Origin of the sequence: Synechococcus sp. BL107 (assembly GCF_000153805.1) — a bacterium.
Lineage (GTDB): Bacteria > Cyanobacteriota > Cyanobacteriia > PCC-6307 > Cyanobiaceae > Parasynechococcus.
This window is the reverse complement of record NZ_DS022298.1, coordinates 291,855-520,244: the sequence shown is the minus strand read 5'-3', so window position 1 is coordinate 520,244 and position 228,390 is coordinate 291,855. Positions and strand designations below refer to the sequence as shown.

The following is a 228,390-nucleotide window of genomic DNA, read 5'->3' as shown; positions in this document are numbered from 1 at the left end:
CGAGCTGGTGATAGTCGACACCAGCACAATCAGCTGCCGCTTGGATCAGCGGAAAAATCAGATCTGTTTCGTAGTTGTTAGGAACCTTCTGGAGAATCTGAGCCATCCGCTCAAGACCCAGACCCGTGTCGATGTTCCGGTTCGCCAATGGCGTGAGACTCCCCTCAGCATCACGGTTGTATTGCATGAACACCAAGTTGTAAAACTCGATGAAGCGGTCATCGTCTTCGAGGTCGATGCCCTCATCACCCAGTTCAGGCTTGAAGTCGTAGTAGATCTCCGAACAGGGTCCACAGGGACCTGTCGGACCAGACGCCCAAAAGTTATCGGCTTCATCCATGCGGATGATCCGCTTGGGGTTCACCCCCACCACATCTCGCCAAATCTGTTCCGCCTCGTCGTCTTCACGAAAGACACTCACCACCAGATGCTTGGGATCAATGCCAAACACCTCCGTACTCAGTTGCCATGCCCACTCAATCGCCTGTTGCTTGAAATAATCCCCGAAGGAAAAATTGCCGAGCATTTCAAAAAACGTGTGATGCCGCGCCGTACGACCCACGTTCTCAATGTCGTTGGTGCGAATGCACTTTTGACTACTGGTGGCCCGCGGAGCTGGCCGCTGCTGCTGACCAAGGAACACCGGCTTAAACGGCAACATCCCAGCAATGGTGAGCAGCACTGTTGGATCCTCTGGAATCAACGAGGCACTTGCCATCACCTTGTGACCCCGTTCCTGGTAGAAGCACAGGAACGCCGCACGGATCTCAGCGCCAGTACGGGGCAGAGATGCTGCAGAAGACGACGAAGCGGCGGCAGCCATGGAAGGGAAGGAGGATCCTGCCGTCATGATCGCCCCTAACCCGCCAGCAGCGGTGCCAGCCCCACCGAACGACGATCACCCGTCCCGCAATCGACTGCGGCTCCAGTCGATTGGCTGGGCCTTGCTGGCTGGCATCAGTGCTGGTGCGATTGGCCTGGGATGGGGCCTCGACGCAGGGATTCGCTCCGGTGGATGCGGACTGTTTTACGGATTATTGGCCTTTCATTTGCACCGTGCCGACCCGGACGACCAGCACTTACAGGCCGGGCTCGTGGGGGCAATCTGTGGCGTTCGAAGCCTTGGAATGCCCTTACCCCTTGACAACTGGCACTCCGATGGCTTGGCATTGGTGATATTGGAGTTTCTTCAAGCCTGGCTGCCGTTGATCGGCAGTGCTCTCTTACTCCATAGCACCCTCCGCTTCCTGCCCGCGTCGCGGCCATGAGCCTGCTGCACGCCACCTGGCTTCCCGCCATTCGTACTTCCAGCAGTTCCGGACAACCGGCACTGCTCGTTTGGGCTGACACCTGGCGTGTCGCCTCACCGGAGGGACCTGGACTCACACCCGCTCTGCATCCCTTCACCCTTGGCTCGAACGATCTCAAGGCTTGGTTGACCGAACGGGACCTGATGCCTGGGGGCAGCATCGATGCCACCGCCTGCCTCACCCTCCCAAGCCGCACCGTCAAACCCCGCAAAAGTCGAACCCAATCGAGCGAACCAGATCCGGAGGGGCCAGCCTGGACCGGGTTGCCAATGCAAGCGGGAGAACCCATTCCAAAACAAATGGAATGGTGGCCATGGCAAGTGCAAGGCCTGGCGGTCGAGCCATCGGCCGCCACGGAATGGCTGGCCCGTTTACCCCTATCGGGCCGACATCCAGACCTTGGGGATGAACTGCGCTGGTGGAGTCACCTCCAACGTTGGTCCCTCAGCTTGGTGGCCCGTGGTCGCTGGATTCCCCAAATGGAATTAAGCAAAGGCGAGGGGTACCCCCACCGAGCGCGCTGGGTTCCCCTGCTGAACCGTGAGGAGGATCGACGCCGGCTCGAAGACCTCGCCGCGACGCTGCCCCTCGTAGCGACCTGTGCCCTCCCTTGGCGTGAGCCACTCGGACGCCGCAGCAACCGCACCACCAGGCTTCGACCGGAAGCGATGCGAGCCGCCAATCCGGTCGCCTGCTGTCGCCCACGAAGCGGTCGCCTCAGGGTGGCCACCTTGCTTGAAGACTTGGTGGATGCGGAGCTGCGCAAGGGATTTGAACCAAGCACGGAAGGCCTCGACCCCTTACTCACCTTGTGGCAAGAGGCCCTGGCCTCAGAAACCGGTGTTGTGGAGGTGGGCAACGAAGACGCAGAACGCCTCACCGCGGCAAGCCTGCACTGGCGCGAGGGAATTGCCGGAGGCTTCGCGGCCGCCCGCACCTGCCTCGAACTCAACACCCCAAACGAAGGCGAAGAACTCTGGGACCTGAAGTTTGGATTGCAAGCGGAGGCCGATCCCAGCCTCAAGCTGCCGGCCGCCGCGGCCTGGGCCTCAGGAGCGGAAACCCTTCAACTGGGGGAAATCCAAGTTGACCAGGCGGGGGAAGTGCTGCTGGAGGGTCTTGGCCGAGCCCTCACGGTGTTCCCTCCGATCGAACGCGGACTGGAAAGCGCAACACCGGAAACGATGCAGCTCACTCCAGCGGAGGCATTTGTGTTGGTGCGAACAGCAACGCACCAGCTCCGCAATGCCGGCATCGGCGTCGAACTGCCCCCCAGTCTTTCAGGGGGCCTCGCCAGCCGGCTTGGCTTAGCGATTAAAGCGGATCTACCGGATCGATCCAGCGGCTTCACCCTCGGCGAATCTCTTGACTGGAGCTGGGATCTCATGATCGGCGGCGTCACACTCACCCTCCGAGAGCTCGAACGTCTCAGCGGTAAGCGAAGTCCGCTGGTACGCCACAAGGGCGCCTGGATCGAACTACGGCCCAACGATCTCCGCAACGCCGAACGCTTTTGTGGAGCCAATCCAGAACTGAGCCTCGACGACGCACTACGGCTCACGGCCACAGAAGGGGAGCTCATGATGCGCCTGCCGGTGCATCGCTTTGATGCAGGGCCTCGTCTTCAGGGAGTTCTCGAGCAATACCACCAGCAAAAAGCCCCCGATCCCCTGCCAGCTCCAGAGGGATTTTCCGGACAACTCCGTCCCTATCAAGAACGTGGCTTGGGCTGGCTGGCCTTCCTGCATCGCTTCGATCAGGGCGCCTGCCTGGCGGACGACATGGGCTTGGGCAAGACCATCCAGTTATTGGCGTTCCTGCAGCACCTCAAAGCGGAAAACGAACTCAAACGCCCGGTGCTGTTGGTGGCCCCAACCTCGGTGCTCACGAATTGGCGACGGGAAGCGGAAGCCTTCACCCCTGAGCTGTCGGTGAGAGAGCACTACGGGCCACGCCGGCCTTCCACGCCGGCCGCCTTGAAAAAAGAGCTCAAAGGTGTGGATCTGGTGCTCACCAGTTACGGACTGATGCAACGCGACAGTGAGCTGCTGGACAACCTCGACTGGCAAGGGGTTGTGATCGATGAAGCTCAGGCGATCAAGAACCCTGGGGCAAAGCAAAGCCAAGCGGCCCGAGACCTAGCGCGAGCCGGGAAGAGCAGCAGGTTCCGCATTGCACTCACGGGCACACCGGTGGAAAACCGCGTCAGCGAGCTGTGGGCGCTGATGGATTTCCTCAACCCCAAAGTGTTGGGTGAGGAAGACTTTTTTCGTCAGCGCTACCGCATGCCAATTGAGCGCTACGGCGATATGTCGTCGTTACGCGATCTCAAAGCACGGGTTGGTCCCTTCATCCTGCGCCGCCTCAAAACCGACAAGTCGATCATTTCCGACCTGCCTGAAAAGGTGGAGCTCAGCGAATGGGTGGGGCTCAGCAAAGAACAGAAATCGCTGTACAACAAAACCGTTGAAGACACCCTCGATGCCATTGCCACCGCACCTCGAGGGCAACGCCATGGCCAGGTGCTGGCGCTCTTGACCCGTTTAAAACAGATTTGCAATCACCCGGCCTTAGCCCAACGCGAAGGTGCCGTTGACGCCGAATTCCTTAGCCGGTCCGCCAAGCTCATGCGGCTGGAAGAAATCCTTGAAGAGGTGATTGAAGCCGGCGATCGCGCTTTGCTGTTCACCCAGTTCGCCGAATGGGGACACCTCTTGCAGGCCTGGATGCAACAACGCTGGAAGTCTGAGGTTCCCTTTCTGCACGGCGGAACCCGCAAAAGTGATCGGCAAGCGATGGTGGATCGATTCCAAGAGGACCCCCGGGGACCTCAACTCTTCCTTCTCTCCCTCAAGGCCGGTGGTGTTGGCCTAAACCTCACCCGGGCCAGCCACGTGTTCCACGTTGGATCGCTGGTGGAATCCAGCGGTGGAAAACCAAGCCACCGACCGGGCCTATCGAATTGGTCAAACCAACCGGGTGATGGTGCACAAATTCGTCACCCGTGGCTCGGTGGAAGAAAAAATCGACCAAATGATTCGTGAAAAAGCTCGCATGGCTGAAGACGTGATCGGCTCCGGTGAAGACTGGCTCGGGAGCCTTGGCGGCGATCAGCTGCGCAATCTTGTTGCCCTCGAGGACACCTAACCATGAACACAAACAGCAACCACAACAACACCGGCATCACCGCCATTGGCGATGACGGCTTAGGGCAACAGCCTTGGTGGGTTGAGCAATGGATGGAGCTGATCAACGGCTACCGATTCAAGAAACGCCTCGAACGCGCCTGGGGCTATGCCCGCGAGGGCAACGTCACCTCCATTCGCTTCGAGGGACGCCGGGTGCATGCGCGGGTGCAGGGCACCGATGAAGAGCCCTACAAAGTGAAACTTTGGCTCGATGTTCTCAATGATGAGGACTGGGGCTATGTGCTCGAGGCACTCACCCAAAAAGCACGCTGGTCCGCTCAACTGTTGGCTGGGATCATGCCGTCCGACATCGAACGGGCCTTCGCTGCCAGTGGCAAACGCCTGTTTCCGTTCAAACTTCAAGAGGTGCGCAGCGAGTGCAGCTGCCCAGACAAGGCCAACCCCTGCAAGCACATCAGTGCGGTGTACTTCCTGATGGGGGATCGCTTCAGCGAGGACCCCTTCGTGCTGTTCCAGCTCCGAGGACGCAATCGCTCAAAGCTGCTGGAAGACTTAGCCGAAAAACGACGTAAAGCGCTGGCGGCCATGGTGAAAACCAACGCCATCGGCAAGCAAAAGGCCGCCTCCATTTCAAAGAAGGCTCCTGAGGAAACCACGGCCACCCCCGCCCATCCCGCCGTGCTTGATCCGGCCCTTTGGTGGCATTACAACCGCAGCCTCGACGGCGATCTGGTTGTGGTGACGGCGGCACTCGAAGGTGACACGGGCCTCGATGCCGCCGGTGAATTGCCCCTCGCCGAAGACCCGCGATTTCCAGAGGCCCGCAACACATTCCTCGGCAACCTCAAAGCCCACGGCCAAGCCAGTGCCCAACGGGCGATGCTTCAAGCCATGGCAGCAGGCAGCTGAATTAAGCGTTCCTGCACACCAGCCATGCAATCAGAGCCCCCCTGGTTATGTACGAACCAACAGGCCCTGGTGGCACAGCTGCTGCAGTCCCACCAACGGGCCTTCCAAACGCCACTGATTGCTTCGCCTCGACGGCAACCATCCCTGCGCCTGAGCTGTCAGGAACTATTCGCCTGCGGGTTCCCTGTGCTGGCCCATGACGGCAGCCCAGAACCGAAGCTCACCTATGCCAATGCCGCTGCTCTAGTCCTATGGGATGCCCCATGGGCTGAGCTGGTGGGACTGCCATCACGCCTCACCGCTCCAACCGCCGAACAAGCCGAACGCTCCCTTGCCCTCAGCAAAGCCAAATGCGAAGACGCCATCAAGGGCTATAGCGGAATCCGCATCAGCCGCAAAGGGAGACGATTCATGATTCAAAACGCCCGAATCTGGACCCTTTGGGATCAACACCAACACGCCTGTGGTCAAGCCGCAAGCTTCAGCAATTGGTGGTGGATTTGAAGCCGTTCGGTTTCAACGACACCTGAGGAGTAGCAACCGAACCAAGTCGTATAGACCGAATCAAATCAGACGGTTCTTACGCTCCTCGTTCTCATCAAGACCACGCAGATTGCTGTGGCGGGCAAACAACCAAGTCCGCAGATGTTCAACTCTTCGGACCAAAAATCATGATCACTCTTCGTCAATCACCCTTCGAACTGTTCGAGCGACTGGAGCAACAAGTGGCCACCGCGGAGCGCGTGCCCCACGCCGAAATCCTGGAAGCCGAATCCACTTACACCGTACGCCTGGAACTACCTGGCGTGGACCACGACTCGATCGACATCAAGGCCACAGACCGCAACCTTGTGATTACTGCCGAACGCCCTTCTACCCCTGACGCCGACAGCCTTTCCCCAGTGCTCAGCGAATTCCGCACTGGCACTTGGAGCCGGAGCTTCCGCTTCCCCCATAGCCTCAACAGAGAGCAGCTGAAGGCCAGCTATCGCGACGGCATCCTGGAGATCACCGCTGGAAAAGCGGTCGAACACACCAGCGTGTCGGTGCAGATTGAAAAGTGATTTTCAAGGATCAATTCATGAAGATCAAGGGATAACTTTCACGCCCTAAGACGATTCCATCTTCACCACAGGAAACGCACCAAAACGAACGGATCCCACCCCCGCTTCCACGGGGGTTTTTGATTGGATCCATATCTGAATCGATCACTCATTAAGCACCAACCCCGAAAAAGGCATTAGCAATAAACAGCAAGCTGAAGACAAGAAAGAACAGCAAGCCAAACCAACACAATCCACGCATCACCGGTCCATAACGATGCTCAACCGGAACGAGACTGCTGTTGATCGTGTCCATCGCCATCCAGGCGAACAGAGGAGCGGACAGAAAACTGCCGGTCATCGCGCCAAAGACGAAGTCCTTCACACCAATACCGCCGCTTTTTGCCACCACCAAGGCCACAACGGCAACCAGCAGGTGAATGACCACCCACAACTGAAAACGACGACGCTGGGGACCCGGAGCCGCATCACCGCTGTCTTGACCACTCAAGAGGCCCTGAATCGCTCCGATGCTGCGGGGGTAGGCGTCGAGGCAGGTAATCGTTGTGCTGAACATCGCCGAGAACGCAGCTGGAATGATCACCCAAGCCGCCCAACCACCCATGGCTGCGGTGTAGAGCTTGATCAACTTCTGGGCAAAAGACACACCGCTGCCGGCGAGCATTCCATCGCCGGTGCCATACATCGTGTAGGCACCCAGCGTGATGAAAAACAAGGCCGTCACCACCGTGACGCCATAGCCCAGGTTGAAGTCGAATTCCGCTTCCGCAGGGCTGGCGGTGTGCTCGGTATCGCGCGCACGGGAAAACATCCACAACGATGGCCACACACACATCTCCACCGGTCCTGGCATCCAACCCATCAAGGGGATCAGAAACGCCAAATTCGCCAGGGTCCACGGGCTGGGATCTGTTGCGACCCAACTCGAAGCCACGTCACCAACAGGCCCACGAATCAGCAACGACAGGGCCGCCACGCCTGTGAGCAGCGTGAGCAAGGCCACTAACAGCTTGGACAAACGATCCAAAGCTTTGTAGTGGCCCAACAACAAAATCAGTCCACTCACCACCAGCACCCCAATGGAAAGGCCATAGGGATCCCACCCCGTTAAACCGGGCACATTGGTGAGCAACAGCCCAGCTACGAAGCTCACGGCCGCGATCGTGGCCGTGCCGGTGACCAAACTCACCAGGAGATATAGCGGGAGATAGGCCTTATTACGCCGCTGGAATCCCTCCAACAAGGAGAGTCCTGTCGCAGCTGTAAACCGCGTCCCCACTCGCAAGAACGGGTATTTGATCAAATTGATCAGCAGAATCAGCAGCACCAGCGCAAAGCCAAACCGCGCTCCTGCTGTGGTGGACGACATGAGGTGGGGTCCACCAATACAGGCACCGGCCAGCAAAATTCCTGGACCAATGCTCTGACGCAGCGTCGACGACGCCATAAAGAACAAGCGATTTCTGCCATCTTCTGCGTCATCGGAGCCAACAGCCTTCTTAGAGTTGAAATCCGTCACGGTCGGTTTCATGGTTGTTGCCCCTACCGCACAGCGCTTGAGCCTTCAGTGCGAAGCGATTGCCGCAGATACAACCACGATTCGATCCCTCGACTGGGAACGCAGCCGTTTTGATATCGAGTTCGGCTTACGCAACGGCACCACTTACAACTCCTTTCTGGTTCGTGGTGAGCGCACGGCTCTGATCGATAGCAGCCACGCCAAATTCAGGGACAGCTGGATTCCGCTGCTGAAGGATCAAATCGATCCCTCTGCAATCGATGTGCTGATCGTGAGCCATACCGAGCCGGATCATTCCGGCCTCATTGGTGACCTCATCGACCTCAATCCTGAGATTGAAATTGTTGGATCGAAAGTAGCGATCCAATTTCTGCAAGACCAAGTGCACCGTCCGTTCCGATCCAGAGCGGTGAAGAGCGGTGAAGAGCTGGACTTGGGCACCAATCCAGACAGCGGTGTTCAACACCGCTTTGAATTCCTCAGTGCCCCAAACCTGCACTGGCCAGACACGATTTTTTCCTTCGATCACGGCACGGGAACGCTTTACACCTGTGATGCCTTCGGACTTCATTACTGCTCTGAAGAACTGTTCGACAGTGATCCCGGCGCGATCGCTCCAGACTTTCGCTTCTATTACGACTGCTTAATGGGGCCCAACGCTCGCAGCGTTTTGCAGGCGTTGAAACGCATGGACTCCCTGCCGGAGATCAACACGGTTGCTGTTGGCCATGGCCCTCTGTTGCGCCATCACCTCAGCCAATGGCTCAACGATTACCGCGAGTGGAGTGGTCAGCGCAGCAAGGGTGAAAGCTATGCCGCGGTTTGTTACCTCAGCCAGTACGGCTTCTCTGATCGAATTAGCCAGGCCATTGCCCATGGCATTGGCAAAGCCGACGCTCAAGTGCAGCTCGTGGATCTACGCGCCACCGATCCACAGGAACTCACGGCTTTAGTGGGTGAGGCCAAGGCCGTGGTGGTGCCGACATGGCCTGAAGAACCGGATGCTGATGTGCAAGCCGCGATTGGCACGCTTCTTGCCGCGTTACACCCCAAACAACTCGTTGGCGTTTACGACGCCTTCGGCGGCAATGACGAACCGATCGACGCCGTTGCAGACCAACTCCGCAGCCAAGGTCAAAAACAAGCCTTTGCCCCACTGCGTATCCGTCAACTACCGCAAGGCAGCGACTACCAGCGCTGCGAAGAATCAGGAACCGACCTCGGCCAGCTGCTCACCAAGGAGAAAACCATTGCAGCGATGAAAAGCCTGGATGGCGATCTCGATAAGGCCCTGGGCCGGGTGAGTGGTGGCCTTTATGTGGTGACCGCGAGCCAGGGATCCGGCGAGTCTCAGCGACGCAGCGCCATGGTGGCCAGCTGGGTGAGTCAGGCCAGCTTCAGCCCTCCCGGACTCACCGTCGCCGTCGCCAAAGACCGAGCGATTGAAGCCCTCATGCAAGTAGGAGACCGCTTCGTTCTCAACGTCTTGCGCGATGACAACCATCAACCGCTGCTCCGTCATTTCCTGAAGCGGTTCCCCCCCGGCGCCGATCGGTTTGCAGGCGTCGCGGTGTTGGATGACGTCGCCGATGGAGGCCCGGTGCTGAGCGATGCCCTGGCTTTCTTGGGCTGCCGCGTTGAACAACGCATGGAAGGTCCTGACCACTGGATTATTTACGCCGTCGTGGAACAGGGAAATGTGGCCGATGCCGACGGGAGTACCGCTGTTCATCACCGCAAAGTGGGCAATCACTACTGACACTTGCCCGATTAACGCAGCGCTGAAATCAAATGATTTGGAGCCTTAAAAGCACCATGTCAAAACCTGTTCCAACAACTCGACCAGCGATCAGAGCCATCAGCATCGCTGGTCATGACGGTTGTACCGCAGGTATTCCCAGCCTTCATGCCACCTAGATTTGAGACCGATCAAGGAAGCGCGTGGTGAGCACTGCTGGAGGGCGTCGCACAATCCAATTACCCATCGACACTGGCGTGCTCTGTTTCAGAGGGCTGAGCCCTGAGCGCCATCGCTTCGAACTGGAGTACGCCTTAGAGCGCGGCAGTACCGCCAACAGCGTGCTGTTCGAAGCCGGAGATGGATCCGCTGCAGTGCTCGTCCATCCGCCAGGGGCGGCCTACAGCTCCGTGTTCTTGCCGCAGCTCAACACCCTGCTGGGCGACGTAGAACAACCACTTCTCGTGGTGGTGGGCCACGTGAACCCGAACCGGATTGCTCTGCTGCGCAGCCTGGCTGAGGTTTACCCCAAGCTCGAGCTGATTGCCTCGAATCCAGGCGCCAAGTTGCTGGAAGAGCTCTGGAGCCAACGCAAACCCGCAGCTCCCGGCGAAGAATCCGAACAACCGCCACTGCCCCCGCTGCCGCCACTGCGGGTGATTCGCCAAGAGCAGAGTCTGGCTCTCGCCCACGAGCGCACCCTGCTGCTGCTTCCGGCTCCAACGCCCCGCTGGCCCGGCGGTCTGCTGGCCTTCGAGGACACTCTCGGCCTTTTGATGAGCGGGAAATTTTTCGGCGCCCACCTGTGTACAGACACCTGGGCCGAAGCGAACCGCAGCAGCACGGAAGAGGAGCGACGTCACTTCTATGACTGCTTGATGGCTCCGATGGCGCGCCAAGTCGACGGAGTCGTGGAACGCCTCGAGGAGCTAGACATCCGCACCTTGGTTCCTGGTCACGGGCCTGCGATTGAAGCGAGCTGGCGCAGCTTGTTAAACGATTACCGCCGTTGGGGAGAAGGGCAAAACAAGGCCAGCCTCAACGTGGCCCTGCTATTCGCCAGCGCCTATGGCAACACGGCAGCAATCGCGGATGCCCTGGCCCAAGGCGTGAACCGCACCGGTATTCGTGTGAACAGCCTCAATTGTGAGTTCACCCCTGCTGATGAACTGGTGAACACCATCAAAGAAGCCGATGCGATTTTGATCGGCTCACCCACGCTCGGAGGGCACGCACCAACTCCCATCGTGTCGGCACTTGGAACACTTTTGGCAGAAGGAGACCGCAACAAACCTGTTGGGGTGTTTGGCAGCTATGGCTGGAGTGGAGAGGCGGTCGACCTACTGGAAACCAAGCTCCGCGATGGCGGCTTCAGTTTTGGGTTCGATCCGATTCGGGTGAAATTCAGCCCCGACACCGCGAAAGTGAAGGAACTGGAAGAAACCGGAACACGGTTTGGACGCCAACTCCTTAACGCTCAGAAACGTGCTCAACGCCGCAGTGCGGGTGGGCTCAGCGAAAGCCGAAGCGATCCAGCCGTTCTGGCCCTCGGACGGGTGTTGGGGTCGTTATGCGTGTTGACCACCCAAAAAGGTGATCTCAGCGGTGCCATGGTGGCCAGCTGGGTCAGCCAGGCCAGCTTCACACCACCTGGAATCACCGTGGCCGTGTCCAAAGATCGAGCTGTCGAAGCTCTGCTGCACAAAGGCGACTGTTTCGCCCTCAATGTTTTGGCAGAAGGACGGGAGACCGGTCCCATGAAGCAATTTCTCCAACCGTTTGAACCGGGGGCGAATCGCTTCGCGGGCCTCGAACTCGAAACCAGCCCAGGCGAGCAACCGCTGCTGCCGGAGGCCTTGGCGTGGCTGGAAGGCAGCGTGAAACAACGCATGGAATGTGGCGACCATTGGCTGATTTACGCCGAGGTGAACCATGGGGGCCTATTTGATGCTCAAGGCCAAACAGCAGTCCACCATCGGCGCAGCGGAGCCAACTACTAAACCCAAGGCGAACTCATAACGAGTATGAGTTGCTATAGAGTCATTTGATACGTCGTACTGCAATGGATCTTTCAAAGCCGGGCACTCAAGCCAACCTCGAAGCTGCTTTCGGAGGAGAAAGCATGGCGAATCGCAAATACCTCTTCTTTGCTGATGTCGCCAAACAATTAGGCCATAACGAGCTCGCGAAACTCTTCCGCGAAACGGCCGCGCAAGAAACAGAGCATGCGTTCGCCCATTTCCGTTTACTTCACCCAGATCTGGTAATCGGTGATGCCGCCAAGCTCAACGACGAACAGAAGAACGCCATCCTCAAGCAGTGCCTCGACCTGGCGATAGAAGGCGAGACCTATGAGTACACGACCATGTACCCAGAGTTCGCTGCCCAAGCTCGCGCTGATCGCGATCAAGGGGCCGAGGCGGAGTTCCAAGGACAAGTGGACGAATCCAAGGACCACGCAGGAACCTTCCACACGGCGGCTAAAAACTTTGGACTGCTCTCCCCCATCGAGCAGCACCATGCGGAACGCTATGGCGTGGCCTTAAAGGCTTTAGAGGGAGGAGGGAAGGCTGGTGAAGCCGATGAGCCTGTCTCCGGCCTGTGGATCTGCAAGGTGTGCTCGATGATTTATGACCCCAAAGATGGTGATCCCGACTCCGGAATTGAGCCCGGCACCCCCTTCGAAGCAATTCCAGATGATTGGTGCTGCACGATCTGCGGGGCGCGCAAAGCCAGCTTCGTGCCCTATCGGGAAGCGGAATTGAAGACGGCCTGACGCTTGGCTCGGGGGTGCCACCACTCGATCGGCCTCACAGCTGCGGAGGCCATGGCCCTACGGCCCTACCCCAAAATGTGACGGGCAAACTTCTACGTCGATCGTCGAGATTCTCGTCATGAACTCAGACACACCGCTCGATGTATTGGTGATCACGGCCAGCAATGGTGAAAACCTCAAGTTGGCCGAACGCTTTCAAGCCAGCGCCCGCAGCCTCGGCCAACGGGCAGAACTGCTGGATCTCACAACGCTCGATCTTCCCCTGTTCACGCCAAGAGCCCAAGCAGCCCACGGGATACCAACAGCCCTTGCCCCTCTCCAGGAGTTACTGGCCACAACACCTCGCTGGGTGATGTGCGCTCCGGAATACAACGGGTCAATCCCCCCCTGCCTCAGCAACGCCATTGCCTGGCTTTCGGTTCAAGGCGATGACTTCCGGGGCCTCTTCAATGGCCGCCCCATTGCCATTGCGACCCATTCCGGAGGGGGGGGCATGGAAGCATTGATCTCGATGCGGATCCAACTCGCCCATCTCGGCGCAGAGGTGGTGGGCCGGCAATTGCTGAGCAATTACGCCAAACCCGCCAACGACGACAGCATTGACGACCTCCTCCAACGCCTGTTGCAACAACGGCCATTGAAGCTCTGAGACTGATCAGGCATCAAGGATGCCAGGACTGGAGCTAATGGGTTGACCTAAAGCGCTACCTATGGTGTCTGCCCAATGAGCAACCACAAAACGTATCCGGCAATACATCAATCTTCCTGCCACTAAGTACCACAAAAAACAAGTGCGAACGCAGTCCAAGCCTCGGCTTTGTCAACAGATGACAACCCAAACTGTTCAATCCTAAAAAAAATCAGCGGTTGACTGGCACGCCACATGTTGTGTCCTGAAATGGATTCACCTCAATCAATTGACTCCCGGAGCGATGGGATTTTTGCTTGGTCAGGAGGTCATCGTCCGCTACCGCGGATTCCTTCTACTGGAACAAACCAACAAAGGATGGCTGGTGCGTCCCGAACGCAGCCCAATGCGATTGCTGCCCTTTCGGACACCATCCTGTTCCTTAGCGGATGTGAAAGCTCTACTCGACTGGAGGCTGTCGAAAGACAGCACCGAGATCAACGCCGCTTGAATTCAAGCGGCGGCTGGTGGTGGCGTTGGATTTCCGATCGGTTGCAGAGGTATCACCAGGGTTGCCCAGTGATCAGGCCGCTCAGGGCGAGTTCGGCGAGCCTCCCTCACTCCGAATGGCACTCGAACAACGTTCGTGCCTTCGATGGAAAGCGTATGGCCACGGTTGAAGGCTGATTCCAAGCCTTCTGGCAGTTGTGGAAGGCTTGGACCTTGCAAGGTTCCAAGACCCAAATTGGTGGTGTTGTCCCGATCCATGGTGTCCCCCGACAGACGAATCAGTTGCCGCATAGTGTGACTTCAGCCGCCAGAGCGGTTGGTGAAATCCAACTAATTAATTCGCTTTTCAGTGAAAATTTACTTCCTGTAGAGACAAAGCGCCAGTCCAAGACGACGAATTAGGCCGCAATCGCAACGGCTTCCACCGACGGACAGGTACAGACCAAATTTCTGTCGCCATAGGCGTTATCAATCCGAGCCACGGCTGGCCACACCTTGTTTTGGGTTTGATCGGGCAAGGGGAATGCAGCCTGCTGGCGGCTGTAGGGACGATCCCAAACCTCGGACATCACCGCAGCCATGGTGTGGGGAGCCCGCTTCAGAGGGTTGTTCAAGGCATCCATTGCCCCCGTCTCAATCGCTCGAACCTCTTCACGGATGGCGATTAAGGCATCGGCGAACCGATCCAATTCCGACAAGCTTTCGCTTTCCGTGGGCTCCACCATCACGGTGCCTGCCACCGGCCAACTCACGGTTGGGGCATGGAAGCCGTAGTCCATCAATCGCTTGGCGATGTCATCGACATCGATGCCGGCATCTCGCTTCAGTGGTCGCAAATCAAGGATGCATTCATGGGCAACACGGCCCGTGACACCACGGAACAACACTGGGAAGTGGTCATCGAGACGGTGGGCCAAATAGTTGGCAGACAACAACGCCACAGCACTGGCCTGACGGAGTGCATCCGCCCCCATCATCCTTAAATACATCCAACTGATCGGGAGGATGCTGGCACTCCCCAAAGCTGCTGCAGAAACGGGCCCGATGGCCGACGCCTTTTGATCTTCAAAGGGATGCCCTGGCAGGAAGGGAGCCAGATGAGCCGCCACACCGATCGGGCCTACCCCTGGACCGCCACCACCGTGGGGGATGCAGAACGTTTTGTGCAGATTCAAATGGCAAACATCGGCACCGAAAGCTCCGGGTCGAGAGAGACCCACCTGCGCATTGAGATTGGCGCCATCGAGGTACACCTGACCGCCGTGGCGATGAACCACCTCACAGATATGGCGAATCCCGGTTTCAAACACCCCATGGGTTGAGGGGTACGTCACCATCAAGGCCGCAAGACGATCGGCGTACTCCGTTGCCCGCGCCGCAAGGTCGTCTTGATCGATATTGCCTTCCGCATCGCAAGCCACGGCCACCACTTTGAGGCCTGCCATCACAGCGCTGGCGGGATTGGTGCCATGGGCACTGGTGGGAATCAGACAAATATCTCGGTGGTCATCCCCGCGGGAGCGGTGCCAGGCACGGATCACCAGCAAACCGGCGTATTCACCCTGAGAGCCAGCATTGGGCTGCAATGAAACAGCAGCGAAACCGGTGAGAGCCGCCAGCCAACGCTCTAAATCGTCGGCGAGATGGCGATAGCCCAACGCCTGATCCAAAGGGGCAAACGGATGCAAACGGGCAAACTCCGGCCAGCTCACCGGCAGAAGTTCTGCAGCTGCATTCAGCTTCATCGTGCAGCTCCCCAGCGGGATCATTCCATGCACTAGCGACAGGTCACGACTCACCAAGCGCTGGATATAACGCATGAGCTCCGTTTCGCTGCGGTAGCGATGGAATGCCGGCTGCGTCAGCCAAGGCCGGATCCGCGAGGGGAGTGATGGCAACGCAAGTTCTGCATCGGTGTCGACTGCGGAGGCAGGCGCCGTGGGCAGGGGCTTGCCGACCGCCTTCGCGACTGCTTCAAGGAGCTTCGCCACCTCCTTCTGATCACTGAATTCATCGAAGCTGACGCCGAATCCGGTGGCTTGGGATGCCGGCACGCCGTCAGGGAGAGCCCTCAGATTGAATCCCGCCTCGGCCGCCGCGGCGTGCACAGCCGGCGCAACGGTGGAGGTGACGGTGACAGTGTCGAAACGGTCGGCCTGCTCCACCGCGAGATCCAGCGTGCGAAGGCCTGCTTCGAACTGCAAACGGAGGCCAACAAGCCGCTCGGCGATGGCTCGAAGACCATCGGGGCCATGGTGCACCGCATAAAACGAAGCGATCACCGCCAGCAACACTTGCGCCGTACAGATGTTGCTCGTGGCCTTGTCCCGACGGATGTGCTGCTCACGGGTCTGCAACGCCAAGCGCAAAGCAGGATTGCCCTCGGCATCCTTCGACTCACCCACAAGCCGACCAGGGATTTGGCGTTTGTAGGCCTCCCGCGTCGCAAAAAATGCTGCGTGAGGGCCGCCGAATCCCATCGGCACACCAAAACGTTGGGCACTGCCCACTGCGATGTCAGCACCAAAATCTGCAACGGGCGCGAACAAGGTCTGCGCCAATGGATCAATCGCCACCGTCACCAGAGCACCGCTCTCATGGGCACGTTCGATCAACGTGGTGGGGTCCCAGAGCAGACCATCCGCGCCGGGGAGTTGCAACAGCACCCCAAACACACGCGCATCAAAAGCCATCTGCTCGGGATCAACCCGCTCAAGCTCAATTCCCAATGGCTCCGCCCTGGTTTGCAGCACAGCCCAGGTCTGTGGGAGCACATGGCAATCGACGAGGAAACGATTCGCTTCGGGACGTCGACACACACCAAAGCTCAAGCCCATGGCTTCTGCCGCGGCCGTGGCTTCATCCAGCAGGGAGGCATTCGCGATCGGAAGCCCAGTGAGCTCACTGATCAACGTTTGAAAATTCAGCAACGCCTCAAGCCGCCCTTGGGCAATCTCAGCTTGATAAGGGGTGTAAGCGGTGTACCAAGCAGGGTTCTCAAACACGTGGCGTTGAATCAACGCCGGCGTTGCTGTGCCGTGATATCCGAGACCAATCAGCGATCGTCGAACAACATTCTCCGCAGCGATCGTGCCGAGATCTGCCAGCGCCTCCGCTTCGCCACAACCGGTCGGAAGCACGTCCCGAGGCGGGACGGCATCAAGGATGTCGGCGGGGACAACATCCTGAATGAATGCATCCATGTGCTGGTACCCCAGCGTTTGCAACATCTGCTCCTGCTCAGCGTTGCTTGGGCCCAGATGCCGCTGCAGAAAAGGGGAAGTCACGGTCTGCAGCGGGGGAAGGCGGTGATCTTAAAGAAGGGTGACCGCCTCCCGTCATCAGCCGGCGTTCACCTTCGCGGAATAGGTAGCTGAATCAAGCAAAGTCTCGAGTTGCGCTGGATCACTTGGACGTACCACCAGAAGCCATCCCGCTCCATGGGGATCGTTCTGGAGTTCTTCAGGGCTCGCCAGCACCGCTTCATTGCGCTCGACCACTTCCCCTGCAATGGGGGCGTACATATCTTCGACAGCTTTCACAGATTCCACAGAACCAAAGCTGGTGCCCTTATCAAGGCTGGCACCCACATCGGGGAGGTCGACAAAAACAATGTCACCGAGCTGATCAACAGCAAAAGCACTGATGCCAACGCGAATGAGCTCACCATCGAGATGGGCGTATTCGTGGCTGTCGGCAAAGCGGTAGGCGGCGGGAAACTCGAACGCCATCAGACAGGTGGAGGTGAATTAGATGATCTCAGTTTGAGGGAGATTGATCAGTCCCGCCGCATCGAGTGCGGTGAGGGCTTCCGCCAAGGCCAGCTGGATGTGAGCGCGATGGGTACCGCCTTGAACAAACAGATTGAAGGGCTCTCGCAGAGGAGCATCGGCGGAAAATTCGCTCGTTGATCCGTCGATAAACGTGCCACCGGCCATCACTAAATCACTGGCATAGCCAGGCATTGCAGCCGGCACTGGATCCAGATAAGCCCCCACCGGTGAACAGGCTTGAAACGCACGACAGACCGTTTTCAAGGCCTCCGGACTGCCAAGACAAACCGCCTGGATCAAGTCGCTTCGCACAGCGCCTGGCCTCGGTTGAACGGCAAAACCAAGCCGCTCAAATACACCAGCCACGAGATCCGCACCAATCAAAGCCTCAGCCACCATTTGTGGGGCCAAAAACAATCCCTGCAACACGAGGCGCTGCAGATCAAATCCCGTGCCACCTTCTCGACCAATGCCAGGGGCCGTTAATCGGCAACACGCCTGATTGACAAGGTCTGCCCGGCCGGCGACGTAGCCACCAGTTGGAGCGATGGTGCCGCCAAGGTTCTTAATCAACGAACCCGCCACCAAATCGGCTCCCACCTCCGGCGGCTCGCAGTCCTGCACCAATTCTCCATAGCAATTGTCGACAAAACAAATGCAATCGGGCTGTCGCGCATGAATGAGCGCGCAGAGCTCACCGATTTCCTCCACCGACAACGACGGGCGCCAGCTGTAGCCACAACTGCGTTGAATCAAGACCACGCGCTGAGACACTGCCAGCGCCTGATCCAGCCCCACCCGATCCACAACCCCCTCCGGCGTTAAGGGCACTTCGTCGTATTCGATCCCAAAGTCAGCCAACGACCCCTGACCCGTTCCCCTCAAACCGATGACTTCCTCAAGAGTGTCGTAGGGACGACCTGTGATTGAAAGCAAACGATCGCCAGGCCGCAGCACGCCAAACAACGCTGCCGTGATCGCATGGGTGCCACTGACGAACTGCATCCGCACCGCTGCCGCCTCCGCCCCTAAGACCCTGGCAAACACACGATCCACCAGATCCCGGCCCTGATCTCCATGGCCGTAGCCAGTAAGAGACGCAAAGTGCTGCGTCCCCAACCGCTCCTCAGCGAACGCAGCCAAAACACGCTTCAAGCGTTGTTCCACAGCAGATGTTCGCTGTGCAGCTTGAGGCACCTGCTGCTGGACCACAGACTCGATCAGGTTCCTTGCAATCGCGCTGGGCACCAGGTCCTCCCTATGTAGAGCCGTTCCCTGACTCCATGCTGCGCTCTCGCCTTAACGATGCTGATCCGCTGTAAGGCGAGAACTCCTTTAGATTTCTGTTATCAACGGCACCATCCGCTCCCTGGTTTTCCTTTTTGAGCGGCACTGTCGATCCCAGGAGATTCCGATTGGTTTCCTCGCAAACAGCTGATAGCCGCGAGCTTCGCGTTAGGGCTGCTGTAACGGGCCCCCGCGGGCCGTTACCTGCCCGTCAAAGGCGTCTAAAAACAGGAACCACCGGCTTCATGCTGGTGAATCACATCCTGGCGACCGTGGCCTTGCTCCCTCAGTTTTGGAGCTGGCAGGCGATTGTTGCCTTCGGTGTTCTGTACTGGATGACCGTTTTAGGCGTCACCCTCGGTCTGCACCGTTTAGTGGCGCACCGCAGCCTTGTGGTTCCCGTTTGGTTGGAACGCGTTCTGGTGATTATGGGCACGCTTGCCTGCCAGAGCGGACCGATCGAATGGGTTGGGCTTCACCGCCATCACCATCGCTTTTCCGATCAACCTTCCGATCACCACGATGCAGGACGGGGTTTGTGGTGGAGCCATAGCGAATGGATGCTCCATGAGATCCCCGCTCTGAAAGAGCTGGATCGATATGCGGGAGATCTTCAATGTGATCCGTTTTATCGCTGGCTCGACCGCTGGTTCCTACTGCTGCAAATCCCCCTGGGCTTGGGATTGTATTGGTATGGCGAAGCTGCACAAGTGCATGGCGGCGGGTTGGGCCTCGTTCTTTGGGCCATCCCCCTACGACTCGTGGTCGTTTATCACGTCACGTGGCTTGTGAACTCGGCGACCCACGCCTTTGGCTACCGCAACTTTGATTCTCCAGACCTCTCAAGGAATTGCTGGTGGGTAGCCGTCCTCTCCTTTGGAGAAGGTTGGCACAACAATCACCATGCGCACCCTGCAAGTGCGCGCCATGGCTTGCGCTGGTTTGAATTCGACATCACCTGGCAACACGTTCGCCTCTTAAAACGGTTTGGCCTCGCGAGACGGGTCCGTGAAGCCACGTACAACCCTTAAAAGGTCGAATCGTTCCAATTTTTACCCTGGTGGATGAGACATCCTCCAGGGCTTTTTATTGCTTGCTTACCACCCCCAGGATCATGTCGATCCGTGAGAAGCAAGGGGCACGCCTTAATAATCAGCGTTGCCCTGTCGTGATGGGCTGCTGTGCCAAGAGCAATCCCTATGAGGGAAAGCTGATCGGTTATAAACAATTAAAAGTGAACGAACAAAGTGATATCTGACGTGAACCGAGCGCCATCTCCACCGAGCCGGCCGGTCATGTCTCATAAGGCCTTAAACCGTGCTGAGTTGCTCCACGTCCGTCGCAAAGGGGGGCGATCCGCAGCTCCCTCCCAAAGCCCACGCCGGGGAACCATCGTGTTCATGGTGGTTTTGCATGTGTCAGCGATCGTGGCTCTGCTGCCGCGTTTCTGGAGCTGGCAAGCCGTTCTCACCCTCGGCATTTTGTACTGGGCGACAGCCTGTCTCGGAGTCACGATCGGCTACCACCGACTGCTGTCTCACCGGTCGTTTCGCGTTCCTAAATGGTTGGAACGATTTTTCGCCACCTGCGGTGCCTTGAGCTGCCAGCAAGGACCGATCACCTGGGCCGGTCTGCATCGCCACCACCACAAGTTTTCCGATACGGATGCGGATCACCACAACAGCCATCGAGGCTTCTGGTGGAGCCATATGGGCTGGATGTTTGAAACGATTCCTGCCATGCAGGCGATCCCGCGCCTCAGTGGCGACCTCAGTAGCGATCCGTATTACCGCTGGCTCAACCGCAATTTCCTCTATCTGCAATTTCCTCTGGCGTTTCTGCTGTTTGTGATCGGCTCCATCACCGGCGCTGGAGGGTGGGCCTTGGTGCTTTGGGGCATCCCCTTAAGGCTTGTGCTCGTCTATCACGTGACCTGGCTTGTGAACTCAGCAACCCACTGCTGGGGAACCATCGCCTACGACAGCGGCGATGCCTCCCGCAATAACAAATGGGTGGCGGCCCTCACCTTTGGCGAGGGTTGGCATAACAACCATCACGCCTTCCCCCACTCCGCATGCCACGGACTCCAGAAAGGACAAATCGACCTCACCTGGGAACATATTCGCTTGATGCGAGCCCTCGGGCTGGCGAAAAACATCCGCCTACCCATCAAACCTGCATAACCAGAGGTAGAGATTGTGCGCAGCTAAAATCACATCATCTGGTAAAAAATTTATACCTATAAATTAATAAATAGACCATTCAACCAGGCAATAAGAGAACCTTTTGTATTCGGTGATCAACCACTGATCTATTGAACTAGATCGAGAATCGTCTGCTTTTTGTTGAGGAGATCCCAAAGCCCAAGCTCTCGATCCATCAATGGAACAGCTGAGGTCGTAATATTCCGGATCGCCCCGTAGTCGTTGTCGGTCGCAGTCCCATGCCCAAACGCGTACAAGTCGTTCTGAACGAGGACATCCTCAGCCTCGGCAAGGACGGAGATCTCGTGGACGTAGCCCCTGGCTATGCAAGGAATTTCCTGCTGCCCTTCGGCAAAGCTGTGCCCGTCACCCCTGCGGTGATGAAGCAGGTGGAGCACCGCCGTGCCAAGGAAGTTGAGCGTCAAGCAGCCCTAAAGCAAGAAGCTCTGAACTTCAAGACAGCTCTCGATACCATCGGCCGCTTCACCGTGAAGAAGCAGGTTGGCGAAGACAACGTGCTGTTCGGCACCGTGACCAACGGCGACGTTGCTGAGGTGATCGAAGAGTCGACCAAGAAGGAGATCGATCGCCGCGACATCCTGGTGCCTGAAATCCACCGCACCGGCAAGTACACCGTCACGGTGAAGCTTCACAGCGAAGTGTCTGCCGAAATCAACCTCGAAGTGGTGAGCTACTGATTTGCAGCGAATCGGCGCGGTTCGGCCAGAGTGGAATCACTCTTAGCTGCACCTTGCCGCCATGGTGAGCGCCCCCCAGCCAGACAACGACGAATCGCCCAAAGGGGGACGCTCGGGTTACGGACGAGAACGTCGGAATCAAGAGCCGAGTTTTGAAGGCCTTCCAGACTCGGTTCCACCCCAAAACATTGAGGCCGAGGAAGCGGTACTGGGTGGGATCTTGCTCGACCCAGACGCCATTGGTCGGGTTGCCGACATCCTGCAGCCCGAGGCGTTTTATCTCAACGCCCATCGGGAGATGTTCCGTACGGCTTTGATGCTGCATGGCCAGGGCAAACCCACCGACCTCACCTCGATGACCGCCTGGCTCGCGGACACGGGATCGCTTGAAAAGGTTGGCGGCAACGGACGACTGATTGAACTGGTGGAGCGGGTGAGCTCCACAGCCTCGATCGAACAGGTGGCCCGATTGGTGATGGACAAGTTCCTGCGCCGCCAGTTGATCCGTTCTGGCAATGAAGTGATCAAGCTGGGCTTCGATCAAAGCCTGCCGATGGAGCAGGTGCTCGATCAGGCCGAACAAACGATTTTTGCGATCAGCCAGGAAAAGCCCTCCAAAGGGCTCACCCCCACCGCCGAAATCCTTACCCAAACTTTCGAAGAAATCGAAAGCCGCTCGCTGGGCACCTCGGTGGCGGGCATCCCGGTGAACTTCTACGACCTGGATGCGATGACCCAGGGCCTGCAGCGCAGCGACCTGATCATCGTGGCAGGCAGGCCGGCGATGGGTAAAACCTCAATCGTGCTGAACCTGGCCAAAAACGTGGCCCAGCTGCACGATCTTCCCGTTTGCGTGTTCAGCTTGGAGATGAGCAAAGAGCAGCTCACCTACAGATTGCTCTCGATGGAAGTGGGCATCGAAGCCGGGCGGCTGCGTACTGGTCGATTGCAACAGGAGGAGTGGCCGCTTCTCGGCCAAGGCATCAACACCCTCGGCCAACTGCCGATCTACATCGACGACAAACCCAACTCCGGCGTGCTGGAGATGCGTTCGCTCTGCCGTCGGTTGATGGCCGAACAGGGCAAAGAGCTGGGGCTGGTGGTGATCGATTACTTGCAGCTGATGGAGGGATCCAGCCCCGACAACCGGGTGCAGGAAATCTCACGGATTACGCGAGCTCTAAAAGGAATGGCCCGTGAGTTGAATGTGCCGGTGATTGCGCTCTCCCAGCTCAGCCGTGGCGTTGAATCACGCACCAACAAACGGCCGATGCTGAGCGACCTGCGGGAATCGGGATCGATTGAGCAAGACGCCGACCTGGTGTTGATGATCTACCGCGACGAGTACTACAACCCAGAAACCCAGGATCGCGGCATCACCGAAGTGATCCTCACCAAACACCGCAACGGCCCCGTCGGCACAGTGAAACTACTGTTCGAGCCCCAGTTCACCCGCTTCCGAAATCTGGCGGCATGAATGGGGGCCAAGGCGTCATCCATGGCCACTTTGAAGAGATTGATTAACCGACACCAATCCTTAGGGGCCAAGTGAAGGTCCTCGACGGCAGATTCAAATGCTGCGCCGATCTGCAGGAGTTCTTTCAGCCCATCTCCCCAGACCTAAGCGCCCTTCAATTAACAACGGGCTCATTGGAAGGTCGGCTGCAAATCTTCAACCTAGGTTCGTTTCGTCTCACCTTGCTTGAGACCAACCAAACACTGTTTCTAAGTGGCACGAGGCGACCCCAGCCATGCACCATTGCAATTCCCCTAAAAGACCCGCAAGCTGCTGACCCCATACGCGCCCAGGGGATCGACATGCCATGGCCTGGACTAATGGGATACAACCATCAATTGCATGATTTTGATCTACGACTGGCAGCGAACACCCCATTGGCTTCAGTGATTATTTCAAAGGAGCACTTACATGAGCGTCATCAACAACGCAAAGCTGGAGACCTCCCTCTGGAGCGCTGGGAACACAGCAATCAACTGGAACTCTGCGAACCGATTCGTACACAACTACGCACACAACTGAACGACTTAATTGACAACCAAACTGATGCACATATCACCAAAGCAACCAATCAACTCATCGACAGTCTTTTTCAGGCATTTCAAAACCCAATTGCACGCACGTTGCCGAAGGCCAAGCGGCAAACACGCCATGCCGCAGCCATCGAACTACTGCACTGGTGCTCGAACAATCCATCCAAAAATCTCACCATCACAGAGCTCAGCGAGGTGCTCTATCAATCCCGAACCTCCCTGTTCAACGGATGCCAGGATCATTTCAGGCGGACTCCAACAGAACTGCAACGGAGCATTCGACTTGATCTCGTACGCCAGCTTTTACTGAATCCAAAGCGAAGCGATGCTTTGGGGTTGAAGGGCGTCGGGGCAATCGCGGCCCATATGGGCTTTGCCAGCCGCAGTCATTTCGCCCGCCACTATAAAAAGCAATACAACGAGCTCCCACAACAGACTTTGATCCGAGGCAGCGCAGCTGATAAAGAGACATGCTCAAACAAGTCTAAATAGAAGTCTTACTAATTAAGAACTTAATTTCTATATTTGATGAGAAACAATTATTTAGGGAAACGCACTTGCCACTGAGTACGAATCGTCCAATCACCAAGTAAATCCTCTCCAGCAAAGGAAGGCTTGATAGCGTTGTAGTACGCCTCGACTGAAACCTGCATCGGCTGATCTGCCAAACGGAAGGCATATCCAAACCCGCCTCCCACAGGTACTGTCCAACCATCACCATCAGGGTGAGTCCAATCTGCCGAGATTATCGGCGAAGAGGTGAAATACCAGTTTTTGTGAAACTGATAGCGAATGAGCGGCTGAGCAATCAGCCGGTTCACATCAGCCCGTTCAAGATCTCCTGCAACAGACCAGATGTTTCGCACACGAGCACCAATCATCCATGGACCACTGTGGTGGAAGCCAAAAAGTGCAGGACCAAGCGATAACTTGCCGGTATCAGTAGGGCCATCTCCCACAGGAATCACCATGGAAGGCCCCAATCCAAACGTCCAATCCGAGCCAAGATTGGGAACAAAGAATGCCGTGGGACTGATATCAGATAAGCCTGTGTCGTTGCGCTGATCCCAGCCCGCCACAAATGGTGCACCCAATGGGGTAACACCAAAATCAGGCCGTGCTGAAGGGGTGGACGTAAACCGAAAAATCGTCCGTGTCAAAACGGTCCACTCATTGTTCAACCGAAACGGAAAAACCGGCTGAAGCTTAAAGACCTGAAGTGAACGGTTTGGCTTAGCCTCAGGATCAATGGAACTCGGGGCCCATTGAGTGTTGGGCACAACATTGAATTCGAGTGACACCCTGTTGGCCGATGTAATCGGATTCGGGTGTGCTTGTGCAGATTCCTGCGCAGATTCAAGAATAAGAATCCATAAAAAACATAAAAGAAGATACTTCAGATATTGCGACATTTTCCACCGATCTAAAATATAAAAATAAGACATGCCGCTAATTAAGAGCAAAGAAAAAGCAATGGTGCTGAGTAGAAATCATACAGGAAAGATAGATAACAAGAATTTGAGATCCTAATAACTACTCTGCAAGAGCAAGGACACGGCCTAAAAAGTTTGCTGAGAGTAACGCCTATTTGACAATGTCTGACGAGGCATTTCCAGAAACTCGTTCTTGTAGTAGCGGGCAAAATGGGAACGGCCTATAAAACCGAAATACGAAGCAATATCAGACACACCAGAAATATTATTCTCTATGCAAAATTCAGCATCCATCAATGCATGTCGAACTTGATGTAGCCGAACACGCCTCACAACTTGGAGGGGAGACATTTTGAATTTTTCCTTGCAACCATTAAACAAAGATGTGCGAGACTGATGCAATATGGAACATAGATCTTGAATTTCAAAAGGCTTTGTCGGCGATGAATTCGTCAAAGCCAAAACCTGCAAGGCAGCCTCGTGACGCTCGCGCCTAGCAAGAGCTACACCTACTTTTCGATCATCATGACTAACAAAGCACTCTATCAGGGTTGATAAAACCTCTTGCTCAATCAGCTTCGGAGTCAGAGCAAGGGAGGGCAGATTTTGCCATAGTTCGTTCAAATACAGAGCAAAATGAGAAGACACGAAGGTATTAGACAAAATATTAAAATTGCTCAATACATCTTTGACGTCAAAGAAATAGCCAAACTCCGTCAATTTTTCAGCAAAAAAACTCTCTGGAACGATAACATTGCAAAACCGACATCCGGCACTTAACTGTAGGTCGAGATCTTTAAGATGTTCATTAAACCCAAAAATTGCAGGCCTCGTAATAGAGACTCCCTGCGCAACAAGGCTGTCTCGCGTGGGATTATCTGATAAATTAATCGAAAAGTGATATTTTCCAGGCTTCCGTTCAGCACAAAAAGATACTGGTTTATTCAAGTCAATAAGCACTAGAGCAATATTAACTAGGGGAAGAATCTGCACCACACCATTAAGCCCTCCTCTCTCCAAAGGCAGAACTGACGCGCCAATAAGCTGCCTGTTGAGTATTGATTCCATATCAACCGTGCTTTTTATTTCAAATCGCAGGGGTGACTTTATCAATGATTAGAGTTTTTTCCAACATAACAGCTAGACAAGAAAGAAATAGGAGATAATGAGCCCATTTGTTCACGATATTGATAACCACCCAGCGAACAAAGCCCTTACAGAATCGACACCAGGAAAGAGTCATTTCCGAGGGTCTAACTAGCCATAACTGGACAGAAAGCGTAGCGATTGATACTGAATCTAGAAGGATTAGTTATCAGACAAAAGAATAGACTTCACTTGAATGAGCAATGCTGCAAGATCTTCGTCAGACAAAAGCCCCTCTTCGTGCAAGAGTTGTGCTAATTCAATCTTTTTGGAGACAATGGAAATTGCATACGCTTGATCACAGTTTCGCGAATTTTTAGTGCCGAGAGGAATCGTTAAAACCGCCCCGATAGCGTATCCATTACCGTTTCCAGAATATCCACTTAATAACTTATTTTTCTCAATCTCATCTTCGCGAGCAGACCCACCACTAAACAAATTTATGGTGGTGGGTGTACCATCCTGACTCACGCAACGAGTTCCGTCTGGCAAATCAACCTCAAATCGAGGACCAATCGGTTGCTGAAAGGACAACCCCGTTAGATCACTTAAAGGAAGATTATCTAACGGAGAAATTGTGTCTTGCGCTTTTGCAGAATACGTTGATAACAGGACCGCGTTAACACAGTTAATTGCGAAGAAGAGGAGCTTGAAACTTGTTCTTTTGGACTTTCCATAATGCAAATCCATAATGGGCCAGGATTTAGAGTGGATGTTGAAATACTTAAAAGAACACGTTTCGCCTTACTGTCGCGCAAAAAGAGTTTTTTCGGACTAACACGAACATCGTTAATTTTTTCACCAGGAATATTATCTTTTGTATTGTAAAAAGCCTCAACAAAATACTGGCCAGGTTTGGAATCAACCAGAAAAGCCTGAGTACGGACAACAACGCGTGAGCCAAGTCCAGGTGAAATCACCTTATTGTTTGGATTGAGACCTAATGCGGCTGCAAGGAGAAAGGAGGTAAACATTGAATAGGAAAATTGATGGTTTACGAAGATATTAGGGGTCACCACGGATCCCCCCACAACAGAACAAATAGAAAAAATGAGTGTTTGACAAGCGAATCAATAGGTGGGGATGTGTCATCACTACGGCTCCAAACAGGTGAGTACAACCTGAAATCGATACTCATCATTAGGAAACGAATTACTTAAATTGGCGCTAACGGTTAATTTGATGCCATAAGGCAGGCCAGATGAGTAGTCATGGCTTCTGAAGTTAGACGGTTGCAAAATTGTAGATATTGGAGAATTTGAATATGAGCTCGATGTTTTATTCTTCATAATGCGATTTGTATTATCTGAACGGATCCAAATACCGCGAAAACCGATGCCACTTGGAGCAAGAAGCGTATTCAAAGTAACATTCACACGAGGCACCTGATTAGAAGAAATCAGTAATGATTCACTAGTGCCTGCCATGATTCCAGTACTCCCGTTACGCGTATAATCCATCGAAACAAGATCACTACCTCCCGAAAAGGAACAGGTGAAAGGTACCGTGGCGTTGAACGTCGTTGTATCTTGAATCCCTGCTTGTGCAAAGGTAGGGACATAAAATTGGATAGTAAGCCCTAAACTTAGAAAAACACTTAGTGAATAGGAGTTGGCCCCCAAGCGTATCGTGTTAAAAATATTAAACATCTAGACAGGTCAATACGGCCTGAAATTGAAGGTCGCCACCGCTATAAGCATTTTCAACGAAAGCCCTGAGTTGATAAGTAAGGGTCTTGGGAGTTTGAGTTAGGAGAGTCGTATACGAATCTGAATGACTATTACCGCTTTTGGGATTTAAATAACTAAAGCCATCAATCTTCCCAAATAACTGAAAAGTAGCTGCAGTTGGACCAGAAATCTGAGTTAGCACCAAATGTAAGCGAGCAGATCCATTCCCAGAGAGCTGCAGAGGAGTTGAAAATCCTTCTAAAAGTGCAAGAGATCCGTAGTTTGTATATGAGGTTTCAACAACTTGATCACCATTATCAATAGTGCATATAAATGGGACTGTTCCTGAAAATCCGGTAGTTGTTTCCAAGCCCCCATGGCAGGCCAATGGTTGCAGCATCAGCATTAAAAAGCTTAGTACGCTACATGAAGATCGAGAAGAAGCGATAAATGATTTAAAGGAACAAACTGGCATCAAAACAAAACTTAGACAAAAGACTGCGTAACCCTTAATAAATTGGACGACTCGTCCGTGAGCTAAAAAGAAACTGAAGCCTTTGAGACCAAAGGCTTCAGAGCAATTGCAATATTTTGACTAAATTAGCAAATACATTGAAGAATCACGAAGTCTTAGACAAATCAAGAACTTAGCGTCGTTAAAACAACGGTGTACTCATAAGCACCAACCGTGCTTGCTCCTGTAGATGTGAGCTCGATCGTGACATTTTGTGTTACTCCAGCATTGTTGCCCAAATCCACCTGCGACGAAGCACCTTCGCCACTGGTAGCAAGCACGGAGCTCCCCTTCTTCAGTTTGGCTGTATTCGTTGTTGCTTTTGGATTGGATCCCTTAGGAGTAACTGCACCAAGAGTAACTTTAGTTGCAAAATTACAATTAATGCCAATATTGGCCGTTGTACCGGTAAACGTTCCGCTGTCTGCGGCCGAATAAGACATTGCAATCGATTGAGTGGCCCCTGAGGCATAGGTGCACGTTCCAGGAACAGTTCCAGTAAATGTTGTTGTATCCGTAATGGCCGCAAGCGCAGCCCCTGGCATTAATCCGAGTCCAATCGCTTGTACAGCGACCAAAGAAAGACGTTTGAAGTTCATAAGAAAAATTCAATCCCTTTTATTCTGACTTCCTGAAAAGCGCATTAGAGCGATCTGAGAGCTAATTGAGTGCAATCAAGAGCCTGTGGGATCAAGTGGCTAAACAAACAGGAGCTCAATAAGGATGATTGCAGCGCAACCCAGTGAACAAATGGGCTCAGTTAACATATGAGACTACGAGAGTGAACAAATGGGCTCACCAAAGCTCATCCAATCTCATCCGATCCTGGCGACCAAATCCCCGAGCGAGTCACGCCATCTGCCGGGCAAGGCCATCAGGCGAGAAAAGCTTGCACGAATAGCCACGAGCCAACTCTTTGTTGTTCTCCTTGGAATGGGTTTCAGCGCAAGCCCAGCAATAGCCGCAACAAAAAAAGTGTCGATTCTATTTCTTGGACGGGTACCAGCTTTATGCATGAATCAACGCAACAAAAACCAAACCTTCGGACATCAAAAAAATGGTGAAGGTCTTCCTTGGGAGGCAAGTTTCTCTCGCAACCACAAAACAGCAACTTGTCTTATTTACTGATCGCTGCAGTACTGACACTGTTTAAGTAAAAACAAACTGACCAATCTGAATTCAAGATCAATGAACGGTTGAGGGCTCAGCAGAAACCGTATCGATTGCTTCGCGAGGTAACGCACCTTGTCACTCCAGCAGAAGGAGACAGAAGAGATGGCGACTCAACCGGACTCGAACGGCTGACCCAGAACATACGGATAATGAACCTATGAGCTTTACCGCCGCCCCCACTGAATCATTCGACGTGATCGTCGTTGGCGGTGGCCATGCTGGATGTGAAGCGGCCATCACCACGGCACGCCTTGGCTTGAACACTGCTTTGTTCAGCCTCAATCTCGATCGCATCGCCTGGCAGCCCTGCAACCCTGCCGTCGGTGGACCCGCCAAAAGCCAGCTCGTCCATGAAGTGGATGCCCTTGGAGGCGTGATCGGCCGCCTCGCCGATGCCACCGCGATTCAAAAACGCACCCTTAATGCCAGCCGCGGCCCCGCCGTCTGGGCCCTACGCGCACAAACCGATAAGCGGTTGTACTCCCGCCAGATGCTGCAACTTCTGCAGCACACGCCCAACCTGGCGCTCCGTGAAGCGATGGTGACCGGCCTGGAGGTGGGAGGAGAAGGAGAGGAACAACGGATCCAGGGCGTTCGGACTTACTTCGGCAGTGTGTATGCGGCCCAAGCCGTTGTGCTCACCGCCGGCACCTTTCTCGGGGGCCGCATCTGGGTGGGGCATCAATCCATGGCCGCAGGCCGTGCCGGGGAACAAGCAGCGGAAGGCCTCACCGAAACCCTGCAAAGCCTCGGCCTCCACACCGATCGCCTCAAAACCGGCACCCCTGCCCGAGTGGACCGGCGCAGCATTGCCCTGGATCAGTTGGAGGAGCAGCCCAGCGATGCCGCCGACCGCTTCTTCTCCTTTGATCCAGCCGCTTGGGTGAGCGGTGAACAGATGAGTTGCCACATCACCAGAACAACGGCAGAAACCCACCAGCTGATCCGCGACAACCTGCACCTCACCGCCATCTATGGAGGCGTGATCGATAGCAAAGGGCCCCGATACTGCCCCTCGATCGAAGACAAAATCGTCCGCTTCGCAGACAAGGAGAGTCATCAGATCTTCCTTGAACCAGAGGGGCGCGACACGCCAGAGATCTATGTGCAGGGCTTCTCCACCGGCCTACCGGAGCCGATCCAACTGCAACTGCTCCGCAGCCTGCCGGGTCTCGAACAAGCGGTGATGCTGCGACCGGCCTATTCCGTGGATTACGACTACTTACCCGCCACCCAACTCAAACCATCCCTCGAAACCAAGCGGGTGAGAGGGCTCTTCAGCGCCGGCCAGCTCAATGGCACCACCGGGTACGAAGAAGCCGCAGCCCAGGGCCTGGTGGCAGGGCTCAACGCCGCCCGCTTGATCGGTGAGCAAGACCCCGTCCACTTCCCCCGAGAGGGCAGCTACATCGGCACGATGATCGACGATCTAGTGAGCCAAGACCTGCGCGAGCCGTACCGCGTGCTCACCAGCCGAAGTGAATACCGTTTGATTTTGCGGGGCGACAACGCTGACAGGCGTCTCACGCCCCTGGGCCGCGAACTCGGCCTGATCGACGACCGCCGCTGGCAGCTTTTCGAAGACAAGCTCCAGGCGATGGAGGGCGAAAAGCAACGGCTGGAAACTGTGCGCCTCAAGGTGAGTGATCCAGTGGCCCCGGCGGTAGAGCAAGAAACAGGCGCAGCGATCAAAGGCTCGATCACCCTGGCCGACCTGCTCCGCCGCCCAGCGATGCATGCCGCCGATCTTGTGCGCCATGGCCTCGCTGATGGTGCACTCCCCCTTCCCGTGCGAGAGGGAGCCGAGATCGACATCAAATACAGCGGCTATCTCCAGCGGCAGCAACAGCAAATCGACCAGGTGAAGCGCCAAAGCCAACGCAAACTTCCAAGCGATTTGAACTACGCCAGCATTGGAACCCTTTCCAATGAGGCCCGCGAAAAGCTCAGCGCTATTCAGCCCACCACCCTCGGCCAGGCCAATCGCATTCCGGGTGTCAGCCAAGCCGACATCACCGCCCTGTTGATGTGGCTCGAACTTCAAAAGCGCCAGCCCCTCGCCCCTACCACCCAAGCTCGATAGCTTTGGGGTCCTCAAGGCTCTGCTTTGGTCGCTCGCCATCCCACATCTCACGCCTATTGGACACTGCGTGCGGAGCAGGTGATGGATCGCGTCTTCGACAACGGATCAAAGTCGACGCGCCAAAGCTCAGCCAACAACCGCCACCTCGTGCCCGTTGAGGTGGCCGTCCACGAACCCATCCAGCCTTCAATAGCTCAAGTGGCACCTCAAGCTGCACCGCAGGTGGCAGCGCAAAGCTCTGGATGGCAAACACCCCTCCTAACTGGCATGGCAGTGGCTGGATTGCTGAGCAGCGGTTGGCTGCTCTTTGATCTACAACGCTCCGCTCGCACACTCGAGCGAGAACGCAACGTGGCACTGATCGAACGGCTGCGCGCCACCGAAAAAGCCATTCCTCCAACCGCTGAGCCAGCGACAGTCGATCGCCTCGAGCCGCTCACCCTGCCGATCCAATCGCTGCCGATGCCACCCATTGGCCTCGCACCCTCTGAGAGCACACCGATCTCGCCTCTCCCCGTGCTCACCGGCGTGATGCAAAGCCCGGGTGGGCGCAGTTCCGCCATCTTCCAAATCAACAATGCATCGGTTTCGGCCGAAATTGGCGAGAGCGTGGGAAGCAGTGGCTGGACGCTGGCATCCGTCGGAGCGTCGAGCGCCGTAATTCGCAACAACGGGCAAGAGCGCACGCTTTCGGTGGGAGGCGTGTTCTGAACACACCATCCCAATTGCTTGCATCACCTCGTCACCTTTGGCAAGCACCCGCAGCCACCGTTCTGGCTGGAGATGGACCACGACAGCTGCCTGGCCCATGGCGGCTGATGCTGCTGGGGGATGGCAGCCCAACACGCCATCTCCGCTTGCTCACCGGTGAACCCGTCGCCATCGACCTGATCGCGATGGAAGCCGAACAAGGGGACCATCCCGGCGCTCCTGCAGAAGTGCAGGAATTGCAAGCGCCTCTCCTACGCCGCCAGGTTTGGCTCACCTGCGGCGGGACACCGCTGGCTTGGGCTGAAAGTTGGTGGAATCAAACTGAAGCGGAACTGCACCTCCAAGACCGCAATCAGCCAATCTGGAAAAGCCTCACCCAGGGACGATCCGAACTCTTTCGTGAGGTCGATGGCCTTGCCCTCGTTGAAGCGGATTGGCTGGAAGAAACCTTTGGCTATCGCGGACCCTTTTGGAGTCGCCACTACCGCTTTTTTCGAAGTGGAACAGCGCTCACGGTGATCCGAGAAGTGTTTAGTCCGCAGCTTGAAACATGGCTTGGCTCCACCCTGCGCCAAGAACTTCAAAGGAGTTCATGAACAAATCTCCCGTTATGTAGGGATTTGTTTTTCACAACTTGCCGCTCTAGAGGTGATGAACACCATTGGCACAGTTTGTTTCACCGTGCCATGGGGAACAGCACAACTTGGATCAGCCTCAACGACCTGGGTCGTTTTTATGGGATCTCCACCATTCATTGCGGAAAAATCCTGAATCAACAGGGCTGGCGTGATCGCCGCGGCCAGCCCACCGCCGAGGCCTTCAAGGCTCAAGCCGCCAGACACATCGGACCCCATGGCCAAACGCAAAGCGTTGTTTGGAACCAAGAACTTTGCCGAGGTTTATTGGAAACCAAGGGGCATCAGCCCGTGAGCCTCAGTCGTCAGATTGATCAATGGAGTCAATTGCTGGAAGCCATGCAATCGGGCTCCCCTTCCATTACTTCCACGGCAGATCAAATGGCTGAAGAGATGCCAAACGAGCTGGTCGACGCCGTAAATCAACAACTCGCGGAACGGGGGTGCTCCTTTCGAGTCCACCCCCACCCCCCATCAGGCGAGACGAAGGGCCTCGGCCTGTTGTGCTGATTTTTTGATGAGGTCCCGCAATTTGTCCTCATCGACATGGCTGAGGCTGGTCTTGACCAGGCGGGCATGGGGAGCATGACTGCGCAAACTTTCCACCACGCGGTCAGGGGTTCCCTCCCGCACAAGTAGGGCCAGAGCAGCACTTCCCTTCGGCAAGGTTTCACCCAGTTCCTTGAGGAACTGATCATTAATACCGATATCGCTCAGGGCCCCTGATGCCGCTCCGGCACCAGCCCCCACCGCCAAGCCCACTAGGGGGTTGAGGAACAACAAACCGATCAACATCCCCCAAAAACTCCCGCTCGCCGCCCCTGCTGCTGCAAGGTTGATCGCTTGTTTCAAATGAACATGGCCATCCTCACCATGTTCCAGAACACAGGCGTCTTCAAGCGCGATCAAGTGCTGCTGCTGGATCGTGACTAATTCACGACGAACCTGTTCGGCTTCCTCCACTTTTGGGAAACCGATCACAATCAAATCGCTCATCAAGGCTCGTTGAACTGCCTCAAGCTTGGCGACACCAACGGACGATGTCAGGCTCTGCGACGACTCGACCGAGGCAAACCCCGCCGGGCTGAAGGTGTCTGATCTTGCGGCTCCCCTTGTGGAGAGGAGCGCTGAACTGGATCCCGCTGCCAGCGCTGAACCTGAAACAGTTCGTCCTCTGGCCAATCCTCAGACGCTGAAGACTCTGCGACCAAAGGGGCTGCTGTTGGGGGTGGCTGGGACGCTGCAGCCGGCATCGAGCGTTGACGCGACCGACGCGACCGACGCGAAATGGCCTGCAACGGTTTTTTCCGACTGGCCATGGGCTCAGCGCTCTCCTGCCATGGCTCCCTCCAATCGTCGTCCTCTTCCAACAACCACTCCACCTTGTCGCCGACCCAACGCCCAACGGAATCGAGGTCGAGGCCGGGACGACGATGTCCAGGGCGTCGACCGGCCACTCCATCAACAAGCTGACGACCGGTTTCAAGCCACTGATCCAAACGACGATCGCGAGGATCTCGAGACCGCTCCAGACGTTCGTAACGCTCCTCCATTCATCGAGATTAACGACGCCTGCGGCGCAGCCAATGCTCCCGGCGGAGTCCGATCAGCGCAATTGCAAAGCCACTGCACTCAAGAGTGAGCCAAAAAACGTCCATTCAGCCCCTTCACTCCACAGGCTCATAGTGCAACAAACAACTGGGATGCCAACGCCCCCCGTGATGCTGATTGCAACATGATCGGCAAGCCGCATGACGAATACGGCGGCGGCAAGGGGTCCGTCGCTTGCAGCTGGGACAAACCGCCATCCACCGCGGCGGCCGGACCGGGATTGGATAGTTGTGACGCACGCTCACCTGAAAGCGGCTCTGCGCAGCATTGATGGCGGCCATCTGAGCCCGAAACAAGGGGCCATGGCTTTCCCGACGCTGCTGCACCAAATCAACCCAGGCGTGAATCATTTCGTGGCACAAGGTGCTTTCCGTGGCCTCCTGTGGCAACGGTTCCAGGACGGGCCGCGATAAAACAATTTCGCTTCCGCGCCCGTCTCCAACCCCCGGTCCCCGCCGGTAGTAGCCAGCGGTGCGGCTCATGCGGCCATCACTCCAACGCACCGCCGTCAGAGGCTGTCCAGCACGAACAAGAACACCCGAAAAGTGCTCTCGGTTCAACCGATGAAACAGGGGCAGCAAGGGCTGCAATGGCACGGGGGAGATCCGAAGTCGCGCCATCCTGCCGCGGTCAGTCAGACTGCGCCGTGCTTTGAAGGGTGGTCATGGAACTGGGTCTGGTACGCGACATTGGCATCAAGGCCTTACTAGCCGGAGGCGGATCCCTCCTGCTCTTCTGGATTTACACCGCGGTCAAGCTCGTCCTTAGCGCCCGTGGAATCAATCCACTGATCAAGCAGTTCTTCACGCAGGTGGCTGCCGGTCGCATCGATGCGGCCTATCTGCTTACCACCAAGGCCTACCGCCAGCACGTATCGCGCCAGCAATTCATCCGCTTCCTCGCGGATCTGAAACTGAACAAATTCAGAAACCTCAAATCAGGGCGTCCACGCATCCAAGAAGGCGATGTGATCCTCACGGTGAAACTCAAGGCGGAAACCGGCAACGACGAAATGCCGCTCGACTTCACTTTCACCAAGGTGGATGACAACTGGCGCATCGCCCGCATTAACCGGGTCAATGCCTGATCAGAGCGAACGGGCTTCGGAACTGCGCAACCTGCTCAACACGGCAGCCCATGCGTATTACGTGCTTGATACGCCAACCATGGAAGACGCGGTCTATGACCGCCTGTATAGAGAGCTGCTGGAGCTTGAACAAACCACTCCAAGCCTAAAAACCGCCGACAGCCCCACCCAGAGGGTGGGGGGCGCTCCCGCCGAGGGCTTCACGAACGTTGAGCACCGCATCGGATTGCTCAGTTTGGACAATGCGTTCGATCGCGACGATCTCAACGCTTGGAATGAGCGGCTCCTCCGCGCGATCGATCGCCCCCTCGGCAGTCCACTGGAATTGGTGAGCGAACTGAAGATCGATGGCAATGCGCTTGCCCTCAGTTACCGCAACGGGGTTCTTGAACGGGCAGCCACACGGGGAGACGGCCAACGCGGCGAAGAGATCACCGCCAACGTGCGCACCATCAGCGCCATTCCCCTCCGCCTGCAACTCGACAATCCACCGGAGTGGGTGGAGATTCGCGGTGAAGCCTTCATTCCAGACAACACCTTCGCCGAAATCAATGCGGAACGGGAATCGCGCGGTGAAGCTCTATTTGCCAACCCCCGCAACGCCTGTGCCGGGACGCTGCGTCAACTCGATCCCAAGGTTGTGGCAGCGCGACGCTTGGATTTTTTCGCTTACACACTGCACTTACCAGCCCAAGCGCAACCATCCAGCCAATGGGATGCTCTGGCATGGCTTGAAAACGCGGGATTTCGCGTGAATCCCAACCGATCCCTTTGTGCGGATCTTGCGGAGATCAACCGATTTTCCGACCACTGGGAACAGGGGCGCCATGACCTTCCCTATGCCACCGATGGCGTGGTGGTGAAGCTCAACAGTTTGGTGCTCCAAGACGAAGCTGGCTTCACCCAAAAATCACCACGCTGGGCGATCGCCCTGAAATTTCCAGCGGAAGAAGCGCCAAGTCGTCTGCTTCGAGTTGTGGTGCAAGTCGGCCGCACGGGCGTGATCACCCCCGTCGCGGAATTCGAACCCGTCGCTTTGGCTGGCACCAGCGTGAGCCGCGCCACCCTCCACAACGCCGATCGGATCGCTGAACTGGATCTACATCTGGGCGACACCATCGTGGTGCGCAAAGCCGGTGAAATTATTCCCGAAGTGGTGCGGGTGCTGCCTGAACTCCGACCCAGCAGTGCCACCCCGGTGCAGCTGCCGGAACACTGCCCCGAATGTGGATCAAACCTGGTGCGGGAAGGCGATGAAGCCGCCACCCGATGTGTGAACAGCAGCTGTCCGGCAATCCTGCGGGGCGGTCTACGGCACTGGGTGAGCAAGGGCGCCCTGGATGTGGACGGCCTCGGCAGCAAGTTGATCGAGCAGCTCGTTGACCAAGGCTTGGTGAGCTCAATTGCAGATCTGTATCGGCTTGATGCAGCACTCCTGAGCAGCCTCGATCGCATGGGCGAACGCAGCGCCAACAACTTGATTGAAGCCCTGACGCTGTCCCGACAACGGTCCTGGGCCCGACAGCTTTACGGCTTAGGCATCCATCACATCGGCGAGGTGAGTGCAAAAGCGATCACCGCAGAATTTCCGGATGCCAACAGCCTGATGGAGGCCGCTTGCACCACCCCCGACAGCATCACCGCGATCTATGGAATCGGAACGGAACTGGCTCAAAGCTTGCAGCAATGGTTTTCCAACCCAGCAAACCAACAATTGCTCAACGATCTCCGCAGCCAAGGATTTCGCTTCGCGGTGGATGAAAACGACCATGGACATGTCGGCGTTGCAGCGTCCGACCAACACCTCACGGGCCTCACCTTTGTTCTCACGGGCACCTTGTCAACCCTCTCCCGTTCGGAGGCCAAGGAGCGCATTGAGGCGAGCGGAGGAAAAGTCACGGGCTCCGTCAGTAAAAACACCGACTACCTCGTGGCCGGCGAAGAGGCTGGGAGCAAACTCACCAAAGCAACAACACTCGGGATCACAATCCTGGACGAGGCTGCACTACACGATCTCCTAAAAAAATCACAAGCAAAATAAATGGCTTTCGCCGACTTACTCCAGCGCATCTTTAACGACTTGTCTGCCGAATGGCAGATCAATCTGAATACAAAAGTCGACCGCAAAGAGCTCTATCAAGCGCGAATTGCCTCATCAAAGCCATCACTGGGGTTTTTCGTTTTACTGATTACCTCAGCCGTGATTGCCACGCTCGGGCTGATCTCAAATAGCGCAGCTGTTGTGATCGGAGCGATGATCGTTGCTCCGCTCATGGATCCAATACTGAGCCTTGCCTTTGGGCTAAGCATCAACGATCAGAAATTGGTCAAACGGTCCGCCATCACTGTGGTAATTGGTGTCGGAGTTGTTGTGATCACAGCCTGGATCTTGGCTGCCCTGATCGGGCCCGCTGAAGTCAATCGGGAAATAACAAGTCGGATAGCGCCCAACTTGATCGACTTAGGAATTGCCGCAGCAGCTGCTGTGGCAGGTTCATTCACGATTACCCGCGACCGCTTATCCAATTCAATCGCTGGTGTAGCCATTGCGGTGGCTCTCGTACCACCGCTCTGCGTTAGCGGGATCGGTCTCAGTCTTGGGCCTGAGATGGTGGCTGTTTTTGGCCGCGGAACGATATCAGGCTTGACCAATCAAATCTCGGAAGGCTCTTTCCTGCTGTTTCTCGCCAACCTGATCGGGATCACGTTGGCCAGCTTGGTGGTGTTCATGGTGCAGGGCTATGGATCCATTTTCAAGGCATGGCGCAATCTCTTGATTTGGCTTGGACTACTCGGAATCCTCTGTATCCCACTGTCGTCAGCTCTGCATGATTTCAGCGTACGCCAACAAATCAACGCTGAATTTTCTCAGTTCAAGGCCGGACAAATCAATCAGCTAAATGTGCTAAATAAAAGCCCTTATCTACTGCAACGGATTAAACTTTTATACAGCAACGTGAGCGTTATTGATAACGAAGCAACTATCGATATCGTTCTAAATGTACCCGAAAAACTATCTAAACAGCTCGACCTCAATCAGATCCAAAAAAATATTACAGATCGCTGTAAAATGGAATATGGCATCGAAGAAGTCAACATCAATATCAGCATCATTCCAACCCAAATCTTCCAGTACATCGAAAGCTCATCATCGTCATGACCAAATCACCTCTTGAACGCTGGATTAAAACCGATTGTGGCCGGGCCAAATATGCCGATCTCTCGACCCGTCGTGGGCTGGCAGCCAAGCTCCGCTTGGGTTGGTTTGTCTTGATCGCATCACTGCGGGATTGGTCCCTCCCCAATCCTGATGCTCCCCCAACTCCCAAGGATTAGAGGCCTCCTTCTTGGTCGGCCAAGGCCTTTCGGGCTGCGCGGCCCGCAAGCCAGACCACTGCGAGCGTGGCGAGCACCCCAACAATCCTTAAAACCCAGGCTCCTGGAGATGTTTCTCCGGCCAGCACCTCCCCAAAGCGAGCCGCGTCGCCCGCCAAAGTGCCAAGAGCGCAAAACAGCACGGTGCCCGGCAGGATCGCAACCAATCCGATGGTGTAGTCCCGCAAACTCACATCACTGAGGCCGTAGGCCAAGTTCAGCAATGAGAAGGGAAACGCCGGCGACAACCGCGTCAGCATCACCAATTTGAGCCCCTCGCGACTCACCCCTTTTTCAATCGCCTGAAGCTTGGGAAAGCGCTCCAGACGAGCACTCGTCCAATCCCGTAACCAATGGCGCCCGATGAGGAAGGCAGCTTCGGCCCCCAAGCAGGCACCTATAAACACAATCAAGCTCCCCCACCAAGTGCCATAGAGCACCCCCGCAAGCATTGAGGCCCAAATCCCGGGGAGAAGCAGCGTGACCCAAAGGGCATACACCGGAATAAACACCACCGCTCCCAAGGGAGAGCGCAGAAACGGCAAAACAAGATCCAGCCAATGGGACCAATCAGGCATCTCAACTCGAGGCAGAGGTGTAGTGACGCAAAGCAAACAACCAGAACGTCCGCGCCGAAACGAAGAAGCCCCCAGCGAGAGCCAAACCCAACAACAGCATCGGTGCTGCAACCCGACCCAGCAATAGCTCCGCCGGAACCGTGGTGAGAAAGGCCACTGGCAGCACAAACGTGAACAGCAACCGCAGCGTGGCTGGATAGGCACTGAGTGGATAGCGCCCCGCAGCCAACACAGCCCGAAGCACCTCGGTGGCATTCCAGGTTTTGACAAACCAAATGCTGGTGGCGGCAATCAGGAACCACATGGAATACAAGATCACGCCTCCGGCCAACACCATCACCAATACGGTCAGCAGTGCAGGCAGACTGAGCACAACCCCTGCCTGCAGGCTGCCCCAGATCAAGAGCGCCACCCCAAGACCGATCTCCGGGAGCCCCGCCGGAGAAATCGTGCGCATCGACAGCCAGAACTGGCTGTCGATCGGCTTGAGCAGCACAAAATCCAAGGTGCCCTCGCGCACATGGGTGACGATCGCACCGAGGTTTGGACGCAGCCAGGTGGTGGCCATGCCATCGAACACGGTGTAGAGCCCCTGCACCATCAGGGCCTGGGCCCAGCTCCAGCCCCCCAGGGTCTGATCAGGGCCATAGAACAACGAGAGCAAAAACAGACTGCCGCTGAGACTCATGGCCACCGCCAGCAGCTCAATCAGCACATTGGCTTGATACTCCAGCTGCACCGCGACGGCCGTGCCCCAGAAACGCCGCAGCGTGAGCCAGTACCGCCGCATCAGGCCCCCATGGCGCTGTAACGGCGCACGCCAGCCCGCCAGAGCAGTAACACCAGCGGCAACAACAGGGCGATCCAAACCAGCTGCGCCCCGAAGCCGGCCATCAGGTCCACCGGCTGTCCGGCCAGCACCCGAGCCGGAAAGTCGATCAGATAAGGGAAGGGCGTCCACTGGGCAAAGGCCCGCACCTCCGGCGGGAACGCCGACAGGGGTGCGAGCAAACCGGAGAGGAAGACAAAAGGAATGAACTGAAGCCGCTCCAGGGCGCTGGCCTTTTCACTCCAAAAGCAAAGGGCCGCAATCAAGCTCTGAAACAGGAAGGCAATGGCAAAGGCCATCCAAGTGGCCAACCAGGCCAGTAAGAACGCTCCCAGTGAAGGGATCCAGAACGCCTGGGGCTGCACCGCAAAGAACACCGCAACGATCAGGCCGGCGAAGGGCAGGCGCGTGAGCTGCTCACCGAGATGGGCCGCCACATAACGCCAGAGCGGATGCAAAGGCTGCAGCAAATAGGGCGACAGTCGGCCGAGAAGAGCGTCCTCCTCGAAGGCATAGACCACCCACACCACCGTGAACTGGCGCACCAGAAAGGCGCTGAGGAAGTAACGATCCAGGGCCACACCATCGAGCCCCAAGCCAGTGCGGGCCTCACTGCCACTCCAGACGCTGAGCATGATGAACGGCAGCACACCAGAGAGCGCCCAAAGGGCGATCTCGGCGCGGTACTCGAGCATGTGGGCGTACTGGGACCCCAGCAGCACCCGGATGATCCGCCGGTTCAACCCAAAGATCCGCATCAGACGCGCCCCTGACGGAACAGGTTGCCGATCAAGGCATCAATCGGCGGGTCGTTGACCTCAAGATCAATGACAGGAAAGCGATCCAGGAGGGCGGCAACGACACCGGTGAGCTGATCCCGGGGAACCCGCAGATGAACCGATGATCCCTGCAAACTCTCCAAACGCCCTAAACCAACCAAGGCATCTGCTGTTACGGGGTGCTCCAGTTCAAACCGCACCTCCCGTTCCGGAGCCAGGGCAAGGGTGAGCTGATCCAAAGGGCCATCGTGAAACAAGGAGCCTTGGTGAATCAGCAACACCCTGGGGCATAGGGCCGTGATATCAGCCATGTAGTGGCTTGTGAGCAATACCGTTGCACCAGTGCGGCGGTTGTAATCCGCCAGGAACTGCCGCACCCGCGCCTGGGCATTCACATCCAGCCCCAGAGTGGGCTCGTCGAGAAACAACACCTCGGGCTCATGCAGCAAGGCCGCCAGTAGTTCGGCCTTCATGCGTTGGCCCAAGGAGAGCTTGCGCACCGGCCGGGTGAGCTCCTCTCCGAGCTCGAGCAAATCGGCCAATGCACTGATCCGCCGCTGAGCGAGCTGATCACTGATTCCATAGACCGCCGCATTCACCCTCAGAGAATCCATCGGCGGTAGATCCCAGAGCAGCTGCTGCTTTTGCCCCATCACCAGGGTGATCCGACGCAGGAACTCCGACTGGCGTCGCTGCGGGCAGTACCCCGCCACCTGCACATCACCTGAGCTGGGGTGGATCAAGCCGCAAAGCATCTTCAAAGTGGTGGTTTTGCCGGCGCCATTGGCCCCGAGAAAGCCCACCATCTCGCCGGGCTCAATCGAAAACGACACGTCTTGCACCGCCACCACATCGCGGGTGCGACGCCGGACAAAATGGCGCAGCGTGCCGGCCAAACCGGGCTGCTTCTCGGCAACCCGATAGGTCTTGCTCAGCCCCTCAACATGAATCATCGAATCAGCTGAGGTCAGCCAGGCGCTTGCGCGCCAGATCCGCCTGCGCCTGTTTCTCGGCCAAGTTGGCCTGACATTCCGCCACCACCTCCGGCGGCGCCTTGTCGGCGAAGTTGGGATTCCCCAGCCTGCCTGCGAGGCCCTTGATCTCCTTCTCCGCCTTGGCGATGTCTTTCTCCAGACGGCCTTTAAGCGCATCGAGATCGACCAGGCCTTCGATCGGCAGCAACACCTGCAATTCACCGCTCACCCCCGCCAGGGCTTTGGCCACCGGAGCTGCATCGGCTTCCGCCGGCGCCATCACTGCCACCGACTCGGCCCGGGTCAGCGCCGTGATGTCGGCCATGCCCTGAGTGAGCACAGCCGCCAGCTCGCCGCGGCCGGTAACAAAACGCACCGGCACCGATTGGGAGGGCTTGAGGCCAGCCACGGCGCGTAGGTTGCGCACCACACGAATGGCACCGATCAGCTCGGCGAAGGAGGCTTCCAACGCGTCATCCAGAGCACTCTCATCCAGTACCGGCCAAGGTTGCAGGGCAAGGAAGGTCGTCTCCGGCTCGCCTGTGACGCTGTGCCAGAGCTCCTCAGTGAGGTGGGGCATCAGCGGATGCAGCATCAGGTGCATCTGGCTGATCACCTTGGCCAACACCTGCTTGGCCACCCGTTGATCAGCGAGGGCCGCCGCCGAGGGATTCTCGCCGGGGTTGAGCCGGCGCTTGCTCAGCTCCAGATACCAGTCACAGACGTCGTTCCAGGCGAACTCATACAGGCCCTTGGCCGCTTCACCTAGGCCGTAATTGCTGTAGCGATCAGCGGTTTCCCGGTTCACCCGGGCCAAACGCGACAAAATCCAGCGATCCGCCAGCTGCAGGGCAGCGGAGTCGGGTTCGCCCAGCTGGGCCGGGGTTTCGCCACCCAGGTTCATCAGGGCGAAGCGGGTGGCATTCCACAACTTATTGGCGAAGTTGCGGGAAGCCTCCACCGTGGCGGAGGTGTCCTTCTTGCGGTCGTAATCGAGGCGGATGTCCTGACCCGCACCCGCCACTTCGCGCACCAGGGCGAAGCGCAGGGCATCGGTGCCGTAACGCTCAATCAGCAAAAGCGGATCAATGCCATTACCGGCGCTCTTGCTCATCTTGCGGTTCTGTTCATCCCGCACCAGGCCATGGATGTAGACATCCTGGAAGGGCATTTCACCGGTGAAAGCGCCGGCCATCATCGTCATCCGGGCCACCCAGAAAAAGATGATGTCGAAGCCCGTCACCAGGGTGCTGGTGGGGTACCAACGGTTCAAATCAGGGGCATCGGCATCTGGCCAACCCAGGGTTGAAAACGGCCACAGCCCGCTGGAGAACCAGGTGTCGAGCACGTCTTCGTCCTGCTCGATCTGCGCAGCCGCCCCGTACTCCGCCTTGGCCTTCTCCAGGGCTTCGGCTTCGTCCCGAGCCACAACATACGGCGTGGTGTCGGTGTACTTTCCGTCGGTTTCACTGATCACAAACCAGGCCGGAATGCGGTGGCCCCACCAGAGTTGGCGGCTAATGCACCAGTCGCGGATATCGGTGAGCCAGTCGCGATACACCTTCTCCCAGCGGTCTGGCAGGAAGCGCGGATCCTGCTGGGCGAGCGCCTCCCGACAACGGGCAGCCAAAGGCTCCGTTTTCACAAACCACTGGGTGGAGAGCAACGGCTCCACCGGCACCTTGCCGCGCTCCGAATGGGGAACACTGTGGCGGTACTCCTCCACCTTCACCAACAATCCTTCCGCTTCAAGAGCTGCGACAACAGCCTTCCGCGCTTCAAAACGATCTAAACCCTCAAATCGACCGGCAGCGGCATTCATCGTGCCGTTCTTCCGCATCACGGTGATCTGCGGAAGATCATTCCGCTGGCCGATTGCGAAGTCATTGGGGTCGTGGGCCGGCGTCACCTTGACGCAGCCCGTCCCAAAGTCCTTTTCAACATGGTCGTCAGCGACGATCGGAATCTGGCGACCGACAAACGGAAGATCCAGGGTTTGTCCCACCAGGTGGGAATAACGCTCGTCGGTGGGATTCACGGCCACCGCCGTGTCACCCAGCATCGTTTCGGGGCGCGTGGTGGCCACTTCTAAAAAGCCATCCCCATTGCTGAGCGGATAGCGGAAATGCCAAAGATGGCCATCCACCTCTTTCATCTCCACTTCCAGATCACTCACCGCCGAGCCGGACGCCGGGCACCAATTCACGAGGTATTCACCCCTGTAGATCAGGCCCTGCTCGTGCAGCCGCACAAAAGCTTCCTTCACTGCCTCACTCAAGCCCTCATCCAGGGTGAAGCGCTGACGCTTCCAGTCGACGGAATAGCCCAGCCGACGTAATTGGCCAACGATGCGGCCGCCACTCTCTGCTTTCCACTGCCAAGCCCGTTCAAGAAAAGCCTCACGACCCAAGTCGTGGCGTGTCTTTCCTTCCTCTTTGAGTTGCTTCTCGAGGATGCTCTGAACCGCAATCGAAGCGTGGTCTGTACCCGGGAGGCACAAAACGTTTTTGCCAGCTAACCGCTGATAGCGGACGATCGTGTCGATCAAGGCCGTATTAAAGGCATGGCCCATATGAAGGCTGCCGGTGACATTCGGGGGAGGTATCACCACCGCAAATGGTTCACCCTCCGCAGCTGGGTCCGGATGGAATGCTCCCTGTTCCTCCCAGGCCTGCTGCCAGCGAGCCTCAGTACCCACCGGGTCATACGTCTTGGCCAGTTCGGGCACGGAAGCAATGCATTGCTTTGTCCATGCTCGCAAAGCCCTGTTCGCCCCAGCCCACGCACCTAACATCAGCCCAAGGCATAAAGGAAATGCGACCGATCCGGATTCGACATCTGGCCTTGGGCATCTCGTTGGCAGCGCTGACATCCGGCTGCAGCAGTTGGCGTCCACCGGTCGTGATCAAGGTGGTGCGCACGATCAACAACGCAGAGACGGTGTCGAGCAAGGACTACGAACGCCTGCGGGAGATCACGGAAGATGCAATTGATCACATCAAGAGCGTTGACCCATCGATCCGCCCTCAGCTGACCCTCTCATCCCAGAGAAATTTCGTGGACGAGATTGAGGATCAGACGCGCAGTGGCTTTGGCCCAGATCTCCTGATCACGGATAGCGACACAGCCCTAGAGCTGTACCAGCGCAAGTTGGTGGATCCAATTGAACTTGACCCTGAAGATCGCGCTGATACGCCGAGCTATCTGTTTGACCTGGTCACAAGTCAAGACGGCCAACTTGTGGGCCGTCCAGTGAACCAGTTCGTGCAGCTCGCCTGCTTTAACAAGGAGCGCTTGCCCTCCCCTCCCCAAACGCTGGAGGAAATGGAAAAGGACAGCGAAGACAATAATTTCGGTATGGCACTGCAACTGAAGGATCTGTTCTGGAGCGCCGAATCCTTCGACGCCGGGGAAGCCATGGAAGCCGCTCTCTCGAAGCTCCCTCCAGATCGCAAACGACAAGCCAACGTGACCAGTTGGCTGCGCTGGCTCGAAAACGCGAGCTATCAACAAAACATCCGATTCTTGAACGATCAACGCAGCCTCCGCGAAGCTTTCGTAAGCGGTGAACTGGATTGGATCACCTGCTGGAGCAGCAGCCTGCGGGAATTGCGCAATCAGATGCAGGGCAAGTTAGCTCTTGCTCCCCTCCCGAAAGGCCCGTCGACTCGCCTCCAAGCGACTACCAAACTGCAGGTGTGGTCTCTTGGACGCAATTCCAGCCCGACACAACGGGAGAAGGCTCTGGTAATGATCGATTTCATCAGCAAACCCTGGGCCCAAAAAACCTATGCCCTGGCCGGGCGTAATTCTTTGCCCGTCAACCGCAAAGCCGCCAAGATCGTGGCAGCGAAAATTCCTGGTGGAACGGAAGCCTTAGTGATGTATGCACAGCAATCACTGAAGGAGAATGCCGCCAAAGGGCAATCCAAAGCCCGAGTCTTCCGAGATCCTGAGCGTTATCAAGCCATATCGGAGGCTCTGCTGGACACCATTTACGACGTCAGTTCTCCAGAGGAGTCGAGTCAACAAATTCTCAAAAGCTTGCGAGAGAGCGATTCGTGATCACTGAAATCACCTCTGAAGCCACCACCTGGCTCGGCTATTTGCAACGCGGTTCCGTGCTCCTCCAGGTAGGTCTATTCGTCGCGGCCATCAGCAGCGAATCCCGGGTCAAGCGCAAACTCAACAGCCGTTTAATTGCAAGCCTCACCCCTCTAGTCGTGCCAGGACTTTTGTTCCTTAGTGCGACTGGATTAACACTTTGCGGCGTAACAGCGGGCTATCTGCAGTATCTAGCGCTGATCTGGCTGATTTGGCGCTGCGTGGAGCCCACCAAACAACTGATTCTCAGCCGCTTCCCCAAAGTTCCAGTCGAAGAAATCGATAAATCATTCTTCCGGCCGATCCTTCTGGTGTTATCGATTCTCACCTTTTTCCAGATGCTGGGAAGCCGTGAACCGCTCTCGCTGATTTCCATCGGCGATGTCTTCGGAGTCACCCTCACCATCGGCAAATTGTTCACGGCATTGGTGATTGTCTATCTCGTGATCACCATGGCCAGTCGCCCTGCCGCATTCGCAGCGTGGCTCGGTGGTGGCTTTTTTGGAATCAAACCCCAAGGTCGTCAAGCATTGGAGGTGATTCTTCGTTACTCGGTGATCGGCATCGGGGTAATGGGTGTGGCGTACTACATCGGGATCAATGGCACCGCTCTTGTCGCCGTTGCCGGTGGCCTTTCCGTGGGTATCGGCTTCGGAATCAAAGAGATCATTTCCAACTTCATTAGCAGCATCTGGCTGCTGTTCGAAGGGTCTGTGCGCCCCGGCGAGATCCTGATGATCAATGGTGACCCGTGCACTGTCCGGAAACTGGGCTTACGCGCCACCCAACTGCGCCGCGGCCGTGATGGCGCAGAACTGCTGATTCCGAATCAAAACTTTTTCACCCAGGAAGCTGAGTCGTATACAGCAGGAGAAACGTCCCGCCGTGATGTGGTGGCAGTGGGAGCCGCCTATCACCACGAACCCAAACAGGTGATTGCCATTTTGGAAGAGGTTGCCCGTCAGCACAACAAGGTTCTGCAATACCCACCACCAGCAGCCTTCACTGTTGATTTCGCTGATTCTTCGATCAACTACAAACTGCTGTTTTGGGTGCGAAATCCCTTAGAAGCGTTTGGGGTTGGGAGCGATCTGCGCCAAGCCATCTGGAACGCCTTTGACGAAAATGGCATCGGCATTCCCTTCCCACAGCGGCAGGTGTATCCGATGGAATGGCCTCCGTCGAAAGAACAATCTCTTCGCCTTGGAGATGCAAGCCATCAACTGCAAAGCGAAACTGAAGAAACGGATTAAATCAATCCAACAAACAAAGTTATTTGCAAGTAATCACTGCATCAGCAAACAAATAGATAAATGTATTGCGGTCTTAGAACTATCAATCCGAGCATCGATAGAGCATCGAAAACGTTCGAGAATTAAAGCTTTCTAAGGCGAAGACGGATCAATTTCTGCACCTTCCGCTAACCGGCTGATATAACTCTGCCGTGCCCCCGCATTGATCCAACCAGTCGCAATTGTTTTACTGAAAGTTTGATTAATCCGTCCACGATGAATGTGAGATGGACCTGCCGGAAAAATCACTAACTTGCCTCGTTCGGCTGATTCGTGATGCTTCTGCCAATGGAATTCCGTGCCCGCTTCCTCGACTGAGTTGCAATACAAAATCCAAGCCAACACGCGATGGACAGGCTCAGTGGCCTCATCGCTAATCGTCCAATCGCAATGCCACCGCTTAAACCCCTCCCCAGGGGCATAGCGCTGCAAATTGAAGATCGGCATCACAAACAACTCTTGCTCCGGACAAACGGAACGGAAGAGAGGCCGTTCTTGGAGGTAGCGATCTAACCCCGCAGCGACCCCACGCAGAATCACCTCGGACAAGGCAAAAGCATCGAGATCGCTGCGATCAATCGCCACCAAACTGATGTCCGTCGACACTTTGTCTGGTTCCTCGCCACCCCCAGAGCCAAAGGCCACTCCAGGCCGTTGCAGATCCGTACGACGATCGAAAAACGCCATCACACCATCTGCCACCGCTTCAAAGCCAGAGTTTTGATAACGAGCAATGAGGTTCATGACTAAGAGGGTTCAGAGCGTTTCCATGGGATCGCAACCACTCCATCAAGAACTTGCCAGCGACTGCGATCGGCAGTGACCAACTCCAACAGATCAATCCGCTCCAGGGCACGGGTGAGACGGTCGGGGGCCAGAACCGAGGGATCCTGAGGTGCCTGGGACAGCACCAACACCTGAGCATCAGCTGGATCTGCCAGAACATGAAGCTCCAGATCGGCTAACTCGCGTTCAAAAAATGAACGGCGTAGACGCGTGGTGATCCGTTCACCCAGCGACTGAGCGAAGTGCTCAAAATTCCCTTTGTCGCTGGAGAGCCCGCAATTCAAGGCCAGCCAAATCATTAATTTGGCCCAGCTGTCCACGGTCCATAGCGGTTGGAAGCTGAGACGGTGCTGACGAATCAGTTCGACCAGTGCGAAATCGACAAGGGTTCCTTGCAGCTGATCAGAATCCGGAAGGCTCATACCGAACATCTGCTGGGGACATCTTCCCCCTCGAAGGTCAAACTGGGTGTGCGAACGATTGGCTCAGACCATGGCCCTGGACCTCAACGATCCCGAACTCGAGTTCTCGGATCTGGTGTACGCCTACCAGAGTTGGGTGATGGCCGTCATCAATGACGAAAAGCTCGAGGGTGAAGACAAGCTGCTCACCGACGACATCACGGAGGATGCGCTCAATTCCATGCGCTTCTTACCCGGCGAAGTCACCAGTGCGATCGAAACATCTCTCGCGCGCGTCTACGACGTTGATCCCGATGAGCTAGCCGAACTGCTCTTCCCGGAAGACTGACCACCTATGGGATGGACGGTTGACGACATTCCCTCCCAGGAGGGCCGCATTGCCGTAGTGACCGGAGCCAACATCGGCCTCGGCCTTGAAACCACCCGCGCCCTTGCCGCAAAAGGTGCGACGGTTGTCATGGCTTGTCGAAGCAGAAGCCGAGGGGAAGCGGCCCGTCGTCAATTGCTTGACGAAGGCCTGACTGGCCTCGATCTGTTGGAGATCGATCTCGCTGACCTTCGCTCCATTGAGCGGGCCATTGCCGTTCTCAGTGATCAATACGGCCATCTGGATCTGCTGCTCAACAACGCCGGCGTGATGGCACCACCACGCCAATTAAGTCCCCAAGGCCATGAGCTGCAATTTGCCGTCAACCATTTGGGCCATATGGCTCTAACGCAGGGCTTATTGCCACTGATGGCATCTCAAACAGACCCACGGGTCGTGACCGTGACCTCCGGCGCCCAATACTTCGGGACCATCCGCTGGGACGACTTGAGCTGGGCCCAGGGCTACGACCGCTACGGCGCCTATGGCCAAAGCAAGTTGGCCAACGTGATGTTTGCTCTTGAGCTGCACAACCGTCTTCAAAGCGAGAACAGCTCGGTGAAATCCCTCGCGGCGCACCCCGGTATTGCACGCACCAATCTGCAACCAGCAGCCCTCGCCAGTGGTGGCAACCGTTGGGAAGCACTGGCCTACCAGTTGATGGATCCGCTCTTCCAAAGTGCCGGCATGGGGGCGTTACCTCAACTCCATGCCGCCACAGCTGCGAGCGCACAAAGCGGTGAGCATTACGGGCCCTCCCAACTTGGCGGCCTACGCGGTTCACCGGGTCAATGCCGGATCGCACCAACAGCCTTGGATCCAAGCAAGCGACAAAGATTATGGGCGCTGAGCGAGCAGCTCATCCATGCCTGATTCCATTGACAACCGGCAACGACTCGCGCCCTTTGCGATCGGATGGCCTAATCGGTCGGTCGACCCCCACGTGATCGGCTTTTGCCAAACCATCGTCGTCGGAATCGGTGGATCAGCGCGATGATTCTGACCTGGCACTTATTGGCGCCGAACCGCCTCCCGTTGGTTGGTAGCCGCGTAACTCCATGACTGCTCCCTCCCTTTCCCCCAATGCACGTCAGCTAGTACTTCTACAGGCGCTGCAGGCGAGCCACGACGAAATGAGTGGCCAACAGCTTCACCGAAGCTTGACCGAAGACCACACCATGGGGCTGGCAACGGTGTATCGCAATCTCCGCCAATTGCATCAACGGGGTTTGGTGCGCTGCCGACACCTACCCAACGGTGAAGCCCTCTATGCCCCAGTCGAACGGGACCGGCACCATCTCACCTGCGTTGATTGCGGCGTCACCAAAACGCTGGATCACTGCCCAATCCACGACATCGAAGTGCCCAAAGACAGCCGAGGAGACTTCGATCTTCTGTTTCACACGCTTGAATTCTTTGGACTCTGTAGCGCTTGCCGCACCCGGCAGCATTCCTCGCAATGACCCTGGCTACGACCTATTTCGGCGCAAACGGCTGGCTCCTGGAATTCGATGATCTTCGGGTGCTTGTGGATCCATGGCTACAAGGAAGCCTCAGTTTCCCCCCAGGCGGTTGGATGCTGAAAGGTGAACTACCTGAGCAACGGCCAGCCCCCGACCATCTCGACCTCCTGCTCCTCACCCAAGGGCTCGCCGATCACGCCCATCCCGAAAGCCTGGATCTCTTGCCGCGCACCCTGCCGGTGATTGGATCGGTCGCAGCAACGCAAGTGGTGAAAAAGATGGGCTTTGAGTCGGTGCAAGCCCTGAAACCTGGTGAATGCACAACGCACAAGGGGCTATCGGTTCGCGCGACCTCTGGCGCTCCAGTGCCAACGGTGGAAAACGGATATCTGCTCGAGCATGCATCGGGAAGCCTCTACCTGGAACCCCACGGCTTTTTGGATCCCGCTTTACCTCCCCAACCGCTCGATGCCGTGATCACACCCATGGTGGATTTGGGACTACCAGCTCTTGGCGCCTTCGTGAAAGGGTGCAGTGTGGTGCCACAACTCGTGGAGCGCTTCCAGCCTTCCACCGTGCTGGCGAGCACGTCTGGCGGAGACGTGCGCTTCAGCGGTGCCCTCACTGGACTTCTGCAAATGCAAGGGTCGGTCGCCGGTACCGGAGCAACGCTGCCAGACAGCAGCCAATGGATCGATCCAACGCCAGGAGAGCGGCTTGTGCTTAAGGGCTAACGATCACGAGAGCGAGAATCACGAGAAATTGGTTTACAATTCGTTACAACAGCCCGATTACCGATGAAGCCAAGTCAAGCCAGCGATACGTGGTTCCAAAGCGCTGCAGCCCGCGACATCCACATGGAGCAACTCAAGCGAGTTGAACTCTTCAATGGAAGGGCTGCGATGCTTGGAATCGTGATCGGCATCGTGACCGAAGGGCTCACTGGTGCTGGAATTGCCCACCAAATTGGTCTCGGAGCGTTGGTTGATGGCTACGCCGCATGCCGCACTCAATATTTGCCGTTCTGCTTCTGAAGAAGCCATGCCTCTTCATGGTCGCTGAATGTTGATCGAGAGGCTTGAGCAAATCGCTGCTGTCGTTGTCACTGCCGGCCTAGTTGCCGGCAATTTTTTTCTGTTTACCCCATGGAGAAGTGGCCATGACCCACGGAAACGGCATGGTCAACCCCAGACATCCCAGCCAAGTTCGTCGTCAGGAACAAAGACACTTGCTCCGCCTGTGAGCAAACGCCCATAGCTGTGTGACTTGTCCCCATAAAGGGGTGTCCCATCATTGAAAGTCCGAGGACATTGATTGCGAGCAGGGGGATGTCGCCTGCATGTATTTCCACTCATGAAACTCGACTTAGCTCACGCACACCCCATGGGCAGCCTCATTCTTGAGGGGCATCACCAGCCCTTTCATGCCCTTGCCTGTGCTCTAAAGCCTTCCGCCATCAAGATCCAGAAAAAAAGTCTGCGTTAGTTAGCGACTCACTCAACGCATGGGGCCAAGGTGTGAACACCTCGGCAGCATCCATGGCCCCATGACAAAACCCAACGATGAGCGAATCACGCAAGCCTTCAATCGGGTGCTGGAAACCGTCGTCGGCCAACACCATGCTGCTGCCACCACAACGCTGCAGGACGATCCCAATCGCCGCCTGAGTCGCTGTATAGAACGGGTGCAAGCGGAAGCCTCAGAAGGTGCATCCCTTGTGGCGGAATGCGCTCCCCACGGTCGGGCCATGCTCACCCAAGCGCAGCACAAGCTCGCGACCCTGGAAGCTCTGCAAGTGCTGGCAGAAGCTGCCAAATCTGCGAACGCTTAGAGGCTGAAAAGGGGAAGGCCGCCCCTCCCGGATGGAAGAGACGGCCTATCTCGCTCGTTTGTTCATGTCGCTACCCACTGTTCAGTGAAGCTGGTTCCGTGAAGCGTTAATGGCTTAATCGAACAACAGTGAACTGAAAGAAAGTGAACTGAAAGAAGAAGAGCGAAGCGACTGGCTTGGTGGCAAACCCTGGGGCCATTGCGACCAGGTGTGAAACCTCTTTTCCTGCTGGGGCACCTCAACGATGCAGAGGAAAGTCGACTGGGTTGACGCTCAGCGTTGTCGCGCCAGACGGACGGCTCACGGATGGGTTGAAAGTTGGAGCAGGGGCCAGAAAAGTCAGCGTGCTTCTAGCGCTTGCTCAGGTGGAGTTTCGGCCGTCATGGGCACCTCCGATTTCGATGCCCATACTTTTGCCCAGCACAGCTCGTTTGCCATCGGTGTTAAGGCGCATTGCCCTCTCAAGCAAAACCTCCGACAGTGGAAACGGCGTGCTTAGCAACCGCAATACAGGCCAAACGACCACTGCCTTGAAACTTCCACAGCCCCTAATCGGCTGCAGATCGACCTCTTGAAATGGGCGATACTGGGATCGAACCAGTGACAATCTCCTTGTAAGGGAGGTGCTCTACCGCTGAGCTAATCGCCCGTCATTTCATTCTGCCTGAAAGCTGTCCGCTGTGACCAGCTGAGGCGCCACCAACCCCGACCCATCAACCTTGGCCCAAGGCCGCGAACACGACCGCGCCACTGCACTCGTCAGCCTGCCCGTCGGGCTAGGCACCGCTCTCCTATTGAACTGGCCTTGCGGACTGATCGCTGCTGCTGCCTTCAGCTTCGGTGGGCTGTGGCTGTCCCCCGATCTCGATACCCGTTGTCGCGCCCTCCAACGTTGGGGACCCTTGCAATTCATCTGGTGGCCCTATCGCCGCCTCATCCCGCATCGATCCCTGCTCTCCCACGGACCACTGATTGGCACAAGCCTGCGGCTGATGCTGTTGTTCCTCTGGGCCAGTGTGCTGTGCGGAGTGATGCCCCAGATCACGATCGATCAGTTGTGGCGAGCCCTCCACCTTTGGCGCACGGCCAACCCGGATCAAGTGATCGCTTTAGCCGTCGGACTGGAAGGAAGCGTTTGGCTGCATCTCATCCAAGACGGGGATCCACTCCCCACCGAATGGCATGCCATTCAAAGGTTCAGAAGACGATTCAGGAGAGGGCGATGAGAAGGTGAGCCTGGTTCTGAAGCTCGACCATGCCTCCCTCCAGCACCAAAGCCATACAAGACCTGATTGACGTGGTTTCACGCCTGCGCGACCCCGATGGGGGATGCCCTTGGGACCTTGAACAAACCCATGCGTCGTTGGTGCCCTACGTCCTAGAGGAGGCCCACGAAGTTGCCGATGCGATTCGCCATGGCGACGACGCCCACCTCAAAGAAGAACTGGGAGACCTTTTACTGCAGGTGGTGCTCCATGCCCAAATCGCTCAGGAGAACAACCGCTTCGCTCTAAGCGACGTGGCGGAAGGCATCAGCGAGAAATTGATCCGTCGCCATCCGCATGTGTTTAGCGATGCGGTCGCCAGCGATAGCGCCGCTGTGAAAGAAACCTGGGAGGCGATCAAAGCCACCGAACGTGGAGAACAGCCACCATCAGCGAGTCCCCTCAGCGATGCACTGGCCGCCAAAGTACGGGGCATGCCTGCCCTTGCTGGAGCGATGACTATCTCGAAAAAGGCGGCGAAAGCTGGCTTCGAGTGGGACGACATGGCTGGAGTGTGGGCCAAGGTGCATGAGGAACTCGATGAACTCAAAGAAGCCGTGATCAGCGGCAACCCATCCCATGCCCAAGAGGAGCTGGGTGATTTGCTCTTCACCTTGGTGAACGTGGCCCGTTGGTGTGGGATCGCGCCAGAAGAAGGCCTTGCCGGCACCAACCGACGCTTCCTCGATCGTTTTTCACGGGTCGAAGCAGCCCTGCACGGCAATCTGCAAGGGCAGAGCATCGATGAACTCGAAGCGCTCTGGCAACAAGCCAAGGCCGACATCCGCGCAGAACAAGCCTGATCCCAATCCATCAATCATCGATCGATGGTCTGTTCCGGCGTTGCCGTTTGATATCGCCACGCTGTTTTTTGCTTTCAAGCCTCCGCTTCACAGCCCCCCGGCCAGGCCGGGTGGCCTTTCGTGCGGGTGGCGGGGGCTTGATCCCTTCTCGAATCAAATCTCCCAAGCGCTTCAGTGCAATCTGACGATTTTGATATTGAGAACGCTCGTCGGAAACACACACGCGCAAACAACCATCCATGAGCCTCGAGCCATAGAGCTCTAATAAGCGTTGGCGACGAAAAGGCCCTAAACATTCTGATTGCTCAAGATTCCAAGAGAGAACGACGGCAGTTTCAACTTTGTTGACATTTTGCCCTCCGGCACCAGAGGAGCGAGAAAACTTCCAAGACAACTCAGAGCTTGGGATTGTCAGCCTCAAATTAATAACTAAATCTTGATCAAATGCCATTCGAAGCAATCTTTAACGTGACGAAAAGCCAGACCTAATCCTCCCTTGAGGAGTGTGCTTCTGCCGCTGCTTGTTTTGCCCTGCGCTCAGCTAATTGTTGACGACGCATCTGACTTTCATAGTTTGAATTACTCGTGAACGAGTAAAACAAAACAACAAAAACAGCGGCAACTCCCAGCCCTAACGCAACGAGATAAACAGGAGGAACTAAATCAAGCATTGACGATGCTGCTGGCAAAGGCGAATTCAACGTCTTTAGCGTTGTTTTCGAGCGTGTCGCAGAAAAATCTGGATGATTTATACCGACTTGAAACGGGCTCCGGAGTTGCCCTCTTCCACAGCAACTCCATTCCCGTTGCTAGTCAAGCACTAGATCTGGTCATCGTCAACTTGTTGCACACCATCTGTAGCGCCTTGCCCCCAACCCCTGGCATCCCAAGCTGAAGGGACACAGCACAGCACGGCATGAGTGGCTGGATTGATGAACACCATCGGGGCGTCCGCTACGGCCTCATAGGCGAGGTGCTGGTGGAGGAAACCAGCCCTTTTCAGCGGATCACTGTGATCCGAAGCGAGCGCTACGGACGTGGGCTCTTGCTCGACGGCTGCTGGATGACAGCGGAACGACAAGAAAGGCACTATCACGAATCCTTGGTTCATCCCGCCCTCTGTGGAGCCGCCAGCGTGGCGCGCGTGCTCGTCATTGGCGGCGGTGACGGGGGGACCGCCCGTGAATGCCTCCGCCATCAAGGAGTCGAACACCTCGACCTCGTGGAAATCGATGGCCGCGTTGTGGACTTAAGCCGCGAGCACCTCCCCGGTATCGGTGGCTCCGCCTGGACCGATCCGCGTCTCCAACTCACGGTGGGGGATGGAATCGCTTGGGCCGCCGCCGCGGCCGACAACAGCTACGACGTGGTGCTTGTGGACGGATCGGACCCGGCAGGCCCAGCGGAGGGATTATTCAATCGATCATTTTTTGAACACTGTCGCCGCATCCTCCGCCCTGGCGGGATTTTCGCGACACAAAGTGAATCTCCGGAAGCCTTTCAAGAGGTGCACCTCGCCATGGTGAAGCTCTTAAGAGAGGTGTTCGACCACGCCGATCCCCTTTACGGATGGGTACCGATGTACCCAAGCGGCTGGTGGAGCTGGACCTTCGCGGCCATGGACCAACCTCGCTACCTCCAAACCAACACGAACCGAGCCGCTGCAATTGCCGATGGTTGCCACGTCTGGAGTCCGCGTTGGCAACGGGGAGGCTTTGAGGCCATCCCAGCCTTCATCGCCCGGGAGCTGAGCTGATGACCAACCTGTTTGACAGCACTTTGTTGGACACCGATTTATTTGACACCGATGGGGCGATCTATATGGGATCGCAACGGACTCCCGAGCACTGCGATGTCGGGCTGTTCGGCGTGCCCTACGACGGCACCACATCGTTCCGACCGGGCACCCGGTTTGGACCGGCCGCGATTCGGGACGTGAGCAGTGGACTTGAGACCTACTGCCCGCAATTAGATCGGGATCTCGAGGATCTCTCCTTCATCGATCTCGGGGCCGTCGAGATCCCCTTCGGCGCCCCTGAACCCGTCATCGCCAAGGTGCAACAAGCCACCCAAGCGGTTCTGGAGCTCGGCCTTAAGCCATTGATGCTCGGCGGGGAACACTCCATCAGCTCTGGAGCCGTAGCTGCCGTAGCGCGGCAGCATCCTGATCTGGTTCTCGTGCAACTGGATGCCCACGCTGATCTGCGCCATGAGTGGCTAGGTAGCCATCACAGCCACGCCTGTGCCATGCGCCGCTGCCTCGAGATCCTGCCTAGCGGCGACCTCTTCCAACTCGCCATCCGCAGTGGAACGAAAGCGGAATTCCAAGAACTCCACAACAGTGGCCGCCTGATGCCAACAGTGGATGCTTTGCGCGAAGGCCTTGCCCCCCTCAAGGGCCGCCCGATCTACGTCACCGTTGATCTGGACTGGTTTGATCCTGCCGTTTTACCGGGTACAGGCACCCCAGAACCGGGAGGATTTTTTTGGCCTGATTTCGCCAACCTCGTCACCCTGCTTCAAGAGCATCGGCTGGTGGGCGCAGATGTTGTTGAACTCGCACCACAACTCGACAGCAGCGGTGTGAGTGCTGTTCTCGCCGCCAAAGTGACGCGGAGTTTGCTGCTGCTCCTCGGCAGTGGCTCAGCCAAAGGCGGCAGCTAGGCCAAGGCGCGATCCAGCTCCAGCTGGCACTCCACATCGTCCGACTGCAACGCTTGCAAACGGGGCAGCCGTGGAGCCCGCGCCGTCCAGTGATGACAAACCACAAGATCGGCGACTTCTGCATTCACCTCCAATTGCCGCAACCGGCACCACCCACCTGCTGCAACTGCTGAACAGTGCTGGCAAGAACGGCAGCAAAGCCTGTTGGCCAAAAAAAGGGTGATTGAGAGAGTTTTAAGGCTAAGGACGGTCCCAGAAATGGACCATGAACTACAGGAGATCTCCGGTTTCGCATCAACTAGCTGAAGCACTCCATAAGATTGCGCCTCGCCACCCCCTCGGCTAAAGCCATGCTGCGTACGCCTCTCTATGAGCTCTGCCGCGCTGGAGGTGGCCGAATGGTGCCCTTCGCTGGCTGGGAAATGCCGGTGCAATTCAGTGGTCTGATTCAGGAACACAAAGCCGTACGCAACAGCGTTGGAATGTTCGACATCTCCCACATGGGAGTGCTGCGGCTGGAGGGAACCAACCCCAAAGACACCTTGCAACAACTGGTGCCCAGCGACCTACATCGGATCGGACCGGGCGAAGCCTGTTACACCGTTTTGCTCAACGACCAAGGCGGCATCCGGGACGACTTGATCATTTATGACCTTGGCGCCATCGACGAAGAACGCGGTGCCCTAGTGCTGGTGATTAATGCTGCCTGCGCAGACAGCGACACCGCCTGGATTCGTGAACGCATGGAACCGGCGGGTCTCACCGTGACCGACATCAAAGACAACGGAGTTTTACTGGCGCTGCAAGGCCCCCAAGCCATTCCCCTGCTTGAAGAACTCAGTGGAGACGACCTCAGCGGCTTACCCCGCTTTGGCCACCGAGACCTCCACCTTCAAGGCCTAAGCCATTCCGTCTTCACCGCCCGCACGGGCTACACGGGCGAAGATGGCGCTGAGCTGCTGCTCACGGCAGAAGACGGTCAACGGCTCTGGAGCCAACTCCTCGAGAAAGGCGTCGCTCCCTGTGGTCTTGGCGCCCGTGACACCCTGCGTCTCGAGGCCGCGATGCACCTCTATGGGCAAGACATGAACGCCGACACCACCCCCTTTGAAGCGGGCTTGGGCTGGCTCGTGCATCTGGAAATGCCGGCCGACTTCATTGGGCGTCAAGCACTCGAAAAAGCTGCAGAAGCAGGGCCAAACAAACGGCTTGTTGGTCTGAAATTGGAGGGACGCGCCATCGCTCGTCACGACTACCCAGTGCTCCACAAGGGTGAACCCGTGGGCGTGGTGACGAGCGGGACCTGGTCTCCCACGCTGGAGGAGCCCATCGCCTTGGCTTCCATCCCAACCGCCTTGGCAAAACTGGGGACCAACTTGAGCGTCGAGATCCGGGGCAAAGCCCAACCCGCCACCGTTGTCCGGCGTCCCTTCTACAAACGCCCATAACCAGAACCGGGGCTATGGGAAACTCGCTTCTCATTAGCTGAGACATTCCATGCGCAGCAACGGTTGCGGCGACCTGCGCAAAGACAGCATTGATGCGGTTGTTCAGCTTTGCGGCTGGGTGGATCGCCGCCGGGATCACGGTGGTGTGATTTTTATCGACCTGCGAGACCGCAGCGGCACTGTTCAAATCACCGTTGATCCGGATCTGGGTGCCGAAGCCTTCGCCGTAGCTGAGCACCTGCGCAGCGAAACCGTGCTGCAGGTGCATGGAAAGGTACGCGCCCGACCCGCTGAGTCGCTCAACGACAAACTCGCCACCGGGGCCGTGGAGGTACTGGCCAGCGAAATTGTTGTGCTCAACAAGGTGACCGGGAATTTGCCCTTCCCCGTGTCGGTCCACGACGAAGAAAACACTCGGGAAGAACTCCGCCTCCGTCATCGCTATCTCGATCTGCGCCGCAAGCGCATGAACGACAACCTGCGACTACGGGCCCGCACCATTCAGGTCGCCCGGCGCTTTCTTGAAGACGAGGGCTTCATCGAAGTGGAAACACCGGTGCTGACCCGCTCCACCCCTGAAGGTGCCCGCGACTATGTGCTCCCGAGCCGCGTCTGTGGCGGCGATTGGTTTGCCTTACCCCAATCGCCTCAACTGTTTAAACAGCTTCTGATGGTGGGGGGCATTGAGCGCTACTACCAAGTTGCTCGCTGCTTCCGGGATGAAGACCTGCGCGCCGATCGCCAGCCGGAATTCACCCAGCTGGATATCGAAATGAGCTTCATGGGTGAGGAACAAATTCTCCAACTCAATGAGGATCTGATCTGTGCGATCTGGAAGTCGGTGAAAGGGATCGAACTTCCCCGTCCCTTCCCACGCATGACCTGGCACGACGCCATGGAGCGGTATGGAACCGACCGACCGGATACGCGCTACGGCATGGAGTTGGTGACGGTGTCCGACATCGTCCAGGACATGGGCTTCAAAGTCTTCAGTGGAGCCGTGAAATCCGGCGGGGCGGTGAAAGTCATCGCCGTGCCGGGGGGTAACGATGCCCTGTCGAACGTCCGGATCAAGCCTGGTGGAGATGTCTTCAGCGAAGCGCAAGCTGCTGGAGCGGGGGGCTTGGCCTTCATTCGCGTCCGCGACGGCGGCGAAATCGACACGATTGGAGCCATCAAGGACAACCTGTCTGACGAGCAGAAAGCCGAATTGTTGGAGCGAACCGGTGCAACGCCAGGCACCCTGTTGCTGTTTGGAGCTGGCGAAACCGCCATCGTCAACAAGGCTCTCGACCGCGTGCGGCAGTACCTGGCGAAGGAACTCAAGCTGGTTCAACCCGATCGGCAAAACGATGCATGGAACTTCCTCTGGGTTGTGGACTTTCCAATGTTCGAGTTCAACGGCGATGAAGACCGATATGAAGCCCTACACCACCCGTTCTGTGCCCCAAACACCGACGACCTGGGCAGTGATCCCGCGCAATGGGCAACCACCCTGCCGAGCGCGAGAGCACAGGCCTACGACCTTGTCTTGAACGGTCTTGAGCTCGGTGGCGGCTCCCTTCGCATCCACGACTCCGCCCTGCAACGCCAAGTGCTGCAAACCGTGGGTCTCCCCCTTGAAGAAGCTCAAGAGCAATTTGGTTTCTTGATCAATGCCCTCGATATGGGCGCTCCTCCCCATGGCGGGCTTGCCTTTGGCATCGACCGAATGGTGATGCTCCTAGCGGGTGAAGAATCGATCCGCGACACCATTGCATTTCCGAAAACCCAGCAAGCCCGCTGCCTGATGACCGACGCACCCAGCAGCGTTGCCGAAAAACAGCTGCAGGAGCTGCATGTATCGAGCACCTGGGTGGATCCGACCGACGATGAGGACTGATCACAAGGCGTGATGAAATCCCGAAGGGAATCAGCACATTTGCCCACCAACCGGCACAACGAGGAACCCTGAAGGAACAACGTTCGCCTTCAGCCTTTGCCGCGCTTGCCCCGAAGAACTGGGGAGACCCGTAGTCGCCGCTCCAGCGGGACGACGGATCTGTTGCGGCTGTACCTGCAAGACATTGGCCGCGTTGACCTGCTCACAAGCGAGGAAGAAGTCACGCTGGCTCGTCTCGTGCAACGCCGCGAAACGCTTTTAAAGCAGCAGCGCGAGCTATCGGATACCAATCCCGCCATTGGTGAGCTGCACCGCTTAGAGGAGCTCCAACGCCGCGAAGCTAATCACCACAGCCATTGGCCCACGAAACAAGAGTGGGCCCGTGCCGCTGGTTTATCACTGCAGGAGCTGCAATCTCGAATCGATGCGGGCTATGTGGCTTGGGCTGAGCAAGCTGCGATCGAGGCCAAAGAACTCAAGCTGAGCCTGCGCAACGGACGCCGGGCGAAGGACCACATGATCCAGGCCAACCTCAGGCTTGTGGTGGCTGTGGCCAAGAAATACCAACAGCGGGGGATGGAAATCCTTGACCTGGTTCAAGAAGGAACCCTTGGCCTCGAGCGCGCTGTCGAAAAATTCGATCCCACCCGAGGCTTTCGATTCAGCACCTACGCCTACTGGTGGATCCGCCAAGGCATGACTCGGGCGATTGCCACCCAGAGCCGCACCATTCGGCTCCCTGTGCATGTCACTGAAAAGCTCAACCGGATCAAACGGGTTCAGCAGGAGATCGCAAGCAATGAGGGACGCATCGCCTCGATTGCCGATTTGGCCCGCGAACTGGGCATCAGTGAAGACACGGTGCGACAAACCCTTGAGCGCGTTCCCCGCTCGGTGTCACTGGATAGCCGCGTTGGCAAAGATCAAGACACCCAGCTCGGGGACCTAATCGAAGACGGCAAGGCCACGCCTGAAGAAACCTTGACCCACGACGAACTCCATAACGACCTTGAAGGTCTTCTTGATGAACTCACCACCCGTGAGGCTGCTGTGCTTCGACGACGATTCGGCCTTGAGGACGACACGCCACAAACACTCGCGCAGATCGGTGAAGAACTAAAGCTGTCGCGGGAACGGGTGCGTCAGATCGAAACCCGTGCCTTACTCAAGCTGCGCCAACCGCAAAAACGCAGCAAAATTCGGGACTACATCCAAGGCTTGGATTCCTAAAAACGTCTCCATTGCGATGGTGCAGTTGTCCAACGCCAAGTAATTTGAAAAATCGCCCGTTAGGTCATGGCCAAGTTCGTCTTCATCACCGGTGGTGTCGTTTCAAGCATCGGCAAGGGGATTGTGGCCGCCAGCCTCGGCCGACTGCTGAAGTCGCGTGGCTACAACGTCTCGATCCTGAAGTTGGACCCATACCTGAACGTGGATCCAGGAACGATGAGCCCCTTTCAGCATGGAGAGGTGTTTGTCACCGAGGACGGCGCCGAAACAGACCTTGACCTGGGTCACTACGAACGCTTTACCGACACCGCCATGTCGCGGCTCAACAGCGTGACCACCGGTTCGATCTACCAATCGGTGATCAACAAAGAGCGGCGTGGTGCCTACAACGGCGGCACCGTACAGGTGATCCCTCACATCACCGGAGAAATCCGCGAAAGGATTCATCGCGTAGCCGCGAATAGCGGCGCCGATGTGGTGATCACAGAAATTGGCGGCACCGTTGGCGACATTGAGTCGTTGCCCTTCCTCGAGGCCATCCGTGAGTTCCGAGGCGATGTTGGCCGCCAAGACCTGGCCTACATCCACGTGACCCTCCTGCCATTTATCGGCACCTCAGGAGAGCTCAAAACAAAGCCCACTCAGCATTCCGTGAAGGAGTTGCGTTCGATCGGCATCCAACCCGACGTGCTGGTATGCCGCAGTGACCGGGAGATCAATGAAGATCTCAAACGCAAAATTGGCGGCTTCTGCGGCGTGCCAAACCGGGCCGTGATTCCCTCCCTTGATGCAGACACCATCTACGCAGTGCCCCTCACCCTCGAGGAAGGGGGTTTATGCCGCGAAGTCCTGGATGTTCTTCAGCTGACGGATCATGAGAGCGATATGACGGCTTGGTCGCAGTTGGTGCACAACCTGCGCAATCCCGGTCCATCCGTCAAAGTCGCACTCGTCGGCAAGTACGTCCAACTCAACGACGCCTATCTCTCAGTCGTCGAAGCGCTGCGCCACGCCTGCATTGCCCAAGACGCCTCGCTCGATCTTCATTGGGTGTGTGCAGAACAGATCGAAACCGACGGTGCCGACGCCCTCCTGCGAGGCATGGATGCGGTGGTGGTGCCGGGGGGCTTTGGCAACCGGGGTGTAGACGGGAAAATTGCAGCGATCCGCTGGGCTCGCGAACAGCGTGTGCCCTTCCTTGGCCTCTGCCTCGGGATGCAAACGGCCGTGATCGAATGGGCCCGCAATCAAGCTGGGCTTCCCGAAGCCACCAGTGAAGAGCTCGACCCCAGCACCCCACACCCGGTGATTCATCTTCTGCCGGAGCAGCAGGACGTCGTCGACCTCGGCGGCACCATGCGACTCGGGGTTTACCCCTGTCGGATTGCTCCCGACACCCTGGCGGAGCGGCTCTATGGCGAACAGGTGGTGTATGAGCGCCACCGCCATCGTTTCGAGTTCAACAACGCTTACCGCAACCTTTTCTTGGAAGCGGGCTACGTGGTGAGTGGAACCTCCCCGGATGGTCGGCTTGTGGAATTAATTGAACTCAAGGGTCATCCCTTCTTCACCGCCTGCCAATACCACCCGGAATTTTTGTCACGGCCTGGTCGCCCCCACCCCCTGTTCCGGGGCCTGATCGAAGCCGCCCAACAACGCTTACCCGATTCACCCGCCCAGGCGATCCGTAACCAAGGAGAAGTCACCACTCCATGAGTGATGCAAGGTCCATCCCCGTGGTGGAAACCTTCCATTCCCTTCAGGGAGAAGGCCATCACTGCGGCCGTAGTGCCTTTTTCATTCGCTTGGCTGGTTGCAATGTGGGCTGTGCTTGGTGCGACACCAAGCATTCCTGGCCGATGGCCAGCCATGCCAAACAAGATGTCGACGGTCTCGCCAGACAAGCAAGACAAGCCAAAGACGCCGGCGCAGCCTTTGTGGTGATCACCGGGGGCGAGCCCCTTCATCACAATCTTCAACCGTTAACGGATGCCCTGGATCGCATCTGTGGGTTGCCAATCCATCTCGAAACCAGTGGTGTGGACCAGCTCAGCGGACGCTTCGATTGGGTCACCCTGTCGCCAAAGCGACATCGCCCGCCGCAACAGGCGTTGCTATCACGCTGCGATGAATTGAAAGTTGTGGTTCTGGACACCGACGATGTGAGCTTTGCCCACGCCATGGCCAACGACACATCCACAGCCACCCACCTGCTTGTGCAGCCGGTTTGGGACAGCGAAACGGCCCAAGACCTAGCGATTCACCACGTTCAACAACATCCCCGCTGGCGCCTGAGCCTTCAAAGCCACAAGTTTCTCCAAATCCGCTGAACCAGCTCTATTACGTTCATCGCACAAGACCTTCGCCTTTGCTTGAACCATGAAGTCTGTGGCGGTTCTCGGTACTGGGCTCCTCGGGGAGGCCATCGCCCAACGATGTTTAAGCCAGGGCTCAACCGTGCACGCTTGGAATAGAACCAAGGAACGAATCGAACCACTACTCGCGCTGGGGGCCACAGAAATCGGAGATCTCTCCGAGGTTTCCAACACATGCGAAACGATCATCACGGTGTTGCGAGACGGTGCAGTGACCGCAAAGGTTGTGGCTGGGCTTGGGCCACTGCACCACACCACCGTGATCCCCATGGGAACGATGGGTGTGAGCGAAAGCAAAGCCCTCGCAACACAAGTTCTGCGACAAAACGGTTCTTATCTCGAAGCACCAGTGCTCGGCAGCAAGCCCCAGGCACTGAGCGGATCCCTCCTGGTGATGGCGGGCGGAGATGCCGACGTCTTTGAGCAGCAGCTCGACCTGTTGAAGCATCTCAGCCAACAACCCAAGCTGGTGGGCCCCGTGGGGAGCGGTGCTGCCACCAAAATCGCCTTGAACCAATTGATCGCAAGCCTCACCCACAGCTTTTCGTTGTCACTCCGTCTGATTCAGCACGCAGGTGTGCCGGTCGAGACGTTCATGGAGATCCTGCGGCCCTCAGCCCTGTACGCACCCACATTCGACAAAAAGCTCGAACGCATGCTGGGAGGTCACTACGACGATCCCAACTTCAGCACTGCATTGCTCCGCAAAGATCTCGAATTATTCCTGCAGGAAACCAGCGAAGCAGGCGTGCAAGACCTTGGCCTGAAAGGACTGGCGGAACTCCTGCACAAAGCCAACGGGACACCACTCGATCACCAGGACTACTGCGCCCTGCATGAGCTGACGCAAGCCACGACATAAGCCAAACCATCGCCGAGAACAAACAACAACGCTCCACGAAGTTTTTTAATGAGGGCATGGCCCAACGCACCGCAATTGCCTTGCTTTCCGGCGGACTGGATTCCGCCACAGCTGCCGCGCTAGCTCAGGAGAGCGGTGATCGTGTCATCGGACTGTCCTTCGATTACGGACAACGTCATCGGCGTGAACTCAAAGCTGCCGCCAAAGTGGCCGCCCATCTCAACTTGGCCGAACATCATCAAGTGGATGTGAATCTCGGAGCGTGGGGAGGCTCCGCCCTCACAGATCCAAACCAAACCGTTCCCACCAGTGGAGTGGAAGAGGGTGTCATCCCCGTGACCTACGTCCCTGGACGCAACACGGTCTTCATTGCGATCGGGCTCAGCCTTGCCGAAGCACGAGGGGCAGAACGGTTGGTGCTTGGCGTGAATGCCGTTGACTACTCCGGCTATCCCGACTGCCGTCCTGATTACCTCGACGCTTTTCAAAGCTTGGCCAGCCTGTCCAGCAAAGCTGGACGGGAAGGGCATGGACCTCAACTCTGGGCTCCACTGGTGGAGTGGAGCAAAACCAAAATCGTGGACGAAGCACTCCGCCTGGGGGTCCCCATCAATGAAACGTGGAGTTGCTACAGCGGCGGCAACCGTCCCTGCGGCGTCTGCGACAGCTGCCGCATTCGGGATTCAGCCCTTCGCGAGGCCGGCCGACCAGACCTATGCAGCAACGCCCAGGGATGAATAGGTTGCACCGCCAAAAGATTCCCTGGCGCGCACCCGTGATGGTGGCCACGCAACTGGCGGCCCTCTACGGGGAAGAAGGCCTGATCTGGCTGGATGGAGACGGCAGTGCCCTGGGCCGTTGGGTCACCCTTGGAGTGACTCCGGTGGAAACCGTTTGCTGCCGAGGACGTCCGGGAGAGCCAGGGGCAAGCAATCCATTCGAAGCGCTACGACACCTCGAGGATGGTCACTGGACCGGATGGCTCAGCTATGAAGCTGCCGCCTGGTCAGAACCCGGCAATGTCTGGTGTGCCGATGCCATGCCAAGCCTTTGGATTGCAAGGCATGACCCAATTCTTCGTTTCGATCTCCAAAACCAGCACCTCTGGATCGAAGGAACCAACCCCAGCACCATGACGGCCTTGCTGGATTCACTTGCCACAGCGCCCACCACGATCAATCCAACTGCACCTCCCATTGCCCTTGATGCTTGGACACATCACACCGATCGCAGCGATTTTGCCAATGGCGTTCGGCGGATTCGCGATCTGATCGCCGCGGGTGATCTCTTCCAAGCCAATCTCACCGCCTGCTGCAGCACGAGCTGGCCATCCAACACCAGTGCATTGGAGCTGTTTCACCGGATTCGAGAACGCTGCCCAGCGCCGTTCGCTGGCCTGGTGATCACCGAAAACCATGACGCATTGCTCTCCTCATCTCCAGAACGATTTGTCTCCGTGGATTGCTCAGGCCGTGTCCAAACCCGTCCGATCAAAGGCACCCGACCCCGGCACAGCGATCCCGAGCGTGATGCCGATCTGGCCGCTGAATTGATCTGCAGCGACAAAGATCGAGCCGAGAACGTGATGGTTGTCGACCTGCTTCGTAATGACCTGGGCCGCGTCTGCACGCCCGGCTCCATCCAGGTACCTCAACTCGTGGGATTGGAGAGCTACGCCTCCGTTCATCACCTCACCTCTGTCGTGGAGGGGCAGCTACGGGATGAACTGAATTGGGTTGATCTCCTGGAAGCGAGCTGGCCAGGTGGGTCGATCAGTGGAGCACCAAAACTGCGGGCCTGCCAGCGCTTGCAGGAACTGGAGCCCACGAGCCGCGGCCCGTACTGCGGGTCGTTGATTCATATCGATTGGGATGGCCGCTTCGACAGCAACATCCTGATTCGATCCCTCATCCGATCAGGCCACACCCTGAGAGCCCATGCTGGCTGCGGGATCGTTGCCGACTCAGATCCAGAAGGCGAAGCTGACGAACTGAATTGGAAGTTGCAACCTCTGCTGGAGGCTCTGGCATGCCAGTGACGATTGCTTGGATCGACGGACGTTGGGGGGACCCCGACGACCTGCAACTTCCGCTGAGTGATCGAGGCCTGCAACTCGCGGATGGCCTCTTCGAAACCATCTTGGTTCTAAATGGAACAGCGCAATTGCTACCTGAACATCTTGCGCGATGGATTGCGAGCGCTGAGCTACTGGGAATGGACCCACCGCCATTCCAACAGGATCTCAGCGGCCTGATCGATGAAGCGATTGTGAAAAGCGAACTGCATCAGGCCAGTGGAGCCCTGCGGTTGAACTGGAGCCGCGGCTCCGGGCAGGGGCGAGGCATTGGCATAGCCAACCTCAACCACCATCGTTTTTGGCTCACCCTCACCCCTTGCAGCATGCATTTTCTACCCATCCGAACGATCACAAGTCGGCTCGAACGTCGCAATCGCGACAGCATGAGTAGTCGATGCAAAACCTTCGCCTACACCGCTGCGATCCAAGCTCGCCGCGAAGCCGAACGCGCTGGAGCCGATGACGCCCTGCTGCACAACACCCAAGGCGAACTGTGTTGTGGAACCGTCGCCAACTTGTTGGTGCACCGCGAGGGGAGATGGATCACTCCTCCTTTGAGCAGCGGCTGCCTTCCTGGGGTAATGCGAGCCCGCGCCCTCAGCCTTGGCATCGCGATGGAAGCCGATGTGGGGGGGACTCTGCAAAGCAGTGATCAGGGCCTTCTGATCAACAGCCTCAGCTGCAGGCCAATCAAAACCCACGACAACCAATCCCTCACAGCACCGAGTTCAGCTCAAGGGCTCTGGCAGCTTTTGTTGGACAAGGGTGGCAGCAACCGCTGAACCGCCTCAGCCCAGCCCGCGCCATGGGCTGCTCCTGCCAACTGAAAGCGACCGCTGGTTAAACCTGGCAAGAGCAGGGGATGGGGCCCTTCAACACCAGGAACCACCACCGCCAAATCTGCGGCCTCAAGCAAGGGAAGGTCATTCGGGGAATCGCCTAGGGCCAAAACCGCCACATCAGGTTGGTTCAAGTGCTGCTTCAACACGTGCAAGGCGTTCCCTTTACTAATCCCTGGCCCCAACAAATGCCCCATGCGGTTGCCCTGCACCACCGTGAGACCCCGTTGTTCCACTAACGCCTCCAGCCGCAGGCGCACGTCAGCGGAGGGAGGCACAAAAGGCACGCTGCAACATCGCCGCTGCGCCTGACGGAGGACATCTCCCTGAAGCCCGAGCAGCCGTTCACCCTCGGCATCGGTGAGCTCGTCGAGGGCCCGCAACGGCTCTCCTAACTCCAATTCCAAGGCAGAAAGCTGAGGCTTGAGCTCCGCCCAGCCAGGACCAAGGGGTAACCCCCAAGGCTGACCAGTTGACGACTCGCCATGGATCGCACCACCGTTCTCGACGATGAATGGGTCATGAAGATCCAGCTGCTCTCGAAATCGAATCACCTCCTCAGCCGTTTTGCTGGTGCAGGGGATCACAGGTATACCTGCCGCTTGCAAACGCCGTATGGCTGGTTCCGCAGGGGACCAGTCGTAGTGATGGTCCATCAGGGTGCCATCTAAATCAGTCACCACCCACCAGTGTGGGGTCGCGATTGTATTGGTCATCGCGTCACCAACCAGTGCACGGCATAGGGTTCGATGGAGGGTTGCTCTTGAGCCGTAAACGACTGCCGACTCAGGCAATCCACAAAACCACCATCGGACTCGGCACGCAGCTGAGCCAACGACAACGTCAACCGATTCGAGGTGATGTTATGCACGGCGTAGAGAGGGATGTCGCCATCTCTTGAACGCTTCAAGATCACGAGGTCGGATCGGTCTGAACTGAGCACCGTCATCGTCGCATCGGGGTGAAGTGCCGGTTGCGACGAACGAACCTCCAGGGCATGACGTAAGGCAGCCAACACATTGGTGGCATCCGCATCAGGATCCTGAAGACGACGCTCCAACGCTTCCAATCTGAACTGAGGACGGTTGAGATCTCTCCGATGACCGGTACGCCGGAACCGTGCCAAATCATTGGGGGTGGCCAAAAGAGCAGGGAGATAAAACGCTGGGATCCCCGGCAAAACCATCACCAAGAGTTGGGTCAGCAAAAATCGAGAACGCTGATGATGGCCAGGATCGATCCCACCATCGGCCATGGCACTCCACCAACTGATATTGATTTCATAAGGAACCTCCTCACCATTGCTAAGACGTCGATGGCTGATCAAACCGCCTCGACGCTCGCAACCCATTAGGAGCTGAAGGACACGTTGATCAGCCATCAGCCCCTCAAGTGACCGTAAGCCGACGCCGTCATGACAAGCGGTGAAATTCAACAGTCCGGTCTGGTTCGGCAATTGGGGCCAACGGGTTAACCAAGCATTGAGCAGATCAGCTCGGCCACTCATTGCTGCCTCCAACAACAGCGGCGGAAGAGGAAAGTTGTAAGCCAAATGCGCCTCTTGGCCATTGCGCAAATAGGAGAGATTTTCCTGTTCAGGAACGTTGGTTTCTGTAACCACAACCCCATCAGGACTATGGCGATCCAGCAGGTAACGCAACACCTGCACAAGACGATGAGCCTGCGGCAAATGGATGCAGCTTGTGTTGGGCTCCTTCCAAACAAAACCCACAGCATCGAGTCGAATCCAACGCACCCCGTGGCTCAGCAATCGATTCAACAACTCGATGAAACCGAGGAGAACTTGAGGGTGGTGCCAATCCAAATCCACCTGATCAGGACCAAACGTGGTCCAAACCTGACGGCGCCCATTGGGACCACTGAGCTGTGTAAATAAGGCGGAACTACGCGGACGAACCACATCGTGCCAGCAAGGATCTGGACTCGCTTCCAGCACACACGATTCGCCAGGCTGCTCGTTTCGGAGGAACTGCTGCACCCAGGGATGAGAAGCAGAAACATGATTAAGAACAAGATCAGCCATCAAGCGACGTCCCTCAGCCAAGGCACTGAGATCCGACCAGTCTCCGTACTCTTGCTGAATCGTCTGATAACTCGAGACAGCAAAACCGCCATCACTCGTTGACTTTAGAAATGGCAAAACATGAATCACCCGAGCAAATGGCTCCAAGTGGCGATTCACCAAACCACGAAGACTTTGCAGTCCAAAAGTTGCATCATCCGCAACAGTATTCGCGTAGGTAATCAACACAGCATCATCCCTTCTCCATCGGGACGACCCGATTGGAACGTCATGATCCTCTGACGATTGGCTCAGAATCTGCAGCAATTGCGACGACAACTTCTCGAGATCACCTGGAGAATCACCTCGGTAGAGATCACTGAGAAGAGTCCGCAGCGTTTCATCGCTTGAGGGCTGCATCACTTCTCTCCTGAACACCGTTCAGGTATGGGACAGGTCTCCTGCCTCTGTTGTCGCATTGAACACCACATGGATTTTCAACAGGGATTGATCAGCACAGTTCATGACTACAGCCTTGGCAATCACAACGCCATCGCCTTCAACCAAGAACTAGGCCAACGACCAACAACTCTGTTGATCCCATGCCTCATGGAGGAATTCAGCAGGCCCGCGCTTGCCCTCATCCGCGACACTCTCGCTCCCCTCAATGGCTTGAGTTCCCTTGTTGTCGCACTCGCTGCTGAGAACGCAGAAGACGTTGCGGCAGCTGAAGCCTTTTTTGCTGGGATGCCCTTTCCTGTGCATGTGCACTGGACCAATGGCCCAGCAGTCCGAGAGCTGCTCGAGTCGGTCGGAAATCTCGATCTAGATGTAACAGGCCCACCAGGAAAAGGCTGGGCTGTTTGGCAGGGCCTTGGGGTGGCCTGCCAAGACGCAGAAGTGGTGGGACTCTTTGATGCAGACATTCGCACCTTTGGCTCGGCGTACCCAGAGCGGATGCTTCGGCCACTTCTCGACCGATCCCATGGCATCGCATACGTCAAAGCGTTTTACAGCCGGCTATCCCTAGAAACCCAAGCGTTGCAGGGACGAGCGACGCGGCTCTTTGTGGGCCCACTCCTCGCCAGCCTTGAGCAAGTCTTCGGACCACTGCCCTATCTGCGCTATCTCCAATCCTTTCGCTATCCACTCGCAGGTGAGTTTGCATTCACCAGTGACCTAGCAATGAATCTGCGCATTCCATCCGATTGGGGCCTGGAGGTTGGATTGTTATCCGAGGTCTATCGGCATGTCGCTTCCAGTCGCATCACCCAAGTCGACCTGGGATTGTTCGACCACAAGCACAAGGGATTGGGCAACCAACCATCAGAGGGTCTGCAGAGAATGGCAGGAGAGATTTTCGGCACCGTTCTGAGGGGACTCATGGAGCATGAAGGCTGTGTGATGTCGATGGATCAACTACCCACCCTGGAAGTGCTGTACCGCAGAGTTGGCGAAGACCGCGTGCGTCAGTTTGGTCTGGACTCCGCCATGAACCGATTGCCCTACGACAGGCACCAAGAAGAGCTCACTGTTCAAAGCTTTTCTGGCTTGCTGAGACCTGGACTGGCGAAGCTCATGGAATCTCCCATCGCCCATCAACTACCGAGCTGGTCACGACTGAAAAGCTGCAATTCAGCTCTTCAAGGAGACTTAGCCGAAGCAGGACGCGCCGATCGCCGGCGATCCTTCACCACAACACTGGCCAAACCTCCACGCAAACCCAATTGGAATTCAAATATTCATTCGACAGAGATCGCAGCATGAGTTTGACCCAGCAAGCATTTCACTGATCAGTTTTTATCAATTATTTCTATCGACAGGTTAAATTTTTACTTTAATTTTGCCAATCAATAACTAACTAAATACGCTGGAATGTTCGAAACTTCGAAAATCTTGAAACCATTCGCAAGAGAAAGCTAAAAGCTTTTTCAATAAACAGAAGCATCAAGTCGTCGCTAAAGATTCTCAAAGAGTATGAATTGATACCAAAATCAAGCCTAAGAGCGGGCTCATCTAAACAAAATCTAAATCCAAGCTTTTTTGTGATCAATCGAACACTTACTTTGTTCTCTAAAGCCCATATTGGCTGTCCTCTTGTGAAGACGTCATGGTTGAGTGCGTTTATCAGAACGACACCAGTCGCATGTTGATCCTTAAATGCATTGGCAGCGAACAGTTTTACCTCGAGAAGGTCATCATGCCCAGCGAGATCTTTTTGTTTAACGCACCCAAGGAAGCTCGCCTAGAAATTTGGCGCATGTCAATCTCCGGGCAAATGCTGCACATTCGTGCAGACGTCAGTGACTACAAACTATCTCTTCGTGGATCAAACGCTGAGGAATTGATCCACAACCGACTGACTGAGATCGCTAGTTGATCCACTCGCAACAATCCCGCCCCGCTGCATCGCGTAATACCGGTCTGCTTGACGAACGAAATGAAGATGTTGCTCGACAAGCAGCACACCAATTCCCTTCTCAGAAATAATCCGCCGGACAGCCAATTCAATATCTTGAACAATATTGGGTTGAATCCCTTCTGTTGGTTCATCCAAAAGTAACAACTGCGGCTGGCCCAGTAATGCTCTTGCAATCGCTAACTGCTGCTGTTGTCCACCGCTGAGATCTCCCCCTTTGCGCGGCAAGAAATCTGAAAGAACAGGAAAGAGCTCATACACAAAAGGATCAATCCTGCGGTGACGTGCCAAACCACCCGGCAAGGCTTCCATCCCCAGCATCAAGTTTTCCTCAACGGTAAGTTGCGGAATAATTTCGCGACCCTGCGGGACATAACCAATGCCAGCTCGAGCCCGCCGATGGGGAGGCTGACGTTCCAATCCCTCCCCATTCAGCACCAACTCACCGCCCCGTGGCTTGAGCAATCCGATCACGGTTTTCAACAACGTGGTCTTGCCCACACCATTGCGACCGATCAGACAAACCATCTCACCTTTTTTCACGTTGAGATCAACATCCCGAAGAATGTGACTTTCGCCGTAGTACGTGTTGAGTCCGCGAATCTCAAGAAGCATCGTCATTTGCTGTCGTCCTCTGTTGTGCCGAGATACACCTCAATCACCCTTGGATCCACCTGAACTTGATCCATGGTTCCCTCACAAAGAACATGGCCTTGGTGCAAGACCGTGACAGGACTATCGAGACGACGGATGAACTCCATATCGTGCTCAATCACCAAAACGGTGTGATCACCTGCCAATGATTTGAGGAGATCAGCTGTGAGATCAGTCTCTTCATCAGTGAGACCAGCCACAGGTTCATCAACCAAGAGCAAGTCGGGATCTTGTCCCACAAGCATGGCAATTTCCAACCACTGCTTTTGGCCATGGGATAAGGCCCCAGCAAGCCAGTCGGCCCGCTTCTGCAAATTGACGATGCTCATTAGATGTTGAACACGGTCGCGCTGATCGCTCCGAAGGCCACCAAACAAAAGGGTCCAGGGTTGTTTCGGACGACTCACAGCCAGCGCCAGATTTTCTCTCACCGTGAGCTGTTCGAACACCCGTGGACTCTGAAACTTGCGTCCGATCCCAAGGCGAGCAATGCGGTGCTCCGGACGCCCCATTAACGAACGCCCCTTGAACAACACATCACCATCGCTGGGGGCAACTTTTCCAGTGATCACATCCAAGAACGTGGTTTTTCCCGCGCCGTTGGGGCCTATCACCGCCCTGAGTTCGCCAGGCTGAAGACTGAGATTGAGATCGCGCAACGCGAGAAAACCATCAAAGCTGACGGTGATTCCACGGAGTTCAAGTAGTCCTGAGGTCATGGCTGAATCTCCTCTTGTCCATCGAGTTCAAGACGGGGATAGGTGCCACTGCGACGGGACACACCCAAGCGGTTCAGCAAGTTACGGGGGCCATCCCCTTGGACCCAACCGATCACACCTTCCGGTAAAGCTGTCACCACAAGAATGAACAATCCCCCCTGAATAAACAGCCAGCTCTGGGGCATGGCTTCGCTAACCAAACTCTTGGCGTAGTTGATCGCCACAGCCCCGAGGATCGCTCCCACGAGGGTGCCGCGGCCACCAACAGCCACCCAAATCACCATCTCAATCGAGAAGGGCACCGTCATGTATTGGGGGGAAACGATTCCAGACTGAACGGTGTAGAGCGCTCCGCCAATACCAGCTAAACCTCCAGCGATGGCGAACACAATCGTCTTGAACAACGTCGGGTTGTACCCCGCAAAGCGCAGCCGAGGTTCATCGTCTCGAATCGCAATAAGTACATCACCGAAGCGACCACGCACCACCCAACGCACCGACAACCAGGCCAGGATCACCATCACAGCCGTAACCCAAAAGAAGCCGCGCTGCATCTCCGCCGAACCAACCATCTGACCAAACAACTCAGTCACATCTGTCTTAAGACCGTTGGTGCCATTGATCAATTTCTGCTGACCATTGAAGAAATTGAAAAACACCAACAACGCTGCCTGGGTGAGAATCGAGAAATAGACCCCCTTAATGCGATTTCGAAAGACAAGGTTGCCAAGAACGGCTGCCAAAACAGCCGGAACCAACCAAATAGCGACCAAGGTGAACCATGGAGAATGAAACGGCTGCCAAAACGCCGGCAAACGATCCACGCCATAAAGACCGAAAAACTCAGGTATTGCATTCGGCAAATCCCCAGAACTATTCAGCTGTAAATACATCGCCGCGGCATATCCACCGAGCGCGAAGAAAATGCCTTGGCCAAGACTGAGTAGCCCCGTAAAACCCCAAATCAAATCGATGCCAAGGGCAACGATCGCCAACGCGAGGAAACGGCCCAGCAAGTTGAGTCGAAAGACCGGCAACACCGAAGGAGCTGCAACGATTGCCGCAATGATCAACACCCAAAGAATGACCAGAGGCCAGCGGCGTTGTTGAAAGGCTTGAAACATTGTTTTAGGCCTCCACCATGCGTCCCTTCTGCGGGAAAAGACCCGCTGGACGGAACTGCAAGAACACCACAATCAAGGCGAACACCAACACCTGAGCCATGCTGGTTGTGGCAAAAAAGTTGACCGCCCCAGCGAGAGGAGCCGGCATCTCTGGCCAGATCGTGAGCAATCGTCCAGCTCCAATGAGATCCGTTAATAAGCCAATCGCGAATGACGCCAGAACGGTGCCCAGCAGATTTCCGACACCACCGAGCACAACAACCATGAAGCACCCAACGATGTAAGACCCACCGACGTTGGGACCTACAGACCCCAAAAGAGACACCGCCACGCCAGCCACACCAGCCAAACCAGAACCAATACCGAAGGTGAGCACATCAACGGTTTCTGTAGGAATGCCGAGGCAATCACTCATCGAACGGTTTTGGGTGACCGCACGAATGCGCATTCCCCAGACGCTTCGATTGAGGAACCAGGTGACGCCAAGAACCGCAACGATCGTCATCACGATGATCACAAGCCGGGGAACCGGAAATGTGATATCCATCCACTCAATGCCACCCCGCATCCACTTCGGTGCAGTGACGTCGACGTTGCGCGACGTGGCCCGTGCAATGCGGCTGATCTGCGATGCAAGCCCCCCGGCCAGCAGTACACCTCCGAAAGCCGACACCGCCCAAGTCATGGCGCGGTTGATTCGTGCTCGAGTCCCTTCAAAAAGACGACTCGGCAAGACCAATGGCAAACCAAATCCGAGCACCAACGCCAAAATCATCCCGGCTGCATGCGCAAGCGGAACACTGCGCACAAACTGCTGCAAAATCAAACTGACACCCCAAGTAGCTAACAACGTCTCCAACGGACTTCCGTAAAGACGTCGAATCACTGTGCGTTCTAAGAGGATGCCAACAACTCCACTGACGACAAACGCCAACGGAATTGCCACTAATACATAGAGGCTATAAATCGGCTGAAAAGCGGGAAGCTTAAACACCATTTGCACCACATAAGTGGTGTAAGCACCGAGCATAATTAACTCGCCATGGGCAAGATTAATCACACCCATCAAACCAAAAACGATGGCCAATCCAAGAGCAGCCATCATCAGCACTGAGCCGATGGCGACACCATTAAAAAGGCTTTCTAGCAGCAGTTGCACGAGCTGAATTCAAAGACAAAAAAGACAAGAAGGGAGGAGTCCGTTACCGAACTCCTCCCTTGAATTACAAGAAAATCAAAATGTCTGAGATTCAGACATCAGAGCTTGTACTTGCCACCTTTATTCGCATCAGTCCAATCACAAGCGAAGCCTTTGGAATCGGGGTGAATTTGATTCCAAGCCTGCGGTGCGATCGGGCCATCGGTCGATTCGAGAATGTCGAATTGACCATCAGCGGTGATTTGGCCGATACGGACGGTTTGTGACAAGTGATGGTTAGGCATCACTTCCACAGGGCCCTGAGGTGCATCAAAGGTGATGCCCACGAGAGCTTCACGAACTTTGTTGTCGTCGAAGGAGTTGGCCTTCTCGACAGCTGCTTTCCACAGGTAAACCATGTTGTAAGCAGACTCCTGGGGGTCTGCGACCTGACGGTCAGCGCCGTACTTCGCCTTGAAGTCTGCAGCAAACTTCTTAGAAGCAGGCGTATCGATCGACATCATGTAGTTCCAAGCGCCGTAATGGCCTTCAAGGAACTCAGCTCCAATCGTGCTGATTTCTTCTTCAGCGATGGAGTAATTCATCACGTAATAGCCATTGGCTGGTGTGATGCCGGCATCCTGAATCTGCTTGAAGAAAGCAACGTTTTGGTCGCCATTCAGGGTGTTGATGATCACGCCACCATCAGGAAGAGCCTTCTTGATTTTGGCGATGATTGGAGCAACTTCTGTGTTGCCGAGGGGCAGGTAGTCCTCACCAACAACGGTGCCGCCAAGTTGAGCAACTTGGGATTTGGTGATCGTGTTGGACGTACGTGGGAACACATAGTCGGAACCAACCAGGAAGAAGGGCTTGCCAGCGGCAGGCGACTTCTCATACATGAATTTGGTTGCCGGCTCCGACTGCTGGTTCGGAGTTGCACCCGTATAGAAGATGTTGTTGGAACACTCTTGAGCCTCGTACTGAATCGGGTAGTAGAGGAAAGCGTCCTTCGACTCATAAACCGGAAGCATTGCCTTCCGGCTAGCTGAGGTCCAACCACCGAAAACAACAGGAACTGAATCCTGGTCGATCAGCTTCTTGGATTTTTCAGCGAAGGTGGGCCAATCGGAGGCACCGTCTTCGACGATGTATTCAATTTTGTATTTTTTGCCATCGACTTCAACACCGCCTGCGGCATTGATTTCGTCGATTGCCATTTTTTCCGTATCCACCAAGGTGGACTCGGAAATCGCCATGGTTCCGGTCAACGAATGCAGGATGCCGACGGTGACGGTGTCGTCGTACTCAACATTCGACGCTGTCTTGTCGTCACCACCGCAGGCAGTTACGGCCAGACCCAGCGACGCAGCGGCCATGCCGGCGAAAAGACGCTTAGAGAGAGAATTGCTCATTCAGTCCAAAACACGGAAAACTCGCCTGTTGGCGATCGAAGGAAGGTACGGATCAACAGCATCCTTCTTTCGTATCAAAACGAACTAAACGAGTGGGTCACTCAAAAAACATCAGGCATTTGGTAGCTGTTGCAACACAAAGGCCACCACTTCTTCCAAACCAACACCATTTTTGAGGTTGGTGAAACACCAAGGGCGATCACCTCGCATGCGCTGGGTGTCGTGTTCCATCACCGATAAATCAGCTCCCACCAAAGGGGCTAAATCAATTTTGTTAATCACCAAGAGATCCGATCGCGTGATCCCAGGCCCTCCCTTTCGAGGAATCTTGTCCCCAGCCGCAACATCAATCACATAAATACAAAGGTCAACTAATTCGGGGCTAAAACTGGCCGCAAGGTTGTCTCCTCCGCTTTCGACGAGAACCAAATCAAGGCCTGGAAACTGTGCCTCCAAATCACCAACCGCTGCCCGATTGATCGAACAATCTTCTCGGATCGCAGTGTGAGGACACCCACCCGTTTCAACGCCGCGAATCCGTTCTGGCGGCAGCACCCCAGCCCTCGTTAAGAACTGGGCATCTTCTTGGGTGTAGATGTCATTGGTCACAACAGCCAACTCCAGACGTTCGCAAAGCTCACGACAGAGGGCCTCCACCAAAGCCGTTTTGCCGGAACCCACCGGTCCGGCAACCCCCAAACGCAACTTGCTCGCCATCAGCTTCGAAACAGACGCGAATACAGCTCAGCATGAGCCAGCTGGGTGAGCGAAGCCCCAACCCCAGCGCTCCACATCTGCCGAGGATCCATATCTCGCAATTGCAAAGCCTGCTCCTGAATCAACGGTAGGAGTCGCTGTTGCAACACCTGGGCTCGGGTTGGACCCAATGGCACCAGTCGCACTGCAGCACTGAGCTGATTGGCAACCCAGCCGTAGAGATACCCCTCAAGCATGTCGAGCACTGGAATCTTCATCGCCGAAGCCGCCCAAGCCCAGGCCGCTGGCCAGCTCAAGCGCACCGGCTCCGGCAAAGGATGGCCTAGGTCGTCCAGCAATTGCACCAGCGACTGGCCCATTTGACGCTGTTGAGCCCGCAGCTCTGATGCCTCCCGAGTGGCCAGGAGCCAACCATCCAAATCTTGGACTCCATGACGCCCCTGAACATCACCTCGGTGCACCCAAAGCTCAAGCTGCTGGCGGAGCTTGGGTAGAGCCGCCACTTCGAGGCGAAGAGCACCGCGGATGAGCTCCGCCGTCAACCAATCCTGCACGGCCTGTTCATCGTTCAAGCCATTGGTTTGGACGAGAACCTCTAACCCTTCGGAATAACTAAAAGCACCAACTGGCAGTGCTGGACTGACCAATTGCAACAGCGCCAGAGACGTCATGGCGAAGAATGGCGATGGGAGTGGCCGGCATACGCGCCACCCTCGGGAAGGAAAGGTCGACGGCACTGAGTCACCACCAAACCACGTCCCTTCAACATCGACGCCAAAACCGAATCATCCAAGAGCAGCAGCTCCTGGTCGTGAAGCTCCAATGCCACATGACGATTACCAAGGTGATAGGCCGCCGCAAGCAAGTCCAAAGATGTGGGCGCTTTTACTTGGAGCAAATCTTCTAGAGCAGCCACGACTTCAACCCGCACCGATACCTCAGCATCTGAGAGCTGATCCCCAGGCTCGAGGGGGCCATGCCGTGGCAGTTGCAGCAACACCTCACGCCCACACGCCGTAGAGCGGCGACCACGCAGCACCGTCCTCTCTTCAGCTGTCAGAGGCAGGAACCAATCCACCTGCTTGCCATCGTCTTGCTGCCGATCGACAACTGGCAAACGCTGGTTCAGCACGGTTATCGCATCGCTCACCGAAGCACCCCAAGCTCAAACCACCCTGCCGAAGAGCCTTCACTCAATTTGGTATGAATGGCTACAAAGTGGTGAGCAAGCTGCGTCGAGCGTAGGGAGATGCAGCGACTCAACCCCTGGCACGGCACCTGCCGGTTGCAGTTCAGCGCCGACGCCGACACCACCCATCATCAAGGGGGGTGCACCGCACCCTTCAAGTTGATGCGTGCCGAACGCGGCAACGATGGCCGCTGTGAACTCCCTCTTCTCCACAGCGCCGGTGGGCTCGTAGGTGGAGATCAATTAAGTGTCGACCTCGAACTGGGAGACAAAAGCCGAGCCCTCATCACCAGCGTTGCCGCTCAAAAGGTGTACGGCTCCATTGGACGAAGTCGCCTGCATCCAAAGGGAACCTGGGCCAACCAATCGGTGAGCTGCCGGCTGGGCTCCAACAGCGATCTGGAATGGCTCCCCCAAGAGCTTGTGGTGTACGCCGATGCACTGGTGGAACAAAGCCTCGACGTGCAATTAGCCGACGATGCGTCATTTCTGAGTGCTGAAATCGTGCGACTAGGTCGCACCGCTGCTGGGGAAGACCTCGGACAAGGTTGTTGGCGTTCAGCCGTGAGCCTGCGTCGAATTGGTGAGAACGGGACACGCTGGGAGCAGGTGGATCGCTTGGAACTCAGCGGCGATGCACTGCATCACCGCCATGGATTGAATGGGGATGCGGTATTTGGAACCTTGATTTGGGCAGCTCCCGCTCCTCTTACCAATCCAACGCTCAATTCCTTGCTCGCTAACGCCCGGGACGACCGCGGCGGATTGGAAGGGCAGATGCAATGCAGCGGATTAGAGCAGGGATTGATTGCCCGTTATGTCGGCCCATCGAGCCGAGATGCCCGCTTCTGGTTCAGCCGAATCTGGGCCCGCACAAGGGCGCACCGTCAGCTCACTGAGCCCCGTATTCCCCGGGTATGGCCCCTACAGGAACAGCCCTTACGACAACAAGTGTTCATAGAGAACATTGCGTCGTCGAATGCGGCGACACACTGAAACTGACCGCCGTCCCCCATGCATCTCAGTCCCCAGGAAAAAGACAAACTCCTCATCGTGACCGCCGCATTACTGGCGGAACGGCGACTCAACCGTGGGGTCAAGCTGAACCACCCCGAAGCGATGGCGTGGCTCAGTTTTCTCGTCCTCGAGGGCGCTCGGGATGGACAAACCGTCGCTGAACTCATGCAGGCAGGAACCACATGGCTTCGCCGAGATCAAGTGATGGAAGGTGTGCCGGAATTAGTCGAGGAGGTTCAGATCGAGGCGGTTTTTCCTGACGGCACCAAGCTCGTCACCCTTCACGACCCAATCCGCTGAGATTTCACCATGGCCCCCCTTATTCCTGGCGAACTTATTTCGGAACCTGGCGAACTTGAACTCAACGCTGGCCGGCCCGTCACCACCATCAGCGTGGCCAACGGTGGCGACCGCCCCGTTCAGGTGGGTTCACACTTTCACTTCGCTGAAGCGAATGCCGCCCTGCAATTCGATCGCGATGCAGCCCGCGGACAACGGCTCGACATCCCAGCCGGTACCGCAATCCGCTTTGAGCCCGGCGACCATCGCGATGTGAACCTCATTCCCTTGGCTGGTCACCGCAGGGTGATCGGCTTCAACGGCCGCATTAACGGTCCTATCGACGCCTGATTTATGCCCTACCGCATCTCCCGCCAGGCTTACGCCGAAACCTACGGACCCACCACCGGTGACCGCATCCGCCTGGCCGACACCGAGTTAATTCTCGAAGTCGAAAAGGATTACACCGTTTACGGCGATGAAGTGAAATTCGGCGGCGGCAAAGTGATCCGCGATGGCATGGGCCAAGCCCAAACTCCACGCTCTGAAGGTGCCGTCGACACCGTCATCACCAACGCTTTAATCCTGGATTGGTGGGGCATCGTCAAAGCCGATGTGGGCCTGAGGGACGGCCGCATCGTTGCCATTGGAAAAGCCGGCAACCCCGACACCCAAGAGGGGGTGACGATCGTCGTGGGACCAGGAACGGAGGCCATTGCTGGGGAAGGACAGATCCTCACGGCGGGTGGCATCGACAGCCACATCCATTTCATCTGCCCACAGCAGATCGAAACAGCCTTAGCGAGTGGGGTCACAACAATGCTCGGCGGTGGCACCGGGCCAGCCACCGGAACCAACGCCACCACCTGTACCCCAGGGGCATTCCACATCGGCCGCATGCTTCAAGCCGCTGAAGGTTTGCCGGTGAATCTGGGTTTCTTCGGCAAGGGCAATGCCAGCACCCCCGAGGCCCTAGAAGAGCAAGTAAGAGCTGGGGCTTGCGGCCTCAAACTCCACGAAGACTGGGGAACAACACCCGCCGCCATTGACGCTTGTTTGTCGGTGGCGGATCAAATGGATGTGCAGGTCTGCATCCATACCGACACCCTGAATGAAGCGGGGTTTGTCGAAGACACCATCGCCGCGATCAAGGGGCGCACCATCCACACGTTCCATACCGAGGGTGCGGGCGGGGGCCACGCTCCAGACATCATCAAAATCTGCGGCGAGGCCAACGTGCTGCCCAGCAGCACCAACCCCACACGTCCGTACACCCGCAACACGCTCGAAGAGCACCTCGACATGTTGATGGTGTGCCATCACCTCGATCCGAAAATCCCGGAAGACGTGGCCTTCGCGGAATCAAGAATTCGCCGCGAAACGATCGCCGCTGAAGACATCCTTCACGACCTGGGCGCCTTTTCGATCATCGCCAGCGACTCCCAAGCGATGGGTCGTGTCGGCGAGGTGATCACACGCACCTTTCAAACCGCGCACAAGATGAAAGTGCAGCGTGGAGCATTACCGGAAGACTCCAGCCGCAACGACAACCACCGGATCAAGCGCTACATCGCCAAGGTGACGATCAACCCGGCTCTAGCCCACGGCATCAGTCGCGAAGTGGGATCAATCGAAACCGGCAAGCTTGCCGACCTCGTGTTGTGGAAGCCTGGATTCTTTGGCATCCGACCCGAACTCGTGATTAAAGGGGGTTCGATTGTCTGGGCTCAGATGGGAGATGCGAATGCATCGATCCCCACACCAGGCCCGGTGCACGGCCGCCCAATGTTCGGAGCCTTCGGCAAATCCTTGGCGCCCAGCTGCCTCACTTTTTTAAGTGCAGCGGCCATGGATGCCGACATCCCAAAACATCTCGGCCTCGAACGCACATGTCGTGCGGTGAGCGACACCCGCAGCGTGGGGAAAAGTGCACTCAAACTGAATTCCGCACTACCCAACGTGAGCGTTGATCCGCAAACCTATGAAGTGTTCGCGGATGGTGAACTGCTCACCTGTGAACCCGCTGAGGTACTGCCACTTGCGCAGCGTTATCTGCTGCTTTGATCACAAAACTGCTGGTGCTCCAGCACATCGACCGCGAAGGTCCAGATCTTATTGGCGCTCTGGCCCAACAACGAGGGTTCGAACTCCAAACCATCCGTTTGGACCAAGGCGAACCCCTGCCTGATCCCAGCCAATGCCACAACACCATCGCTCTTGTGCTCGGCGGACCGATGGGGGTAAACGATCGACAGTCTCCAGGGATGGATTGGCTGCAGCGGGAGCTGGACTGGGTAACGATCTGGCATCAACACCACAAACCAATTTTGGGGATCTGTCTTGGTGCTCAGCTGCTAGCGCTTGCTGCGGGTGGATCCGTCACACCACTGCGGTTGGGCGAGCCGCCAACTCCATCCAAAGAAGTGGGCTTCGCCGCGGTGACCTGGTGCGTTCATCCTGCCAACGAACCCTGGCTCAAGGGTTGTAGCAACAGCAATATCGCCTTGCATTGGCACGGTGATCGCATTCATTTACCTGCCATAGCCACATTGCTGGGATCGAGTGTGGCTTGTGCAGAGCAGGTTTTTCGTATCGGGCAACATGCCCTCGGTCTGCAATGTCACTGGGAAGTGCAGAAGGGGAATTTGGAACGCTGGATCCAGGAGGATCATGAATTTGTTGTCGATGCCTTGGGAGAGCACGGGCCGAACCATCTCCGTCACGAGGTCGACCGTCTTGGAGACACCGTTGAACAATTCGGCCAACGATTCCTTTCCAATGCCTTAGATCAGCTCTCCATAGCTGTGCCAACAATCAAGCAACAAGTCGATTAAGCATGGGGAGTTCAGCCATTTCATCGAGCCATTATTGAATCCAAAGGACCTGACTGCGCTCGTAAATCTCGGTGAGTTCTTGAACAGCATCATCGCGAAAATCAATCGCGACCAAAGAACTTCATCCAAAACGACATCAGAGAGTTTTCAGCAATACTGCCCTAGGCAAAAAATGCTTTTCGTCACTGGTCTACTCATCATCCTTGATCAATCAGGGGTATAAACAGAGACTAAAAAACCCACCACTCGAGCCGGTTGATGACCTGATCGAGCGATCAGTAACAAACAACACTTAGCTCAGCAGACACACAGTTCTTTGATGTATTGATCGATTGTTGAGCCAATGTTCAATGAGTATCGGCCAACCCTGGGTTACGACGAATATTTTTGTCGGAAACAATCTGCCCCCAGAGCAGACTTGGAACCACTACTTTCTTCGCTTGGTCAGATTGGGCTCACGGAACTCAATCGGAATCATGTCTCTGCCGGAAACCTCTTGCGACGGCTCGGGGCCACATTCCGGCTGAATGGAACTGGATTACATGGTGGGGAAAGGATCCTGCCCTTCGACCCCCTACCAAGGCTCATTCACCTCAACGACTGGGCCAAGCTCGAACGTGGTCTCGTCCAGCGATTAGAAGCCATCGATCGGTTTTTAGCCGACGTATATGGACCACAGAAAATCCTGAAGGATCGTGTCATTCCGCGTGAAGACGTGGAAAGTTCTCAGGGCTGGAGACCCCAGATGCAAGACATCCAGCTGCCGTTGAATCGCTGGTGCCATATCTCAGGACTGGATCTAATCCGCGACGAAGAAGGCACATGGCGGGTGCTGGAAGACAACCTGCGCTGTCCATCTGGTGTGGCCTATTTCCTCGAAAACCGACGGGTGATGAAGCGGTTGTTTCCCAGCCTGTTTGCTGGTCGAACCGTGCAACCCATCGACGACTATCCCTCCAGGTTGTTGCAGACACTGCAGGACTTAGCTCCCTGGACAGACACACCACGCGTTGTGCTGCTCACACCTGGAGTGTTCAACAGTGCTTACTTCGAACACAGCTACCTCGCCCAACAGATGGGCATAGCCCTAGTGGAAGGGCGTGACCTGATCTGCGAAGACGGCCGCATTTGGGTGCGCAGCACCACTGGACGCGAACCGGTGGACGTGATCTACAGAAGAATCGATGACGATTTCCTTGATCCAAAGGTCTTCCGCCGTGATTCTGCTCTTGGCGTGCCGGGCCTTATGGATGTTTTACAAAACGGCCGCATTGCCATCGCCAATGCTCCAGGAACCGGGGTCGCCGACGACAAATTGATCTACGCCTATGTACCCAAAATGATCCGTTATTACCTCAATGAAGAACCAATCATCGATAACGTCACAACCTATCTCTGCTCCCGCCCAGATGATCGCCAGTACGTTTTAGAAAACCTCGAAAAGCTTGTGGTGAAGTCTGTAGCCGAAGCAGGAGGTTATGGAATGTTGATAGGACCACAATCAAGCCGAAGTGAAATTTCAGAATTCGACTCAAAAATTAGATCAAATCCTCGAAATTACATTGCACAACCCACACTTCAACTCTCAACTGTTCCCTCACTTAGCAATGGGGAGCTATTTCCATGTCATGTGGATTTAAGGCCTTATGTTTTACGCGGAGCATCGAATTGGGTCAGTCCCGGTGGACTCACTCGCGTCGCCTTGAAACGTGGCTCCCTTGTCGTGAACTCATCGCAAGGTGGTGGTTGCAAGGACACATGGGTTGTCGGTGACAGCCAGTTTCTTGGTGATGGCCAGGTTGCAACAACGAGTCAGGAGGTGATCTCGTGCTGAGCCGGGTTGCCGACTCCCTCTACTGGATTAATCGATATGTGGAACGCGCAGAGAACATTTCTCGTTTTCTAGAAGTCAGTGAAGCTATGGCTTTGGATTGTCCACCTGGCAGCGCCGAACCGTGGCTTCCACTGATTGATGCCAGTGGAGACAGGCAGAGCTTCGATCAGGGCTATCCGCTGCGATCTCCGCGAGATGTCGTGGGATTTTTGCTGCTTGATCGCGACAATCCCAACAGCATCCTCAGCTGCATTGCCACTGCCAGGGAAAATGCACGCCAAATCCGCGATGTTATTACCACAGAAATGTGGGAGCAATTGAACGACCTCTACTGGAATGTTCAAGATGGAGAAGCCATCTGGCAGGAACCAGATCAAGAACAACTCCGCAGCATCCGAAGAGGTTGCCAACTGTTTTATGGCATTACGGATGTCACCCTGAGCCGCGATCAAGCCTGGCTCTTCAGTCAACTAGGCCGTTGGATTGAACGCGCCGACAAAACATCCAGAATCCTTGATGTGAAGTATTTTCTTCTTCTGCCAACCCCAAAAGAAATTGGCGGTGTTCTTGATGAACTTCAGTGGATATCTCTACTTCGTACAGCTGGGGCCTACCAGATGTACCGGCAAAGTGTTCAACAGGCGATCACTCCATCCTCTGTGGCCAGGTTCCTTTTACTGGATCCAATTTTTCCAAGGTCAGTGCGCTTCTGTTTGCAACAAATCAACGACACATTGCAGCTCATCCAACGACAGCCACAACTGGGCCCTCCTGATGATCTCGAATGCCTGCGGGGGCAATTGCTCGCCAAGTGGAGCTATGTGCGGATTGACGCCCTGATTGAACGGGGGCTGCACGAAGCCATTGACGAGTTACAGGGGGATCTCAATCAACTCCATCAACTCATTCACGCTCGATATTTCGTCACCACCGACCTTGGCTCCATTCCCACTGATCCCTCATGCGCGCTGAGCTAACCCACTGCATCACTTACAACTACGACGCTCCGGTCAGCTTGAGCGAGCACAGACTCTGCATGCGACCTCGGGGTCATGGTCATCAGCGCCTGCTGGATTACCAACTCAACATTTCGCCCAAGCCCTGCCACAGCCATGAACTCGTGGCAGCCAGTGGCGATGCCATTCAACGCGTGCGCTTTCTGAACACCACCGACGAACTCCGCTTTGAAGCTTGCAGTCGCGTTGAAACCACAACTGCAGCGCCCTTACTGAATTGTCTAGGTGGTCGCGAACCACTGCTCCCCTACCCACGGGGTCGTCTAAATCCAGATCTTCAAGGTGCACTGGAGGGCTGGCTGCCAAATGGGCAACACGATCCCTCAGCTGTTGCTTTGGCTCAAGACGCCTTGATGGGCACCAACCAACAAGCACTGTCGTTTCTCCAGCAGCTCATCGAGATGATCCAAGACAGGGTCAAATACACCCAACGTCATCAAGGTGCCGCCTGGCCGGCGGGACGAACACTGCGGGAGCGGGTTGGTTCCTGCCGCGACCTCGCCATGTTGATGGTCGAATGCTGCAGAAGCATTGGGCTACCGGCACGATTTGTAAGCGGGTATCACCTAGCGAATCCAGCACCCGAGTCGTACGACCTACATGCCTGGGCAGAGATTTATTTACCAGGTGCCGGATGGCGTGGATTTGATCCGAGCGCCGGAGGAGAAACAACCGATCGCTACATCGTGCTGGCAAGCTCCTCAAGTCCAGACCTCACGGCAGCGATTACTGGCAACTTCAGCGGACTGGCATCAACGCAAAGCCAACTGAGTTGGACGATCCAAGCCACCGTTGACGACAAAACCAATCAACCTGAGAAAAAAACGACCCTGATTCAAGCAGCTTGAAGAAGGGGCTCAACACCATGCAGCACAGGTCGGCTAGCACCCAGGGACGTCGCAAATTTCAAAGCAGGGATGCGACCACTGTTGTAAACACGGAATTCACGGGTCAACGATGCTCCCTGGTCACGAACCGCTTGATTCAGCACAACTGATCCATCCAAATCAGAGATGGATCGATGAAACGTTCCAGGAGGGATACGGAGGATGTCGCCTCCAGCCGCTAAACGAACAATATGAAAAGGCTGATCCCAAGAAAGATTAACGAGATAAAACGTACGCCCTCCACTTGCAGCGAGGAGATTATCTTCCTGGTGGGGATGTAAATAAAATTGCCAGTCTCCTGTTTTCAGATCATTTGGAGGACTAATGGCAGGCCCACTATGAATAACAAGATCACGGGCATTTGACGACCCTATCGTGACATCAAAAAACCGCACTGCAGGCGTATCCCTAAATCGTTCGTACGAAATCAACTCAAACATGTAGCAATGGGAATTCCCAATTTATTTCCCACTACTTTGACCGAGTCAATAAAGTTTTTTAGTGCCAACAGCCACGCTTTAAGCAATACGCTCCAATCCATTCCAAACCCAAGAACAACATTCACGACCTAATCACCAGCCCTTTTGAGAAGGGTCGTCAGCTAAGAATCCAGCGAAAACTGCAAATCATGAACGAGAAAGCAACCTAGTTTCATAAGAAATCCTAAAGATGTATCAGTCTGAACTCCATTGCTATTTGTTGTTAGGGAAAATTTTGCTGTAGCAACAGCTACACAACGTTCACTTTGCTGATACGCAAAGCGCATCACACCTCAGGCCATGGAACGGGGACCTGGGAGCTTGCTTGAACAATCACCATGACTTCCCTTCTGTACAGAGGCCATCAGTATCAACAGCCTCACGTCACTGAACAGCCCACAAGCGTTCAGCTCACCTATCGACGTCACATCTACAAGACGCGCCAACAGGCAGCAAAAACTGAGCAGTCGGTTGTACTGACTTACCGCGGCCTGCAGTACGTGCGCTGCAGCTGAGCATCACCCTTCTGCCTGCCAAGGTTCTTGTGAACCTGAGCAGGCAGAAGCGACTCCCTAGCAAGCGCTCAGAGATGGGCAAACTCACATCCTCCACGTACTTACAGGAGTGATCCCGAGTTTTTTCCGAAGTTTCTGAACAACTGGTCGCCATCAGAGCCATGGTGCAAGGGTTAGGTCCCGCCATGTTCACAATCGAGAGAAAATCAGGCACTCACTGGCAGCCTGAAATCCAACGCAAAACGGAATTTAAAGCTTTCGTGGATGCCCGGACGAAATGCATGGCCACCGGCCAGACCTACCGCGTGGTGAATCGAGACCAAGGTGTTGAGTGTGTGATCACTCTTGATGACTGCAGAAAGCACTTTCACGCTCTTTAGGACAACCACAAGAAAGGCTCTAAGAACTAGAAACGATTTCATAAATATCCAATAAACGGCACCAGATAGCCCTATCCCCCCAGATAAGCCATCTCGGCATGGGGTTTTTCTTGACCACTCCGCAGACTCCGCTCTTCACTAAAGCGATCAGAGCGGCGCGTCCATAAACCAGCCAGGCAATCACGGAGCTGAAGCTCTGGTTCGCTAGCTCTTAAATAAGGCCGAAGATCTACGCCCTGCGATGCAAATAAACAAGTAAATACTTGACCATCTGCAGTAACCCTTATCCGATTGCAATCTCCACAAAACGGCGCGCTAATTGAACTAATCACACCGATATGGCCAGCACCATCGCGATACCGCCACCGCGATGTCGTGGAGTTTGATGAACGGCCAACCGGGTCTAGAGGCCAGTGCGATGACACGCACTGCACCATCTCCACAGCAGGCATCACCTGAGCAAGCGACCAACCGTTACGGCTTCCCACATCCATGTATTCGATCAGACGCAACTCCAACCCGCGATCACGGGCCAGCCGGGCCAACGGAATCAACTGATCATCATTCCGGCCTTTCTGAATCACCGTATTGAGCTTCAAAGCACCGTGAGACGAATGGAAGCCAGCCGATCGAGCCGCCTCTAGACCCAACAACACCTGATCCAACAAGGATTGACCAGCTGGAGCCCCACCTTGCAAACCAGCCATGCGAGCAACACTGGCTCCATCGGCACCATCCAGGCTGATCGTTATACGGTCCAAACCAGCACGCTTGAGCCGCAAAGCTCGCTCAGGCGAAAGCAGAACACCATTCGTCGTCAGAGCTAATTCCTTCAAGCCAGCAGGTCGATCAAAAGCAATCGCCGCCAACAATGGCTCAAGGCGATCACTGAGCAATGGCTCTCCGCCGGTCAGCCTGACGGTATGAACTCCCAAGGAACAAGCAACACGAATTAAACGCAACTGGTCCTGCAAATCCAGCATTCCCTCTGGATCACGAGAATCAGGGCAGCAATAGGGGCACGCCAAATTGCAGCGGGCCGTCAGCGACAAACGCATCACACCCAGTGGCCTTCCATACCAATCAACATTCGATGTCGTATCAGTCATTCCGACAACGCCAACAGATCCTTCGGCTGATTGGCATTCAGCAAACAACCTGAAGGCAGCACCACTGACTCATAGGGCACCCGGTCCAACCAGTCCAACCAGCGATAACAACCACTAGAAAGCTGCTCTGACAAAGATGTTCGGAAGGGAGATCCCGAAGGAATGATGGCCAAAAGCGGCTGAAGGCGCTCACCGTCATGGGCCACAGCCACCTTGTTGGGGTGCCGTCGCCAAGCGTCAATCAATTGTTGAAAGACGACGGTCGTGAGCCGAGGCATATCCACGGGAAGCACAAGCCAAGCACCATCTGATCCGGATGACAAAACAAAGTTGAGAGCCTGCAATGGTCCATTCCAGGGAGGTGGCTCCAACACAAATTTCAGATCAGATTGATGCGCCAAGACATCCGCGTGAACCTGATGGCGGCTGACCACAACAACCGGCAGACCCAATGGCATCAACTGATCAATCATTGCCGTGAGCCAAACACCACCCTTCTGATGCGGCAGCAATGCTTTGTCCCGCCCCATCCGACGGCTCTCACCACCACTCAGAAGGCAAACACGAAGCGACTTAACCAAACAATTCATCCTTCTAAAACAAATCTCCGACCAAGACAGCACCCAAGAGTGTCGCAACAACTACTAAATCAAAGCTAAGCAGGATAACTGATCAATCTCATCAGAAAAATAGATGTAATGCAAGATACAAAAATGAAATTTTAAGTAGCCATTCAAACCAAAAATGTCATCCATAATTGGTTAACTAGATCCATAAGCGGATGTTTTTTAGACCGTTTCGTCACCCTCGGGCACCTTTTTTCTGAAGCCCGTGGCATAACACCACTCAAGCAATGCTTCGCGACCTTTGGTCGTTCCAGGGAAGGTATCGAACCCTCCACCTCACCTGGTTCGCCTTTTTCCTGACCTTCGTGGTCTGGTTCAACCTGGCCCCTCTTGCTACCACCGTTAAAGCGGATCTCGGACTCACGCTGGGTCAGATCCGCACCGTGGCTATTTGCAACGTGGCCCTCACCATCCCGGCTCGCGTGCTCATCGGCATGCTGCTCGATAAATACGGGCCTCGGCTCACCTACTCAGGGATCCTGGTCTTTTCAGCCATCCCCTGCCTGCTGTTTGCGTCGGCACAGGATTTCAACCAATTGGTGGTGGCTCGTCTGCTGCTCTCCATCGTTGGCGCCGGCTTCGTGATCGGAATCCGCATGGTGGCTGAATGGTTCCCACCCAAAGAGATCGGCTTAGCCGAGGGCATCTACGGCGGCTGGGGCAACTTTGGCTCCGCCTTTTCCGCTCTCACCATGGTGGCCCTCGCCGGCTTCCTGTCGTTCTCCGGTGGATTTGAACTACCAACTGGTGCGGTTTTGAACTGGCGTGGAGCCATTGCCATCACCGGCATCATTTCTGCCGCGTACGGCATTTTCTACTTCTTCAACGTCACCGATACACCTCCGGGCAAGACCTACCAACGCCCTTCGAGAACCGCAGGTTTAGAAGTCACCTCGATGCGTGATTTCTGGGGATTGCTGGGAATGAATGTTCCCTTCGCAGCCATTCTTTGCGTGCTCTGCTGGCGCCTGCAAAAAGTTGGATTCCTGAATGCGGGCACTTACCCACTGGCCATTGGCGCCGTGGCTGTTTGGTTTGCTTTCCAAACCTGGGGAATTATTCGAACCAATCGAGAACTGATTCTTGGCACCAAGGTTTATCCCAAAGAAGACCGTTATGAATTCCGCCAAGTTGCCATTTTGGAGCTCACGTACATCGTGAACTTCGGCTCCGAGCTGGCGGTGGTGTCCATGCTGCCGACCTTCTTTGAAACGACATTCGATCTGCCGAAAGCCACAGCAGGCATCCTGGCGTCTTGCTTCGCCTTCGTGAACCTGGTCGCCCGTCCTGCTGGAGGCCTGATCTCCGACAAAGTTGGTAGCCGGAAAAACACGATGGGCTTCCTCACCGCTGGATTGGGAGTCGGCTACTTGGTGATGAGCATGATCAAACCCGGTACCTTCACCGGCACCACTGGAATCGTCATAGCCGTGGCGATCACCATGCTCGCGTCCTTCTTCGTGCAGTCCGGCGAGGGGGCAACATTTGCTCTGGTCCCCCTTGTCAAACGTCGCATCACCGGACAGGTGGCCGGACTCGTCGGTGCCTACGGCAACGTTGGTGCCGTGACTTACCTCACGATTTTCAGCCTTCTGCCGATGTGGATGGGCGGTGGCGGAGAACCAACTCCCGAGGTGATCGCTGCTTCCAACAGCGCCTTCTTCCAGATCCTGGGTGTAGCTGGTCTGATCGTCGCCTTCTTCTGCTTCTTCTTCCTCAAGGAACCCAAAGGTTCCTTCGATGAGTTGCATGAAGGCGAAGTGGCCTAATCAGTTCCATTCCGCAGTGCTCTGACAGTGCAGCTGTACCCGGGGCCTCGACCCCGGGTTTTTGTTCTTCTTCTATTTGTATGACCCAAAGCCCCCGCAGCGTGCGCAGCCAATGCCCCTACTGCGGAGTGGGCTGCGGCCTGGAACTCTTGCCCCCTGCTGAGAAAGGTCGAGCCGTTCGTCGGGATGCGGAAGGCAACCCAATGTGGACAGCCCGTGGCGACCGGCAACATCCTTCAAGCCTCGGTCAGGTGTGCATCAAAGGTGCCACCGTCGGCGAGACCCTCGCCAGTGGTCGGCTCCGCCAACCACTATTTCGCAGCAGTTTCAATGACAATTTTGAAGCCATTAGTTGGGATGACGCTCTTGAGCGAATCACCAAGCAAATGGCCTGCAGTTTGGAGCGTCGAGGCAACGCTAATAGCATTGCGATGTATGGCTCTGGTCAGTTCCACACAGAGGACTACTACGTCGCCCAAAAGCTGATGAAGGGTGCCCTTGGCACCAACAACTTTGATGCCAACTCAAGGCTGTGCATGAGTTCAGCCGTGGCTGGATACACCCGAAGCCTCGGATCTGACGGCCCGCCCTGCTGCTACGACGACCTCGATCACTGCAGCGTGGCATTCCTGATTGGCACCAACACGGCCGAATGCCATCCCGTGTTGTTCCAGCGTCTACTCAAACGAAAAAAACGCAATCCCGGAAGCGTCACGATCGTCGTCGTCGATCCCCGCCGAACCGATACCGCTAAAGCAGCAGACATCCACCTACCAATTGCACCAGGAAGTGACCTTGCCTTGCTTCACGGCATCGCTCACCTGGTTCTTCGAGAAAACGGCCAAGACCCAGCATTCATTGATGACCACACCGAAAACTACGAAGCCTTTTTCGACGTCGTAGCCCGCTGGACACCAAGGCGCGTAGCCCGCTTCTGCAACCTCCCCGAAAAGCGATTACGGGAAGTGGCGCAATTATTCCACCGCCGTGAAAACGTCCTCAGCCTTTGGTCGATGGGGGTGAACCAGCGGCAAGAAGGCACCGCTGTGGTGTGCGGCCTGATCAACCTGCATTTACTCACCGGACAAATCGGCAAAGAGGGAGCTGGCCCCTTCTCTTTGACGGGGCAACCCAACGCCATGGGCGGCCGTGAAGCAGGTGGTCTATCCCACCTACTTCCGGGTTATCGGTTGGTCGCTAACGATCAACATCGGCAGGACGTTGAGCAAGCTTGGAAGTTTCCAGCCGGCAGCATCGCAGCCACACCCGGTCTTGCCGCTTGGCAACAGATCGAAGCGATGGAGAGGGGCGAGATCGACCTCTGGTGGGTGGCCGCAACCAATCCCCTCGTCAGCATGCCTGATCTGGACAGGGTGAAAGCTGCCATGAGCAAGTGTCCTTTGGTCGTGGTGAGTGAGGCCTACGCCGATTCCGAAACCTCCCATTACGCCCACTTACTCCTACCTGCCGCCCAATGGAGTGAGAAGGAAGGAGCCATGACGAACTCGGAGCGCAGAGTCACCTATTGCCCCGCTTACCGCCGCCGATTTGGCGAAAGCCGCCCGGACTGGGAAGTGTTTGCAGAGGTGGGACAACGACTCGGCTTCGAGAAGCAGTTCCGCTTCAACTCAGCCGCTGACGTCTATGCCGAATTTGCTGAGCTCACCCGAGGCCGACTCTGCGATATGTCTGGCCTCAGCCATGCCTTACTTGCAGAGGAGGGGCCTCAACAATGGCCATGTCCAAGCGAAAGCACCACCCCCCACGAATCCAAACGGCTCTACACCGACCATCGGTTTGCAACGCCATCCGGGCGCGCACGCTTCTCGATCGACCAACCGCTGGGCCTCGCTGAACCCCCATGCGACACCTATCCACTCGTGCTGACGGTGGGGCGCTACCTCGGGCAATGGCACACGATGACCCGCACTGGAAAAGTGGAGCGTCTGCGAAGCATGCATCCCGAACCCCTTCTAGAGATTCACCCCGGCGATGCCCAAGAACTCAACGTTGTAAACGGTGAATTGGCAGCGATCAGCTCTCGCCGTGGACACATCACCGCAACAGTGAAGGTGACCGACAAGATCCGACGCGGCTCCGTGTTCTTGCCGATGCACTGGGGCTTTACCCAAGAGAGCGCCTGCGAAGCCAACACATTGATGCACGATCAAGCCTGTCCTATTTCAAAGCAGCCCGAGCTGAAAGCCTGTGCTGTGATCGTGGCGGCGGCGGTGTCGGTGGTGAAGCCCATCGAACAAGAGAAGGGGCGGCTGGAAGCACTGCGCCGTCTGCTCACCCCAACACTTCGCTGAAGGCTGCCGCCAGGTTGTGATGGTCATGCCCAGGGCGGACCAACTTACAAAGACAAAATCGATCCAACTCAGACAAGTTCGCCCACTGCGCTGCAGTCAACCGCACCCCGCGCGCTGTCGCAGCATCAGCCACCTCAACCGGCATGGCATGAACTTGCTGCCATGGCGTATCCACGGCTGGAGCAAGATCCTTCGCCATGCCATCAGCCATCGATCGAGTCAGAGAGCGCAACGTCTCCCGACACTGTTCAAGGGCATCTGGAGCATCCGACCAATCCACCAATTCTTGGCGCTGGGTCTGCGACAGCTCCAACCAATGACTCAACTTCAGCTTCAGCCCCATTAAGTCCAATTTGCGCCGAACACAAAGTGGAATACAACGCCAAGTTCCCACAAAATCCCGCTCGAAAGCGAAGCAGTGATTGGCAGAGATAAGCGAACGTTTCATCACACCAGCATCAGCCATTAAGCGATTAATTTCACCAATGGTGTGCATGGTGACAACAGCTTTGGCTTGCATCAGCGATGTTCACCTTGTTACATAAATTGCATTGTGCGTCTCGCGATTTGTTTAGGAATGTTCCTCGGCATGTCCCACGGCTGGGTCATGGCAGAAACACGCTCAACTCAATATTCGAACGAGTGGAATATTTTAAAAACCGTTAATTCTGATACCAGTTTTTTCCCAAACCGTAGCCATTCATACCCTTCATTCGCATACTGAAGCTCTGACAACAGAGTTCAGGCGTGACAAGCAGCATCTCTTCCTCCAGCCGCAGTGCGGTCTCCATCGCAGCTGGATTCCTTGGGGCCTTCATCGTCGGCTCCCTGGCTGTGCAACTTGTGCACACCCAATCTCGCCAACTAAACAATGGCCAAGCTGATGTTGACCCTGTGATTGCCAGCCCCGCAACGCTTTGGGCCGCATTGGGCGAACGCGATACCGTCGTTGCACCCAGCGTCGCTGGAACCAACGTTGTGGCATCTCCGGCCCCTGCCATCAATATCGAACCTGTCGTGGGCTCCGAAGCAACGCTTTGGTCCACCCTTGGCGAACGCTAAATAACTTTAAAAACAGACTGGATTGAATAGTCTGTTGGCATGCGCTTGCATCGCCGAAAACTGCTCGAAACCTCTGCAGGTTTAGCCATCACAGCCTTCATCGGCGGGCAATCTGCGGCGGCTTCAACCGAGGGATCCTGCCAACCGAGAGATCCCTTAAAGAATTTGATGGAGGGCAACCACCGCTTCTCGAATGCTTGGCAAGAGGCAGGTCGCAACCCCTCCACCAATCTCGGAAGCGAACTCCAAAACAACCGCTGCTTCAACGCTCCACAAACGCTGATCAACGAGCAACATCCCTGGGCCACCCTGCTCACTTGTGCGGACTCACGCGTTTCTCCAAGCTGGATCTTCGACACCACACCTGGAGAACTTTTTGTAATTCGAAGCGCAGGCAACACTGCTTTTGATGCCGCAATCGCTTCGATCGAATACAGCGTGAGCATTCTGCAAACACCCCTGGTGATGGTGATGGGCCACAGCGGATGTGGCGCCATATCAACGGCCATGGGAAATAGTGCGTTAACTCCCTCTTTGGAGCGGCTGATCACCCCAATCCGCTCTCAAATCGCAGATAGCCCTGACCTGACAGCAGCCGTGCGCAGCAATGCGCTGGGAACAGCCACAACCTTGAGAGACAACAGCCCTTTGCTTCGTGAAGCGGAAGCCAAAGGCAGCTTGAAGCTGGTCGTGAGCTACTTCGATCTCCAAACAGGTGCCGTGACCTTGATCTAATGCAAAGCGACCGCAATCTGAGCCACCTCAACAGCAAAGGCGACGTGCACATGGTGGATGTTGGAGATCGACCCTCCAGCTATCGGGAAGCACATGCCCAAGGCAGCATCCAGATGGATCGGGAAACCTTGGACTTAATTCTGCGCGGAGAAACGCCAAAAGGTGATGTATTGGCTGTGGCTCGAATTGCAGCAATCCAAGCCGCCAAACGCACCTGGGAGCTGATTCCCTTGTGCCATCCGATTTCCTTGAGCGGAATGGACGTCGACATCCAACCCGACGAACACCTACCTGGACTAAGGCTGAATTGCCGATGTCGGACCACTGGGCCGACCGGCGTAGAAATGGAAGCCATGGTTGCGGTGTCCGTCGGACTACTCACCCTCTACGACATGCTTAAAGCGATCGATCCAGCCATGACGATTGGTTCGATTCAACTCATCCACAAGTCAGGGGGGCGCAACGGTGTCTGGAAGCGCTGAGCCCTACGGCATCGAGGGGCTGCCTCTCTTGGAGGCCCGAAATAAAATCCTCGCAGCCCTAAAGCCAACCCAAAAAACTGAAGCCGTTGCACTGAACCAAGCCTTGGGTCGCATCAACGCCGAACCTGTTGTTGCACCGGAGGCCATACCTGGATTCAGAGCATCAGTGATGGATGGCTACGCACTTGGACAGCAGACACAACCGCAACAAGGTGACCAATGGACGCTTCAAGGGCGATCCGCGCCAGGTGCTCCCTTCCAAGGGTCTTTAAACCCAGGAGAAGCGATCCGAATTCTCACAGGAGCCCCCTTACCTCCTGGAGCGGGATGGGTGCTGCCGCAAGAACTTGTGTGCACCCAAGACACGGAACTCAGCCTCGAAGGCAAAGCATCCGATAACCCTTGGATCCGCGCAGCCGATGAGGAGTGCAAAGCCGAAGATTGCCTTTTGGATCCAGGGCAACGCCTTACCCCAGCACTCCTCGGGCGTCTAGCCAGCTGCGGCATTGCCCAACTCTTGGTTTATCAACAACCCCGGATCGGCCTGATCATTAGTGGCGACGAACTAGTGCCAGCTGGAACTACAAGACCACCAGGCACCATTTGGGAAAGCAATGGAACACTGCTCATCGCACTGATCCAAACCCTTGGCCAAAAAGTGGATCACCATTACGTTGTCGCTGATGAACCGCAAACACTCCGCCAAACGCTGCAGGATTTAAGCAAGCAATGCGATGTCGTCGTCAGCACAGGTGGCGTCTCAGCAGGAGACAGCGACTGGATTCGACCGCTGGTGGCTGAACTTGGTGCCGTCGAATTCTGGAAGCTCTTCTTGAAGCCAGGTCGTCCCTTCGCTTTCGGCACCCTCGGGGACGGCGTCCCGTTCTTCGGCCTCCCAGGAAATCCAGTCGCCGCAGCCGTTACCGCCTTGCAACTGCTCTGGCCCGCACTGCAAGCCATCGAAGGCCAAACCACACCCGAACTTTTCCCACGCGTACGCGTCGAACTCACGGATCAGCTCCTACGTCGCCCCGGACGTCCCGAGTTGGCACGGGCTCGGTTAGACGTCGGCCCTTCAGGACAGTTGCTGGCACGCCTGAATGGATCACAAGCCTCCTCACGAATCGGATCCCTCGAAGGAGCGGATCTACTCCTCGAACTCCCAGCTGATGCAGACGACCTCAAAGCAGGGGACGAGCTGTGGGCTCAATTGATCCGACGAACCGTGTTCTGAAGTCTTCAATGACCTAAATCCTGTTGCAACACCTAGCGTCTCTGGCAACAACGGTGCAGGCATGAATCTCACCATCGTCGGTTGCGGCTTTGTCGGTCTCGCCTTGGCGCATCAACTTCAAGGGGAGCGATCACATCTCACTCTCACTCTCACTCTCACCACAACCCGAGAGGAGCGATTCGCTGAATTAGAGCCCCTTGCCGATCACGTGAGGATCTGCGATGCCAGCGATGCCATCTCCCTCAAGCAAGCCTTATGCGATGCAGAAGTCGCGTTGTTTTGCCTTGGACCTAAGGGCGATCGTCAAGTGGATGAAGATGGCTACCGAAACACCTTTATCGACAGCTTCCACTGCTTAACAAGCTTGCTTCCGCAACTCCCACAACTACGTCACATCATCTACACGAGTAGCTGTTCGGTCTACGGCGATGCACAAGGAGAGTGGGTTAGTGAATCAACCCCCACCAATCCCAGCAATGGTCATGGCGCTGTCTTGGTGGACAGTGAGGCTCTCCTGCAAACGATCGATCAACCAACGCGTCGAGTCTGCATTCTTCGCCTTGGCGCTCTCCATGGACCAGGCCGTGAATTCAAAGACCGCTTTCAAAACCTCGCCGGTCAGACACGACCTGGACGTGGGCAACAATTCACCAATTGGGTTCACGTTGATGACGTAGCAGGTGCCATTAAGGCTGCAATGACGGAAAAATGGAGTGGTGTCATCAATATCGTCAACGATCAACCGATCCGCATCGCGGAACTAATCGACAGAACCCTCTCAAGCGAAGGACTCGAGCCGATTCGATGGGTTGATGATCCCAAAACCGCAAGCAGTGGTCGTCGCGTTCGAAATACTCGTCTTCACGCCCTGGGCTACGTCCTAAAGCATCCAAAAGCGACGTTTTAAAGCGGCGTATTCCCGCTCAGCCAAGTGCCCTGGTCTGAAAACCACTCCCTCTTCCAAAAGGGTGCCTGATGCTTCAACGCTTCTAAAAGGTCACTACAACAACGCTGAGCGCAGCCACGGCGGTCTGCCTCAACGGCCACCAAAACAATGAGCTCACCGGGGAGCAACGTTCCAACGCGATGGAGAACCAACGCGCGCGTCGCTCCGTGGTGCTGCAGCTGTTCTCGGGCCAACTGCAAAAGCTGACGCTCACAAAAACCGGGGTAATGCTGCAACTCCAACGCCTGTAGAGGCTCACCATCAAGCGTCTGCGGACGCACGCGCCCAAGAAAAACTGCACTTGCAGCCGCAGCTCCAGCCCAACACTCCAACGCCTCAAAAGCGGAAAAGGGATCAGGCCGAATTTGCACCCGAATGGAATCGTCCTGTCCGATTTCAACCACCGGTAAAGGGGGGAAGAAAGGCCAATTCGTCACCAGCTCGCAGCGGCTGATCGGATCGAACCAACTCCTGGTTAACAGCCACACAGACAGACTCCAGAGGACCGAGCTCCAACTGATCCCACACCTGGGCTGCTGTGAGTCCCGCTTCTGAGACCGGGATGCTTCGCTCCTCCCAGCCAGCACGATCTCGCAATGACGCGAACAACAGCACCCGAAGCACAGAGGCCAAAACCGACTGATGCGGTTCTAGCGTCCAGATCACTTGCTGCCAGCGCGTGAGTTTGGCCATCGCACTTTTAACCATCTCCGATAGCAGAACCCTCGCGGATGATCCCAGTGGCGATCGGCTCCAACAACAGTTGGAATCGGCGGATCATCTCCTCACCGAACGCCGTCTCTGTCCGGATGACCGCTACATCATCCGAGCTGAACTGAGCCGTTGGATCGCAGACCCCGGCGTGGATGTTGTGATCACCTGTGGCGGTACAGGCCTGACGGGACGTGACGGAACTCCCGAAGCCATTACCCCCCTTTTAGACAAGACCATCGATGGATTCGGGGAGCTCTTCCGCGTGTTGTCGTTCGAGACGATTGGCACCAGCACTTTGCAAAGCCGATGTCTTGCTGGTGTTGCCAATGGCACCTTTGTCTTCGTGCTTCCAGGCTCCCTTGATGCCGTCGAAACCGCCTGGACAAAACTGATTCGCTCTCAGCTCGATGAGACCACAAGGCCTTGCAACCTGGCCCAACTTCGATCTCGCCTGCGGGAATCCGCCACAAAGCGCGTCAAAAAGGAATCGGCATCGTGACCGCAGCAGGCTTGGGTCTGCAAGCTTCAACCTGCTGATCGATCACGTCTCCCACCACCACAATCGAAGGAGACTTGAACTTCTGCTCTCGCGTCGCAACAGCCACCTCCGACAACGCAGCCTTAAGACAGCGTTGGCCTTCCACCGTGCCTTGCTGAATCACAGCAACAGGAGTGTTATCCGCAAGACCACCAGCGATTAACTCCTCTGCAATTTTGGGCAAATTGTGAAGCCCCATGTAAATCACAAGTCCATCACTGGCCTTGGCCAAAGCACGCCAATCAACAGATGGCCTGCGTTTATCAATTTCCTCGTGGCCGGTGACAAACGTCACCGACGACCCTGATCTGCGATGGGTGACAGGAATTCCGGCGTAGGCAGGGGCCGCGATCCCGGCTGTAACTCCGGGAACAACTTCCACAGGAATATTGCGCGCCGCCAAATATGCAGCCTCCTCACCGCCACGGCCAAACAGAAACGGGTCACCACCCTTCAAACGCACAACGCATTCGTGTCGTTTCGCCATGTCCACAAGCACTGCATTGGTGCTGGGCTGAGGCACGGAGTGGTGTCCGCGTCGCTTTCCAACGAATTGGCGTTCGCAATGCTGAGGAACGAGATCGAGCACTTCCTTCGGCACAAGGGAGTCGTAAACCAAGGCATCACATCGCGTCAGCAAGCGATGGGCCTTCAGCGTGAGCAGTTCTGGATCACCAGGGCCAGCACCCACCAAATACACAGTTCCTGGGTTGGAGTCAGTCACGGCAAGCATGCGAGCAAATCGAGAAGGCCCTCACGAATCGAGGGGTGTTCCAGCAGTGGTGGTGGAGCATCGACTTGACGCAACGACTCCGTCATTCGATTGGGGGCAAGCGCGAGAGGAATTGGTCGAGCATCAGCGTGCTGAGTCTGATGCTCAGGCCAGCAATCGAACGAAACCAACGGAAGGTTCAAGGAGACCGACAACATCGCTAAAAAACGATCGGCAACCCCTTCACGCAGGGGATGGTGCACCAACACAGAACCTGGCTCACGCTGACGCTGAATAGAAGACGCCACCAGGCCCCACCAAAGAGGCCACGCACCAAGAAAGGGCAGCATCGTGACCCTCGCTCCGTCGATGCGCAAGCGCTGACGAATCGCCGGCACATCAGTTCGCGCATGGGCCCCAGGCCAAAGAAGCAACGGGAGTAAAAGAAGTGGACGATCGGGGACGCATGGGCACTCCTCCGCCGTGAGTGCTTGCAATTGAACTGGTGCTGAACGCTTGCCCTGCAAGTCGTCGACAAAAGACGACAAACATGCCGGCACCACTCCACCCGAGCGACCGTGCACAACCATGCGAAGCGCAAACTGCTGCGACGCAGAAGAACGATTCCGTAACAACGGCCACGGATCAACTACCAGGTCCCCTGGTGTCATCACCCTGGTATCTCCGCTGTCGAATCCATGACGCGCCGTCGCTACACCGATCGTGCTCCATTGACGAGCCGGTCGTATCGGAACCATTCCGATAGGGAGTTCGTCCAACAAAGGCGCTACCCCTCCGACGAGCCTCGAGTTCCCAGCGAGCTGGATCGAGACATCGCGGCCATGAAACGTGTCTGGCAGATGGTCCGAGCCGGAGCGATTCGGATGGTTGGCGAAATAGGACGCCAATACTGAGTAACGGCAAACTGCCTTTTACGCCTCCGCGACAACACCAAGATGTAGCCAAAGTAACCAAAATCAAGCCAGATCAAGCAAGACGAAGTGGATTTCCAAACGGTCTAATTCGCTACCGACCAAAAGGGCATTGACGAGGTTAATGGTATCGAGTCAGCACATAAGACCTCAACGATGGACTGCTAACCAAATACACAAGCAACTCACCAAGTACCTCTAAATCGAGCAATTACTCCCTCTGATTGGCCGACACCATGACAGCAAGTTCCCCAACCAAGCCTTATCTAGAGGGCAAGAAGCTCAACAAAATTGAGCAAAATAAAGCCAATAAAGATGGTCTACTCGTTGGCAGCGAAATTGATCAATTCGCTGAGCTGGGCTGGGAACAAGTTGATGAAACAGATTTACAACTCCGTCTGAAGTGGTATGGGATGTTCTGGCGCCCCAAAACACCGGGCAAGTTTATGCTTCGCCTTAGAGTTCCCAACGGTGTTTTGTCAGCTCAGCAGCTCAGAGTTATTGCATCAATTGTTGAGCGTTACGGAGAAAATGGAAGCTGCGATATCACGACTCGTCAAAATCTTCAACTTCGTGGCGTTCTCCTCGGAGATTTTCCTGAAATCCTAAAACGTTTAAAAGAAGCAGGATTGAGTTCAATTCAGTCTGGCTTCGATAACCCTCGCAATGTGACTGGCAATCCTCTGGCAGGAATCGATCCCGAAGAAATTATCGACACACGACCATACACAACCGAGCTTCAGAACTTCCTCACGAATAATTGTGAGGGAAATCCCGAATTTTCCAACCTTCCACGCAAATGGAACACCGCCGTTGCCGGATCAAAAGATAATTTTTTACTTCATAACGACATTATTTTCCATCCCGTAGAGCACAACGGTGTGATGGGATTTGGGGTTTGGATAGCTGGGATTCTTTCCTCACAGCTCAATGCTTATGCACTACCTCTGAATGCTTGGGTAACGCCCGATCAGATCTGTGACATGACTGCAACGGTCGTCAAAATCTGGCGTGACAACGGCGAGCGTGACAAACGGCCCAAAGGACGCTTCCGTCTGTATCTCGATGAAGTGGGACTCGATGCCTTCAGGGCAATGGTGGAAGAACGCTTCGGCCCCCTCACCCCGGATCCCGGTTCTGTCTTTAATGCAGAGCCCCGTTCTCATTATGGGATCCACCCTCAAAAACAAGAAGGTCTTTCCTTTGCAGGCTTGCACGTTCCAGTAGGGCGTTTAACAGCTCAAGATCTTCATGATTTATCCACAGCTAGCCTTCAATATGGCAGCGGAGAAATACGACTCACAGAAGACCAAAATGTCATTCTCGTTGGCATTTCAGAGAACACAGTCGGCGCACTGAAAGCAGATCCTTTACTACAACGTTTTCCTTTAGAGCCTGGCACCATTGCAGCAGGAACAGTGTCTTGCACAGGCAGCACCTACTGCAGCTTTGCACTCACCAATACCAAAGATCAAGCTCTCAAAGCAGCCCATGAACTGGATGCTGAACTGAACCTTCCCGACGAGCTGAAAATTCATTGGACAGGCTGCCCCAATACTTGCGGCCAGGCTTACATGGGCGCGATCGGACTCACTGGCACCAAAGCGAAAAATAGCGATGGTGTGATGGGTGAGGGCTACACCATCACCATCGGCGGTTCACAAGGAGCCAATCCAACTCTTGGTGAGCTACATCAAAAATCTGTACCAGCTGAACAGATTAAATCGGTATTGAAAGACGTCCTCATCGAACAGTTCGGCGCCACAGAAAAACTTAAACACTGAGTCCCAACTCTTAAGGCAATGATCGTGGCGCTTTTTTATGAAGCCACGGCTCTGTACAAGAACTCGTCATTCTTCCGCCCCTTACACCGTCACAATGGCTTCCCAAAACGATCTCTTCTCTCGTTTCGTCAACTGGCTGAGCTCCAGCGGAGCAGACAAGACCGCTGTATCTCGTGATGGCGGCAACTCAGATCTTTTTTCACGCTTTATGAACCGCATCAGCGGTTAATCAACCCGACCTTCCTCATTTGATTTCACCACGACTCTGATGGATTACGTCCTTCCGAATGAACTTGTCGACGGCATGATTACTGCCGGCGGCAAAAAGGCAACAGTCAGCATTAAAACTTGCTGATTCGTGGCTTTTACTCCGGCGCCATTCTTGGATTGGCTGTGATTCTTGCGCTCACAGTTGGAATCCTGACAAAATTACCCTTTGTTGGCTCCTTACTCTTCCCCTTCGGTTTCGCCAGCATCGTGCTCTTTGGCATGGAACTCGTCACCGGAAACTTTGCTCTACTTCCCATGGCAACTTGGGCGGGCAAGAGCACCTGGGGAGCCACTTTCCGCAACTGGACTTGGGTGTGGATTGGTAATTTCATTGGTACCGCAGTTGTTGCGCTGATCATGGCCGTCAGCCTGACCAGCGGAACAATGGATGCTTCTGCCGACAACATTGGGCCACCAATATGGGACCTAGTTGCTCAAAAAATCGTTGCTCTCAATCAAATCAACGTTGAGAAAAAGTACGAAGCACTGGGCAGCATGGGCTTCTTCCTCGCTTTCCTTCGTGGCGTTGTTGCGAACTGGTTGGTGTGTCTTGGCGTCACCATGGCTTTGGTCAGCAAAAGCGTTCCAGGCAAGCTTCTCGCCTGTTGGCTACCGATCACTGCATTCCAAACAATGGGCATGGAGCACATCGTGGTAAATCAGTTCTTACATACGGCTGGTCCAATACTTGGATCTGGAGTTCCTTTTACAAAAGTAATATTTTGGAACTTCCTGCCTGTCACTCTCGGCAATATCATCGGAGGAATGGTGTTTATTGGCATGCTCTTCTACAGCACCCATCGCACCACCATGGAGAACGTGCTCCCCACCGAGCACGATGACAAACTGGAACGTGAATTGGCAGCCGAGCTTGGTGCCCGCTAACAAACCATGCATAGTGACGAGTCCGTTCTTTGGGAGCGGCTCGCGCAATCAAGACAGGCTCCTTTAGAGCCTTCCTGGCTGGGGGAGAACTACTCCCCCAGCCTTTCTATTGATCTGCGTCGAGCGATCTGCGAAAAACTAGGAATGCTCGCTGAACGAGGCTGGCCAATCATCCAGTTTCTATTGCAAGAGCATGGCTTAGAGCCAGATTTAGTCATGGCTGCTGGTCTCAGCCACCAACCTGAATCTCGCGATTGGCTAGTTCAACAACTCCATAGCGGTGAGCAGCACGATGACAATCTTCAGCTAACCCTTGTACAAGCACTGTCGTGCTGGGGTGCCGATGTTCCACAGCACATCGTGATGGACTGCCTCAAGCATCCAGCACAACAACAACGGCTAGCAGGACTGCAATTGCTAGTTTTTCGTGCCTACACCTTGAACGATCAGAACCTTCTCAACCTCTGCGAACCAGCCCTTCAAGACTTTCGCGATGCCGTAGTGGTTGCTGCGATTCGTTTACTTCAACGGCGCGATGGTGCTGCGATTTCTGAACGATTATCTGAGTTATCAGAAACTGGTTCTGACTCCATTTCCGATGCTGCAATACGTGCTCTGGGCTGCATTGGAACATCAACCAGTCAACGTTGCTTGCTTGAAATAAGCCAATCGCTGACTAATGAAAAACGTCGAAAAATGGCCAGCCAACAGCTCGCTCAACAATTCCGAAACTAAGCAAAAAAAGCCTGGCAAATACCAGGCTCTGGGAAATATTTTTGATAGCTATTAACCTAGACAGCTCACCACTTTTTGTAGGGAAGAAATTTTCCACACATCGTAATTTTTACACGGTCACCTTTTGAATCTTCCACTTTATCAACATCAAGCGTAAAGTCGATTGCACTCATAATGCCATCACCAAAATGCTCTTGAATTACATCTTTAAGGGGCATTCCATAAACTTGCATGATCTCATAAAAGCGATAAATCAAGGGATCAGTTGGGATAACGGGATCCAAGCTGCCCTTCACTGGAAACTCCTGCAACGCTGCCGTTGTAGCGGAATCAAGAGACAATAAACCAGCTAACTTCTCCGCTTCTTCCTTCGATGCTGTGGCCTGGCCATAAAACAAAGAAGCAATCCAAACTTCATCCAGCCCCATCGCAGACTCAAGGTCAGCAAAACTGAGACCCTTGGCTTTTTTGGCCACCATCAATGATTCAGTTACGGAAACAGTCATGGAAAATACAAAAGGAAATCAAACTGCTTTAAAAATTGCATTCCTCTCAAGGAACGTCCGAGCAGTGAAGTAACTGTTGCGTCCTTTGGAGTGAAGATATGCAGCCTCCGCTACAAAAACAGAGATGCTTTTTGCAGCTTTAATCACAACATGGGCACACCGTTCTAATGGAAAATATAGATATCGATTGAAAACAGAACATGAGCCAACTACTACGGTCGCTTTCTTCCTTACTGGGCAGCCAGCAAACCAACAATGCAACGTTGACGAGCTTGGTTCTCGAACGTCTTTATTACGCAGACGGGCGTCACCATCCAGAGCACCCCAAGCATGGAAGCTTCCAAGGACTGTCAACTGTTACCTAAGTCCGACCTAAATTTGTAACAACGGCAACACCCAGGCAGGTCATCGCTGCAGAACACTTTGTTGACCTGGAGATCAAGCCTTTGACTGACGCCAAAGCCTCCGGCAAAGAGCGGTTCAAGAGTCACCTCCGCAAAGTTGGCAGCGGAGAACACACCAGCAAAGGACTCAGTCGAGAAGAAGCGGCAGAAGCTCTCGATCTCATGCTTCAGCAGGAAGCAACCCCGGCTCAAATCGGCGCTTTTCTGATTGCCCATCGCATCCGTCGTCCGGAGCCGCAGGAGCTCACGGGGATGCTCGACACGTACCGACGCCTTGGTCCGAAACTCCACTCCAAAACCGGCAGCATTGCACCGGTGTGCTTCTGCATGCCCTTCGACGGACGCAAGCGCACGGCACCGATCTATCCCCTCACCGCTCTTGTCCTGTTAGCAAGCAGCCAACCGGTGGTTCTGCAAGGAGGGGATCGAATGCCTGTCAAATATGGCGTGACCGCCATCGATCTCTTCCGAGAGTTAGGTGTTGAGCTCAGTGGACTCTCTCTCTCCGCCGTGCAGGCGGGTCTGGACAGCAACGGCTTCGCGTTGGTGCATCAACCCGATCACTTCGCCATCGCCGAAAGCTTGATTAGTTACCGCGAGGAATTGGGTAAACGCCCCCCCGTCGCCAGCCTTGAACTGCTCTGGACCCCCCATCAGGGTGAACACCTCTTGATCAGCGGCTTCGTCCACCCTCCAACCGAAAGTCGGGCATGGGAAGCACTCCGCCTTGCCGAAGAAGCCAAGGTGGTGACCGTGAAAGGTTTGGAAGGCGGAACCGACCTGCCCATCGGGCGCGCCTGCATCACCGCACGAATCGATCACGGCCAGCAACAACGTCTGATTCTTCACCCGCGAGACCACGGCTGCCATGAAGCAGATCCTGAATGGACCAATCCCGCAACCTGGGCGCAACAGGCCCTTGCAGCACTCAACAACGGCGGGCCTCTACTGAACGCCTTGCGCTGGAATGCTGGTGTCTATCTTTGGTTCGCTGGCCAAAGCGCAAGCCTCGAGGCTGGTCTTGAACGTGCGCAAGAGATGCTCCAAAACGGCTCAGCTCTCACGGCCTTGCATCAACTTCAGGCGTGGAGCAAATCCTTGACCATGCGATAGCGCTCGAATTCCACACCGCCAATCGCAATGGTTTCTGGTGCAACCAATCGCCAGCCGAAATGTTCAAGCAAAGGACGGCTGAACTGACTCGCCTCGGTCGTGAGCTGATTCAAACCACAGCTCATGGCGTCTAGCTCAATCTGGACCAGGAGCTGCGAGGCATGGCCTTGGCGTGCTGCTGATCCTCGGCAGTACAAAAGCGCCAACCGGGTTGCGGGATAACGGATCGCAAAAGCAGCACCCGCACCACTGATCCAACCCGATCCCTCCTGAAAGGTGCGATCAAGCACTCCCGGCAACCAGGCCAAAGCCGACCAGGCCTGAACCTGCTGCTGCGAATAAAGCATCCCAGCCTGCGATTCGATCGCATCGGCATAGATGTCGCGCAAGAGAGATTGGTCGTTGGGTGTGATCCGGCGCAGGGCCATGGACACGGCCTGTGGGAATGTGAGTCTCCTCCGGCCACCGGTCGATTTGCAGCGTCCCCGCATACCAACACTGCTGAGCGCATTTTTAACGCTGCTCAACGATCGACTAAGCGAAAGCATCGTCTTTCCCCTGCTGCCCTTCCTGTTGGCACAGTTCGCGCCGAATGGACGAACGCTCGGGCTCTTAGCCGGTAGCTATGCGTTGTCTCAATTCCTGGTCACTCCACTCATCGGAGCCCTTAGCGACCGCTATGGGCGAAGGCCCGTAATCGCCATTTGCGTAGCGGGATCTGTAGTTGGACTGGGTCTGTTTGCAATCACCCTCAGCGTGCCTTGGCCAGAAGCGAGTTTGTGGCCCTTAATCTTGTTATTCAGCGCACGCGTCATCGACGGCATCAGCGGAGGGACGGCAGCGACCGCCTCAGCGGTTCTGGCCGATATCAGCTCCCCGGAACAACGGGCCCGCACCTTTGGCCTCATCGGGGTGGCCTTCGGGCTGGGCTTCATTTTGGGACCCTTCCTCGGAGGTCAGCTCGCACAGATCGCCGTTCCACTACCCATTTGGGTCGCGACAGGTTTCGCTTGCCTGAACTTGCTGGTGGTTCTCACCTTGCTGCCAGAAACCCACCCAGTCGAAGAACGCCAAGATCTGCCACAACGTCGAGACCTCAATCCATTTCGGCGCATTGGTCAGGTGCTGATCAACCCAAGCGTTGGCCGGCTGTGCGGCGCATTTTTTCTGTTCTTCCTTGCCTTCAACGGTTTCACGGCAATTCTGGTGCTGTATTTCAAGCAACGGTTCGGATGGGGACCCGAACTTTCCACCACAGCCTTCCTCGTTGTGGGTGTTGTAGCGACCGTCGTCCAGGGAGGCTTAATCGGTCCATTGGTTCAGCGCTTTGGTGAATGGAAACTCACCCTGTTCGGACTAGGCCTCGTCATTGCGGGTTGTCTGTTAATTCCAGCCGTCGGGGCAACCGATCGAGCGCCCGCCATTTTCTGCTCAGTCGGGATCTTGGCCCTTGGAACCGGGCTCGTCACACCAAGTTTACGAAGCCTAGTGTCACGAAGACTGAGTAATGAAGGACAAGGAACTGCACTCGGCAGCTTGCAAGCACTGCAAAGTTTGGGAAGTTTTCTGGGCCCACCAATTGCAGGAATCAGCTACGACCTTCTTGGACCGACCAGCCCCTTCGTGCTCGCCGCAACACTCCTCGTCATCGTCATCGCATTAGTTTCCAGAAGTCCACTCACCAAAAACCTTCAACTGAGTACTTGATTGCTACCTTTCAACACTCAGCATTGGATCCTTAACCATCCCCATGTGTGCAGCTGCCCTCAGTCCAGATGAATACATCAATAGGGAGCTGAGTTGGATTGCGTTTAACCAGCGGGTCTTAGCCCAAGCGCTCGATCAGCGCACTCCATTACTAGACCAAGCCAAATTCAGTGCAATTTTTAGCAATAATCTCGATGAATTCTTCATGGTGCGAGTTGCATCTCTGAAGTCACAAGTAGAAGCTGGGATCAGCACGCCTAGCGAAGATGGCCAAACACCTTTTGAACAACTTCAAACGATTCGCGAGCATTTATTGCCACTTTTAAAGCAACAGCAAGAACATTACCGATACCAACTGAAGCAGCAATTAAGAGATCACAACGTTCAACTACTTGATTACGCGCAACTCAATCAACCCCAATGCGCCTGGGTTGATGACTATTTCCAAACCTCAATCTTTCCCGTTCTCACCCCCCTGGCTGTCGATCCCGCCCATCCGTTTCCCTTCGTGAGCAACCTCAGTCTGAACGTGGCGGCGGTCGTGAGAGATCCCGAAACTGACCAACGGCAACTGGCAAGGATCAAAGTTCCGAAAAAAAATCTCCCACGCTTTGTTGCCATTCCATCGCAACTCAGCAATGACAATCCGGAACCGATCCACACGGCAATTCCTGTCGAACAGGCGATCGCCTTCAATCTCGAACTGCTCTTTCCTGGCATGACCATTGAAGGACATTATTTTTATCGAGTCACCCGTGATGCCGACCTGGAACTCAGAGATTTAGAAGCAGACGATTTAATGCTTGCCCTTGAACAAGGTCTTCGAAAACGTCGCATGGGTGGCGAGGTTGTGCGCTTAGAAGTTGCGAATGAAATGCCAGGTGATGTGATCGATATGCTGATGACGGGGCTCAATGTTGAAGAGGCTGATCTCTACAAAATTGATGGTCCTTTAGGGCTTGATGATCTCTTTGGCCTAACAGGTCTGCCAATTTCAAAACTAAAAAGCAAGTCTCACACTGGACAAACACCAAGCACCCTTGCAAGAACTCAGCAGAACCTGATTGATGAAGGCGCGATTAAACCCGAAGAATTTGAAACTATTTTTTCCGTGATGCGTCAACAGGACATCCTGTTACATCACCCCTACGACCTCTTCTCAACAACAGTTGAGGAGTTCATCAACCAAGCGGCCGACGACCCAAAGGTGATGGGCATCAAAATGACCCTGTATCGCACCTCAACTGACTCGCCAATCATCGCAGCCCTGATTCGCGCCGCAGAAAATGGCAAACAAGTCATGGCTCTCGTGGAGCTAAAAGCTAGATTTGATGAAGACAATAATATTCAATGGGCGAGACATCTAGAACGATCTGGAGTGCACGTTGTCTATGGAGTTTTAGGACTAAAAACACATACAAAGATCGTGCTCGTTGTTCGCAAAGAAAAGGAAAAGCTCCAGAGCTACGTCCACATTGGAACGGGTAATTACAACTCAAAAACATCAAAGCTTTACACAGATTTGGGACTATTATCAACACGTCCAGAGCTGGGCAAAGATCTAGTAGAACTGTTTAACTACCTCACAGGCTTCTCCAAACAACAGAGTTTCCGAAGGCTTCTTGTTGCCCCAGTCACCCTCCGGAAGGGCATGGAGTCTCTGATCCGTCGTGAAATTGATCACGCCAAGGCAGGTCGACAAGGGGTTATTCGAGCAAAAATGAATTCACTTGTCGACCCAGACATTATCGCACTGCTCTACGAAGCATCACAGGTTGGCGTTCAAATTGAACTCATTATCCGCGGAATGTGCAGTCTTATTCCAGGGCGCGAAGGTCTCAGCGACAACATCAAAGTGATCAGCATTGTGGGCCAGTTCTTGGAACATTCACGCATCTTCTGGTTTGCCAATGGTGATGAGCCTGAGGCTTATATCGGAAGCGCCGATTGGATGACTCGCAATTTGGATCGGCGCGTCGAAGCCATTACACCGATTGAAGAACCTGCCTTGCGCCGCAAGCTCGAACGCTTGCTCGACCTCTATATCCAAGACAATCGAGGTGCTTGGGATATGCATGTTGATGGAAGCTTCACGCAACGCATGCCGGGAGATGATCAACCCGAATGCAATTCCCAAATTCAACTCACAAGCCTGTGGAGCCGAGGACTTCATCCAGGGCAGTAAAACGCAAGGAAACAATAAGTAATTTGTGATTTTAGCTACAGACTATTTTTTGCTCTAGTGGATTTTGCTTTTTAAGGCACTGAATAAGGACAAACCGTGGAATATTGTTTCCGGAAATTCTTCCGATTCCCTTCAGTTACCGTCTAGACCTAGTGCTAAATTCTGAGCAAATTTAATAGGAGACCAGGGTGATGGGGATCCCTCTGGAGACTTCCAAGTCGACAACTCAGTCGACCAGGAAGCAGCCTGCTTTGCCGTCCACCGGACGCCGCTCAGCTTCACGTCAAAGTGGACGCTTAGCAACAGACTCCATTGGCTTTTACTTGAGCAGTATTGGACGCGTTCCACTGCTCACTGCAGCCGAAGAAATTGAGCTCGCCCATCATGTCCAAGACATGAAGCAGCTGAAAGAGTTGCCACAAGAGGAACTCACCTCCCGGCAAAAACACAAGATCCGGATGGGAAAGCGCGCCCGCGATCGAATGATGGCAGCCAACCTGCGACTGGTTGTGAGCGTTGCCAAGAAGTATCAAAACCAAGGTTTGGAATTGCTCGACCTCGTTCAAGAGGGAGCGATTGGCCTTGAGCGTGCCGTCGATAAATTTGATCCGGCCATGGGATACAAATTTTCAACATATGCCTACTGGTGGATACGCCAAGGCATGACGCGCGCCATCGACAACAGCGCAAGAACGATTCGTCTACCGATTCATATCAGCGAGAAATTATCAAAAATGCGCCGGATCTCCCGGGAGCTCTCGCATCGCTTTGGCCGTCAGCCCAACCGTCTTGAGCTGGCCAGTGCCATGGGCATCGAGCCACGTGAACTAGAAGATCTGATCACCCAAAGTGCTCCCTGCGCATCCCTCGATGCCCATGCCCGAGGGGAAGAAGATCGCAGCACCCTTGGTGAACTCATTCCCGATCCCAACGGGGAAGAGCCCATGGAAGGCATGGATCGAAGCATCCAAAAGGAACATCTTGGAGGCTGGCTCTCTCAACTCAATGAGCGCGAACAGAAAATTCTTCGACTCCGTTTTGGTCTCGGAGGAGAAGAGCCATTAACCCTCGCGGAAATCGGTCGACAGATCAACGTATCTCGCGAACGCGTGCGTCAGTTAGAAGCAAAAGCAATCTTGAAACTCCGCACAATGACCAACCATCAGCAAGCCGCCTGATTGCTTTGTCAGGATTCGGCGGACCTCTCATCATTGTGATCTGGTTGGTCTTTGTGGTGGGATTAGCGCTGATATCGCGTCAGCTCTGGCCCCAGCAAAAAGAACTCAGTCGCAAGGTCATCCACATCGGCACGGGGGCAGTTGTCCCCCTCGCCTGGCTTTTTGAGATTCCTTCAGTCATTGCAATTCCTTGTGCGGCAGTCATCACCTTGATCACTGCCATGAATCATCAATGGCGATTCATCGCTGCCATTGAAGAGGTTGATCGGAACAGTTACGGCACGATTGCCTATGGGTTAGCAATCACAATTCTGCTGGCGCTGTTTTGGCCAGATCGCCCCGATGCCGTCACCGCCGGAGTGTTGGTGATGGCCCTGGGGGACGGACTCGCAGGACTCATCGGACGGCAACTCAAGACACCTCAATGGATCATCTTTAAGCAAACGAAATCGATTGGTGGCACCGCAACCATGGCCATGGTTTCAATACTGGTGCTCATGATCCTGTCTAATGTGACGAGCCACATAATCTCGCTACCGATTGCGATTGCCATTGGATTAGGAGCAACAGGCCTCGAGCAAATCAGCATGCGAGGAGTGGACAATCTCACCGTTCCCTTAGGGGTAGGTCTGACATGGTCAATGTTGATCCCATAGCGGCATAAACATCACAAAAAACTCTGTCTTCAGATCCTTCAATTTGCCTCATCAACAAGATTGAAGCTGTTAGTGAGAAGCCCCAACAGCTTCTGCCAAATCATTCAAAATCTGTTCCGTTGTTTCAAGGCTGATGCAAGCATCGGTAATGCTTTGTCCGTAGGTGAGTTGCGATAAATCGGCTGGTATTTTCTGATTTCCCTCAACCAAGTGACTCTCAATCATCACTCCCATCAAATGCTTTGAACCAGAGCGCAACTGATCAGCAATCGAGGCCAACACGTCTGACTGACGACGGAAATCCTTATTGGAATTAGCATGACTGCAGTCCACCATTAAGCGATTTTCGAGACCATATTTCTTGAGTTCAGCCGCGGCCTCGCTAACAGCATCAACGTGATAATTGCTTCCTCGATTACCACCACGTAGTACAAGATGCCCATCAGGGTTACCCGTTGTACTCACAATCGAAGCCTGTCCATCTCGATTGATGCCAAGAAAGTGATGGGGCTTCGATGCCGCTTGCATGGCATTAATAGCAATCGTGGCGCTGCCATCTGTGCTGTTTTTATATCCGATCGGCATCGATAATCCAGAGGCCATCTCCCGATGGGTTTGGCTCTCGGTGGTCCGGGCGCCGATCGCGGTCCAGCTGATCAAGTCAGCGATGTACTGAGGGACCACAGGATCCAGCAACTCTGTTGCCGCTGGCATCCCCTCACGGGCCAAATCCAGCAAAAGTCCGCGAGCACGGCGGAGACCTGTGTTGATGTCGTACGAACCATCCAGATGTGGATCGTTAATTAGCCCTTTCCAACCAACGGTGGTTCTCGGCTTCTCGAAATACACCCGCATCACGACTTCCAATCGATCTTTGAGGCGCTCTCGGATCGGAGCCAGGCGTTCGGCATACTCACGCGCCGCTGCAACATCGTGAACGGAACACGGACCCACCACCGCCAGCAAACGTTGGTCATCCCCCCGAAGGATGGCTTGGATGCGTTTCCGTGCTGATGTCACGGTGTTCAGAGCGTTCGCATCCGGCGCTAAATCTTGATGCAATAAAGCGGGTGCGACCAGGGGGCGGGTCTCCACCACATGCAAATCTGAGGTGGTGGCCATAACCAAAAAGCCAGATAAAACCAAGGTTACGCACCGGCATTCGATCAACCGACCCATGTCCATGAAGAATGGACATCTGCCACGCACTTTGATCACCATGCTGAACGCCTACAGCAAGCTGGCCGCAGAACGAGAAGCCCAGGGCGTTCCGGCATTGCCGCTGACTGCTGAACAAACCAAAGACCTCACCCAACTGCTCGAAAATCCGCCGACAGATCAGAAGCAGATCCTGCTGGACCTGCTCAGTGATCGCATTCCACCTGGGGTTGATGAAGCGGCCTACGTGAAAGCCACTTGGCTTAGCGCTGTGGCCCAGGGCAACGCGAGCAGTCCTTTCGTTGCGCCCCTTGAAGCAGCACGGCTCCTGGGAACGATGGTTGGCGGATACAACGTGGCTGCCCTGATCGAACTGCTGAACAACAGTGATAAGCAACTGGCCAAATGTGCAGCCGAAGGCCTGAGCCGCACGCTGCTGGTTTACGACGCCTTCAATGAAGTGATGGACCTGGCCACCAGCAATCGCTTCGCCAAGCAGGTGGTCGACAGTTGGGCCGCTGCTGAGTGGTTCACGTCACGGACTGAGCTAGCTGAATCGATCACCGTGACCGTGTTCAAGGTGGACGGAGAAACCAACACCGACGACCTCTCCCCAGCCACCCATGCCACAACACGGCCTGACATCCCCCTGCATGCTCTGGCGATGCTGGAGACGCGAGACCCCAACGGGCTCAACACCATTGCGAAGCTGAAAGAGAACGGCCATCCAGTGGCCTACGTCGGCGATGTGGTGGGCACAGGCAGCTCACGAAAAAGTGCGATCAACTCCGTTCTTTGGCATACGGGGAATGACATTCCCCACGTGCCAAACAAACGCGCTGGAGGCGTCATTCTCGGCGGCAAAATCGCCCCAATCTTTTTCAACACCGCGGAAGATTCCGGCGCGCTTCCGATCGAATGTGATGTCAGCCAACTGAACACAGGTGATGTGATCACGATCCGTCCCCATGCCGGCACGGTCGAACGCGATGGAACGGTGATCAGCCACTTCGATTTGAAACCCAGCACGATCAGCGATGAGGTGCGGGCTGGCGGCCGAATTCCTCTCATGATCGGCAGGGCCCTCACCGACAAAGTTCGCAACCAGCTGGGACTTCCTCCCTCAGAGGTATTTATTCGCCCGAGTACCCCTCAAAACAACGGCAAAGGATTCACCTTGGCCCAAAAAATGGTTGGCAAAGCCTGTGGACTCCCCGGTGTACAGCCCGGAACGAGCTGCGAACCGCTCATGGCCACAGTCGGCTCTCAAGACACCACAGGTCCGATGACCCGTGACGAAATGAAGGAACTGGCTTGTCTGGGCTTCTCCTCCGACTTAGTAATGCAGAGCTTCTGCCATACAGCGGCCTATCCGAAGCCTGTCGATCTCCAAACCCAACAAGACCTCCCCGATTTCTTTGCTCAGCGCGGAGGAGTCGCCCTGCGACCCGGAGACGGGATTATCCACAGCTGGCTGAATCGCATGCTGCTGCCTGACACCGTTGGTACGGGGGGAGACAGTCACACCCGATTCCCCCTTGGTATTTCGTTTCCAGCCGGTTCAGGCTTGGTGGCATTTGCCGCAGCCATCGGCGCCATGCCTTTGGACATGCCGGAGTCTGTTTTGGTGCGATTCAGCGGTGCACTGCAACCGGGCGTGACCTTGCGCGATGTGGTGAATGCCATCCCTTGGGTGGCCATTCAACGTGGTCTGCTCACGGTGGAAAAGGCCAACAAAAAAAATATTTTCAATGGCCGAATCATGGAAATCGAAGGTCTTCCGGATTTGAAGCTCGAACAGGCCTTTGAACTCACCGACGCCACAGCAGAGCGATCCTGCGCGGGCTGCACCATCAAACTCTCCGAAGCAACGGTGAGTGAATACTTACGCAGCAATGTGGCCTTGCTCAAAAACATGATTGCGCGGGGCTACAGCGATGCACGAACCCTGGCGCGACGCGTGAAAGCAATGGAGGACTGGCTGGCCGATCCCCAACTTCTTGAGGCGGATCCCGATGCGGAATACGCCGAGATCCTTGAAATCAATCTCGATGAACTCACCGAACCCGTTCTGGCCTGTCCCAACGATCCCGACAATGTGAAGCTGCTGAGCGAAGTCGCTGGAAATGCCGTTCAGGAGGTCTTCATTGGTTCATGCATGACCAACATCGGCCATTACCGCGCCGCCGCAAAAGTGCTGGAAGGTTCCGGCAGCAACAAAGCCCGGCTCTGGGTTTGTCCACCCACAAGGATGGACGAAGAGATGCTGAAGCAAGAGGGGTACTACGCCACCTTCGAAGCAGCTGGTAGCCGGATGGAAATGCCTGGATGCTCCCTATGCATGGGTAATCAAGCCCGTGTGGACGACGACACCACCGTGTTCTCCACCAGCACACGCAACTTCAACAATCGCTTGGGCAAAGGCGCCCAGGTGTATCTCGGTAGCGCAGAGCTGGCAGCCGTTTGTGCACTTTTAGGGCGTATTCCTACCCCCGAGGAGTACCAACGCATCGCCGCAGAAAAGATCAATCCAATGTCGGATGAGCTTTACCGCTATCTGAACTTCGACCAAATTGCTGGCTTCGAAGACCAAGGGCGAGTGATGAGCGCCGATGACGAAGCGGCTGTTCTGGCACAAGCCTGAGACCGACTTTGCAAGACAACAGCGACCCAAACCAAAATCGCGATCCCCGGATCTCAAGCCGCAGCATTCGACGCCTGCTCGAACGCCGCTGGTTTGTAGTGGTTTTGGCCCTGTCCTTAACAGGACTTGGAGCCACGATCACCGGCCTGTTATTTCAAAGCGGTATCCACCTCTTAAGTGATTGGCGTCGTGACCTTCTTCATGACGTTCCAGCCTGGATCGTATTGCCCGTTTTGGGTGCGTTTGGAGGCTTGGTATCCGGGTGGCTCATTAGCAACCTGGCGCCAGCTGCCGGCGGAGCAGGGGTCACCCACATCATGGGTTTTCTCCGTCACAAGTCGGTTCCCATGGGTCTACGCGTGGGCCTTGTGAAATTGGTGGCTGGAATCATTGCTATCGGCTGTGGCTTCCCCCTTGGCCCAGAGGGTCCAGCCGTACAAATGGGTGGATCCGTCGCCTGGCAAATGTCGCGATGGCTGAAAGCACCGGTGGCATTTCGGCGCGTGATCGTTGCAGCCGGAGGAGGGGCAGGAATCGCTGCAGTGTTCAGCGCACCGCTCGGTGGCTTCATCTATGCGATCGAAGAATTGCTGCATTCAGCAAGACCAGTAGTGCTGTTACTGGTGTTGATCACCACCTTTTCAGCCGACACATGGGCCGATGTATTGGGTGTATTTGGGCTGGGATCGAGCGGCAAGGGATTCCAACCCAATCTGGGCTTTTTACTCGAACGAAAGTTCCCAATTGATGTGGAATTTTTTCCCATCGATGTGATTTATCTCATCAGCCTTGGAGCCTTAATTGGTGTTTTAGCGGAGCTTTACACCCGCTACGTACTCATGATGCAACGCCAAGGACAGCATTGGTTTAGCAATAGGCTGATTTTGCGCATGAGCCTGAGTGGACTCGTCTTAGGCAGCGTCTATGCCGCCTTGCCATCGAGCTTCCACAACCTCGATGAACTATTTCACCTGATCGGCGCCAGCGAAACGGGGGTAACGCAAGCACTAGCCGGATTCGTCGTGCTGTTCTTCAGCACTGGCCTTGCCGCGGCCTCGGGCGCACCGGGCGGGCTGTTTATGCCCATGCTCACCCTTGGAGGAGCCATGGGCCTGGCCTGTGGAGATTGGGTGCAATCCCTCACCGGCCATCTGCCCAATACTTACGTTTTCGCGGGAATGGGCGCTTTCGTGGCGGGCTGTTCACGCACACCGATCACTGCGATGTTCCTGGCCTTTGCATTGGTCAAAGACCTACTGATCCTGAAACCAATCCTGGTAGCCTGCCTCACCAGTTTTCTGGTCGCCCGACTCTTCAATCCTCACTCCATTTACGAACGCCAAATGAGCATGGAAGCTGCTGATGCAAAGCAAATACAGAACGAAAAATAAAAACCAATAACCGTTACTACAGCCTCCTAAAAGAATAAATACATCGGCCAAAACTAAAAAGCTTCAATGAATGATTGGCCTCCATTAACACGATGCTGCATTGACAACCCATCCCCTTCAGTCCATCAACCGTGTTGACTTCAAACCAACAAAACCATGCATCGTCTCCGTCAGGCTGACCAGCAAAGCTGCAGGATGAGGCGAAAGACAATCTTGATCTCCTGAATCAGGAAACCCTGCTATTTGATCCAGCCCCGCCGGATCCTGGTGCACTACGGGCTGTACTGGCCTTCCCAAGCACATACTCCGTGGGCATCACAAGCCTGGGGTACCAAATTGTCTGGGCCACCCTCGCCCAACGGCATGACGTTGACGTTCGCCGCCTGTTTACCGACCAAGGCGATCCACTACCGCGACGCTGCGACCTCTTCGGTCTGTCCCTGAGTTGGGAATTGGATGGACCGGTGCTTCCTGAGCTTTTACGCAACCAACGCATTCCGATCTGGGCAACCGAACGCAACGACGATGACCCCATCGTGTTCGGCGGCGGACCAGTGCTCACCGCCAACCCGGAACCGCTCGCTCCCTTTTTCGATGCCGTGCTCCTTGGAGACGGCGAATTACTGCTGCCCGCCTTCATCGATGCCCTGCAGCAGTGCCGCCACAGTCCACGCAACGAACGCTTGCGGCACCTAGCCCAAGTGCCCGGGGTGTATGTGCCTTCCCTCTATGCACCCCGCTACGACACGGACGGGACCTTGATGGCTGTGGAACCGATTGATGCAGCTATCCCAGCGCTGGTTGAAAAACAAACCTGGCGTGGAAACACTCTCAGCCACTCCACAGTCGTAACTCCAGAAGCAGCGTGGCCCGACATTCACATGGTGGAGGTTGTGCGCAGTTGCCCGGAACTTTGCAGATTTTGCTTAGCCAGCTATCTGACCCTGCCCTTCCGCACTCCATCGCTTGATGACGGCCTCATCCCCGCCGTTGAAAAAGGCTTAACCGCCACCAAGCGCCTCGGGCTTTTGGGAGCATCCGTCACCCAACATCCTCAGTTTTCAGAGCTTCTGCAGTGGCTGGATGGGGATCGCTTTGATGGCACCCGGATCAGTGTGAGCTCCGTACGGGCCGCCACCGTGACCCCCGAGCTGGCAACCATCTTGTCGAAACGCGGCAGCCGCTCGCTCACGATTGCGATCGAAAGCGGCAGCGAACGCATGCGAGAAGTCGTGAACAAAAAACTCACCACTGAAGCCATCCATGCAGCTGCCCGCCACGCCAAACAAGGCGGTCTGACCGGACTGAAGTTGTACGGAATGGCCGGGCTACCCACCGAAACAGATGACGACATCGAAGCCACTGCAGAACTGCTTCTTGCACTGAAACGTGACACCAAAGGGCTGCGGCTCACCCTTGGGGTGAGCACATTCGTTCCGAAAGCCCAAACACCATTCCAATGGCAAGGCGTCCGACCGGAAGCGGAAAAACGACTAAAAAGACTGGCTAAACAGCTGAAACCCAAAGGGATTGAATTCCGTCCGGAAAGTTATGGCTGGAGCGTGATTCAGGCCTTGCTCTCCAGAAGTGACCGCCGCTTAGCGCCCGTGATCGCTGCCGTTGGGGACGGACGGGAAAGCATGGGCGGTTGGAAAAAGACCTACCGCGCTGCGTTGAATGGTGAACTGGAGCCCATGCCTGGACCATCGCAGCCACTCCCACCTCCGTGGGCAGAGGTGGTTCATGACCCATGGGAGACCCAGCGCACCTTGCCTTGGACGCATCTCAGAGGTCCGCTGGCTCCCCAGAAGCTGCAAGAGCATCACGATCAGGCTTTAACGGTTGGCTGACGTTCGCCAATCCAGCGAACAACACCCAGCCAAGGATGTTCATCCTGCTGTCAAACAATGGCAGGTCGGTGGCATGCATCACCACCATCACGAGCGCGGCCGCCCACCAAGCTCGCTCGAGGGGGTCTCGCCGCAACATTCCACGTTTCAGCGCAACCACCAACAGAAGAAACACCGTGCCAACAATGAGAACAGCGACCGGCAGCCCATGACTAATCGCTAATTCCAGCGGCAAATTATGGGAATGGCCATGCCACCGTTTCGCCGCATAGATGGGATACAGCACGCTGAACGCAGCCGCTCCCCATCCGAACCAAGGGCGGGCCGCCACCAATTCGATGCCATAACCCCACTGGCCTAGGCGGGTGTGCTTCCAAGCCGTCGGCGTTTCTTGATCCAACAGGCGCTCTGCCATTCGATCGGGCAGGAGGGCGGCAGACCAACTTTTTAAACCGATCGGAATGCCTGGCAACACCGCCAAAGCCAGAGGCACGCTCAACAACGCCAAAAGCGGCAACAGCCAGGTCCACTGCATTGGCCCGATCACCAACGGCACCGCAAGCGCAAGAGCGCCCATGGCATTTCTGGACTGGGTGAACAACACCGCAACAGCCGTCGACAGGACTAACGCGAATGCACCACCACGCCGCCACCAACCATCCGGACGCAGCACACACGCCAACATCAGAGGCCAAACCACCCCTAACCAAGCTCCAGCAATGTTGGCGTAATCAAATAAGCCAGAAAGACGGCCGCTGGGTTGTCCTCCAGGAGCGACAAACCACACAATCGCGCCACCCCCGAATTGCCAAGGACCAGACCAGCCCAACAACATCTGTCCGAACCCCGTGACCAACACAGGCAGCGTTCCGGCCACGAGCATCCAAGCCGCCTGGCGACGTTGTTTCACGGTCTCAAGGTGGGGTCGACACGCCCAGAAAGCCCAAAAGAAGGGAAGCCAATTGGCCAGGCCCGCCCAGGCCAAAGCACCGGACTGGGCAAAACAACACCCCAGCACCATCAGCAAGCCAGCCAACAACAAAGGCTGCATCCACGGATCGCGCCAGATCGGTTGCTCACGGCCTTGGCTACCGCTGATGCAAGCCACCAGAAAACAGAGACCCCCCAACAGCGCACTGGACGGAAGCAAAAACATGCCTAGTCGAAACGCCTGACCTCCAGAGAGCTGTCTCACGCCAATAGGCCCGTCATGCGAACACTGCCGTACGGCCGCGATACACCATCACTTGGCGTCGCAAATGCAAACGAAGGGCCCTGGCAAGGGCCAGCCGTTCCGTGTCGCGTCCCTTTCGAATCAGATCACTCACTTCATCCCGATGACTGACGTGAACAGTCGTCTGCTCAATGATCGGTCCGTCATCGAGATCTTCTGTGACGTAATGCGCTGTGGCACCAATCAATTTGACCCCTCTCTCCCAAGCACGGTGATAGGGCTGAGCACCCTTAAAAGCCGGAAGGAAAGAGTGATGGATATTGATCACGTCGGGAAAGCGCTCGAGGAAGCCAGAGCTGAGCACTTGCATGTACTTGGCAAGAACAACCAGTTCAATCCCGTGTTCTTCGAGCAAACGAAGGATTGTGAGCTCTGCCTCAGCCTTCGATACCGGAGTCACCGGAACACAAAAGAAGGGCACGCCAAAGCCCCGGCAAAGCTGTTCCAAATCAGGATGATTGGCAATCACCAAAGGCACTTGCATTGCCAACTCTCCGCTCTGCACGCGCCAGAGCAGGTCGAATAAGCAATGGCTCTGCTTACTCGCCAAGATCGCAACTTTTGGCAGTTCATCAGAAAAACTCAGCTGAACCTGACCCTTGAGCCGTTCTGCAAGGGCACAGACAGCTTCCGGCAAAGCCTGTCGAGGGATTCCAAACCCCTCGAGCGTCCATTCAATCCGACTCAGGAACAAGCCAGCACCCACATCGGTGTGATGGTCGGCATGGCGGATGTTTCCACCATTCGCAGCCACCCACCCCGCGAGTTCACTGACAAGACCAGAACGATCGGGACAGATCATCTGAAGGATGACCGTGGCCTCACTCACCACAACACTTTTAAAAACAAATTCTCCCGCAACAAAGCCTCTGGTTAAAGTCGCAGAAACTATTTTCTAATCATGCTGAAGGCCATACGCCGCCTCGCCGCGTTCTGCCTCTGCATCGGCCTTTGTTGGGGTTTGATGATTCCGGCCAGCAGTGAAGCCGCATCCAGCAAGCCCGTCGATCTGAGCGTTCTAAAGCGTCAAGCCGAAGCATTCACGAACACGAAAGCACGTTTGCCAGAGCTCGCTCGTCTTGTGAGCAATGAAGACTGGACCTTCACCCGCAACTTGATTCACGGCCCAATGCAGGAAGTGGGTCGCGAAATGTTGTTCATCAACCAATCCCTTGATCGCACTGAGCGCAAAAATGCCGACAAGCTGGCGCGCTCTTTAAAAGATGCCTTGGCAGGCCTTGATGAAGCAGCACGCTTGCAGGATGCCGGTCAGATGCAGAAGGCCTACGGCAGTCTTGCTGCAAGCTTTGATGCCTATTCCGACATCATTCCCGCTGAGGCTTTGAGCTGACCCATTCCGTCGCTGTTGTTGGTGCCGGAGCCATTGGCCTCAGCACCGCATGGCAGCTGTCTCAACGGGGACATCAAGTCGTCCTCTTCGATCCAAGGCTGAATCAGCCCATCGAAACAGAGCGTCGAATTAGCAGAGGTAACGGCACCAGTGCTTCCCTGGGTGTGCTGATGGGACATGTCTTCCGTCGCTCCAGTGGTCGCGGATGGAGACTGCGTCAGCGCAGCATGGCGCTCTGGCCCCAGTGGATTGGAGAGCTGCAACAGTTCGAGCCAGCGCTCAGCCTGGATCGATCCCTGATTCAAGTCGCAGAAGACGCTTCCGCCTTTGAGCGCATGCGGAAGCTCGCATCCGACCGAAGCCATTTGGGTTTACGGGCCATCCCGCCTAGCAACGTTGGGACAATTTGGCCAACCGCTCAGTTCGGGGCACTGCACTCCGAAAACGATGGCCGAATCGACCCAGTGCTGCTGCAAAGAGCGCTTCGCTTCGCCCTAGCAGAACGCGCCGTCGAGCTTGTCCCAGAGCCCGTCGATGTCCTCACTCGCAAGAATCCTGACTGGCAGCTCAACTGCAGCGGAGGTCATCGAAGCGTTCACGATGCTGTCGTGATCTGTGCAGCACTGGCAAGTCCAGCCCTGATCGAACCGCTGGGCCACAGCCGTCCCATCAGCCCGGTCTTAGGACAAGCCCTTTCCCTCAACTGCGCCGATGGACCCTCCAGTTGGCAAGGATGGCCCGCTGTGTTGGTGAATCAGGGATTTAACTTGATCCCCAACGGCCCAAATCGGTTGCTCTTGGGAGCAACCGTCGAACCAGGAGATTCAGCGTCGCCCAGCCCCTTAGAGCTGATGCGATCTCTGAACGACAGGGCACCAACCTGGTTGAAAAACGCAGAACCGATCGAGCAATGGAGCGGTTTGCGAGCGCGTCCGGTGGACCGCCCTGCTCCACTGCTCGAGACACTTGAACCGGGACTGATCTTGGCCTCAGGCCATTACCGAAACGGAGTTTTACTCGCTCCCGCAACAGCTGAGTGGATCGCCAATGGCTTCGCTACGGGTGCCAACGGTTTCGCACAATCCCAATAAAAAGGGCCCTGTATGGGCCCTTGACTGAAAAAGGATGTGATCGACGACTTACTTGGTCTCTGTAAATTCCGCGTCGATCACGTCATCGGCAGCGTTACCACCACCTGCGCCACCATTGGCATCGGCTGCGGCATCGCCGTCAGGGGCTGCACCACCCGCTTGGGCACCATCTTGTTGGTAAACAGACGCACCCACGGTGTAGAGCTCTTGCTGGAGTTCTTCCAGCAAGGTCTTCATCGCGTCGTAGTCCTCGGCTTCAACAGCATCCTTGAGCTTGACGCGCTTCTCCTCAACTTTGGCCTTGGCATCGGCATCGACCTTGTCGGCCAGCTCCGTCATCTGCTTCTCAGCCTGATAAACCAGCGTTTCAGCTTGGTTTTTCAAGTCGATGCGCTCACGCTTCTCCTTATCAGCGCTGGCGTTGGTCTCGGCGTCCTTCACCATTTTGTCGACCTCTGAATCCGAAAGGGTCGATGCACCCGTGATCGAGATCGACTGCTCCTTACCGCTGCCCTTGTCCTTGGCGGTCACGCTCAGAATTCCGTTGGCGTCGATATCGAACGTCACCTCGATTTGCGGTACACCCCTTGGGGCCGGAGGAATGCCATCGAGCCGGAAGGTACCGAGAGACTTGTTATCAGATGCCATTTCGCGCTCACCCTGGAGCACATGAATTTCCACGTTCGTCTGACCATCCACAGCGGTGGAATAGGTCTCAGACTTCTTGGTGGGAACAGTGGTGTTGCGGGTGATCATCTTCGTCATCACACCACCAAGGGTCTCCACGCCCAAAGACAACGGCGTGACATCAAGAAGAAGAATGTCTTTCACCTCTCCAGCAAGAACGCCCCCCTGAATCGCAGCACCAACAGCCACCACCTCGTCAGGGTTGACCGTTTGGTTCGGATCTTTGCTCGTGGTGCGCTTGACCAGATCAAGAACGGCTGGGATACGGGTGGAACCACCCACCATCACGATCTCGTCGAGTTCACCCGAAGACAGCTTGGCGTCTTTCAAAGCTTGCTCCACGGGAACCCGGCAGCGGTCGATCAGATTGGACGCCAATTCCTCAAATTTGGCCCTCGTCAATGTGAGATCGAGGTGCTTAGGTCCCTCAGGAGTTGCCGTGATGAACGGCAAATTGATTTCACTCTGGGTGGCATTGGAGAGCTCGATCTTGGCTTTTTCAGCAGCCTCTGTAAGCCGCTGCAAAGCTTGCTTGTCCTGACGTAAATCAATGCCTTCGTTCGATTTGAACGTTGCAGCCAGGTGATCAACGATCACTTTGTCGAAATCATCACCACCGAGGTGGGTGTCACCGGAGGTGGACAGAACTTCGAAAACGCCATCGCCAACCTCCAAAACGGAGACATCAAATGTGCCGCCACCAAGGTCAAAAACCAGAATTCGTTCGTTGCTCTTTTTATCGAGGCCATAGGCCAATGCCGCCGCAGTGGGCTCGTTGATGATGCGGAGCACCTCAAGGCCAGCGATCTTTCCAGCGTCCTTCGTCGCCTGGCGCTGAGAATCGTTGAAGTACGCAGGAACCGTGATCACTGCTTGGGTGACGGTCTCTCCTAGGTACTTACCGGCATCTTCTGCCAACTTTCTCAACACCTGAGCAGACACCTCTTCCGGCGCGAACTGCTTGTCCAACACAGGACATTTCACTTTCACGTTAGAGCCGGATTTTTCGACTCCATAACTCACTTCCTTTTGTTCCTCACTCACCTCATCAACCCGACGACCGATGAAGCGCTTCACCGAATAAAACGTGTTATCCGGATTCATCACCGCCTGTCGTTTGGCGATCTGGCCAACCAATTGGTCTTGGTTCTTGGTGTAAGCAACAACGGAGGGCGTTGTGCGGAAGCCCTCGGCGTTAGCGATAACGGTGGGCTTGCCACCCTCCATCACAGAAACGCAGCTGTTCGTGGTGCCAAGGTCAATGCCGACAACTTTGCCCATCGGTGCCCTTCCCTAAAAAGTGATCTGAATGGCGTCATCCTCATCAGGAGACCCCTTGAGAGGCGAGGTGGGGTTCCCGAACAGGCAGGCTGGAGAAGCGATCCGGCGACCCGATGATCAACGGTGATACAGGCCTGGTGGGACTGCTTGGCAACCCTGTGCGGCATTCCCTATCGCCGGCCATGCACAACGCTGCACTTCAGGCCTTGCAACTGAATTGGAGCTACCTCCCCCTTCCCTGCACTAGCCAAAATCTCAAAGAGGTTCTTGAAGGACTACGTGGTGTGGGTTGCCACGGCCTGAACGTGACCATCCCCCATAAACAGGATGTGGCTGGGCTTTGCCAGGAACTCAGCCCTCTCGCAAAACGGCTTGGCGCCGTGAACACCCTGATCCCACTCGACTCCGGCGGCTGGCACGGCACCAACACCGATGTGGAGGGTTTTCTGACCCCCTTGGGTGAACCATCCAGTTGGCAGAACTGCCGTGGGGTGATCATCGGTTGCGGTGGCTCCGCCCGAGCGATTGCAGCTGCCTTACAGGGCCTTGGATTGGCCTCCATCACGGTGATTGGTCGCCGCCGAGATGCCCTAGACGAGTTCATTCAAGATCTGCAACACGACGACGCCCCACTCACCCCTTGTCTTCACTCCAATCCAATGCTTGCTTCGCTCATTGAGCAGGCAGATTTAGTTGTGAACACCACCCCCGTCGGCATGGCACAACACGGGGAGGCCCAAGCGTTTCCCCTGGGTGAAGCGATCTGGAGCCACTTGCGAGGGTCTGCAGTGCTCTACGACCTCGTCTACACACCGCGTCCCACCGCTTGGCTCAGTTGGGGACAATCCCGAGGACACCGATGCATCGATGGGCTGGAAATGCTGGTGCAACAAGGTGCTGCATCACTTCGCCTATGGAGTGGTCGAAACGATGTTCCAGTCGAGACCATGCGACGTGCTGCCGAAGCAGCCCTAAAGCCCTAGCTAGCGTCAATTGAAATCACCTATCGATCGTGGAGATACCCCTCTGGCAGCGATGCGTCGCCCCGCTGATCTACCTGCTGCCGTGGGGTGATGCGGTTCCATTCGGCCTTGGCATGGATGGACTCTTCAACCAAATTCCACTCTTGAGATTGCTGATTGTTCCAGCGATTCCCTTTATTCAGTTGCAACGGGTTGTGCCGTTCGGCGGTTTGTTGCTCTTCTTCGTTTTGTTCTTGGGCGTTGTACGCAATCCCAACGTGCCTTATTTCCTGCGTTTCAACGCTCTCCAAGCCCTACTCACCGACATTGTGGTGATTGTGCTGAGCTTCGCCTTCAGCATTTTGTTGAGACCCATTGGCGGAGGCACGTTGCTCGTGGGAACACTCTCGAGCACTGTTGTGATCGCTGTACTGGCCATCTTGGTTTTCGCGATCATCGAATGCCTTCGGGGGCGTGAACCCGACCTGCCAGGGCTCAGCCAAGCCGTGCGCATGCAGCTCTACTGAAGAAGGCCTTGCGGAGACGAGGAGATAAGGTATTGGATTCGTCGCTCACTTCGGTGAGCCTGAAGTCCCCCGTCGGCACAGCCCATGACGCTCGATCCGTATTACGAGACCATGTACATCCTCCGTCCGGACATCCCGGAGGAGGAAGTTGAAAGCCACGTCACCAAGTACCGCGACATGATCGTGGAAGCAGGTGCCGAGGTTCTCGACAACCAAATGCGAGGCAAGCGACGGCTCGCTTATCCGATCGCTAAGCACAAAGAAGGCATCTACGTGCAACTCAGCCATAACGGCGATGGGCAGCAAGTTGAAGTGCTGGAAAAGGCAATGAGGATTAGCGAAGACGTGATTCGCTACCTCACTGTGAAGCAGGAGGGTCCTTTACCAGCTCCTCGTGTGGTTCCTGGCACCGAAGCTCCTGCTCCAGCTCAGGCAGCAGAAACCCCAGAACCAGAAGCCTCCTAAAGGCAGTTGTTGTCTCCATGAACGGGCGATAACGTCCGTTCATGGATCCGACCCACTCCGAATCACAGGCAGCAGAACAGCAATGGTTGGATCCTGCTACTCCGACCAATCACGACAAATTTCTAGAGCAACGCATCGAAGAGCTTGAGCAGCAAGTGGCTGCTTACGACGCCTTGCTCAATGAATTACCCGATTTGTTTGAACGCAAGTTCCAAGAACGCCTGGCACCCATCCTGGAGCGATACCAACTGCTCTCAGAACAACAAACGAAGAACGCACCAGCGACTGATACCCCCTTACTGCAATCCACCAAATCCCCGGACAACGTGGTGCGTTTTCCAGGGATCAAGCTGATGTCTTTTCTCAGACCCCGACGGCGTTCAGCGTGACGATCGTTTCGAAGCCGCCCAAAGACGAATCGGCAATCCCCAGACATAGATGAACCCCTCAGCAGCCCGATGATCAAATTGATCCTCACTGCCATAGGACGCCATTTCGGGCACGTACAAGCTGCTATCGCTGGAGCCTCGACCAATCACGGTGGCGTTGCCCTTGTGCAGTCTTAAACGCACTACACCATTGACGTGCTCTTGGGTGCGGTCCATGAAGCCATCCAAGGCCTCTTTCAAAGGGCCAAACCAAAGGCCCTGATACACCAAATCAGACCACTGCATCTCAAGCTGGCGTTTGCTGCGAAGAACATCCGCGGCGAGGGTGAGACTCTCGAGTTCTTGGTGCGCCTGGATTAACAGCAACAGGCCTGGAGTTTCGTAAATCTCCCTTGATTTGATTCCCACCACACGGTTCTCAATCATGTCGAGGCGACCAATGCCATGGGTGCCTGCCAGAGCATTGGCCTGACGAATCATCGCGACAGGATCCAAGCGTTGGCCATTGATAGCAACGGGATTACCGCTCTCAAACGTGATCTCGATCTCTTCAAATGCATCAGGTGCATCCGTGATCGAACGCGTCATCGCGAACACCTCTTCTGGAGGCGCCACCATCGGATCTTCGAGGGGACCCGCCTCAATACTGCGTCCCAATAAATTGAGATCAATCGAGTAGGGCGATTTTTTGCTCACCGGCGATGGCATGCCAAAACGTTCGCCATAGGCAATCGTTTCTTCTCGGCTCATTCCCCATTCCCTCGCGGGCGTCAGCACCTTGAGGTCTGGCGCCAGAGAAGCAATCGCCACATCAAAACGCACCTGGTCGTTGCCCTTCCCCGTACAGCCATGGGCTACAGCGTCAGCTCCCACTTCACGGGCCACCTCCACCAGTCGCTTGGCAATCAATGGGCGAGCCAAAGCTGTGGATAAGGGATAACGACCTTCGTAAAGAGCATTCGCTCGAATCGCTGGGAACGCAAAGTCTTCGATGAAGGGCTGAATGAGATCTCCGACAAGTGACTGACTGGCCCCAGCATCGAGCGCTTTCTGACGAATGGGCTCCAATTCATCCCCTTGGCCCAGATCCGCAGCAAAGGTAATGACCTCTTCCACTCCCCATTCCTGCTTGAGATAAGGAATGCAGACGCTGGTATCAACCCCACCGGAGTAGGCGAGCACAACCTTTTTCGCGCGGCCCATCAACGGCTCTCCTAATCAAACGTGTTTGATTCTCGCGTCCCGTCGTCCACCCCAGACGCAGTCGGCAACACAAGCCAAATGCCTAAAAGGATTGAAGGCAGAAAAACGATCAAGAGAACCAGCGCAAAAGGCGCCTGCAGGGGAAAGGGGCGTAGCTCTCCCCATAAACGGAGTCCCCCACTGATCAACAAAGCGCTGCCCCATACCAACCCGATCAGCATTGGTTTCGGCATTGATGAGCAGGTCTCGAGATGATCTATGATGATTGATTGGTTCCGGGTTCAGGTCGCGCATGGGTGCTCTGGTTGATACAAACGCGTTAGACAACGTCAACCCATCCCTCACCCGTTATGGACGGAAAGACCCAGCTCCGGTCTTGCCGTTGCGTGAAGAACCGGATTTGTTGTCTTGGTTGGAAACCAGTGGACGTCTCGTCGCAGACGAGGAATCTGGCTCACCTGAAGTGAGCACCGTGGAAGAAGAAGAACTCTCGGCACTCATGGGCGAAAAAGAGGACTACAACAACGCCGACGAACAAAACGAAGAGCAGTGGGAGTCCTGACGCACGACTCAAGCTGCCATTGAATCCGTCAAAGCAACTGCCTTAGGGTCCAAGAACCAAGCCATAAAACCGTGACCCCCACGGAGACAACTGATCAACCCTGGTGGGGGAAAGGTTCTTTTTGTGCAACCCTGCTCATCCTGTTTGTCTTCGCTGCAAGTCTTGCTGCCGATAAGTGGGTCAGCAATTCTCAACTCACACTGCCCCTGCTGCTAGCAACGGTGGTTTCCATGACCGCTGCTGGGTTGGGAATTCCTCGTCTCAAAGCTCTGAAGATGGGGCAGGTGATTCGAGAAGAAGGACCCCGCGGACATCAAAGTAAATCAGGCACGCCAACGATGGGCGGCCTCTTGGTAGTTCCGGTTGGGGTGATTCTCGGCAGCTGGATCACTCGCGAACCGGAGGCCTCACAACAACTCCTGGCCGTTTCGGGTGTAACCCTCGCCTACATGCTGATCGGTGGATTTGACGATTGGCGCAGCCTCACGCGACGAACCAACAGCGGCCTCACACCGCGGGGCAAGTTACTGCTGCAAACAATTGCAGCCCTCATTTTCTTAGCGATCGCCGCCTGGCAAGGATGGATTAACAGCACTGTGGCTTTGCCATTCGGCCAAAACCTCCCCCTTGGCTTGTTGATCTGGCCACTGGGCTTATTCGTCTTTCTCGCGGAAAGCAACGCCACCAACCTCACTGATGGATTGGATGGCTTGGCATCCGGCTGCGGTGCGCTCGTCTTCACTGGGTTAGCGCTTCAACTGATGTTGCGCGGCAACCATGGCGACCCAGCCATCGCTGGCTTTTGCATGACGATGGCTGGCACATGGCTCGGGTTTTTGGTGTTTAACCGCCATCCAGCTCGCGTCTTTATGGGAGACACAGGTTCCCTCGCGATGGGTGCTGCTCTCACCGCAGTCGCCCTGCTGTCCAACAGCCTTTGGCCACTCCTCGTGATGGGGGGCGTTTTCCTTGCAGAGTCGTTGTCCGTGATCATTCAGGTGTGGGTGTTCAAAGCCACCAAAGGAGCCGATGGTGAGGGACGACGGATCTTCCGCATGGCCCCACTGCATCATCACTTCGAACTTGGGGGCACAAATGAGCGCACTCTGGTGCCATGCTTCTGGACGGCCACTGCCGCTTTCGTAGTGCTAGGGCTTTACTTGCGACCCTTGGGCTGAACTGAATGACCTATTTCACCTGGCGGGAATCCGGTCTCACAGCCGAATGTTCCAGCCTTGAGGCCATGGCGTCACGTTTCGAAGAATCAGCCAGCCTGATGCGCAGGATGGCTAACGAAGGGTTCCAAGTGGAACGCCATGGAACGCAACAACGCATTACTCATCCTGACCCCTCCGTTTTTGAAGCATGGGGCTTTATCAGTGAGGAGTCTCCCGTTCAACAGCTCACACTGATTCCAGATCTCAAGAACTAATGGAGAGCTTGCTCACGAAAACTGCGGAACTGCTCTCCAGTGCAGCATCAGACCCTGATCGCGTTTTGAAGTGGGTGCTGATCTATTTCGGAATCTCATCCTTGGGGTTCATCGCTGTTTGGCTGATCGGTTCCATTCGCGATGCTCAACGCTCAGGATCCAACTGATTCCCTCCATCACCAATGGGAGCGTTGTGTTGATGAATGATGGGGATGTGTGTTGCTCCAACCCCGGATGACTGCGTTTCCACAGACCGTGATGCTCCTCGGCAGCGGCGAGCTAGGGAAGGAGGTGGCGATCGCGGCCCAAAGACTTGGCTGCAGAGTGATCGCCTGTGATCGGTACGCCAATGCACCGGCAATGCAGGTTGCCGACACAGCAGAAGTGTTCCCAATGACGGATGCCACATCTCTAAAAGAGGTGGTTCAACGCCATCGGCCCGATGTGGTGATTCCGGAAATCGAGGCTCTCGCTGTTGAAGCACTCGCAGAACTCGAACAAGACGGCATCACCGTGATCCCCACAGCGCGTGCCACCGCATTCACGATGAACCGTGATCAGATCCGCGATCTGGCCGCTGGAGAACTGGGCCTTCGCACAGCTCGCTTTGCCTATGCATCCAATGCCGAAGAACTGAAAAAGGTTGCGGCACCTCTGGGCTGGCCTGTCGTTGTCAAACCCGTGATGAGCTCCTCTGGCAAAGGCCAGAGCGTTGTTCAAACCCCAGAACAGCTGGATCAAGCCTGGAATGCAGCCATGGCCAATGCCCGAGGCACATCCAACCAAGTGATTGTGGAGGAATTTCTTGAGTTCGATCTTGAAATCACCCTGCTCACCATTCGACAACGCAACGGCGAAACGCTCTTTTGTCCGCCGATTGGCCATGAACAAGAACGGGGTGATTACCAATGCAGCTGGCAGCCAGCACAGATGACAGATGCCCAGCTTCAACAAGCCCAAACCATGGCCCGAACGGTGACAGACAACCTCGGCGGAGCAGGATTGTTTGGTGTTGAATTCTTCCTCTGCGGCAATGAGGTGATCTTTTCGGAGTTATCCCCACGGCCCCATGACACAGGTTTGGTGACCTTGATCAGCCAAAACCTCAGCGAATTTGAACTACACCTACGGGCAGTGCTGAATTTGCCGATTCCTCAGCTAGAGGCAGCACCCGCGGCAGCGAGCCGCGTGATCTTGGCCGACCGTGAACTCAAATCAGTGGCCTACGAAGGCCTGGAACAAGCGTTGCGAGAAGCAGGAACACAAGTACTTCTGTTTGGGAAGCACACTGCACGCCCATACCGTCGGATGGGTGTAGCGCTTGCTCGCGGGGAAGATCTCAGCGAAGTTCGAGCCAAGGCTGATCGCGCCGCGGCCTGTGTTCAAGTTTTGGACGGCTCAACGCATCGATGAAAAGTGGTAATGGCTGAGGCCATCGAGCACAGCAGCCACATTGGAACGCTTCGAGACGTAGACCCTGGGGTGATGGTGGGGCACCTGAAGGGTGCGGTCATGATCCGCTGGAACCACAGTGGCTGGCATTCCATCCATCAACTCAGCATCCCCTTGCTGGCTGGCCACCACCATCACCTGTTCCAACGACAATTCCCAGCTCATCGCCAAAAACCGAATCGCTTCACTACGGGATGCCCGCTGAGGCAAAACATCGAGAAACCAGTGACACCGCACATGCGGTTGAGCTTGTAAACCATCCCGTCGCAACCGCTGTCGCGCCAAACCCAACAAGCCTGGATCAGCTTCCTTGAGCAAATAACTGACCTTGTAAGCACCTTGGTGGTCGGAATCCTGGAGGGTGATGTGGTCCTGAAGATCCTCCATCGCCTTCAACACAGCGTCTCGGTTCCAGCACTGGTTAATGCGCACCGTCCATGTCTGGTCGAGCTCTAAGCCAGGACCGTGATGGAGCTCTGTACCAGCGTTGGTAATCCAAGCTTCGGGCTCAGGCAGATGCAGTTCGGAATACCGCAGTCGTGCCAATGCCAATGAACGACCACTAAGGATGACAAGACCACTGGATTGAGCCAACGCATCCTCATGCAACTGCTCTCGCAAATCGTTTAAGGATCCAACGGCTGGCAAATCAAGGCTGCTGTCCAAGTCGAGCACCAACATCCTTGATCGAGTCGATGTCGATCGAAGGGCTGGAGTCGCCTTCGCAGAAACGAAGGAACAGTCCGTCCTCTGCTGCATTAACGCCAAATAGCGGCACACATGCGCATCCCAACTGAAGTGACGACTCACGGCCTCCACACCGTTGTCGCTCCAACGGCGCCAACGAATCGGGTCATGTCCGGCCATCTCTAAAGCTTCCTGCAGCGCACCAGGATCTGTCACATCCACCAACAGACCGTTCTCACAACGTGCACGGATATCGCGAGGACCACCATCGTCCGTTGCCACCATTGGTACACCACAGGCCGCGGCCTCCAGCAATGTGAGACCAAAGGGTTCCGTTAGGGCAGGGTTCACAAACAAGCCGCCTCGACTGGATGCCCACCGATACAAGGCAGGAATCTGTGTGCGGCTGTGCTGTTTCGGATAAGCCACCTTCCCGTACAGATCAAACCGATCCACGAGGTCAAACACCTGCTGAAGCACATCACGCTGTTGCTTCTCGAGGTGACGCGAATCTTCTCGACATCCCAACACGAGCACCAAATTGTGCCGATTCCTCAGCACTGGCGAACGGCCATAGGCCTCCACAAGAGCCGGGATGTTTTTGCGTCGCACGGCCCGCGAAATCGCTAACAACGGCGAACGATCCGGCTCCCTTAAAAATGGCTGGATCAATGGCTGAATCTCAGCCAACTCTTGCGTCGAAGCGTTGGGATAGAAACGTGTCGCATCAACACCAGGGGGAACCACCGCAGACTGCTCGGCTTGAAAATGGCCATAACGGGCGTATTGATGGTCGGCTTCCTGTCGTGTACTGGTCACCACAAGCTCAGCCTGAGCAAGAGCCCGTTCTTCAGCATCAATGCGTCGACTAATTGCATAGGTCTGCTCGATCTGCGACCAATCCAGGCCACTTTCAAGCAAACGTCGCTGTTTCTCGCGGCCCAAGGAATGACCGGTGAACACCAGTGGAATGCCCGTCCTCTGACTCACTAATGCACCAACAAGACCTGCATCGGCGTAATGCGCATGAATCCAATCCACAGCCTCCCCCGGTTGGCTCAGGCGGGAGACAAGCTGGTCGGCTAATTGCTCAAGATGCGGCCAAAGCAATTCTTTTCGGAGATAACGCTTGGGTCCAAATGGAAAACGGAGGATCCGCGCCCCTGGGCAGATTGGCTCTTCTGGAAGCGCGTAATCAGGAGAGACACGCCGATCAACAATCTGCCGAGTCACGACATCAACGTGATCAACCTCAGGACGCAGAGCCAAACTTCGCGCAAGTTCGAGCACATACAGGGTTTGACCGCCGGTATCGGAATCACGGCCGAGCTCTAAATCCTGCGAACGAAACAGGCCATGCAAGTGCAGATGCAACAAACGAAGGCCCATTTCTTCCACCAGTCCCAAACAACAAATGGGCGCTTACCAACGCCGTTTGTTTTCTCTAAGGGAGGAAAAAGGATTGAAAAATGAAATAAACGTTAGAAGGTTGAAAACATCAACCAGAAAAGCCCCCAAATCGCTTACCAAGACTGGAAATAAGCGATTGAGTCGATTGAAACCGAACGAGCATTTGTAAAGCACAAAGCAGCTTCCCTGTCAGAGGCTGCCACTCACATCCACCAACCGACCTTCGTTATCTCCCCATCCCCCACCAGAAAAGGTGACCGAACCATCCTCACCAAGCTGTTCATTGAGCCAAGCCAGGAGAACGGGGCCAATCAATGCAGGCCGCTCTTCTCCACGAAAACTGCGCAAGTTGAAATGGTCAGCTCCATTCACGAGCACAAGTCGGTGGCCCATTCGAACGGCACCGGTATCACGCATCGGTCTGATCGCTTCAGGCCCCGAGGGAACCACCCAATCCCGCGTTCCACTGACCAACAAAACTTTGGCACTCATTGATTTGGAACTGGTGGGATCAAACAGCAATCGCAACGGCGGACTGACAGCCACCACTGCTTTCACCCGAGGGTCAGGAGCAGCAGCTTGTTCAATCCCCGAGAGCCAACTGCATTGCAAGACCCAACTGATGTTGCGTTCAGGATCTTTTTGATCAACACAACGGGTCCGTAATTTGTTCTCGGTAGGACGACCCCCAGCAATCTGAAGCGATGTTGTCGCCCCCCAGGAGTGGCCAATCATGGCCACAGAATTCGTGTCGATCGATTGTCCTGAAAGAAGACGTCCATCACGCACAGCATCAATAAGAGCAGATACATCCAACGGACGCAGGCGCAATTCTTCAGGGCCTGGCGGTGGGGTATCCCCCGCCAACATCGATTGCTGTTGGCTGGAATCACTGCCTGGATGATCTGGCAGAAGCACGGTGTAGCCGTTTGCCGCCAGCAGTTCTCCCCAACCCTCAAACGATTCCGGGTCGTCCCACAAACCATGGGAAATCACCGCCAATCGACCGAGGTCGGTGCCGGTGGGTCTCAACACCAGCAGTCGTAACGGCTGTGGTCGATGACGCACCGACAGGCGCTGCTCTTCACGGCTCCAACCCCCTCGCAACGGTTCCCTTAGGGCGGAGTTAACAGTTGCAGCTTCCGTGGCCTGCACCAGAGCAACTCCCTGCTCCAAGTTGGCTTTTAACCGATTGGCTACAACAGAAACCTTGGAAAAATCAATCGATGCTTGCTCCCCAGGCATCGACCTCAGAAAGCCAAGAACATTGGGCTGACCCATCTCATCAGCCGCAACCAGAGCATCCGTCAACATGCGACCACTGGGATCTGGAACAGTGCCCTCCAGCTCCACCAGTTGAGTTGCCGCCCACAAAGCTTGTTCCAGCAGAGGCTGGCCGGTGGACCCTTGCAACAACGCCTTGGTTTCCAAAGGAAGCGGGGTCAGAAACACCTTGTCGATCAGCTCAAACAGGCGGGTATCTCCGGCCATCTGAAGGTCGGCCAGATCCGGGCTTTGACGAATCAATTCAGATGTCGACTGAACATCACCCAGGTTGATCGTGACGCTGGTCTCCAAAAAAGGAAAACGCAAGACAAGCCGTTCCAGCGCTCGGGACGGACTAGAGACAAGCGATAGAGCCGCTCCCGAAAGAGCAGCGATGAGAAGGTGACGCATCCGCATGGTTGTCATCAGGCAACTATTGCCGGTACCTGCGGAGGATGCTGCTCCAACACACGTTTGAGGTACTGACCCGTATGACTGGTCTGATGCTTTGCCACATCCTCCGGAGTACCCGTCACCAAAATCTCACCGCCTCGATCACCACCTTCGGGGCCGAGGTCAATAACCCAATCACTACAACGAATGACATCGAGATTGTGTTCAATACAAATTATTGAATTTCCTTTTTCGACCAAGCGCTGCATCACATCCATCAATTTGTGAACATCATAAAAACTCAGTCCGGTGGTTGGTTCATCAATTAAGTAGAGCGTCTTTCCTGTCGCACGACGGGACAACTCTGTTGCCAACTTCACCCTCTGGGCTTCACCTCCAGACAACGTCGGCGCAGGTTGTCCGAGTTTGACGTATCCAAGACCAACATCCACCAACGTGCGTAAGCGATCAGCAGCTTGAGGAATTGCTGAAAATACTTCAGCAGCCTGCTCAACAGTCATCTGGAGAACATCTGCGATCGTATAACCCTTGTATTTCACTTGAAGGGTTTCGCGATTGAAGCGAGCGCCCTTACAAACATCACACTGAACATATACGTCAGGCAAGAAATTCATCTCAATAACATTGACACCCTGTCCTCGACATGATTCACAACGACCACCCTTAACATTAAAACTAAACTGACCGACTTGATAACCACGGGCCTTGGCTTCAACGGTGGCTGCAAAAACCTGACGGATGGGATCAAAAGCACCCGTATATGTAGCTGGGTTTGATCTAGGCGTTCGTCCAATCGGACTTTGATCGATCACGATCACTTTATCGATCGACTTAATCCCACGCAGCTCACCTATTCCATTCGGAAATGGAACTTTCAAACCAAGACCATTTTCAAGAGCAGGATGAAGTAATTCATTCACTAATGTACTTTTTCCACTCCCACTGACTCCCGTTACAGACACAAGACGACCGAGAGGGAAGTCAACGCTGACATTTTTAAGGTTGTTGCGATTGCAATCAATCAGCTGCAGTCGTCTGGTTCCTTCCTCACGCCGTTCTGCAGGAGTGGGTATTGATCGACGTCCACTGAGGTAAGCCCCCGTCAGCGATTCTTTGCTGTTGAGTAAATCATCGAAAGAGCCCTCCGCAACAATGTGACCCCCATGAACTCCCGCACCAGGTCCAATATCAACGACATGGTCGGCAGCACGAATTGTTTCCTCGTCGTGTTCAACAACAACGAGTGTGTTTCCAAGATCCCGTAAACGTCGAAGCGTATTCAGCAAACGATCGTTATCCCGCTGATGTAGGCCAATACTGGGCTCATCGAGCACATAAAGAACCCCCGTAAGACCAGCACCAATCTGAGTGGCTAAACGGATCCTCTGAGCTTCACCGCCGGAGAGCGTCATCGCCGGACGATCAAGGCTGAGGTAATCCAAACCAACATCGAGAAGGAAGCGAAGTCGAAGTCGAATTTCTCGAAGAACCAAATCGCCAATTTGGATCTGACGTGGATTTAAGAGTGGCTCAGCACCTTCATGGGTGCCTACACCCATCAACTGCTCAATTCTTTCCAATGTTTCTCCAACACTCACAGAGGTGAGCTCTGGAATTCGAAACGGCCCAACCTTGACAGCCAAAGCCTCAGGACGTAGCCGCTGACCACCACAGGCCTGACAAGGAACAAGTTCGAGATATTTTTCTAATTTCTGACGCTGGGCTTCACCGCTCACATCTCGTAGTTGCCGTTCCAAAATCGGCAAAATGCCTTCAAAGGGGCGCGTATAACCAGCTTTTCCTTTGCGATAGCGACTGTCAGCCTGAATCAAAATCGGTTCACGACTGCCATTGAGCAACACATCTCGCTGCTCATCAGTCAGCTCGTTCCATGGGGTTTTTATTTCAAATCCAAATGCCTCCCCTACTGAATAAAGCAGAGAAAAGTAATAACTGTTGTCTTTTTCTGCCCAAGGTGCAACGGCTGCATACACAGGTTGACTCGGATCAGGAATAACCCGGTCTGCAGTGAATTTTCTTAGATGACCAATCCCGTGACAGGCCTCACATGCACCGTAAGGACTATTGAAAGAAAACAATCTTGGTGAGAGTTCTTCCATAACTGCCCCATGAACTGGGCAGGCAAAATTTTCAGAATAAAGACGCTCTCGCTCTACTCCTTCAGGCAGTTCTTCGTCTTTCTTAGGAACAACCTCCACCAACGCCAATCCATCGCCACGCTTGAGTGCGGTACGAAGAGAATCAGTTAGCCGCTCTTGAATCCCTTCACGTGCAACCAAACGATCAACCACAACTTCAACGTTGTGGGTGTGATTTTTATCGAGCTCAATATTGTCTCCCAACTCACGCACCTCAGCATTGATGCGCACCCGAGCAAATCCTTCAGCAGCCAAACCACTAATGAGTTTCGCGTGAGTTCCTTTTTTTCCGCGAACAACTGGAGCTAGAAGTTGATATCGAGTTCCCTCTGGCAACAACAAAATTTGATCGACCATCTCGTCGATGCTTTGAGGACGGATCGACCGACCACATTGGGGGCAATACGGTTCACCAGCTCGACCGAACAAGAGGCGGAGATAGTCCTGAATCTCGGTAACGGTGCCAACGGTGGATCGAGGATTGTGACTCGTGGATTTCTGGTCGATCGAAATCGCTGGCGAGAGGCCCTCGATGGCATCCACATCCGGCTTATCAACCTGACCGAGGAACTGCCTTGCGTAGGCCGACAAACTCTCGACGTAACGGCGTTGACCCTCAGCAAAAATTGTGTCGAAAGCGAGAGAGCTCTTACCACTGCCACTCACACCCGTAAAGACCACCAACTCATTGCGAGGGATGGTGATGTCGACGTTTTTGAGGTTGTGCTGACGAGCACCACGCACTCGAATCACATTGTCTTGAGTGCTGCGAGAGAGCTCTGAAGATGCGGGCTGGATTGAATTGTTGGCATCAGCTCGCCCCATGACGCCCTAATCGAAATCACAAGATCTTAAGGAGAACGACGAGACTCACGCTGACCGCTGGGCCAGCAAACTGGCTGCATAGGCCTCTGCCTGGTCACCACCAGCCAAATCCGCTAGTTCCTGGCGACGCTGTTGGGTGTCCCGCAGTTGGGACACTCGCGAATGCGTGATCCCAGCATCGACGTGTTTAGACACCCGGAAGTGGTGATCCGCAACGGCTGCCACTAACGGCTGATGGGTGACGCAAAACACCTGACGGTGCTGAGCCAAGACGTGAAGCAACTCCGCCATCGCGCCGCTGACCCGACCGCTAACACCGGCATCAATTTCATCAAAAAGCAAGGTGCTTGATCCATCAACGGTGGCAAGCGTGGTCTTCAAAGCCAGCAGGAAACGCGACATCTCACCGCCCGATGCAACGTCTTGCAGAGGAGCTAGCGGCTGTCCTGGATTGGCAGAAAAAAGAAAACGGATGGCATCTGCACCATGATCCGCTGGCTCTGATTCCGATAGTTCCACCTGAAAACGAACATTGGCTAACCCCATTGGGGGCAGTAACTCAAGCAACGACGCCTGAAGTGAATCGGCCGCCTTGAGACGGGAACCATGCAACAGGGCATTGGCCTCATCCCGGTCAGCCCGAGCTAACTCTTCAGCCAAACGCAGCCGATCAAGGTCGGCTTCAGCGCCGCCGTCCTCCAGGATGTGGCGCAAGTGATCACGTCGTTCAATCAGAGCCGCCAAATCAAGACCATGGCGTCGTTGCAAGCGTTTCAAGTCGGCAAGTCGCTCTTGAATCGAGCCGAGTCGTTCAGGATTGCTATCCAAAGTGCAGCTGTAGTCGTCGAGAGATTGCAGTAAGTCGTTGATACCTGCCTCGAGGTCCAAGGCCTGATCGCGCAGCGGCTGCACCGAACCATCCAATTGGCTCATCGCCTGCAACTCCTGGATGGCCACTGCAAAGTGCTCCTGCAAGGAAGGTGCTTGTTCTGCTCCCTCCCGCAGACGACCAAAGAGCAAACCCAACCCCTCCTGCAGCCTCACGCCATGCACCAAACGGTCCTGTTCCTGCTCGAGCAGACCGTCCTCAGAGGGGTCATCAAGATCAGCTTTCTCAAGAAGATCCAACAGGTCCTCTTGTTCCAACCGCTCTTGCTCCAATCGCTCTCGTTCCTGCTCAGAGGTGTTCAAAGCAATGGCCGCGGCCTTCCACCGGTTCCAGGTCGTCTTTGTCGATTCCAGTCGGTCTGCGAGGGCTGCACCGCCCAGTTGGTCCAGCCAACGTCTCTGCTGACCAGGACGGGAGAGCTGCTGCGTTTGTCCTTGAACCGTGAGATCAATCAAAAGTGGCCGCAACTCCATCAGCTGCTGGCGATTGACGGAAATTCCATTGAGACGAGAACGGCTGGAAAATCGGGTCTCATCCTGACGCTTCCATTCACGACTTAAAAGCAACTCCTCCTCGTCGCAGTCAAAATCCGCTTCCAAAAGCCACTGCCGAACTTGGTTGGACGGATTAAAGCTGGCCTCAATCTGGGCACGGTCACAGCCACTACGGAGCAATCGAAGGCCATTCGCGCCCTGGGCCCCACCTAAGACCGCATCAAGGGCATCCAAAAGAATGGATTTTCCGGCTCCGGTTTCACCCGTCAGCACTGTGAAACCATCGCAAAAATCCAGCTCCAGGCTGTCGATCAAGGCGATGTTGTTGAGTTGAAGACCGGTCAGCACAACCAGCACCGGTGGTGAATTCGAACGTAGCGGCGATGCAGTTCGTTTAGAAGGGGGTCATTACACGCCCAAAACAATGGCGGAGGAACTTGGGGATTTCATCGAAGCAGCTGGTCTGCTCGAGTACGACCCTGCCGCCATTACGCGGATCTACGCAGGTCACCCTCAACGGCTCATCAGGCGGCTTTGGCAAACACTGGTTCCGATTGGCCTCCTGCTGTTTGGTGTGGCCTTCGACTGGCTGTTCCAGCTGCTGAAGGATGAAACGCGGGCAAGATCACGTGCCAAGGAATGTGCCGAACTGTTGGTAGACCTGGGCCCAGCCTTCATCAAGGCCGGCCAAGCCTTATCAACCCGACCAGACATCGTTCCTCCTCTTCTGTTGGAAGAGCTCGCCCAACTCCAAGATCAACTGCCGGGCTTCGACAGTGAACTGGCCATGGCTTGCATCGAAGAAGACCTAGGCGGCCCAGTAGAGAATTTTTATAAGCAATTGGATCGTGATCCAATTTCAGCAGCATCCCTTGGCCAAGTTCATAAGGGGATCCTGAAAAATGGTCAAAAAGTAGCGGTCAAAGTTCAACGTCCTGGGCTCCGAGAACAGATCACGCTTGATCTTTATATCGTCAGAAATATTGCTTCATGGCTTAACACAAATATCGGCCTAATCCGTAGCGATCTTGTTGCCTTGATCGATGAGCTCGGCAAACGCGTGTTTGAAGAAATGGATTATATCAATGAAGCAGATAATGCCGAAAAATTTGGGATATTACATCAACACAATCCTCGTATTGCCGTCCCCGCCATTTATCACGAAGCCACCAGTCGTCGTGTCTTAACGATGGAGTGGATCGATGGCGTCAAACTCACCAACCTAGAAGGGGTTCGTGAGATGGGAATCGATCCAGACGACATGGTGGAAGTAGGCGTGAATTGCAGCCTTCAGCAACTTTTAGAACATGGATTTTTTCATGCAGATCCCCATCCAGGCAATCTTCTTGCGATGGAAGATGGAAGGCTTTGCTATCTCGATTTCGGGATGATGAGTGAGGTTAGTCGAGAATCACGCACAGGTTTAATTCAAGCTGTTGTTCACTTAGTTAACAGGAACTTCGGTCGCCTTTCGAAAGACTTTGTCACCCTTGGATTTTTAGCAGAAGATGTCAATCTGGAGCCAATTGTTCCTGCTTTCGAAAAAGTCTTTAGTCAGGCTCTGCAAGCTGGAGTGAACCGCATGGACTTCAAAGCGGTTACGGACGATATGTCTGGTGTGATGTACAAATTTCCGTTCAGAGTTCCTCCCTATTACGCCCTGATCATCCGCTCACTAGTAACCCTTGAAGGAATTGCTCTGAGTGTCGATCCCGAGTTCAAAATTCTAGGCGCCGCCTACCCCTACTTCGCACGACGGCTCATGGAAGATCCGGATCCACAGCTACGTCAAAGTCTCAAAGAAATGCTCTTCGACGGCGATGCATTCCGTTGGAGCCGGCTTGAAAATTTGGTGTCCAGTGCTGCTAGTCAGGCTCAACTCGACCTCGACACATTGCTGGACCAGCTGCTTGATTTCCTCTTTTCCCCAAAGGCTGGATTACTACGCAATCAACTAGTCGAAGCAACCGTGGATCGCCTCGATGCGTTGGGCTGGTCGACCATGCAACGACTTGGACGTCGACTACCACGGGGGCTTCAACCTGCTGGGATGACATCGATGAACCATGGAGGGTCACTTGACCCATTCATGCAAATAGAACCGGTTCGTGAACTCATTGCCGTCTTGCAATCTTTACCGGGATTTACACCCGATCTCGTGCTTAAGCGCATGCCAAGGGTGTTCAAAGAACCCGATGCACGACGGATGGGTTTCCAAGTCGCCCAAGGTTTGGCCGAACGGGGAGTTGTCCGCTTGGTCCGCGTCGCGGCAGGAGTAGCCACCTAAGTTCCAAGGAATTCCTAAAACCGGATGTCCTCAACCCAAACACTGCGACGCAGATTGCTCGCATGGTCAACTGGGCTGAGCCTCAGCCTATTTAGCGTTGGAACACCGAGCCTTGCGGCAACGGACGTTGCTCTTGTGAGTGGTGGGTTTCGTCGTTCGATCCCTGTGAAAGAGTTCGAACATTTGGCCGATACGGGCGAAGCCATCGGACTGCTGGGCAATCTCCTCGAATTCTCCAAACAGGATCCGGAGGAGATTTCGAAGTTACTCAATCAAGAGTTGTCGATCCCCCTCATTCTCACGAGCCGTTTAATCAATACACGCATCGGTGAAGCCATCATTCGCCGTGTCGCTCGGATCATTTATCCGATTTACACCCCACAAGCGGAGGTGAGTGTCCCGGCCATTCGTGCAGGCATCATCAATGGCCTTCATCAAGCGGATGGCCTAACCGCTGTTGGATTCCTCAAGGCCTATCCAAATCAAGTAATGGCGGTCAATCTTCCTGCGCTGTTTGCGGTGATTGAAAAAACAGAATCCATTGCCAGCTTGGTGAAATTCTTTGCTGATTCACCGCTCGACGGACTGAAAGATCCCAACTCATAACACCGTGATGACGAGCGCCTCGTAGATTTCGAGTCACCTGTCCAACCATTGGTGTCCTTGTTCCAGAACCTTCGTCGGCGTTTCACAGCCAATCCTGTGATGCAGGACTGGCCTGGTTTGATCGAGGCCTACAGAGACTGGCTACCCGTTAGCGCGAAAACACCAGTCATCACGCTGCATGAAGGGGCAACGCCCTTAATTCCTGTTCCCAGCATTGCTGAGCGAATCGGGAAGGGCGTGAAGGTCTTCGTGAAGTACGACGGCCTGAACCCCACCGGATCATTCAAAGATCGCGGAATGACGATGGCCATCAGCAAAGCCAAAGAAGCTGGCTGTGAGGCGGTCATTTGCGCCAGTACAGGCAACACCAGTGCCGCGGCGGCTGCCTATGCCCGCAGGGGCGGGATGAGGGCCTTCGTGTTGATTCCTGATGGGTACGTCGCCCAAGGAAAGCTGGCACAGGCCCTGGTGTACGGAGCCGAAGTGCTCGCCATCCGAGGCAATTTTGATCGTGCCCTCGACATTGTCCGTGAAGCAGCAGATCGGTTCCCAGTGACCCTTGTGAACTCGGTGAACCCTTACCGACTCCAGGGACAAAAAACCGCTGCTTTCGAAATTGTTGATGCTCTCGGGGAGGCCCCAGACTGGCTCTGCATTCCGATGGGCAATGCCGGCAACATCACTGCCTACTGGATGGGCTTCCAGGAGTACCACCAGGCGGGTCACAGCCGCAGATTGCCTCGAATGATGGGCTTCCAGGCCAGTGGGTCAGCGCCCCTTGTTTACGACACCACCGTGAGTGACCCCAACACGATCGCCACTGCCATTCGGATTGGTAACCCCGTCAATCGCGCCAAAGCGATGGCAGTGCGTGAAGCCAGTGATGGAGCCTTTCTAGACGTCACGGATGAGGAAATCATCGATGCCTACAAGCTGTTAGGGGGTGAAGAAGGAATCTTCTGCGAACCGGCCAGTGCGGCGTCTGTGGCCGGCCTGCTCAAGCGCAAAGACGAAGTCCCTACTGGCGCAACGGTGGTATGCGTCCTTACAGGTAATGGCCTGAAAGACCCTGATTGCGCCATCAACAACAACGACGCCGCCTTCCATACCGATCTCAATCCAGATCTCGAAACGGTGGCCAAAGTGATGGGCTTCTAGCCCTCAACGCCTCAACACCGCATCAACAACAGCCCCCCTGAACAGGGGCTTTTTTGTGGCTTTTCACAAAGACAACGCACAAAGCGGCTGCGGAAAACACATAAAAACCCACCTAACAGACTGTGGAAATCACGATCGAACCCGAACGCTCGACACACCGCCAACCCTCCACCCCCTGTGAAGAAGTGGAAAAAGTCAATTTTCCCCACAATTGGGAATTTTTTATCCCAAGGAAATGACGTCAAAGGAATGAGTGTCTGTCTGAAAAACAAGCTGTTTTCCCCAATTCCCCAGGCCCTACTACGACTGTTGTTAATTTCTTTTTTAAATCCTTTAAAGAACAACAGCCGAAAAGGGATGAACAAAACATGCCCATTGCGCTTCGAGCATCGCTGTGAAAACTTGGGTCACTCCCCCAGCGCATTCGAGCTCGCAGCACGATGAAAGTGGTCTGCTCCCAATCGGAACTGAATGCAGCCCTTCAGCTGGTCAGTCGAGCCGTCGCAACGCGACCAACGCATCCAGTACTCGCCAACGTGTTGCTAACTGCTGACGCAGGAACAAACCGGCTGAGCCTGACTGGTTTTGATTTGAATTTGGGAATTCAGACGTCTCTTGCCGCCAGTGTTGAGACCAGCGGAGCGATCACACTTCCAGCGCGTTTATTGGGCGAGATCGTTTCACGTTTGGCCAGCGACTCACCGATCACCCTCGCAACAGAGGAGTCCGGTGAACAGGTCCAGCTCACCAGCCTCAGTGGCAGCTACCAAATGCGGGGTCTTCCTGCAGACGACTACCCCGAGTTGCCCATGGTGGAAAGCGGGATGACCTTGAAACTTCAACCCGCTGGTTTGGTTCAAGCGTTGAAGGGAACCCTGTTTGCTAGCAGTGCCGACGAAGCAAAACAGCTGCTCACAGGGGTGCATTTGCGCTTCAACGCCAAGGCGCTCGAGGCCGCGGCAACAGATGGTCATCGCCTTGCGGTGCTTCAGGTTGATGACGCTTTGCAAGATGCCGCATCCGCCAGCGACGATGCCTCTGAAGGTTTTGCAGTGACCTTGCCGGCCCGATCATTGCGGGAAGTGGAGCGGTTGATGGCCGGATGGCGTTCCGAAGATCCGGTGAGCTTGTTTTGTGATCGGGGCCAGGTGGTGTTCCTCGCCGCAGATCAAATGGTGACCAGTCGCACGTTGGAGGGCACGTATCCCAATTACGGCCAGCTCATCCCCGATGGGTTTAATCGCACCTTGGCGTTAGATCGTCGCGGTTTAATCGCTGCTCTTGAACGCATTGCTGTCTTGGCCGACCAGCACAACAACGTGGTGAAATTCACCAGTCAGCCTGACGAAGGTGTCGTACAAATCAGTGCTGATGCGCAAGATGTGGGAAGCGGATCTGAGTCTCTTGCTGCCAGCTTGACCGGTGATGCCATTCAAATCGCCTTCAACGTGCGCTACCTGCTGGATGGGTTAAAGGCGATGGGCTCCGAGCGAGTTGTTCTCCATTGCAATGCACCAACGACGCCTGCTGTTCTGAAGCCGGAAGGCGATGCAGAAGCGTTTACTTATCTCGTGATGCCGGTTCAGATCCGTTCCTGAGGTGGTCTTACCCAATCCGCTGTTGCTCAGCGATTTGCTGAATCACACGGTTCGTTGTGAGCTTGGTTTGGACCACGGTCCTGGCCTGATGGCATGGATGCATCCGCCCGTGCATCGCTTGTTGGGGTGGGTGAGTCGACCCTCTGCTTTGCGCATGTCCAGGGATGTTTGGCGATTGGATCAGTGTTGTGGAATGTCGGATCAACAGGTGTTTGTGCGGGGTGAGCCCGCGGTTTCAGATCAAGCCACGTTGGATCGTTTGCCAACTCTGATGAATGCAGATTTGGTCGATCGAGAGGGAGAGCGAATGGGTTTCTTGGCTGATCTTGCGTTCGACCCATCTACAGGAACGATTGTTCATTACTTGGTCTCTCGCAGTGACCCTCGGCTTCCTGGAAGTTCTCGTTGGCAATTGGTCCCAGATCGAATCACAGACCAACGCCCAGGTCAGGTGAAGACGGCTCTACGCAGTTTGGATGACCTTCCGTTGATGCGCGCCAGTGTCCGTCAAGACCTCTTGCAGCGGACTCAGCGTTGGCGAGAGCAATTGCGAGATATGGGTGATCGTGCCGGTGATCGCCTCGAGGGTTGGCTGGATGAACCTCCTTGGGAGGCGCCTGAATCTGACCAACCAATCGATTCCAATGACTTGGATGAAGCGCCTCCGGTTAACGAAGTTTGGGATGACGACTCTTGGCCTGAGTCGTCGCCTCCACGTCGTGTTAACCGCGATGAAGATCCCTGGGTGTGACGGTCGGTCGGCAACACTGGGGAAAGGAGTTTTGCGGTCTGTGGTGTCTTCCTCTTCGTATGACGTCTCCGCTGCCCTGAAGCAAGAGGGCTTGAAGTCCACGGACTGGGATGAAATTTGCCGCCGACTGGGTCGGGAGCCCAATCGAGCCGAGTTGGGGATGTTTGGAGTGATGTGGTCTGAGCACTGCTGTTATCGGAATTCACGCCCATTGCTCAGCGGTTTCCCCACCGAGGGGCCGCGCATCTTGGTGGGTCCGGGGGAGAACGCAGGCGTTGTTGATCTTGGAGACGGTCATCGACTTGCTTTCAAAATCGAAAGCCACAACCACCCGTCTGCGGTAGAGCCATTTCAGGGTGCGGCGACTGGGGTTGGCGGAATTTTGCGCGATATTTTCACGATGGGTGCCAGACCGATTGCGTTGCTGAACGCCTTGCGCTTTGGGCCATTGGACGACATCGCCAACGTTGGCTTGATGGAAGGGGTGGTGGCGGGCATTGCCCATTACGGCAATTGCGTAGGCGTTCCCACCGTGGGGGGGGAAGTGGCCTTTGATCCCTCCTATTCGGGGAACCCGTTGGTGAATGCCATGGCCTTGGGTTTGATGGAAACCGAAGACATCGTCAAGTCAGGTGCCATTGGTGTGGGAAATCCCGTGGTGTATGTGGGTAGCACCACAGGGCGCGATGGCATGGGTGGTGCCAGTTTTGCTAGCGCTGAATTAAGTGCTGATTCGCTTGATGATCGACCGGCCGTTCAGGTGGGTGATCCTTTTTTAGAGAAGGGTTTGATTGAGGCTTGTTTAGAAGCTTTCGACAGTGGTGATGTGGTGGCTGCCCAAGATATGGGTGCAGCAGGGTTGACGTGTAGTTGCTCTGAGATGGCTGCCAAGGGTGGCTTGGGGGTTGAACTGGATCTCGATCGGGTACCTGCCCGCGAATCAGGCATGACCGCTTACGAATTCCTGTTGTCCGAATCGCAGGAACGGATGTTGTTTGTGGTGAAAGCTGGTCGGGAAGAACCGTTGATGCAGAGGTTCCGTCGCTGGGGTTTGCAGGCGGCTGTCGTGGGACGGGTGTTGGAAGAGCCCATCGTTCGTGTTCTCCATCACGGAGAGGTGGCCGCTGAGGTGCCTGCTACGGCTCTGGCCGACGACACACCCATTGAGAAGCACGCTTTGCTTTCAGAGCCGCCAGTGGATCTTCAAGAGCACTGGCGTTGGACGGAAGACCAGTTGCCCGCTCTAGAGGATCCTGCAGCCGCTTTGTTGGGACTGCTAGACGATCCCACCATTGCCAGCAAGCGTTGGGTTCATCGCCAATACGACCAGCAAGTGTTAGCCAATACCGTGGTGTCATCTGGAGCTGCCGATGCCGCTGTGATTCGGCTTCGCCCTCAGCAAGGCGATGGTTCCTTGAAGACCACACCGCGTGGTGTGGCTGCCACGGTTGATTGCCCCAATCGCTGGGTGGCACTTGATCCCGAACGGGGTGCCATGGCGGCTGTGGCTGAGGCTGCCCGCAATTTGAGCTGTGTGGGTTCTGAGCCCCTCGCGATTACCGACAATCTCAATTTTCCTTCGCCTGAAACTCCGAAGGGGTTTTGGCAACTGGCCATGGCCTGTCGAGGGATATCTGAGGCCTGCAAGGCTTTTCAGACTCCCGTGACGGGTGGGAACGTCTCGCTGTACAACGAAACTCGCCGCGACGACGGCTCTCTGCAGCCGATTCATCCCACGCCGGTAATTGGGATGGTGGGCGTGGTGGAGGACATCAACAAGGTGACTGGACTCGGTTGGTGTCATCCGGGAGATGCGGTGGTTTTACTCGGTGTAAAACCGGACGCTGATCGGGATGATCGGATTGGATTGGCGGGAAGCAGTTTTCAGCAATTCACTCTGGGAACCATCACCGGCCGGCCACCTCGGATCGATTTTGATTTGGAGCGACGGGTGCAGGGGTTGGTTCGTCAGGCCATTGCAGATGGGGTGATTGCTTCAGCCCACGACAGCAGCGATGGCGGGTTGGCTGTGGCGCTTGCGGAGTGCTCCATTGCATCAGGTTTTGGTGTTGAGATCACCCTGTCAGCAGGAACCACCAGTCCTGCTCGCTTGTTGTTTGCCGAAGGGGGCGCCCGTGTTGTGGTGTCGGTGAAAGCAGATCAGCTGACGCGTTGGCAAACGATGTTGACGTCCAGCTCGGACGTTTCAGCGACGGTTCTGGGAACTGTCGCCTCCCATGGTCGGTTCCAGCTGTCCTTTGGAGCCGACAGCACCATTGATTTATCCGTTGATCAGTTGCAGCAGGTGTACGCCGATGCTCTGCCCCGTCGCCTGGCGTGATGCAGACTTCTGATGGATTTCTGAACAGGCGCCCTGTGCAGCAGCAGCAGCTCGTGGCTGAGCGTCCCGATCGGATGGAAGAAGCGTGTGGAGTCTTTGCTGTTTTGGCGGCAGAGCAACCGGTTGCCAATTTGGCGTATTTCGGTCTTTACGCCCTGCAGCACCGCGGCCAGGAATCTGCTGGTATCGCTGTGTTTAACCAGGACAAAGTGCTTCTGCACAAAGATATGGGTCTGGTGAGCCAGGTGTTTGATCAGGACGTACTGGCTCTGATGTCTGGCGATTTGTCGATTGGCCACAACCGCTATTCGACGACGGGCAGTAGTCGTGTTTGCAATGCCCAGCCGGTGGTGTTAATGACCCGTCTAGGCGCTTTTGCTCTTGCCCATAACGGCAATTTGGTGAATGCCAAAGAGTTGCGCGTGCTGGTGGATGACGGAAAAACAGAATTCACGTCCACAACTGATTCAGAACTGATCGCCTTTGCGGTGCAACAAGCCGTTAATGGGGGTCTTGATTGGCGTTCAGGCATCGAAGCAGCGCTCAAGCTTTGTCAGGGGGCATTCAGCTTGGTGATCGGCACCCCCGCCGGCCTCTTTGCGATCCGTGATGGCTATGGCATTCGCCCTTTGGTGTTTGGGTTTCTTGGAGAGCAAGGCCTTGGCCATTGGGTGGTGAGCAGTGAAACCTGTGGGTTGGAGATCATTGGAGCCCGATATGTAGATGATGTTCAGCCCGGTGAATTAGTGCACTTTGAATTGGGTTCAGCTGAGCCATTTCGGAAGCGTTGGAGTGATGAACCGAATCGGCTTTGTGTGTTTGAAATGATCTATTTTGCGCGCCCGGATAGTCGTTTCTTTGGTGAATCGTTGTATAGCTATCGGCAACGTATTGGTCGCACGCTTGCGAAAGAATCTGCTGTGGACGCTGATTTAGTAATTGGCGTTCCTGATTCTGGAATCCCTGCTGCAATTGGCTTTTCTCAGGAGAGCGGAATTCCTTACGCCGACGGCCTGATTAAGAACCGGTATGTGGGACGTACCTTTATTCAGCCAACACAAGCGATGCGTGAAGCAGGTATCCGGGTCAAGCTCAATCCCCTACCCGATGTGCTCTCTGGAAAGCGAATTATCGTGATTGATGATTCGATCGTGCGGGGAACCACCAGCGGAAAACTCGTCGTTGCGTTGCGTGATGCAGGGGCAACCGAGGTGCATATGCGGATCAGTTCACCTCCGGTGACCCATCCATGTTTTTACGGGATTGATACTGATACCCAGGATCAATTAATTGCTTCTCGCCTTACTTTGGAGGAGATCAAGAACCACCTTAAAGTGGATTCTTTGGCATACCTCAGTAAAGAGGGCATGGTCGAAGCAGCAAAGGCAGAGTCAGGAAATTTCTGCAGCGCTTGTTTCGATCGGAACTATCCCATTCCGATGGATCAGGAATTGTTGTCGAGCAAGTTGACCCTCGAACCGTCTGGATCGACTAACCGCTGATTTGAGGAACTAAAACAGTGATTGCTTCACCTTGGTGGAGTTCGATTTGATTAGAAAACGCGTCACCTGGATTGGTGATTTCAAGGGTGGTGGGATCAATCCGACCATGACGTTGTTCCGTTGACACGATGCCGATCAGGCCATTCGCTTCGGTCATGCCTGTGATTCGATCGGTATCGCTTGTGATCTGGATGGCCATTGAACCGAGATCACCCCGTTGTGATGAACGGATGGAGCTGAGATCGATGCGTGCGAACTGACCTTGTCCGCTCACCAACACCACAGTTGGTTCCAATGGACAGAGGGCACCGATGAGCTGCTCCCCAGGCAGCAACCGCATGGTCATCGGACCTTGGGCAAGTCGTCCCATTAGCGGAAGCACGTCTTCATTGATCGGAAGACGCAGCATTCGACCGATGTCGCTCACCAAGATCAAATCGTGGTGTTCGCGGCAAATCACAGCCGCTTTGAGTTGCACGCCGTCTTTCAGCTTCACAACGCTGGTGGCGCGTCCGGATAAGTCCAAGACTTCTGCAAGTGGCAGTCGTTTGAAGCGTCCATCGCTACTCAGCAAGCCCAGGCTGAGGTCACTGCTTTCTTGCATTGGTAGGGGGGCGAGCGCCACGATCGGTTCACCTTCCAACCCGCTGGGAAGGAATCGTTCCAAGACACCAGGTTGTTGTCCAGCAAATTCCCAACGCACCAGGGCAACACGACCATTGGCACTGATGGCGAGAAGTCGCGGCGGCGGTTCGATTGGAAGGATCACCTGCGCTGGTGAAGGGGCATCACTCAGCGGACAGGGATCACCAAAATGAAGACGTCCCAGCACTTGAGGGGTCACGATCTTCACTTGCCCGTCTGCTTGGATCAACAGTCGACCATCACCGGGGAGGGCCGCTAGGGCTTGCTGGCGGAGCAGCTCCGTGTTGGGTCGTTGACTTGCCGCTCGTTCTGCAATTAAGGCATCGCCGCCTTCTACCAGCCGAGTGCGGCGCGGAGTCGAGAAGCGTTTTTTCAGTGTCTTCAGTTCCCCAACCATGGCGTCGAGCAACTGATCTCGGTTTTCGAGTAGCAATTTCAATCGCTCTCGTTCCTCCCGGAGGTTGTCGACTTCTTGGCGCAAGCTTTCCTGCTCAAGTCCTGTTAATCGCCGGAGCGGCATCGCCAACACGGCATCAGCTTGGCGTTCGTTGAGGTCCAGTCGCACCATCAAGCTGGCGCGAGCGGAGGCGGCGTCTTTCGCTTCTTGGATCATCGCGATCACGGCTTGAAGGTTGTTCAGAGCTGTGATTAGGCCCTCAACCACTTCCAGGCGGTCTTCTGTTTTGCGCAGGGCGTGGCTTGTGCGCCGAATCAGGGTGAGTTCCCTGTAGTCGAGAAAGGTTTGGAGGAGTTGCCGTAGTGAGAGTTGCTGGGGCTGACCGTTGACAAGGGCGAGCAGGATGGCACCGAAATTGCTCTGCAATGCCGTTCGCCGTTGGAGGTCCTTGAGCACCTTGTCCGGTTCTGCATCGCGGCGCAGTTCCACCACCACCCGCATGCCATCCCGATCGCTTTCATCACGGATGTCAGCGATACCGCCAATTTTTCCATCGTTCACCGATTCAGCTAATTTTTCGATCCAGCCCGCTTTGCTGAGTTGATAGGGCAGTTCGGTGACAACAACGGCGTTTCGTTTGTGCCGTCCTTTTCCGAGTTGCACCTCTTCTGTGTGCGCTACGCCGCGCATGGGAATACTGCCGCGGCCCTGGAGGTAGGTGTCTTGGAGGCCCGAACTGAGTAAAACTTCCCCACCGGTTGGAAAATCAGGGCCGGGAATGAGTTCTAAAAGACGCTCATCGCTCAGGCTTGGTTGTCGAATTAGAGCAATGAGACCATCTACAACCTCACCCAAATTGTGAGGTGGAATGCTCGTGGCCATGCCGACGGCGATGCCAGAACAACCATTGAGGAGAAGGAATGGGAGTTGCGCGGGGAGAACCGTTGGTTCTTGTTGCGACCCATCAAAGTTCGACGCAAAGTCGACGGTGTCATCACCGATTTCCTCAAGAAGAGCTTGATGGGCAATCGGGGCTAGACGCGTTTCGGTGTAACGCATCGCGGCTGGCGGATCATCATCAACCGATCCGAAATTGCCATGCCCATCCAAGAGAGGATGTCGGCTAGCAAAGGTTTGAACCAGTCGGACGAGTGCGTCGTAGACCGCCTGATCTCCGTGGGGGTGGTATTTCCCGAGAACATCACCAACAACACGGGCGCATTTTCTGTAGGGCCGATCTGGGGTTAACCCCAGTTCTTGCATCGCATACAGGATTCGACGCTGCACCGGCTTGAGACCGTCGCGGGCATCGGGCAAGGCCCGACCCACGATCACACTCATCGCGTATTCCAGGTAGGAGCGCTGCATCTCTTGATGCAGGGCGATCGGTTGAACGCGCTCCTCAGCCATCCTGTCCGCCGATATTGGGGCAGAAGTAGCTCAGCCTACAGACGTTCACTGACGTTTTTTCCAGGTGGCATTGGCCTGGGCCCGTTCAACGCTGCTGGCAAGTGCTGCTTCACGCAACAAGTTTGCTGTGGCTTGTCTCACATGGGAACCCCAGAGCTGCTCTTTTTGATGCATCGGCAAAACGTAATTGGGATTTTTGGATAAGGCTTCTTTGGCCAGCGATAGAGCTTCATTCTCGTCGCCCTTTTGGTGTAACGCTGCAGCTAAAGCCAGCATTGGTTCCGCGTTCTGCTCCAGCTTGAGTACCCGTCGCCATCGTCGAATGGCTTCGTCATGTTCCCCCAGTTCAAACAGAACAAGGGCTTGATTATTGAGAGCTTCCCAAAATTCCGGCTTGATTTCAGTTGCTTTTTCGAAGGATTGCAGAGCGATAGCAAACTTGTTTTGCATGATCCGCGCATTCCCGAGATCGAAATACGCAGCGGCATTGTTTGCGTCGATTTGCAATCCGCGTTGAATGAGTGGAATTGCTTCTTCTGGTTGTTGCGCTCGCAGTGCAATCGCTGCCTCTGCAAACCAGAGCCCAGCATTGTTGGGATTGATTTTTTTGGCTTTCGCAAGAGATTGACTGGCGTCGTCCAGTTGGTGGCTACGAAGTTGTGCTTCAGCAAGAACGGTCCATAAGCGTTCGTCGTTGGGATTGAGGCGAACAGCTAAAGCGGCGAGCTGTGCGGCCTCCTTGGGTTGGCCCATTTGCAGGAGTTGAGCTGCGGTTCGTCCGATTCCTAGGGAGGATCCGGAGAGTTCCACCTCAGTTGGCAGGTAGACGTAAGGAACCAAGGCTTGGGCTGGAGCGATCAGGCCAAAGCTGCTGATGCTGATCAGTGCCGCGGTCAGGCTTCGTTTGAATTTGATTCCTCGAAGCACGTCCAGTGGTTTTTGTTAATTAGAGGTTAGGAGGCAGTTCCGGTTGTGCTGCAGCAGCATTTCTACGCCACATCCACGGTTTGATTCGTCGTAAAGCCGACCCCCGCAACTGTTGATCCCAGGTGGCATCGTCCCAGTCCTGAAGGTCTTTGGCATTCACATTGAGAAGCCATGGTCGAGGTTGCATGTCTGGATCTTGACTGCTCGGTAGATCCCGATGGTTCCAGGGACAAACGTCTTGGCAAATATCACAACCTGCGATCCATGGGCCCAGAGACGTTTTGATGGCATCCGGAAGATCGGGATCTCGGTTTTCGATGGTGTGAAACGCCAGGCATCGCTGGGCGTCCACGACAAACGGTTCGCGGATGGCATCTGTGGGGCAGGCTTCGATGCAAGCGACACATCGACCACAAAGACTTGCCGCTGGAGCATCCGCCTGGAGTGCTTCCGTTGTCAGGAGGTGGCCAATCACCATCCATGAGCCCCGATGGGGATGGATCACATTGCTGTGTTTTCCGATCCAACCCAGTCCAGCTTCTTCCGCCCATGCCTTGTCCAATAGGGGCGATGCGTCGACACAGACGCGCCATTGGCAGTTGGGCTGTTGTTCGGTTAACCAACGCCCAACGCGTCGTAGACGTTGCTCGACAACCCGGTGGTAATCGCGACCCCAGCCATAGCGCGCCACCTTGAGGGATCCTGGGGCTGATTCAGCAGAAACGTAGTAGTTCAATCCCACGGCCAAGAGGCTTTGTGCCCCCTCTAAAAGTTGAGAAGCATCGCGTCGGCGTGGCGCTGCCATCCAAGCCATATCGGCCTGGTACCCGTGATCGAGCCAACGTTGCAAGGCTTCCGTTCGCAGCTGTAGTCGGGGACTGCCAGGCAGACGCGCGATTCCAACCGGATCAAATCCTTCTTCCCTAGCCCGCTGTTTCAAAGCTTGGCTCAAGGGTCTGAGTTGATCTGGGTGCTGCCCTGACATCGACCGTATGGTGAGGACCTGTTTTTTTATCTTCACGTGACGGGAACCGAAACGGGACGCTTGGCATCCCTGCTTCGTTGGCTGGGCCTCACGATGGTTCTCGTTCTCGTCCTGCAGATGGCCGCGGTCTTGGTGGGATCCGACTGGTCAGCGGAGGCGACTCCTCCTCCTATTACTGGACCTTTGGTGGCGCTGGCCCCATTGGGTTTTATCGGTCTGTTGACCTGTTTGATTGGATCACGGCTTGAAAACCCGCAACAGCAGGTCACGCCATTGCGGGTGGTGATTTGTGCGCTTTCGGCTCTTTTAGCGATTGGCATGGTGGTGGCCGTACCAATGTCTTTAAGCAGTGGGGCTGGTGATCTCTCGAAGACTCAGAATCTCGAGCAGGGACGCGCTGCGATAAAGGAGGCCCGTGCGTTTCGCGACGATCCTGAGCAGGTGGCTTCCTTGGGCGAACAGTTGGCCCAAGCGGGACAGCTGGCTGCTGATGCCACCAAGGAGGACAAGCAGCGTGCGGCGGAAACGATGATTGATGAGCAGATCACTCAAATGGAAACGCAGCTCAAACGGGTGGAGTCGCAGCAGACCCGCGAATCTCGGCAACGATTGATTGGCGGTACGGCCAACGCTGTTGTTCTCGCTGTTGCTTTTGTTCTGCTTGCACTCACTGCAGTGATCTGATTGCTGGTTAGGTTGGAAGCACTCCCCGACTCTGGGCGCAGAGGCTTTGGTTCAGTCCAATCCCAGACCTGATCTACCGCTGAGCGAAAGGCTTCAGCAAGATCTCAAAAATGACCTGATTGCAGGGTTGCTGGTGGTGATTCCACTGGCAACCACAATTTGGCTATCTACGATTGTCAGCCGGTTTGTGCTGGCGTTCCTGACGTCGATACCGAAGCAGTTCAATCCCTTTATCACCCTGAATCCGCTTCTTCAGGATCTGATCAATCTGGCCCTCGGGCTCACGGTTCCCCTGATGGGGATCCTTCTGATTGGCCTGATGGCCCGCAACATCGTGGGTCGATGGCTGCTCGAATTCGGAGAGGGAACACTGAGCCGGATTCCCCTTGCTGGCTCCGTTTACAAAACTCTCAAGCAGCTACTTGAAACTGTTTTGGGTGGCAATTCGGCTCGCTTCCGCCGAGTCGTTCTGGTCGAATATCCAAGGGAAGGTTTGTTTAGCGTTGGCTTTGTCACCGGCGAGGTGGGTCCTTCACTCCAATCCGATCTGGAAACACCACTCTTAAGTGTGTTTATCCCCACGGCACCAAACCCCACCACCGGCTGGTACACGCTTGTGCCGGAGGGTTCAGTACGGGAACTGAATATTTCAGTGGAGGAAGCATTCCGCACGATCATTTCCGCTGGCATCGTGAACCCAGATGAGCAAGAAGCCCCAGTGAATCGCAGCTTCTCCAGCCTCATAGCTCAGTTGCGGGCCTCCGCATCACCCTCCAGCTAAAACATGGCCTCACGATCTCTTTCCCGCGAGTTGGCCTTGCTGGTGCTCGGTCAAGTGTCGGAACAGAACAAGTCTTCGACAGCTGATTTAGGGATCGAGTCCCTGCTTGATAAAGCCCTTGAAAGTCTCACCCAACATTGGCGGGAAGCCCTCGATTCATCCGCGACGGAACTGGATCAAGCTCAGCAACGTCTTCTCGATAGTGAACTTCAACAGGGTCAGGCTTCCACCCTGGATGTTGTCCGTGATCATCTGCGTTCATCATTAGGCACCGCTGAACAGGTTTTAAACGGCCTTTCGGCCACGCTTGAACTCCCAAGGCTTCTGCTATTGGCGGATCAAGAACAAATTCGTTCTGCTGCGATGGAACGTATCGCTCAAGTGATCCGACAGCGCGAGAGCATCGACGCGAGATTGGATCAAGTAATGGAAGGTTGGCGGCTGGCACGACTACCTCGTATTGATCGCGACATTCTTCGCTTGGTTGTTGTTGACCTGCAAACCATGGGAACACCTGCTCCTGTCGCGTTCAATGAAGCCGTTGAATTGGCGAATCGATACAGCGATGAACAGGGTCGTCGGATGATTAATGGTGTGTTGCGTCGCTTCCACGATGCTCAATCCACTGCAGCGGACTGATGGTTTTCAATTGGTTCGAGCGCGAGGCCTCATCTCCTGGGGAACCCCCTTCAACGCCAGATTCACCAGCCGTTGAACAACAACCGCCTGAAGATGCTGCTCAGCTGAATCCTGAGCCAGATCCATCAGCGCTTCAAGCCGCTGATGATCAAAACGGTGAAGACCAAGACGATGAAGTGCAAGAAGAAGACGAAGCGTTGGTTTGGGCCCGTGAGGCTTACGCACGCTTGAAGGCACAGCAACAAGCTGCTGCAACGGAACCAACAACGCCGGTTTCGACAACTCCTGAGCCAGAGCCGGAACCCACCCCAGAACCAACTTCGGCCCTAGAGCCAGAGTCTGCAACGGCACCGAATGCACCCGTTCCGCTAACGCCAGAGGTCAGTCCAGAACAAACTCCTCAGCCCACGCCAGCACCAACTGTTGGCGGGTCCTTGCTTGAACAGGCTGCAGCGCAACGTCAACAGCGGCAACAAGAGCAGGAGGTTCGTGCACTCGAGGTGGCGCCGGTAGCGACGCCTGAACCGACCCCCAGTACGCCACCGGTTCCAACGGCAGACGCTGTGGAGCCGACCCTTGGTGACTTTGATGACGACTTCACCTGGTCTGCTGAGGTTTTGGCAGCGCAGGGTCGACGTGCTGATCAGATTTCGCTTGAGGAAATCGACTGGCTTGGACGGCTCCGTCGTGGTCTGGAGAAGACACGGCAAGGCTTTGTCACCGGCCTATTGGAAAACCTTGGCGATGATCCCCTCACGCCAGAGGTGCTGGACGAACTTGAGACCCTTCTGCTGCGTGCCGATGCCGGTGTTCAGGCCACCGATCAGGTGTTGGAAGCGTTGCGACAGCGGATGAATGAAGACGTTGTGGATCCCGTTGAGGGAATTCGTTTTCTCAAGGATCAGTTGCGCGGTTTGCTGGATGCTCCGATCAAGGCCAGTGGCGTTCCACTTCTTGCGCCCGAGCGTGGTCGTCTCAACATTTGGTTGATGGTGGGAGTGAACGGTGTGGGCAAAACCACAACGCTCGGGAAATTGGCAAATCTTGCTGTGCGGAGTGGTTATTCAGCCCTCATCGCAGCTGCAGACACCTTTCGGGCAGCAGCTGTTCAACAGGTTGAGGTTTGGGGTGAACGCAGCGATGTTGCGGTGGTTTCCAATCCCAGCAGCAATGCAGATCCAGCGGCGGTGGTGTTCGATGCCATTGGTGCTGCTCGGTCCCGTGACACCGACCTGCTGTTGGTGGATACGGCAGGGCGATTGCAGACCAAGCACAACTTGATGGAAGAACTGCAGAAGGTTCGGAAAATCATTGATCGTCTCGCCCCAGAGGCGAATGTTGAGTCGTTGTTGGTGCTTGATGCCAGCCAAGGTCAGAACGGCTTGCGCCAAGCGATGGCTTTTGCGAAAGCAGCCGGCTTGACGGGAGTTGTTGTGACCAAACTCGATGGCACGGCTCGAGGTGGTGTCGCTTTGGCGGTGTCGTCGGAAGCGGGCTTGCCCATCCGTTTCATTGGTGCTGGGGAGGGGATCCGTGATCTCCGGCCGTTCAACAGTTTTGAATTCGTTGAGGCCTTACTGGCCGGACGATGAACCGTTGCTACGTTGCGCGTCTTAAGGGGTCGCAGCGTTGAGCAGCAAGCCACCCCGTCGTCATCCCGGCCCAGCCCAGCGGGCTGTGGCTCCCTCGCCACAGGCGATGGCCTCCTTGCGTCAACTGTTCGACAGCTTGAGCAACGAACAGCGACGTAACCAGGATCTTCTGGTGTCGCTGGCTTTTGCCCTTCGCAGCTTTACCAATCTGCATCGCTTTTTAGAGCTGGTGCCGGTTGTGGTGTCTCGACTCGTGGGAGTCGATGGTGCGCTCATCGTTCCCTTTCAATCAGATGGTCGTTTGTGGCGCGATCAACTTCAGGCGGTTCCGGTTGAGCAGTCCCAGGATCTGTTTCGCCGCTTGGCAGGCTTCCAGCCGGGGGAATCGGCTGGTTTTGGCAGCGATGAGGCCCAGGTGTTGGCCTTGGATCGATTGGTTCAACGCTGTCTTCCGAAGGCGGGATTGTTTGCGACTTCCGTCGTGGTTCGTGGGAGATGTCGCGGTCGGTTGTATGTGTTTGATCCCTCGTCCGAATTGGTTTGGACCGAGGTGCATCGCCGTCATGCCCAATTGGTGGCCGATTTGGCGGGTGTGGCGATTGAAAATGATTTGATGCTGCAGGATGCCCGTCGCCATGAACGGGTTGATCGTCAGCTGAGCATTGGGGCAGAAATTCAGGCTCAATTGCTGCCCGACCACTGTCCCGTGATTGAGGGTGTGGAGCTTGCCGCTCGATGCCGTCCAGCGTTTCAAGTAGGTGGTGACTACTACGACTTCATTCCCACACGTCCTGAACTCATTGGTCGGCGACGGGAACGTGGTCGCTGGGCATTGGTCATGGGCGATGTGATGGGAAAGGGTGTTCCAGCTGGTCTTCTGATGACCATGTTGCGCGGGATGCTCCGCGCTGAAGTTCTCAGTGGATTACCACCCGATCGCATCCTTCATGACCTCAATCAACTCGCCCAAGAGGATCTCGCCCAGTCCCACCGATTCGTGACGTTGTTTTATTCCGATTTCGATCCGCGAACCCGTCGTTTGCGATATGCCAATGCAGCCCACAACCCCCCTTTGCTGTGGCGCTCAGAGCAAAGAAGTATCAGCCGGTTGGATGCTGCTGGTTTGCTGATTGGATTACAGCCTGAGGCGGATTATGGGATTGGTGAAGTGCGGCTGGATCCGGGTGATGTTCTTCTGTATTACACCGATGGTGTCACCGAAGCGCCTGGATTAACGGGAGATCGCTTTGATGAAGCTCGCTTGATTCGTGCCTTGGAGAGTGCTTGCCGGAGTGGACAAGGGTCCCAGGGAATTCTCGACACCTTATTCGAACGTCTCGATCGATTTGTGGGGGCGAACCGACAGCTCGAAGATGACGCTTCCATGGTCGTGTTGAAAGTGCCCGAGGCGGTCACACTGCCCAACATGGTTGTTCCATTGCCTTAGGGCGAGCAACCTTCCGCCTGACAAGCTGAGGGTATTGATGAATAAATCGATGGCTGGTGGGGTGACAGGCGGCGCCGACGGCACTTGGAGTGATCGCTTCGAGCAAGGCTTGCATCCCTTTATTGAAGTGTTCAACGCTTCGATTGGGTTTGATCTCACGTTGCTTCAAGAGGATTTGGACGGGTCGATTGCCCACGCACGGATGCTTGGTTCCTGCGGGGTGATCAGCATTGAGGAAGCAGAGCAGTTGGTGCAGGGGTTAGAGACGATTCGGAGCGAGGCCCATGCGGGAACGTTTCAGCCTGGACTCGCTGATGAAGACGTTCATTTCGCTGTTGAGCGGCGTTTGATTGCGTTGTTGGGACCTGTTGGCAAGAAATTGCACACCGGCCGCAGTCGCAATGATCAAGTGGGAACGGATTTGCGGTTGTGGTTGCGCCGCCGCTTGGACGAATTGGAGGGCGATCTTCAACGCTTGCAACGGGCTCTTGTGTCGCAGGCGGATTTGCATCGCCGCACGATGATTCCGGGTTACACCCACCTTCAAAGGGCTCAGCCGCTTTGTTTGGCACATCACCTTCTCGCTTATGTCGAGATGTTGGAGCGGGATCGCTTGCGTCTTCAAGATGTGCGTAGCCGGGTGAATATTTGCCCCCTTGGCGCAGCGGCGCTGGCTGGCACTCCGGTACCCATCAATCGTCAGCAGACGGCGAAGGCTTTGGGATTTGATGCGATCTATGCCAACAGCCTTGATGCGGTAAGTGACCGTGATTTTTGTGTGGAATTTTCCGCGGCGGCTTCCCTGGTGATGGCCCATCTCAGCCGTTTAGCTGAGGAGGTGATTGCTTGGGCATCAGAGGAGTTCAGATTCGTTCGCCTCAGCGATCGTTGTGCGACCGGTAGCAGTTTGATGCCGCAGAAAAAAAACCCTGATGTGCCCGAATTGGTGCGTGGCAAATGCGGACGGGTGTTCGGCCACTTACAGGGGCTTCTCACCATGATCAAGGGTCTTCCGTTGGCTTACAACAAAGATTTCCAAGAAGATAAAGAGGCTCTCTTCGATGCGTTTCGCACCACTCGCGATTGCATTGAGGCCATGGCGATTCTGTTTGAAGAAGGTCTTGAGTTCCGTACTGAACGTTTGAACACGGCCGTGGAACAAGATTTCTCTAATGCCACCGATGTGGCTGATTACCTCGTTGCTAAGGGAGTTCCCTTCCGGGAGGCGTATCAGCTTGTTGGTGCTGTTGTTCGCCGATGCCTTGATGAAGGTTGTTTGCTAAGAGATTTAAGCCTTTCGGCATGGCAGGAGTTGCATCCAGCATTTGAGGCTGATTTGCACGATGCGCTTGCCCCGCAGGCAGTTGTAGCCGCTCGCCGTAGTGAAGGTGGAACAGGATTTGACCGGGTGGATGAACAATTAGGCCGCTGGTTGCAGCATTTGAACGGAACGCAACCTGTGGGATGACTCCTTTGCGCAGCCGGGTCTACGCTTAAGAAGCCAGTGGAACATCACTTCGTTTCGGAGTTATGGCCCGATGGCAATGTTCCAGGCCCCTTTGGTCCATTTTTTCGTACCCGGTCCACGCAGAACGTGAGCATTTTTGTTGGCAACCTTCCCTTCCGCGCTGAGCAGGAGGACGTGACTGAGCTGTTTGCTCAGTTCGGTGAAGTCGTGAATTGTGCCCTTCCCCTCGAGCGGGATACCGGCCGAAAGCGCGGATTTGCTTTTGTCGAAATGTCCGACGATGCAGCCGAAGAAGCTGCCATCGAAGGTCTCCAGGGCGCTGAACTCATGGGCCGCCCGCTTCGTATCAATAAGGCTGAGCCGCGCGGAAGCGCCCCACGTCGTGGTGGCGGTGGTGGCGGCTACGGCGGCGGTGGTGGCGGTTACGGCGGCGGCGGTGGTGGCGGTTACGGCGGCGGCGGTGGTGGCGGTTACGGCGGCGGTGGTGGTGGCGGCTACGGCGGTGGCGGTGGTGGCGGCTACGGCGGTGGCGGTGGTGGCGGTGGTGATCGACCTTCCGGTGCCCGTGGCTGGGAAGATCGCAGCTATGGCGCCCGCGACAGTGCTGCTCCTCAAGGCGGCAATGCCTATGACGAAGGCCGCATTCGTCGTCGTCGCTCTTCTGGTGGCGGCACTGGTGCCGCTGGTGGTGATGATTTCTCTGGTTACGGCGGAGCCGAGGGCTAATCGCCCTTCACTCTCTTTGACTTAGAGGCCGGCGTCTTTCAGTTGACGCCCGGCCTCTTCCAGAATGTTGAGATCGGCGCCTTTGCGTTGGGATCGTTCGCCGAGCTCGCGACGCCAATGGCGTGCGCCGGGAACGCCTTCAACGAGTTGCACCAGATGTCGGCAGAGGTCCCAAAGCCGACCTCCTCGCTGCAAATGCAGCGCGGCATGGGGCATTAAGCCTTCAACTACATCCGATGCCAGGAGTTGGCGCGGCGGTTCTCCATAGATCAAATGGTCGATGTCTGCCCATCGCAAAGGGTGGGCATAGGCGGCTCGACCAACCATCGCTCCATCGCATTCATGCAGGGCAACCAAACAATCCTCAGGTGTTTCAAGGCCGCCGTTGAGTTCAATCAACAAATCTGGGCGCCGCTGTTTGAGTGCAACAACGCGGTCGTGCTGAAGCGGTGGAATGGTGCGGTTTTGCTTTGGATCTAAACCTTCTAACCACGCCTTGCGTGCATGCACAGAAAACCGTTGGGCACCGGCTGCTGCTACCCGATCAACAAAAGCGGTGAGCAACTCGTCGTTGTCGAGATCATCAATGCCGATCCTGTGTTTCACCGTGACGGGTAGCCCACTGGCTCTACCCATCGCTTCAACACAGCGGGCCACTAGATCGGGATCGGCCATTAAACAAGCCCCGAAGTTACCGGCTTGCACCCTTTGGCTTGGGCACCCCACATTCAGATTGATTTCGTCGTAGCCCCAGTCCAAAGCGAGGCGGGCTGCATCGGCAAGAAGGTTGGGGTCATCGCCACCCACCTGTAGAGCAATGGGGTGTTCGATGGGATCGAAATCCAGAAGCCGGTCGCGTCGGTTGGTGTAATGCAGGGCTTGAGCTACCACCATCTCCGTGTAGAGAAGGGCTCGACGGCTGATCTGTCGCATCAGCACGCGAAAGTGTCGATCCGTGCAATCGAGCATGGGCGCCACGCTGAAGGTGTGGGCAGCAACGGTTGTTGGGCTTCCAACCTCGGTCATGGATCCATTAGAACCGCTTGAGTTCCTTGGTTCAGAACTGATGACCAACAGTTCGGCTGTTCTGTCCCGTCGTTCATTGATGTTTGCTGCACTAGCTGGTGTTTTTGGTGGTTTTTGGCGGCCGAAAACGGCTCTAGCGGCCTCGAAGGCCAATGATCCTCAGTGGGATCTCAGCCCTGAAGTTTGGCGAGAGCGCCTATCCCCCCAAGCCTTTGACGTCCTCCGTAACGAGGGCACTGAGCGTCCGTTTACGAGCCCGTTGAATGATGAAAAACGCAGTGGCAACTACCACTGCGCTGGATGCGATTTGGCGTTGTTCTCATCGGAAGGAAAGTTCGATAGCGGAACGGGTTGGCCAAGTTTTTGGCAACCACTCAGCGAAGCGATTGAGACGAAAGTAGATTTCAAATTGATTGTCCCGCGCACGGAATATCACTGTTCGCGCTGCGGTGGACATCAGGGCCATGTGTTTAATGACGGACCCCGACCAACTGGAAAGCGTTACTGCAACAACGGAGTCGCCCTCGTCTTCCGCCCCGCAACCTGAAGCGGCGGACTGTTGGAATTTGGTGGTGATTGGTGGTGGCGCGGCTGGATTTATGGCCGCCATCACCGCTGCTGAGCAGGGAGTCCAGCGCGTGCTCGTCCTAGAGAGCACCCCAGAGCTTCTCAACAAAGTTCGAATCAGTGGTGGTGGTCGCTGCAACGTCACCCACGCCTGCTGGGATCCAGCGGAAATGATCGGTCATTACCCCCGCGGTCAGAGAGCGTTGAAAGGGATGTTCAGTCGTTTTGCCGCAGGAGATGCCATTGCTTGGTTTGCGGATCGAGGGTTAGTCCTCATTGAGGAGGCTGATGGTCGGATGTTTCCAGAACAGAATCGTTCTGAGGCGGTGATTCAGTGCCTGAAGCAGGCAGCTCTGACGGCGGGTGTGCAGGTACAAACGCGGGTGATGGTGCAGCGTTTATCAGCGCAGTTAGAGGGTGGTTTTTTAGTGGATGGCCGCGGCTTGGATCAGCCGTTGTTGGCTCAAAAGGTGATGTTGGCCACTGGCGGCCATCCCAGCGGCCGCAAGATGGCCGAACACCTCGGTCATCAGCTCGTGCCACCGGTTCCGTCGTTGTTCAGCCTCTCGCTGAACGCGTCAGCTTTGGCGGCTTGTAGCGGTATTGCAGTGGATGATGTTGGCTTGGAGCTGAAGCTCAACGACCAGCGCTTTCGGCAGGTCGGGCGTGTGTTGATCACCCACCGCGGACTGAGTGGTCCTGCCACCCTTCGATTATCAGCGTTTGCTGCTCGTGCCTTGCATGGGAGTCGCTATCGGGGAGAACTCCGGGTGGATTGGAGTGGTGGCTTGGGGCGTTCTGGGGTGGAGCAACGGTTGCAGCAGTGGCGACAGGTGGAAGCGCGCCGTACCGTGGCGGCCGCCAAGCCGTTTGATCACCTTCCTCGACGGCTTTGGCAGGCATTTTTGAAGCTGGCTGGAGTGGATGGGGAAGGCCGCTGGGCCGACTTTTCCGCCAAAGCGCAGCGCAACTTGGTGGAGATTCTCTGTGCGCAGTGTTTGCCGATCGTGGGGCGTGGCCCCTTTGGCGAGGAGTTTGTAACCGCTGGCGGAGTGGCGCTTGGCGAGCTGAATCTGGCAACGATGGAAAGCCGCCGTTGTCCTGGGCTTTACATCGCTGGGGAGTTGTTGGATGTGGATGGAGTCACGGGGGGGTTTAATTTTCAGGCCTGCTGGAGCGGCGGTTGGTTGGCAGGCCAGGCCATTGCCACAGCAGATTGAATGACGTTGTTTTTGATTTAACAGAGTTTTTTCTCTTTTGATCGGGATTTGGGACCGCCCGCTGCAGCAGCAATTCCAGCTCAAACCGCTGTCGGGCTCCTTTGTTGGCATCAGCACTCGACTGAGTCAGGGTCATCGATCAGAACGAGGTGCGGGCTTCCGCAGCTTGTGGGAGGAGAGCTTTTTCCTACAACATGTCTAAACAGCAATCCCTGAGCGGTCAGCATGAGCGGCGACGCCTCCACCTCAGCGCAGGATCAAAACGTCGAACCCAACGTCGTTCCCGCGACTCCGGACGTCGATGCCGGCACCCCGATCGATCCTGTCGTGGAGGAAACTCCCACGATGGATACGGAGATCGATCCAGCCAATCGCTTGCAGCAACTGGAGCAGGAACTGAGTTCCCTGAAGCAGGAACACGAAACGGTCCAATCGCAGTACATGCGCATTGCCGCGGATTTCGACAATTTTCGAAAGCGGCAGGCGCGGGATCAAGACGATTTGCGTCAGCAGCTGGTTTGCTCAACCCTCACTGAAATTCTTCCAGTGGTGGACAACTTTGAGCGGGCCCGTCAGCAGCTCAATCCGGAGGGGGAAGAAGCGCAGGCCCTCCATCGCAGTTATCAGGGCCTCTACAAACAGCTTGTGGATGTGCTGAAGCAGCAAGGTGTCGCGCGGATGGAAGTTGTGGGTCAAGAGTTTGATCCAACCCTCCACGAGGCGGTGCTCCGGGAAGAAAATCAGGAGCATGCGGAAGACATTGTTTGTGAGGAGCTTCAGCGGGGTTATCACCGTGATGGCAGGGTTCTGCGCCACGCCATGGTGAAAGTGTCGATGGGCCCTGGGCCAGGAAGCAGCTCAGATGCAGCATCGGAACAGCCCCAAGAGGGTGACGCTTGATGGCCGACTTTTACGACCTGCTTGGGGTGAGTCGGGATGCCGATGCCGATTCGCTCAAGCGTGCCTACCGGAAGATGGCTCGTCAGTACCACCCGGACATCAATAAGGAAGCGGGAGCCGAAGACAAGTTCAAGGAAATCGGTCGCGCTTACGAGGTGTTGAACGACCCCCAGACCCGGGCTCGATACGACCAGTTTGGAGAAGCTGGCGTTGGGGGAGCAGCCGGTGGCCCAGATATGGGCGACATGGGCGGTTTTTCCGACCTATTCGAAACATTTTTCCAGGGATTTGGTGGTCCAGGCGCTTCGGGTGGGCGGCCACGACGGCGTGGACCTCAGCAAGGGGATGACCTCCGCTACGACCTCACGATTGATTTTGAGCAGGCGGTCTTTGGACAAGAGCAGGAAATCAAGATTCCGCATTTGGAAACCTGCGACACCTGCGGTGGAAGCGGTGCGAAACCTGGCAGTTCTCCCACAACGTGCGGAACGTGCGGTGGTGCTGGGCAAGTCAGGCGAGCCACGCGCACACCGTTTGGCAGCTTCACCCAGGTTGCGGAGTGCCCCAATTGCGGGGGCACTGGCCAAGTCATCGCTGATCCCTGTGGGGCTTGTGGTGGCCAGGGCGTTCACCAAGTGCGTAAAAAGTTGCGCATCAACATTCCCGCTGGGGTGGATACCGGCACGCGTTTGCGCGTGTCCGGTGAAGGCAATGCCGGCCCCCGGGGAGGCCCTTCTGGAGATCTCTACGTTTTCCTAACGGTCAAGTCGCATCCCCGTTTGCGGCGTGATGGGCTCAACCTTCTCTCTGAAGTGAAGGTCAGTTATCTCCAGGCAATCCTTGGCGACACGATTGAAGTAGAAACCGTTGAAGGCAAGCAAGAGCTTGAGATTCCAGCGGGAACACAACCCGGCACCATCTTGACTTTGGCCAACAAGGGGATTCCAAGATTGGGTAATCCTGTGGCCCGCGGCGATCAGCGCATCACGGTCACGGTGGAGCTGCCGAAGCGTATCTCCGATCCTGAGCGGGAACTGTTGGAGCGTTTGGCGGGTCACCACTCGGCCCGCGGCAAGCAACACCACCATCACAACAGTGGATTGTTTGCCCGCTTGTTTGGTCAGAAATGAGCGCTTCTCGTTCCCTTGATCTGAGGGGAACTCCGTGTCCGGTCAACTTCGTCCGTTGCAAGCTCACCCTGGAAACCATGCATCCGGGGGATCAACTCGATATTGATCTCGATCGCGGTGAACCTGAGGAGATGGTGGTTCCTGGTTTGAGAGACGCAGGACACCAGGTGATTGTGTCTGGGGATGATCCAGCCTGGGTGCACCTGCAGGTGACCTGTGGTGGCTGACGGCACAGGGATTGTTGTAGCGCTGCAAGCCAACTACCTCGAGGTTGAGCTGGATGCTGCTCCGGAGGGATGTCCAGCACGATTGCTGTGCACCCGTCGGTCGCGTCTGACCCACCGAGGGACGGAGGTCAATGTCGGGGATCGGGTTCGGGTAGACGCAATTGATGCCAAGCAGGCCAGAGCTGTGGTGGCTGAGGTTTCCCCTCGCCAGAGCTGGTTGACGCGGCCACCGGTGGCCAATGTGTCGTTGGTCGTGGTGGCGCTGGCGGTAGAGCAGCCGGCCTTTGATCTTGATCAGGCGAGTCGGTTTCTTCTCACAGCTGAACGCACGGGTTTGGATGTGCAGCTGGTTCTCACAAAAGTGGATCTTGTCTCTGCAGAGGCGTTAACCCAGCTTTGCGAGCGCTTGCGCGGTTGGGGTTATGACCCGCTTCCCCTCTCGAGCGAATCCGGTTCTGGGATGGAGGTGTTGCAAGAGCAATTGCAGAGCACAACGCTTGCGGTGCTTTGTGGCCCTTCGGGTGTGGGAAAAAGCAGCTTGCTCAACAACCTTTTGCCGCATTTGTCGTTGCGTGTTGGTGCGGTTTCAGGACGGTTGCAGCGGGGTCGTCACACGACGCGACACGTTGAGTTGTTCCCGATTGGCGACCAAGCAAGAGTGGCTGACACGCCAGGTTTCAACCGACCGGAGTTGCCGGATGATCCCCATGAGTTGGGGGTTTTGTTCCCAGAGTTAAGACGTCAATTGGATCCGTGGCCCTGTCGGTTCCGCGATTGCTTGCATCGCGGTGAACCAGGCTGTGGAGTGTCCAAAACTTGGGAGCGATACGGGCTCTATACCAAGGCATTGGAGGAGGTTCTCAGCCTCAGCCGCCCATCCCGGGGAGGTTGAGATTCAAGCCGCCTGTGAGTTCCTCCATGCGGCCTTTCATCGTGGCTGTGGATTGTTCATAGGCTGCTTGAAGGGCTTCTAGCGTCGCTGCTTCGCATGCCTCTGCACCGTCCTGAACGAGTGCTGGATCGAGACGGACGCGCAAAGGTTGTTGGTTGCCAGACAGCCAAACGCTGGCGCGGCCATCAGCATTTTTACCCTCGATCTCCATGCCATCCAACTCTTCTTGAAGAGCTTGGGCGTCTTGCTGGATCTGCTGCGCCTTGCGGAAGGCTTCGGTGAGCTGACCGAAATTGGGAAGTCCGAAGCCTGCCATTGAGATTCTGAATGAGCGGGCAGATTAAGCGGTGGCAGCAAATCCCAGTCGTTTGACTTCTGGATGGAGGCGAAGCCCGTGCTCGGCTTCAACACGGTCTTGCACCAAATGAATCAATGCATTGATGTCGTTGGCCTGGGCATGGCCAATGTTCACGATGAAATTGGCATGCATGGTGGACACTTCAGCACCACCAACGCGGGTTCCTTTGAGCCCCAAATTTTCGATCAGTTTCCCCGCCTTTTGCGGTTCGGGATTGCGAAACACGCTGCCGCAACTGGGTTGCTGATAGGGCTGAGTGGTTGTTCGGTGGTTGAGATTTTCTTTCGTGATACGACTCAGTTCCTTGGGGTCATGGCCGGGTTCGAGTTGAAAACGTGCGGACAGCACCACGAAATTGTCCGCTTGCAGCCGGCTGTGGCGGTAGGCGAAATCCAGTTCATCGCAATGCAGATCAAAGCTTTGTCCACCTTGTTTGGGCATCACCCGAACTGAAATCAGAGAATCTGCCGTGCAACCTCCTTGAGCACCCGCGTTCATCACAGCGGCACCACCGACTGTTCCTGGAATTCCAACGGCCCACTCCAGTCCATGAAGTCCGGCGCGGGCTGCTCGTCTGGCGAGGGAAGGGATGGGTTCACCGGCCAGAGCTTCAACAACACCGCTTTGGGCATCGATGCTGTGATCTTGCAATTTGCGTAAGCAAAGACAGAGTCCTGGCAATCCATCGTCGTGAATGAGCAGGTTGGAGCCGGCTCCAATCACTTGGCAGGGAACCCCTTTGTGTTGAGCCCATTCCACCCACGCCATGGTTTCAGCAATCGTTGTCGGCTCCGCCAGCCATTCGGCCGGTCCACCGACCCGCCAGGTGGTGTAGTCCGCCAAGTTGGCATTGGCGTGGCGGGGCGATAGCTGCGTCATTCGGCCAGTCGTCCCCAGAGGCTGTTGACGGTGCCAGCCCCCATGGCGAGCACAAGGTCATCGGGTCGGCTGCGTTGCTTTACCAGATCGGTGAGCTGATCAAGATCGTCCGCAACGGCGATTTCGAGGTCTGGTCGCAACGATCGAATGCGTTGGGCGAGGGCGTTGCTGCAAACGCCAGGAATTGTTTGTTCTCCGGCCGCATAAACCGGAGCCAGTAGCAGTGCATCACAGTTCTGCAGTGCTTCGGCAAAGGCTTCGAAGAACTGTTGGGTGCGACTGAAACGGTGCGGTTGGAACACGGCCACAAGCCGTTGTGGTGAAGATGGAAGCGGACTGCGCCCGCTGCTCACCATCAGTTGCGCCATTGTCAACGTGGCGCGAACTTCGCTGGGATGGTGGGCATAGTCATCAACGATGTGCCGACCTTCCCAGGTGCCCCTTAGATCAAAGCGGCGGCCTGGAGCTTGGAGTTGAGCCAGGCCTTTGACCAGCGCTTCAAACGGAACTCCTTCCATCCGGCAAGCCGCTAAGGCAGCCGTGGCATTGCTCAAATTGTGGAGACCAGCCATCGGCAAGGTGAAGTCACCCACTGCAGAGCCGTTTTCATAAAACCGTGCTGTACATCGATCGCCATCGAGTTGCAGAGGCAAGGCTGCAAAGGCAATGTTCTCGCTTTGCTGGTTCGACCACCAGGCTGTCGGTTCAAAATGCTCCTGAAGGATTGGGTCGTCGTAGTTCGCGATCAACCGTTCGCAACCCCGACCAAAGCGTTGCAAGGTTGAGATCAAATCATCCAAGCCCTTGTAATGGTCGGTGTGATCGAGTTCCAGGTTGGTGATGACCCCAAGGCTGGGGCTGAACTTCACGAGCGATCCGTCGGATTCGTCTGCTTCGGCTACCAATAAACGACCCTGACCGGAATGACCGTTGCTGCCAAGGCATGGAACAACCCCACCAATCACAGCGGTGGGATCTTCACCGGCTTCGATGAGCAGGGTGGTGATCAGCGTGCTGGTGGTTGTTTTTCCGTGACTCCCCGCCACGGCAATCGAAGCTTGTTGATCGATGAGGGCAGCGAGGAGATCCGATCGATGCCAGATCGCCAGTTGATGGGCACGGGCGTTTTGCAGCTCTGGGTTGGTGTCGGGGATCGCTGTGCTGATCACCACCACCGGTGGCTGAAGATTCGTGGAGAGCACCGATTGAATGCTTTCAGCGGTTTGCTCTTTAAAAACGGTGACGCCCCGACTTTCAAGATGCTGAACCGTGGCGTTGTCGCGGGGGTCTGAACCGCTAACGGGGTGGCCGCGGTCTACCAAAATTTTTGCCAGTGCCGACATCCCTATACCGCCCACACCGATGAAATGAACAGGTGTTTGGGGCGTGAGCAGGCGTGGCAAAGGACGGCTACGAAGGGCTGAAAGATAGGTCAGTTTTTTGACCTTGTCCCACCGTCGGTGGGACGGATTAACCGAGAAATTTCAAAGTTGGGCAAAGAAATTCCGTCAATTTCTGTATGATCGGCGCCCAAAACCATTACGCGGTTTTACCGCTTTTTCTATGACCCTGCGCGTTGCGATCAATGGATTCGGCCGGATTGGTCGCAATGTTTTGCGGGGTTGGATCAGCCGAGGGGCAGATACCGGTTTGGAAATTGTGGGGATGAACTCCACATCAGATCCCAAAACCAGTGCCCACCTGCTCACCTACGACTCCATTCTGGGGCGCTTGGATCCGTCTGTCGACATCCAAACCACTGATGACACGATGATCATCAACGGCAAAGAGATCAAATTCTTCGCCGATCGCAATCCCCTCAATTGCCCTTGGAAGGATTGGGGCGTTGATCTGGTGATCGAATCCACCGGTGTCTTCAACACCGACGAAAAAGCCAGCATGCACATCCAGGCTGGTGCCAAAAAAGTGATCCTCACCGCACCTGGTAAGGGCGCTGGTGTCGGCACCTTTGTGGTGGGCGTCAACGACGACCAGTACCGCCACGAGGATTGGAACATCCTCAGCAACGCCAGCTGCACCACCAACTGCCTGGCGCCAATCGTCAAAGTTTTGGATCAAAACTTCGGCATGGAGTGGGGTCTGATGACCACCATTCACAGCTACACCGGTGACCAGCGAATTCTCGACAACAGCCACCGCGACCTTCGTCGTGCCCGGGCTGCTGCCTTGAATATGGTTCCCACCACGACTGGTGCTGCCAAGGCTGTGGCCCTGGTTTATCCCGAAGTGAAGGGCAAGCTCACCGGTTTTGCCATGCGTGTCCCCACTCCAAACGTGTCGGCCGTTGACCTCACTTTTGGAACATCAAAGGGAGCAACTGTTGAGCAAGTGCAGGCCGTGATGAAGGAGGCTGCCGAAAATGGGATGAAGGGGATCATCAAGTACAGCGATCTGCCCTTGGTCTCTACCGACTACGCCGGTACCAACGAGTCCACCATTTTTGATGCCGACCTCACCTACGCCATGGGCGACAAGGCTGTGAAAATCTTGGCTTGGTACGACAACGAGTGGGGCTATAGCCAACGTGTTGTTGATTTGGCTGAAGTGGTCGCCAAAAACTGGAAGTAATCCAGCGTTTCGTTCACACAATCAACCCTTCCTTCGGGGAGGGTTTTTTTGATGGTTTAAAGGGTTGGCGTTGTCGTGAAATGGTCGAATCCTTCGATGTCGATCCGTTGGCGACTCTGCTGCCAGCAGATCATGTTCTTTTCAGCTGTGATCCAACCGATCTGGCGGCTCTGCGGTTGACGGTCGAACCAGCGTTGTGCCCAGGCTTGCGGCAAGCTCAAGACGAGTTCGAAATCTTCGCCGCCTGCGAGGCACCAGCGATCCCAGAATTCTCCGCTTGGCCAGTCGGTGGAGCGCGGTAAGAGCTGTTCATCGAGGACTGCACCGCACCCACTGCTGCTGCATAGCCCTTGAATGGCTGCCAGTAATCCATCGCTGCTATCGGTTCCCCCAGCTCGCCACGGCAATGACTCTGGTTTGCAGGTCAGGAGGTCCTGAAGGGCGGCGAGACGTGGGATGGGTCTCTGATGCTGATTGATCGCTGCCGTTCGCAAAGCGTCGGAAAGGGCGATCCCATGGAGTGCTTGGTCGTTCTGAAGGATCGCTAACCCCAGTCGACTGAGTCCATGGGGCCCACTGGTCACCAGGAGGTCCCCTGGTCTTGCTTCACCCCGTTGCAAGCGAAGCGGCCCCAGACGCCCGAGTGCAGTGATCGACAGCAAGCGCTGGCTGCCTTTTGAGCAATCCCCACCAAGAATCACACCTCCATAGGCATCGAGGGCTGCTCTGAGGCCTGTGTAAACGCCTTCCACCCAGCTCCAGGGGGTGTCACCAGGTGCAACGAGAGCCACGGTGATCCCATCCACGCTGATCGCCCCACTGGCGGCGAGGTCGGAGAGGTTGGCAGCTACCGCTCGCCAGCCCACATCGCTCGGTTTGGTGCTGACGTCACTGAAATGGATCCCGTCCACCAGCACATCGGTATTCACCACAATGGGCCGAGGATCCGACTCCAGAGCCGCACTGTCGTCGTTGAGTTGGCCTGGAGGAGCAAAGAGAGAGAGCCGCCGCAACAGCTCCGACTCCCCAAGCTCGCCCAGGGTCTCTTTCATGCGTGGGCTTTGAGCTGATTGGCTCCATCGACGACGGTCACTGTTTTGATTGCGTCGTCGACACCAAGTTCTTCGAGCACATCAAAGCCATCAACAACGTAGCCAAAGGCAGTGTTGCGTCCATCAACCAAGTTGAGGCCGGCCGGTGTGAGCTCAGCCTCATAGAGAAACATGAAGAATTGGGAGGAGCCGTCGTCGAGTTCGTTGGCTGAGTGGGCCCAGCCCAGGGTCCCCAGGGTGGCAAAGGGGAGGGTTGGTGTGGCTTTGAACATGCCCACGTCTTCAAACGTTTCGTTGTAAAGGGTGTCGGCTTCTCCAGGAACTCGAATTTCGAGAGGTACGTGCCGTTCCTGCTTCGTTGATGGATCGATGTATCCGATCTCTGGACCCACCGGGTCGCCGGTTTGCAGAACGTAGAAATCCTCGGCTCTGTTGAAGGGCAAGCCGTCATAGAAGCCCTTCAGAGCAAGGTCGATAAATGCACCGGATGTGAGTGGTGCGTTGTAACCATCCACAACGGTGGTGAGGTCCCCTTTGGTGGTGCTGATGTTGACAACGGCCCTTCCCTGTAAACGGGGGAGTGCATCGAATTCGGCGGGAATGGGTCGTTCGAACCCGTCCTGAACGAGCAGGCGCTCTACGTCACCAATGCGAGTCAGCGTGGTGCGCCGATCAACAATGAATGCTGGCTTGTCGACGGCCTTCACCTGAGCAGCCATTTGTTCCAATCCCGCATCCACGTCGCTCAGCAGCGCAGTGGCTTGGTCACGGAGTGGCTCTGGAACAGCATCAAGAATCGTGTTGCGTCTTGTTTTGAGAAGGGCCTGACTGCGCGACACCGTCTTTCCCAGGGCACTCCAGCGTTTTGCACGTAGGTCGTCGCTGGTGAGTTCAAGTCGATGTTGCAGTTGACGAATGTCGTCTTGATCGAAGGGCAGCGCATCGCGAAGGATCGCCGTTGGATCCTTGACGGCATTGCCCTGAGGCAGCCCAGCCCAGGCAGGGGCTGCGAGGTTGAACAGCGCAACGCTGATTAGGGCGACCAGAACGGCCTTGAAACGCTGATGGGTCAAGGGGGAACCCCAGTGCTGACGCGACTTTGGCACAGCCGTATGATCGCCGGAACCGTTCCGTTGGAATGATCTCCAGCAACGACTTCCGCACTGGCACTTCGATCGAGATCGATGGGGCCGTTTGGCGCGTGGTCGAGTTCCTTCACGTCAAGCCCGGCAAGGGGTCTGCGTTTGTTCGCACCAAGCTCAAGTCGGTGAAGAACGGAAGCGTTGTTGAGAAAACATTTCGTGCTGGCGAAATGCTTCCCCAGGCGTTGTTGGAGAAGTCATCCCTTCAGCACACCTACATGGAAGGTGACGACTATGTCTTCATGGACATGTCGTCCTATGAGGAAACACGGCTAACCGCTGCTCAAATCGGGGATAGCCGCAAATACCTCAAAGAAGGGATGGAAGTCAACGTCGTCTCTTGGAACGACACTCCGCTTGAGGTGGAGCTCCCCAATTCCGTGGTTCTGGAGATCAAGGAAACAGATCCAGGAGTGAAAGGCGATACCGCGACAGGTGGCACAAAACCCGCCATTCTGGAAACCGGAGCGCAAGTGATGGTGCCTTTGTTCCTTTCGATTGGCGAAAAGATCAAGGTGGACACTCGCAACGACTCGTACCTAGGACGTGAAAACTGATGGCTATGCAGCTGGATCACGAACAACTGCACCGCTTGCTTGAAGCGCTGGGTGAGAGCGACATCCAGGAATTTCGGCTGGAAGGAGACGACTTCCGACTCGAGATTCGCCGCAATCTTCCAGGTCAGACTGTCATGGCTCCGGTCATGCCGGCTCCTGTGGCGGCTGCGGCTCCTGCGAAGCCGCTCGACTCAGCCTCACCGCCTCCGCCTGCTGCAACATCGACCCGAAGTGATCTCCTTGAGATCACAGCACCAATGGTGGGTACGTTTTACCGAGCTCCTGCCCCAGGGGAACCGTCCTTTGTGGAGGTAGGCACTCGTATCAACGTCGGCCAGGCCGTCTGCATTCTTGAGGCGATGAAGTTGATGAATGAGCTCGAATCCGAAGTGGCCGGAGAAGTGGTTGAAATTTTGGTAGACAACGGTACCCCTGTGGAATTTGGCCAGGTGCTGATGCGCGTTAAACCAGCCTGAGCTCAGCTCAGCTCCCAAGCGGCCTGAATGGCGGCGATCATGCTGTCCGGTCGTGCGATTCCCTTGGTCGCGATGTCAAACCCCGTGCCGTGATCGGGTGATGTTCTCAAAAAGGGCAATTCCAAGGTGGTGTTCACGGCAGCATCGAAGGCCATCAACTTCACCGGGATGAGCCCTTGGTCGTGATACAGGGCAAGAAACCCATCGGGTCCTGACTGATTTGGCTGATTCCAAGCTTGTGCTGCGCTAAGCCAACACGTATCTGGGGGAAGGGGGCCATCCAGACGTATCTCGGGATGTTGGACTCGCCAACTTTCGATTAATGGTGTGAGCCAGGTCATTTCCTCTGTGCCCAATTGTCCGGCTTCTCCCGCATGGGGATTGAGTCCTGAGACCACAAGGTGAGGATGCGGATTGAATCGTCGACAGAAGTCCAAGAGCACGTTCAGCTTGTGACGGACTAGCTCTGGCGTGAGCGTTCGAGCAACCGCTCCGAGAGGGATATGGGTGGTGGCCAACAAGGTGTTCAGCCGCCATGTGCTGTAGGGCGACATCGCTGTAAACAGCATGGATGAGTGGTCACTGCCAGCGAGTTCAGCCAAGCGTTCTGTTTGGCCTGGATAGCGATGCCCAGCCGCATGCCAGAGATGCTTGGCAATGGGTGCTGTTACGAGGGCGCGTGCCTGGCTGTGCTGCAACAGCGTCACCGCTCTGGTGAGCCAGCGGAAACCTGCGGCTCCTCCTTCGATGCTTGGGGCCCCGGATAGAACAGCTTTTTGCAGCGGCTGATCATCGATGGTGAGTTGCGCTGGATCAGCCAGGGGCGCTGATGTAGTGCTCCGTAACCGCTGATAGACCGCATCCAAGCTGCTGCGACAACCCACCAGGATGGGTTCGATGGTGTGAGGTAAAGCATTCGAGCCAAGAGCCTTTAGCACCACTTCCATCCCAATGCCTGCGGGATCGCCAAGGGCGATCACGATCGTTTGTTTAGGGTTGATGAGATCAGGAAAACCCATGGCTGTGCTGCGCTTTCTGCTGCTGGGGTTGTTGCTCGTGGGGGTTGAATCAGTTGTTGATTGGCGAGCCTTAGGGGTCTGGAGAACTGAAATGCAATCTGTCTTGTTCTAGGCAGTCCTGCAAACCCTCTCGAAAGGTTGGATAGAGGAGCGAATAGTTCAAATCACGGCAGAGGAGGTGGTTGCTCACGCGGCGGTTCTCACTCCAAAAGGATCGTCCCATCGGACTCATTTCGCTGCAAATCTCGTCGTAGTGCTCTTCCTTGGGGAGTGCGCAGCCGAGGAGAGATGCTCCGTGGCGAACGAGATCAGCGGGTGCCGTGGGTTCGTCATCCACCACGTTCACGATGGATGGTCGATCGTTTGGAGTGGAGTTGGAGTGATCGATCAAATGCCAACAGGCGCCAGCAATGTCTTCGACGTGAATGCGGCAAAACACTTGGCCAGGTTTGTTGATCAACCGTGCTTTGCCTTGCCTGAGGGAATCGAGCACAGAGCGTCCAGGTCCATAGATCCCAGGTAACCGCAAAATTTGTACCGGTAGGCCCGAGTTCAACCAAGCCTGTTCGCACTGCAGCCGACGGCGACTTCGATCTAAGCCCGGGTCTGGTGGATCGTTTTCCTGCACCCATCCGCCGTTGCGATTGCCGTAGACGCCGGTTGTTGAGAGGTAGCCCGCCCATTCCAGTGGAAGCGTCTTCAGCAGTGGCAGCAGGGTGGAGATCACGGGATCGCCCCCCTGTTGTTGAGGAGGAATGGTGCTGAGTAGGTGGGTGATGCCTTGAAGCGCGCTGGGATCAGGCCGTCGGCTGTTGCTGCTGTCGAAGATCAGGTCGGCATCGGGTTGTCCTGCAACGCGACGGGTACACAGCACTGGTGTGCCCAACTGTCGGGCGAGTTGTGCAATACAACGACCGCTGTAACCACCTCCAAGCACCAGTAGTCGTGCATGCGCTGGTAGAGGACGACATCGCTTGACAAGCGCTGAGAGCATCAGTACACCTGTATTAGTTTAGTTTTGATCGCATGACGGACTCATCTCTGCGTTCCTCAAAGATTGGTGGTGTGCTCACACGAACCATCTTCGCCGCACTCGTGTTCGGTGTTGCCTTTCTGTTGGCTCCTGAAGATCCTCGAGCCCAGGCCACAATTTGTCAGCGGCACCATTCCTTTGATGTTTGCCGGGTTTGGTAGTGCGTTAAGCAGCTTGAAACCCAATGGATGGGTCGGTCTTCGGTGCGTTCATCTCTGGTGCGTGAGTCTGATCGGGCTGAGCCCATTGCAGGAGGCGAAGGGCAAGGCGAATGTCACCGTCGATCCAAGCGCGAATGGCCATTGCGCGACGGGGGTCGTAGAAGCGCTGCTGCCGATACCACTCGAAAACATCTGAATCTGATTTTTGTCCGTTGCAAGAGAGGCAAGCAGGCACACAGTTTTCGGTCACGCTGAGCCCACCTTTGGCCCGCGGAACAAGATGATCAATTGATTCAGAAGGTTTGCCGCAATAAATACAACTTTTACCAGTATGAGTATGGAGTGATTGTCGCCATCTTCGAACGCGCAATTTAGGACAGAGTTCATCTAGAAAGACTGCATCTCTGTTGTGCATCCGAATCTCTCGGTTGAGTTCATTTTGCCTGAACTGCCAGTCTCGTCAATGTGTCGAGCGCTGCATTTTCGTAAATATGATCCCGTTGATGTAAAAATTGATGCCAATCACCACTGTCGTCCTCAAAGTCATTAAGGTGGTTGTCTGTGAAGGCGTCGATCACCACATTGATCACGTCTCGATGCTGTCTTGATCTGTCGCCTGCTGGTCTGATTCGGGTGGTGAGCCCCTTCGATGCGGTCACGCAAGCGCAACTCCGTCAGATTCGCCCCCGTGGCCGTTGGAATGGGCCGGCGCGTGGTTGGGAATTCCCCCTGGCCGCGGCTGGGGTTCTCCAGCAGCAGTTTGGTCGCCGTTTCGCAGTCACGGCCGCTTTAGAGGAATGGCTGGCTTGGTCTCGTCTGCCTCTTCCTCCGCTGCCTCAGCATCGGCAGCTTGTGGCTGCGGCTGATTTGAAGCAGAACCTCCCGGATGGTCGCACGCCGCTGTTGCATCAACGCTCTGGTGCCCGCTGGCTCTTGGCGCGTCGTGGGGCGGTTTTGGCCGATGAAATGGGCCTTGGAAAAACCCTCACCGCACTGTTGGCGGCGCGGGCGATGGTGCGCTGCGCTGAGGTGCGTGTTTTGGTGGTTGCTCCGGTGGGACTCCACCCCCATTGGCGGCGAGAGGCGGATGCCGTTGGCCTTTCGCTGCAATTGGTGAGTTGGGCGCGGTTACCCGATGCACTGCCTGCTGCGGGCACGTTGCTTGTTGTTGATGAGGCCCATTACGCCCAGTCGATGAAAGCTCAACGCACGGCGGGTTTGCTCCGTTTGGCGCGGCACCCGCGTTTGCGGGCGATCTGGATGCTCACCGGGACACCAATGAAAAATGGTCGTCCATCGCAGCTTTTTCCTCTATTAGCGGCGATCGATCACCCCATCGCCCGCGATCAGCGGATATTTGAGGAGCGCTATTGCCAGGGCCACTGGCGGGAAGGCAAGGCGGGGAAGCGCTGGGAGGCCGCCGGCGTGAGTCAGTTGGAGGAGTTGCGTCGATTAACGCGTCCACTAATCCTTCATCGCCGCAAGCGACAGGTGGTGGATCTCCCGCCAAAGCAGCGTCAGCTTCACCCAATTGTCTTGCCAGACGACACGTCCATCGGCTTTGACCATCGAGTGGACTTGGTGGTGGAGGACTACCGCCGTCGGGCCCAACTCGGTGAGGTGCGTTCTGATGCTGAGCCGTTGGCGGTGTTAACGGCGATGCGTCAAATCGCTGCGGAATTCAAGCTGTCTGCTGCCGAACAGTTGTTGTACCAGCTGCATCAGCAGGGGCACGCTGTTGTGCTGTTCAGCGCGTTTATTGCACCGCTTCAGTTGTTGCATCAACGGATTGGTGGGGAGCTGATGACCGGAAGACAGCGTCCTCTTGAACGTCAGCAATCGGTGGATCGTTTTCAGCAGGGAAAAAGTAATTGCTTGTTGGCAACGTATGGCACTGGATCCCTTGGTTTCACGCTGCATCGTGCTCGACATGTTGTGCTTTTGGAGAGGCCCTGGACTCCTGGTGATCTCGAGCAGGCCGAAGATCGCTGCCATCGCCTTGGGATGGGTGACGGGCTCACGTGCCATTGGTTGCAACTGGGTCCCGCGGATCAGTTGGTGGATGGTTTGTTGGCGAGCAAGGCCGAACGCATCGAAGTGCTGCTGGGACCCCGTCGTCAAAGCTTGGAGCGTCAGTCGTTGCCGGCGATGGTCCGAGCGTGTTTGCAGGTGGCCTGACGCACGTCCAACTCATGGGTCAGCATCGGGTCAACCGGAGCTTTTGACTCACGAATCAGCTTTAAGCCTGCGGCTACATCCGTACAGGCTTTCTGATACTGGCCCTTCAGGGTGTAGATGAAGGCCCGATCTCGCAGGAGCTCGGGTTGATCAGGGTTTGCAGCAATGGCGTCATCGCAGGCCTGAAGCGCACGATTGGGTTCAGAGACTTGGTACTGCTTTAAGCAGCTTGTCTCAGTGGAGATAGGCCCTGTCTTTTGGGTCGGTGTTTTTTGGGACTGACATCCCGTTAAACAAACGAGGAGAGTCGATAGGGCGAGTGCAGCGACCCGTGGGGGGCTAATAGCTGTAGCGCTCGTCGTCCACGCTGTTGGACTCAGAATTGGTTGTGCCGGTGGTGCTTGTTCCAAGGGATGTTGTTGTGGCTGCTTTGTTGGGGGAACCTCCGAACAGATCACCGAGGTAGCGGCCGCAATCGGGGAAATTTCCGGGGTCTTGAACCACGGCTTCTGTGATCATCACAGAGGCGTGTTCCGGCGACGTTTTAAAAAGTTGTCCGCCTTGGCGCTTAATCACGGCATACGCCGCATTCCAACTCACGTTGTGGTCGTTGCCACTCGAGCGCATAAAGCAGTAAATCTTGGCCCCTTTCTCATCTGATGATTTGCCCGCCTGGACCGGTTGGGTGCCTCCAATGAGGGCACCGATTAGAGCAACGGTGGTGAGGGCTAGCTGAGGACCGAAGCGGGGCATGGGTCTCGGAATCAGATGGACCCAACGTATCGATTACAAGCGCACTGTCGAGTCTTGGTCAGGGTTGTCCAAGGCTTGAGGGGAGAACCAATCGCACTACCAGGGGAAGCACCAGCAGAACGGTGATCAAGCGGACCGCATGCAAGGCGGCGACAGCTGCGCCGACTCCGAATTCAGCCCCCACTAAGCTCATGCCGCTAATCCCTCCCGGTGCAGCCCCGAGTAGGGCCACAACCGGGTCGATCCCAAGCAAGCGACTGCTCCACAGGCCAATCACGATGCCCGTCAGTACAAGGGTGACCGTGATCAGCAATGCCGGTCTCCAAAGGACCTGCAATTGTTCGAGAGAGGCCCGGGTCAATCCTGTTCCAATCACCGTGCCGATCCCGATTTCGAGAATCGTGCGTGTCCCTGTTGGCCATGCCGCTTGATCCAACTGACCGCTCATACTCACGATCCCGGCTCCAAGCAGTGCACCAGCGAGGGGTGCTGCCGGAATTCCACTCAGGAGAGCCAGTAGCCCGAGACTGGTTCCGGCCAACAAGTAGAGCATCAGCGTTGCCAGAGGTGACATCGAGATTTATGCAGCCATATCAGTTTGATCTTGAGGCAGCACGGCTCTTGTGTTGTCATTTGTGCAGTGATTGTTTGATTGATGACGTCATCTGTGTCTTTCCGGATCACCCGTACCGCTGAAGATTTGGCGCAAACGATCACGGCTTTATCCCAGCGCCTGGTGAAGATTGAGCAGCGGCAGGAGGTGATGGAGCTCCAACTGCGCCAGCAGCTCAAGGATGGAAACAATGTGCCCGACGAGGAATTGGCCACATTGGATGGCATCGAAACCCTGTTGCGCGAAACCCGAGAGCTCTTGGAGAGCACTGATCTCAGCGGTTTCGATGCGACATCGCACGATCAAAACGACGAGCACCTGCACTGCGAGGCCGCATAGGGGTAGCAGCGGGTGCCAAAATAAAAAGAAAGGCAACTATGGCGTCCACCATTCCCGCCTCCCATGCTTGTAATTCGCTCAAGCCATCCCAGACCTTGCACGGAATGACCATCTGGTCCAAGTCGGGTTTTCTTGAGGGGGGGCACCAATTGGAGAAATTGGAATTCGCCTTGGCCCATGCCGAAGCCAAAGGTGACCAATCGCGCTGCCGTGTCTTGCAGGACCGCATCGCGGATCTAGGTGGCAATGCGGAAGAGCCTGGTACCTAGTGAATATTGCTTAGAAAAATTTTACTGTTGATCATTTCGAACATACTTTCAAAAATACGTTGGCGTTAAATTGTCTCTCCGGTAGTATGATTCGAGTATATAAATCAATTTCTTTTGCCTCTCACTCTGGTGCGATCTGAGAGCGCTTCTGATAAGCGTCAAGATCATGAATTAGCTGCTCGCGACCTGTTCGAGCGAGCTCGGCTATGTGCGGAAGCAGGGCAAACTTCAGATGCTGGTTCGTTTATTCTCAAAGCACTGAGCCATGAGCGTCGTGCTGGAGCTGTTGGCCCGCAGGTGATGCAAATTATCAAACCTCGCTCTTAATATCTCGGCAATTTACAAAGCGGGTGACCGGATTCGAACCGGCGACGTCCAGCTTGGGAAGCTGACATTCTACCACTGAATTACACCCGCATATAGGCGAGATTGCACTCACCCATTGGCTTTTTGATCAGCCCAGCGCTGCAGATGTCGCTGCAACTCCTGCACCCATCGTGCCTTTGTGCAGTCCTAATGAATGCAATGTGGCTTCAATGGCGGACACGGCCGTCAATACATCTCGATCGCAAACATATCCCAAGTGCCCGATGCGAAACACTTTGCCTTTGAGGTGATCTTGCCCCCCGGCTAAAAGGATGTCGAATTTCTCTTTCACTGTTTTGCGCAGAAGCTCTGCGTCCAATCCCTCAGGAGCCACGGCGGTAATAGCAGGACTGCCATGACCCGTGGCAGCAAACAGAGGTAGCCCGATCGCTTCCATGCCTGCTTGGGCCGCTGCACGATGGCGCTCATGGCGCGCAAAAATTGCCTCAAGCCCTTCTTTTTGCATCATGTCGAGCGCTGCTTCAAGCCCGAAGTAAAGGTTCACCGCTGGCGTGAATGGGTTGCTGTCTTTTGCAGCCGTTTTTCGGTAGGGGCCGAGATCGAGGTAAAACTTGGGAAGGTCTGACGTTGCGTAAGCCGCCCAGGCGCGATCACTCATCGCTACAAAACTGAGACCCGGCGGAAGCATGTATCCCTTCTGGGAACCAGAGGCCACCACATCCAGCCCCCAAGCATCCATGGGCACATTGGACGCGCCAAGGCTTGTGACGCAATCTGCGATCGTCAGGGCTGTCCCGTGAGCCTTGACGTAACGAGCAATCGTCTCAAGGTCGTTGATGACGCCCGTGGATGTTTCCGAGTGGGTGAGGACGACGGCCTTGATTTGCTTTTCGGTATCGGCCTCTAGTGCAGTACGGAAGGCTTCGGGGTCCAGCGGCTGTCCCCATTCCGCTGTCACCACGTTCACTTCAAGTCCGTAGGCGCGAGCCACTTTCACCCAACGCTCTCCGAACTTGCCGTTGTCTCCGCAAAGAACTTTGTCTCCACGGCTGAGGGTATTGATCATTCCGGCTTCCATGGCTGCCGTGCCACTGCCCGTAATCACAAGCACATCGCTGCTGGTTTGGTGCAGCCATTTCAATTGCTCAGTCGTGCGCCGCACGATGGCTTGGAACTCACCGCTGCGGTGACCAATGGGATGACGTCCCATCGCCTTCAGCACCGTTTCGGGAACCGGGGTTGGTCCCGGAATCATCAAGGTGAGCTTGTCCTGCATGGCGTGGGGAATGCCGATCCGCGACTCTAGAAAAGAGCACCGCATCCGTCATCGACACCGCCTCTCCAGATTCAGTCAGTTCAGGGCTGACCCTGCCGGTCTGGGTCGTGGCAGCAGCGAAGGCATCGCTGCATGCCCTGCTCGGTCAACCCTTCGCAAATCAGGTGTCGGTCCGCTTGCCTGACCGCACCAACCCCGTTCTGGTGCCTGTGATTTCAGCGGCACGGCTAGATGGTGGTGATCAGGCCCTGGCGATTAGCCGTTGCGATCCGGGCCCAGGTTTGGACCTCACCCGTGATTTGGAAATTTGGGTTCGTGTGTCTTGGAGACCTGACAAGCAGGCGGGGCTCATGCTGTTAGCGGGAGCCGGTGTCGGGAGGAAGGGAACGGATGGTGATCTTTGTGTTTCGGCTTATGCCCGCGATCTTCTTGAGCGGAATCTCCTGCCTTTGGATCATGGCCTCACCGTTGAGGTTGTACTTCCAAGGGGTCGAGAGCTTGCTTTGCGAACCAGCAATGCGGCATTTGGGGTGGTGGATGGGCTGGCCTTAATTGGGACCCAAGCGGAGGTGCAGCGCAGTGCAGCGCCAGATCAGTTGAAGCAGGTGTTGTTGGATTTGACCCAGCTCACGGGCGATCAAAAATTCCAGGGCGATCTCGTGTTGGTGATTGGGGAAAATGGTTTGGATCTGGCGCGTCAAGCCCAATTGGCGCCCTTGCTGAAGGTGGGGAATTGGCTTGGCCCGGTTCTCGTGGCAGCGGCAGAAGCAGGAGTCCAAAACCTGCTGTTGTTGGGTTATCACGGCAAATTAATCAAATTGGCTGGTGGGATTTTTCACACACACCATCACCTCGCTGACGGACGCTTGGAGGTGCTCACAGCTCTTGGCCTGGACGCAGGACTGTCGCTCGAGCAGTTGCGTTTGCTTCGCCAGGCCCCATCGGTGGATCAGGCCTTCAACGAATTGGAGGCGCTCAATCCAGTTGTGGCAGAGCAGTTGTGGCAGAAGCTGGCCCTGGCCGTGGAGGAACGGAGTCAGGCTTATGTGGCCCGCTATGGAAATTGGTCGATGCGAATTGGTGCCGTTTTGTTTGATCGCAGCCGCCATTTGCGTTGGCGAGGACCAGTGGCGGGAGAGCGCTTCTTTACGCTGATGGATTGACGCTTGTCGCAGCGCGACACCTTCTTGGATCGATGTCCCAGCCCTCGTCCGACGGTCAGCGTCAGCCGGCCATCGTCATCCTCGATTTTGGTTCTCAATATTCGGAACTGATCGCCCGTCGTGTTCGCGAAACCGAAGTGTTTTCGGTTGTGATCGGATACAGCACAACAGCCGATGAGCTGCGTCGGATGGCGCCGAAGGGAATCATCCTGAGCGGTGGTCCCAGCTCGGTCTACGCGGAGCATGCCCCGGTTTGTGATCCTGCGATTTGGGATCTCGGTATCCCGGTGCTGGGGGTGTGTTACGGCATGCAGCTGATGGTTCAGCAGCTCGGAGGTGCTGTTGAGGCGGCGACCGGTAAGGCGGAATACGGCAAGGCTCCCCTGGTGGTGGATGATCCCACCGACCTTCTCAACAAAGTTGAGAGTGGCTCAACGATGTGGATGAGCCATGGCGACTCGGTGAAGGCCTTGCCGGAGGGTTTCGTTCGTTTGGCCCATACGGCGAATACGCCTGAAGCCGCGGTCGCGAACCTTGAGCGCAAGTTGTATGGAGTGCAATTCCATCCAGAGGTGGTGCATTCCACCTGTGGGATGGCGTTGATTCGCAATTTTGTGAATCACATTTGTGCCTGTGAACAGGATTGGACCACCAATGCCTTCATTGATGAAGCGGTGGCCTTAGTGCGCGAACAGGTGGGACAAAAACGGGTTTTGCTGGCTCTATCTGGAGGTGTTGATTCCTCAACCCTGGCTTTTTTATTGAAAAAAGCGATCGGTGATCAGCTCACTTGCATGTTCATTGATCAGGGCTTTATGCGAAAAGGAGAGCCCGAATTTTTGATGGAATTTTTTGATCAAAAATTCAATATTAATGTGGAATATATCAATGCGCGTAAGCGGTTTATAGACAAACTAAAGGGGATTACTGATCCAGAAGATAAACGCAAAATCATTGGCACGGAGTTTATTCGGGTTTTTGAGGAGGAGAGCAAGCGTCTCGGACCATTTGATTATTTAGCTCAGGGCACGCTCTACCCGGATGTGATTGAAAGTGCGGGCACCAACGTTGATCCCAAAACGGGTGAGCGTGTGGCGGTGAAGATTAAAAGCCACCACAATGTTGGTGGCTTGCCAAAAGATTTGCGATTTAAGTTAGTCGAACCACTGCGCAAGTTATTTAAAGACGAAGTGCGCAAAGTGGGTCGGAATTTGGGGTTGCCAGAGGAGATTGTGAGGCGTCATCCCTTCCCTGGGCCTGGGTTGGCGATTCGCATCCTTGGAGAAGTGACGGATGAAAAGCTCAACTGCCTCCGTGATGCTGATCTGATTGTTCGTGAAGAGATTCGTGATGCTGGTTTGTATCACGAGATTTGGCAGGCCTTCGCAGTTTTATTGCCAGTTCGTTCTGTCGGGGTGATGGGTGACCAGCGCACCTATGCCTGGCCGATCGTGCTGCGTTGTGTGTCCAGTGAAGATGGCATGACAGCAGATTGGTCGCGTCTCCCTTACGACCTGATGGAGACGATTTCGAATCGAATCGTCAACGAGGTGAAAGGGGTGAATCGTGTGGTGATGGACATCACCAGCAAGCCCCCCGGCACCATTGAGTGGGAATGATGTCCCCCTTGGCTTGGCCTTCAAATGTTTGGCGAACTTTGCGTCAGCAAAGTAATTCAATTCAGGCTGATGAATCTCGACGCATTTTTCTGATTGGCCACAATAAATGTGGAACACGATCCTTTAATAAGCTTCTCAATAAGAATGGATATAGCTCGATCCACTACGACAAAGGTCGTTTAGCGAAGCGCATTCAGGCGAATTTTATTTTTTCACGTCCACTTCTTGATGGTGTCGACCAATACTGTGGTTACACAGACATGGAGCTTTGTGGTGAGTTTTATGCCTATCGACTTTTTCCTCTTTTGGATCTGCAATATCCCGGGTCTTGTTTTATCTACAACACGCGTGATGTGCACCGTTGGGTTGATTCCCGAATGAACCACCGCAACGGTAAATATGCTCGCACTTATCTAAAGCGAATGCAGCGGGCATTTGAGGATTCAAGCCTCACGATGGACGACCTGCGTCTTCATTGGCACGAAGCCTGGCAGCGGCATGACGCTGATCTGCGCAGTTATTTCGCTCGGCGCAACAATTTTTTTGCGTTCGACATAACGGTCGCTCAAGAGCAAGCCGCGCTTTGCCGTTTTTTACGTCGACGCGGCTATCGCATTCGCGGAACGGCACTGCCCCACTCTGGAGCTCGTCCAGCGCCCACCGAAAACCCATGAGTGAGGTGCTGGCGACCATCGCCGATCACCGATACCTTGGGCCACCGGCCTTGGCTTCGTGACGGCGACTCAACAGCAGGATCTGCAATTGCAGCGGCGGCTGCAGCAGGACAGCATTCAGCTCGGTGGTCGCACGATCTATCTCAACCCCTTTTTGTATTGGCGTCGGTTTGATAGCAATACCGACCGCTGGCTCCGGGAGCCCGGTCAGCTCACGGATGATCAAACCCGAGTTAATCGCAGCCGTTTTTACCCAGAGCTCGATTGGACTGGTTTGGATGAGCACCAAACTGCTGTCTATGACGGCGCAGTGGAAATGTTCCTCAAGAGCCTTGATCTGATCAGTACCTTCCATCCGGAATTGGGGTCCGGTCAGATGTTGGAGGTGGAACGCAAGATGACCATCACCAAAAAGCGGGCGTTTGAGCGTTGGGTCGATAAAGCGATCCGGAGACGTCAGCGCGACGAAAACCGCGAGAACCGTCGCTTCGAGCGCAGTCGTGTGTGGCGTGAATGGCGTGAATGGATTGCGATGGACACCACCCAAAAAGCGTTGGTGCCTCTTGTCATGCTCATGGTGTTGTGTGGAGTGGCGGGTTGGTCCTTTGGAGCTGCGCAGTCGGCTTGTCCGACACTGTCGCTGCCCTCAGGACAGACTGGAGTTCGTTGACTGGGCCCGATGGCCGCTGATTCCGCTTCCGACAATCCCTTGGATCAACTGCGTTTGTCGCTCATGCAGGACGTTCTTCCCGTCGGCTTGGCGATGTTCGAACGGGCGCGTCAAGGAGGACCTGGTCGTGTTGCAGAGGTCTTTACGGGGGGATCATCTGATCCGATTGCTGAGTTGCGCCAGGAGGGTGAGCCTGTGGCCCGCGATGTCCGTGAACAATTGGACTCAGTCAGTCCCGGGCTTGGTAATCCAGTGATGCCCGTCAGTGTGTCCGTTGAAGAACCCAATACAGCCGCCGATGAGCGCGACGATTTGAATCTTGCGCTGCAACGGATCGAGCACCGTTTGGATGCGTTACGTCGGCTGCTTCCGGCAGATTGAGGGATGGCTTCTGCCCAGCAGCGTCAGACCGGATTACGGCAACAGCCCCTGGTGCTGTTGATGGTGGTGCTGGTGTTTTGCTCCGCCATGGTCAGCCGGCTGGTGTGGATGCAGTTGCTGGAGGGGCCACGCTTTAAGGAACTCGCCGATGAAAACCGCATCCGTCTTGTTCCACGCTCGCCGATTCGAGGACGGTTGTTGGATCGCAAGGGTCGTGTACTGGCCACAAGCAAACTCACCTATTCCTTGTATCTCGAGCCTCGCTTGGTGAGTGATGCCGATTGGCCTGAATTACGCAATCGGCTCGCATCACTATTGAATCTCGACCCATTGCTGCTGGACCAGCGACGCGATCGTGGGACAGATCGGGATGGCTATCGCACAACGTTGATGCTCGATCTAAAGCCAGAACAGGTCTTGCGTTTCCGCGAGCAGGCCTTGGGTTTGCGGGGGGCGCAAGTGGACGTCGACATTTTGCGTTTTTATCCCCATGGCAGCCTCGCTGCCCATGCTTTGGGATACACCCAACCGATTACGGAGTCTGAGTACGACACCTTGGTGGAGAAGGGCTACAAGATCCGTGATCGCATTGGTCGGACCGGCGTTGAAGCGGCCTATGAGACCCATTTGCGCGGCAAGTGGGGCGGTCAGATGTTGGAGGTGAATGCGCTGGGTGAAGTGCAGCGGAACCTCGGCGATCGCCCTTCGGAGTCGGGACAAGACCTCACGCTCACCTTGGATTTGGATCTGCAACGCGCTGCAGAGCAGGCATTGGCGGACAAGCCTGGAGGGGCCGTCGTGGCGCTTGAGGCCAAGACGGGCGCCGTGCTGGCTTTGGCGAGTAAGCCTGGCTTTGATCCAAACTTTTTCTCCAAGCTGATCACAACGCAAAAGGAGTACGACGCTCTCTTTTTAAATCCCAATAAGCCCCTTTTGAGTCGGGCGATGAATCCCTACGACCCTGGCAGCACCTGGAAGCCCGTCACGGCAATGGCTGGTATGGAATCTGGAAAGTTCCCTCCAACAACCAAACTCCAAACCAAGGCTTGCATCACCTATGGAGGCCATTGTTTTCCTGATCACAACGGTGCTGGCTTTGGTCAGATCGGCTATGCCGACGCCTTGCGCTTTTCCAGCAACACCTTTTTCTACCAAGTGGGAGTTGGAGTGGGATCTCGGGCCCTAAAACAGGCGGCGAATCAACTGGGTTTTCAGCAAAAAACTGGGATCGAGATCGACTGGGAAGAGAGTGTGGGTCTCGTTGGCGATGAAGATTGGGCTGAGAACGGCCGTGGCTGGGCCGACCCCGGCAGTACCCCCTGGATCCCTGAAGACATGGCCAGTGCGTCCATCGGTCAGTCGGTGGTGCAAATCACGCCGTTGCAGTTGGCCCGTGCCTACGCCGTTTTTGCCAATGGTGGTTGGTTGGTGACGCCCCACTTAGCGAAGGGGGAGATCGATTGGATGGCGCCGCAGCACAGGCGTGCTGTTCTGATCAAGCCGTCCACGTTGGAGACCATCAGAAAGGGTCTGCGCAAGGTGGTGGAAGACGGCACGGGCTATGGGTTGAATGGCGACGGGATTCCCCCTGCGGCTGGAAAAACGGGTACCGCCGAAGACAGTACCGGTGGCCCGGACCATGCCTGGTTTGGCTGTTATGCCCCGTATCCCGAGGGCAAAATTGTTGTTGTGGCCTTCGCTCAGAACACCCCAGGAGGTGGTTCCGTGCACGCATTGCCGATGGCGAAGAAAGTGCTTGCGGCGTGGGAACAATCCCGCAGCAAAGGCTGAGTTTCAAGTTTCTAGATTAGGAAGTACTTCTGTCTACAGAGTTTGTATGGCAAACCTTTTTTCTTGTCTACCAAGATCATCATTTGCGATGTAGATGAATATTTTGGCTTAATCAGAATATTCTCAGGCAATATAGTTATCTGTTGCTTACAAGGGAGTGTTGAAAATTGGCCGTATTTTATTCATGGTTAAGACGTCTTCTATGCTCGGAAGTATTGACCCAATGGAAGCCATAGGACTGGCCTAAGCTTAACTTGGCAATTTCATGCTTTAAATGACTTGAATAACTAGGTATTAAGCGCTTATGCTCAAATATCTTTGAATTGTTTTTTGAGAAGATTGTCAAGTATTTGAGTCTCTAGTTGTCTTACAATGGCTTCGCTTGCGCCTCCATTCCCGTAGGGATTTTTGCAGTCATGAAGTCTTTTTTGAAAATCTGGCGAAAACAAATAGTTAATGGACTCGCTTATTGACTTTCTGTCTGGAGTGCTGTCGATTACGCTAGATGATTTTAAGCGACCTTTTTGCCGATCACCGATATTAATTGTGCCTTTTTTGAGGCTAGGAGCTTCGAGTAGACCGCTAGAAGAATTGCCAATCACCCCATCAGTATGCTTGATGCAAGATAGATAACGCAGCTGCCCTAGTGATGTATATGCTTGGGCATTATTGTGTTCAGAGCAGAAGGTACTAATTAGCTTAAAAAGTGCCCGTCCGTCCTCGTCAGCATTGGGCATCGTAAAAATTAAACCAACATCATTTAAATCTGCTAATACGCTTAATAGCTCTTTCATTTGGTTGGCGCTGGTGTTTTTTTCTTCTAATGTCACAGGATGGAATGTGATTAATAAATTGCGCTGAGCTAACTTAAAATTGAGAGACTCCTCAAGCTGTGGTCTAGTTAGTAAATCGAGTCTCAAGATGTTATCGATTCCCAAGCCGCCAACTTGAAAGATTTTGTCATCTTGCTCCCCGAGCTGTATAACTCTATTTCGGTACTCATCGGCTGCTACAAAATGTAGATGCGCCATTTTTGTGATGCTATGTCTTATCGATTCGTCAATGGCTCCTTCCGTAGATTCTCCTCCATGGCAATGGGCAATAGGTATTCGGGCAATCATTGCCGATGCTGCAGCAGTAAAGATTTCGTATCGATCTCCTAAAACAAGCATTAGGTCAGGTTTTAGTTCGGCAAGTGCATCAGCAAACCCAATCATTCCCAGTCCCATTGATTTAGTTATTCCTACTGATGTGTCAGAGCTAAGCAGCATTTCTATTTTTCTATTAATTCTGAAACCATCTGCTTCAATTTCGCGAGTCGTGAGTCCAAATTCCGGGGAAACATGCATGCCAGTTGCGATCAATTGCAGTTCCAGCAGAGCAGAATTCTGGATCCCTTGCATTACCCAGCGCAGTAGTCCATATTCAGCACGGGCTCCTGTAACGACGCATATTTTCCGACGGGATATGTTCATGTAATAAGATCGTCAGCAGAGTAGTCTCTTGTGGCTTGTCGGCCTATCCAATCGTCCCAATGCATCGGAGAAATCCCGGTGCCGGGCCTTTTACTTGTGAGATTGTTTACAGTAAATTTTTCTCCAGAACGAATAGTTTGAGAAGCTACTAGCGACTTGCGTGAAACTTTGATATTTGCTTTCTCACTAATAGTAGGTCGTTTAATTCCATCCCCCAAGGCTTTCTCAATATTTCGAATGCCATCAACCATTGCCCCAAACTCATCGGGTTCCAGGCTGGCCCTATGATCTGGGCCGGGTAAATTGCGATCAAGAGTTAGGTGCTTTTCGATCACTGATGCACCCAATGCTATGGCAGCAATTGGCACCGAGATGCCCTCAGTGTGGTCGGAATAGCCCACATCAATTCCAAATGCAATAGCGATGCTCTGCATGGCGCGTAAGTTGACTTCTTCAATTGGAGCTGGGTATTCAGTCGTGCAGTGCAAAGCGGTGATTTGATTTCGTAGAACCCCAGCTTTCTCTAGTGCTTCAAGCGCTGCTTCGATTTCGCCCAGAGTGCTCATGCCTGTTGAAAGGATTATTGGTTTGCCTTGAGCGCCAATTTCTCTGAGGTAGGGCAAGTTGGTAATTTCTCCGGAAGGTATCTTCCATCTTTTGATATTTAATGATGAAAGTATTTTGATGCTATGCAAATCGAAAGCAGTTGAGAGAAACTCAATATTTCTCTTGAGACAGTGATCGATAAGGTGTTTATGTTGCTCAGGATTGAGTTCTAGCTTTTGCAGCATTGATAATTGACTTTCTTTCGTGGCAGAGGCTTTTTGTTGATAAGAAGCTTGTTCAGCATTGAAAGTCGCTAGCTTGTTAGCTTGAAAGGTTTGAAATTTCACTGCATCTGCACCTGCATCGGCTGCAGCATCTATCAACTGTATGGCGAGTTCAAGATCACCATTGTGATTCACGCCCGCTTCAGCGATTATCAAAGCTTGGTCTGAAGAAGTCATGAATCTCTTAATGGCCATCCCATTACACGTTTTCCTGCACCAATCACTGATCGAGGAGGCAAGTTTATTCCCTCACGAATCATGGATCCACTGCCAACAAAGCTTTCGGTTCCTATCCGTACATTTCCATTGACCAACGCTCCAGTACTGATATGGCAGTGATCCTCTACACGTACATCATGCTCTAGTAAGGCAAAGCTGTTGAGAATGCAGTATTTACCAACTTCTACTGCTGCATTCACAATAACCCCATGTCCGATTGTTGTGCCGACATTAATTCGAGCATGCCGACTGACAACCGCATGGGGTGAAATCAAAATAGGTGTATGAAAAGCTAGTGCCTCCAACTTAGATGCGAGATTTTTTCGCGGTTCAGGATTTGGCATTTGACCTAGAGCCAGTACTGCGGAGGAACATGTATTGCGTAGGGTGATTAGATCCTTATCGCAGCCAACTACTGGATAGCCCAACACATTATTTCCTACTTCTTCAGGGAATCCAACTAAACCAAAAATGTTCCACTGACCTGTTGTTTCGATTAGATCAATTAGTGAACGGGCATGGCCACCACAACCGATCAATAATATGGGCTTCATGTCCTACCCCACTCATTGTGCAGCTGTGGGCTGCTGGGAATATTAATCAGCCTCGGAGCCTGGTCTTCTGCAACGAGTAGTGGACCAGCTGGGCATGATGTGTACATTGGGAGTTCGTTCAGTGAAGACCAGATTGGCCGTAATAAAAGCCCGGTCTCATGTGCTTTTTCAAGAAGTCTTAGACGCTGGGCGTTTGCTGCACCTGGATCAGGAGTGGTGAAACGCAGAGTTACCATCCAATAGTTACTTTTGCAGCCAGGAGGTTCGGGCAAAACTTCGATTCCATCTAGCTTGGAAAATGCTTGTATGTATTCTTTTGCTAGCTTTTGTTTAATTTTAAGCCGACGATTTAGGTCTTCGATTTGGGCGACGCCTAAGGCCGCATTGAGGTTGGGCATCCTGTCATTCCAACCCACTGCATCGTGATGAAAAGACCAGGGGTGCTGCTGCTTAGCAGTAGTTGAAAGATGTCGTGCATTTTTGGCTATTTCATCATTGTTTGTGAGTAGAGCTCCGCCGCCGCCAGTAGTAATTAATTTATTCCCATTGAAACTCAGGGTTCCCACCGCCCCAAACAAGCCGCAGTGAATGTCCTCACGCCAGCTTCCGAGGGCTTCTGCCGCATCTTCAACCAACGGTAATTGCCAAGCATCAGCCACCTTCCGCAGCTCAATAATTTGGGCAGGAAAGCCAAAGACGTGTACAGGTAAAATAGCAACGATGCGCCTTCCTGTTTCACGATTTAGCAGCACTCCGTCTTTTCGTTCGGTGACCTTCTCTAGCTGTGCATTTAAGGCAGTTGGAGACAGGCCCAAACTAGAGTTTTCCACATCGACGAAGTGTGGAACTGCGCCTAGATGAGCTATCGCGTTAGCTGTTGCTACAAAACTCAGCGGTGGTAAGACAACTTCATCGCCTGGCTTGACCCCAATTACGTGCAAAGCTAATCGCAGTGCAACGGTTCCATTACTCACTGCGATTGCATGTTTTGCACCAGTGACTGTGCAAAGCTCTTTTTCAAACCGACTCACCCAGATGCCTGCAGTACTTACCCAGCCAGTATCCAGACAATCTTTTACGTAAGCCCAAGCTTGCGTGCCGCTGAAATCTGGTTCATGTAGGCCAATCGTATGTCCTCGGTCGCTCTGTCCAACTACATGATGAATTGCTCTAAGAATGTCTTCACTTTTCGGAATAGAAGCAAAGCTCATTTATTAAATGGAGTAACTATTTGGTCGATATAGAGCCAAGTTGGCTGGATTGCTAAACCATTCAGCTGTTTCAGTAATTCCCCGTTCAAAACCATCAAGTCCACCATATCGCGGTTGCCAATTTGTCAGCTGTCGTAAAAGACTATTGTCTCCAAAGAGGCGATTAACTTCAGAGCCCTCAGGCCTCAAACGATTTTCATCGGTAATAATGTCCAACTCCACATTCATTGCCTTCGCGATTAGTGAGGCTGTATCACCAATAGAGATTTCAAAATTGCTTGCTGCATTTACAATTTGTCCTAAGGCAGAATTGCAATTTGCCAAAGCTTGGAAAGCAGCACATGTATCGGAGACATGGTTAAAATCACGTGTTGGTGAAAGTGCTCCCAACTTAATTTTTCGATGTCCTGCTGCAATTTGGGTAATGATGGTTGGAATTACAGCACGAGCACTTTGACGAGGCCCATATGTATTGAATGGACGTAATACTGTGACAGGTGTTTCAAAGCTGCGCCAGTAACTTAGTGCGATCTGGTCGGCACCGATTTTGCTCGCTGCGTATGGAGACTGACCCACTAATGGATGATCTTCTGTAATTGGTACAAATTGTGCAGTGCCATAAGTTTCAGAAGTAGATGTGTGAACTAAGTTAGTCACTCCAAGATCTCTTGCAGCTTGAACCACGTTCAATGTGCCATGAATATTAGTGTCAATGTAACTTGCCGGCGCTACATAGCTGTAAGGAATTGCAATTAAGGCCGCCAAGTGAAACACCTGGTCGCATCCGCGCATGGCTTCCCTCACGCATATTGGATCACGAATATCTCCAAGAATTACTTCAATTGCTTCTTTTGAGGTTTCGGGGAGGCTGTCAAGCCAGCCCCAGCTTCCGAGTGAGTTGTATAAACAGAATGCTTTTACATCTTTTCCAGACGATAATAATTTTTCAACAAGATGCGATCCGATGAATCCGTCAGCGCCAGTAACCAATGCTTTCACAGTTTAAACATCCTTTTACAAATAATCTGAGCAGTGGGTAATGGATATAGGCATGAATATTTGTATTTCAAAGCTAGGTGCGGACTGGGTTCGTTTTTACACAAGCGTTTATTGAAGATGCCGTTCATCCTAATTTCGTTTAAGAATTTCATAGTCTTATCCCACTTCAGGCAGCAGCGTCCAGTGTTCCTTGGCTTAGAACGTTGCGGTAGTAGCCCCGCAGTTGTTCAGTGGCGCCAGCCCAGCCCCAGCGTTCGGCTTCTGATCGTGCAGCACTGCGGAGTGCCTGACGTTCTAAGTCGTTGCCCAGCAACCGTTGTGTGGCCTGAATCAAGCTCGCGGCACCACCGTCGTCACCATCGGGTTCGTACAGACAACCGTTGATGCCGTCCGTGATGATGTCAGGAATGCCACCTCGGTTGGCACCGACCACGGGGCATCCTGCCGCCATCGCCTCAAGCAGCACCAATCCGAGGGTTTCTGTGCTGGAGGGGAAGAGAAAAGCATCGCCACTGGCATAGGCCCCTGCAAGATCGTCCCCTGCCAGATAACCCACAAAGGTGGTGGCTGTGCCGTCGAAGTGCTTTTCTAGTTGCTGGCGATGGGGCCCGTCGCCTACAAGGGCAAGGCGGGTATCGGGTAAAGCTTCTAGGACCGGACGAATGCGTTCGATTTGCTTCTCTGCGGACAGTCGACCGACGTAAAGCAGCAGAGCGCCACGATCGTCATGGCTTCCCAGCAGACGTTGCCGCATCGCTGGGCTTCTCAGGGCCGGACGGAAGAGCTCCGTATCGACCCCACGCTGCCAGAGCGCTGTGTGTTGGATGCCTTTGTCGCTGAGTTCTTGCACCATCGCCGTCGAGGTGCACAGGTTGAGCAGGGCCTGGTTGTGGGCCGCTTTGAGCAATTCCCAGAGCAAGGGCTCGAGCATGCCCATGCCGTAGTGCTCAAGATATTTCGGAAGATGGGTGTGATAGCTGGCGATCAACGGAATATTTTTCGTCTTGGCCAACCAGATTCCGCCTAACCCCAACACTGCAGGGTTCACCACATGGATGAGGTCCGGTTGGAACGAGTCAATGGCGTCCGACACGGCGGGCCGCGGTAAGGCCAGCTTGAGCTCGGGGTAGAGCGGTAAGGGCATCGCCGGAACGCCGATTAAGCGAGCACCCATGTACTCATCTGGACAACCTTCAGGGCAAAACACCACCACCTCATCACCGGCATCCACCAGGTGTTTCACCGTTTTGGTGAGCCGGGTGACGATGCCATCGACCTTGGGAAGGAAGGTTTCGGTGAAAAAGGCGATTTTCAAAGGAGAGGCCTGATTTAGGAGGCGTTGCCGATGGCCTTGGCTTGGTCTTTGGTCCAAGCGGAGGTGCAAAGGATCCGGTTGCGATCGCAGCGGTCGGAGAATCGAGTCGCAATCTCCACAACTTCTTTCAGAAGTCCATCGTCCAGGGTGGTGGGATTCAGTCCGAGTTCGATAAAGCAGCGGTTGTCCACGATCAAATCGTTTTCGACCGCTTCATTACGGGGATTGGGCAGGTTGTTCACTTTGGCTCCGGTAAGAGCAGCCACTTTGTTGGCGAGTTCTCCCACTTGGTGACTTTCGGTCATCTGGTTGAAGATCTTGACGCGCTCGCCTTGTTCAGGGGGGTTGTCGAGTGCAAGCTGCACGCACTTCACCGAGTCTCGGATGTGAATGAAGGCTCGGGTTTGGCCACCGGTGCCATGCACCGTGAGGGGATAGCCGATGGCGGCTTGCATCAGGAAGCGGTTCAGCACCGTTCCGTAGTCGCCGTCATAGTCGAAACGGTTGGTTAGGCGTGGATCTCGATCGGTGGCCTCAGTGTTAGTGCCCCAGACAATGCCTTGGTGCAGATCTGTGATCCGAACCTTGTCGTTTTTGTTGTAGTAAAGGAAGAGCAGCTGATCCAGCGTCTTGGTCATGTGATAGACGCTGCCAGGGCTGGCTGGGTGAAGGATTTCCTCTTCGAACCGGCTGCCATCCGGCTGAGGCACTTCCACCTTTAAGTAACCCTCTGGAATGGTCGCCCCACGATGGGATCCATAGCCATAGACGCCCATGGTGCCGAGGTGCACCACGTGAATATCGAGACCCGACTCAACGATCGCGGCAAGAAGGTTGTGGGTGCCATTGACGTTGTTATCAACGGTGTAGCGCTTGGTGGCGCTGCTCTTCATCGAATAGGGCGCAGCCCGCTGTTCTGCGAAATGAACAACGGAGTTTGGTTTCTCATCCCGGAGTAAATCGAGCAGGCGCTGATATTCGTGGGCGACGTCCATGTGGATGAAGCGCATCGGCTTGCCACCGATCTCTTCCCATGCTTGGAGTCGCTCTCCGATGCTGGTGATCGGCGTTAAAGAGTCAACCTCAAGATCGACGTCGATCTTGCGACGACTGAGGTTGTCAACGATCAAGACCTCGTGGCCTTGATCCGCCAAGTTCACAGCACAGGGCCAGCCGCAGAAGCCGTCACCGCCGAGAACGAGAACCTTCACCCCAAACTCCTGCTGGAACGAGCAAAACGCTCAGTGGGGGCAAGCTACTACAAGGATTTTTTTACTCGTGTTTGGTCAGCTGATGACCACCGTGATTGCAATGAGCCCAATCACCAGGATGGACCCGCCGATGAGCATCATCAGGGAGCTGCGATTGCGGTCTCTGCTGGCGTTTTGATCCATCACTTCCATGCGGGGCTCTTTGGCAAAGGCGTTCAAAAGACCGCCATCTTCCGTGGTGACTTGCATGGATCCGATGCGATTTCCCGGACGTTATGAGTTCAAATGCTTACCGCCATGGTTTGTAACGCAGACTTGATCTCCCTTCATTTGTCTTTACCTGAGATCAGCCCTGTGGTCGGAGAGCTTGCGGAGGCTTGGCCCCGTCGAGGCAGTCGACCGGAGCTGTAGGCCATGCGACCAGCGATCACCGCTTTGCCCATGGCTTCAGCCATGGATGGGGGGTCACCAGCCAGGGCAATTGCGCTGTTGACCAAGACGGCATCGGCCCCCATTTCCATGGCTTGGGCGGCCTCGCTGGGGACGCCGATGCCGGCATCAACAACGACAGGAACCGTCGCGTTTTCAATGATCAAGGCGATGTTCGCGGCGTTGTTGAGCCCTTGTCCTGACCCGATGGGGGATCCGAGAGGCATCACTGTGGCGCAACCAACGTCTTCTAAGCGTTTCGCGAGCAGAGGGTCTGCATTGATGTAGGGCAGCACTGTGAATCCCTCTTTCACCAGTGCTTCTGCGGCGTGAAGCGTCCCAATCGGATCGGGTAAGAGATGTCGGCTGTCTGGAATCACCTCCAGCTTGATGAAGTTGTTGTCCTCTTGGCCGGCCAATTTGGCGAGTTCTCGCCCCAGTCGCGCGACGCGAATGGCTTCCTCGGCGTTGGTGCATCCCGCTGTGTTGGGAAGCATCCAGATGCGTGACCAGTCGATGGCTTCCATGAGTCCTGTATGCCCGGCGGCTCCTGTTTGAACCCGGCGTACGGCCACGGTCACCATTTCGCAAGCGGAACGCTCAATGCTGCTTTGCATGCAGTCGATGGATGGATATTTACCTGTCCCGGTCAATAAGCGGCATCCAAATCGTCGACCGCCGATGGTTAAGGGGTCGGATCCGTTAGAGGTGCAAACCATGACGCGTCTGAGCAAAAGGGCCTACCGTGCTTCCATCATCCCTTGTCTTCCATGCCCCTCCTGCTTGCCATGGATCTACCTGTTGGCAGTCAGGTCCCGTTTCAAACCAATCCACAGCTGCCTCTCGATCCGATCCAATTGGCGATCCCGGTTCAAGTGGACCAGAACCAAGTGGAGAGTTTTGATCCCGTTGCTCGGGCCGCAGATCTTGTTTCGACTCTTCCGCGTCAATGGTGTGGCACGTTCCAACCGTTTGATGGGTCTCCAACCGTTGATGTGGCCTTGGAGTTGTCCGATCTCAACGCGATTGGTCAGATCGTTGATTTGCGGGGAACCATGACTTTGGGCACTGTGACAACTTCGGTTCAGGGCAATCTTCATGCCAAGTCGGATCAACTTGATTTGATCCCCTTGAGTGATGAATTGATCGCAGGCGTTGAGCCAGGTGGGGTGTTTCTCGGCTTACAGGGCTTTAGCCCAACGGGTTGGCAATCCCCACGCTTGATCAACGACGTTGATCCGAGTTCTGGATTGGGAGGACGTTTGGCACTAACGAGTGCTTGCCAGGCTGAATTGCCGATTCAACCGCTTTGGTAAGTCGGTTTAATGAGACGGTATTTAAGAACGCTTTTCGAGCTTTTTGATGCCTTTTTTGGCTGTTGAATTATTAGGCTCGAGCTCTAATGTTTTCTTATAAAGTGCAATTGCTTCTTCGTATTTGAGAAGTTTTTCTTGCGCAAAGGCAAGATTATTAATTGCAACTGGATAATCATCTTTCGCTCTTAAAGCCAATTTGTAATGCTTGATGGCGTTGTCGTAATCCTTTTGTGCGGCAAGGGCAAAGCCCAGGGCGTTTTCAATCAATGCCCGCGCTTCATTGGGCTCGTCGCTCAGTCTTTTTAAGGCCTGCTTGAGCGTTGCAGCTGCTTGGGGGTACAGGCGTTTTCGTAATTGAACCGAACCCAGCTCATAGAGGTCTGCAGACTGCCGTGAGGCTGCAGTACCAGCTTGTTCAAGTTGAACGAAACGCGCTTCATCACGACGAACGCGAAGAAGCTGTCGGCCAACGATCACCGCAACAACGGTGAGCAGGCCGACCAGGCCCAGTAGATAGGTCTGGGGCAGCAAATTCACAGATTTAGATCAGCTCTTCGCTGCAGTCACCACGGTTGTGAAACTGGTGGGATCTGCGACGGCCAGCTGCGCCAGCATCTTGCGGTTGATCCGGACATCCGCTTTTTTCAAACCACCCATTAAGCGGCTGTAGCTCACGCCGTTCATGCGAGCTGCTGCATTGATGCGTGCAATCCACAAACGACGGAAGTCGCGCTTGCGACGACGGCGATCGCGGTAGGCATTGCAAAGCGCCTTCATCACCCGCTGGTTTGCGGTGCGGAACTGGGTGCCGTTGCCACCGCGGAAGCCGCGGGCGAGCCTCAGGATTTTATTGCGGCGCTTACGGGCGACGTTGCCTCTTTTAACGCGGGCCATACAGGGAAAGGATTAGATCAGGTGGAACGAACAGTGGGCGCGAGCGTCTCTGCTCAGGCGTAGGGCATCATCAATGTGACGCGCTCAACGTCGGTGCGATCAACAACGGCCTTGGTGCCGAGGTGTCGTTTCTGCTTTGGAGTTTTGTGGTCCAGCAGGTGATTTCGGAAGGCGCGACGACGAAGGAACTTGCCAGTGCCGGTTGCTTTGAACCGCTTGGCGGCAGCTTTGCGGGTCTTCAGCTTGGGCATTGCTCTGCTCGAACGGGGCACAAACAACAACAATACGTCCCGGTGCGCCTTTTGTAGATGATTCGGCTGTTGTCGTTCTCGATGCTTCTTGGCCTCGCCTGCGGCTGTGGGGCGAGGGAGCTGGCTGCCCCATCAGCATCCGATGAGGTGCCGGCCCTTGTGACACTGGCCACCCATCGCCCGGTTCCTCGCCCTCCGCAGTTGTCCCGGGCGGAGCCCGTTCTTTGGGTGGCCCTTGAGGACCATCTCGGTTCCCATCCAGCGGCGATGCCGCTTCAGCTCTCGAGTGCCGGCGCTCCGCTCACGCTTGAAGATGGGGCTGGTGGGAGTTGGACTGCTGCCAGTTTCACCGTGCGCTGGCGATCGGTGGCATTGCCAGAGCCGGTGATGTTGGCGCGACGAATCGCTGGGCCGTTTGCGAGTTTCGAATCGGCGGAGCGCTTGGCCCAGCGCTGGCGAGCGCTAGGGGTGACGGCGTCTGTGGCCCATCCCAACGATTGGGAGGTTTGGGCTCCTCAGGGTTCGATTGCTCCAGACGGAACCTCGGTGCGGGAGTGGACGCGTCGTGTTCATGCCACGGTTGAACCGACCCTGGACACCCCTGAGGGTGTGCAGCCGATCAAGGGCCCTTTGCAGATCACAGCCCCCGATGGCTTGCGTTGGAACCGTGGGGTGTTCCGTGGACCGTTCCGTCTTCAGCCGGATGCCTATGGCAGTTGGACATTGATTGAGCAGGTGGCTGTTGAGCGATACCTCGAAGGAGTGGTGCCCCATGAAATTGGTGCCTCATCACCCGTTGCGGCGTTGCAAGCCCAAACCGTGTTGGCTCGGACCTGGGCTTTGGCCAACAGCCATCGCTTCCAAATCGATGGTTATCACCTCTGCAGCGATACCCAGTGCCAGGTCTACAGCGATCCGCGCTTGGCGGGGGCAGCGGTTCGGCAAGCGATTGCAGCCACCCGAGGACGATTGCTCAGTCGTGCTGGACGTCCGATTAGTGCGGTGTATCACGCCACCAACGGTGGTGTGATGGCAGCGGGCCCGGAAGCTTGGGCAATGCAGCCTCAGCCCTATTTGGTGGCAAAGGTCGATGGAGATGAGGGTTGGCGGGAGCGCCACACCATCCCGCTGCAAAGGCCTCAACATGTGTCGTCCTTGCTGATGGATCGCTCGGGAGCCAATGGATCACAACATCCCTTATTTCGTTGGAGTCGTGTGATCACGGCTGATGAAATCCGCCAGGCCATTGATGTTCCGGCTCAAGCGTTGCAATCTCCGTTGCGCCTGAACGCCTTGCAGCGGGGTGCGAGTGGTCGCGTGTTGGCGTTGCAAATTGCTGGTTCCGGTGAGTCGGAGCCTGTCGTTCTCCGCTTGGATCAGATTCGGCGCACCTTGCGTCGTTTGCCGAGCACCTTGTTCGTGATTGAGCCCCAGGGTTCGGATCGCTGGCTCATCCGAGGCGGTGGTTTTGGCCACGGCGCAGGCCTGTCTCAGGCAGGGGCCATCGATTTGGCTTGGCGGGGATGGCCCACAGAACGGATCCTGCGCCATTACTACCCGGGGACTGTCTACGGACCTCTCCCTGCGCGAGTGCAGTCCCCTTAGAGTCCTGCCCACCTAGATCGGTGCATGACCTCAACCGCTGCGACTGGTGATCACCGCAGGGCGAAGTCTGCAGCGTTTTTGTTCGCCTGCGGCTGTGCTGGTGCAGCACCCCATTGGCTTGATCCCGCCCGTTCGCTCTGGCCCGCCATCAGCCTCGCGCTGATGCTGGGGGGCTATGCCCTTCGCACCGTGCTCCGTGCTGAGTTGTTGCGAGGGCCAAGCACCCAGGATTCGCCAACCTCTGCCCCCTTCCCGGTTGGAGAGTTCCCAACGCTTGATGTAGTGGTGGCAGCGCGGGATGAGCAGGCTGTGGTCGCCCGTTTGGTTGAGCGGCTCACGGCTCTGCGTTATCCAACAGATCAACTTTCCACGTGGGTGATCGACGATGGAAGCCTGGATCAAACGCCAGCCCTGCTCGATGCCCTGGCTGCGAATCACCCAACCTTGAACGTGATTCACCGGCCTCGCGATGCCGGTGGCGGCAAGTCTGGAGCGTTAAACACGGCCCTTGGACAGCTCAAAGGGGAGTGGTTGTTGGTTTTGGACGCGGATGCCCAGTTGCAGGACGATCTGCTCGAGCGACTCGTCCCTTATGCCCTGGATGGCGGATGGTCGGCAGTTCAGCTGCGCAAAGCTGTGATCGATGCCGATCGCAACTGGCTGACGCGATCCCAAGCGATGGAGATGGCACTGGATGCCGTCATTCAGTCCGGTCGCCTGACGGGCGGTGGGGTTGTTGAACTGCGGGGGAATGGTCAGTTGATCAAACGTTCGATGTTGGAGGCCAGCGGAGGGTTCAACGAAGACACCGTCACCGATGATTTGGATCTCAGTTTCCGCTTGTTAACCCACGGTGCCCTCGTGGGGATCCTTTGGGATCCACCGGTCCAAGAGGAGGCGGTTCCAGGGTTGTCGGCGCTCTGGAAGCAGCGGCAACGCTGGGCAGAAGGTGGCCTGCAGCGATTTTTTGACTACTGGCCAACGTTGACGTCGTCCCAGCTCAGTGTTCGACAGCGTTGGGATTTGGCCTGCTTCTTTTTGCTCCAGTACGGGTTGCCAGTGGTGTCCTTCGCTGATTTGAGCACCAGCGTGATCACTCGGACTCCCCCCACCTATTGGCCGTTGTCAATCGTGGCGTTCAGTGTGTCTGCGCTGGCCTACTTACGCGGTTGTCGCGGGGCGAACCAGGGTCCGCCGATTCCGTCTCCTGGTTTATGGAATTTGCTCGTGGCAATTACATATCTCGGTCATTGGTTTGTGGTGATTCCCTGGGTCACGTTGAAAATGTCGATCTTCCCGAAACGTTTGGTTTGGGCAAAAACCAGCCATGGTGGTGAGTTACCGGTGCAGGCTTGATGCTTTCAGCCTTCGCCCACGCCATTGATCGCCACGGGGATTTGGCTTGGGGGCAGATTCTTGTCACCCCGTTTGAGCTGGGTGCTTGGTCGTTGTTGGAGCCGAAGGGGGATCAAAACCATGCGCCTCAGCTGTGTTGGATCCGTCCAGATCTCTTGGGTTGCGTCTGGATGGCGGGGGGTGGAGAGGGCACGGCAGGGATGTCTGTGTATCTCAGCCTGTTGTCATCTGAACAAGGGAGTTGGGGTGTTCCTCAATGCATCTCCCAGGATCTCGAGCGTTCAGAGCAGAACCCCTTGCTCTTCCTTTCAGATGGGGTTTTGCATCTGATCCACTCCGCCCAACGGGTGAGAGATCCTTCCGATCGGACTTGGGCTGAGGCGCAGTCCAGTTTTTCGATGCAATGGACAGCAGTTCTCCGCCATCAGACCCTCAAGATTGATGTGATTGACCTTGGTCGTCCGGAGAGTTGGGAGGGTCAGGCCTGGTCAGCGGCCAAAGATCTGATCGAAACCCCTGCTTTTTGTCGTCACCCTCCCCATCGATTGGCGGATGGCACCTGGTTGCTGCCGATCTACAGAAGCCTCGAACAGGGCGGCTCGTTTGGCCACGATCACTCTGAGGTGTTGCAGTTGGATGCCGCCGGGGTTCCGATGGGGTCCCCCTTTGCTGTTCCTGAAAGCACCGGGCGAGTGCATGGTTCGATTGTTCCTTCAGCTGATGGCACAACGCTGCACCAGTTCCTTCGCAGTCGACTGGCGGATTGGGTGTACTGCAGCACTAGTGAGGATGCAGGACTGAGTTGGAGTTCGCCTCAGTCCACTGATTTACCCAACAACAACAGTTCAATCCAGGCCTGTCGTTTGGAGAGTGGTCGTTTGGCCTTGATTTTCAACCGGTTTGGCTTCCTGCCAGATCCAAACGACCCTGATGCATCGTCGGCTTGGGGCGAAGCACGCTGGCCCCGCACGCGATGGCCCTTATCGATTGCGATCAGTGCAGACGATGGCCAAAGCTGGCCATGGATTCGCGACATTGATACCGGTTTTGGGTTTTGTGGACCAATGAACTGGGATCTCAATGGGCAGCTGGCCTATCCAACTTTGTTGGAGGGACGCCCCGGTGAGTTGCATGTGGCTTACTCCTGGGCCGAGCGGCAGGCGATTCGCTATCTGAGCCTGCGTGAAACCGACATCCTTGGAGAGATGCTGCTGGGTTAGTTGATTCCATCGCTATCCACGTCCAGGACTTGGCCATTAAAGAAATCAGCCAGATTTTTGGCTTGCCGGTCGAGACCCGATGGTGGGCTGGTGTTTGCAGAATTTTGTGCTGGTGCTGGAGGCATACCGGCACTCGATGGTTGGGTCTGAACTGGCTCGGGTGGAGTCGGGTGGGATGGAGCTAACTGGTTTGTGGCGAGCGGTGTGATGGGCTTTGGTGCATCAACGACAGCTGGAACAACCGCTGTGGTGGGAAGTTGAGGGCGCTCAGTTTCAAGAGGAGCTGGGGCTGTCGGAGTGGGCTGCACGACGGGCGCAGGCGGCGCTGCGAGGGGGGGCATAACACCAGTGCTGGCTTCGATGATCAATTGGCGTGACCCGCCTAGGGCCTTGCCCACGGCTTGCTCCAGCAAGCTGGCGCGGCTTTGCACCATGCCCATCCAATTGCCGGCTACTTGTACGACCGCCCGATTGGCATCGAGACGGACCAACTGCGCTTGCTGGGACAGCAGCATGCGGGTGGAGGGCAATTCCAGGCTGCCCAAGATTTGCTGCCACAGCTCCGGCAGGTTGGTGTCACTCGTGGGTGGAGTGGGTGTTGACGCTGCCACTGCGGGAAGTTCCGGTGTTTTCACCTGCGCTGGTGACGGGGTTTGAGGAGCTGGGGCTGTCGCTGCAGTAGGCGTTGGAGTCGGTGCAGGTACAGACGCAGATGCAGATGCAGTTGCAGTGACTGCAACTTGAGAAGGGGGTGCCGCAGAGACTGGTTTGGATTGGGGCGTTCTTGGTGCGGTTGCTTCTGCGGGCGAGATTGGTTCCGCCAAAAGCCCAAGCAACAGCACTTCGAGCCATAGGCGGGGTTGCACGCTTTGACGCAATTGCTGTTCCGCTCCGCGCAATTGCGCTTGCCATTGCAATAGCCGCGACCGTCCAATGCTTTTGGCCAGATCAGGCAGCTGATCGCGAAACTGGGGCGACACCCCCGTGAGCTCTGGACGATTGGGGGCGGCAGCCATCAGCACCAAATCCCTCAGCACTCCTGCTAGTCCCTGTAGGACAGAGCCAGGATCACGGCCGCGGTCCAGCAAGTTGCGGGTGGCCTCGAGCAGGGCTACTGGCTCAGAGCTGGTCATGGCCTGCGCCAGCGCTAGGAGTTCTTGTTCTGGTACCGCTCCCAGCAGATCCCAAACGGCATTGGCTTCAATCGGTGGCGGCAGCAGGCTGAGTTGATCCAGCAGGCTTTCCGCATCGCGCAATCCACCTTGGGATCGTTGGGCCACGACGTGGATGGCTTCGGGTTGGATGGCGATGGATTCCTGTTCGGCGATCCAAGTCAGATGCTGTTCCAGCGCATCGAGGGGAATCCGTCGAAAATCGAACCGTTGGCAGCGGCTAAGGATGGTCGGGAGCACCCGTTGTGGATCGGTGGTGGCCAGCACGAACACCACCTGGGGAGGTGGTTCTTCCAGCGTCTTGAGCAGGGCGTTGAAGGCTGCCGTGGAGAGCATGTGGCATTCATCCACCACGTACACCTTCCAGCGGGCTTGAACCGGTGCAAAGCGCGACCGCTCGATTAACTCCCGGATGTTGTCGACGCCGGTGTTGGAGGCGGCATCAATTTCGATCACATCGAGGGCTGTACCCGAAGCGATCGTGCGGCAGAGATCGCAAGTCCCGCAGGGCTCCGGTGTTGGCCCATCACTGTTTTGACAATTGAGGGAGCGCGCCAGAATCCGCGCACTAGAGGTTTTACCCGTGCCGCGTGGGCCGCTGAATAGATAAGCCGGTGCAATTCTGTTGCTGGTCAGCGCATTGCCGAGGGTGGCGGTTATCGCTTCCTGCCCCACAAGCTGGTCAAAGCGTTGCGGACGATATTTGTGATGCAGCGGCTGATAGGTAGAACTCATGCGCCGCGAGCGTTATGGCGAGGCTACTCAGCCTTCGAGCCCGGAAGCTTGCGGGGTTGATTCAAAAGGGCATCAATTTTCCGTTGCAGGTCTTCCACGGCAGCGAGTTCATCGGCAAGGCTCTGTCCTGTGAGCAAAAGCTGCTTGTTGCCGTCGGACCCAATTTGCTGCAACAGGGCTTCGAGCTTTTGAAGCAACGTTTGGCGCAATTGATCCAATTTGGCGAGTCCTTGACTGGCGATCTGTCGGGTGTTGTCGTCTAGGACGCCACGTCGCACTAAAAGATCCAGTCCGCTGAGAAGGGCGGACGGCATTTTTTGACTCCATTTCCGAGCTCGATCCACAACGGAGTCCACCTGCACACTGCGATGGCGTCCGGTTTTGCACCAAGTGGCGAAGTGCTCGCAGTTGTTGAAGAGCAGGTTGTAGTTCTGCTCGCCCAGGCGGCTCATGGCTCGACGCACGGTGACTCCCGCAGGAGACGCATCGGTGTGGTCCATCACACTCACTACCTCCCCTTGACTGAACTCTGAGATAGGGCTGCGCAGGATTTCGCGCCCCTCTAAATAATGGGCAACAGTGCCGTCGCCAAGGTCGATGCCGTGATGGTTGAAAAGGCCATGACGACGCGGAACCTGGAGGTGGTCAGCAGTGGCCAAGCTCTTGCAAGAGTGAAGTTCAACCTTATTTCAAACCGATGGTGGTCTGCGGTCGTGAGATGAGGTTGTTAAGTAAAAGATTAAAAGAAAAATAAAATTAATTGCCGCGTAGATTTGCAGAACTTTGCTTAATTAGTGTTCTGCATGCTTATTATTTAATTTGTAAGTTTGATCCAAGGCGTCAAGCGGTTTTCTGCTGATCTGTGCTGGGTAGTGGAAGGATTTTGCCGCCTGTGTGTTCTTCCACCATGGCTCGGGTCACGGTGAAGTCTTTCACAGATGATTGGGATGGGAGGTCGTACATCAAATCGAGCATGATTTCTTCGATAATCCCTCGTAATGCACGGGCTCCTGTCTTGCGGCGGTGTGCTTCCTGAGCAATGGCGGTGATTGCGTCATCAGCGAACTCCAGCTGCACATTGTCCATGCTCAGCAGCGTGCGGAACTGTTTCACGAGTGCATCGCGTGGTTCGGTGAGGATCGATTCCAAGGTTTTCTCATCCAAAGGTTCGAGCACTGCACTCACTGGAATACGGCCAATAAATTCAGGGATGAGTCCGTATTTCACGAGATCATCCGGCTCGAGATTGCGCAACACCTGCGCGGCTTGGAGATCGCGGTTGGTTCGATTGCGGCCGCGGCTATCGGCGGGCGGCATGAAGCCGATCGCGTTTCGCCCCATGCGTTTTTGAACCACATCTTCTAGGCCAACAAAAGCACCACCACAGATGAACAAAATCTGACTGGTGTCGATTTGGATGCAGTCTTGATAAGGGTGCTTGCGTCCACCCTGTGGAGGAACATTGGCCACGGTTCCCTCAAGCATTTTGAGGAGGGCTTGCTGAACGCCTTCCCCTGATACATCACGGGTGATCGAAGGGTTTTCGCTTTTACGTGCGATTTTGTCAATTTCGTCGATATAAATGATGCCGCGCTGGGCTTGATCCACATCCATGTCGGCTTTTTGCAGGAGCCGCAGGAGAATGTTTTCCACGTCTTCTCCGACGTAACCCGCTTCCGTGAGGGTCGTGGCGTCTGCAACGGCAAAGGGAACATCGAGCATCTCCGCCAGGGTCTGGGCGAGCAGAGTTTTCCCGCAACCGGTTGGACCAATGAGGAGGATGTTGCTCTTGTGCAGGCGAGTGGCGGTTTCTTCCGTTTCTCCCTGCCCATCTCCTTGCCAAGCCAAGCGTTTGTAGTGGTTGTATACCGCTACAGACATCAGTTTTTTGGCTGCGTTCTGACCCACCACCTGTTGGTCGAGAAAGCTTTTGATCTCAAGAGGTTTGGGAATAGAGGCCAGGGTGGGTGCTGGCTTGTTGCTCTTACGGGCTGCAGGAGCTGCTTTACGGCTTGGTTCAGCGCCTGTGCGGGGATTGCCTTGGCTGTCGACTAATTCCTCATCGAGGATCTCATTGCAGAGATCGATGCACTCATCGCAGATGTAGACGCCAGGACCGGCGATCAACTTGCGCACTTGATCCTGCGATTTACCGCAGAACGAGCACTTCAGATGGGCATCGAATTTGGCCATCGAACGCCGGTCACCTCAATTGGGAACTTCAGGACACGACCAAATGGATTGCCCTGGGTCCTCAGCATCGAGAGCGGACGGCGTTCTGTCAGCCGTCCGTAACGATTCCTCCGTCCCCGGAACTGTCCACCACCCGATCGATCAATCCGTATTCAACCGCTTCTGCCGGGGAAAGGAAGTAGTCGCGGTCAGTGTCTTCTGAAATTTTGGCAAGGGGCTGGCCCGTGTGTTCCGCCATCAATCCATTCAGGGTTTCTTTCAGAAACAAAATTTCCTTGGCTTGGATTTCGATATCAACGGCTTGTCCTTGGGCTCCGCCCAGGGGCTGGTGGATCATGATCCGCGCATTGGGCAGAGCCAAACGCTTCCCTTTGGTGCCGCCAGAAAGGAGAAAGGCACCCATGCTGGCTGCCAAGCCATAACAAATGGTCACCACATCAGGGGCCACCTGCTGCATCGTGTCGTAGATCGCCAAACCTGCGGTGACTGAGCCGCCGGGGGAGTTGACGTAGATCTGGATGTCTTTTTCTGGATCTTCTGCTTCAAGGAACAGCATCTGAGCCACGAGGGCATCGGCGACTGCGTCGTCAACGCCGGTTCCTAAAAAGATGATTCGTTCACGGAGCAGCCGCGAATAAATGTCGAAGGCGCGATCGCCTCGACCGGACTGCTCAACAACGGTTGGCAAAGGGCCAGGGGCCGAGATGGGCATCTCGGACCGCCAACGATTTTGGATGGGGTGGTGACTGCGGGCGTCGATCACGCGATCCGTGTCCTACTGAGTGGACACAATCTATGGGTGCAGCTCAGCTCTTGGTGTCTGAATCCGGTTCTGGAGCTTTTTCCGTGAGCGTGCTGTTGGTTTCAAGCCAGCTCATCAGCTGTTCTTGCATGAGATCGTCCATCACGGCCTGACGAAGACGCTCGGGATCCACCTTGGCCTCAGCGGACAAGTCTTTTTTCACCTCATTCAGTTTGGTGTCGATGGCGCTGTCGTCCAACTTGATGTTTTCGGCTTCTGCCAGCGCGGTGAGGGCGAAGCTGCGACGCAGGCGCTCCTCGGCTTCAGGACGGGAGTTCTGCATCAGATTCCGAATTAAATCTGGTGTGAATAGCGATTTCACATCCATGCCTTGTTGGGCAAATTGAGCTGCTGTTTGCTCCACCAAGTTGCGACTTTCTTGCTGGATTAATGCTTCAGGGAGCTCTACCTCCAGCTGTTCCACCAACGCTTTCACCAAGCCATCGTTGCGGTTGCTGGTTTGGCGGCGTTCTGCATCGTCCTTGAGGCGTTGCTCGAGATCTTTGCGGAGGTCAGCCATCGTGTCCTGCTCGCTGGCTTGCTTAGCAAAGGCATCGTCCAGTTCAGGCAACTCCCGGGTTTTTAGATCTTTGAGTTCAATCTCAAAGGCTGCCTTGCGGCCCCGTGCATCTTCCTTTGGGTAGTCGTCAGGAAATTGGCAATCGACGGACTTGCTCTCGCCCACCTTCATGCCTATGACGCCTTCGATGAAGCCGGGGATCATGCGGCCGTTGTCGAGATCCACGTCCATCGAGTCGGCGCTTCCTCCATCGATTTCGGACCCGTCATCGCTGTAGGTGCCCTTGAAACCAAGAACAGCGATATCACCTTTTTCTGCGGCGCGCCCCTCGACGGGAACAACGGTGGCGAGTTGCTTGCGGGAATCTTCAATCATGCTGTCGACCCGCGAAGCGTCGTAGGCAACCGCTTCGTATTCCGCCTTCAGGCCTTTGGTGCTTTTGAGCTTTGGCGTTGGGGCCACATCGGCCTCCAGCGTGAACGTCAATTCATCGCCAGGGTTGAAGCTTTCCAACAATCCATCGAAGCCACTGCTCAGATCGGGCTGGCTGATCGGCTCAAGCGATTCCTGCTTGATGGCGTCGCGCCAGGCGCCATCGATCAGCTTTTCAAGGGCGGTTGCTTTGATCCGGACACCACCCAGCTGTTGCACCAACACCGAGCGAGGCACTTTTCCTTTACGGAAGCCCGGCAGGTTGATGCTGCGGCTCAGGCTCGTGATGGCCTCTTCATAGCTGGCCGTACAGCGCTCCCCAGGCACGGTCACCGTCACCGCCAATCGGCTGCTGGGGCGGGATTCGGTGGACACCTTCAGGGTGGCAGCGCTCATGGTTGTGTTGACGGCAGTTCTTGGCAGCAAACCAGCTTAAGAAACTGCCGCTCCAGCCCCTGCCCGGTATGGTGAAGGAGTGATGAATTGATGCACCGCCCTCTCTACATACCGGTGGTAGCGATCAGTTGAGCCAACAGTTTTCAGTTCAGACGTTCGCACTACCGCTTGACAGCAACCCTTCCTAACCGTCCGCTCAATGTTGCTGTCCTTGGCGCCAGTGGTGCCGTTGGTCAGGAACTTTTGCTCCTGCTTGAAGAGCGACAGTTTCCTGTCGGTGAGTTGAACTTGCTCGCTTCAGCCCGCTCCGCCGGGCAAGAGCAAACTTGGAATGGCCGCCACCTTGTTGTGGAGGAAGTCACGGCCGAAGCCTTTCAAGGCGTTGATCTTGTTCTCGCCTCAGCGGGGGGTTCGGTGTCACGTCAGTGGCGTGAAGCGATCACCCGAGCGGGCGCTGTGATGGTGGACAATTCCAGTGCCTTTCGGATGGAGGAGGGCGTTCCCCTCGTGGTTCCGGAGGTCAATCCCCAGGCGGCCCACGGGCATCAAGGGGTGATTGCCAATCCCAACTGCACCACGATTCTGCTCACGTTGGCGTTGGCTCCCCTCGCGGCGAAGCGAGCGTTGCGTCGTGTTTTGGTGAGCACCTATCAATCAGCCAGCGGCGCTGGAGCTCGCGCCATGGACGAGCTCAAAGACCTGTCCCGCGTGGTGCTCGATGGTGGTGTCCCCAGTAGTGAGGTACTCCCCTATTCCCTTGCTTTTAATTTGTTCCTTCACAACTCCCCTTTGCAAGACAACAGCTATTGCGAAGAGGAAATGAAAATGGTGAATGAGACGCGCAAAATCATGGATCTGCCTGATTTGCGTTTTTCAGCAACGTGTGTGCGTGTTCCCGTGCTGCGTGCCCACTCTGAGGCGGTGAACATTGAATTCGAACAGCCTTTTCCCGTGGATGAAGCCCGGCAACTGTTGGCTGCGGCGCCTGGCGTTGAACTCATCGAAGATCAGGCAGCCAATCGTTTTCCGATGCCCACGGATGTGACGGGAAGGGATCCCGTTGCTATTGGCAGGATTCGTCAAGACATCAGTGATCCCAATGCCCTTGAGCTTTGGCTCTGTGGTGACCAGATCCGCAAAGGAGCTGCTCTGAATGCTGTCCAGATCGCCGAATTGCTGATTCAGAACTGATGACTCTTTCCGCTTCCTTTTCCCCTCAACCATTTGGCCGCATCGTGACGGCGATGGTCACCCCATTTGATTCCAGCGGTGCGGTTGATTTTCAGTTGGCGGCTCGTTTGGCCCGTCATCTTGTCGAGCAAGGATCGGATGGCCTATTGGTGTGTGGAACCACAGGTGAATCCCCCACCCTCAGCTGGGATGAACAGCTGAAGTTGCTGGAAGCAGTCCGAGAGGCTGTTGGTCCTGAGACTCAGGTTTTGGCGGGCACTGGCAGTAATTCCACCTCTGAGGCCGTGAAAGCCACGCGAGAAGCGGCAGCCGTTGGCGCCGACGGCGCTTTGGTCGTCGTTCCGTACTACAACAAGCCGCCGCAAGAGGGGTTGGAAGGTCATTTCCGCGCCATTGCGGAGGCGGCTCCCACGTTGCCTTTGATGCTTTACAACATTCCTGGACGAACGGGATGTCATATCGAGTCCGAAACGGTGGCTCGCTTGATGGATTGCCCCAACATCGTCAGCTTCAAAGCCGCGAGCGGGACCACCGAGGAAGTCACCGCTCTGCGCTTGGCCTGCGGCTCACGGCTCGCGATTTACAGCGGCGATGATGGACTCACCTTGCCGATGTTGTCTGTTGGTGCTGTTGGCGTCGTGAGTGTTGCGAGTCATGTGGCCGGTCCGCAGATTCGGGCCATGCTTAATGCCTATTTCGAAGGCGAAGTCGGTGCTGCTCTCGCCCAGCACGAGCAATTAATCCCTGTGTTTAAGGCCTTGTTTGCCACCACGAATCCCATCCCTGTCAAAGCTGCCCTCGAGATCAATGGGTGGTCTGTCGGTGCTCCTCGTCCTCCTTTGTCCTCCTTACCTGAAGCCATGAAAACCAACTTGTCCATTGCCCTGTCTGCCCTTCGTCAGACCTGACGGATCCGGCTTAACGGCTTACGCAAACAGTTTTTCCACTTACGTTTTTTCATGGCTTACAACGCGAGATCCGGCAAAGAACAAGAGCCCTGCCTACGGGTCATCCCCCTGGGGGGTCTGCATGAGATCGGCAAGAACACCTGTGTGTTCGAGTACGGCGACGACCTGATGCTGGTGGATGCCGGATTGGCATTCCCCAGTGATGGAATGCATGGGGTGAACGTGGTTCTGCCCGACACCAGCTTTCTGCGTGAGAACCAGAAACGCATTCGCGGCATGATCGTCACCCATGGCCATGAAGACCACATCGGTGGGATTGCCCACCACCTCAAGCACTTCAACATCCCCGTGATCTATGGGCCCCGACTGGCCCTTTCGATGCTCACCGGAAAGATGGATGAGGCGGGCGTCACCGACCGCACCACGCTGCAGACCGTCGCTCCCCGCGATGTGGTGAAGGTGGGGCAGCATTTCTCTGTTGAGTTCATCCGTAACACCCACTCGATGGCCGACAGCTTTTCGCTGGCGATCACCACACCGGTGGGCACGGTGATCTTCACCGGTGATTTCAAGTTCGACCACACGCCGGTGGATGGTGAGCACTTTGATATGGCTCGCCTCGCCCATTACGGCGAAAAGGGTGTTCTCTGCCTGTTCAGTGATTCCACCAATGCCGAGGTGCCTGGTTTCTGTCCTCCAGAACGCTCGGTGTTTCCCAACCTCGACCGTCACATTGCCAATGCCGATGGTCGGGTGATCGTCACCACCTTCGCGAGCTCGATTCATCGTGTGTCGATGATTCTTGAGCTGGCGATGAAAAATGGCCGGAAGGTCGGACTATTGGGCCGTTCCATGCTCAATGTGATCGCTAAAGCCCGCGAATTGGGCTACATGCGGGCGCCCGATGAGCTGTTTGTACCGATCAAGCAAATCAATGATGTGCCTGATCGTGAAACGTTGTTGCTGATGACCGGTAGCCAGGGTGAGCCCCTTGCTGCTCTAAGCCGGATTTCGCGTGGTGATCATCCGCAAGTGAAGGTGAAAACCACCGACACGATCATTTTCTCTGCTAGCCCGATCCCTGGGAACACCATCTCTGTGGTGAACACGATCGACAAGCTGATGATGCTTGGCGCCAAGGTTGTTTATGGCAAGGGCGAAGGCATTCATGTGTCTGGCCACGGCTTCCAGGAAGACCAAAAGCTGATGCTCGCTCTCACCAAGCCCAAGTTCTTTGTTCCCGTCCATGGGGAGCACCGGATGCTTGTGCAGCACTCCAAAACAGGCCATTCCATGGGAGTGCCCGTCAATAACACTTTGATTATTGAGAACGGCGATGTGGTCGAACTCACCCCTGAATCCCTGAGAAAGGGAGATCCGGTGAAAGCTGGTATCGAACTGCTCGATCAATCCCGCAACGGCATCGTTGATGCCCGCGTTCTGAAGGAACGTCAGCAGTTGGCAGAAGACGGCGTTGTCACGATTTTGTCTGCGATCAGTACCGATGGCGCGATGGTGGCACCGCCCCGGGTGAACCTGCGCGGTGTGGTCACAACGGCGGATGCCCGCAAGATGTCGCTGTGGACTGAGCGAGAAATCACCTGGGTGCTGGAAAATCGTTGGAAACAGCTCTCTCGCAATACCGGCGATAAGGCCCCTGAAGTGGATTGGATGGGTGTTCAACGCGAGGTCGAGGTGGGCCTCGGCCGTCGCATGCGTCGCGAACTGCAGGTGGAGCCCTTGATCCTGTGCTTGGTTCAACCAGCCCCCGGTGGAACTCCTAAGTACAAGGGCCGTGCCGATGCAGAGCCGGATGATCGTCCTGCCTCCCGTAACCGCGGTGGTGGTGCAGGTCGTGGTGTTGTCCGTCGCAATGGTGCTCCACCGGCACCGGTGCGTGCGAATGGCAGCTCAGTGGCCGCGCCTTCTAAAACGGCGTCTGTCGTCATCTCGTCGGATGTCGCAACATCCACGGCTGTTGCAACACCCGCTGTTGCTGTAGCTGCGCCTGCTGCCACGACCGCTGTGGCCACGAAGGTGGCAGCAAAGGTAGAGAAAACAGCTGAGCCTGAGCAAGAGATGCCGGCTGGACGCACTCGCCGCCGTCGTTCAGCTGCGGCTTAGGCCCTGCCATAAACGCTTCAATCGTGATGAGGGTTTGGCTTGATCCATGGGGATTGAGTCAACCCTTGTTTTGTCGGTCGTGATGGAGACCCTTAACCAGGCTCTTTCAACACTTTCTTCGGCGATGAGCAAAGGCAAAGGTTGCTCCTGATGATGTGGCTCGTCGTTTGGAGTCGTTACCGGCTCTGAGAGTTCCGGTTTCGAGTGAACTGGCTTAGCCATGCGCTTTGGCGCAGGCGCAGGCGTTTCCCTGGCTTGTGGAAGGGAGCTGTTCTCGGTGAGCCATGGCATGGCCGTGGATTGGCTTGGGCCAGGGGTTGTTGCGGGCGCAGCGTTGTTGAGAAAGGGATCTTGCAGCATTGATGGCAACGATCCCGCGAAGGATTCGTCAGTGGTTGGGGGTGACGCCCCGAGCTCGTCAACGTTGGTGTTGAAAGACTCTTGTTGAGCGCTCTCACTGCGTTGGAGGCCCTGTCTTGCCAAGTCCGCCAGGGTGTCTTGGGGCTGGCAGTCCAGGGTGAGCTGGTAATACTCCGCTGCCTGATCAGGTCGTTGTCGGCCATGCAGTTCGATGTGGCCGAGCAGAAGGGTCACAAAGGCCTGCCAACCGAGCACTGCATCGCGGACTAGCTCGTCGTCAGCTTTCATCTCAGCTTCCAATTGCTTGAGGAGACCGCTGGCAAGGTGATGCGCCGTTTCGTAATCTTCCCCGCCGTAGGCGCGCTCTGCCGCTTGGTAGGTCTGCTGGAAATCGCCGTTCAAGTCGGAACGTTGATGGTTCTCCTTTGTAATCGGGCCTTAGGTCTTTTCAAGCGGTGAGGCTGTGCCCTGCGCTTGATGCCGTTTGTCTCCACCCAGCCCGAAGCAGGCATGGACCACTTGCAGGGCTTTGACGCCATTGTCTTCTGCCACCACACAGCTCGTGCGGATTTCACTGGTGGCGATGAGGCCAATGTTGATCTGAGCGTCGGCGAGGGCCCGAAACATCCGTCCTGCGGTGCCGGCGGTTGCACGCATCCCAGCACCAACAGCACTCACCCGTGCAATCGCATCGCCGTCCTCTAAAGCAGCGCCAGGCCATTGGGCGAGCAGGGGAGCGAGAGCAACGTCAGCCCGGGCACGGTCTTCTTTGCGCAGGATGAAGCTGATGTCGCGGGAGCCATCGGCGTGTTGACGTTCCGATTGGACAATCGCATCGATGCTGATGCCGTTGTCGGCCAATGAAGAACAGAGGGCAGCAGCGGTACCAGGGCGATCGGGGACGTGACGTACGGACAGTTGCACTTGATCGCGATCGAGGGCAACACCGCGAACTTCGGGTTCGTTTTCGCCGCTCAAGGGGGGATTGATGGCGACCTGCGAGTCCTCCACTTCAAAGGCCTCACGTACGGCTTGCAAAGCCTTGCGTCCAGAGCTGGATGCAATCACGCAGCTCACCTTCACTTCGCTGGTGGCAATCAGGCGCAGGTTGATCCCTTGCTGGCATAGGCAATTGAACAGGCTTGCTGCAATGCCGGGGCGCCCCATGATCCCGGCGCCACGAATGCTCAGTTTGGTGAGGCCGCCCTCTGAGGAGAGTTCACCCCCCAGGCTGTTGAGGACGATTTGCGTCACCTCACGGGCCTGGTTCAAGTCTGGCTCGTTCACGGTGAAGGTGATGTCGTTGCTGGTGCCTTCATGGGTGGCCTGAATGATCAGATCCACATTGATCCCAGCATCCGAAAGGGTTTCGAACAGGCGGGCGGCAATGCCGGGTTGATCGGGTATTTGCGACAGCGCCAAAATCGCTTGACCATCCACCTGCTCAACCCCGTCCACGGGGCTTCCGAGTTCCAGACCGCCATGGCCAATCGGGCGAGCCGTGCGGCTGGTGAGTCGGGTGCCGGCAGCATCACTCCAACTGGATCGCACCACGAGATTCACGCCGTAGTTTCGAGCGATCTCCACAGCGCGAGGGTGCAACACCGAGGCGCCCAAGCTGGCGAGTTCGAGCATTTCATCACAGCTGATGCTGTCCATCAGCTGGGCATCCGCAACTTTGCGTGGATCCGTGCTCAGGACACCGGGCACATCGGTGAAAATCTCGCAGGCATCGGCACCCAGGGCTGCGGCTAAAGCAACAGCTGAGGTGTCGGATCCGCCTCGGCCCAAGGTGGTGATTTCATGAATGCCATCACTGCTGGTGCTGGTGCCTTGAAAGCCGGCGACCACCGCCACTTTCCCTTCGCTAAGGCGGTTGCGGATTCGATCGGTTCGGATTTCAAGAATGCGGGCTCGGCCATGGGTGGATTCCGTGGCGATGCCCACTTGAGGCCCCGTCATCGATACCGCAGCGACACCTTCGCTGTGGAGAGCCATGGCGAGCAGAGCGCTAGACACCTGCTCACCGCTGGCTAGCAACATGTCCATTTCCCTCTGAGCGGGAGAGGCGTTTAAGGCGTTCGCCAGCCCAGTGAGCTCATCGGTGGTGTGTCCCATGGCGGACACCACAACCACCACGTCATCTCCGTTTTCGCGGCAACGGGCAATCCGCTGAGCCACAGCCTGGATGCGTTCGACACTGCCGACGGAGGTGCCGCCAAATTTCTGCACCAGCAGGGCCATTTCAGCGGTCTCTAACAGCAGGGGATTGTCTCACTGTGGCGGCTATTAGCCCAGCAGTCCGTCTCGAAAGGCATTGCCCGGAAGGGCACCCCGCTTGAGTAGCGCCTCCACCTCTAAAAGTCGTCCCAGCAGCGATAAAAACCGTTTGGGTGGGCGGCCTTGCAGCTGCTTCCGCATCACATAGATCCGTTTGGGATTGCCAATGCCGGCAGCTTTGGCAATCACGGCCACATCGCGTTCGCCCTGTTGCTCGAGCAGGCTCACCCAAAGCCAGCCTCGGATCTGGCCGGTGAGGGTGGCCACGATGCGGAGGGCCGGCTCCCCCGCTTCGATCAGGGCATCCCAGCGGGCAATCGCTTCACCCGCATTGCCATCTAGAAGGGCATCACCCACCGCAAGGGCATTGGTGGCTCGCCCCCCCACGAGTTCCGTCACGAGGGCGGCGGTGATTGTGGTGGTGCGCAGGGAGAGTTTCCGCAGCTCTGATTCCAATCGGGCGCTGTCGGTGCCGATCGCTTCCACCAGGGCATCAATGGCGTCTGGTTTCACCGTGAGCGATAAAGCGTCTGCGGTGCGTTGCACCAGCTGCCGTTGCCCAGCCCCATCCCAAGCCGTTGGTAAGGGGAAGCTTTGCTCCAAGTCCAGACCTTGTTTGATCCGCTTTTGCAGCGTTTTCGTGGTTCTCAGCCGTCCATCCGGCTTGCTGGGATTCACCAGCACGAGATGACTGCTATCGGGAATCAGCTCAAGGGCGGCTTCGAAGCGGTCGGCGAGTTCGCTTGGGCAGCCGTTGCAAAAGGGGCTGCGCTGCAGCAGCACCAAGCGTTCTCCTGTGGCGAAAGGCGGGGTTCGTGCTTCTTCCAGCGCCTGGATGGCTTGGCCCGTTTCGGCGCCATCGAGGCGGCTGAGGTTGAGGCTGCTCCAGCTGGGATCCACGCGGCTCTGGATCAAGCCATCGATGGCCCGATCCCGCGCTGCGGCGTCATCTCCCCAGATCAAATGGATCGGCATGGGTCGATGATGGCCGGGATGGCCCAAGACCACCCGATTTTTACCGAAAGCATCCGCAGGATTCGCGCGTTGCTGGGAGACACCGGGTTGCAGCCGTTGGAGCAGGAGGTGTTGGAGCGCCTTGTGCATAGCAGTGGAGATCCCTCCATTGCTGAGTTGCTGCGCTTTAGTGAGGGCGCCTGTGAGGCTGGCTTGTCGGCTTTGCAAGCTGGTGCGGTGATTCTTACGGATACGGAGATGGCGGCCGCGGCGATTCGGCCGATGGCGCAGCGCACGTTGGGCGCTTCCGTGCGCACGGTGCTCGAGTGGGCCCCATCCTTTGCTCCGTCAGGGTCGACGCGAACGGCGGCAGGGCTGTGGTTGGCCTGGCAGGAGCTCGCTGCTGTGCAACCTGCCCCTTTGGTGCTGATTGGCAGTGCTCCCACAGCATTGGAGGTGTTGCTCAAGCAAGTGGAGGAAGGTTCACCAAGGCCCAGCCTCGTGATTGGCATGCCAGTGGGGTTTGTTGGGGTGCCTGAGAGCAAGCGCCATCTGGCTCACAGTGATTTGGCGCAGATTCGGCTGGAGGGCACCCGTGGCGGTGCAGGACTCGTGGCTGCGGCCGTTAATGCCCTGCTGCGGGCGGCTGCAGGATCAGATCAGAGCCCTGCCAGCTAAGGATCCAGCCTTTCGGAAGGTGGGCTTCGCCAGCTGGGGCTGCTTGACGAAGCCGATGGCTTAGCTGTTCCAGGGTTGGTGCATCCAGTCCAGGAACGCCTTGCTGATTCAGCCATTGGGCCAACAGTTGCCGTCGCGTCGGCTGGGGCAACAGCCCCAGGGCTTTGCGATCCAGTCCTTCGTTGCTTTGCAGCGTTGTGAGGGCTAAAGCCGCCAGATTTTGTTGTGTGTCCCGCAGTTGGGACATTCGTTCAGCAAGGTCGGCGAGGCGACGGCTGCAGCCGGGGTTGAGCTCCTCCAGCACAGGCATCACCTCGTGGCGGATTCGGTTGCGGGCGAAATCCGTGGATTGGTTGCCAGGGTCGTTCCAGATCGGCAGCTGTAGATCGCTGCAAATTTGAACTGTTTCGCTGCGGCTGAAACCCAAGAGTGGACGGCGCAGCTGGGCTTCCTCCGGAGCATGGGCTTGAAGGGGTCGCACCGCGCGCAGGCTGCCGAGGCCGGCCAAATCACTGCCGCGGCTGGCCTGCAGAAGCAGGGTCTCCGCCCGATCGCTGGCGGTGTGACCGGTCACCGCATCCGCTCCGTTGGCGTTGGTCAGCTGCGTGAGGCAGCGGTAGCGCCAGCTGCGTGCATCGGCTTCCGTTTGGGGCAGCTCCTCTGGGGCAGTCTCGACCTGCAGCGCTAGGCCTTGGTCGTCACACCACTGTTTCAGCGCTGAGGCGATTTGGCTGGAGTGTGGATGCCAATGGTGGTCGCCGTGCCACAGCACCAATGTCCAGTGGTGCACTGCCGTCAGATCCCGCAGCAGGCCCAATAACGCCATCGAATCTTGGCCACCCGACACCGCGACCACCAGTGTTTTGCCCTGGGGGAGCAGGTCTGGGGATGTGAGCAGCCGTTGGTGCAGCCGGTGATGCCAGGGGGTCCAGGACAACAATTGGAGGCGACTTTCCTCCACGGTGTGAGAATTAGGGCATCGCTGTCCAGTCCCATGTCCCGTCTTCAGCAACTGCCCGTCGCTCTACAGCGCAGCCTCGAGCAGCGATCGACCCTCAAGGTGATCGCCGGCCTGATGAATTTTGATGCCGCCAGCATCGGTCGTGTGGCGGGTGCTGCCGGCCATGGCGGGGCCGACCTCATCGATGTGGCCTGTGATCCTGCCTTGGTTGCCTTGGCCATCGAAGCGTCCGGTGGTGTGCCGGTTTGTGTGTCATCGGTGGAGCCTGAACTCTTCCCCGCAGCTGTTGAGGCAGGTGCTGCAATGGTGGAGATCGGCAACTTCGATGCGTTCTATCCCGAGGGCCGGATTTTTGGTGCAGCGGAGGTGCTCGAGCTCACCCGTCGCACCCGTTCACTTCTTCCTGAGGTGGTTCTGAGTGTCACTGTGCCCCACGTGCTGCCAATGGACGAACAAGAGCAGCTGGCGATCGATTTGGTAGCGGCCGGTGCGGATCTGATTCAGACCGAAGGCGGTACCAGCGCTAAGCCGTTCAGTGCCGGCAGCCTTGGCCTGATCGAAAAGGCGGCTCCCACCTTGGCCGCAGCCCACAGCATCAGTCGTGTGTCGACAGTGCCAGTGCTGTGCGCTTCAGGGCTCTCCGCCATCACGGTGCCGATGGCGATCGCTGCCGGTGCCGCTGGTGTTGGTGTTGGGTCTGCGGTGAACCGCCTCAACGATGAGCTGGCGATGGTGGCCGTGGTGCGGGGCTTGCGGGAAGCCCTCAGTTCTTCCGTGCGGGTCAGCGTCTAAACCGCGCCTAGCCTGGCTTCAACGGTTGAAGGAGCTCCATGGGTCCGATTGGCTGGCTGTTGCAGTGGCCGGTTCGGGCCTTGGTGCTTCTCCTTGTGGCGGCGATGCCATTGGGGGTGGAACTTTCAAGTTTTTCAACGGCCCTCGGCTCTGCAGCGCTGATTGGCTTGTTGGGGACCCTGCTGATCGTTCCGTTAAAGCTGCTGTTGGCGTTGCCGTGGGCTGTGGCCAGCCTGGGCGGATTGCTGGCGCCGGTGAGCTGGCTGTTCAATTGGCTGATCACGGTGATCTTGTTCAGCCTGGCGGCGGCGTTGATTGATGGGTTCCGTCTGAAAAATGGCCTGTCCAGTGCTGTGTTGGGGGCCGTCGCCTACGGCGTGTTGAGCACCGTGTTCATTCGTTTGCTCGGTTTGGGGGATGTGGAGCTGATCCGGGCAGCGCTGGCCTGAGGGTCGTTTGAACCACCATGCCCCTGTTGGTGGCTTTAACCTGACCAGCCGGCATTAAGGCTCGCCCGTTCATGCCCGCCTTCGATCTCACGGCGCCCTATTCCCCGAAAGGGGACCAACCCACGGCGATCACCCAACTGGTGGATGGGGTGAATGGTGGCGAGCGCTATCAGACCCTGCTTGGCGCGACGGGCACGGGCAAAACCTTCACGATGGCCAACGTGATCGCCCAGACCGGGCGACCAGCCCTGGTGTTGGCCCATAACAAGACATTGGCGGCTCAGCTTTGCAATGAGCTGCGGGAGTTCTTCCCCGAGAACGCCGTTGAGTACTTCATTTCGTACTACGACTACTACCAACCGGAGGCCTACGTTCCGGTTAGCGATACCTATATCGCCAAAACCGCGTCGATCAACGAAGAGATCGACATGCTGCGTCACTCCGCCACCCGCTCCTTATTTGAGCGACGCGATGTGATCGTGGTTGCCTCGATTAGTTGCATTTATGGCCTGGGGATTCCGAGTGAATACCTCAAGGCGGCGGTGAAATTTGAGGTGGGTGCCACCCTCAACATTCGCGGCCAGCTGCGGGAGCTGGTGAACAACCAGTACAGCCGCAACGACACCGAAATAGCCCGGGGCCGCTTTCGGATGAAGGGGGATGTGCTGGAGATCGGCCCCGCCTACGACGACCGGTTGGTGCGCATTGAATTGTTTGGCGATGAGGTGGAGGCAATCCGCTACGTCGACCCCACTACCGGGGAAATATTGCAAAGCCTCGAAGAGGTGAACATCTACCCGGCGAAGCACTTCGTGACGCCGAAAGATCGCCTGGATGATGCGATCAAGGCGATTCGGACGGAACTGAGAGATCGGCTTGATTTTTTGAATGGTGAAGGCAAGTTGCTCGAGGCGCAGCGGCTTGAGCAGCGCACCAAATACGACCTGGAGATGCTCGACCAGGTTGGCTATTGCAATGGCGTGGAGAACTACGCCCGGCATCTGGCGGGTCGAGAGGCGGGCACACCGCCCGAATGCCTGATTGATTACTTCCCCGATGATTGGCTGTTGATCGTGGATGAAAGCCACGTCACCTGTTCGCAATTGCAGGCGATGTACAACGGCGATCAGGCCCGAAAAAAGGTGTTGGTCGACCACGGCTTTCGTTTGCCCAGTGCCGCCGATAACCGGCCGTTGAAGGGCGCAGAGTTTTGGGAGAAAGCCCGCCAAACAGTGTTTGTGAGTGCAACGCCAGGCAATTGGGAATTGGAGGTGAGCACCGGTCAAGTGGCGCAACAGGTGATACGTCCCACTGGGGTGCTGGATCCGTTGATTGAGGTGCGCCCCACCACCGGCCAGGTGGATGATTTATTGGGCGAAATTCGGGATCGTGCTGCCAAGAATCAGCGGGTGTTGGTGACCACCCTCACCAAGCGGATGGCAGAAGATCTCACCGATTATTTGGCCGAGAACGGAACCCGTGTTCGCTATCTCCACTCCGAGATTCACTCGATTGAGCGCATCGAGATCATCCAAGATTTGCGGCTCGGCGAATACGACGTGCTGGTGGGGGTGAACCTGCTGCGGGAGGGCTTGGATCTCCCCGAGGTGTCGTTGGTGGCAATTTTGGATGCCGATAAGGAGGGCTTCCTGCGGGCGGAGCGTTCCCTGATTCAGACGATTGGTCGGGCGGCGCGCCATGTGGAGGGAAAGGCGCTGCTCTACGCCGAAAACATGACCGATTCGATGCTCAAGGCGATTGATGTCACCGAGAAACGGCGCAAGATCCAGCAGACTTACAACGAGGAGCACAACATCGTGCCCACGGCTGCAGGGAAGAAGGCGAGTAACTCAATTTTGAGCTTCTTAGAACTATCCAGGAAGTTGAAGCAAGACGGCCCCGATGCCGATCTTGTGGAGGTGGCAGGAAAAGCGGTTCGCGCCTTGGAGAACGACGCCGATGCGGGCTTGGCGCTCGAGGCCTTGCCGGAGCTGATCGATCAACTCGAAAGCAAGATGAAAGATGCTGCCAAGAAGCTCGACTTTGAAGAGGCAGCCAACCTGCGCGATCGGGTGAAGCAGCTGCGCCAAAAGATGGCGGGAAGTCGTTGATTTTCGGCGTTCAGTGACGAAGCAGCATTAACTGCTGTGGGTCCGCATCCTTGAAGCCCAGTTGGCGGTAGAAGCCTGCACTGTGGGTGGTCATTAAATACACGCGCTCGACGCCCACCACGGCCGGGGCATGAAGCAGCTCAAGAACGACGCGGCGCCCGAGGCCATGACCGTGCAGATCACCGGCCACGACAATGTCCCAAAGCACGGCCCGGCTGAAGCCGTCTGAGGTGGCTCGCCCGAAGCCGACGAGTCGCTTTCCACGCCAGAGGCTCACCACCGCATCACTACCCGATAGCAGTCTGCGCAACTGAGCGAAGCTTCTGCCGCGGGCCCAGACGGCATGGCGATCGAACAAACGCTGCAGTTTGAGCAGAGCGCGGGCTGGGATGAAATTTGGTCCTAGTCCAAGGAAACGCAGGCCGGGGGCACCTGGTGCGTGGTGAACCAACCGGATTGGGGGCACGTGCCGATCTCCAGGGTCTTTCATCTTGCCCCTAGAGAGGTTTCAAGTGGCCAATGCCGTTTGAAAACCGATGGTTTGATGGCGTTGTGGTGAGTTGAGATTCTCTGCTTGCTCAGGCCTCAGCCCCGAGTTGATCGAGCACCTGCCGGGCCCGCTGCACCACTGCAACCGGTACTCCTGCAAGTCGTGCCGCTTCTATGCCATAGCTGCGGCTGGCGCCACCGGGGTGCACTTGGTGCAAGAACAGCAGGTCGTCTCCGGTTTCTTCCACCAAGACTTGAAAATTGGCCACATTTTCGCGTTCACCAGCCAAGGCATTGAGCTCGTGATAGTGCGTGGCAAACACGCTGCGGCTTTGTAGATCACCGGCGAGATGCTCACTCACGGCCCAAGCGATCGAGAGGCCATCGAAGGTGGCGGTACCCCGGCCGATCTCATCGAGCAGCACTAAGGAGCGTTCTGTGGCGTGATGCAGGATGTTGGCGGTTTCAGCCATCTCCACCATGAAGGTGGATTGGCCAGCGGCAAGATCATCGACGGCGCCAACCCGGGTGAAGATGCGATCAGCAATGCCGACGCGCGCTTGTCTGGCGGGCACCCAGCTGCCGATTTGAGCCAGCAGTTGGATTAGACCGATTTGGCGTAGATAACAGCTTTTGCCACTGGCATTCGGCCCAGTGAGCACGACTAAATCGGTGCCATTCCCCAGGGCTACATCGTTTGGGGTAAAGGGGGTTTCTACGAGGAGCTGTTCCACCACGGGATGCCGAGCTGCCGAGAGAGTCAGCTCACGGCTGTTGGTGAGTTCGGGCGCAGCAAAGTTGCTTGTGGCGGCCACGTCCGCCAGGCCAGCGAGGGCATCGAGGCCGGCCACGGCTCTGGCGGCTTCACGGATGGACGTGGCCATGGCTCCCACCTGCTCCCGCAGTTGCACGAACAGCTCGTACTCGCGTTGGCAGGCACGGGAGCGCAATTGGAAAATGCGTCCCTCCCGCTCTTTCAGATCGGGGGTGATGAAGCGTTCTTCGTTAGCCAACGTTTGTCGTCGGATCCAGTGGTCTGGCACCGTTGCTGCCTTGGCTTTGCTCACGGCGAGGAAGTAGCCGAAGGTGCGGTGGTGTTGCAGCCTCAGGGTGCTGATCCCGCTCATCTGTCGCTCCTGTTGTTCCTGTTGAGCGAGCCAGGCGTCTTGGTCATCGAGTTGGTTGCGGAGGCCGTCCAGCAAGGGGTCGACGCCGTCGTGAATCAGACCCCCTTCACTGAGAGAGAGCGGCGGCGCCTCCATAAGGGTGTGACTCACGCTTGCGGCGAGGTCCTGCAGCTGTGGTTGCGGATCAAACAGCGCGTTGAGCCATGCAGGCCCATCTGTGAGCTGGCCTTTGAGTTGACCGGCCAGTTTTGGAATTCGTTCCAGCCCATCGGCGATGGCGACCAGATCGCGGGCGCCGGCATGGCCAGCTCCAGCGCGTCCTGCCAATCGTTCGAGATCCCCCATGGGGCGTAGCAGTCGGCGCAGCATTTGGCGCAGGGGCCTTTTCTTCACAAGGCTGCTCACCACGGTTTGGCGTTGCTGGATCGCAGCACGATCCATCAGTGGGGCTTCGATCCAGCGGCGTAGGCAACGGCCGCCCATGGCGGTGAGGGTGCGGTCGATGGCCCAGAGCAACGACCCTTGCAGTAGTCCATCCCGCTGGGTGGAGGTGAGTTCCAGATTGCGGCGGGTTTGGGCATCCAGCACCAGCGTGTCTCCGCTGTGCACGATGGCGGGCACGTCCAGGGGAACCCAGGCGTTGTCCTCAAGCGGTTGGGTGTCGCCGACGTATTGAAGTAATCCCCCGATTGCCTGCAGGGCGAGCGGTACGTCCGGTAGGCCGATTCCATCGAGGCTCGCCAAGTTGTAATGCTCCAGCAACGCAGCTTCCGCTTCGGGGCGGCTGAAGGGTGTGCTGCTCATCGGCGTGAGTCCGACACGATCCGGGCACCAGGCCGGCGCTGGATCGTCGCCACTCCAAAGCAGTTCGGAGGCCTGCAGTTGCGCCAGGTGTTGATGAAGGCCATCACTGCCCTCCCGCTGCAACACCTGCACATCGCCGGTGCTCACATCAGCCTGGGCGAGTCCCCAGCGGAAGGGTTGGTGTTTGTTAGCCGGCTCCACCACCACCGCGGCAAGCCAGTTGTTGCGTCGGGCACTGAGCATGCCTTCTTCGAGCACCGTGCCGGGGGTGAGCACGCGGGTGATGCCCCGCTTCAGCAGGGCGCCTTTGGCCGGGGTGGTTTCGAGCTGATCGCAGAGGGCCACGGAATGCCCGAGGCGAATCAAATCGCTGCAGTAGCGCTCGGCGGCGTGATGGGGAATGCCGGCCATCGGCACGCGCCCGATCGCTTTGCCTGCATCTTTCCCAGTGAGGGTGAGCTCCAGCTCCCTCGACAGGGTGATTGCGTCTTCAAAGAAGCATTCAAAAAAGTCGCCCAGCCGATACAGCAGCACCCGTTCCGGGTGTGCCATCTTCAGTTCTACGTAGTGGCGCAGCACTGGCGTGAGCTGCTCTGGCTCCAATTGGCTGTGGTGGGCCCAGGCTGGTACGTCGGTGCTGTTGTCTTCGGGCTTGGTTTTATCAATTTCATCGTCTTGAGTCAGCTCTGCAGATGGTTTTGAGCTGCTGGTCTTACGGCGAGGGCGCGCTAGAGCGTCGTCGCTCAGGTCTTGATCGGTGAGGTCTTGATTGTTGATGTCCGCATCGGTTTGTTTCCGCTTTGGCGGTTCGTTCTGGGCTGAATGCTCTGCAAGTTCCGGCGCGCCAAACAAGCTGCCCTGCAGGGTCAGGGGATCCTGTTTGGCCAAGGGCATGTTTGCGATTGGTCCGAGAATACGGGGGTTGTCGTCGCTTGCATGCATCTGTTGCTAGCCCTTGATCAGGGCTTTGAGCCGCTGGCCGCAGTGGCGTTGACCTCCTATTTGTTGCACCACCGCTTCAGCTCCGTGGTGTTGGTGACACCAGCAGACCAGCGCATGCACCAGCTGGAGGGAATTGCTGCTTCTTTTGAGTGTCCTTGTCGCCATCAGAGGATCGCCACTGAGTCGGCCTTGCACCGTTTGCCGGCTGATCTGCAGCCCTATTTCTTCTGCATCGAAGCTCTCCAACAGCGTGAGCCGGGCCGATATCTCTACGTCGATGCCGACACGCTCTGTGTTGCGGGCTTGGAGACTTTGGAGCAACTTCCGCTCGGCGGAACCACTCCATTGGCCGCCTGTTCCCATGGCCGGCCAATGCCTGATCGAACCTTGGTGCTCGGATTGGAGGGGCCGTATCACTACTTCAATGCAGGCATCCTGCTGTTTGACAGCGTTTCGCTCAATGAGGTGCTGCTCCCGGAGCAGGTGGTCGACTACTACCTGCAGCATGAAGCTCTATGCCGCTTTCGTGAACAGTGCTCTTTAAATGCCCTGTTGTCAGGGCAGGTTCAGTTCCTCCCGGGTCAATACAACGTCTTGAGCTGGATGCGTGCACGCCAAAGCAGCTCTCCATGGCACGACGTCGCCAGTAATCCCATGGCCTATTGCCTGCCAGATGTTCGAGACAAGAAGGCCATCGTGCATCTCTCCGCCGGTGCCATTCCAGATCGTCTGCCGCCCGAACGGTTGGAGAAACCGGATCGCTATTGGTTGATGTTGCAGCAGGGCTTGTCTCAACAGGTGTCTTTGCCCCAGCTACCGCTTTATGCCGATTTGTGGTGATGGGGAAAGTGTCCCGCCTCGATGTCGAAATGAGGCATGAGG

Annotated in this window: 231 protein-coding genes, 2 tRNA genes and 2 pseudogenes (2 of these 235 running past the window's edge); 137 read left to right on the top strand and 98 right to left on the bottom strand. The window is 55.7% G+C overall.

What is annotated here, in order from left to right; translation table 11 throughout:
- Positions 1–823 carry the beginning of an alanine--tRNA ligase gene (gene alaS, locus BL107_RS02525; RefSeq protein ID WP_009788696.1) on the bottom strand. It extends 1,841 nt beyond the left edge of the window, so the window shows 823 of its 2,664 coding nt (coding positions 1–823); it begins with the start codon at positions 821–823; its stop codon lies beyond the left edge, outside the window.
- A 25-nt stretch (positions 824–848) separates the two neighbouring features.
- On the opposite strand from alaS, the gene BL107_RS02520 reads away from it, so the two are divergent.
- From BL107_RS02520 to BL107_RS02500, 5 genes and pseudogenes are all read left to right on the top strand, one after another.
- Positions 849–1,268 carry a hypothetical protein gene (locus BL107_RS02520; RefSeq protein WP_037988697.1) on the top strand — a complete coding sequence of 140 codons (420 nt, stop codon included), beginning with the start codon at positions 849–851 and terminating at the stop codon, positions 1,266–1,268.
- Positions 1,265–4,457: pseudogene (locus BL107_RS02515) on the top strand (DEAD/DEAH box helicase). Before BL107_RS02520 ends, BL107_RS02515 begins: the two are co-directional and overlap by 4 nt.
- Before the next feature lie 2 nt (positions 4,458–4,459).
- Entirely contained in the window at positions 4,460–5,368 is a 909-nt protein-coding gene (locus BL107_RS02510; RefSeq protein ID WP_009788692.1) for an SWIM zinc finger family protein, read from the top strand.
- A 24-nt stretch (positions 5,369–5,392) separates the two neighbouring features.
- Complete coding sequence (locus BL107_RS02505) at positions 5,393–5,872, top strand: MEKHLA domain-containing protein (protein ID WP_009788691.1); 480 nt, start codon at positions 5,393–5,395, stop codon at positions 5,870–5,872.
- A gap of 167 nt (positions 5,873–6,039) precedes the next feature.
- Complete coding sequence (locus BL107_RS02500) at positions 6,040–6,432, top strand: Hsp20/alpha crystallin family protein (RefSeq protein ID WP_006169692.1); 393 nt, start codon at positions 6,040–6,042, stop codon at positions 6,430–6,432.
- Between the two features lie 151 nt (positions 6,433–6,583).
- On the opposite strand, the gene BL107_RS02495 is transcribed toward BL107_RS02500, so the two are convergent.
- Positions 6,584–7,879, bottom strand: a complete 1,296-nt coding sequence (locus BL107_RS02495; RefSeq protein ID WP_037988695.1) for an NRAMP family divalent metal transporter — start codon at positions 7,877–7,879, stop codon at positions 6,584–6,586.
- Positions 7,880–7,961: 82 nt separating this feature from the next.
- Between BL107_RS02495 and BL107_RS02490 the strand changes: the two genes are divergently transcribed.
- From BL107_RS02490 to BL107_RS02470, 5 genes are all read left to right on the top strand, one after another.
- The gene (locus BL107_RS02490) at positions 7,962–9,710 is read left to right on the top strand and encodes a diflavin flavoprotein (protein ID WP_037987948.1); all 1,749 of its coding nucleotides are present in this window, start codon (positions 7,962–7,964) and stop codon (positions 9,708–9,710) included.
- A 182-nt stretch (positions 9,711–9,892) separates the two neighbouring features.
- On the top strand, positions 9,893–11,689 hold the full coding sequence (locus BL107_RS02485; RefSeq protein WP_009788688.1) for a diflavin flavoprotein: 1,797 nt from the start codon (positions 9,893–9,895) through the stop codon (positions 11,687–11,689).
- Between the two features lie 62 nt (positions 11,690–11,751).
- On the top strand, positions 11,752–12,465 hold the full coding sequence (locus tag BL107_RS13285; RefSeq protein ID WP_009788687.1) for a rubrerythrin family protein: 714 nt from the start codon (positions 11,752–11,754) through the stop codon (positions 12,463–12,465).
- 118 nt (positions 12,466–12,583) lie between these two features.
- On the top strand, positions 12,584–13,114 hold the full coding sequence (locus tag BL107_RS02475) for an NADPH-dependent FMN reductase (protein WP_009788686.1): 531 nt from the start codon (positions 12,584–12,586) through the stop codon (positions 13,112–13,114).
- 283 nt (positions 13,115–13,397) lie between these two features.
- Positions 13,398–13,604 (top strand): hypothetical protein, encoded by a 207-nt coding sequence (locus tag BL107_RS02470; RefSeq protein WP_009788685.1) that lies wholly within the window; start codon positions 13,398–13,400, stop codon positions 13,602–13,604.
- Positions 13,605–13,606: 2 nt separating this feature from the next.
- On the opposite strand, the gene BL107_RS02465 is transcribed toward BL107_RS02470, so the two are convergent.
- From BL107_RS02465 to BL107_RS02450, 4 genes are all read right to left on the bottom strand, one after another.
- Positions 13,607–13,861, bottom strand: a complete 255-nt coding sequence (locus tag BL107_RS02465; RefSeq protein ID WP_037988693.1) for a hypothetical protein — start codon at positions 13,859–13,861, stop codon at positions 13,607–13,609.
- Positions 13,862–14,001: 140 nt separating this feature from the next.
- Positions 14,002–16,890 carry an aminomethyl-transferring glycine dehydrogenase gene (gcvP, locus tag BL107_RS02460; protein WP_009788683.1) on the bottom strand — a complete coding sequence of 963 codons (2,889 nt, stop codon included), beginning with the start codon at positions 16,888–16,890 and terminating at the stop codon, positions 14,002–14,004.
- Positions 16,891–16,944: 54 nt separating this feature from the next.
- Complete coding sequence (gene gcvH, locus BL107_RS02455) at positions 16,945–17,334, bottom strand: glycine cleavage system protein GcvH (RefSeq protein WP_009788682.1); 390 nt, start codon at positions 17,332–17,334, stop codon at positions 16,945–16,947.
- Positions 17,335–17,352: 18 nt separating this feature from the next.
- Entirely contained in the window at positions 17,353–18,624 is a 1,272-nt protein-coding gene (locus tag BL107_RS02450; RefSeq protein ID WP_009788681.1) for a methionine gamma-lyase family protein, read from the bottom strand.
- A 167-nt stretch (positions 18,625–18,791) separates the two neighbouring features.
- On the opposite strand from BL107_RS02450, the gene BL107_RS02445 reads away from it, so the two are divergent.
- The 6 genes from BL107_RS02445 to BL107_RS02425 all read left to right on the top strand — a co-directional run bounded on the left by BL107_RS02445 (position 18,792) and on the right by BL107_RS02425 (position 24,106).
- Positions 18,792–19,694, top strand: a complete 903-nt coding sequence (locus BL107_RS02445) for a fatty acid desaturase (protein ID WP_037987942.1) — start codon at positions 18,792–18,794, stop codon at positions 19,692–19,694.
- 83 nt (positions 19,695–19,777) lie between these two features.
- On the top strand, positions 19,778–19,921 hold the full coding sequence (locus BL107_RS12540; protein WP_232192721.1) for a hypothetical protein: 144 nt from the start codon (positions 19,778–19,780) through the stop codon (positions 19,919–19,921).
- 37 nt (positions 19,922–19,958) lie between these two features.
- Positions 19,959–20,846: a fatty acid desaturase gene (locus BL107_RS02440; RefSeq protein WP_156779367.1), complete on the top strand. Its 888-nt coding sequence runs from the start codon at positions 19,959–19,961 to the stop codon at positions 20,844–20,846.
- A 260-nt stretch (positions 20,847–21,106) separates the two neighbouring features.
- On the top strand, positions 21,107–21,565 hold the full coding sequence (gene rplI, locus BL107_RS02435) for a 50S ribosomal protein L9 (protein ID WP_009788678.1): 459 nt from the start codon (positions 21,107–21,109) through the stop codon (positions 21,563–21,565).
- Between the two features lie 61 nt (positions 21,566–21,626).
- Entirely contained in the window at positions 21,627–23,042 is a 1,416-nt protein-coding gene (gene dnaB, locus BL107_RS02430) for a replicative DNA helicase (protein WP_009788677.1), read from the top strand.
- A 221-nt stretch (positions 23,043–23,263) separates the two neighbouring features.
- The gene (locus tag BL107_RS02425) at positions 23,264–24,106 is read left to right on the top strand and encodes a helix-turn-helix transcriptional regulator (protein ID WP_232192719.1); all 843 of its coding nucleotides are present in this window, start codon (positions 23,264–23,266) and stop codon (positions 24,104–24,106) included.
- Positions 24,107–24,153: 47 nt separating this feature from the next.
- Here BL107_RS02425 and BL107_RS02420 read toward each other — a convergent pair whose 3' ends face one another.
- The 7 genes from BL107_RS02420 to BL107_RS12525 form a co-directional block, all read right to left on the bottom strand.
- Positions 24,154–25,059 carry a neuromedin U gene (locus BL107_RS02420; protein ID WP_156776471.1) on the bottom strand — a complete coding sequence of 302 codons (906 nt, stop codon included), beginning with the start codon at positions 25,057–25,059 and terminating at the stop codon, positions 24,154–24,156.
- Between the two features lie 114 nt (positions 25,060–25,173).
- Entirely contained in the window at positions 25,174–26,115 is a 942-nt protein-coding gene (locus BL107_RS02415; protein ID WP_156779366.1) for an AraC family transcriptional regulator, read from the bottom strand.
- Between the two features lie 240 nt (positions 26,116–26,355).
- Positions 26,356–26,727 (bottom strand): hypothetical protein, encoded by a 372-nt coding sequence (locus tag BL107_RS02410; RefSeq protein WP_232192717.1) that lies wholly within the window; start codon positions 26,725–26,727, stop codon positions 26,356–26,358.
- 29 nt (positions 26,728–26,756) lie between these two features.
- Complete coding sequence (locus BL107_RS13040; protein ID WP_232192715.1) at positions 26,757–27,167, bottom strand: hypothetical protein; 411 nt, start codon at positions 27,165–27,167, stop codon at positions 26,757–26,759.
- A gap of 120 nt (positions 27,168–27,287) precedes the next feature.
- A complete protein-coding gene (locus tag BL107_RS12535) occupies positions 27,288–27,842 on the bottom strand; it encodes a hypothetical protein (protein ID WP_156779365.1) in 555 nt (184 codons plus the stop codon).
- A complete protein-coding gene (locus BL107_RS12530) occupies positions 27,835–28,269 on the bottom strand; it encodes a hypothetical protein (protein WP_232192714.1) in 435 nt (144 codons plus the stop codon). The genes BL107_RS12535 and BL107_RS12530 overlap by 8 nt, the downstream gene beginning before the upstream one ends.
- A 233-nt stretch (positions 28,270–28,502) precedes the next feature.
- A complete protein-coding gene (locus BL107_RS12525; protein WP_156779363.1) occupies positions 28,503–28,976 on the bottom strand; it encodes a hypothetical protein in 474 nt (157 codons plus the stop codon).
- 190 nt (positions 28,977–29,166) lie between these two features.
- Here BL107_RS12525 and BL107_RS02405 point away from each other — a divergent pair, with 190 nt between their 5' ends.
- The 5 genes from BL107_RS02405 (at position 29,167) to BL107_RS02385 (ending at position 33,489) form a co-directional block, all read left to right on the top strand.
- The gene (locus BL107_RS02405) at positions 29,167–29,505 is read left to right on the top strand and encodes a hypothetical protein (protein WP_037987937.1); all 339 of its coding nucleotides are present in this window, start codon (positions 29,167–29,169) and stop codon (positions 29,503–29,505) included.
- 202 nt (positions 29,506–29,707) lie between these two features.
- Positions 29,708–31,633 carry a tRNA uridine-5-carboxymethylaminomethyl(34) synthesis enzyme MnmG gene (mnmG, locus tag BL107_RS02400; RefSeq protein WP_009788672.1) on the top strand — a complete coding sequence of 642 codons (1,926 nt, stop codon included), beginning with the start codon at positions 29,708–29,710 and terminating at the stop codon, positions 31,631–31,633.
- 24 nt (positions 31,634–31,657) lie between these two features.
- Positions 31,658–32,344: a pilus assembly protein PilZ gene (locus BL107_RS02395; RefSeq protein WP_232192713.1), complete on the top strand. Its 687-nt coding sequence runs from the start codon at positions 31,658–31,660 to the stop codon at positions 32,342–32,344.
- A 14-nt stretch (positions 32,345–32,358) separates the two neighbouring features.
- Positions 32,359–32,940: a chorismate lyase gene (locus BL107_RS02390; RefSeq protein ID WP_009788670.1), complete on the top strand. Its 582-nt coding sequence runs from the start codon at positions 32,359–32,361 to the stop codon at positions 32,938–32,940.
- Between the two features lie 90 nt (positions 32,941–33,030).
- On the top strand, positions 33,031–33,489 hold the full coding sequence (locus BL107_RS02385) for a hypothetical protein (RefSeq protein ID WP_037987935.1): 459 nt from the start codon (positions 33,031–33,033) through the stop codon (positions 33,487–33,489).
- On the opposite strand, the gene BL107_RS02380 is transcribed toward BL107_RS02385, so the two are convergent.
- The 3 genes from BL107_RS02380 to BL107_RS02370 form a co-directional block, all read right to left on the bottom strand.
- On the bottom strand, positions 33,454–33,975 hold the full coding sequence (locus tag BL107_RS02380) for a DUF1269 domain-containing protein (RefSeq protein WP_009788668.1): 522 nt from the start codon (positions 33,973–33,975) through the stop codon (positions 33,454–33,456). The genes BL107_RS02385 and BL107_RS02380 overlap by 36 nt on opposite strands.
- A gap of 47 nt (positions 33,976–34,022) precedes the next feature.
- Complete coding sequence (locus tag BL107_RS02375; protein ID WP_009788667.1) at positions 34,023–34,532, bottom strand: hypothetical protein; 510 nt, start codon at positions 34,530–34,532, stop codon at positions 34,023–34,025.
- 114 nt (positions 34,533–34,646) lie between these two features.
- Entirely contained in the window at positions 34,647–35,210 is a 564-nt protein-coding gene (locus tag BL107_RS02370; RefSeq protein WP_009788666.1) for a SprT family zinc-dependent metalloprotease, read from the bottom strand.
- A gap of 44 nt (positions 35,211–35,254) precedes the next feature.
- On the opposite strand from BL107_RS02370, the gene BL107_RS02365 reads away from it, so the two are divergent.
- The 4 genes from BL107_RS02365 to BL107_RS02350 are packed head-to-tail and all read left to right on the top strand — an operon-like array spanning position 35,255 to position 39,013.
- Positions 35,255–35,677 (top strand): membrane protein, encoded by a 423-nt coding sequence (locus BL107_RS02365; protein ID WP_009788665.1) that lies wholly within the window; start codon positions 35,255–35,257, stop codon positions 35,675–35,677.
- Complete coding sequence (ligA, locus tag BL107_RS02360) at positions 35,670–37,718, top strand: NAD-dependent DNA ligase LigA (protein WP_009788664.1); 2,049 nt, start codon at positions 35,670–35,672, stop codon at positions 37,716–37,718. The genes BL107_RS02365 and ligA overlap by 8 nt, the downstream gene beginning before the upstream one ends.
- The gene (locus BL107_RS02355; RefSeq protein ID WP_009788663.1) at positions 37,719–38,837 is read left to right on the top strand and encodes a TIGR00341 family protein; all 1,119 of its coding nucleotides are present in this window, start codon (positions 37,719–37,721) and stop codon (positions 38,835–38,837) included.
- Positions 38,834–39,013 carry a hypothetical protein gene (locus BL107_RS02350; protein ID WP_009788662.1) on the top strand — a complete coding sequence of 60 codons (180 nt, stop codon included), beginning with the start codon at positions 38,834–38,836 and terminating at the stop codon, positions 39,011–39,013. Before BL107_RS02355 ends, BL107_RS02350 begins: the two co-directional genes overlap by 4 nt.
- On the opposite strand, the gene BL107_RS02345 is transcribed toward BL107_RS02350, so the two are convergent.
- From BL107_RS02345 to BL107_RS02325, 5 genes are read right to left on the bottom strand one after another with little or no spacing between them, the layout of a single operon-like run.
- Positions 39,010–39,630 (bottom strand): TVP38/TMEM64 family protein, encoded by a 621-nt coding sequence (locus BL107_RS02345; RefSeq protein WP_009788661.1) that lies wholly within the window; start codon positions 39,628–39,630, stop codon positions 39,010–39,012. The genes BL107_RS02350 and BL107_RS02345 overlap by 4 nt on opposite strands.
- Position 39,631: 1 nt before the next feature.
- Complete coding sequence (locus BL107_RS02340) at positions 39,632–40,420, bottom strand: ABC transporter permease (protein ID WP_006169830.1); 789 nt, start codon at positions 40,418–40,420, stop codon at positions 39,632–39,634.
- Positions 40,420–41,217 (bottom strand): ABC-2 family transporter protein, encoded by a 798-nt coding sequence (locus tag BL107_RS02335; RefSeq protein WP_009788660.1) that lies wholly within the window; start codon positions 41,215–41,217, stop codon positions 40,420–40,422. Before BL107_RS02335 ends, BL107_RS02340 begins: the two co-directional genes overlap by 1 nt.
- Positions 41,217–42,191: an ATP-binding cassette domain-containing protein gene (locus tag BL107_RS02330; RefSeq protein WP_009788659.1), complete on the bottom strand. Its 975-nt coding sequence runs from the start codon at positions 42,189–42,191 to the stop codon at positions 41,217–41,219. Before BL107_RS02330 ends, BL107_RS02335 begins: the two co-directional genes overlap by 1 nt.
- Before the next feature lie 4 nt (positions 42,192–42,195).
- The gene (locus BL107_RS02325; RefSeq protein ID WP_009788658.1) at positions 42,196–44,940 is read right to left on the bottom strand and encodes a valine--tRNA ligase; all 2,745 of its coding nucleotides are present in this window, start codon (positions 44,938–44,940) and stop codon (positions 42,196–42,198) included.
- An 86-nt stretch (positions 44,941–45,026) separates the two neighbouring features.
- On the opposite strand from BL107_RS02325, the gene BL107_RS02320 reads away from it, so the two are divergent.
- Both BL107_RS02320 and BL107_RS02315 read left to right on the top strand, forming a co-directional pair.
- Entirely contained in the window at positions 45,027–46,277 is a 1,251-nt protein-coding gene (locus BL107_RS02320; RefSeq protein ID WP_009788657.1) for an extracellular solute-binding protein, read from the top strand.
- Complete coding sequence (locus BL107_RS02315; RefSeq protein ID WP_009788656.1) at positions 46,274–47,569, top strand: mechanosensitive ion channel family protein; 1,296 nt, start codon at positions 46,274–46,276, stop codon at positions 47,567–47,569. The genes BL107_RS02320 and BL107_RS02315 overlap by 4 nt, the downstream gene beginning before the upstream one ends.
- Before the next feature lie 132 nt (positions 47,570–47,701).
- On the opposite strand, the gene BL107_RS02310 is transcribed toward BL107_RS02315, so the two are convergent.
- Complete coding sequence (locus BL107_RS02310) at positions 47,702–48,352, bottom strand: 2OG-Fe(II) oxygenase (protein ID WP_009788655.1); 651 nt, start codon at positions 48,350–48,352, stop codon at positions 47,702–47,704.
- 2 nt (positions 48,353–48,354) lie between these two features.
- A complete protein-coding gene (locus BL107_RS02305; protein WP_009788654.1) occupies positions 48,355–48,825 on the bottom strand; it encodes a hypothetical protein in 471 nt (156 codons plus the stop codon).
- 61 nt (positions 48,826–48,886) lie between these two features.
- Between BL107_RS02305 and BL107_RS02300 the strand changes: the two genes are divergently transcribed.
- From BL107_RS02300 to BL107_RS12520, 8 genes are all read left to right on the top strand, one after another.
- On the top strand, positions 48,887–49,144 hold the full coding sequence (locus BL107_RS02300) for a hypothetical protein (protein WP_006173546.1): 258 nt from the start codon (positions 48,887–48,889) through the stop codon (positions 49,142–49,144).
- A 6-nt stretch (positions 49,145–49,150) separates the two neighbouring features.
- Positions 49,151–50,056 (top strand): oxidoreductase, encoded by a 906-nt coding sequence (locus BL107_RS02295; RefSeq protein WP_009788653.1) that lies wholly within the window; start codon positions 49,151–49,153, stop codon positions 50,054–50,056.
- Complete coding sequence (locus tag BL107_RS13190; protein ID WP_255344615.1) at positions 50,049–50,180, top strand: hypothetical protein; 132 nt, start codon at positions 50,049–50,051, stop codon at positions 50,178–50,180. The genes BL107_RS02295 and BL107_RS13190 overlap by 8 nt, the downstream gene beginning before the upstream one ends.
- A gap of 61 nt (positions 50,181–50,241) precedes the next feature.
- Entirely contained in the window at positions 50,242–50,646 is a 405-nt protein-coding gene (locus BL107_RS02290; RefSeq protein ID WP_009788651.1) for a transcriptional repressor, read from the top strand.
- Positions 50,643–51,380, top strand: coding sequence for an MBL fold metallo-hydrolase (locus BL107_RS02285; protein ID WP_009788650.1), 738 nt, complete (start codon positions 50,643–50,645; stop codon positions 51,378–51,380). Before BL107_RS02290 ends, BL107_RS02285 begins: the two co-directional genes overlap by 4 nt.
- A 63-nt stretch (positions 51,381–51,443) precedes the next feature.
- The gene (locus tag BL107_RS02280; protein ID WP_009788649.1) at positions 51,444–51,680 is read left to right on the top strand and encodes a chlorophyll a/b-binding protein; all 237 of its coding nucleotides are present in this window, start codon (positions 51,444–51,446) and stop codon (positions 51,678–51,680) included.
- A 512-nt stretch (positions 51,681–52,192) separates the two neighbouring features.
- A complete protein-coding gene (locus BL107_RS02270; protein ID WP_009788647.1) occupies positions 52,193–52,477 on the top strand; it encodes a hypothetical protein in 285 nt (94 codons plus the stop codon).
- 266 nt (positions 52,478–52,743) lie between these two features.
- Positions 52,744–53,052: a hypothetical protein gene (locus BL107_RS12520; RefSeq protein ID WP_156779362.1), complete on the top strand. Its 309-nt coding sequence runs from the start codon at positions 52,744–52,746 to the stop codon at positions 53,050–53,052.
- Positions 53,053–53,054: 2 nt separating this feature from the next.
- Here the strand turns inward: BL107_RS12520 and BL107_RS02260 are convergent.
- Positions 53,055–53,126 (bottom strand) — tRNA-Val (locus tag BL107_RS02260).
- A gap of 70 nt (positions 53,127–53,196) precedes the next feature.
- Here BL107_RS02260 and BL107_RS02255 point away from each other — a divergent pair.
- Both BL107_RS02255 and mazG read left to right on the top strand, forming a co-directional pair.
- Positions 53,197–53,703 (top strand): metal-binding protein, encoded by a 507-nt coding sequence (locus tag BL107_RS02255; protein WP_009788645.1) that lies wholly within the window; start codon positions 53,197–53,199, stop codon positions 53,701–53,703.
- A gap of 29 nt (positions 53,704–53,732) precedes the next feature.
- The gene (mazG, locus tag BL107_RS02250) at positions 53,733–54,545 is read left to right on the top strand and encodes a nucleoside triphosphate pyrophosphohydrolase (RefSeq protein ID WP_009788644.1); all 813 of its coding nucleotides are present in this window, start codon (positions 53,733–53,735) and stop codon (positions 54,543–54,545) included.
- 10 nt (positions 54,546–54,555) lie between these two features.
- On the opposite strand, the gene arfB is transcribed toward mazG, so the two are convergent.
- Together arfB and BL107_RS12840 are read right to left on the bottom strand one after the other, a co-directional pair.
- Positions 54,556–54,996 carry an alternative ribosome rescue aminoacyl-tRNA hydrolase ArfB gene (arfB, locus tag BL107_RS02245; RefSeq protein WP_037987927.1) on the bottom strand — a complete coding sequence of 147 codons (441 nt, stop codon included), beginning with the start codon at positions 54,994–54,996 and terminating at the stop codon, positions 54,556–54,558.
- A gap of 34 nt (positions 54,997–55,030) precedes the next feature.
- Positions 55,031–55,216: a hypothetical protein gene (locus BL107_RS12840; protein ID WP_037987925.1), complete on the bottom strand. Its 186-nt coding sequence runs from the start codon at positions 55,214–55,216 to the stop codon at positions 55,031–55,033.
- Here BL107_RS12840 and BL107_RS13035 point away from each other — a divergent pair.
- Genes BL107_RS13035 through speB form a run of 3 tightly spaced genes read left to right on the top strand, consistent with a single transcriptional unit; the run spans position 55,216 to position 57,209 of the window.
- Positions 55,216–55,440 carry a hypothetical protein gene (locus BL107_RS13035; RefSeq protein WP_037987923.1) on the top strand — a complete coding sequence of 75 codons (225 nt, stop codon included), beginning with the start codon at positions 55,216–55,218 and terminating at the stop codon, positions 55,438–55,440. The two genes, BL107_RS12840 and BL107_RS13035, sit on opposite strands and share 1 nt — an antisense overlap.
- 21 nt (positions 55,441–55,461) lie before the next feature.
- Entirely contained in the window at positions 55,462–56,301 is an 840-nt protein-coding gene (gene speE / locus BL107_RS02230) for a polyamine aminopropyltransferase (RefSeq protein WP_009788642.1), read from the top strand.
- Positions 56,301–57,209 (top strand): agmatinase, encoded by a 909-nt coding sequence (gene speB / locus BL107_RS02225; RefSeq protein WP_009788641.1) that lies wholly within the window; start codon positions 56,301–56,303, stop codon positions 57,207–57,209. The genes speE and speB overlap by 1 nt, the downstream gene beginning before the upstream one ends.
- Here the strand turns inward: speB and BL107_RS12515 are convergent.
- Complete coding sequence (locus BL107_RS12515) at positions 57,206–57,421, bottom strand: hypothetical protein (RefSeq protein ID WP_037987921.1); 216 nt, start codon at positions 57,419–57,421, stop codon at positions 57,206–57,208. The genes speB and BL107_RS12515 overlap by 4 nt on opposite strands.
- Before the next feature lie 138 nt (positions 57,422–57,559).
- Between BL107_RS12515 and gcvT the strand changes: the two genes are divergently transcribed.
- The 9 genes from gcvT (at position 57,560) to BL107_RS02175 (ending at position 67,865) form a co-directional block, all read left to right on the top strand.
- Positions 57,560–58,657: a glycine cleavage system aminomethyltransferase GcvT gene (gcvT, locus tag BL107_RS02215; RefSeq protein ID WP_037988688.1), complete on the top strand. Its 1,098-nt coding sequence runs from the start codon at positions 57,560–57,562 to the stop codon at positions 58,655–58,657.
- 49 nt (positions 58,658–58,706) lie between these two features.
- The gene (aspS, locus tag BL107_RS02210; RefSeq protein ID WP_009788638.1) at positions 58,707–60,539 is read left to right on the top strand and encodes an aspartate--tRNA ligase; all 1,833 of its coding nucleotides are present in this window, start codon (positions 58,707–58,709) and stop codon (positions 60,537–60,539) included.
- Between the two features lie 96 nt (positions 60,540–60,635).
- The gene (locus BL107_RS02205; RefSeq protein WP_037987918.1) at positions 60,636–61,769 is read left to right on the top strand and encodes an RpoD/SigA family RNA polymerase sigma factor; all 1,134 of its coding nucleotides are present in this window, start codon (positions 60,636–60,638) and stop codon (positions 61,767–61,769) included.
- 66 nt (positions 61,770–61,835) lie between these two features.
- Complete coding sequence (locus BL107_RS02200) at positions 61,836–63,485, top strand: CTP synthase (protein ID WP_009788636.1); 1,650 nt, start codon at positions 61,836–61,838, stop codon at positions 63,483–63,485.
- Positions 63,482–64,099, top strand: coding sequence for a 7-carboxy-7-deazaguanine synthase QueE (locus BL107_RS02195; RefSeq protein ID WP_009788635.1), 618 nt, complete (start codon positions 63,482–63,484; stop codon positions 64,097–64,099). Before BL107_RS02200 ends, BL107_RS02195 begins: the two co-directional genes overlap by 4 nt.
- Positions 64,100–64,148: 49 nt before the next feature.
- The gene (locus BL107_RS02190) at positions 64,149–65,006 is read left to right on the top strand and encodes an NAD(P)-dependent oxidoreductase (RefSeq protein WP_009788634.1); all 858 of its coding nucleotides are present in this window, start codon (positions 64,149–64,151) and stop codon (positions 65,004–65,006) included.
- Positions 65,007–65,062: 56 nt separating this feature from the next.
- Entirely contained in the window at positions 65,063–65,743 is a 681-nt protein-coding gene (gene queC, locus BL107_RS02185; protein ID WP_009788633.1) for a 7-cyano-7-deazaguanine synthase QueC, read from the top strand.
- Complete coding sequence (locus BL107_RS02180; RefSeq protein ID WP_009788632.1) at positions 65,740–67,044, top strand: anthranilate synthase component I family protein; 1,305 nt, start codon at positions 65,740–65,742, stop codon at positions 67,042–67,044. Before queC ends, BL107_RS02180 begins: the two co-directional genes overlap by 4 nt.
- Positions 67,035–67,865, top strand: coding sequence for an aminotransferase class IV (locus BL107_RS02175; protein ID WP_009788631.1), 831 nt, complete (start codon positions 67,035–67,037; stop codon positions 67,863–67,865). Before BL107_RS02180 ends, BL107_RS02175 begins: the two co-directional genes overlap by 10 nt.
- Here BL107_RS02175 and BL107_RS02170 read toward each other — a convergent pair.
- Both BL107_RS02170 and BL107_RS02165 read right to left on the bottom strand, forming a co-directional pair.
- Positions 67,817–68,638, bottom strand: coding sequence for an HAD-IIB family hydrolase (locus BL107_RS02170; RefSeq protein ID WP_006169819.1), 822 nt, complete (start codon positions 68,636–68,638; stop codon positions 67,817–67,819). The genes BL107_RS02175 and BL107_RS02170 overlap by 49 nt on opposite strands.
- Entirely contained in the window at positions 68,635–70,365 is a 1,731-nt protein-coding gene (locus BL107_RS02165; protein ID WP_009788630.1) for an alpha-amylase family glycosyl hydrolase, read from the bottom strand. The genes BL107_RS02170 and BL107_RS02165 overlap by 4 nt, the downstream gene beginning before the upstream one ends.
- A gap of 69 nt (positions 70,366–70,434) precedes the next feature.
- Between BL107_RS02165 and BL107_RS02160 the strand changes: the two genes are divergently transcribed.
- Complete coding sequence (locus BL107_RS02160; protein WP_037987916.1) at positions 70,435–71,712, top strand: glycosyl transferase; 1,278 nt, start codon at positions 70,435–70,437, stop codon at positions 71,710–71,712.
- 343 nt (positions 71,713–72,055) lie between these two features.
- The gene (locus BL107_RS12120; protein ID WP_009788628.1) at positions 72,056–72,325 is read left to right on the top strand and encodes a DUF1830 domain-containing protein; all 270 of its coding nucleotides are present in this window, start codon (positions 72,056–72,058) and stop codon (positions 72,323–72,325) included.
- On the opposite strand, the gene urtE is transcribed toward BL107_RS12120, so the two are convergent.
- The 8 genes from urtE to ureE all read right to left on the bottom strand — a co-directional run bounded on the left by urtE (position 72,275) and on the right by ureE (position 79,281).
- Positions 72,275–72,985, bottom strand: a complete 711-nt coding sequence (gene urtE / locus BL107_RS02155; protein ID WP_009788627.1) for an urea ABC transporter ATP-binding subunit UrtE — start codon at positions 72,983–72,985, stop codon at positions 72,275–72,277. The genes BL107_RS12120 and urtE overlap by 51 nt on opposite strands.
- The gene (gene urtD / locus BL107_RS02150; protein WP_009788626.1) at positions 72,982–73,737 is read right to left on the bottom strand and encodes an urea ABC transporter ATP-binding protein UrtD; all 756 of its coding nucleotides are present in this window, start codon (positions 73,735–73,737) and stop codon (positions 72,982–72,984) included. Before urtD ends, urtE begins: the two co-directional genes overlap by 4 nt.
- The gene (gene urtC, locus BL107_RS02145) at positions 73,734–74,861 is read right to left on the bottom strand and encodes an urea ABC transporter permease subunit UrtC (RefSeq protein WP_009788625.1); all 1,128 of its coding nucleotides are present in this window, start codon (positions 74,859–74,861) and stop codon (positions 73,734–73,736) included. The genes urtD and urtC overlap by 4 nt, the downstream gene beginning before the upstream one ends.
- Before the next feature lie 4 nt (positions 74,862–74,865).
- Positions 74,866–76,020: an urea ABC transporter permease subunit UrtB gene (gene urtB / locus BL107_RS02140; RefSeq protein WP_009788624.1), complete on the bottom strand. Its 1,155-nt coding sequence runs from the start codon at positions 76,018–76,020 to the stop codon at positions 74,866–74,868.
- A gap of 98 nt (positions 76,021–76,118) precedes the next feature.
- The gene (urtA, locus tag BL107_RS02135; protein WP_009788623.1) at positions 76,119–77,414 is read right to left on the bottom strand and encodes an urea ABC transporter substrate-binding protein; all 1,296 of its coding nucleotides are present in this window, start codon (positions 77,412–77,414) and stop codon (positions 76,119–76,121) included.
- Between the two features lie 111 nt (positions 77,415–77,525).
- Positions 77,526–78,131, bottom strand: coding sequence for an urease accessory protein UreG (gene ureG, locus BL107_RS02130; RefSeq protein WP_009788622.1), 606 nt, complete (start codon positions 78,129–78,131; stop codon positions 77,526–77,528).
- Positions 78,131–78,802 (bottom strand): urease accessory protein UreF, encoded by a 672-nt coding sequence (locus tag BL107_RS02125; RefSeq protein WP_009788621.1) that lies wholly within the window; start codon positions 78,800–78,802, stop codon positions 78,131–78,133. Before BL107_RS02125 ends, ureG begins: the two co-directional genes overlap by 1 nt.
- A complete protein-coding gene (gene ureE / locus BL107_RS02120) occupies positions 78,799–79,281 on the bottom strand; it encodes an urease accessory protein UreE (protein ID WP_009788620.1) in 483 nt (160 codons plus the stop codon). Before ureE ends, BL107_RS02125 begins: the two co-directional genes overlap by 4 nt.
- A gap of 99 nt (positions 79,282–79,380) precedes the next feature.
- Here ureE and BL107_RS02115 point away from each other — a divergent pair, with 99 nt between their 5' ends.
- From BL107_RS02115 to BL107_RS02080, 8 genes are all read left to right on the top strand, one after another.
- Entirely contained in the window at positions 79,381–80,316 is a 936-nt protein-coding gene (locus tag BL107_RS02115; RefSeq protein WP_009788619.1) for an urease accessory protein UreD, read from the top strand.
- An 18-nt stretch (positions 80,317–80,334) separates the two neighbouring features.
- A complete protein-coding gene (locus BL107_RS02110) occupies positions 80,335–80,637 on the top strand; it encodes an urease subunit gamma (protein ID WP_009788618.1) in 303 nt (100 codons plus the stop codon).
- Between the two features lie 9 nt (positions 80,638–80,646).
- Positions 80,647–80,967 carry an urease subunit beta gene (locus tag BL107_RS02105; RefSeq protein WP_009788617.1) on the top strand — a complete coding sequence of 107 codons (321 nt, stop codon included), beginning with the start codon at positions 80,647–80,649 and terminating at the stop codon, positions 80,965–80,967.
- Between the two features lie 3 nt (positions 80,968–80,970).
- On the top strand, positions 80,971–82,680 hold the full coding sequence (gene ureC / locus BL107_RS02100; protein WP_009788616.1) for an urease subunit alpha: 1,710 nt from the start codon (positions 80,971–80,973) through the stop codon (positions 82,678–82,680).
- Positions 82,677–83,450 (top strand): GMP synthase, encoded by a 774-nt coding sequence (locus BL107_RS02095; RefSeq protein ID WP_009788615.1) that lies wholly within the window; start codon positions 82,677–82,679, stop codon positions 83,448–83,450. Before ureC ends, BL107_RS02095 begins: the two co-directional genes overlap by 4 nt.
- A gap of 343 nt (positions 83,451–83,793) precedes the next feature.
- Positions 83,794–85,284 (top strand): circularly permuted type 2 ATP-grasp protein, encoded by a 1,491-nt coding sequence (locus BL107_RS02090; RefSeq protein ID WP_009788614.1) that lies wholly within the window; start codon positions 83,794–83,796, stop codon positions 85,282–85,284.
- Positions 85,278–86,261, top strand: a complete 984-nt coding sequence (locus BL107_RS02085; protein ID WP_009788613.1) for an alpha-E domain-containing protein — start codon at positions 85,278–85,280, stop codon at positions 86,259–86,261. The genes BL107_RS02090 and BL107_RS02085 overlap by 7 nt, the downstream gene beginning before the upstream one ends.
- The gene (locus BL107_RS02080; protein WP_009788612.1) at positions 86,246–87,148 is read left to right on the top strand and encodes a transglutaminase family protein; all 903 of its coding nucleotides are present in this window, start codon (positions 86,246–86,248) and stop codon (positions 87,146–87,148) included. The genes BL107_RS02085 and BL107_RS02080 overlap by 16 nt, the downstream gene beginning before the upstream one ends.
- On the opposite strand, the gene BL107_RS02075 is transcribed toward BL107_RS02080, so the two are convergent.
- The gene (locus BL107_RS02075; RefSeq protein WP_009788611.1) at positions 87,136–87,627 is read right to left on the bottom strand and encodes a hypothetical protein; all 492 of its coding nucleotides are present in this window, start codon (positions 87,625–87,627) and stop codon (positions 87,136–87,138) included. The two genes, BL107_RS02080 and BL107_RS02075, sit on opposite strands and share 13 nt — an antisense overlap.
- Positions 87,628–88,004: 377 nt before the next feature.
- On the opposite strand from BL107_RS02075, the gene BL107_RS12115 reads away from it, so the two are divergent.
- A complete protein-coding gene (locus tag BL107_RS12115; protein ID WP_009788610.1) occupies positions 88,005–88,181 on the top strand; it encodes a DUF4278 domain-containing protein in 177 nt (58 codons plus the stop codon).
- A 451-nt stretch (positions 88,182–88,632) separates the two neighbouring features.
- On the opposite strand, the gene moaA is transcribed toward BL107_RS12115, so the two are convergent.
- Positions 88,633–89,670, bottom strand: a complete 1,038-nt coding sequence (gene moaA / locus BL107_RS02065; protein ID WP_037987912.1) for a GTP 3',8-cyclase MoaA — start codon at positions 89,668–89,670, stop codon at positions 88,633–88,635.
- Positions 89,667–90,260: a molybdenum cofactor guanylyltransferase gene (locus BL107_RS02060; protein ID WP_071984222.1), complete on the bottom strand. Its 594-nt coding sequence runs from the start codon at positions 90,258–90,260 to the stop codon at positions 89,667–89,669. The genes moaA and BL107_RS02060 overlap by 4 nt, the downstream gene beginning before the upstream one ends.
- A gap of 263 nt (positions 90,261–90,523) precedes the next feature.
- Here BL107_RS02060 and BL107_RS02055 point away from each other — a divergent pair, with 263 nt between their 5' ends.
- Together BL107_RS02055 and BL107_RS02050 are read left to right on the top strand one after the other, a co-directional pair.
- Positions 90,524–92,065 (top strand): MFS transporter, encoded by a 1,542-nt coding sequence (locus tag BL107_RS02055; protein ID WP_009788606.1) that lies wholly within the window; start codon positions 90,524–90,526, stop codon positions 92,063–92,065.
- A gap of 80 nt (positions 92,066–92,145) precedes the next feature.
- The gene (locus BL107_RS02050; RefSeq protein ID WP_009788605.1) at positions 92,146–94,377 is read left to right on the top strand and encodes a nitrate reductase; all 2,232 of its coding nucleotides are present in this window, start codon (positions 92,146–92,148) and stop codon (positions 94,375–94,377) included.
- On the opposite strand, the gene BL107_RS02045 is transcribed toward BL107_RS02050, so the two are convergent.
- Positions 94,358–94,843, bottom strand: coding sequence for a nitrate reductase associated protein (locus BL107_RS02045; protein ID WP_369791576.1), 486 nt, complete (start codon positions 94,841–94,843; stop codon positions 94,358–94,360). The two genes, BL107_RS02050 and BL107_RS02045, sit on opposite strands and share 20 nt — an antisense overlap.
- Before the next feature lie 281 nt (positions 94,844–95,124).
- Between BL107_RS02045 and BL107_RS02040 the strand changes: the two genes are divergently transcribed.
- From BL107_RS02040 to BL107_RS02020, 5 genes are all read left to right on the top strand, one after another.
- The gene (locus tag BL107_RS02040; RefSeq protein ID WP_009788602.1) at positions 95,125–95,439 is read left to right on the top strand and encodes a hypothetical protein; all 315 of its coding nucleotides are present in this window, start codon (positions 95,125–95,127) and stop codon (positions 95,437–95,439) included.
- 39 nt (positions 95,440–95,478) lie between these two features.
- Positions 95,479–96,174, top strand: coding sequence for a carbonic anhydrase (locus BL107_RS02035; protein ID WP_009788601.1), 696 nt, complete (start codon positions 95,479–95,481; stop codon positions 96,172–96,174).
- Positions 96,174–96,656, top strand: a complete 483-nt coding sequence (gene moaC / locus BL107_RS02030) for a cyclic pyranopterin monophosphate synthase MoaC (protein WP_009788600.1) — start codon at positions 96,174–96,176, stop codon at positions 96,654–96,656. The genes BL107_RS02035 and moaC overlap by 1 nt, the downstream gene beginning before the upstream one ends.
- Positions 96,640–97,890 (top strand): gephyrin-like molybdotransferase Glp, encoded by a 1,251-nt coding sequence (glp, locus tag BL107_RS02025; RefSeq protein WP_009788599.1) that lies wholly within the window; start codon positions 96,640–96,642, stop codon positions 97,888–97,890. The genes moaC and glp overlap by 17 nt, the downstream gene beginning before the upstream one ends.
- Positions 97,891–97,951: 61 nt before the next feature.
- The gene (locus BL107_RS02020) at positions 97,952–98,797 is read left to right on the top strand and encodes an NAD-dependent epimerase/dehydratase family protein (protein ID WP_009788598.1); all 846 of its coding nucleotides are present in this window, start codon (positions 97,952–97,954) and stop codon (positions 98,795–98,797) included.
- Here the strand turns inward: BL107_RS02020 and BL107_RS02015 are convergent.
- Positions 98,794–99,240, bottom strand: a complete 447-nt coding sequence (locus BL107_RS02015) for a molybdenum cofactor biosynthesis protein MoaE (protein ID WP_009788597.1) — start codon at positions 99,238–99,240, stop codon at positions 98,794–98,796. The two genes, BL107_RS02020 and BL107_RS02015, sit on opposite strands and share 4 nt — an antisense overlap.
- Entirely contained in the window at positions 99,233–99,529 is a 297-nt protein-coding gene (locus BL107_RS02010; RefSeq protein WP_369791562.1) for a MoaD/ThiS family protein, read from the bottom strand. The genes BL107_RS02015 and BL107_RS02010 overlap by 8 nt, the downstream gene beginning before the upstream one ends.
- On the opposite strand from BL107_RS02010, the gene moaB reads away from it, so the two are divergent.
- On the top strand, positions 99,516–100,049 hold the full coding sequence (gene moaB, locus BL107_RS02005; RefSeq protein ID WP_009788595.1) for a molybdenum cofactor biosynthesis protein B: 534 nt from the start codon (positions 99,516–99,518) through the stop codon (positions 100,047–100,049). The genes BL107_RS02010 and moaB overlap by 14 nt on opposite strands.
- Here the strand turns inward: moaB and cobA are convergent.
- Both cobA and BL107_RS01995 read right to left on the bottom strand, forming a co-directional pair.
- A complete protein-coding gene (cobA, locus tag BL107_RS02000; protein WP_009788594.1) occupies positions 100,027–100,821 on the bottom strand; it encodes a uroporphyrinogen-III C-methyltransferase in 795 nt (264 codons plus the stop codon). The two genes, moaB and cobA, sit on opposite strands and share 23 nt — an antisense overlap.
- On the bottom strand, positions 100,809–101,708 hold the full coding sequence (locus BL107_RS01995; RefSeq protein ID WP_009788593.1) for a hypothetical protein: 900 nt from the start codon (positions 101,706–101,708) through the stop codon (positions 100,809–100,811). The genes cobA and BL107_RS01995 overlap by 13 nt, the downstream gene beginning before the upstream one ends.
- Positions 101,709–101,968: 260 nt before the next feature.
- Here BL107_RS01995 and BL107_RS01990 point away from each other — a divergent pair, with 260 nt between their 5' ends.
- The 3 genes and pseudogenes from BL107_RS01990 to BL107_RS01980 all read left to right on the top strand — a co-directional run bounded on the left by BL107_RS01990 (position 101,969) and on the right by BL107_RS01980 (position 105,406).
- Positions 101,969–103,516: a ferredoxin--nitrite reductase gene (locus BL107_RS01990; protein ID WP_037987910.1), complete on the top strand. Its 1,548-nt coding sequence runs from the start codon at positions 101,969–101,971 to the stop codon at positions 103,514–103,516.
- Positions 103,517–103,784: 268 nt separating this feature from the next.
- A pseudogene (locus tag BL107_RS01985) lies at positions 103,785–104,671 on the top strand (formate/nitrite transporter family protein).
- Between the two features lie 6 nt (positions 104,672–104,677).
- Entirely contained in the window at positions 104,678–105,406 is a 729-nt protein-coding gene (locus BL107_RS01980; RefSeq protein WP_037987908.1) for a phage capsid protein, read from the top strand.
- Between the two features lie 65 nt (positions 105,407–105,471).
- On the opposite strand, the gene cynS is transcribed toward BL107_RS01980, so the two are convergent.
- A complete protein-coding gene (cynS, locus tag BL107_RS01975; protein WP_071984220.1) occupies positions 105,472–105,912 on the bottom strand; it encodes a cyanase in 441 nt (146 codons plus the stop codon).
- Positions 105,913–106,112: 200 nt separating this feature from the next.
- Between cynS and BL107_RS12100 the strand changes: the two genes are divergently transcribed.
- Both BL107_RS12100 and BL107_RS01970 read left to right on the top strand, forming a co-directional pair.
- The gene (locus BL107_RS12100) at positions 106,113–106,277 is read left to right on the top strand and encodes a cyanate hydratase (RefSeq protein WP_071984219.1); all 165 of its coding nucleotides are present in this window, start codon (positions 106,113–106,115) and stop codon (positions 106,275–106,277) included.
- An 81-nt stretch (positions 106,278–106,358) separates the two neighbouring features.
- On the top strand, positions 106,359–107,429 hold the full coding sequence (locus BL107_RS01970) for an anthranilate phosphoribosyltransferase family protein (protein ID WP_009788588.1): 1,071 nt from the start codon (positions 106,359–106,361) through the stop codon (positions 107,427–107,429).
- On the opposite strand, the gene BL107_RS01965 is transcribed toward BL107_RS01970, so the two are convergent.
- Positions 107,396–107,857, bottom strand: coding sequence for a GNAT family N-acetyltransferase (locus tag BL107_RS01965; RefSeq protein ID WP_009788587.1), 462 nt, complete (start codon positions 107,855–107,857; stop codon positions 107,396–107,398). The two genes, BL107_RS01970 and BL107_RS01965, sit on opposite strands and share 34 nt — an antisense overlap.
- Between BL107_RS01965 and BL107_RS01960 the strand changes: the two genes are divergently transcribed.
- From BL107_RS01960 to BL107_RS01945, 4 genes are all read left to right on the top strand, one after another.
- A complete protein-coding gene (locus BL107_RS01960) occupies positions 107,856–109,136 on the top strand; it encodes an MFS transporter (protein ID WP_009788586.1) in 1,281 nt (426 codons plus the stop codon). The two genes, BL107_RS01965 and BL107_RS01960, sit on opposite strands and share 2 nt — an antisense overlap.
- 43 nt (positions 109,137–109,179) lie before the next feature.
- Positions 109,180–111,321, top strand: a complete 2,142-nt coding sequence (gene ppk1 / locus BL107_RS01955; RefSeq protein ID WP_009788585.1) for a polyphosphate kinase 1 — start codon at positions 109,180–109,182, stop codon at positions 111,319–111,321.
- A gap of 191 nt (positions 111,322–111,512) precedes the next feature.
- On the top strand, positions 111,513–112,499 hold the full coding sequence (locus tag BL107_RS01950; RefSeq protein ID WP_011361027.1) for an RpoD/SigA family RNA polymerase sigma factor: 987 nt from the start codon (positions 111,513–111,515) through the stop codon (positions 112,497–112,499).
- Between the two features lie 5 nt (positions 112,500–112,504).
- Positions 112,505–113,155 (top strand): diacylglycerol/polyprenol kinase family protein, encoded by a 651-nt coding sequence (locus BL107_RS01945; protein ID WP_009788583.1) that lies wholly within the window; start codon positions 112,505–112,507, stop codon positions 113,153–113,155.
- A 69-nt stretch (positions 113,156–113,224) separates the two neighbouring features.
- Here BL107_RS01945 and BL107_RS01940 read toward each other — a convergent pair whose 3' ends face one another.
- A complete protein-coding gene (locus BL107_RS01940; RefSeq protein ID WP_037988679.1) occupies positions 113,225–114,277 on the bottom strand; it encodes a 3-deoxy-7-phosphoheptulonate synthase in 1,053 nt (350 codons plus the stop codon).
- Between the two features lie 97 nt (positions 114,278–114,374).
- Here BL107_RS01940 and acnB point away from each other — a divergent pair, with 97 nt between their 5' ends.
- The 3 genes from acnB to BL107_RS01925 all read left to right on the top strand — a co-directional run bounded on the left by acnB (position 114,375) and on the right by BL107_RS01925 (position 120,198).
- The gene (gene acnB / locus BL107_RS01935) at positions 114,375–116,957 is read left to right on the top strand and encodes a bifunctional aconitate hydratase 2/2-methylisocitrate dehydratase (RefSeq protein WP_037988677.1); all 2,583 of its coding nucleotides are present in this window, start codon (positions 114,375–114,377) and stop codon (positions 116,955–116,957) included.
- A gap of 8 nt (positions 116,958–116,965) precedes the next feature.
- Entirely contained in the window at positions 116,966–118,348 is a 1,383-nt protein-coding gene (locus tag BL107_RS01930; protein ID WP_009788580.1) for a ClC family H(+)/Cl(-) exchange transporter, read from the top strand.
- 221 nt (positions 118,349–118,569) lie between these two features.
- Positions 118,570–120,198, top strand: a complete 1,629-nt coding sequence (locus tag BL107_RS01925) for a radical SAM protein (protein ID WP_071984218.1) — start codon at positions 118,570–118,572, stop codon at positions 120,196–120,198.
- Here the strand turns inward: BL107_RS01925 and BL107_RS01920 are convergent.
- Both BL107_RS01920 and purU read right to left on the bottom strand, forming a co-directional pair.
- Positions 120,134–121,354, bottom strand: coding sequence for an O-antigen ligase (locus tag BL107_RS01920; protein WP_009788578.1), 1,221 nt, complete (start codon positions 121,352–121,354; stop codon positions 120,134–120,136). The two genes, BL107_RS01925 and BL107_RS01920, sit on opposite strands and share 65 nt — an antisense overlap.
- A 52-nt stretch (positions 121,355–121,406) precedes the next feature.
- Positions 121,407–122,261 (bottom strand): formyltetrahydrofolate deformylase, encoded by an 855-nt coding sequence (gene purU, locus BL107_RS01915; protein WP_198002316.1) that lies wholly within the window; start codon positions 122,259–122,261, stop codon positions 121,407–121,409.
- Between the two features lie 72 nt (positions 122,262–122,333).
- Here purU and psbQ point away from each other — a divergent pair, with 72 nt between their 5' ends.
- Both psbQ and BL107_RS01905 read left to right on the top strand, forming a co-directional pair.
- On the top strand, positions 122,334–122,783 hold the full coding sequence (psbQ, locus tag BL107_RS01910) for a photosystem II protein PsbQ (protein WP_009788576.1): 450 nt from the start codon (positions 122,334–122,336) through the stop codon (positions 122,781–122,783).
- A 32-nt stretch (positions 122,784–122,815) separates the two neighbouring features.
- Entirely contained in the window at positions 122,816–123,874 is a 1,059-nt protein-coding gene (locus tag BL107_RS01905; RefSeq protein WP_369791575.1) for an NAD(P)/FAD-dependent oxidoreductase, read from the top strand.
- Between the two features lie 48 nt (positions 123,875–123,922).
- On the opposite strand, the gene dnaK is transcribed toward BL107_RS01905, so the two are convergent.
- Positions 123,923–125,842 (bottom strand): molecular chaperone DnaK, encoded by a 1,920-nt coding sequence (dnaK, locus tag BL107_RS01900; RefSeq protein ID WP_009788574.1) that lies wholly within the window; start codon positions 125,840–125,842, stop codon positions 123,923–123,925.
- Between the two features lie 113 nt (positions 125,843–125,955).
- On the opposite strand from dnaK, the gene BL107_RS01895 reads away from it, so the two are divergent.
- From BL107_RS01895 to BL107_RS01880, 4 genes are all read left to right on the top strand, one after another.
- Positions 125,956–126,825: a shikimate dehydrogenase gene (locus BL107_RS01895; protein WP_009788573.1), complete on the top strand. Its 870-nt coding sequence runs from the start codon at positions 125,956–125,958 to the stop codon at positions 126,823–126,825.
- A 29-nt stretch (positions 126,826–126,854) separates the two neighbouring features.
- Positions 126,855–127,331, top strand: coding sequence for a Tic20 family protein (locus tag BL107_RS01890; RefSeq protein ID WP_009788572.1), 477 nt, complete (start codon positions 126,855–126,857; stop codon positions 127,329–127,331).
- Between the two features lie 84 nt (positions 127,332–127,415).
- Positions 127,416–127,796, top strand: a complete 381-nt coding sequence (rpsF, locus tag BL107_RS01885) for a 30S ribosomal protein S6 (protein WP_009788571.1) — start codon at positions 127,416–127,418, stop codon at positions 127,794–127,796.
- Between the two features lie 41 nt (positions 127,797–127,837).
- A complete protein-coding gene (locus BL107_RS01880; RefSeq protein ID WP_009788570.1) occupies positions 127,838–128,185 on the top strand; it encodes a hypothetical protein in 348 nt (115 codons plus the stop codon).
- On the opposite strand, the gene BL107_RS01875 is transcribed toward BL107_RS01880, so the two are convergent.
- Together BL107_RS01875 and BL107_RS01870 are read right to left on the bottom strand one after the other, a co-directional pair.
- Positions 128,177–129,388: an argininosuccinate synthase gene (locus BL107_RS01875; protein WP_009788569.1), complete on the bottom strand. Its 1,212-nt coding sequence runs from the start codon at positions 129,386–129,388 to the stop codon at positions 128,177–128,179. The genes BL107_RS01880 and BL107_RS01875 overlap by 9 nt on opposite strands.
- A gap of 11 nt (positions 129,389–129,399) precedes the next feature.
- Positions 129,400–129,621, bottom strand: a complete 222-nt coding sequence (locus BL107_RS01870) for a hypothetical protein (RefSeq protein ID WP_009788568.1) — start codon at positions 129,619–129,621, stop codon at positions 129,400–129,402.
- A gap of 59 nt (positions 129,622–129,680) precedes the next feature.
- Here BL107_RS01870 and BL107_RS01865 point away from each other — a divergent pair, with 59 nt between their 5' ends.
- The 5 genes from BL107_RS01865 (at position 129,681) to purT (ending at position 132,795) form a co-directional block, all read left to right on the top strand.
- The gene (locus BL107_RS01865; RefSeq protein WP_009788567.1) at positions 129,681–129,950 is read left to right on the top strand and encodes a DUF3134 domain-containing protein; all 270 of its coding nucleotides are present in this window, start codon (positions 129,681–129,683) and stop codon (positions 129,948–129,950) included.
- A 71-nt stretch (positions 129,951–130,021) separates the two neighbouring features.
- Positions 130,022–131,128, top strand: a complete 1,107-nt coding sequence (mraY, locus tag BL107_RS01860; RefSeq protein WP_009788566.1) for a phospho-N-acetylmuramoyl-pentapeptide-transferase — start codon at positions 130,022–130,024, stop codon at positions 131,126–131,128.
- Between the two features lie 5 nt (positions 131,129–131,133).
- Positions 131,134–131,382, top strand: coding sequence for a hypothetical protein (locus BL107_RS01855; protein WP_009788565.1), 249 nt, complete (start codon positions 131,134–131,136; stop codon positions 131,380–131,382).
- Positions 131,382–131,549, top strand: a complete 168-nt coding sequence (locus tag BL107_RS12835) for a hypothetical protein (protein ID WP_009788564.1) — start codon at positions 131,382–131,384, stop codon at positions 131,547–131,549. The genes BL107_RS01855 and BL107_RS12835 overlap by 1 nt, the downstream gene beginning before the upstream one ends.
- A gap of 67 nt (positions 131,550–131,616) precedes the next feature.
- On the top strand, positions 131,617–132,795 hold the full coding sequence (purT, locus tag BL107_RS01850; RefSeq protein WP_037987902.1) for a formate-dependent phosphoribosylglycinamide formyltransferase: 1,179 nt from the start codon (positions 131,617–131,619) through the stop codon (positions 132,793–132,795).
- Here purT and BL107_RS01845 read toward each other — a convergent pair.
- From BL107_RS01845 to recN, 4 genes are all read right to left on the bottom strand, one after another.
- Complete coding sequence (locus tag BL107_RS01845) at positions 132,781–134,910, bottom strand: HAD family hydrolase (protein ID WP_037988673.1); 2,130 nt, start codon at positions 134,908–134,910, stop codon at positions 132,781–132,783. The genes purT and BL107_RS01845 overlap by 15 nt on opposite strands.
- Before the next feature lie 210 nt (positions 134,911–135,120).
- A complete protein-coding gene (locus tag BL107_RS01840) occupies positions 135,121–136,623 on the bottom strand; it encodes an alpha/beta fold hydrolase (RefSeq protein ID WP_037987900.1) in 1,503 nt (500 codons plus the stop codon).
- The gene (gene uvrA / locus BL107_RS01835; protein WP_009788560.1) at positions 136,623–139,595 is read right to left on the bottom strand and encodes an excinuclease ABC subunit UvrA; all 2,973 of its coding nucleotides are present in this window, start codon (positions 139,593–139,595) and stop codon (positions 136,623–136,625) included. Before uvrA ends, BL107_RS01840 begins: the two co-directional genes overlap by 1 nt.
- A gap of 45 nt (positions 139,596–139,640) precedes the next feature.
- Positions 139,641–141,326, bottom strand: coding sequence for a DNA repair protein RecN (gene recN, locus BL107_RS01830; protein WP_037988670.1), 1,686 nt, complete (start codon positions 141,324–141,326; stop codon positions 139,641–139,643).
- Between the two features lie 76 nt (positions 141,327–141,402).
- Here recN and BL107_RS01825 point away from each other — a divergent pair, with 76 nt between their 5' ends.
- The 7 genes from BL107_RS01825 to purF all read left to right on the top strand — a co-directional run bounded on the left by BL107_RS01825 (position 141,403) and on the right by purF (position 151,221).
- Positions 141,403–143,265, top strand: a complete 1,863-nt coding sequence (locus BL107_RS01825) for an AarF/ABC1/UbiB kinase family protein (protein ID WP_009788558.1) — start codon at positions 141,403–141,405, stop codon at positions 143,263–143,265.
- Positions 143,266–143,289: 24 nt separating this feature from the next.
- A complete protein-coding gene (locus tag BL107_RS01820) occupies positions 143,290–143,871 on the top strand; it encodes an alpha/beta hydrolase (protein ID WP_037987898.1) in 582 nt (193 codons plus the stop codon).
- 99 nt (positions 143,872–143,970) lie between these two features.
- Entirely contained in the window at positions 143,971–145,029 is a 1,059-nt protein-coding gene (gene thrC, locus BL107_RS01815) for a threonine synthase (protein WP_050749860.1), read from the top strand.
- Between the two features lie 440 nt (positions 145,030–145,469).
- On the top strand, positions 145,470–146,627 hold the full coding sequence (gene dnaN / locus BL107_RS01810; protein ID WP_009788555.1) for a DNA polymerase III subunit beta: 1,158 nt from the start codon (positions 145,470–145,472) through the stop codon (positions 146,625–146,627).
- A gap of 1 nt (position 146,628) precedes the next feature.
- On the top strand, positions 146,629–147,378 hold the full coding sequence (locus BL107_RS01805) for a hypothetical protein (protein WP_009788554.1): 750 nt from the start codon (positions 146,629–146,631) through the stop codon (positions 147,376–147,378).
- Between the two features lie 40 nt (positions 147,379–147,418).
- Entirely contained in the window at positions 147,419–149,719 is a 2,301-nt protein-coding gene (gene purL / locus BL107_RS01800) for a phosphoribosylformylglycinamidine synthase subunit PurL (protein WP_009788553.1), read from the top strand.
- On the top strand, positions 149,719–151,221 hold the full coding sequence (purF, locus tag BL107_RS01795; RefSeq protein WP_009788552.1) for an amidophosphoribosyltransferase: 1,503 nt from the start codon (positions 149,719–149,721) through the stop codon (positions 151,219–151,221). Before purL ends, purF begins: the two co-directional genes overlap by 1 nt.
- Here purF and BL107_RS01790 read toward each other — a convergent pair.
- From BL107_RS01790 to queG, 3 genes are read right to left on the bottom strand one after another with little or no spacing between them, the layout of a single operon-like run.
- Positions 151,211–153,673, bottom strand: coding sequence for a DNA topoisomerase (ATP-hydrolyzing) subunit A (locus tag BL107_RS01790; RefSeq protein ID WP_009788550.1), 2,463 nt, complete (start codon positions 153,671–153,673; stop codon positions 151,211–151,213). The genes purF and BL107_RS01790 overlap by 11 nt on opposite strands.
- Before the next feature lie 45 nt (positions 153,674–153,718).
- On the bottom strand, positions 153,719–154,600 hold the full coding sequence (locus tag BL107_RS01785) for a tetratricopeptide repeat protein (RefSeq protein WP_009788549.1): 882 nt from the start codon (positions 154,598–154,600) through the stop codon (positions 153,719–153,721).
- A 19-nt stretch (positions 154,601–154,619) separates the two neighbouring features.
- Positions 154,620–155,585 carry a tRNA epoxyqueuosine(34) reductase QueG gene (gene queG, locus BL107_RS01780; protein ID WP_009788548.1) on the bottom strand — a complete coding sequence of 322 codons (966 nt, stop codon included), beginning with the start codon at positions 155,583–155,585 and terminating at the stop codon, positions 154,620–154,622.
- A 36-nt stretch (positions 155,586–155,621) separates the two neighbouring features.
- On the opposite strand from queG, the gene BL107_RS01775 reads away from it, so the two are divergent.
- From BL107_RS01775 to BL107_RS01745, 7 genes are all read left to right on the top strand, one after another.
- The gene (locus BL107_RS01775) at positions 155,622–156,269 is read left to right on the top strand and encodes an HpsJ family protein (protein WP_009788547.1); all 648 of its coding nucleotides are present in this window, start codon (positions 155,622–155,624) and stop codon (positions 156,267–156,269) included.
- Between the two features lie 46 nt (positions 156,270–156,315).
- Positions 156,316–157,050: a DUF502 domain-containing protein gene (locus tag BL107_RS01770; RefSeq protein ID WP_009788546.1), complete on the top strand. Its 735-nt coding sequence runs from the start codon at positions 156,316–156,318 to the stop codon at positions 157,048–157,050.
- A 3-nt stretch (positions 157,051–157,053) separates the two neighbouring features.
- Positions 157,054–157,689 carry a transcription antitermination factor NusB gene (gene nusB, locus BL107_RS01765; RefSeq protein ID WP_037987897.1) on the top strand — a complete coding sequence of 212 codons (636 nt, stop codon included), beginning with the start codon at positions 157,054–157,056 and terminating at the stop codon, positions 157,687–157,689.
- On the top strand, positions 157,689–159,281 hold the full coding sequence (gene ftsY, locus BL107_RS01760; RefSeq protein ID WP_009788543.1) for a signal recognition particle-docking protein FtsY: 1,593 nt from the start codon (positions 157,689–157,691) through the stop codon (positions 159,279–159,281). The genes nusB and ftsY overlap by 1 nt, the downstream gene beginning before the upstream one ends.
- Before the next feature lie 37 nt (positions 159,282–159,318).
- Positions 159,319–160,728: a PP2C family protein-serine/threonine phosphatase gene (locus BL107_RS01755; RefSeq protein WP_037987895.1), complete on the top strand. Its 1,410-nt coding sequence runs from the start codon at positions 159,319–159,321 to the stop codon at positions 160,726–160,728.
- Between the two features lie 49 nt (positions 160,729–160,777).
- Entirely contained in the window at positions 160,778–162,196 is a 1,419-nt protein-coding gene (gene argH, locus BL107_RS01750; protein WP_198002351.1) for an argininosuccinate lyase, read from the top strand.
- A 126-nt stretch (positions 162,197–162,322) separates the two neighbouring features.
- Positions 162,323–162,922 (top strand): RNA-binding protein, encoded by a 600-nt coding sequence (locus tag BL107_RS01745; protein ID WP_037988666.1) that lies wholly within the window; start codon positions 162,323–162,325, stop codon positions 162,920–162,922.
- 21 nt (positions 162,923–162,943) lie between these two features.
- Here BL107_RS01745 and dusA read toward each other — a convergent pair whose 3' ends face one another.
- Positions 162,944–163,948, bottom strand: a complete 1,005-nt coding sequence (gene dusA / locus BL107_RS01740; protein ID WP_009788539.1) for a tRNA dihydrouridine(20/20a) synthase DusA — start codon at positions 163,946–163,948, stop codon at positions 162,944–162,946.
- 40 nt (positions 163,949–163,988) lie between these two features.
- Here dusA and msrB point away from each other — a divergent pair, with 40 nt between their 5' ends.
- From msrB to rsgA, 6 genes are all read left to right on the top strand, one after another.
- Complete coding sequence (msrB, locus tag BL107_RS01735; protein ID WP_009788538.1) at positions 163,989–164,495, top strand: peptide-methionine (R)-S-oxide reductase MsrB; 507 nt, start codon at positions 163,989–163,991, stop codon at positions 164,493–164,495.
- Positions 164,422–165,735 carry an NAD(P)/FAD-dependent oxidoreductase gene (locus tag BL107_RS01730; protein WP_037987893.1) on the top strand — a complete coding sequence of 438 codons (1,314 nt, stop codon included), beginning with the start codon at positions 164,422–164,424 and terminating at the stop codon, positions 165,733–165,735. Before msrB ends, BL107_RS01730 begins: the two co-directional genes overlap by 74 nt.
- A 225-nt stretch (positions 165,736–165,960) precedes the next feature.
- Positions 165,961–166,635, top strand: a complete 675-nt coding sequence (grpE, locus tag BL107_RS01725) for a nucleotide exchange factor GrpE (protein WP_009788535.1) — start codon at positions 165,961–165,963, stop codon at positions 166,633–166,635.
- Positions 166,635–167,765 carry a molecular chaperone DnaJ gene (gene dnaJ, locus BL107_RS01720; RefSeq protein WP_009788534.1) on the top strand — a complete coding sequence of 377 codons (1,131 nt, stop codon included), beginning with the start codon at positions 166,635–166,637 and terminating at the stop codon, positions 167,763–167,765. The genes grpE and dnaJ overlap by 1 nt, the downstream gene beginning before the upstream one ends.
- Positions 167,762–167,992 (top strand): sulfurtransferase TusA family protein, encoded by a 231-nt coding sequence (locus tag BL107_RS01715; protein ID WP_009788533.1) that lies wholly within the window; start codon positions 167,762–167,764, stop codon positions 167,990–167,992. The genes dnaJ and BL107_RS01715 overlap by 4 nt, the downstream gene beginning before the upstream one ends.
- Positions 167,982–168,884: a ribosome small subunit-dependent GTPase A gene (gene rsgA, locus BL107_RS01710; protein ID WP_009788532.1), complete on the top strand. Its 903-nt coding sequence runs from the start codon at positions 167,982–167,984 to the stop codon at positions 168,882–168,884. The genes BL107_RS01715 and rsgA overlap by 11 nt, the downstream gene beginning before the upstream one ends.
- Here rsgA and BL107_RS01705 read toward each other — a convergent pair.
- Genes BL107_RS01705 through murC form a run of 3 tightly spaced genes read right to left on the bottom strand, consistent with a single transcriptional unit; the run spans position 168,859 to position 171,524 of the window.
- A complete protein-coding gene (locus BL107_RS01705) occupies positions 168,859–169,200 on the bottom strand; it encodes a YbaB/EbfC family nucleoid-associated protein (protein ID WP_009788531.1) in 342 nt (113 codons plus the stop codon). The genes rsgA and BL107_RS01705 overlap by 26 nt on opposite strands.
- A gap of 24 nt (positions 169,201–169,224) precedes the next feature.
- Positions 169,225–170,121, bottom strand: a complete 897-nt coding sequence (murB, locus tag BL107_RS01700) for a UDP-N-acetylmuramate dehydrogenase (RefSeq protein ID WP_009788530.1) — start codon at positions 170,119–170,121, stop codon at positions 169,225–169,227.
- Positions 170,118–171,524 carry a UDP-N-acetylmuramate--L-alanine ligase gene (gene murC, locus BL107_RS01695; RefSeq protein ID WP_037979042.1) on the bottom strand — a complete coding sequence of 469 codons (1,407 nt, stop codon included), beginning with the start codon at positions 171,522–171,524 and terminating at the stop codon, positions 170,118–170,120. The genes murB and murC overlap by 4 nt, the downstream gene beginning before the upstream one ends.
- 160 nt (positions 171,525–171,684) lie before the next feature.
- Here murC and gap point away from each other — a divergent pair, with 160 nt between their 5' ends.
- A complete protein-coding gene (gene gap / locus BL107_RS01690; RefSeq protein WP_009788528.1) occupies positions 171,685–172,710 on the top strand; it encodes a type I glyceraldehyde-3-phosphate dehydrogenase in 1,026 nt (341 codons plus the stop codon).
- 56 nt (positions 172,711–172,766) lie between these two features.
- Here the strand turns inward: gap and thiL are convergent, their stop codons facing one another.
- Positions 172,767–173,762: a thiamine-phosphate kinase gene (thiL, locus tag BL107_RS01685; protein WP_009788527.1), complete on the bottom strand. Its 996-nt coding sequence runs from the start codon at positions 173,760–173,762 to the stop codon at positions 172,767–172,769.
- Complete coding sequence (locus tag BL107_RS01680) at positions 173,759–174,835, bottom strand: peptidylprolyl isomerase (protein ID WP_009788526.1); 1,077 nt, start codon at positions 174,833–174,835, stop codon at positions 173,759–173,761. Before BL107_RS01680 ends, thiL begins: the two co-directional genes overlap by 4 nt.
- Positions 174,836–174,900: 65 nt before the next feature.
- Between BL107_RS01680 and efp the strand changes: the two genes are divergently transcribed.
- Together efp and accB are read left to right on the top strand one after the other, a co-directional pair.
- On the top strand, positions 174,901–175,461 hold the full coding sequence (gene efp, locus BL107_RS01675) for an elongation factor P (RefSeq protein ID WP_009788525.1): 561 nt from the start codon (positions 174,901–174,903) through the stop codon (positions 175,459–175,461).
- Positions 175,461–175,937, top strand: coding sequence for an acetyl-CoA carboxylase biotin carboxyl carrier protein (gene accB, locus BL107_RS01670; protein ID WP_009788524.1), 477 nt, complete (start codon positions 175,461–175,463; stop codon positions 175,935–175,937). Before efp ends, accB begins: the two co-directional genes overlap by 1 nt.
- A 2-nt stretch (positions 175,938–175,939) precedes the next feature.
- Here accB and pdxA read toward each other — a convergent pair whose 3' ends face one another.
- Together pdxA and BL107_RS01660 are read right to left on the bottom strand one after the other, a co-directional pair.
- Positions 175,940–176,956 carry a 4-hydroxythreonine-4-phosphate dehydrogenase PdxA gene (gene pdxA / locus BL107_RS01665; protein WP_009788523.1) on the bottom strand — a complete coding sequence of 339 codons (1,017 nt, stop codon included), beginning with the start codon at positions 176,954–176,956 and terminating at the stop codon, positions 175,940–175,942.
- 70 nt (positions 176,957–177,026) lie between these two features.
- Entirely contained in the window at positions 177,027–177,950 is a 924-nt protein-coding gene (locus BL107_RS01660; protein ID WP_037987888.1) for an SDR family oxidoreductase, read from the bottom strand.
- 32 nt (positions 177,951–177,982) lie between these two features.
- Here BL107_RS01660 and BL107_RS12830 point away from each other — a divergent pair, with 32 nt between their 5' ends.
- Positions 177,983–178,150 carry a hypothetical protein gene (locus BL107_RS12830; RefSeq protein WP_198002315.1) on the top strand — a complete coding sequence of 56 codons (168 nt, stop codon included), beginning with the start codon at positions 177,983–177,985 and terminating at the stop codon, positions 178,148–178,150.
- Between the two features lie 4 nt (positions 178,151–178,154).
- On the opposite strand, the gene BL107_RS01650 is transcribed toward BL107_RS12830, so the two are convergent.
- Positions 178,155–178,565 carry an HNH endonuclease gene (locus BL107_RS01650; RefSeq protein WP_037987886.1) on the bottom strand — a complete coding sequence of 137 codons (411 nt, stop codon included), beginning with the start codon at positions 178,563–178,565 and terminating at the stop codon, positions 178,155–178,157.
- A 212-nt stretch (positions 178,566–178,777) separates the two neighbouring features.
- Between BL107_RS01650 and BL107_RS01645 the strand changes: the two genes are divergently transcribed.
- Positions 178,778–180,328 carry a DEAD/DEAH box helicase gene (locus BL107_RS01645; RefSeq protein ID WP_050749859.1) on the top strand — a complete coding sequence of 517 codons (1,551 nt, stop codon included), beginning with the start codon at positions 178,778–178,780 and terminating at the stop codon, positions 180,326–180,328.
- Here the strand turns inward: BL107_RS01645 and BL107_RS13030 are convergent.
- The 3 genes from BL107_RS13030 to BL107_RS01635 are packed head-to-tail and all read right to left on the bottom strand — an operon-like array spanning position 180,283 to position 181,655.
- Positions 180,283–180,738: a tetratricopeptide repeat protein gene (locus BL107_RS13030; protein ID WP_232192712.1), complete on the bottom strand. Its 456-nt coding sequence runs from the start codon at positions 180,736–180,738 to the stop codon at positions 180,283–180,285. The two genes, BL107_RS01645 and BL107_RS13030, sit on opposite strands and share 46 nt — an antisense overlap.
- Positions 180,668–181,081, bottom strand: a complete 414-nt coding sequence (locus tag BL107_RS01640) for a DUF6554 family protein (protein ID WP_009788519.1) — start codon at positions 181,079–181,081, stop codon at positions 180,668–180,670. Before BL107_RS01640 ends, BL107_RS13030 begins: the two co-directional genes overlap by 71 nt.
- A gap of 58 nt (positions 181,082–181,139) precedes the next feature.
- Entirely contained in the window at positions 181,140–181,655 is a 516-nt protein-coding gene (locus BL107_RS01635; protein ID WP_009788518.1) for an AbrB family transcriptional regulator, read from the bottom strand.
- Positions 181,656–181,736: 81 nt separating this feature from the next.
- Here BL107_RS01635 and BL107_RS01630 point away from each other — a divergent pair, with 81 nt between their 5' ends.
- From BL107_RS01630 to BL107_RS13025, 3 genes are all read left to right on the top strand, one after another.
- The gene (locus tag BL107_RS01630) at positions 181,737–182,033 is read left to right on the top strand and encodes a hypothetical protein (protein WP_037987884.1); all 297 of its coding nucleotides are present in this window, start codon (positions 181,737–181,739) and stop codon (positions 182,031–182,033) included.
- 38 nt (positions 182,034–182,071) lie between these two features.
- On the top strand, positions 182,072–182,302 hold the full coding sequence (locus BL107_RS12825) for a hypothetical protein (RefSeq protein WP_198002314.1): 231 nt from the start codon (positions 182,072–182,074) through the stop codon (positions 182,300–182,302).
- Between the two features lie 129 nt (positions 182,303–182,431).
- The gene (locus tag BL107_RS13025) at positions 182,432–182,629 is read left to right on the top strand and encodes a hypothetical protein (RefSeq protein WP_009788515.1); all 198 of its coding nucleotides are present in this window, start codon (positions 182,432–182,434) and stop codon (positions 182,627–182,629) included.
- A gap of 18 nt (positions 182,630–182,647) precedes the next feature.
- On the opposite strand, the gene BL107_RS01620 is transcribed toward BL107_RS13025, so the two are convergent.
- Positions 182,648–182,719: transfer RNA gene (locus BL107_RS01620), tRNA-Gly, on the bottom strand.
- Between the two features lie 37 nt (positions 182,720–182,756).
- Positions 182,757–183,905 carry an alanine--glyoxylate aminotransferase family protein gene (locus BL107_RS01615; protein WP_009788514.1) on the bottom strand — a complete coding sequence of 383 codons (1,149 nt, stop codon included), beginning with the start codon at positions 183,903–183,905 and terminating at the stop codon, positions 182,757–182,759.
- Between the two features lie 50 nt (positions 183,906–183,955).
- Between BL107_RS01615 and cbiD the strand changes: the two genes are divergently transcribed.
- Genes cbiD through mrdA form a run of 6 tightly spaced genes read left to right on the top strand, consistent with a single transcriptional unit; the run spans position 183,956 to position 190,203 of the window.
- Positions 183,956–185,068 (top strand): cobalt-precorrin-5B (C(1))-methyltransferase CbiD, encoded by a 1,113-nt coding sequence (gene cbiD / locus BL107_RS01610; protein WP_037987881.1) that lies wholly within the window; start codon positions 183,956–183,958, stop codon positions 185,066–185,068.
- Between the two features lie 32 nt (positions 185,069–185,100).
- The gene (guaA, locus tag BL107_RS01605) at positions 185,101–186,687 is read left to right on the top strand and encodes a glutamine-hydrolyzing GMP synthase (RefSeq protein ID WP_009788512.1); all 1,587 of its coding nucleotides are present in this window, start codon (positions 185,101–185,103) and stop codon (positions 186,685–186,687) included.
- Positions 186,684–187,361, top strand: coding sequence for a sulfotransferase (locus BL107_RS12820; protein ID WP_369791561.1), 678 nt, complete (start codon positions 186,684–186,686; stop codon positions 187,359–187,361). Before guaA ends, BL107_RS12820 begins: the two co-directional genes overlap by 4 nt.
- 58 nt (positions 187,362–187,419) lie before the next feature.
- The gene (locus BL107_RS01595; protein WP_009788510.1) at positions 187,420–188,031 is read left to right on the top strand and encodes a hypothetical protein; all 612 of its coding nucleotides are present in this window, start codon (positions 187,420–187,422) and stop codon (positions 188,029–188,031) included.
- 9 nt (positions 188,032–188,040) lie between these two features.
- Positions 188,041–188,412 carry a hypothetical protein gene (locus tag BL107_RS01590; RefSeq protein WP_009788509.1) on the top strand — a complete coding sequence of 124 codons (372 nt, stop codon included), beginning with the start codon at positions 188,041–188,043 and terminating at the stop codon, positions 188,410–188,412.
- A 3-nt stretch (positions 188,413–188,415) separates the two neighbouring features.
- On the top strand, positions 188,416–190,203 hold the full coding sequence (mrdA, locus tag BL107_RS01585) for a penicillin-binding protein 2 (RefSeq protein ID WP_009788508.1): 1,788 nt from the start codon (positions 188,416–188,418) through the stop codon (positions 190,201–190,203).
- Between the two features lie 308 nt (positions 190,204–190,511).
- Here mrdA and neuC read toward each other — a convergent pair whose 3' ends face one another.
- The 9 genes from neuC to BL107_RS01545 all read right to left on the bottom strand — a co-directional run bounded on the left by neuC (position 190,512) and on the right by BL107_RS01545 (position 199,165).
- Positions 190,512–191,678, bottom strand: a complete 1,167-nt coding sequence (gene neuC / locus BL107_RS01580; RefSeq protein ID WP_009788507.1) for a UDP-N-acetylglucosamine 2-epimerase — start codon at positions 191,676–191,678, stop codon at positions 190,512–190,514.
- Positions 191,675–192,685: an N-acetylneuraminate synthase gene (neuB, locus tag BL107_RS01575; RefSeq protein ID WP_037988657.1), complete on the bottom strand. Its 1,011-nt coding sequence runs from the start codon at positions 192,683–192,685 to the stop codon at positions 191,675–191,677. The genes neuC and neuB overlap by 4 nt, the downstream gene beginning before the upstream one ends.
- Positions 192,682–193,281 (bottom strand): NeuD/PglB/VioB family sugar acetyltransferase, encoded by a 600-nt coding sequence (locus BL107_RS12085; protein WP_009788505.1) that lies wholly within the window; start codon positions 193,279–193,281, stop codon positions 192,682–192,684. Before BL107_RS12085 ends, neuB begins: the two co-directional genes overlap by 4 nt.
- Positions 193,278–194,492, bottom strand: coding sequence for a LegC family aminotransferase (locus BL107_RS01570; protein WP_009788504.1), 1,215 nt, complete (start codon positions 194,490–194,492; stop codon positions 193,278–193,280). The genes BL107_RS12085 and BL107_RS01570 overlap by 4 nt, the downstream gene beginning before the upstream one ends.
- 3 nt (positions 194,493–194,495) lie before the next feature.
- Complete coding sequence (locus BL107_RS01565) at positions 194,496–195,491, bottom strand: NAD-dependent 4,6-dehydratase LegB (RefSeq protein WP_009788502.1); 996 nt, start codon at positions 195,489–195,491, stop codon at positions 194,496–194,498.
- A 166-nt stretch (positions 195,492–195,657) separates the two neighbouring features.
- Positions 195,658–196,806: a glycosyltransferase family 1 protein gene (locus BL107_RS01560; RefSeq protein WP_009788501.1), complete on the bottom strand. Its 1,149-nt coding sequence runs from the start codon at positions 196,804–196,806 to the stop codon at positions 195,658–195,660.
- Positions 196,807–196,820: 14 nt separating this feature from the next.
- Positions 196,821–198,017: an NAD-dependent epimerase/dehydratase family protein gene (locus BL107_RS01555; RefSeq protein WP_009788500.1), complete on the bottom strand. Its 1,197-nt coding sequence runs from the start codon at positions 198,015–198,017 to the stop codon at positions 196,821–196,823.
- Positions 198,018–198,092: 75 nt separating this feature from the next.
- A complete protein-coding gene (gene psb34, locus BL107_RS01550) occupies positions 198,093–198,266 on the bottom strand; it encodes a photosystem II assembly protein Psb34 (protein WP_009788499.1) in 174 nt (57 codons plus the stop codon).
- 77 nt (positions 198,267–198,343) lie between these two features.
- Positions 198,344–199,165, bottom strand: a complete 822-nt coding sequence (locus BL107_RS01545) for a thiazole synthase (RefSeq protein WP_037987878.1) — start codon at positions 199,163–199,165, stop codon at positions 198,344–198,346.
- A gap of 51 nt (positions 199,166–199,216) precedes the next feature.
- Here BL107_RS01545 and BL107_RS01540 point away from each other — a divergent pair, with 51 nt between their 5' ends.
- Positions 199,217–199,762, top strand: coding sequence for a hypothetical protein (locus BL107_RS01540; RefSeq protein WP_009788497.1), 546 nt, complete (start codon positions 199,217–199,219; stop codon positions 199,760–199,762).
- 21 nt (positions 199,763–199,783) lie between these two features.
- On the opposite strand, the gene BL107_RS01535 is transcribed toward BL107_RS01540, so the two are convergent.
- The 3 genes from BL107_RS01535 to rpmI are packed head-to-tail and all read right to left on the bottom strand — an operon-like array spanning position 199,784 to position 200,907.
- On the bottom strand, positions 199,784–200,299 hold the full coding sequence (locus tag BL107_RS01535; RefSeq protein WP_009788496.1) for a tetratricopeptide repeat protein: 516 nt from the start codon (positions 200,297–200,299) through the stop codon (positions 199,784–199,786).
- Positions 200,300–200,308: 9 nt separating this feature from the next.
- On the bottom strand, positions 200,309–200,656 hold the full coding sequence (gene rplT, locus BL107_RS01530) for a 50S ribosomal protein L20 (RefSeq protein WP_009788495.1): 348 nt from the start codon (positions 200,654–200,656) through the stop codon (positions 200,309–200,311).
- Between the two features lie 53 nt (positions 200,657–200,709).
- Positions 200,710–200,907, bottom strand: coding sequence for a 50S ribosomal protein L35 (gene rpmI, locus BL107_RS01525; RefSeq protein ID WP_009788494.1), 198 nt, complete (start codon positions 200,905–200,907; stop codon positions 200,710–200,712).
- Between the two features lie 57 nt (positions 200,908–200,964).
- Here rpmI and BL107_RS01520 point away from each other — a divergent pair, with 57 nt between their 5' ends.
- The 3 genes from BL107_RS01520 to BL107_RS01510 are packed head-to-tail and all read left to right on the top strand — an operon-like array spanning position 200,965 to position 205,088.
- Positions 200,965–202,512 carry a SpoIID/LytB domain-containing protein gene (locus BL107_RS01520; RefSeq protein WP_009788493.1) on the top strand — a complete coding sequence of 516 codons (1,548 nt, stop codon included), beginning with the start codon at positions 200,965–200,967 and terminating at the stop codon, positions 202,510–202,512.
- A 24-nt stretch (positions 202,513–202,536) separates the two neighbouring features.
- Positions 202,537–203,868 carry a glycosyltransferase family 2 protein gene (locus tag BL107_RS01515; RefSeq protein ID WP_009788492.1) on the top strand — a complete coding sequence of 444 codons (1,332 nt, stop codon included), beginning with the start codon at positions 202,537–202,539 and terminating at the stop codon, positions 203,866–203,868.
- Positions 203,868–205,088: an exo-alpha-sialidase gene (locus BL107_RS01510; RefSeq protein ID WP_009788491.1), complete on the top strand. Its 1,221-nt coding sequence runs from the start codon at positions 203,868–203,870 to the stop codon at positions 205,086–205,088. The genes BL107_RS01515 and BL107_RS01510 overlap by 1 nt, the downstream gene beginning before the upstream one ends.
- Here BL107_RS01510 and BL107_RS01505 read toward each other — a convergent pair.
- The 5 genes from BL107_RS01505 to tig form a co-directional block, all read right to left on the bottom strand.
- Positions 205,085–206,995 carry a DNA polymerase III subunit gamma/tau gene (locus BL107_RS01505; protein ID WP_009788490.1) on the bottom strand — a complete coding sequence of 637 codons (1,911 nt, stop codon included), beginning with the start codon at positions 206,993–206,995 and terminating at the stop codon, positions 205,085–205,087. The two genes, BL107_RS01510 and BL107_RS01505, sit on opposite strands and share 4 nt — an antisense overlap.
- A gap of 23 nt (positions 206,996–207,018) precedes the next feature.
- Positions 207,019–207,654 carry a lecithin retinol acyltransferase family protein gene (locus BL107_RS01500; protein ID WP_009788489.1) on the bottom strand — a complete coding sequence of 212 codons (636 nt, stop codon included), beginning with the start codon at positions 207,652–207,654 and terminating at the stop codon, positions 207,019–207,021.
- A gap of 181 nt (positions 207,655–207,835) precedes the next feature.
- The gene (gene clpX / locus BL107_RS01495; protein ID WP_009788488.1) at positions 207,836–209,188 is read right to left on the bottom strand and encodes an ATP-dependent Clp protease ATP-binding subunit ClpX; all 1,353 of its coding nucleotides are present in this window, start codon (positions 209,186–209,188) and stop codon (positions 207,836–207,838) included.
- An 88-nt stretch (positions 209,189–209,276) separates the two neighbouring features.
- Positions 209,277–209,951: an ATP-dependent Clp endopeptidase proteolytic subunit ClpP gene (clpP, locus tag BL107_RS01490; protein ID WP_009788487.1), complete on the bottom strand. Its 675-nt coding sequence runs from the start codon at positions 209,949–209,951 to the stop codon at positions 209,277–209,279.
- A 43-nt stretch (positions 209,952–209,994) separates the two neighbouring features.
- Entirely contained in the window at positions 209,995–211,338 is a 1,344-nt protein-coding gene (gene tig, locus BL107_RS01485) for a trigger factor (protein ID WP_009788486.1), read from the bottom strand.
- Positions 211,339–211,506: 168 nt separating this feature from the next.
- On the opposite strand from tig, the gene BL107_RS01480 reads away from it, so the two are divergent.
- The 3 genes from BL107_RS01480 to BL107_RS01470 are packed head-to-tail and all read left to right on the top strand — an operon-like array spanning position 211,507 to position 215,561.
- The gene (locus BL107_RS01480) at positions 211,507–212,529 is read left to right on the top strand and encodes an aspartate-semialdehyde dehydrogenase (RefSeq protein WP_009788485.1); all 1,023 of its coding nucleotides are present in this window, start codon (positions 211,507–211,509) and stop codon (positions 212,527–212,529) included.
- Positions 212,529–213,437, top strand: coding sequence for a 4-hydroxy-tetrahydrodipicolinate synthase (dapA, locus tag BL107_RS01475; RefSeq protein ID WP_009788484.1), 909 nt, complete (start codon positions 212,529–212,531; stop codon positions 213,435–213,437). The genes BL107_RS01480 and dapA overlap by 1 nt, the downstream gene beginning before the upstream one ends.
- Positions 213,438–213,488: 51 nt before the next feature.
- Positions 213,489–215,561 (top strand): ribonuclease J, encoded by a 2,073-nt coding sequence (locus tag BL107_RS01470; protein WP_009788483.1) that lies wholly within the window; start codon positions 213,489–213,491, stop codon positions 215,559–215,561.
- On the opposite strand, the gene BL107_RS01465 is transcribed toward BL107_RS01470, so the two are convergent.
- Genes BL107_RS01465 through holA form a run of 3 tightly spaced genes read right to left on the bottom strand, consistent with a single transcriptional unit; the run spans position 215,547 to position 219,176 of the window.
- On the bottom strand, positions 215,547–216,323 hold the full coding sequence (locus BL107_RS01465) for a hypothetical protein (RefSeq protein ID WP_009788482.1): 777 nt from the start codon (positions 216,321–216,323) through the stop codon (positions 215,547–215,549). The two genes, BL107_RS01470 and BL107_RS01465, sit on opposite strands and share 15 nt — an antisense overlap.
- A 36-nt stretch (positions 216,324–216,359) precedes the next feature.
- Positions 216,360–218,165 (bottom strand): aspartate kinase, encoded by a 1,806-nt coding sequence (locus BL107_RS01460; protein WP_009788481.1) that lies wholly within the window; start codon positions 218,163–218,165, stop codon positions 216,360–216,362.
- Between the two features lie 45 nt (positions 218,166–218,210).
- Positions 218,211–219,176, bottom strand: a complete 966-nt coding sequence (gene holA / locus BL107_RS01455) for a DNA polymerase III subunit delta (RefSeq protein ID WP_009788480.1) — start codon at positions 219,174–219,176, stop codon at positions 218,211–218,213.
- Positions 219,177–219,185: 9 nt separating this feature from the next.
- Here holA and BL107_RS01450 point away from each other — a divergent pair, with 9 nt between their 5' ends.
- Complete coding sequence (locus BL107_RS01450; RefSeq protein WP_037988654.1) at positions 219,186–219,833, top strand: precorrin-8X methylmutase; 648 nt, start codon at positions 219,186–219,188, stop codon at positions 219,831–219,833.
- Here BL107_RS01450 and tilS read toward each other — a convergent pair.
- Positions 219,781–220,794 (bottom strand): tRNA lysidine(34) synthetase TilS, encoded by a 1,014-nt coding sequence (gene tilS / locus BL107_RS01445; RefSeq protein WP_009788478.1) that lies wholly within the window; start codon positions 220,792–220,794, stop codon positions 219,781–219,783. The genes BL107_RS01450 and tilS overlap by 53 nt on opposite strands.
- 33 nt (positions 220,795–220,827) lie before the next feature.
- Between tilS and BL107_RS01440 the strand changes: the two genes are divergently transcribed.
- The 3 genes from BL107_RS01440 (at position 220,828) to uvrB (ending at position 224,146) form a co-directional block, all read left to right on the top strand.
- Complete coding sequence (locus BL107_RS01440; RefSeq protein WP_009788477.1) at positions 220,828–221,586, top strand: DUF561 domain-containing protein; 759 nt, start codon at positions 220,828–220,830, stop codon at positions 221,584–221,586.
- A 38-nt stretch (positions 221,587–221,624) separates the two neighbouring features.
- Positions 221,625–222,035: a phage holin family protein gene (locus BL107_RS01435; RefSeq protein WP_009788476.1), complete on the top strand. Its 411-nt coding sequence runs from the start codon at positions 221,625–221,627 to the stop codon at positions 222,033–222,035.
- Positions 222,036–222,106: 71 nt separating this feature from the next.
- On the top strand, positions 222,107–224,146 hold the full coding sequence (uvrB, locus tag BL107_RS01430) for an excinuclease ABC subunit UvrB (protein WP_009788475.1): 2,040 nt from the start codon (positions 222,107–222,109) through the stop codon (positions 224,144–224,146).
- Positions 224,147–224,156: 10 nt separating this feature from the next.
- Here uvrB and BL107_RS01425 read toward each other — a convergent pair whose 3' ends face one another.
- Both BL107_RS01425 and mutS read right to left on the bottom strand, forming a co-directional pair.
- A complete protein-coding gene (locus BL107_RS01425) occupies positions 224,157–224,612 on the bottom strand; it encodes a GNAT family N-acetyltransferase (protein ID WP_037988653.1) in 456 nt (151 codons plus the stop codon).
- Between the two features lie 112 nt (positions 224,613–224,724).
- Complete coding sequence (mutS, locus tag BL107_RS01420) at positions 224,725–227,508, bottom strand: DNA mismatch repair protein MutS (RefSeq protein WP_009788473.1); 2,784 nt, start codon at positions 227,506–227,508, stop codon at positions 224,725–224,727.
- Between mutS and BL107_RS01415 the strand changes: the two genes are divergently transcribed.
- Positions 227,503–228,348 (top strand): glycosyltransferase, encoded by an 846-nt coding sequence (locus BL107_RS01415; protein ID WP_009788472.1) that lies wholly within the window; start codon positions 227,503–227,505, stop codon positions 228,346–228,348. The two genes, mutS and BL107_RS01415, sit on opposite strands and share 6 nt — an antisense overlap.
- On the opposite strand, the gene BL107_RS01410 is transcribed toward BL107_RS01415, so the two are convergent.
- Positions 228,330–228,390: the 3' end of a sulfotransferase gene (locus BL107_RS01410; RefSeq protein ID WP_009788471.1), read on the bottom strand. Its footprint extends 560 nt past the window's final position; 61 of the gene's 621 nt are visible here — the last part of the coding sequence; its start codon lies off the right edge, out of view — the gene reads right to left on this strand; it ends in the stop codon at positions 228,330–228,332. The genes BL107_RS01415 and BL107_RS01410 overlap by 19 nt on opposite strands.

Bases quoted from the DNA above. Each gene is read 5' to 3' on its own strand.
- BL107_RS02345 (WP_009788661.1), bottom strand. From the start codon at position 39,630: ATGCCTGATTGGTCCCATTGGCTGGATCTTGTTTTGCCGTTTCTGCGC.
- BL107_RS02490 (WP_037987948.1), top strand. From the start codon at position 7,962: ATGGTTGTTGCCCCTACCGCACAGCGCTTGAGCCTTCAGTGCGAAGCG.
- urtC (WP_009788625.1), bottom strand. From the start codon at position 74,861: ATGTTTCAAGCCTTTCAACAACGCCGCTGGCCTCTGGTCATTCTTTGG.
- rpsF (WP_009788571.1), top strand. From the start codon at position 127,416: ATGACGCTCGATCCGTATTACGAGACCATGTACATCCTCCGTCCGGAC.
- BL107_RS02365 (WP_009788665.1), top strand. From the start codon at position 35,255: ATGGAACTGGGTCTGGTACGCGACATTGGCATCAAGGCCTTACTAGCC.
- BL107_RS01940 (WP_037988679.1), bottom strand. From the start codon at position 114,277: ATGGCCACCACCTCAGATTTGCATGTGGTGGAGACCCGCCCCCTGGTC.
- BL107_RS01505 (WP_009788490.1), bottom strand. From the start codon at position 206,995: ATGAGTTCTACCTATCAGCCGCTGCATCACAAATATCGTCCGCAACGC.
- BL107_RS02195 (WP_009788635.1), top strand. From the start codon at position 63,482: ATGAGTGATGCAAGGTCCATCCCCGTGGTGGAAACCTTCCATTCCCTT.
- BL107_RS01880 (WP_009788570.1), top strand. From the start codon at position 127,838: ATGGATCCGACCCACTCCGAATCACAGGCAGCAGAACAGCAATGGTTG.
- cobA (WP_009788594.1), bottom strand. From the start codon at position 100,821: ATGCTTGCCGTGACTGACTCCAACCCAGGAACTGTGTATTTGGTGGGT.
- BL107_RS01630 (WP_037987884.1), top strand. From the start codon at position 181,737: ATGACGTCATCTGTGTCTTTCCGGATCACCCGTACCGCTGAAGATTTG.
- uvrA (WP_009788560.1), bottom strand. From the start codon at position 139,595: ATGGGGCGAGCTGATGCCAACAATTCAATCCAGCCCGCATCTTCAGAG.
- speB (WP_009788641.1), top strand. From the start codon at position 56,301: ATGACCAACCTGTTTGACAGCACTTTGTTGGACACCGATTTATTTGAC.
- argH (WP_198002351.1), top strand. From the start codon at position 160,778: ATGGCTGGTGGGGTGACAGGCGGCGCCGACGGCACTTGGAGTGATCGC.
- BL107_RS02475 (WP_009788686.1), top strand. From the start codon at position 12,584: ATGAACTCAGACACACCGCTCGATGTATTGGTGATCACGGCCAGCAAT.
- BL107_RS02340 (WP_006169830.1), bottom strand. From the start codon at position 40,420: ATGCGGCGGTACTGGCTCACGCTGCGGCGTTTCTGGGGCACGGCCGTC.
- BL107_RS01895 (WP_009788573.1), top strand. From the start codon at position 125,956: ATGATCAACGGTGATACAGGCCTGGTGGGACTGCTTGGCAACCCTGTG.
- cynS (WP_071984220.1), bottom strand. From the start codon at position 105,912: ATGACTGTTTCCGTAACTGAATCATTGATGGTGGCCAAAAAAGCCAAG.
- BL107_RS02495 (WP_037988695.1), bottom strand. From the start codon at position 7,879: ATGGCGTCGTCGACGCTGCGTCAGAGCATTGGTCCAGGAATTTTGCTG.
- BL107_RS01590 (WP_009788509.1), top strand. From the start codon at position 188,041: ATGGCCGCTGATTCCGCTTCCGACAATCCCTTGGATCAACTGCGTTTG.
- BL107_RS02420 (WP_156776471.1), bottom strand. From the start codon at position 25,059: ATGTCTTATTTTTATATTTTAGATCGGTGGAAAATGTCGCAATATCTG.
- guaA (WP_009788512.1), top strand. From the start codon at position 185,101: ATGTCCCAGCCCTCGTCCGACGGTCAGCGTCAGCCGGCCATCGTCATC.
- BL107_RS02270 (WP_009788647.1), top strand. From the start codon at position 52,193: ATGACAAAACCCAACGATGAGCGAATCACGCAAGCCTTCAATCGGGTG.
- BL107_RS02470 (WP_009788685.1), top strand. From the start codon at position 13,398: ATGGGATTTTTGCTTGGTCAGGAGGTCATCGTCCGCTACCGCGGATTC.
- BL107_RS01965 (WP_009788587.1), bottom strand. From the start codon at position 107,857: ATGGCCCTGCGCCGGATCACACCCAACGACCAATCTCTCTTGCGCGAC.
- BL107_RS01435 (WP_009788476.1), top strand. From the start codon at position 221,625: ATGGGTCCGATTGGCTGGCTGTTGCAGTGGCCGGTTCGGGCCTTGGTG.
- BL107_RS12525 (WP_156779363.1), bottom strand. From the start codon at position 28,976: ATGAACTTCAAACGTCTTTCTTTGGTCGCTGTACAAGCGATTGGACTC.
- murB (WP_009788530.1), bottom strand. From the start codon at position 170,121: ATGACGCAGCTATCGCCCCGCCACGCCAATGCCAACTTGGCGGACTAC.
- BL107_RS01820 (WP_037987898.1), top strand. From the start codon at position 143,290: ATGTCCTCAACCCAAACACTGCGACGCAGATTGCTCGCATGGTCAACT.
- neuB (WP_037988657.1), bottom strand. From the start codon at position 192,685: ATGACTTCTTCAGACCAAGCTTTGATAATCGCTGAAGCGGGCGTGAAT.
- BL107_RS02375 (WP_009788667.1), bottom strand. From the start codon at position 34,532: ATGGAGGAGCGTTACGAACGTCTGGAGCGGTCTCGAGATCCTCGCGAT.
- BL107_RS02320 (WP_009788657.1), top strand. From the start codon at position 45,027: ATGCGACCGATCCGGATTCGACATCTGGCCTTGGGCATCTCGTTGGCA.
- aspS (WP_009788638.1), top strand. From the start codon at position 58,707: ATGCGCAGCAACGGTTGCGGCGACCTGCGCAAAGACAGCATTGATGCG.
- BL107_RS01440 (WP_009788477.1), top strand. From the start codon at position 220,828: ATGTCCCGTCTTCAGCAACTGCCCGTCGCTCTACAGCGCAGCCTCGAG.
- BL107_RS02060 (WP_071984222.1), bottom strand. From the start codon at position 90,260: ATGAATTGTTTGGTTAAGTCGCTTCGTGTTTGCCTTCTGAGTGGTGGT.
- queC (WP_009788633.1), top strand. From the start codon at position 65,063: ATGGCCCAACGCACCGCAATTGCCTTGCTTTCCGGCGGACTGGATTCC.
- BL107_RS02090 (WP_009788614.1), top strand. From the start codon at position 83,794: ATGTTCAATGAGTATCGGCCAACCCTGGGTTACGACGAATATTTTTGT.
- BL107_RS12115 (WP_009788610.1), top strand. From the start codon at position 88,005: ATGACTTCCCTTCTGTACAGAGGCCATCAGTATCAACAGCCTCACGTC.
- BL107_RS02465 (WP_037988693.1), bottom strand. From the start codon at position 13,861: ATGGATCGGGACAACACCACCAATTTGGGTCTTGGAACCTTGCAAGGT.
- BL107_RS01840 (WP_037987900.1), bottom strand. From the start codon at position 136,623: ATGACAACCATGCGGATGCGTCACCTTCTCATCGCTGCTCTTTCGGGA.
- dusA (WP_009788539.1), bottom strand. From the start codon at position 163,948: ATGACCGAGGTTGGAAGCCCAACAACCGTTGCTGCCCACACCTTCAGC.
- BL107_RS12530 (WP_232192714.1), bottom strand. From the start codon at position 28,269: ATGCTGATGCTGCAACCATTGGCCTGCCATGGGGGCTTGGAAACAACT.
- BL107_RS02355 (WP_009788663.1), top strand. From the start codon at position 37,719: ATGGCTTTCGCCGACTTACTCCAGCGCATCTTTAACGACTTGTCTGCC.
- BL107_RS12120 (WP_009788628.1), top strand. From the start codon at position 72,056: ATGGTTGAGTGCGTTTATCAGAACGACACCAGTCGCATGTTGATCCTT.
- BL107_RS01545 (WP_037987878.1), bottom strand. From the start codon at position 199,165: ATGGTTTGCACCTCTAACGGATCCGACCCCTTAACCATCGGCGGTCGA.
- BL107_RS12085 (WP_009788505.1), bottom strand. From the start codon at position 193,281: ATGAAGCCCATATTATTGATCGGTTGTGGTGGCCATGCCCGTTCACTA.
- BL107_RS02370 (WP_009788666.1), bottom strand. From the start codon at position 35,210: ATGGCGCGACTTCGGATCTCCCCCGTGCCATTGCAGCCCTTGCTGCCC.
- gcvH (WP_009788682.1), bottom strand. From the start codon at position 17,334: ATGGCGTTCGAGTTTCCCGCCGCCTACCGCTTTGCCGACAGCCACGAA.
- arfB (WP_037987927.1), bottom strand. From the start codon at position 54,996: ATGGCATTTGATCAAGATTTAGTTATTAATTTGAGGCTGACAATCCCA.
- dapA (WP_009788484.1), top strand. From the start codon at position 212,529: ATGACTCTTTCCGCTTCCTTTTCCCCTCAACCATTTGGCCGCATCGTG.
- BL107_RS01515 (WP_009788492.1), top strand. From the start codon at position 202,537: ATGACCTCAACCGCTGCGACTGGTGATCACCGCAGGGCGAAGTCTGCA.
- tig (WP_009788486.1), bottom strand. From the start codon at position 211,338: ATGAGCGCTGCCACCCTGAAGGTGTCCACCGAATCCCGCCCCAGCAGC.
- psb34 (WP_009788499.1), bottom strand. From the start codon at position 198,266: ATGCAAGTCACCACGGAAGATGGCGGTCTTTTGAACGCCTTTGCCAAA.
- BL107_RS02160 (WP_037987916.1), top strand. From the start codon at position 70,435: ATGGATTTTCAACAGGGATTGATCAGCACAGTTCATGACTACAGCCTT.
- rplI (WP_009788678.1), top strand. From the start codon at position 21,107: ATGCCCAAACGCGTACAAGTCGTTCTGAACGAGGACATCCTCAGCCTC.
- BL107_RS01460 (WP_009788481.1), bottom strand. From the start codon at position 218,165: ATGGCCCTGCTGGTGCAGAAATTTGGCGGCACCTCCGTCGGCAGTGTC.
- BL107_RS01960 (WP_009788586.1), top strand. From the start codon at position 107,856: ATGGACACGGCCTGTGGGAATGTGAGTCTCCTCCGGCCACCGGTCGAT.
- ligA (WP_009788664.1), top strand. From the start codon at position 35,670: ATGCCTGATCAGAGCGAACGGGCTTCGGAACTGCGCAACCTGCTCAAC.
- BL107_RS02280 (WP_009788649.1), top strand. From the start codon at position 51,444: ATGAAGCCAAGTCAAGCCAGCGATACGTGGTTCCAAAGCGCTGCAGCC.
- dnaN (WP_009788555.1), top strand. From the start codon at position 145,470: ATGAAAGTGGTCTGCTCCCAATCGGAACTGAATGCAGCCCTTCAGCTG.
- acnB (WP_037988677.1), top strand. From the start codon at position 114,375: ATGCTGAACGCCTACAGCAAGCTGGCCGCAGAACGAGAAGCCCAGGGC.
- dnaJ (WP_009788534.1), top strand. From the start codon at position 166,635: ATGGCCGACTTTTACGACCTGCTTGGGGTGAGTCGGGATGCCGATGCC.
- BL107_RS02105 (WP_009788617.1), top strand. From the start codon at position 80,647: ATGGCCCCCCTTATTCCTGGCGAACTTATTTCGGAACCTGGCGAACTT.
- grpE (WP_009788535.1), top strand. From the start codon at position 165,961: ATGAGCGGCGACGCCTCCACCTCAGCGCAGGATCAAAACGTCGAACCC.
- psbQ (WP_009788576.1), top strand. From the start codon at position 122,334: ATGCTGAAGGCCATACGCCGCCTCGCCGCGTTCTGCCTCTGCATCGGC.
- BL107_RS01870 (WP_009788568.1), bottom strand. From the start codon at position 129,621: ATGCCGAAACCAATGCTGATCGGGTTGGTATGGGGCAGCGCTTTGTTG.
- BL107_RS02075 (WP_009788611.1), bottom strand. From the start codon at position 87,627: ATGTTTGAGTTGATTTCGTACGAACGATTTAGGGATACGCCTGCAGTG.
- BL107_RS02165 (WP_009788630.1), bottom strand. From the start codon at position 70,365: ATGCAGCCCTCAAGCGATGAAACGCTGCGGACTCTTCTCAGTGATCTC.
- BL107_RS12840 (WP_037987925.1), bottom strand. From the start codon at position 55,216: ATGCTTGATTTAGTTCCTCCTGTTTATCTCGTTGCGTTAGGGCTGGGA.
- BL107_RS12100 (WP_071984219.1), top strand. From the start codon at position 106,113: ATGAGCCAACTACTACGGTCGCTTTCTTCCTTACTGGGCAGCCAGCAA.
- BL107_RS02405 (WP_037987937.1), top strand. From the start codon at position 29,167: ATGGGCTCACCAAAGCTCATCCAATCTCATCCGATCCTGGCGACCAAA.
- holA (WP_009788480.1), bottom strand. From the start codon at position 219,176: ATGCCGATCCATTTGATCTGGGGAGATGACGCCGCAGCGCGGGATCGG.
- BL107_RS02380 (WP_009788668.1), bottom strand. From the start codon at position 33,975: ATGAGCGATTTGATTGTGATCGGTTTCCCAAAAGTGGAGGAAGCCGAA.
- BL107_RS02045 (WP_369791576.1), bottom strand. From the start codon at position 94,843: ATGGCTGATGCTGGTGTGATGAAACGTTCGCTTATCTCTGCCAATCAC.
- BL107_RS01660 (WP_037987888.1), bottom strand. From the start codon at position 177,950: ATGCTCTCAGCGCTTGTCAAGCGATGTCGTCCTCTACCAGCGCATGCA.
- BL107_RS12830 (WP_198002315.1), top strand. From the start codon at position 177,983: ATGACGGACTCATCTCTGCGTTCCTCAAAGATTGGTGGTGTGCTCACA.
- BL107_RS02080 (WP_009788612.1), top strand. From the start codon at position 86,246: ATGCGCGCTGAGCTAACCCACTGCATCACTTACAACTACGACGCTCCG.
- mutS (WP_009788473.1), bottom strand. From the start codon at position 227,508: ATGCATGCAAGCGACGACAACCCCCGTATTCTCGGACCAATCGCAAAC.
- ureG (WP_009788622.1), bottom strand. From the start codon at position 78,131: ATGGCGAGCAAGTTGCGTTTGGGGGTTGCCGGACCGGTGGGTTCCGGC.
- urtE (WP_009788627.1), bottom strand. From the start codon at position 72,985: ATGACGATGCTTCTTGAGATTCGCGGACTCAACACGTACTACGGCGAA.
- BL107_RS02020 (WP_009788598.1), top strand. From the start codon at position 97,952: ATGAATCTCACCATCGTCGGTTGCGGCTTTGTCGGTCTCGCCTTGGCG.
- BL107_RS13040 (WP_232192715.1), bottom strand. From the start codon at position 27,167: ATGTTTACCTCCTTTCTCCTTGCAGCCGCATTAGGTCTCAATCCAAAC.
- msrB (WP_009788538.1), top strand. From the start codon at position 163,989: ATGACCAACAGTTCGGCTGTTCTGTCCCGTCGTTCATTGATGTTTGCT.
- BL107_RS02520 (WP_037988697.1), top strand. From the start codon at position 849: ATGATCGCCCCTAACCCGCCAGCAGCGGTGCCAGCCCCACCGAACGAC.
- BL107_RS01470 (WP_009788483.1), top strand. From the start codon at position 213,489: ATGGCTTACAACGCGAGATCCGGCAAAGAACAAGAGCCCTGCCTACGG.
- BL107_RS02125 (WP_009788621.1), bottom strand. From the start codon at position 78,802: ATGACGTCTCTGGCGCTGTTGCAATTGGTCAGTCCAGCACTGCCAGTT.
- BL107_RS02055 (WP_009788606.1), top strand. From the start codon at position 90,524: ATGCTTCGCGACCTTTGGTCGTTCCAGGGAAGGTATCGAACCCTCCAC.
- BL107_RS01855 (WP_009788565.1), top strand. From the start codon at position 131,134: ATGACCTATTTCACCTGGCGGGAATCCGGTCTCACAGCCGAATGTTCC.
- BL107_RS01650 (WP_037987886.1), bottom strand. From the start codon at position 178,565: ATGCACAACAGAGATGCAGTCTTTCTAGATGAACTCTGTCCTAAATTG.
- BL107_RS02175 (WP_009788631.1), top strand. From the start codon at position 67,035: ATGCCAGTGACGATTGCTTGGATCGACGGACGTTGGGGGGACCCCGAC.
- ppk1 (WP_009788585.1), top strand. From the start codon at position 109,180: ATGTGTGCAGCTGCCCTCAGTCCAGATGAATACATCAATAGGGAGCTG.
- BL107_RS12825 (WP_198002314.1), top strand. From the start codon at position 182,072: ATGGCGTCCACCATTCCCGCCTCCCATGCTTGTAATTCGCTCAAGCCA.
- BL107_RS01845 (WP_037988673.1), bottom strand. From the start codon at position 134,910: ATGGGCCTTCGTTTGTTGCATCTGCACTTGCATGGCCTGTTTCGTTCG.
- mrdA (WP_009788508.1), top strand. From the start codon at position 188,416: ATGGCTTCTGCCCAGCAGCGTCAGACCGGATTACGGCAACAGCCCCTG.
- BL107_RS01715 (WP_009788533.1), top strand. From the start codon at position 167,762: ATGAGCGCTTCTCGTTCCCTTGATCTGAGGGGAACTCCGTGTCCGGTC.
- BL107_RS01980 (WP_037987908.1), top strand. From the start codon at position 104,678: ATGCATAGTGACGAGTCCGTTCTTTGGGAGCGGCTCGCGCAATCAAGA.
- BL107_RS02310 (WP_009788655.1), bottom strand. From the start codon at position 48,352: ATGAACCTCATTGCTCGTTATCAAAACTCTGGCTTTGAAGCGGTGGCA.
- BL107_RS02505 (WP_009788691.1), top strand. From the start codon at position 5,393: ATGCAATCAGAGCCCCCCTGGTTATGTACGAACCAACAGGCCCTGGTG.
- thrC (WP_050749860.1), top strand. From the start codon at position 143,971: ATGCAGGACTGGCCTGGTTTGATCGAGGCCTACAGAGACTGGCTACCC.
- BL107_RS02180 (WP_009788632.1), top strand. From the start codon at position 65,740: ATGAATAGGTTGCACCGCCAAAAGATTCCCTGGCGCGCACCCGTGATG.
- BL107_RS02285 (WP_009788650.1), top strand. From the start codon at position 50,643: ATGACCCTGGCTACGACCTATTTCGGCGCAAACGGCTGGCTCCTGGAA.
- rpmI (WP_009788494.1), bottom strand. From the start codon at position 200,907: ATGCCCAAGCTGAAGACCCGCAAAGCTGCCGCCAAGCGGTTCAAAGCA.
- gap (WP_009788528.1), top strand. From the start codon at position 171,685: ATGACCCTGCGCGTTGCGATCAATGGATTCGGCCGGATTGGTCGCAAT.
- BL107_RS01705 (WP_009788531.1), bottom strand. From the start codon at position 169,200: ATGGCAGGCTTCGGACTTCCCAATTTCGGTCAGCTCACCGAAGCCTTC.
- BL107_RS01790 (WP_009788550.1), bottom strand. From the start codon at position 153,673: ATGGCTGAGGAGCGCGTTCAACCGATCGCCCTGCATCAAGAGATGCAG.
- BL107_RS02500 (WP_006169692.1), top strand. From the start codon at position 6,040: ATGATCACTCTTCGTCAATCACCCTTCGAACTGTTCGAGCGACTGGAG.
- nusB (WP_037987897.1), top strand. From the start codon at position 157,054: ATGGCCTCACGATCTCTTTCCCGCGAGTTGGCCTTGCTGGTGCTCGGT.
- BL107_RS01570 (WP_009788504.1), bottom strand. From the start codon at position 194,492: ATGAGCTTTGCTTCTATTCCGAAAAGTGAAGACATTCTTAGAGCAATT.
- moaA (WP_037987912.1), bottom strand. From the start codon at position 89,670: ATGACTGATACGACATCGAATGTTGATTGGTATGGAAGGCCACTGGGT.
- BL107_RS01920 (WP_009788578.1), bottom strand. From the start codon at position 121,354: ATGTTTTTGCTTCCGTCCAGTGCGCTGTTGGGGGGTCTCTGTTTTCTG.
- gcvT (WP_037988688.1), top strand. From the start codon at position 57,560: ATGCTGCGTACGCCTCTCTATGAGCTCTGCCGCGCTGGAGGTGGCCGA.
- BL107_RS01510 (WP_009788491.1), top strand. From the start codon at position 203,868: ATGCTTTCAGCCTTCGCCCACGCCATTGATCGCCACGGGGATTTGGCT.
- accB (WP_009788524.1), top strand. From the start codon at position 175,461: ATGGCTATGCAGCTGGATCACGAACAACTGCACCGCTTGCTTGAAGCG.
- BL107_RS02330 (WP_009788659.1), bottom strand. From the start codon at position 42,191: ATGATTCATGTTGAGGGGCTGAGCAAGACCTATCGGGTTGCCGAGAAG.
- BL107_RS01615 (WP_009788514.1), bottom strand. From the start codon at position 183,905: ATGCAGGACAAGCTCACCTTGATGATTCCGGGACCAACCCCGGTTCCC.
- BL107_RS02415 (WP_156779366.1), bottom strand. From the start codon at position 26,115: ATGGAATCAATACTCAACAGGCAGCTTATTGGCGCGTCAGTTCTGCCT.
- rplT (WP_009788495.1), bottom strand. From the start codon at position 200,656: ATGGCCCGCGTTAAAAGAGGCAACGTCGCCCGTAAGCGCCGCAATAAA.
- BL107_RS12535 (WP_156779365.1), bottom strand. From the start codon at position 27,842: ATGTTTAATATTTTTAACACGATACGCTTGGGGGCCAACTCCTATTCA.
- clpX (WP_009788488.1), bottom strand. From the start codon at position 209,188: ATGGCCAAATTCGATGCCCATCTGAAGTGCTCGTTCTGCGGTAAATCG.
- queG (WP_009788548.1), bottom strand. From the start codon at position 155,585: ATGTCAGGGCAGCACCCAGATCAACTCAGACCCTTGAGCCAAGCTTTG.
- neuC (WP_009788507.1), bottom strand. From the start codon at position 191,678: ATGAACATATCCCGTCGGAAAATATGCGTCGTTACAGGAGCCCGTGCT.
- efp (WP_009788525.1), top strand. From the start codon at position 174,901: ATGATCTCCAGCAACGACTTCCGCACTGGCACTTCGATCGAGATCGAT.
- BL107_RS02295 (WP_009788653.1), top strand. From the start codon at position 49,151: ATGGGATGGACGGTTGACGACATTCCCTCCCAGGAGGGCCGCATTGCC.
- BL107_RS01415 (WP_009788472.1), top strand. From the start codon at position 227,503: ATGCATCTGTTGCTAGCCCTTGATCAGGGCTTTGAGCCGCTGGCCGCA.
- thiL (WP_009788527.1), bottom strand. From the start codon at position 173,762: ATGAAAGAGACCCTGGGCGAGCTTGGGGAGTCGGAGCTGTTGCGGCGG.
- BL107_RS02110 (WP_009788618.1), top strand. From the start codon at position 80,335: ATGCATCTCAGTCCCCAGGAAAAAGACAAACTCCTCATCGTGACCGCC.
- BL107_RS02190 (WP_009788634.1), top strand. From the start codon at position 64,149: ATGAAGTCTGTGGCGGTTCTCGGTACTGGGCTCCTCGGGGAGGCCATC.
- BL107_RS01875 (WP_009788569.1), bottom strand. From the start codon at position 129,388: ATGGGCCGCGCGAAAAAGGTTGTGCTCGCCTACTCCGGTGGGGTTGAT.
- BL107_RS01865 (WP_009788567.1), top strand. From the start codon at position 129,681: ATGGGTGCTCTGGTTGATACAAACGCGTTAGACAACGTCAACCCATCC.
- BL107_RS02440 (WP_156779367.1), top strand. From the start codon at position 19,959: ATGTCTCATAAGGCCTTAAACCGTGCTGAGTTGCTCCACGTCCGTCGC.
- BL107_RS13190 (WP_255344615.1), top strand. From the start codon at position 50,049: ATGCCTGATTCCATTGACAACCGGCAACGACTCGCGCCCTTTGCGATC.
- BL107_RS12540 (WP_232192721.1), top strand. From the start codon at position 19,778: ATGTCGATCCGTGAGAAGCAAGGGGCACGCCTTAATAATCAGCGTTGC.
- BL107_RS02115 (WP_009788619.1), top strand. From the start codon at position 79,381: ATGCAGCGACTCAACCCCTGGCACGGCACCTGCCGGTTGCAGTTCAGC.
- BL107_RS02200 (WP_009788636.1), top strand. From the start codon at position 61,836: ATGGCCAAGTTCGTCTTCATCACCGGTGGTGTCGTTTCAAGCATCGGC.
- dnaK (WP_009788574.1), bottom strand. From the start codon at position 125,842: ATGGGCAAAGTTGTCGGCATTGACCTTGGCACCACGAACAGCTGCGTT.
- ureC (WP_009788616.1), top strand. From the start codon at position 80,971: ATGCCCTACCGCATCTCCCGCCAGGCTTACGCCGAAACCTACGGACCC.
- BL107_RS01540 (WP_009788497.1), top strand. From the start codon at position 199,217: ATGCCCCTCCTGCTTGCCATGGATCTACCTGTTGGCAGTCAGGTCCCG.
- BL107_RS13285 (WP_009788687.1), top strand. From the start codon at position 11,752: ATGGATCTTTCAAAGCCGGGCACTCAAGCCAACCTCGAAGCTGCTTTC.
- uvrB (WP_009788475.1), top strand. From the start codon at position 222,107: ATGCCCGCCTTCGATCTCACGGCGCCCTATTCCCCGAAAGGGGACCAA.
- BL107_RS01640 (WP_009788519.1), bottom strand. From the start codon at position 181,081: ATGCCCCGCTTCGGTCCTCAGCTAGCCCTCACCACCGTTGCTCTAATC.
- purT (WP_037987902.1), top strand. From the start codon at position 131,617: ATGACTGCGTTTCCACAGACCGTGATGCTCCTCGGCAGCGGCGAGCTA.
- BL107_RS02300 (WP_006173546.1), top strand. From the start codon at position 48,887: ATGGCCCTGGACCTCAACGATCCCGAACTCGAGTTCTCGGATCTGGTG.
- ftsY (WP_009788543.1), top strand. From the start codon at position 157,689: ATGGTTTTCAATTGGTTCGAGCGCGAGGCCTCATCTCCTGGGGAACCC.
- BL107_RS02305 (WP_009788654.1), bottom strand. From the start codon at position 48,825: ATGTTCGGTATGAGCCTTCCGGATTCTGATCAGCTGCAAGGAACCCTT.
- BL107_RS01950 (WP_011361027.1), top strand. From the start codon at position 111,513: ATGGGGATCCCTCTGGAGACTTCCAAGTCGACAACTCAGTCGACCAGG.
- BL107_RS02290 (WP_009788651.1), top strand. From the start codon at position 50,242: ATGACTGCTCCCTCCCTTTCCCCCAATGCACGTCAGCTAGTACTTCTA.
- BL107_RS02510 (WP_009788692.1), top strand. From the start codon at position 4,460: ATGAACACAAACAGCAACCACAACAACACCGGCATCACCGCCATTGGC.
- mnmG (WP_009788672.1), top strand. From the start codon at position 29,708: ATGAGCTTTACCGCCGCCCCCACTGAATCATTCGACGTGATCGTCGTT.
- urtA (WP_009788623.1), bottom strand. From the start codon at position 77,414: ATGAGCAATTCTCTCTCTAAGCGTCTTTTCGCCGGCATGGCCGCTGCG.
- BL107_RS01730 (WP_037987893.1), top strand. From the start codon at position 164,422: ATGACGGACCCCGACCAACTGGAAAGCGTTACTGCAACAACGGAGTCG.
- BL107_RS01520 (WP_009788493.1), top strand. From the start codon at position 200,965: ATGATTCGGCTGTTGTCGTTCTCGATGCTTCTTGGCCTCGCCTGCGGC.
- purF (WP_009788552.1), top strand. From the start codon at position 149,719: ATGCAGACTTCTGATGGATTTCTGAACAGGCGCCCTGTGCAGCAGCAG.
- mazG (WP_009788644.1), top strand. From the start codon at position 53,733: ATGCCTCCCTCCAGCACCAAAGCCATACAAGACCTGATTGACGTGGTT.
- BL107_RS12835 (WP_009788564.1), top strand. From the start codon at position 131,382: ATGGAGAGCTTGCTCACGAAAACTGCGGAACTGCTCTCCAGTGCAGCA.
- BL107_RS02035 (WP_009788601.1), top strand. From the start codon at position 95,479: ATGCGCTTGCATCGCCGAAAACTGCTCGAAACCTCTGCAGGTTTAGCC.
- BL107_RS01635 (WP_009788518.1), bottom strand. From the start codon at position 181,655: ATGTCACCTCTGGCAACGCTGATGCTCTACTTGTTGGCCGGAACCAGT.
- BL107_RS01990 (WP_037987910.1), top strand. From the start codon at position 101,969: ATGACAGCAAGTTCCCCAACCAAGCCTTATCTAGAGGGCAAGAAGCTC.
- BL107_RS02010 (WP_369791562.1), bottom strand. From the start codon at position 99,529: ATGGCCAAACTCACGCGCTGGCAGCAAGTGATCTGGACGCTAGAACCG.
- speE (WP_009788642.1), top strand. From the start codon at position 55,462: ATGAGTGGCTGGATTGATGAACACCATCGGGGCGTCCGCTACGGCCTC.
- BL107_RS01450 (WP_037988654.1), top strand. From the start codon at position 219,186: ATGGCCGGGATGGCCCAAGACCACCCGATTTTTACCGAAAGCATCCGC.
- BL107_RS02170 (WP_006169819.1), bottom strand. From the start codon at position 68,638: ATGACCAATACAATCGCGACCCCACACTGGTGGGTGGTGACTGATTTA.
- BL107_RS02050 (WP_009788605.1), top strand. From the start codon at position 92,146: ATGACCCAAAGCCCCCGCAGCGTGCGCAGCCAATGCCCCTACTGCGGA.
- BL107_RS02335 (WP_009788660.1), bottom strand. From the start codon at position 41,217: ATGCGGATCTTTGGGTTGAACCGGCGGATCATCCGGGTGCTGCTGGGG.
- BL107_RS02385 (WP_037987935.1), top strand. From the start codon at position 33,031: ATGGGGAACAGCACAACTTGGATCAGCCTCAACGACCTGGGTCGTTTT.
- moaC (WP_009788600.1), top strand. From the start codon at position 96,174: ATGCAAAGCGACCGCAATCTGAGCCACCTCAACAGCAAAGGCGACGTG.
- dnaB (WP_009788677.1), top strand. From the start codon at position 21,627: ATGGTGAGCGCCCCCCAGCCAGACAACGACGAATCGCCCAAAGGGGGA.
- pdxA (WP_009788523.1), bottom strand. From the start codon at position 176,956: ATGGGTTTTCCTGATCTCATCAACCCTAAACAAACGATCGTGATCGCC.
- BL107_RS01825 (WP_009788558.1), top strand. From the start codon at position 141,403: ATGGCGGAGGAACTTGGGGATTTCATCGAAGCAGCTGGTCTGCTCGAG.
- BL107_RS02350 (WP_009788662.1), top strand. From the start codon at position 38,834: ATGACCAAATCACCTCTTGAACGCTGGATTAAAACCGATTGTGGCCGG.
- BL107_RS12820 (WP_369791561.1), top strand. From the start codon at position 186,684: ATGATGTCCCCCTTGGCTTGGCCTTCAAATGTTTGGCGAACTTTGCGT.
- urtD (WP_009788626.1), bottom strand. From the start codon at position 73,737: ATGACCTCAGGACTACTTGAACTCCGTGGAATCACCGTCAGCTTTGAT.